This window comes from Granulicella sp. L46 (assembly GCF_009765785.1).
Lineage (GTDB): Bacteria > Acidobacteriota > Terriglobia > Terriglobales > Acidobacteriaceae > Granulicella.
On sequence record NZ_LMUT01000003.1, the window covers coordinates 297,570 to 528,255 of the forward strand.

Annotated in this window: 192 protein-coding genes, 3 tRNA genes and 1 other RNA gene (1 of these 196 running past the window's edge); 99 read left to right on the plus strand and 97 right to left on the minus strand. The window is 59.2% G+C overall.

Annotation, left to right across the window (positions count from 1 at the left end; translation table 11 throughout):
* Positions 1–152: 152 nt before the first annotated feature.
* The 4 genes from GSQ80_RS02170 to GSQ80_RS02185 form a co-directional block, all read right to left on the minus strand.
* Complete coding sequence (locus tag GSQ80_RS02170; RefSeq protein WP_158785865.1) at positions 153–467, minus strand: ATP synthase F0 subunit C; 315 nt, start codon at positions 465–467, stop codon at positions 153–155.
* Between the two features lie 130 nt (positions 468–597).
* Entirely contained in the window at positions 598–1,332 is a 735-nt protein-coding gene (gene atpB / locus GSQ80_RS02175) for a F0F1 ATP synthase subunit A (protein WP_158785866.1), read from the minus strand.
* Between the two features lie 57 nt (positions 1,333–1,389).
* Positions 1,390–1,800, minus strand: a complete 411-nt coding sequence (locus tag GSQ80_RS02180) for an ATP synthase subunit I (protein WP_158785867.1) — start codon at positions 1,798–1,800, stop codon at positions 1,390–1,392.
* On the minus strand, positions 1,800–2,045 hold the full coding sequence (locus GSQ80_RS02185) for an AtpZ/AtpI family protein (RefSeq protein WP_158785868.1): 246 nt from the start codon (positions 2,043–2,045) through the stop codon (positions 1,800–1,802). Before GSQ80_RS02185 ends, GSQ80_RS02180 begins: the two co-directional genes overlap by 1 nt.
* A gap of 115 nt (positions 2,046–2,160) precedes the next feature.
* Here GSQ80_RS02185 and GSQ80_RS02190 point away from each other — a divergent pair, with 115 nt between their 5' ends.
* Together GSQ80_RS02190 and GSQ80_RS02195 are read left to right on the plus strand one after the other, a co-directional pair.
* Positions 2,161–3,939 carry an amino acid--tRNA ligase-related protein gene (locus tag GSQ80_RS02190; protein ID WP_158785869.1) on the plus strand — a complete coding sequence of 593 codons (1,779 nt, stop codon included), beginning with the start codon at positions 2,161–2,163 and terminating at the stop codon, positions 3,937–3,939.
* Between the two features lie 262 nt (positions 3,940–4,201).
* Positions 4,202–5,110 (plus strand): alpha/beta fold hydrolase, encoded by a 909-nt coding sequence (locus GSQ80_RS02195; protein WP_158785870.1) that lies wholly within the window; start codon positions 4,202–4,204, stop codon positions 5,108–5,110.
* Positions 5,111–5,249: 139 nt separating this feature from the next.
* On the opposite strand, the gene GSQ80_RS02200 is transcribed toward GSQ80_RS02195, so the two are convergent.
* A complete protein-coding gene (locus GSQ80_RS02200) occupies positions 5,250–6,311 on the minus strand; it encodes a PLP-dependent aminotransferase family protein (RefSeq protein ID WP_158785871.1) in 1,062 nt (353 codons plus the stop codon).
* 121 nt (positions 6,312–6,432) lie between these two features.
* Here GSQ80_RS02200 and GSQ80_RS02205 point away from each other — a divergent pair, with 121 nt between their 5' ends.
* From GSQ80_RS02205 to aceB, 3 genes are all read left to right on the plus strand, one after another.
* Positions 6,433–7,239 (plus strand): TIGR00282 family metallophosphoesterase, encoded by an 807-nt coding sequence (locus tag GSQ80_RS02205; protein WP_158785872.1) that lies wholly within the window; start codon positions 6,433–6,435, stop codon positions 7,237–7,239.
* 100 nt (positions 7,240–7,339) lie between these two features.
* Entirely contained in the window at positions 7,340–7,582 is a 243-nt protein-coding gene (locus GSQ80_RS02210) for a hypothetical protein (protein WP_158785873.1), read from the plus strand.
* A 103-nt stretch (positions 7,583–7,685) separates the two neighbouring features.
* Positions 7,686–9,323, plus strand: coding sequence for a malate synthase A (gene aceB / locus GSQ80_RS02215; protein WP_158785874.1), 1,638 nt, complete (start codon positions 7,686–7,688; stop codon positions 9,321–9,323).
* A gap of 112 nt (positions 9,324–9,435) precedes the next feature.
* On the opposite strand, the gene GSQ80_RS02220 is transcribed toward aceB, so the two are convergent.
* The gene (locus GSQ80_RS02220) at positions 9,436–9,639 is read right to left on the minus strand and encodes a hypothetical protein (protein ID WP_158785875.1); all 204 of its coding nucleotides are present in this window, start codon (positions 9,637–9,639) and stop codon (positions 9,436–9,438) included.
* Positions 9,640–9,707: 68 nt separating this feature from the next.
* Entirely contained in the window at positions 9,708–10,079 is a 372-nt protein-coding gene (locus GSQ80_RS02225) for a hypothetical protein (RefSeq protein WP_158785876.1), read from the minus strand.
* 141 nt (positions 10,080–10,220) lie between these two features.
* Here GSQ80_RS02225 and GSQ80_RS02230 point away from each other — a divergent pair, with 141 nt between their 5' ends.
* Both GSQ80_RS02230 and ligD read left to right on the plus strand, forming a co-directional pair.
* On the plus strand, positions 10,221–11,261 hold the full coding sequence (locus GSQ80_RS02230; RefSeq protein ID WP_158785877.1) for a Ku protein: 1,041 nt from the start codon (positions 10,221–10,223) through the stop codon (positions 11,259–11,261).
* A gap of 9 nt (positions 11,262–11,270) precedes the next feature.
* Positions 11,271–14,252 carry a non-homologous end-joining DNA ligase gene (gene ligD / locus GSQ80_RS02235; protein ID WP_158785878.1) on the plus strand — a complete coding sequence of 994 codons (2,982 nt, stop codon included), beginning with the start codon at positions 11,271–11,273 and terminating at the stop codon, positions 14,250–14,252.
* A gap of 24 nt (positions 14,253–14,276) precedes the next feature.
* On the opposite strand, the gene GSQ80_RS02240 is transcribed toward ligD, so the two are convergent.
* Positions 14,277–15,635 (minus strand): sodium:proton antiporter, encoded by a 1,359-nt coding sequence (locus GSQ80_RS02240; RefSeq protein ID WP_216850086.1) that lies wholly within the window; start codon positions 15,633–15,635, stop codon positions 14,277–14,279.
* 64 nt (positions 15,636–15,699) lie between these two features.
* Positions 15,700–16,128 (minus strand): ester cyclase, encoded by a 429-nt coding sequence (locus GSQ80_RS02245; RefSeq protein WP_158785879.1) that lies wholly within the window; start codon positions 16,126–16,128, stop codon positions 15,700–15,702.
* A 185-nt stretch (positions 16,129–16,313) separates the two neighbouring features.
* Here GSQ80_RS02245 and GSQ80_RS02250 point away from each other — a divergent pair, with 185 nt between their 5' ends.
* Positions 16,314–17,873, plus strand: a complete 1,560-nt coding sequence (locus GSQ80_RS02250; RefSeq protein WP_305794639.1) for a CoA-acylating methylmalonate-semialdehyde dehydrogenase — start codon at positions 16,314–16,316, stop codon at positions 17,871–17,873.
* Positions 17,874–18,053: 180 nt separating this feature from the next.
* On the opposite strand, the gene GSQ80_RS02255 is transcribed toward GSQ80_RS02250, so the two are convergent.
* A complete protein-coding gene (locus tag GSQ80_RS02255; RefSeq protein WP_158785880.1) occupies positions 18,054–18,605 on the minus strand; it encodes a DinB family protein in 552 nt (183 codons plus the stop codon).
* A 704-nt stretch (positions 18,606–19,309) separates the two neighbouring features.
* Here GSQ80_RS02255 and GSQ80_RS02260 point away from each other — a divergent pair.
* Positions 19,310–20,398, plus strand: a complete 1,089-nt coding sequence (locus GSQ80_RS02260; RefSeq protein WP_158785881.1) for a YhcG family protein — start codon at positions 19,310–19,312, stop codon at positions 20,396–20,398.
* Here the strand turns inward: GSQ80_RS02260 and GSQ80_RS23810 are convergent.
* The 4 genes from GSQ80_RS23810 to arsM all read right to left on the minus strand — a co-directional run bounded on the left by GSQ80_RS23810 (position 20,393) and on the right by arsM (position 22,843).
* Entirely contained in the window at positions 20,393–20,800 is a 408-nt protein-coding gene (locus GSQ80_RS23810) for a helix-turn-helix domain-containing protein (RefSeq protein ID WP_216850088.1), read from the minus strand. The genes GSQ80_RS02260 and GSQ80_RS23810 overlap by 6 nt on opposite strands.
* 215 nt (positions 20,801–21,015) lie before the next feature.
* Positions 21,016–21,417, minus strand: a complete 402-nt coding sequence (locus GSQ80_RS02270) for an arsenate reductase ArsC (protein ID WP_158785883.1) — start codon at positions 21,415–21,417, stop codon at positions 21,016–21,018.
* A 17-nt stretch (positions 21,418–21,434) separates the two neighbouring features.
* A complete protein-coding gene (locus GSQ80_RS02275) occupies positions 21,435–21,923 on the minus strand; it encodes an arsenate reductase ArsC (RefSeq protein ID WP_158785884.1) in 489 nt (162 codons plus the stop codon).
* A gap of 29 nt (positions 21,924–21,952) precedes the next feature.
* Positions 21,953–22,843 carry an arsenite methyltransferase gene (arsM, locus tag GSQ80_RS02280; protein WP_158785885.1) on the minus strand — a complete coding sequence of 297 codons (891 nt, stop codon included), beginning with the start codon at positions 22,841–22,843 and terminating at the stop codon, positions 21,953–21,955.
* 79 nt (positions 22,844–22,922) lie between these two features.
* Here arsM and GSQ80_RS02285 point away from each other — a divergent pair, with 79 nt between their 5' ends.
* Positions 22,923–23,339 carry a helix-turn-helix transcriptional regulator gene (locus GSQ80_RS02285; RefSeq protein ID WP_158785886.1) on the plus strand — a complete coding sequence of 139 codons (417 nt, stop codon included), beginning with the start codon at positions 22,923–22,925 and terminating at the stop codon, positions 23,337–23,339.
* The gene (gene arsB / locus GSQ80_RS02290; RefSeq protein WP_158785887.1) at positions 23,339–24,457 is read left to right on the plus strand and encodes an ACR3 family arsenite efflux transporter; all 1,119 of its coding nucleotides are present in this window, start codon (positions 23,339–23,341) and stop codon (positions 24,455–24,457) included. Before GSQ80_RS02285 ends, arsB begins: the two co-directional genes overlap by 1 nt.
* Positions 24,458–24,470: 13 nt before the next feature.
* Here arsB and GSQ80_RS02295 read toward each other — a convergent pair whose 3' ends face one another.
* Positions 24,471–24,824 carry a PadR family transcriptional regulator gene (locus GSQ80_RS02295; RefSeq protein WP_158785888.1) on the minus strand — a complete coding sequence of 118 codons (354 nt, stop codon included), beginning with the start codon at positions 24,822–24,824 and terminating at the stop codon, positions 24,471–24,473.
* Positions 24,825–24,928: 104 nt separating this feature from the next.
* On the opposite strand from GSQ80_RS02295, the gene GSQ80_RS02300 reads away from it, so the two are divergent.
* The 5 genes from GSQ80_RS02300 to GSQ80_RS02320 are packed head-to-tail and all read left to right on the plus strand — an operon-like array spanning position 24,929 to position 27,456.
* Positions 24,929–25,810, plus strand: a complete 882-nt coding sequence (locus GSQ80_RS02300; protein ID WP_158785889.1) for a hypothetical protein — start codon at positions 24,929–24,931, stop codon at positions 25,808–25,810.
* A gap of 50 nt (positions 25,811–25,860) precedes the next feature.
* Complete coding sequence (locus GSQ80_RS02305) at positions 25,861–26,433, plus strand: hypothetical protein (RefSeq protein WP_158785890.1); 573 nt, start codon at positions 25,861–25,863, stop codon at positions 26,431–26,433.
* Positions 26,430–26,777 (plus strand): hypothetical protein, encoded by a 348-nt coding sequence (locus GSQ80_RS02310; RefSeq protein WP_158785891.1) that lies wholly within the window; start codon positions 26,430–26,432, stop codon positions 26,775–26,777. Before GSQ80_RS02305 ends, GSQ80_RS02310 begins: the two co-directional genes overlap by 4 nt.
* 39 nt (positions 26,778–26,816) lie before the next feature.
* A complete protein-coding gene (locus GSQ80_RS02315) occupies positions 26,817–27,257 on the plus strand; it encodes a DoxX family protein (protein ID WP_216850090.1) in 441 nt (146 codons plus the stop codon).
* A gap of 10 nt (positions 27,258–27,267) precedes the next feature.
* Positions 27,268–27,456, plus strand: coding sequence for a hypothetical protein (locus GSQ80_RS02320; protein WP_254059394.1), 189 nt, complete (start codon positions 27,268–27,270; stop codon positions 27,454–27,456).
* Here the strand turns inward: GSQ80_RS02320 and GSQ80_RS02325 are convergent.
* The 4 genes from GSQ80_RS02325 to GSQ80_RS02340 all read right to left on the minus strand — a co-directional run bounded on the left by GSQ80_RS02325 (position 27,450) and on the right by GSQ80_RS02340 (position 31,686).
* A complete protein-coding gene (locus GSQ80_RS02325) occupies positions 27,450–28,976 on the minus strand; it encodes an MFS transporter (protein WP_158785892.1) in 1,527 nt (508 codons plus the stop codon). The two genes, GSQ80_RS02320 and GSQ80_RS02325, sit on opposite strands and share 7 nt — an antisense overlap.
* 112 nt (positions 28,977–29,088) lie before the next feature.
* Positions 29,089–30,324 (minus strand): hypothetical protein, encoded by a 1,236-nt coding sequence (locus GSQ80_RS02330; protein ID WP_216850092.1) that lies wholly within the window; start codon positions 30,322–30,324, stop codon positions 29,089–29,091.
* 106 nt (positions 30,325–30,430) lie between these two features.
* Entirely contained in the window at positions 30,431–30,583 is a 153-nt protein-coding gene (locus GSQ80_RS02335; protein WP_216850095.1) for a hypothetical protein, read from the minus strand.
* Positions 30,584–30,738: 155 nt separating this feature from the next.
* Positions 30,739–31,686: a tetratricopeptide repeat protein gene (locus GSQ80_RS02340; RefSeq protein ID WP_158785894.1), complete on the minus strand. Its 948-nt coding sequence runs from the start codon at positions 31,684–31,686 to the stop codon at positions 30,739–30,741.
* Positions 31,687–32,035: 349 nt separating this feature from the next.
* On the opposite strand from GSQ80_RS02340, the gene GSQ80_RS02345 reads away from it, so the two are divergent.
* Complete coding sequence (locus GSQ80_RS02345) at positions 32,036–32,929, plus strand: hypothetical protein (protein ID WP_158785895.1); 894 nt, start codon at positions 32,036–32,038, stop codon at positions 32,927–32,929.
* 442 nt (positions 32,930–33,371) lie between these two features.
* Here GSQ80_RS02345 and GSQ80_RS02350 read toward each other — a convergent pair whose 3' ends face one another.
* Entirely contained in the window at positions 33,372–34,499 is a 1,128-nt protein-coding gene (locus GSQ80_RS02350; RefSeq protein ID WP_158785896.1) for an IS110 family transposase, read from the minus strand.
* A gap of 248 nt (positions 34,500–34,747) precedes the next feature.
* Between GSQ80_RS02350 and GSQ80_RS02355 the strand changes: the two genes are divergently transcribed.
* Positions 34,748–36,484, plus strand: coding sequence for an AIPR family protein (locus GSQ80_RS02355; protein WP_158785897.1), 1,737 nt, complete (start codon positions 34,748–34,750; stop codon positions 36,482–36,484).
* 233 nt (positions 36,485–36,717) lie between these two features.
* Here the strand turns inward: GSQ80_RS02355 and GSQ80_RS02360 are convergent, their stop codons facing one another.
* From GSQ80_RS02360 to GSQ80_RS02370, 3 genes are all read right to left on the minus strand, one after another.
* Positions 36,718–37,377 carry an N-acetyltransferase gene (locus GSQ80_RS02360; RefSeq protein ID WP_158785898.1) on the minus strand — a complete coding sequence of 220 codons (660 nt, stop codon included), beginning with the start codon at positions 37,375–37,377 and terminating at the stop codon, positions 36,718–36,720.
* A gap of 94 nt (positions 37,378–37,471) precedes the next feature.
* Complete coding sequence (locus tag GSQ80_RS02365; RefSeq protein WP_158785899.1) at positions 37,472–38,035, minus strand: YceI family protein; 564 nt, start codon at positions 38,033–38,035, stop codon at positions 37,472–37,474.
* Positions 38,036–38,089: 54 nt separating this feature from the next.
* On the minus strand, positions 38,090–39,220 hold the full coding sequence (locus GSQ80_RS02370) for an NAD(P)/FAD-dependent oxidoreductase (RefSeq protein WP_158785900.1): 1,131 nt from the start codon (positions 39,218–39,220) through the stop codon (positions 38,090–38,092).
* 289 nt (positions 39,221–39,509) lie between these two features.
* Between GSQ80_RS02370 and GSQ80_RS02375 the strand changes: the two genes are divergently transcribed.
* Positions 39,510–40,211, plus strand: a complete 702-nt coding sequence (locus GSQ80_RS02375) for a hypothetical protein (protein WP_158785901.1) — start codon at positions 39,510–39,512, stop codon at positions 40,209–40,211.
* Positions 40,212–40,304: 93 nt separating this feature from the next.
* On the opposite strand, the gene GSQ80_RS02380 is transcribed toward GSQ80_RS02375, so the two are convergent.
* The 19 genes from GSQ80_RS02380 to GSQ80_RS02470 all read right to left on the minus strand — a co-directional run bounded on the left by GSQ80_RS02380 (position 40,305) and on the right by GSQ80_RS02470 (position 65,010).
* Entirely contained in the window at positions 40,305–40,940 is a 636-nt protein-coding gene (locus GSQ80_RS02380) for a DUF2306 domain-containing protein (protein WP_158785902.1), read from the minus strand.
* A 105-nt stretch (positions 40,941–41,045) separates the two neighbouring features.
* On the minus strand, positions 41,046–41,771 hold the full coding sequence (locus GSQ80_RS02385; RefSeq protein ID WP_158785903.1) for a methyltransferase domain-containing protein: 726 nt from the start codon (positions 41,769–41,771) through the stop codon (positions 41,046–41,048).
* Complete coding sequence (locus GSQ80_RS02390) at positions 41,761–42,822, minus strand: type III polyketide synthase (RefSeq protein WP_158785904.1); 1,062 nt, start codon at positions 42,820–42,822, stop codon at positions 41,761–41,763. The genes GSQ80_RS02385 and GSQ80_RS02390 overlap by 11 nt, the downstream gene beginning before the upstream one ends.
* A gap of 499 nt (positions 42,823–43,321) precedes the next feature.
* Positions 43,322–44,131 carry an IS21-like element helper ATPase IstB gene (gene istB / locus GSQ80_RS02395; protein ID WP_158785905.1) on the minus strand — a complete coding sequence of 270 codons (810 nt, stop codon included), beginning with the start codon at positions 44,129–44,131 and terminating at the stop codon, positions 43,322–43,324.
* Positions 44,128–45,627: an IS21 family transposase gene (gene istA, locus GSQ80_RS02400; RefSeq protein WP_158785906.1), complete on the minus strand. Its 1,500-nt coding sequence runs from the start codon at positions 45,625–45,627 to the stop codon at positions 44,128–44,130. Before istA ends, istB begins: the two co-directional genes overlap by 4 nt.
* Positions 45,628–45,760: 133 nt before the next feature.
* Positions 45,761–47,158, minus strand: a complete 1,398-nt coding sequence (locus GSQ80_RS02405; RefSeq protein WP_158785907.1) for a ParB/RepB/Spo0J family partition protein — start codon at positions 47,156–47,158, stop codon at positions 45,761–45,763.
* An 86-nt stretch (positions 47,159–47,244) separates the two neighbouring features.
* Complete coding sequence (locus GSQ80_RS02410; RefSeq protein ID WP_158785908.1) at positions 47,245–47,661, minus strand: hypothetical protein; 417 nt, start codon at positions 47,659–47,661, stop codon at positions 47,245–47,247.
* Positions 47,661–48,578 carry an ArdC family protein gene (locus GSQ80_RS02415; protein WP_158785909.1) on the minus strand — a complete coding sequence of 306 codons (918 nt, stop codon included), beginning with the start codon at positions 48,576–48,578 and terminating at the stop codon, positions 47,661–47,663. Before GSQ80_RS02415 ends, GSQ80_RS02410 begins: the two co-directional genes overlap by 1 nt.
* Positions 48,579–49,254: 676 nt before the next feature.
* Positions 49,255–50,310: a HEAT repeat domain-containing protein gene (locus GSQ80_RS02420; protein WP_216850097.1), complete on the minus strand. Its 1,056-nt coding sequence runs from the start codon at positions 50,308–50,310 to the stop codon at positions 49,255–49,257.
* Between the two features lie 168 nt (positions 50,311–50,478).
* Complete coding sequence (locus GSQ80_RS02425) at positions 50,479–53,766, minus strand: efflux RND transporter permease subunit (protein ID WP_158785911.1); 3,288 nt, start codon at positions 53,764–53,766, stop codon at positions 50,479–50,481.
* Complete coding sequence (locus GSQ80_RS02430) at positions 53,766–54,908, minus strand: efflux RND transporter periplasmic adaptor subunit (RefSeq protein ID WP_254059395.1); 1,143 nt, start codon at positions 54,906–54,908, stop codon at positions 53,766–53,768. The genes GSQ80_RS02425 and GSQ80_RS02430 overlap by 1 nt, the downstream gene beginning before the upstream one ends.
* 328 nt (positions 54,909–55,236) lie before the next feature.
* Positions 55,237–56,127: a universal stress protein gene (locus tag GSQ80_RS02435; RefSeq protein ID WP_158785913.1), complete on the minus strand. Its 891-nt coding sequence runs from the start codon at positions 56,125–56,127 to the stop codon at positions 55,237–55,239.
* A 28-nt stretch (positions 56,128–56,155) separates the two neighbouring features.
* Positions 56,156–57,049, minus strand: coding sequence for a universal stress protein (locus tag GSQ80_RS02440; protein ID WP_158785914.1), 894 nt, complete (start codon positions 57,047–57,049; stop codon positions 56,156–56,158).
* Positions 57,050–57,071: 22 nt separating this feature from the next.
* A complete protein-coding gene (locus tag GSQ80_RS02445; protein WP_371315679.1) occupies positions 57,072–58,403 on the minus strand; it encodes a TolC family protein in 1,332 nt (443 codons plus the stop codon).
* A gap of 73 nt (positions 58,404–58,476) precedes the next feature.
* Entirely contained in the window at positions 58,477–61,707 is a 3,231-nt protein-coding gene (locus GSQ80_RS02450; RefSeq protein WP_158785916.1) for an efflux RND transporter permease subunit, read from the minus strand.
* Positions 61,707–62,936, minus strand: coding sequence for an efflux RND transporter periplasmic adaptor subunit (locus tag GSQ80_RS02455; protein ID WP_158785917.1), 1,230 nt, complete (start codon positions 62,934–62,936; stop codon positions 61,707–61,709). The genes GSQ80_RS02450 and GSQ80_RS02455 overlap by 1 nt, the downstream gene beginning before the upstream one ends.
* A 164-nt stretch (positions 62,937–63,100) precedes the next feature.
* Positions 63,101–63,490, minus strand: coding sequence for a hypothetical protein (locus GSQ80_RS02460; protein ID WP_216850099.1), 390 nt, complete (start codon positions 63,488–63,490; stop codon positions 63,101–63,103).
* Positions 63,491–63,492: 2 nt separating this feature from the next.
* Positions 63,493–64,479 (minus strand): LysR family transcriptional regulator, encoded by a 987-nt coding sequence (locus tag GSQ80_RS02465; RefSeq protein ID WP_158785919.1) that lies wholly within the window; start codon positions 64,477–64,479, stop codon positions 63,493–63,495.
* Positions 64,480–64,629: 150 nt separating this feature from the next.
* Complete coding sequence (locus GSQ80_RS02470) at positions 64,630–65,010, minus strand: hypothetical protein (RefSeq protein WP_158785920.1); 381 nt, start codon at positions 65,008–65,010, stop codon at positions 64,630–64,632.
* A gap of 1,190 nt (positions 65,011–66,200) precedes the next feature.
* Between GSQ80_RS02470 and GSQ80_RS02475 the strand changes: the two genes are divergently transcribed.
* The 9 genes from GSQ80_RS02475 to GSQ80_RS23815 all read left to right on the plus strand — a co-directional run bounded on the left by GSQ80_RS02475 (position 66,201) and on the right by GSQ80_RS23815 (position 77,827).
* Positions 66,201–67,175 (plus strand): VWA domain-containing protein, encoded by a 975-nt coding sequence (locus GSQ80_RS02475; protein ID WP_158785921.1) that lies wholly within the window; start codon positions 66,201–66,203, stop codon positions 67,173–67,175.
* 2,036 nt (positions 67,176–69,211) lie between these two features.
* Positions 69,212–69,865: an RNA polymerase sigma factor gene (locus GSQ80_RS02480; protein ID WP_158785922.1), complete on the plus strand. Its 654-nt coding sequence runs from the start codon at positions 69,212–69,214 to the stop codon at positions 69,863–69,865.
* Positions 69,862–72,366 (plus strand): glycogen/starch/alpha-glucan phosphorylase, encoded by a 2,505-nt coding sequence (locus GSQ80_RS02485; protein WP_158785923.1) that lies wholly within the window; start codon positions 69,862–69,864, stop codon positions 72,364–72,366. The genes GSQ80_RS02480 and GSQ80_RS02485 overlap by 4 nt, the downstream gene beginning before the upstream one ends.
* An 88-nt stretch (positions 72,367–72,454) precedes the next feature.
* Positions 72,455–73,297 carry a sulfite exporter TauE/SafE family protein gene (locus GSQ80_RS02490; protein WP_158785924.1) on the plus strand — a complete coding sequence of 281 codons (843 nt, stop codon included), beginning with the start codon at positions 72,455–72,457 and terminating at the stop codon, positions 73,295–73,297.
* Positions 73,298–73,675 (plus strand): DUF1634 domain-containing protein, encoded by a 378-nt coding sequence (locus tag GSQ80_RS02495; RefSeq protein WP_158785925.1) that lies wholly within the window; start codon positions 73,298–73,300, stop codon positions 73,673–73,675.
* A gap of 386 nt (positions 73,676–74,061) precedes the next feature.
* On the plus strand, positions 74,062–75,621 hold the full coding sequence (locus GSQ80_RS22950; RefSeq protein ID WP_216850100.1) for a hypothetical protein: 1,560 nt from the start codon (positions 74,062–74,064) through the stop codon (positions 75,619–75,621).
* A gap of 129 nt (positions 75,622–75,750) precedes the next feature.
* Positions 75,751–76,005 carry a PqqD family protein gene (locus GSQ80_RS02505; protein ID WP_158785926.1) on the plus strand — a complete coding sequence of 85 codons (255 nt, stop codon included), beginning with the start codon at positions 75,751–75,753 and terminating at the stop codon, positions 76,003–76,005.
* 18 nt (positions 76,006–76,023) lie between these two features.
* Positions 76,024–77,415 carry a phosphotransferase gene (locus GSQ80_RS02510; RefSeq protein ID WP_158785927.1) on the plus strand — a complete coding sequence of 464 codons (1,392 nt, stop codon included), beginning with the start codon at positions 76,024–76,026 and terminating at the stop codon, positions 77,413–77,415.
* A 22-nt stretch (positions 77,416–77,437) separates the two neighbouring features.
* Positions 77,438–77,827, plus strand: coding sequence for a lasso peptide biosynthesis B2 protein (locus GSQ80_RS23815; RefSeq protein ID WP_158785928.1), 390 nt, complete (start codon positions 77,438–77,440; stop codon positions 77,825–77,827).
* Here GSQ80_RS23815 and GSQ80_RS02520 read toward each other — a convergent pair.
* Positions 77,750–78,133, minus strand: coding sequence for a hypothetical protein (locus GSQ80_RS02520; protein WP_158785929.1), 384 nt, complete (start codon positions 78,131–78,133; stop codon positions 77,750–77,752). The two genes, GSQ80_RS23815 and GSQ80_RS02520, sit on opposite strands and share 78 nt — an antisense overlap.
* Before the next feature lie 141 nt (positions 78,134–78,274).
* Positions 78,275–79,285, minus strand: a complete 1,011-nt coding sequence (locus GSQ80_RS02525; protein ID WP_158785930.1) for a LysR family transcriptional regulator — start codon at positions 79,283–79,285, stop codon at positions 78,275–78,277.
* 684 nt (positions 79,286–79,969) lie between these two features.
* Here GSQ80_RS02525 and GSQ80_RS02530 point away from each other — a divergent pair.
* Positions 79,970–81,226, plus strand: a complete 1,257-nt coding sequence (locus GSQ80_RS02530) for a site-specific integrase (RefSeq protein ID WP_158785931.1) — start codon at positions 79,970–79,972, stop codon at positions 81,224–81,226.
* 19 nt (positions 81,227–81,245) lie between these two features.
* Here GSQ80_RS02530 and GSQ80_RS02535 read toward each other — a convergent pair.
* The 4 genes from GSQ80_RS02535 to alaS all read right to left on the minus strand — a co-directional run bounded on the left by GSQ80_RS02535 (position 81,246) and on the right by alaS (position 88,804).
* Positions 81,246–81,321 (minus strand) — tRNA-Thr (locus GSQ80_RS02535).
* Between the two features lie 436 nt (positions 81,322–81,757).
* Positions 81,758–82,912, minus strand: a complete 1,155-nt coding sequence (locus GSQ80_RS02540) for a DUF6599 family protein (RefSeq protein ID WP_158785932.1) — start codon at positions 82,910–82,912, stop codon at positions 81,758–81,760.
* A gap of 444 nt (positions 82,913–83,356) precedes the next feature.
* Complete coding sequence (locus tag GSQ80_RS02545) at positions 83,357–85,846, minus strand: N-acetylmuramoyl-L-alanine amidase (protein WP_158785933.1); 2,490 nt, start codon at positions 85,844–85,846, stop codon at positions 83,357–83,359.
* Positions 85,847–85,942: 96 nt separating this feature from the next.
* Positions 85,943–88,804 carry an alanine--tRNA ligase gene (gene alaS, locus GSQ80_RS02550; RefSeq protein ID WP_158785934.1) on the minus strand — a complete coding sequence of 954 codons (2,862 nt, stop codon included), beginning with the start codon at positions 88,802–88,804 and terminating at the stop codon, positions 85,943–85,945.
* Positions 88,805–88,933: 129 nt separating this feature from the next.
* On the opposite strand from alaS, the gene GSQ80_RS02555 reads away from it, so the two are divergent.
* Entirely contained in the window at positions 88,934–89,659 is a 726-nt protein-coding gene (locus GSQ80_RS02555) for a YqaA family protein (protein WP_158785935.1), read from the plus strand.
* Between the two features lie 233 nt (positions 89,660–89,892).
* Here the strand turns inward: GSQ80_RS02555 and GSQ80_RS02560 are convergent, their stop codons facing one another.
* From GSQ80_RS02560 to GSQ80_RS02570, 3 genes are all read right to left on the minus strand, one after another.
* On the minus strand, positions 89,893–90,336 hold the full coding sequence (locus GSQ80_RS02560) for a hypothetical protein (RefSeq protein ID WP_158785936.1): 444 nt from the start codon (positions 90,334–90,336) through the stop codon (positions 89,893–89,895).
* 177 nt (positions 90,337–90,513) lie between these two features.
* Positions 90,514–91,200, minus strand: coding sequence for a hypothetical protein (locus tag GSQ80_RS02565; RefSeq protein WP_158785937.1), 687 nt, complete (start codon positions 91,198–91,200; stop codon positions 90,514–90,516).
* A gap of 194 nt (positions 91,201–91,394) precedes the next feature.
* Positions 91,395–91,967: a PadR family transcriptional regulator gene (locus GSQ80_RS02570; RefSeq protein ID WP_158785938.1), complete on the minus strand. Its 573-nt coding sequence runs from the start codon at positions 91,965–91,967 to the stop codon at positions 91,395–91,397.
* Between the two features lie 151 nt (positions 91,968–92,118).
* On the opposite strand from GSQ80_RS02570, the gene ffs reads away from it, so the two are divergent.
* Positions 92,119–92,217: signal recognition particle sRNA small type (gene ffs, locus GSQ80_RS02575), an RNA gene on the plus strand.
* Positions 92,218–92,335: 118 nt separating this feature from the next.
* Positions 92,336–93,352, plus strand: a complete 1,017-nt coding sequence (locus GSQ80_RS02580) for a beta-ketoacyl-ACP synthase III (RefSeq protein ID WP_158785939.1) — start codon at positions 92,336–92,338, stop codon at positions 93,350–93,352.
* Between the two features lie 321 nt (positions 93,353–93,673).
* Here the strand turns inward: GSQ80_RS02580 and GSQ80_RS02585 are convergent, their stop codons facing one another.
* A complete protein-coding gene (locus GSQ80_RS02585; RefSeq protein ID WP_158785940.1) occupies positions 93,674–95,479 on the minus strand; it encodes a DNA mismatch repair protein MutS in 1,806 nt (601 codons plus the stop codon).
* A 120-nt stretch (positions 95,480–95,599) separates the two neighbouring features.
* Here GSQ80_RS02585 and GSQ80_RS02590 point away from each other — a divergent pair, with 120 nt between their 5' ends.
* From GSQ80_RS02590 to GSQ80_RS02630, 9 genes are all read left to right on the plus strand, one after another.
* Complete coding sequence (locus tag GSQ80_RS02590; RefSeq protein WP_158785941.1) at positions 95,600–95,929, plus strand: hypothetical protein; 330 nt, start codon at positions 95,600–95,602, stop codon at positions 95,927–95,929.
* Positions 95,930–96,163: 234 nt separating this feature from the next.
* Positions 96,164–97,858, plus strand: coding sequence for a 30S ribosomal protein S12 methylthiotransferase RimO (rimO, locus tag GSQ80_RS02595; protein ID WP_158785942.1), 1,695 nt, complete (start codon positions 96,164–96,166; stop codon positions 97,856–97,858).
* A gap of 200 nt (positions 97,859–98,058) precedes the next feature.
* Positions 98,059–98,346, plus strand: a complete 288-nt coding sequence (locus tag GSQ80_RS02600) for a GIY-YIG nuclease family protein (RefSeq protein ID WP_158785943.1) — start codon at positions 98,059–98,061, stop codon at positions 98,344–98,346.
* A 131-nt stretch (positions 98,347–98,477) separates the two neighbouring features.
* Positions 98,478–99,713: an amidohydrolase family protein gene (locus GSQ80_RS02605; protein ID WP_158785944.1), complete on the plus strand. Its 1,236-nt coding sequence runs from the start codon at positions 98,478–98,480 to the stop codon at positions 99,711–99,713.
* A gap of 286 nt (positions 99,714–99,999) precedes the next feature.
* Positions 100,000–101,262: a DUF481 domain-containing protein gene (locus GSQ80_RS02610; protein ID WP_158785945.1), complete on the plus strand. Its 1,263-nt coding sequence runs from the start codon at positions 100,000–100,002 to the stop codon at positions 101,260–101,262.
* 107 nt (positions 101,263–101,369) lie between these two features.
* Positions 101,370–101,597, plus strand: coding sequence for a DNA gyrase inhibitor YacG (locus tag GSQ80_RS02615; RefSeq protein ID WP_158786213.1), 228 nt, complete (start codon positions 101,370–101,372; stop codon positions 101,595–101,597).
* A gap of 63 nt (positions 101,598–101,660) precedes the next feature.
* Positions 101,661–102,218, plus strand: coding sequence for a hypothetical protein (locus GSQ80_RS02620; protein ID WP_158785946.1), 558 nt, complete (start codon positions 101,661–101,663; stop codon positions 102,216–102,218).
* 104 nt (positions 102,219–102,322) lie between these two features.
* On the plus strand, positions 102,323–102,823 hold the full coding sequence (locus GSQ80_RS02625) for a phosphatidylglycerophosphatase A (RefSeq protein WP_158785947.1): 501 nt from the start codon (positions 102,323–102,325) through the stop codon (positions 102,821–102,823).
* 170 nt (positions 102,824–102,993) lie between these two features.
* Complete coding sequence (locus tag GSQ80_RS02630; RefSeq protein ID WP_158785948.1) at positions 102,994–104,142, plus strand: gluconolaconase; 1,149 nt, start codon at positions 102,994–102,996, stop codon at positions 104,140–104,142.
* A gap of 637 nt (positions 104,143–104,779) precedes the next feature.
* Here GSQ80_RS02630 and GSQ80_RS02635 read toward each other — a convergent pair.
* On the minus strand, positions 104,780–105,901 hold the full coding sequence (locus tag GSQ80_RS02635; RefSeq protein WP_158785949.1) for a hypothetical protein: 1,122 nt from the start codon (positions 105,899–105,901) through the stop codon (positions 104,780–104,782).
* A 321-nt stretch (positions 105,902–106,222) separates the two neighbouring features.
* Here GSQ80_RS02635 and GSQ80_RS02640 point away from each other — a divergent pair, with 321 nt between their 5' ends.
* The 9 genes from GSQ80_RS02640 (at position 106,223) to GSQ80_RS02680 (ending at position 114,952) form a co-directional block, all read left to right on the plus strand.
* Positions 106,223–106,453, plus strand: coding sequence for a hypothetical protein (locus GSQ80_RS02640; RefSeq protein ID WP_158785950.1), 231 nt, complete (start codon positions 106,223–106,225; stop codon positions 106,451–106,453).
* A gap of 455 nt (positions 106,454–106,908) precedes the next feature.
* The gene (locus tag GSQ80_RS02645; protein WP_158785951.1) at positions 106,909–107,748 is read left to right on the plus strand and encodes a hypothetical protein; all 840 of its coding nucleotides are present in this window, start codon (positions 106,909–106,911) and stop codon (positions 107,746–107,748) included.
* 27 nt (positions 107,749–107,775) lie between these two features.
* Entirely contained in the window at positions 107,776–109,029 is a 1,254-nt protein-coding gene (locus GSQ80_RS02650; protein WP_158785952.1) for a competence/damage-inducible protein A, read from the plus strand.
* Between the two features lie 32 nt (positions 109,030–109,061).
* Positions 109,062–109,730 carry a glycerol-3-phosphate 1-O-acyltransferase PlsY gene (gene plsY, locus GSQ80_RS02655; protein WP_158785953.1) on the plus strand — a complete coding sequence of 223 codons (669 nt, stop codon included), beginning with the start codon at positions 109,062–109,064 and terminating at the stop codon, positions 109,728–109,730.
* Positions 109,727–110,722: an NAD(P)H-dependent glycerol-3-phosphate dehydrogenase gene (locus tag GSQ80_RS02660; RefSeq protein ID WP_158785954.1), complete on the plus strand. Its 996-nt coding sequence runs from the start codon at positions 109,727–109,729 to the stop codon at positions 110,720–110,722. The genes plsY and GSQ80_RS02660 overlap by 4 nt, the downstream gene beginning before the upstream one ends.
* Positions 110,723–110,975: 253 nt before the next feature.
* Positions 110,976–111,659 carry an FkbM family methyltransferase gene (locus tag GSQ80_RS02665; RefSeq protein WP_158785955.1) on the plus strand — a complete coding sequence of 228 codons (684 nt, stop codon included), beginning with the start codon at positions 110,976–110,978 and terminating at the stop codon, positions 111,657–111,659.
* Positions 111,660–112,017: 358 nt separating this feature from the next.
* Positions 112,018–113,001, plus strand: a complete 984-nt coding sequence (gene ftsY / locus GSQ80_RS02670; RefSeq protein WP_158785956.1) for a signal recognition particle-docking protein FtsY — start codon at positions 112,018–112,020, stop codon at positions 112,999–113,001.
* Between the two features lie 88 nt (positions 113,002–113,089).
* Entirely contained in the window at positions 113,090–114,280 is a 1,191-nt protein-coding gene (gene ribD / locus GSQ80_RS02675) for a bifunctional diaminohydroxyphosphoribosylaminopyrimidine deaminase/5-amino-6-(5-phosphoribosylamino)uracil reductase RibD (protein WP_158785957.1), read from the plus strand.
* A gap of 18 nt (positions 114,281–114,298) precedes the next feature.
* Positions 114,299–114,952, plus strand: coding sequence for a riboflavin synthase (locus tag GSQ80_RS02680; RefSeq protein WP_158785958.1), 654 nt, complete (start codon positions 114,299–114,301; stop codon positions 114,950–114,952).
* Between the two features lie 10 nt (positions 114,953–114,962).
* Here GSQ80_RS02680 and GSQ80_RS02685 read toward each other — a convergent pair whose 3' ends face one another.
* Positions 114,963–115,295 carry a tetratricopeptide repeat protein gene (locus GSQ80_RS02685; RefSeq protein ID WP_371315674.1) on the minus strand — a complete coding sequence of 111 codons (333 nt, stop codon included), beginning with the start codon at positions 115,293–115,295 and terminating at the stop codon, positions 114,963–114,965.
* Between the two features lie 40 nt (positions 115,296–115,335).
* Here GSQ80_RS02685 and GSQ80_RS02690 point away from each other — a divergent pair, with 40 nt between their 5' ends.
* The 5 genes from GSQ80_RS02690 (at position 115,336) to dnaJ (ending at position 119,777) form a co-directional block, all read left to right on the plus strand.
* Positions 115,336–115,857, plus strand: coding sequence for an acyl-CoA thioesterase (locus GSQ80_RS02690; protein ID WP_158785959.1), 522 nt, complete (start codon positions 115,336–115,338; stop codon positions 115,855–115,857).
* A 53-nt stretch (positions 115,858–115,910) separates the two neighbouring features.
* Positions 115,911–116,744: an Mrp/NBP35 family ATP-binding protein gene (locus GSQ80_RS02695; protein WP_158785960.1), complete on the plus strand. Its 834-nt coding sequence runs from the start codon at positions 115,911–115,913 to the stop codon at positions 116,742–116,744.
* 69 nt (positions 116,745–116,813) lie between these two features.
* Positions 116,814–117,878, plus strand: a complete 1,065-nt coding sequence (gene hrcA / locus GSQ80_RS02700) for a heat-inducible transcriptional repressor HrcA (RefSeq protein WP_158785961.1) — start codon at positions 116,814–116,816, stop codon at positions 117,876–117,878.
* 82 nt (positions 117,879–117,960) lie between these two features.
* Complete coding sequence (locus GSQ80_RS02705) at positions 117,961–118,527, plus strand: nucleotide exchange factor GrpE (protein WP_158785962.1); 567 nt, start codon at positions 117,961–117,963, stop codon at positions 118,525–118,527.
* Between the two features lie 119 nt (positions 118,528–118,646).
* On the plus strand, positions 118,647–119,777 hold the full coding sequence (gene dnaJ, locus GSQ80_RS02710; protein WP_158785963.1) for a molecular chaperone DnaJ: 1,131 nt from the start codon (positions 118,647–118,649) through the stop codon (positions 119,775–119,777).
* Between the two features lie 129 nt (positions 119,778–119,906).
* Here the strand turns inward: dnaJ and GSQ80_RS02715 are convergent, their stop codons facing one another.
* Positions 119,907–120,626 (minus strand): 16S rRNA (uracil(1498)-N(3))-methyltransferase, encoded by a 720-nt coding sequence (locus tag GSQ80_RS02715; RefSeq protein WP_158785964.1) that lies wholly within the window; start codon positions 120,624–120,626, stop codon positions 119,907–119,909.
* Positions 120,627–121,217: 591 nt separating this feature from the next.
* Here GSQ80_RS02715 and GSQ80_RS02720 point away from each other — a divergent pair.
* Positions 121,218–122,399 carry an acetyl-CoA C-acetyltransferase gene (locus GSQ80_RS02720; RefSeq protein ID WP_158785965.1) on the plus strand — a complete coding sequence of 394 codons (1,182 nt, stop codon included), beginning with the start codon at positions 121,218–121,220 and terminating at the stop codon, positions 122,397–122,399.
* A gap of 25 nt (positions 122,400–122,424) precedes the next feature.
* On the opposite strand, the gene GSQ80_RS02725 is transcribed toward GSQ80_RS02720, so the two are convergent.
* Positions 122,425–123,720, minus strand: coding sequence for a glycosyltransferase family 87 protein (locus GSQ80_RS02725; RefSeq protein ID WP_158785966.1), 1,296 nt, complete (start codon positions 123,718–123,720; stop codon positions 122,425–122,427).
* Between the two features lie 58 nt (positions 123,721–123,778).
* Here GSQ80_RS02725 and GSQ80_RS02730 point away from each other — a divergent pair, with 58 nt between their 5' ends.
* The gene (locus GSQ80_RS02730; RefSeq protein WP_158785967.1) at positions 123,779–124,567 is read left to right on the plus strand and encodes a class I SAM-dependent methyltransferase; all 789 of its coding nucleotides are present in this window, start codon (positions 123,779–123,781) and stop codon (positions 124,565–124,567) included.
* On the opposite strand, the gene GSQ80_RS02735 is transcribed toward GSQ80_RS02730, so the two are convergent.
* Both GSQ80_RS02735 and GSQ80_RS02740 read right to left on the minus strand, forming a co-directional pair.
* On the minus strand, positions 124,554–126,050 hold the full coding sequence (locus GSQ80_RS02735; protein WP_158785968.1) for an L-serine ammonia-lyase: 1,497 nt from the start codon (positions 126,048–126,050) through the stop codon (positions 124,554–124,556). The two genes, GSQ80_RS02730 and GSQ80_RS02735, sit on opposite strands and share 14 nt — an antisense overlap.
* 33 nt (positions 126,051–126,083) lie before the next feature.
* Positions 126,084–126,485, minus strand: coding sequence for an MmcQ/YjbR family DNA-binding protein (locus GSQ80_RS02740; RefSeq protein WP_158785969.1), 402 nt, complete (start codon positions 126,483–126,485; stop codon positions 126,084–126,086).
* 75 nt (positions 126,486–126,560) lie between these two features.
* Here GSQ80_RS02740 and GSQ80_RS02745 point away from each other — a divergent pair, with 75 nt between their 5' ends.
* The 4 genes from GSQ80_RS02745 to GSQ80_RS02760 all read left to right on the plus strand — a co-directional run bounded on the left by GSQ80_RS02745 (position 126,561) and on the right by GSQ80_RS02760 (position 132,160).
* The gene (locus tag GSQ80_RS02745) at positions 126,561–128,153 is read left to right on the plus strand and encodes a YifB family Mg chelatase-like AAA ATPase (RefSeq protein ID WP_158785970.1); all 1,593 of its coding nucleotides are present in this window, start codon (positions 126,561–126,563) and stop codon (positions 128,151–128,153) included.
* 469 nt (positions 128,154–128,622) lie between these two features.
* Positions 128,623–128,835: a DNA-directed RNA polymerase subunit omega gene (locus GSQ80_RS02750; protein WP_158785971.1), complete on the plus strand. Its 213-nt coding sequence runs from the start codon at positions 128,623–128,625 to the stop codon at positions 128,833–128,835.
* 237 nt (positions 128,836–129,072) lie between these two features.
* A complete protein-coding gene (rho, locus tag GSQ80_RS02755) occupies positions 129,073–130,323 on the plus strand; it encodes a transcription termination factor Rho (RefSeq protein ID WP_158785972.1) in 1,251 nt (416 codons plus the stop codon).
* Positions 130,324–130,435: 112 nt separating this feature from the next.
* The gene (locus tag GSQ80_RS02760) at positions 130,436–132,160 is read left to right on the plus strand and encodes an esterase (protein WP_158785973.1); all 1,725 of its coding nucleotides are present in this window, start codon (positions 130,436–130,438) and stop codon (positions 132,158–132,160) included.
* A 40-nt stretch (positions 132,161–132,200) separates the two neighbouring features.
* Here the strand turns inward: GSQ80_RS02760 and GSQ80_RS02765 are convergent, their stop codons facing one another.
* Positions 132,201–133,334 carry a mechanosensitive ion channel family protein gene (locus tag GSQ80_RS02765; protein WP_158785974.1) on the minus strand — a complete coding sequence of 378 codons (1,134 nt, stop codon included), beginning with the start codon at positions 133,332–133,334 and terminating at the stop codon, positions 132,201–132,203.
* A 146-nt stretch (positions 133,335–133,480) separates the two neighbouring features.
* Between GSQ80_RS02765 and GSQ80_RS02770 the strand changes: the two genes are divergently transcribed.
* The 6 genes from GSQ80_RS02770 to GSQ80_RS02795 all read left to right on the plus strand — a co-directional run bounded on the left by GSQ80_RS02770 (position 133,481) and on the right by GSQ80_RS02795 (position 139,737).
* Positions 133,481–135,058 (plus strand): sigma 54-interacting transcriptional regulator, encoded by a 1,578-nt coding sequence (locus GSQ80_RS02770; protein WP_158785975.1) that lies wholly within the window; start codon positions 133,481–133,483, stop codon positions 135,056–135,058.
* 66 nt (positions 135,059–135,124) lie between these two features.
* Positions 135,125–135,313, plus strand: coding sequence for a hypothetical protein (locus GSQ80_RS02775; protein WP_158785976.1), 189 nt, complete (start codon positions 135,125–135,127; stop codon positions 135,311–135,313).
* A gap of 59 nt (positions 135,314–135,372) precedes the next feature.
* The gene (locus tag GSQ80_RS02780; RefSeq protein ID WP_254059396.1) at positions 135,373–136,332 is read left to right on the plus strand and encodes an Fpg/Nei family DNA glycosylase; all 960 of its coding nucleotides are present in this window, start codon (positions 135,373–135,375) and stop codon (positions 136,330–136,332) included.
* A gap of 32 nt (positions 136,333–136,364) precedes the next feature.
* Positions 136,365–137,444 carry an alginate lyase family protein gene (locus GSQ80_RS02785; RefSeq protein WP_158785977.1) on the plus strand — a complete coding sequence of 360 codons (1,080 nt, stop codon included), beginning with the start codon at positions 136,365–136,367 and terminating at the stop codon, positions 137,442–137,444.
* 79 nt (positions 137,445–137,523) lie between these two features.
* Positions 137,524–138,195: a trans-aconitate 2-methyltransferase gene (locus GSQ80_RS02790; RefSeq protein ID WP_158785978.1), complete on the plus strand. Its 672-nt coding sequence runs from the start codon at positions 137,524–137,526 to the stop codon at positions 138,193–138,195.
* 315 nt (positions 138,196–138,510) lie between these two features.
* Positions 138,511–139,737 carry a VWA domain-containing protein gene (locus GSQ80_RS02795; RefSeq protein WP_158785979.1) on the plus strand — a complete coding sequence of 409 codons (1,227 nt, stop codon included), beginning with the start codon at positions 138,511–138,513 and terminating at the stop codon, positions 139,735–139,737.
* Between the two features lie 50 nt (positions 139,738–139,787).
* Here the strand turns inward: GSQ80_RS02795 and GSQ80_RS02800 are convergent, their stop codons facing one another.
* The 6 genes from GSQ80_RS02800 to GSQ80_RS02825 all read right to left on the minus strand — a co-directional run bounded on the left by GSQ80_RS02800 (position 139,788) and on the right by GSQ80_RS02825 (position 148,848).
* Positions 139,788–140,459 carry an NAD-dependent epimerase/dehydratase family protein gene (locus GSQ80_RS02800; protein WP_158785980.1) on the minus strand — a complete coding sequence of 224 codons (672 nt, stop codon included), beginning with the start codon at positions 140,457–140,459 and terminating at the stop codon, positions 139,788–139,790.
* Positions 140,460–140,470: 11 nt separating this feature from the next.
* Positions 140,471–141,592 carry an alpha/beta fold hydrolase gene (locus GSQ80_RS02805; protein ID WP_254059397.1) on the minus strand — a complete coding sequence of 374 codons (1,122 nt, stop codon included), beginning with the start codon at positions 141,590–141,592 and terminating at the stop codon, positions 140,471–140,473.
* 60 nt (positions 141,593–141,652) lie between these two features.
* Entirely contained in the window at positions 141,653–142,246 is a 594-nt protein-coding gene (locus tag GSQ80_RS02810; protein ID WP_158785981.1) for an NUDIX hydrolase, read from the minus strand.
* Between the two features lie 11 nt (positions 142,247–142,257).
* A complete protein-coding gene (gene treZ / locus GSQ80_RS02815) occupies positions 142,258–144,027 on the minus strand; it encodes a malto-oligosyltrehalose trehalohydrolase (RefSeq protein ID WP_158785982.1) in 1,770 nt (589 codons plus the stop codon).
* A 48-nt stretch (positions 144,028–144,075) separates the two neighbouring features.
* Positions 144,076–146,721 (minus strand): malto-oligosyltrehalose synthase, encoded by a 2,646-nt coding sequence (treY, locus tag GSQ80_RS02820; RefSeq protein WP_158785983.1) that lies wholly within the window; start codon positions 146,719–146,721, stop codon positions 144,076–144,078.
* Positions 146,722–146,814: 93 nt separating this feature from the next.
* Positions 146,815–148,848, minus strand: a complete 2,034-nt coding sequence (locus GSQ80_RS02825; protein WP_158785984.1) for a glycoside hydrolase family 15 protein — start codon at positions 148,846–148,848, stop codon at positions 146,815–146,817.
* A gap of 72 nt (positions 148,849–148,920) precedes the next feature.
* Here GSQ80_RS02825 and GSQ80_RS02830 point away from each other — a divergent pair, with 72 nt between their 5' ends.
* The 4 genes from GSQ80_RS02830 to GSQ80_RS02845 all read left to right on the plus strand — a co-directional run bounded on the left by GSQ80_RS02830 (position 148,921) and on the right by GSQ80_RS02845 (position 156,541).
* Entirely contained in the window at positions 148,921–150,933 is a 2,013-nt protein-coding gene (locus tag GSQ80_RS02830; RefSeq protein WP_158785985.1) for an alpha-1,4-glucan--maltose-1-phosphate maltosyltransferase, read from the plus strand.
* A gap of 88 nt (positions 150,934–151,021) precedes the next feature.
* Positions 151,022–154,378, plus strand: coding sequence for a maltose alpha-D-glucosyltransferase (gene treS, locus GSQ80_RS02835; RefSeq protein ID WP_158785986.1), 3,357 nt, complete (start codon positions 151,022–151,024; stop codon positions 154,376–154,378).
* A 42-nt stretch (positions 154,379–154,420) separates the two neighbouring features.
* Positions 154,421–155,698 carry a hypothetical protein gene (locus tag GSQ80_RS02840; protein WP_216850103.1) on the plus strand — a complete coding sequence of 426 codons (1,278 nt, stop codon included), beginning with the start codon at positions 154,421–154,423 and terminating at the stop codon, positions 155,696–155,698.
* A gap of 75 nt (positions 155,699–155,773) precedes the next feature.
* A complete protein-coding gene (locus tag GSQ80_RS02845; RefSeq protein WP_216850105.1) occupies positions 155,774–156,541 on the plus strand; it encodes a mechanosensitive ion channel family protein in 768 nt (255 codons plus the stop codon).
* Positions 156,542–156,596: 55 nt separating this feature from the next.
* Here the strand turns inward: GSQ80_RS02845 and GSQ80_RS02850 are convergent, their stop codons facing one another.
* Complete coding sequence (locus GSQ80_RS02850) at positions 156,597–156,989, minus strand: hypothetical protein (RefSeq protein ID WP_158785987.1); 393 nt, start codon at positions 156,987–156,989, stop codon at positions 156,597–156,599.
* A gap of 123 nt (positions 156,990–157,112) precedes the next feature.
* On the opposite strand from GSQ80_RS02850, the gene GSQ80_RS02855 reads away from it, so the two are divergent.
* The 6 genes from GSQ80_RS02855 to GSQ80_RS02875 all read left to right on the plus strand — a co-directional run bounded on the left by GSQ80_RS02855 (position 157,113) and on the right by GSQ80_RS02875 (position 165,704).
* Positions 157,113–158,387, plus strand: coding sequence for an MFS transporter (locus GSQ80_RS02855; RefSeq protein ID WP_158785988.1), 1,275 nt, complete (start codon positions 157,113–157,115; stop codon positions 158,385–158,387).
* Positions 158,388–158,549: 162 nt separating this feature from the next.
* Entirely contained in the window at positions 158,550–159,068 is a 519-nt protein-coding gene (locus GSQ80_RS02860; protein WP_158785989.1) for an SgcJ/EcaC family oxidoreductase, read from the plus strand.
* A gap of 118 nt (positions 159,069–159,186) precedes the next feature.
* Positions 159,187–161,373 carry a glycosyltransferase 87 family protein gene (locus tag GSQ80_RS02865; RefSeq protein ID WP_158785990.1) on the plus strand — a complete coding sequence of 729 codons (2,187 nt, stop codon included), beginning with the start codon at positions 159,187–159,189 and terminating at the stop codon, positions 161,371–161,373.
* Positions 161,374–161,603: 230 nt separating this feature from the next.
* Positions 161,604–162,158: a hypothetical protein gene (locus GSQ80_RS22865; protein WP_174241292.1), complete on the plus strand. Its 555-nt coding sequence runs from the start codon at positions 161,604–161,606 to the stop codon at positions 162,156–162,158.
* A gap of 187 nt (positions 162,159–162,345) precedes the next feature.
* Positions 162,346–164,787 (plus strand): xanthine dehydrogenase family protein molybdopterin-binding subunit, encoded by a 2,442-nt coding sequence (locus GSQ80_RS02870; RefSeq protein ID WP_158785991.1) that lies wholly within the window; start codon positions 162,346–162,348, stop codon positions 164,785–164,787.
* Between the two features lie 389 nt (positions 164,788–165,176).
* On the plus strand, positions 165,177–165,704 hold the full coding sequence (locus GSQ80_RS02875; RefSeq protein ID WP_158785992.1) for a (2Fe-2S)-binding protein: 528 nt from the start codon (positions 165,177–165,179) through the stop codon (positions 165,702–165,704).
* A 340-nt stretch (positions 165,705–166,044) separates the two neighbouring features.
* On the opposite strand, the gene GSQ80_RS02880 is transcribed toward GSQ80_RS02875, so the two are convergent.
* A complete protein-coding gene (locus GSQ80_RS02880; protein WP_158785993.1) occupies positions 166,045–166,239 on the minus strand; it encodes a hypothetical protein in 195 nt (64 codons plus the stop codon).
* Positions 166,240–166,328: 89 nt separating this feature from the next.
* Here GSQ80_RS02880 and GSQ80_RS02885 point away from each other — a divergent pair, with 89 nt between their 5' ends.
* The gene (locus tag GSQ80_RS02885) at positions 166,329–167,291 is read left to right on the plus strand and encodes a xanthine dehydrogenase family protein subunit M (RefSeq protein WP_254059398.1); all 963 of its coding nucleotides are present in this window, start codon (positions 166,329–166,331) and stop codon (positions 167,289–167,291) included.
* Between the two features lie 67 nt (positions 167,292–167,358).
* Here GSQ80_RS02885 and GSQ80_RS02890 read toward each other — a convergent pair whose 3' ends face one another.
* Positions 167,359–168,447 carry a hypothetical protein gene (locus GSQ80_RS02890; RefSeq protein ID WP_158785994.1) on the minus strand — a complete coding sequence of 363 codons (1,089 nt, stop codon included), beginning with the start codon at positions 168,445–168,447 and terminating at the stop codon, positions 167,359–167,361.
* Between the two features lie 185 nt (positions 168,448–168,632).
* The gene (locus tag GSQ80_RS02895) at positions 168,633–169,208 is read right to left on the minus strand and encodes a hypothetical protein (protein WP_158785995.1); all 576 of its coding nucleotides are present in this window, start codon (positions 169,206–169,208) and stop codon (positions 168,633–168,635) included.
* Between the two features lie 275 nt (positions 169,209–169,483).
* On the opposite strand from GSQ80_RS02895, the gene GSQ80_RS02900 reads away from it, so the two are divergent.
* Complete coding sequence (locus GSQ80_RS02900) at positions 169,484–169,822, plus strand: hypothetical protein (protein ID WP_158785996.1); 339 nt, start codon at positions 169,484–169,486, stop codon at positions 169,820–169,822.
* A gap of 14 nt (positions 169,823–169,836) precedes the next feature.
* Here the strand turns inward: GSQ80_RS02900 and GSQ80_RS02905 are convergent, their stop codons facing one another.
* Positions 169,837–170,298, minus strand: coding sequence for a DUF6790 family protein (locus tag GSQ80_RS02905; protein ID WP_158785997.1), 462 nt, complete (start codon positions 170,296–170,298; stop codon positions 169,837–169,839).
* Between the two features lie 1,148 nt (positions 170,299–171,446).
* On the opposite strand from GSQ80_RS02905, the gene GSQ80_RS02910 reads away from it, so the two are divergent.
* Complete coding sequence (locus GSQ80_RS02910; protein ID WP_158785998.1) at positions 171,447–172,100, plus strand: hypothetical protein; 654 nt, start codon at positions 171,447–171,449, stop codon at positions 172,098–172,100.
* A gap of 633 nt (positions 172,101–172,733) precedes the next feature.
* Here GSQ80_RS02910 and GSQ80_RS02915 read toward each other — a convergent pair.
* Genes GSQ80_RS02915 through cysD form a run of 5 tightly spaced genes read right to left on the minus strand, consistent with a single transcriptional unit; the run spans position 172,734 to position 177,632 of the window.
* Positions 172,734–173,285: an NTP transferase domain-containing protein gene (locus tag GSQ80_RS02915; RefSeq protein ID WP_158785999.1), complete on the minus strand. Its 552-nt coding sequence runs from the start codon at positions 173,283–173,285 to the stop codon at positions 172,734–172,736.
* Complete coding sequence (locus GSQ80_RS02920; RefSeq protein ID WP_158786000.1) at positions 173,282–174,307, minus strand: XdhC family protein; 1,026 nt, start codon at positions 174,305–174,307, stop codon at positions 173,282–173,284. Before GSQ80_RS02920 ends, GSQ80_RS02915 begins: the two co-directional genes overlap by 4 nt.
* 9 nt (positions 174,308–174,316) lie before the next feature.
* Positions 174,317–175,030, minus strand: coding sequence for a phosphoadenylyl-sulfate reductase (locus GSQ80_RS02925; RefSeq protein WP_254059399.1), 714 nt, complete (start codon positions 175,028–175,030; stop codon positions 174,317–174,319).
* Positions 175,027–176,649: a sulfate adenylyltransferase subunit CysN gene (gene cysN, locus GSQ80_RS02930; RefSeq protein WP_254059422.1), complete on the minus strand. Its 1,623-nt coding sequence runs from the start codon at positions 176,647–176,649 to the stop codon at positions 175,027–175,029. The genes GSQ80_RS02925 and cysN overlap by 4 nt, the downstream gene beginning before the upstream one ends.
* A 38-nt stretch (positions 176,650–176,687) precedes the next feature.
* A complete protein-coding gene (gene cysD, locus GSQ80_RS02935; protein ID WP_158786002.1) occupies positions 176,688–177,632 on the minus strand; it encodes a sulfate adenylyltransferase subunit CysD in 945 nt (314 codons plus the stop codon).
* A gap of 402 nt (positions 177,633–178,034) precedes the next feature.
* Between cysD and GSQ80_RS02940 the strand changes: the two genes are divergently transcribed.
* Together GSQ80_RS02940 and GSQ80_RS02945 are read left to right on the plus strand one after the other, a co-directional pair.
* Positions 178,035–179,951 (plus strand): hypothetical protein, encoded by a 1,917-nt coding sequence (locus tag GSQ80_RS02940; protein ID WP_158786003.1) that lies wholly within the window; start codon positions 178,035–178,037, stop codon positions 179,949–179,951.
* Positions 179,952–180,121: 170 nt separating this feature from the next.
* Positions 180,122–180,198, plus strand: a tRNA-Pro gene (locus GSQ80_RS02945).
* 468 nt (positions 180,199–180,666) lie between these two features.
* Here GSQ80_RS02945 and GSQ80_RS02950 read toward each other — a convergent pair.
* From GSQ80_RS02950 to GSQ80_RS02965, 4 genes are all read right to left on the minus strand, one after another.
* On the minus strand, positions 180,667–183,069 hold the full coding sequence (locus tag GSQ80_RS02950) for a phage/plasmid primase, P4 family (RefSeq protein ID WP_158786004.1): 2,403 nt from the start codon (positions 183,067–183,069) through the stop codon (positions 180,667–180,669).
* On the minus strand, positions 183,066–183,542 hold the full coding sequence (locus tag GSQ80_RS02955) for a hypothetical protein (RefSeq protein ID WP_158786005.1): 477 nt from the start codon (positions 183,540–183,542) through the stop codon (positions 183,066–183,068). The genes GSQ80_RS02950 and GSQ80_RS02955 overlap by 4 nt, the downstream gene beginning before the upstream one ends.
* Positions 183,539–183,769 (minus strand): helix-turn-helix domain-containing protein, encoded by a 231-nt coding sequence (locus GSQ80_RS23820; protein ID WP_371315675.1) that lies wholly within the window; start codon positions 183,767–183,769, stop codon positions 183,539–183,541. The genes GSQ80_RS02955 and GSQ80_RS23820 overlap by 4 nt, the downstream gene beginning before the upstream one ends.
* Positions 183,770–184,319: 550 nt before the next feature.
* Entirely contained in the window at positions 184,320–184,562 is a 243-nt protein-coding gene (locus tag GSQ80_RS02965; RefSeq protein ID WP_158786007.1) for a hypothetical protein, read from the minus strand.
* A 225-nt stretch (positions 184,563–184,787) separates the two neighbouring features.
* On the opposite strand from GSQ80_RS02965, the gene GSQ80_RS02970 reads away from it, so the two are divergent.
* Positions 184,788–185,222 (plus strand): hypothetical protein, encoded by a 435-nt coding sequence (locus GSQ80_RS02970; RefSeq protein WP_158786008.1) that lies wholly within the window; start codon positions 184,788–184,790, stop codon positions 185,220–185,222.
* Positions 185,223–185,387: 165 nt separating this feature from the next.
* Here GSQ80_RS02970 and GSQ80_RS02975 read toward each other — a convergent pair whose 3' ends face one another.
* From GSQ80_RS02975 to GSQ80_RS02985, 3 genes are all read right to left on the minus strand, one after another.
* Complete coding sequence (locus GSQ80_RS02975; protein WP_158786009.1) at positions 185,388–185,975, minus strand: hypothetical protein; 588 nt, start codon at positions 185,973–185,975, stop codon at positions 185,388–185,390.
* Between the two features lie 28 nt (positions 185,976–186,003).
* Positions 186,004–186,366 carry a Rap1a/Tai family immunity protein gene (locus GSQ80_RS02980; RefSeq protein ID WP_158786010.1) on the minus strand — a complete coding sequence of 121 codons (363 nt, stop codon included), beginning with the start codon at positions 186,364–186,366 and terminating at the stop codon, positions 186,004–186,006.
* A gap of 252 nt (positions 186,367–186,618) precedes the next feature.
* Complete coding sequence (locus tag GSQ80_RS02985; protein ID WP_158786011.1) at positions 186,619–187,470, minus strand: hypothetical protein; 852 nt, start codon at positions 187,468–187,470, stop codon at positions 186,619–186,621.
* 216 nt (positions 187,471–187,686) lie between these two features.
* Between GSQ80_RS02985 and GSQ80_RS02990 the strand changes: the two genes are divergently transcribed.
* Positions 187,687–188,463: a hypothetical protein gene (locus GSQ80_RS02990; protein ID WP_158786012.1), complete on the plus strand. Its 777-nt coding sequence runs from the start codon at positions 187,687–187,689 to the stop codon at positions 188,461–188,463.
* A gap of 138 nt (positions 188,464–188,601) precedes the next feature.
* Here the strand turns inward: GSQ80_RS02990 and GSQ80_RS02995 are convergent, their stop codons facing one another.
* On the minus strand, positions 188,602–189,438 hold the full coding sequence (locus GSQ80_RS02995; RefSeq protein WP_158786013.1) for a tyrosine-type recombinase/integrase: 837 nt from the start codon (positions 189,436–189,438) through the stop codon (positions 188,602–188,604).
* Between the two features lie 58 nt (positions 189,439–189,496).
* Here GSQ80_RS02995 and GSQ80_RS03000 point away from each other — a divergent pair.
* The 4 genes from GSQ80_RS03000 (at position 189,497) to GSQ80_RS03015 (ending at position 194,764) form a co-directional block, all read left to right on the plus strand.
* Positions 189,497–189,573: transfer RNA gene (locus tag GSQ80_RS03000), tRNA-Pro, on the plus strand.
* A 180-nt stretch (positions 189,574–189,753) separates the two neighbouring features.
* Entirely contained in the window at positions 189,754–191,442 is a 1,689-nt protein-coding gene (locus tag GSQ80_RS03005; protein WP_254059400.1) for a multicopper oxidase family protein, read from the plus strand.
* Positions 191,443–191,658: 216 nt separating this feature from the next.
* Positions 191,659–193,608, plus strand: a complete 1,950-nt coding sequence (locus GSQ80_RS03010) for an alkaline phosphatase family protein (RefSeq protein WP_158786015.1) — start codon at positions 191,659–191,661, stop codon at positions 193,606–193,608.
* Between the two features lie 94 nt (positions 193,609–193,702).
* The gene (locus GSQ80_RS03015; RefSeq protein ID WP_158786016.1) at positions 193,703–194,764 is read left to right on the plus strand and encodes a YncE family protein; all 1,062 of its coding nucleotides are present in this window, start codon (positions 193,703–193,705) and stop codon (positions 194,762–194,764) included.
* 37 nt (positions 194,765–194,801) lie between these two features.
* Here GSQ80_RS03015 and pyrB read toward each other — a convergent pair whose 3' ends face one another.
* Genes pyrB through GSQ80_RS03050 form a run of 7 tightly spaced genes read right to left on the minus strand, consistent with a single transcriptional unit; the run spans position 194,802 to position 201,664 of the window.
* A complete protein-coding gene (gene pyrB / locus GSQ80_RS03020) occupies positions 194,802–195,728 on the minus strand; it encodes an aspartate carbamoyltransferase (RefSeq protein WP_158786017.1) in 927 nt (308 codons plus the stop codon).
* A gap of 16 nt (positions 195,729–195,744) precedes the next feature.
* On the minus strand, positions 195,745–196,986 hold the full coding sequence (locus GSQ80_RS03025) for an amidohydrolase family protein (RefSeq protein WP_158786018.1): 1,242 nt from the start codon (positions 196,984–196,986) through the stop codon (positions 195,745–195,747).
* Positions 196,973–197,794, minus strand: coding sequence for an orotidine-5'-phosphate decarboxylase (pyrF, locus tag GSQ80_RS03030; protein WP_158786019.1), 822 nt, complete (start codon positions 197,792–197,794; stop codon positions 196,973–196,975). The genes GSQ80_RS03025 and pyrF overlap by 14 nt, the downstream gene beginning before the upstream one ends.
* An 18-nt stretch (positions 197,795–197,812) precedes the next feature.
* Positions 197,813–198,487 carry an orotate phosphoribosyltransferase gene (gene pyrE / locus GSQ80_RS03035; protein ID WP_158786020.1) on the minus strand — a complete coding sequence of 225 codons (675 nt, stop codon included), beginning with the start codon at positions 198,485–198,487 and terminating at the stop codon, positions 197,813–197,815.
* Entirely contained in the window at positions 198,477–199,544 is a 1,068-nt protein-coding gene (locus GSQ80_RS03040; RefSeq protein WP_158786021.1) for a dihydroorotate oxidase, read from the minus strand. The genes pyrE and GSQ80_RS03040 overlap by 11 nt, the downstream gene beginning before the upstream one ends.
* 45 nt (positions 199,545–199,589) lie before the next feature.
* Positions 199,590–200,264 (minus strand): response regulator transcription factor, encoded by a 675-nt coding sequence (locus GSQ80_RS03045; protein ID WP_158786022.1) that lies wholly within the window; start codon positions 200,262–200,264, stop codon positions 199,590–199,592.
* Complete coding sequence (locus tag GSQ80_RS03050) at positions 200,261–201,664, minus strand: ATP-binding protein (RefSeq protein ID WP_158786023.1); 1,404 nt, start codon at positions 201,662–201,664, stop codon at positions 200,261–200,263. Before GSQ80_RS03050 ends, GSQ80_RS03045 begins: the two co-directional genes overlap by 4 nt.
* 169 nt (positions 201,665–201,833) lie before the next feature.
* On the opposite strand from GSQ80_RS03050, the gene GSQ80_RS03055 reads away from it, so the two are divergent.
* The 6 genes from GSQ80_RS03055 (at position 201,834) to galE (ending at position 210,917) form a co-directional block, all read left to right on the plus strand.
* Positions 201,834–203,027, plus strand: a complete 1,194-nt coding sequence (locus GSQ80_RS03055) for an efflux RND transporter periplasmic adaptor subunit (RefSeq protein WP_254059401.1) — start codon at positions 201,834–201,836, stop codon at positions 203,025–203,027.
* Positions 203,024–206,215: an efflux RND transporter permease subunit gene (locus GSQ80_RS03060; protein ID WP_158786024.1), complete on the plus strand. Its 3,192-nt coding sequence runs from the start codon at positions 203,024–203,026 to the stop codon at positions 206,213–206,215. The genes GSQ80_RS03055 and GSQ80_RS03060 overlap by 4 nt, the downstream gene beginning before the upstream one ends.
* Position 206,216: 1 nt before the next feature.
* On the plus strand, positions 206,217–207,611 hold the full coding sequence (locus GSQ80_RS03065; protein WP_158786025.1) for a TolC family protein: 1,395 nt from the start codon (positions 206,217–206,219) through the stop codon (positions 207,609–207,611).
* Between the two features lie 83 nt (positions 207,612–207,694).
* Positions 207,695–208,897 (plus strand): galactokinase, encoded by a 1,203-nt coding sequence (gene galK / locus GSQ80_RS03070; RefSeq protein WP_254059402.1) that lies wholly within the window; start codon positions 207,695–207,697, stop codon positions 208,895–208,897.
* The gene (locus GSQ80_RS03075; RefSeq protein ID WP_158786026.1) at positions 208,894–209,949 is read left to right on the plus strand and encodes a UDP-glucose--hexose-1-phosphate uridylyltransferase; all 1,056 of its coding nucleotides are present in this window, start codon (positions 208,894–208,896) and stop codon (positions 209,947–209,949) included. Before galK ends, GSQ80_RS03075 begins: the two co-directional genes overlap by 4 nt.
* The gene (galE, locus tag GSQ80_RS03080) at positions 209,946–210,917 is read left to right on the plus strand and encodes a UDP-glucose 4-epimerase GalE (RefSeq protein WP_158786027.1); all 972 of its coding nucleotides are present in this window, start codon (positions 209,946–209,948) and stop codon (positions 210,915–210,917) included. Before GSQ80_RS03075 ends, galE begins: the two co-directional genes overlap by 4 nt.
* Positions 210,918–210,921: 4 nt before the next feature.
* Here the strand turns inward: galE and GSQ80_RS03085 are convergent, their stop codons facing one another.
* The 3 genes from GSQ80_RS03085 to GSQ80_RS03095 form a co-directional block, all read right to left on the minus strand.
* A complete protein-coding gene (locus GSQ80_RS03085) occupies positions 210,922–211,857 on the minus strand; it encodes a type I phosphomannose isomerase catalytic subunit (RefSeq protein WP_158786028.1) in 936 nt (311 codons plus the stop codon).
* 83 nt (positions 211,858–211,940) lie between these two features.
* Positions 211,941–213,881 (minus strand): alpha-amylase family glycosyl hydrolase, encoded by a 1,941-nt coding sequence (locus tag GSQ80_RS03090; protein ID WP_254059403.1) that lies wholly within the window; start codon positions 213,879–213,881, stop codon positions 211,941–211,943.
* Between the two features lie 83 nt (positions 213,882–213,964).
* Positions 213,965–217,402, minus strand: coding sequence for a TonB-dependent receptor (locus tag GSQ80_RS03095; RefSeq protein WP_158786029.1), 3,438 nt, complete (start codon positions 217,400–217,402; stop codon positions 213,965–213,967).
* Between the two features lie 233 nt (positions 217,403–217,635).
* Here GSQ80_RS03095 and GSQ80_RS03100 point away from each other — a divergent pair, with 233 nt between their 5' ends.
* From GSQ80_RS03100 to GSQ80_RS03110, 3 genes are all read left to right on the plus strand, one after another.
* A complete protein-coding gene (locus GSQ80_RS03100; RefSeq protein ID WP_158786030.1) occupies positions 217,636–219,864 on the plus strand; it encodes a winged helix-turn-helix domain-containing protein in 2,229 nt (742 codons plus the stop codon).
* Positions 219,865–220,217: 353 nt separating this feature from the next.
* Positions 220,218–222,746: a TIM-barrel domain-containing protein gene (locus GSQ80_RS03105; RefSeq protein ID WP_158786031.1), complete on the plus strand. Its 2,529-nt coding sequence runs from the start codon at positions 220,218–220,220 to the stop codon at positions 222,744–222,746.
* Positions 222,747–222,879: 133 nt separating this feature from the next.
* Entirely contained in the window at positions 222,880–224,184 is a 1,305-nt protein-coding gene (locus tag GSQ80_RS03110) for a sugar MFS transporter (protein ID WP_174241293.1), read from the plus strand.
* Between the two features lie 301 nt (positions 224,185–224,485).
* Here the strand turns inward: GSQ80_RS03110 and GSQ80_RS03115 are convergent, their stop codons facing one another.
* The 3 genes from GSQ80_RS03115 to GSQ80_RS03125 all read right to left on the minus strand — a co-directional run bounded on the left by GSQ80_RS03115 (position 224,486) and on the right by GSQ80_RS03125 (position 228,411).
* Positions 224,486–227,416 carry an IPT/TIG domain-containing protein gene (locus GSQ80_RS03115; RefSeq protein ID WP_158786033.1) on the minus strand — a complete coding sequence of 977 codons (2,931 nt, stop codon included), beginning with the start codon at positions 227,414–227,416 and terminating at the stop codon, positions 224,486–224,488.
* Positions 227,403–228,116 carry a hypothetical protein gene (locus GSQ80_RS03120; RefSeq protein ID WP_216850107.1) on the minus strand — a complete coding sequence of 238 codons (714 nt, stop codon included), beginning with the start codon at positions 228,114–228,116 and terminating at the stop codon, positions 227,403–227,405. The genes GSQ80_RS03115 and GSQ80_RS03120 overlap by 14 nt, the downstream gene beginning before the upstream one ends.
* A 94-nt stretch (positions 228,117–228,210) precedes the next feature.
* Positions 228,211–228,411 carry an allantoinase gene (locus tag GSQ80_RS03125; protein WP_158786035.1) on the minus strand — a complete coding sequence of 67 codons (201 nt, stop codon included), beginning with the start codon at positions 228,409–228,411 and terminating at the stop codon, positions 228,211–228,213.
* A 57-nt stretch (positions 228,412–228,468) separates the two neighbouring features.
* On the opposite strand from GSQ80_RS03125, the gene trxB reads away from it, so the two are divergent.
* On the plus strand, positions 228,469–229,425 hold the full coding sequence (gene trxB / locus GSQ80_RS03130; RefSeq protein ID WP_158786036.1) for a thioredoxin-disulfide reductase: 957 nt from the start codon (positions 228,469–228,471) through the stop codon (positions 229,423–229,425).
* Positions 229,426–229,437: 12 nt separating this feature from the next.
* Positions 229,438–230,442 (plus strand): family 43 glycosylhydrolase, encoded by a 1,005-nt coding sequence (locus GSQ80_RS03135; protein WP_158786037.1) that lies wholly within the window; start codon positions 229,438–229,440, stop codon positions 230,440–230,442.
* Here the strand turns inward: GSQ80_RS03135 and GSQ80_RS03140 are convergent.
* Positions 230,439–230,686: the 3' end of a DHA2 family efflux MFS transporter permease subunit gene (locus tag GSQ80_RS03140; RefSeq protein ID WP_158786038.1), read on the minus strand. 1,339 nt of this gene lie beyond the right edge of the window; the window shows 248 of its 1,587 coding nt (coding positions 1,340–1,587); its start codon lies off the right edge, out of view; the stop codon is at positions 230,439–230,441. The two genes, GSQ80_RS03135 and GSQ80_RS03140, sit on opposite strands and share 4 nt — an antisense overlap.

Sequence of the window (230,686 nt, forward strand, 5' to 3'; positions counted from 1 at the left end):
ACTCAGCGAGCCGCCCCGACCACCATCGCAGCCGCATCCCCCACCACCCCGCCCCAATAGCTCTCACTCTCTACCAAAGCAAAACGGCCTCCGCAAAGCGGAGGCCGTTTCGTCTTTCCCTACTCTCTACACTCTATCCTCTATCCCCTGTACTACTTCACGTACAGGAAGATAATGACGAACGTAAACAGCGCGAGCGACTCGATAAACGCGAGTCCAAGAATCAGGAACGTAAAGATACCAGGACGAGCTCCCGGGTTACGTGCCAGCGCCTCGGTAGCCGAAGCCGTCGCCCGACCCTGACCCAGGCCGCAAAGCCCAGCCGCCAGTGCCATGCCGATGCCGGCCGCGATCGGTGTCCATGGGCTGGTCGTCTCACCAGCCGCCTGTGCAAACGCCGGCGTCGCCAAAAGCATCGCCGCCATCGCCATAAATCCATACTTCATCATGCGCAGTGCATTCACCATTACAACTCCATGCTCCCATTGATCTCGCCGCCAGTGGGTGGTTGAGGCTCACCGTGCTGGCCCCCTCACGCTGGATCGGCGGTAGTACGCACCACAGGCAGGGAGCACCCGCCCATGGGAATGTCAAAGTCTAATGCTCGTGTGCCACCGCAAGGCTAAGATAAATAGCCGCCAGCAACATAAACACATACGCCTGGATAACCGCGACGCCCAAATGCAATCCCAGGAACAGCAGTGGCACGCCAATCGGCACCAGCGAGAAGAACGCCAGCGTCAACAAATCGCCCGCGAACATATTGGCGTAGAGACGCACCGTCAGTGAAAGAATACGCGCGCAATGCGAGATGATTTCGATCGGAAGAAGCAACGGATAGAGCCACCACACCGGTCCCAGGAACTGCTTGATATACGCAAAGCCATTCGCCCGTACACCGTGATAGTGATAGTAGATAAACGTGATCAGCGCCAATCCCAGCGGCACCGCCGGGCTCGCTGTCGGCGACTCCAGCCAGGGCGAAAGCAGCCCCATCAAATTCGCCAGAAGGATGAACAGCAGGATCACCGTCAGGTAGCCCGTGAACTGCTCAAATCCGTGACCGATAATCTGTTCGGCCTGCCCCGACACAAACTCATCCGTCATCTCGGCAAGATGCTGCACCGGACCCGGATTCTCAACGCTCAGGCTCACCCGTACCGCGATGAAATACCCCAGCAGGATAAGGAACACCAGCAGCTCCATCGCCACCGAATTCGGTATCGGCGCTTCTGGAAAGCGCGGCGTGATGTGCAACAGCGCCAGCAGCTGATCGACGGGGCCAGCCAGGAAGTGATTCAAAAAACTCGTAAGAAATAATTGAGGAGGCATAGAAAAAATATCGGTCGGCTGCAGTCCCGCAACCCAAGGTTCAAGTTCAAATTCCTGCTAGACCGTCCATGCTCTGGCCATCTTGATAGCCTCGAACGTGAGCGATGCAATGCCCAATCCGAGTCCCACAGCGAGTGCAATTACGGAACCGTTTAGATACTTAAGACTAACATAGAGCACCACCAGCGACAGACCCAGCCGCACGAAGAAACCCGTCAGCACCAGCCCCATCGGGCGCCCCGCTCCTCCAGCGTCCATCCGTGCCATCACCGCACTCATCAGCCGCATCCACTCCCACAATCCTGACCCCGAAATCGCCGCCCCCACCAGCAGCAGCACCGCACTCCGCCACCCCAGCTTCCACCCCACCAGCGCCATCCCCACCAGCGTCAGGACGGCCAGCAGCCGCAGCGTCCGCACCAGCGTCGCCCGCACATCCGCGTCGGTAAATCCTTCCAGCCCCGCCACTACTCGTCCCTCTTCATCTGCTTCGACGCCGCCCGATAAATCTGCACAAACCCAGCTGTTGCCCCCAGCAGAATCCCCGTCACGCCAATCCACCCAGTATGAAAATGCTTATCCAGCGCCGCCCCACCCACTCCCCCAATCAAGCAAGCCGCCGGCAGCACCAGCGCCAGCTGAATCATCGACTCAGCCTTCACCAGGTCCCCAAGCGACCCGCCCTTCTTCCCGTCCTGTCCGTCATCCGCCATCGTGACTTTCCTGCACCTCGCGAACCACCCTCTACACTCTACCCTCTACCCTCTATCCTCTGCTCTTCTCCCTCTATACTGAAGCCTCGACATCCAACCTGAAACGAGCCGCATCGTGCCCCAGTACGACAGCCAATTCGAAGAAAACCTCTATCAGCTTCGCCGCGAAAAGCTCGACCAGATCGCCGCCCTCGCCCGCGCCGCCAACCCCTCGCTCTCGGACTACGAAGCCAAGTACCCCAACTGCTTCCTCTCCACCGCCTCTGTCCCCGAACTCCGCGCCCTCGGCGAAAATCTCTCCGCCGAAGACCTCGAGCGCATGCACATCGAAGCCGCCGTCGCCGGCCGCATCATGGCCATCCGCGTCCAGGGCAAGGCCGGCTTCGCGCAGATCCAACAGCACGGCCAGCGCCTCCAGATCTACGTACGCAAAGACGACGTGGGTGAAGATCTCTTCAACCTCTACAAGCTCCTCGACCTCGGCGACCACATCGGCGTCCGCGGCTACCTCATGCGCACCCGCACCGGCGAGCTCACCCTCCACGCCGCACCCATCAAGCTCGAGCACCACGAGTCCAAACCCGCCATTACCTTCCTCTCCAAGGCCATGCTCGCCTTGCCCGACAAGTACCACGGCCTCGAAGACATCGAGATCCGCTACCGCCAGCGCTACGCCGACCTCTTCACCAACCCCGAAGTCCGCGAAGTCTTCGTCAAGCGCGCCCACATCCTCCGCTCCGTTCGCCACTACTTCGACACCCACGGGTACCTGGAAGTCGAAACCCCCATGCTCCACACCATCGCCGGCGGAGCCACCGCGCGCACCTTCACCACCCACCACAACGCCGAAGACATGGAGCTCACCCTCCGCATCGCACCCGAGCTGCACCTCAAGCGCCTCGTCGTCGGCGGCCTCGATCGCGTCTACGAGATCAATCGCAACTTCCGCAACGAGGGCATCGACCGCACCCACAATCCCGAGTTCACCATGCTCGAGTTCTACCAGGCCTACGCCAACTACCACGACCTCATGGCCCTCACGCAAGACCTCATCATCAACGTCGCGAAGGAAGTGAACGGCACCACCATCACCCACTTCAATGGCAACGAGATTGACCTAAGCAAGTGGACCCGCCTCTCCATGCGCGAAGCCATCCTCAAGTGGTGGCCAGAAGAAGCGCACGTCCCCACCGACGGCATCTTCACCGACCTCAGCCTCGCCATGCCGGCCATCTTCAGCCTTTACATGTACTACAACAGTCCCACGCAGGATGAGGACGACGTGCTCACTTCGCAAGCTCCCGAAGAGCGAAAAGAAGCAGCCAACAAAGCGGCCGCCCTCTGGCCCGCATACAAGCAGGCCGAGCCCATCTATATGCAAGCCCTCGAAGATCCCGCAGGCACGAAGGAACTTGCCTGCGCGGCCCTCGGCAAACTAATCGCCGGCGTCTTCGAAGCCCTCGCCGAAGAGCACCTCATCCAACCCACCATCATCTACGACTTCCCCCTCGCCGTCTCGCCCCTCTCCAAGATCAAACCCGACGAACCCGACTGGGTCGAGCGCTTCGAGTTTTACATCGGCGGCTTCGAACTCGGCAACGCTTTCTCTGAGCTCAACGACCCCGACGACCAGCTCCGCCGTTTCCAGTCCCAACTAGACGACCGCAAGCGCGGCGACATCGAAGCCATGGCGGAAGTCGACTACGACTACGTCCGCGCCCTCGGCTACGGCCTCCCCCCCACCGCAGGCGAAGGCATCGGCATCGACCGCCTCACCATGATCCTCACCGGCTCCCGCACCATCCGCGACGTAATCATCTTCCCCCTCATGCGCCCCCAAAGGCCCTCCTCCGAACCCAACCCCAACCACCCCCACGGCGAATCAGCCGAGTAGCGCCACCACAACGAAGAGCACACCACAACCCTGTCATCATGAGTGAAGCGCAGCGAAGCCGAAGGACCCCGAAGGTCTTCGTCTCACCACCGCCGCCAGCACCTTTCTCACCTCTCTTCACCGGGTGCCCCATCTTCGCGACGGCCTTATCGTCGCTAAGGCGGGTCGCCAACAACATCCGTCGGAGCCGCAGAACCGGTGCCCCATTCATGATGGCCTCATCGTCATGAGTGGGCCGACGACCATCCCTATCGGAGCCCACATGAAAACCCTCCTCCTAACCCTCGCCCTAACCCTCCCCATCGCCGCGCAAACCCCCATGCCCATCATCCCTCCCACAGGCCACGTCCACACCCCTGACGTCGACCTCGCCTACTGGATCTACGGCGCCCCGCAACCAACCATCCCCATCTTCGCCGTCAACGGAGGCCCCGGCCTCTCCCACATCTACATGGTCCAGAACGACGTCTGGCAGCGCCTCTCCCAACACCGCCAGGTCATCTTCTACGACCAGCGCGGCACCGGAGCCTCGCCCCTCACCAACCCCTCCGCTCCGCAAACCATGGAAGCCCAGGTAGCCGACCTCGACGCCGTCCGCGACCACCTCCACCTCGCCAAAATCGATCTCTGCGGCGATTCCTACGGCGGCCTCCTCGTCATCGCCTACGCCGCCGCCCACCCCGAGCATGTCCACCAACTCATCATCTCCGACGGCCTCGCCTCCTACGAAAGCATCGTCCACCTCTTCCCTCAAGTCTTCCCCGACAAACTAGAAGCCCAGGCAGCAGCAACCAAAACTTCCACCGCAACACCCGAAGCCCAGGCCCAGCAAGGCCTCCGCGACCACTTCGGCATGATCTTCTACAGTCCCGAGAAGATGACCCGCTACATGGCCAACGCCCCCGACCTCGGCTTCTCTCCCGCCACCAGCGAAGCCATCGCCAAAGCCAACCCCCACGTCGACTACACCGCAGCCCTAGCAAAATTCAACTTCTCCACGCTAGTCATCAACGGCCGCTACGACATGAACGTAGCCCCGCTGACCGCCTACCGCATGTACAAAGCCATCCCCAACGCCAAGCTAGTAATCTTCGAACAAAGCGGCCACCTACCCTCTTACGAAGAACCCGAAAAATACCTCCAGGTCCTAACCGACTTCCTCAACAACTAGGTCGCATCAGCCCCGCCACGAACAGGTACCCCCAGGCTTCAGCCTCGGGTCTTACAGGCCAATTGAGACTCGGGCTTTAGCCCTACGGTATGCCTCCTATCTACACCACCTAACCCCGCACCACCACCACAAACACACTTCAACGTCCAATCACCCCTGCCACAATCCCCAAACCCTCTTCCACCCGCGACCGCTCCACCTCACCCCCCATTCCAATCCGCAATGCCCGAGGCACCTCCACCCCCGGCGCAGTAAACCCGGCAGCTCCACTCACCATCACCCCACGCTCCAAACAAACTCGCTGCGCCTCAACCGCCGTCAATCCCTCCGGCAGTGACACCCAAAGATGCCACGCGGATCGAGCACCAACCCCTACCGCCCCGCCGAAAATCTCCCGTCCCAAAGCATTCCGCCACGCGCCCTCCACCAGCTTCGCCGCGATCACACGCTCCAGCGTTCCGTCCTCAATCAGTTCTACCGCCGCCGTGTTGTGCGCCAGCGAAGTCCCAGTCGTCGTATTCCTGATCACGTTCTCCATCCCACCCACAAATCGCTCCGGGCACACCACAAACCCCGTCCTCGTCGCCGGCGCATAGCTCTTGCTCAGCCCGCGTACATAGAACGTCCGCTCCGGCGCCAGCATGGCATAGTTCGCCGCCGCATCCGGCTCCATAAACCCATAAGCATCATCCTCGATGAGGATCAGATCAAACTCTCTCGCAATCTCCACGATCGCTTTACGCCGTTCCAGCCCCGCCACAATCCCCAGCGGATTATGCACTGTCGGCATCAAAAACACACCCGAGACCTCCTCCCGCTCACACGCCTCGCGCAGCGCCTCAGGCTTCATTCCCTCGCCATCAAAGGCACAACTCACCACCTTGATCCCGAGCATCTGCCCCTGCTCCAGCATCGCGGTATACGTGATCTCCTCCACCGCGACGGCCTTTCCCCCCAGGCCCGCAACAAGCAGAGACACCAGCGTCCCATGATGTCCGCCGCACACAATCCACGCGCGCTCCGGCTCAACGCCCAGCCACTTCGCCGCACGCACGCGTAACTCCGCATCGCCGCCGCGAAACGAAGGTCGCATCAACCGTGCGTCGTCCACCGCCAACTCATCCACCGCTCGTCGCAGATATCCCTGCCACTCCGCCCCCTGCTCCGCAAACAAAGGAAAGTTCCAAACCAGATCAATCATCCCCACAGTCTAAGTCCTTCCTCCGCATCTTTCCCACAGTTTCCCTTCGCGAAACTTTGCGCTTTCTTTCGCGCCCTTTGCGTCAAGGCTTTTCCCCGCCCGTACGCGCTAAAATCCATAAGTGAACATTCTCTTCGTCGGCGACGTCTTCGGATCGCCCGGCCGCCACATCGTACGCGAGCACCTCCCCCACGTCCTCGAAACCCACGCCGTCGACCTCCTCATCATCAACGGCGAAAACTCCGCCGGCGGCTTCGGCATCACCCCCTCCATCGCCGAAGAACTCTTCGACCTAGGCGCCCACGTCATCACCACCGGCAACCACATCTGGGACAAAAAAGAGATCGTCGAATACATGACCGTCCCTGCCAACTCCCACGTCCGCGGCCGCCGCGTCCTCCGCCCCGCCAACTTCGCCCATGGCACGCCCGGCTTCGGCCTCTACGAAGGCGAGCTAGGCAACGGCACCAAGTACGCCGTCATGAATATGCAAGGCCGCGTCTTCATGGCCAGCTCCGACGACCCCTTCCGCAAAGCCGACGAGCTCCTCACCATGATCGAACGCAACACCAACGCGAAGGTCATCCTGCTCGACTTCCACGCCGAAGCCACCAGCGAAAAAGCCGCCCTCGGTTGGTATCTCGACGGCCGCGTCACCGCCGTCCTCGGCACCCACACCCACGTCCCCACCGCCGACGAGCGCCTCCTCCACCACGGCACCGCCTATCAAACCGACGTCGGCATGTCCGGCCCCTTCGACTCCATCATCGGCGTAGAAACCGAGCTAGTCCTCAAGCGTTTCCTCACAGGCATGCCCGGCAAATTCGAAGCCGCCAAAGGCAACCCAAAAATGTGCGCCACCCTGATCTCCTGCGACGGTGCCACCGGCCGAGCCCACCACATCCAGCGCATCATGCTAGGCGAATAGCACCCACCCGTCCGTTTGCCGTCGCTGGGACCGTTGCCGTTGTTGCCTTTGCTATTGTTTGTTTTCGCCGTCATCCTGAGCGAAGCGAAGGATCCCTGTATTGGCTGTTGCTGTTGCACTTGCCTTTGCAGTTGCACTTGCCTTTGCACTTGCACTTGCATTTGCATTTGCATTTGCATTTGCATTTGCATTTGCACTTGCACTTGCACTTGCCTTTGCACTTGCATTTGCCTTTGCACTTGCATTTGCCTTTGCACCTGTACTTGCATTTGCATTTCTGGCTGTCATTCCGAGCGCAGCGAGGAACCTGCTGTCTCCCGTTCTTGCCCTTGCTAGAAGCTAAAAGCTAGCAACCCCAACCGCTAGCACGATTCATCCCACCTCCAAATCCAACGCCCCCTTCTCCCGCGCGCCGTACACTTAACCACACGCCGAAAGGATCGCCCATGCCCGCTCTGACCCCCGCGACCTCCATCCAGTTCCACACAACCATCGCCGACCGCCACGTCCCTATCCTTACCCCCGAAGCCATCGACTTCCTCGTCACCCTCCACCGTGAGTTCAACCCCCGCCGCAAGCAACTGCTAGCCGCCCGCATCACCCGCCAGGCCGCCCTCGACGCCGGCACCCTCCCAAACTTCCTCCCCGAAACACTCTCAATCCGGCAAGAAAACTGGACAATCGCTCCCCTCCCAGCCGACCTCCGGGACCGCCGTGTAGAAATCACCGGCCCCGTCGACCGCAAGATGATCATCAACGCCCTCAACTCCGGCGCCCGCGTCTTCATGGCCGACTTCGAAGATTCCACCACCCCCACCTGGGAAAATCTCCTCGACGGCCAACTCAACCTCCGCGACGCAGTTCGCCGCACCATCACCTACACCGATCCCACCACGCTGAAGCACTATTCCCTCATAGAAAACCCCGCCGTCCTCTTTGTCCGCGCCCGGGGCTGGCATCTCGAAGAGCGCCACCTCCTCATCGACGGCGAACCCATGTCCGGCAGCCTCTTCGACTTCGGCCTCTACCTCTTCCACAACGCCGCCCAGCTCCTCACCCGCAACTCCGGCCCCTACTTCTATCTCCCCAAGCTCGAGTCCCACCTAGAAGCCCGCCTCTGGAACGACGTCTTCGTCCGCGCCCAGCAACTCCTCAACATCAAGCAAGGCTCCATACGCGCGACAGTCCTCATCGAAACCATCCTGGCCACCTTCGAGATGGACGAGATCCTCTACGAGCTCCGCGACCATTCAGCCGGCCTCAACTGCGGCCGCTGGGATTACATCTTCTCCTTCATCAAAAAATTCTCCGCGAGCGAAACCCTCCTCTTCCCCGACCGCTCGCAGATCACCATGACGTCGCCCTTCATGCGTGCCTACTCCCGCCTCACCATCAAGACCTGCCACCGTCGCAACGCCCCAGCCATCGGCGGCATGAGCGCCTTCATCCCCATCAAGTCCGACCCCATCGCCAACGACGCAGCCATCGCGCAAGTCCGCGCCGACAAGGAACGCGAAGCCACCGACGGACACGACGGCACCTGGGTCGCGCACCCCGGCCTGGTCCCCGTTGCCAAAGAAGTCTTCGACCGCATCATGCCGCAGCCCAACCAGATCGCGAAGCAACTGCCCGACTTCACCGCCACCCCCGCCGAGCTGCTCGCCGTCCCCACCGGCAACATCACCTACAACGGCCTCAAGCACAACATCGCCGTAGGCCTCGGCTACCTCGAAGCCTGGATGCGCGGCATCGGCTGCGTCCCTCTCTTCAACCTCATGGAAGACGCCGCCACCGCCGAAATCTCCCGCGCCCAACTCTGGCAATGGGTCCACCACCACGCCATCCTCCAGGACCCCGAACACGCCGGCCAGCGCGTAACCGCCGAGCTCTGCAACCAACTACTCGACGCCGAAGTAGCGCGCAACATCGAGAACGCACCCCCGGCCCGCGTTACAGCCTACAACCAAGCCGCCACCCTCATCCGCAACCTAATCGACGCTCCTGCCTTCGAGTCCTTCCTAACCCTCCCCGCCTACACCACCATCCTCAAAGAGGAAAAGACTCTAGGTACCCCGAGCCTTTAGGCTCGGGTCTCAAAGGCTTACACGAAGTTGGGGCTTTAGCCCCGAGGTTTGCTCACCCCACTTTGCGCCCGGCTGGTCCACTGCCCTCACACCCTGAAGCAGCTACCGTAGCTCACTGCGCGATCCACGCCCAGAACGCCACGATGGACCCCACCGTAAACACCAGCAGCGAAAACCAAAGCCACCCTCGCCTCTGATCCATGCGATCTCTCTCCCGCAATTGCTCAGAGTATCGATGCGAATCCATCAGCACGTCATCAAGCCCGTAGACCTTCGATCCGCCGCCACCAGCCATTGATTCCCTGTTCGCAACCATATCCATCTCCCACTTTCCCCGCGCGCGATCTCACCAGCGAACAGGCTAGACGCACGCGGCGCTAAAGATCATAGGACGACCGCTAAGCTGTGCAGACACACCAGCACCACAATCGCGACAAGCGCCAGAACAATCCCAGCCCCAAACCAGAATTCCAGAACACCGTCATTCTTGGACCGTGATCCGGCGGTCTGCAAAGGATGCCGCTTGCCTCGGAAATAGAATAGGTAACGAGGCGGCCCCGATCTGTCGCGCTGCTTTCCTCCCGCCCCAACTCCCGAACCTTCCTCCGAATTCTGTGTCTGCCGTCTTGTAAAGTTGCTTACAACCATTGCGTTGCCTCCGGTAGCCTTGGCCCCCACCAGCGAAGAAATGGTCAGGCCAACGCTTCCATCCTCAAAGCTATTCATCGCGGCATAAAGGTGCTGTACGTAATCCATTAAATTGTCGTTAGGGTGCAGGCTCCCGGAACCGCAGCCGGCCCGGTCTTCACCTCTCCGATTACCGCATCTCGTACATCCCAATCACAATCAGGTACACTCTCACCTTCATGGCAAACCATGCCCGCGTGAGGCTTCCCCATGGCCCGTCCCTACTGGAGCGGTAAAATCCAGATCTCGCTAGTCTCCTTCGGCGTAAAACTCTTCGTCGCCACCGAAGCCGCCAGCGACATCCACTTCCATCAGATCGACCGCCGCACCGGCGAGCGCGTCCGCCACCAGAATGTTGCCTCCAGCGCCATCGAACGCAACCCCGACGAAGCCGCCGACCCCGTCCACAAATCCGACATCGTCAAGGGCTACGAGTACTCCCATGGCCGCTACGTCACCATCGAGCCCGACGAGCTAGCCCACCTCCGCGTCCCCTCCAAGCGCACCATGGACGTCGCCCAGTTCGTCGACATCGACTCCATCGACCCCGCCTTCTTCGAGAAGCCCTACTTCGTCGTCCCCGAAGACGACACCCAGGCCGAAGCCTTTCTCACCATCCGTCAGGCGCTTATCGACACCAACAAGATTGCCCTCTCGCGCATCGCCTTCGGAGGCCGAGAGCACGTCATCGCTATCGCCCCCGCACCCGCGCACCTATCTGAAAAATCCACCAAATCCACCAAGTCCACAAAATCAAAATCCCCGAAATCCGACGCCACCGCACACCTCGGCCTCATGGCCTACACTCTTCGCTATGCAGCGGAACTCCGCGACCCTGCTGTCTATTTCGAATCCATCAAGCCTCACACCATCAACGCCGACTCGCTCGCCCTTGCCAAGGAACTCATCCAGCGCAAGACCGCAGCCTTCGATCCCACGAAGTTCACCGACGGCTACGAAGCCGCCGTCAAAGAACTCGTCGACGCCAAACTCAAGCACGCTCCCATCCCCCGCGAAGAGCCCGCACCCCGCTCCCACGGCAAGGTCATCCACCTCATGGACGCCCTCCGCAAGTCGGTCAATGATACAAAGACCTCAGACACAAAAACCTCAGCGACAAAGCGCACCGATGCCGCCGCCTCCAAGTCCGCCTCCCGCAAAGGACCCACCCTCATCAAGTCTGCGACCAAATCCACCCCGCACCGCGAAGCCAAGCCAACCCGGACATCTCCAAAGCGAAAGACCGCATAGGACTCCATCATGGCCACCAAGAAATCCGCCTCCAAGTCCGCCGCCAAGAGCACAGTGCGCAAGCGGGACCCGCACTCCACCGCGGCCTCCTCGGCCGTCGATGCGCAGCTAGAACGTTACCGCTCCATGCGCGACTTCAGCACCACCGAAGAACCCTCCGGAGCCGGAGCCAACACCAACACCTTCGCCATGCGCAAGCCCTCCACCTCGCGCGGCCTTCCTTTCGTCATCCAGAAACACGCTGCCTCTCACCTCCATTACGACTTCCGCCTCAGTTGGGGCGGCGTCCTGAAAAGCTGGGCCATCGCCAAGGGTCCCAGCTATAACCCACAGGAGCGCCGCCTCGCCATCGAAGTTGAAGACCATCCCCTCGAGTATGGTGGTTTCGAAGGCATCATCCCCCAGGGCCAGTACGGCGGCGGCACCGTCATGATCTGGGATCAGGGCAGCTGGTGGCCGCAGCTCGGCAGCGAAAACGTCGACGCCTGCCTCCGCGGCGGCCATCTCAAATTCGAAATGAACGGCTCCAAGATGAAGGGCAAGTGGGCTCTCATCCGCATGAACCACGCGGCACACGGCCCCAAAGACAAGCCCCAGTGGCTCCTCATCAAGGAGCACGACAAGTACGAGCGCGGACCCGGCGACCCGGCCATCACCGACGAGCGCCCCAACTCCTCAGTAACCGGCCGATCTATAGATCAAATTGCGCACGCCCAGGATCACGTCTGGAACTCCAACCGCAGCGATCCTCTCCAATCGGCCGCCGCCCCCAAGTCCGTCGCCAAGTCCGCCACCAAAAAATCCGCATCCGCGTCCGCCAAAAAGCCCTCGCCCCCACCCACTCCATCCATCGATCTCCGCGATCTCCCCCGCGAGCGTCAGCCCGACTTCATCTCCCCGCAGCTAGCCTTTGAAGCCGAGTCCACCCCCGACACCGACGACTGGATCCACGAGCTCAAACTCGACGGCTACCGCATCCAAGCCCGCAAGTCCGGCAACCAGGTCCAACTCCTCACCCGCAAGGGCATCGACTGGACCCACCGCATGCCCGACATCGCGAAGGGCGTCGCCAATCTCCCCGTCCGCGAATGCACCCTCGACGGCGAAGTCGTCGTCCTCTCCACCGACGGCAACTCCAGCTTCGCGCTTCTGCAAGCTTCCTTCCAGAACGCCGAAACTCATCCCCTCACCTACTTCGTCTTCGACCTCCTCCACATCGACGGCCACGATACCCGCGACTTATCCCTTCGCGAGCGCAAACAGCTCCTCGCCCCCCTCCTCCCACCCGACGACGAAACCATCCGCTTCTCCGAAGACATCCCCGGCAACGGTGAAACCGTCTTCCGCAAAGCCTGCGCCCTGCACGCCGAAGGCATCATCTCCAAGCGCGCCGACGCACCCTATCGCAGCACCCGCTCTTCCGACTGGCTCAAGTCCAAATGTCTCCACGAGCAGGAGCTCGTCATCGCCGGCTTCACTCTCTCCAGCGAAGGCCCCGACCGTGTCGGAGCCCTCCTCCTCGGCTACTACCCTCCTGTAAAGCGCGGCCCCAAAACGCCTCGCCACCTCATCTACGCCGGCCGAACCGGCACCGGCTTCACCCAGAAAGCGCGCCGCGATCTCCTCACCCAGCTCGTCAAACTCCGCGTCCCCGAGTCTGCCTTCCAGCGCATCCCCCACGATGCCACCCGCGACGTCTTCTGGGTTCGCCCCACCCTCGTCGCTCAGGTCCGCTTCGCCACCTGGACCTCCGATAACCTCGTCCGCCAGGCCGCCTTCCTCGGCCTCCGCGAAGACAAGTCCGCCACCGAAGTCGTGCGCGAATCCGCCACCGTCGCTCCCAAACCCAAGCGCTCCAACGCAAAGCAGAGCAAGGCCGCCCACGCCGCCACCAAACCCAACAAGCCCCGCACCCAAGCAGCGCATCGCCCCAAAACCCTGCAGCACTTCGCCCTGACCCCAACCAAGTCTCCCAGATCGAAGACCCCAAACCCCATGCCCCCCAAGTCCGCACCCGCAAAGCAGACCCCCACCAAATCCGTCACCGCAAAATCCATCCCCGCTAAAACCACCCCAAAAAAGTCCACGCCCCCCAGGCCAACTCTCGCAGTCCGCGAAGGACCAGCACTCACTCACCCCGACAAAATCCTAGACCCCACCTCCGGCCTCACCAAGCAGCTGCTCGCCGACTACTACGCCATCGCCGCCGAACGCATGCTTCCCTACATCGCCAACCGCCCCCTCTCGCTCGTTCGCTGCCCCCAAGGATCCGGCAAGCCCTGCTTCTTCCAGAAGCACGTCAACAACTACCTCCCGCCCGGCATCAAGACCATCGACATCCAGGACAAAACCTCCTCCGCCCCCGAGCCTTACATCACGCTCGATACCGCCGAAGCCCTCGTCTCCCTCGCCCAGATGAACGTCCTCGAGATCCACCCCTGGGGTTCCACCAACGACGACCTCGAGCACCCCGACCGCCTCATCTTCGATCTCGATCCCGACGCCGAACTCCCCTGGCTCACCGTCGCCGCCGCGGCCGCCGAAGTCCGCCAGCGCCTCAAGAATCTCGGCATCGAAAGCTTCCTCAAGCTCACCGGCGGCAAAGGCCTGCACATCGTCGCGCCCATCCAGCCCACCCTCACCTGGACCGAGCTCAAGACCGCTTCCCACAACTTCGTCCTCTCCATGGAGCGCCAAAACCCCGACCTCTATCTCACCAAGATGACCAAGTCCTCGCGCGTAGGCCGCATCTTCCTCGACTATCTCCGCAACCAGCGCGGCGCAACGGCAGTCGCCCCCTACTCCCCCCGCGCCCGCGCCGGCGCCACCATCTCGCTCCCGCTACCCTGGACAGCCCTAACCCGCGACGTCCACCCCGTCCTCTCCGTGTACGACGTAGCCGCCCACCACACCCGCCTCCGCGCCGACCCCTGGAAGGCCTTCCTAACCACCCACCAGCAACTTCACCCCAAACAATTCGCCGCCCTCTAACCTCAACCCGTAAGCGCGTGATACCTAGCAGGGGATGTCGCCCAACCGGCCCTCCATGCGGCGTAGCAGCGGCGCGATCGTCAACCCTTGCACCACCACCGAGAAGACAACCGTGATGTACGTCGCTGCCAGCAGCAGATTGCGCGCACCTGCCGGCTCCGTTGGCAGCGATAGCGCAAGCGCAACCGCCAACGCACCGCGCAACCCTCCCCACGTCAACACCGCCACGTTCCCCGTAACTCTCTGGCGGCAAACTGCGAGCGTCCGCACCACTGCCATCACGCTGGCGTACCGCGCAAGCAGCACAATCGGAATCGCGATCAATCCCGCCGTCAACAACGAGTAGCTAAGCGGAAGTACAAGCAGCTCGAGCCCAAGCAGAAGAAAGAGAACGACATTCATGATGTCGTCGATCAGTTCCCAGAAGTTTTCCAGGTGGTCTCGCGTTGTGGGCGACATAGCGAACCGCCGCGCAGTCCCGCTGACCATAAGCCCGGCCGCCACCGCCTCCAGCGGAGCCGAAAGACGAAGCATATCCGCGAGCGTATAGCCGCCCATCGCCAACGCAAGCGTCAGCATCACCTCGACCCGATAGCTGTCGACCATCCGAATCAGACGATACGTAAGATAGCCGAGCACCATTCCCATCGCGATGCCACCACCCGCCTCCACAAGCAATAAACCGCCGAAGGCAGCTGGAGATGGCAAGCCTCCATGGGCTGACCCCTTCGTAGATGCACCTAGAAGTGCCACGAAGATCACAGCACCGACCCCATCGTTAAACAACGATTCGCCCGCAAGCTGAACTTTGAGTTCTGCCGGCGCACCAACACGCTGCAGCATGTCCAACACGGCAATAGGGTCCGTAGGCGAAATCAATGCTCCAAAGAGCAACGCTTCCATCGTGCTGATTGGAATGCCAACCAGGTGCAGACAGGTCCTGAACAGAAATCCGACAATCACTGTAGAAAGAGCGGTCGCGAAAATCGACAGGCTGAGCACAGAAACGCGCTCGCGTCCAAGCTCCTTGAGGTCAAGTTGCAGAGCTCCGGCGAACAGCAGGAACGCCAGCATACCGTGCAGCACAACCTGGTTGAAATCAATTCCAGCCACGACCAACTGAGCGCTCGCCCGAAATTCGGGAACAGCATGCCCACCCACGATCAGCACGCACGCCGCCGCCAACGACAGCAACATCGTACCGACGCTGCTTGGCAACCGAAGTACTCGATAACTGAGAAAGCTGAACAGCGCCCCGAGTGTCACCAAAGCACTGAGCAGCGCGAACGAAGGCATCATGTCGGCTACCTCCACAATAGACGATGAGCGTCCGACGTTCTCCACCACCCTCGCCCGATCACATAAGCCCTCGGAAGTCGGCATTGCAACCGTAATCAGAAGCCTGCGCTTGCGAATCGATCGCCGTTGCAATGAGCGTTTCAGAGGATTACGCCGGAGGCGGTGGAGGAGGCAGGACACCGAGTTGCGCCATCAGGCCTAGACCATCCATGAGGATACGAGTGTCCTTGATGCGGCCATCCTCCAGACGGTCAAATACAATTCCCCAGACGCGCACACGCCGCCCGGTTGCGGGAATGCCGAGAAATGTACCGTCGTGAGTGCCGGTCCATTCGAAACGACTGGCGACTTTGTCATTCTCCGTAATTTGCTCCTGAATGGAAAAAACGATATCCGGAAAACCTGCGCGCATGGCGCGGATGATGTCTTTCAGACCGTCAAGTCCGGGACCCTGCCCAGGCAGTGGAACCTGTTCAACCACATCTTCCCAGACATATTCTGCCGCCGCCTCGATGTTTCCCCGTGTGATCACTTCGTCCACAAAGCTGCGGACGATCGTGGCATTGTCTTGCGCCATTAACTTCTCCTTTGGATACTGAACCCAGAATTATATCGATGCCATCGAGCCAGAAGGCTAGCCGCCCTCCTTTTCTCCTCATGACAATCGACCCGGCGCGTATTGAAAATCCGCCTTCCCTTCAGAAGCAACAGTCTGTCCTCCAATTTGTTAACATGATTCTTTCCTCCTCGAAGGAGCGACCCATGTCCGCAATCGCAACGCCTCCCACCTCCACCACCCCCGCCATCACCGAGCTCAACCACTGGATCAACGGCGTCCCCACGCCCAGCACCTCAAACCGTTTCGCCGACGTCTACCACCCAGCCACAGGCCGCATCCAATCCCGCGTCCCCCTCGCCACTGCCACCGAAGTCGACGCCGCTGTAGCCGCCGCCGCAGCAGCCTTCCCCGACTGGTCCGCCCAGCCACCCCTCCGCCGCGCCCGCGTCCTCTTCCGCTTCCGCGAAATCTTCGAGCGCCGCCTCGACGAAGTCGCCGCCCTCATCAACCGCGAGCACGGCAAAGTCTTCTCCGACGCCCGCGGCGAAGCCACCCGGGGTCTCGAAAACATCGAGTTCGCCACCGGCATCCCTCACCTCCTCAAAGGCGAGCTCACCGAACAAGTAGGTGCTGGCGTCGACAGCTATTCCATGCGCCAACCCCTCGGCGTAGTAGCCGGCATCACCCCCTTTAACTTCCCCGCCATGGTCCCGATGTGGATGTTCCCCATCGCCCTCGCCTGCGGCAACACCTTCGTCCTCAAACCCTCAGAGCGCGACCCCAGCTCCTCCAACCTCCTCGCCGAAATGCTCAAGGAAGCCGGCCTCCCCGACGGCGTCTTCAACGTAGTCCACGGCGACAAGGTCGCAGTCGACGCCATCCTCAACCACCCCACCATCCAGGCCGTAAGCTTCGTAGGCTCCACGCCCATCGCCGAATATGTCTACCGCACCGCCACCGCCACCGGCAAACGCGTGCAAGCTCTAGGCGGAGCCAAGAACCACATGATCGTCATGCCCGACGCCGACCTAGATCAAGCAGCCGACGCACTAGTAGGTGCCGCCTACGGTTCAGCCGGCGAGCGCTGCATGGCGATCAGCGTGGCCGTAACGGTAGGCGCCCACACCGCCGACGCCCTCATCAACAAACTAGAATCCCGCATCGCCGATCTACGCATAGGCGACGGCGCAGCAGACGCACCTAACGGCGAGTCAGACCTCGGCCCCCTCATCACCCGCGCCCACCTAGACAAAGTCACCAGCTACATAGCTCTAGGCGAAGAAGAAGGCGCAGAGCTAGTAGTAGACGGCCGCAAGATAACTGACAACGAACAACTGAGAACTGAGAACGGCTTTTTCTTAGGCGCGACCCTCTTCGACCACGTCAAGCCCACCATGCGCATCTACAAGGAAGAAATCTTCGGACCCGTCCTGGGCGTAGTCCGCGCCAACAACTTCGAGACCGCGCTCCAACTCATCAACGACCACGAGTTCGGCAACGGCACCAGCATCTTCACCCGCGACGGCGACACCGCCCGCGACTTCGCCCGCCGCGTCCAGGCCGGCATGGTCGGCATCAACGTCCCCATCCCCGTCCCCATGGCCTTCCACAGCTTCGGCGGATGGAAGCGTTCCCTCTTCGGCGACCACGCCATCTACGGTCCCGAAGGCGTCCGCTTCTACACCCGCTTAAAAACCGTCACCGCCCGCTGGCCCACCGGCATCCGCTCCGGCGTAGACACAACCATGCCCACCCTCGGCTAACTCTTCGCCTAGCACGTGCACTTGCTGTGCTGTTGCTGTCGCTGTTGCTCTTGCTGTTGCTGTTGCTCTTGCTTTTCTGGCTGTCATTCCGAGCGCAGCGAGGAACCTGCTTCTCGCGCGTAGCGCGCCCGTTCTTCCCCGCCACCAATACCGACATCCGTTGCAGATAGAAGCGATCGTCTACTTCTCCGCTGTAGGAGGCACCAGCCCCTTCAGCCGCAGATACGTCGACAGTTCCGCATACTGTTCATTGTCATGCGACACGTTCCCCCACGCCAACCCAATGCGAGAACGCTTCACCGGTCCCAACGTCAGGGTCTCCGTGATTGTCGCATCCGTCAGAGCACCATAAGCCGTATCGCAAGCAGCGAACGAAGCCTTCAGCCCGGCAAGCACTGTTGCCTTATCCGCCGTATCACTCGGCACCGACTTCGGATCGACCGTCGTCCCATTCAGCGCCGAGCACACATGAAACTGCGCCTCGGTCACGTGATTCACAATCCGCGCAAACGTCCGTATATCAGCCGTCGGCTTGTACTGATAGTCCGCCTCCGGCATCTTCTCCGCCGCCTTCAAAACATTCGGCTTCAACCGGTTATACGCAGCCTGCACTTCAGCCGCAGGTCCAACCGGCCCAGCAGGTGCAGGAGCCGCAGCAGGTGCCTGCGCCACGCACACCGCGCACGAAACCATAAAAACGAACGCCGCAAACGTAATTCCAACACGCGTCATATCTCTCCTCATCTTTCCGAACCCTCTGCTGCGTAAGCTTACCCGCAAACTTCAGCGACAGGCAATCCTCGCCGCTCAACAATCACCGCTCCACCCACTCCGCCACAAAAAAAGAAAAGTGCGACCCATTCACGGTCACACTCTCGCACATTCGCTCTAACGATCACGTCGAATGAATAAATTCGCAAATTCTATGGAGCCGACGAACGGACTTGAACCGTTGACCTGCTGATTACGAAACGGCCCCGCCCTGTGTAAGTTATTGTGTAGTAAGGCTCGTTGGAGGAGATTTCCGGGTATTGCTGGGCGTTTCTGGCCCTATTTGTACACCACTTGTACACCACCATTGAGGAGTTGATTGTTGCTCATCACCTCGCAGAGCGGGTCGTCCGGAGCCCGACCAAGAGACCTGCGTGCGTCAGCACGCAAGACCTCTTGGAAGGACGTTACGGGAAGGAAGGCCCGATTCCATGAGTGCGCTGCTAGGTGTCGCGACTCATGATTTAATCACCGCTTCCACGCCTTGGAACTGTCAAAAGCGTAAGTTATTGACGGATAAGTGGTTGAAGACGGCATAACCGGAAAAACCGGCCTAATCGGCGCCCTTTGACACCAAATCTGTGGGCCGTGAGCTGGGTCGTGGCGGGCCAGCTCCCCATTATTTCGTCCTCCGGAAACGGATGCAAGTAACCTTGAGGCAGGACATGGATCACCTACTGTACGGCAAAATCCGTAACGACATTGTAGGGCTGCTACAAGCTGCCCGTGCCGCTTCGGCGCGAAGCGTGAATGCGCAGATGACTGCCACCTATTGGGAGATCGGTCATCGCATCGTGGAGTTTGAACAGCAAGGCCAAGAGCGAGCGGAGTACGGAGAAGCGCTTATCAAACAACTGGCCGAGGATTTGTCCCGCCAATTCGGGAGGGGGTTTGGTGCTGTAAACCTCAGCCAGATGAGGCGGTTCTATTTGGAGTGGCCGACACAGAAGATTTTTCAGACACCGTCTGAAAAATCGCCCGCCTTGCCCGAGATTGCGTCCAAGTTCCCTCTGCCGTGGTCAGCATATGTGCGTTTGCTCTCTGTGAAGAACTCAGACGCTCGGGCCTTTTATGAGGCGGAATCCCTCCGTTCTGGATGGTCCGTTCGCCAACTCGACCGTCAGATAGGTAGTCAATTTTACGAACGCATTGCCCTCTCTCGGAACAAGGCCGCGATGCTTGAGAAGGCAGAGATCGCGGAATCCGACGATACCATCACGCCAGAGGAAGCCATCAAAGATCCGTTCGTGCTCGAATTCCTTGGCCTCAAAGATGAGTATTCTGAGACTGACCTTGAAGCGGCGCTCATCCAACACCTCACCGATTTCCTGCTGGAACTTGGAGACGACTTCGCGTTTCTGGGCAGGCAGAAGAGGCTCCGCATTGACGACACCTGGTTCCGGGTCGATCTGATCTTCTTCCATCGCCGACTTCGTTGCTTGGTCGTCATCGATCTCAAAGTGGGCAGGTTCAGCTACGCAGATGCCGGACAGATGCACCTCTACCTGAACTATGCACGCGAGCACTGGATGAAAGAGGGAGAGAACCCTCCGGTTGGTCTGATTCTGTGCGCGGAAAAGGGCGCAGCGGAGGCTCACTATGCGCTGGACAATCTACCCAACAAAGTTCTGGCTGCTGAATATCAGATGGTGCTTCCTGATGAAAAGGTAATTGCGGACGAACTGAAGCGATCCGGGGTGCGGCTAGAAGGGCGTCGTATGAAACCACTTCGGTCTGATGAATCGGACTCATAAGGCCTCAGAAGGACGCTCTTCCGAAACCAACGCTCCAGACACGTTTTGTACCGCAATGCCGACTTGTGAAGACCCATCGCAGCCTAAGCGATCTTGTTCATTGAGCTTGTCCCACTCCGCGAGATGATCTAGGAGAGCAACGAGTGGCTCTTGCATTGTGTCTGCAAGTTCGTATTCGACATGCAACACGGAACTGCTTAGGTCTCTCCGCAAAACAGCTCCAGCAGCCTCAAGGGAACGTAGACTCGCCGTGAGGGCCTTCTTGGATGTAGGTGGAATCGCTCCCTTTAGCTTACTGAGGCGCACTGGGTGTTCGCGCATTGCACAAAGGATTTGGACCGTCCACTTTCCTCGCAGAAGCTCGACGACCCGCGCAACCCGTTCTGTGTATGAGATACCCATAGAGTTTTTCGCTTGAGGTGCTCAGGACCGAATTTTCGGCTGTACCGATCAAATAGGAACACTGCTCGCACTGATGAATACGATGACGTTGCACTCCTCAAAAATTAGCTCAATCTTTAGTCCTCTTCGATTTGCTGACTGTTGCGTTTGTACCTCTCATGTCCATCGGCTAAAGCAACTTCACAATCTGCCCTCCGTGCAGAACAGACGTTGACTCAGGAATTGAGACTATCGCTTTCCAGCAGTTGTCGCACCCTTTCCTTTATGTCGTCGCGGATGAGTCTTACTTCGTCCATCGGTAGCCCCTTCGGGTCGCGTAACGGCCAGTCGTCACGCCGAAGCCCTGGAACGTAAGGGCACTTGTCACCGCAGCCCATCGTGATAAGCAGTGCTGCTCCCTTAGCAAGTTCCTCGGTCAACTTCTGCGGTTTGGCATTCCTGAGGTCTATGCCAACCTCCTGCATAACGGCGAGAACCTCCGGATGCACCCGCGAGCCTGGTTCCGTGCCCGCCGAGACGGCCTCGGCCTTTGACCTATCGGCAAGCAGGTTAAAGAAAGCTGCGGCCATCTGTGAGCGACCGGCGTTATGAACGCAAGCAAAGATTACTGTCTTCATCGGGGTTACCTTGACCTTTATTTCTTTCCGATTTTGTCGAGTTCGCTCTGGAGAACGAATTGGTCGAGTGTTCCTATTGGCAGGCTGAGGAAGAGACTGATGCGTCGATCCAAAGATGCGAAAGACTGGCTAAAGGCACGCTCGATCTCTTCCGGTGTTCCCAACGTCGCAGCGGGATCGGGGATGCCCCAATGCGCCGTCATGGGCTGCCCCGGCCAAAGGGGACAGACTTCACGTGCTGCGTTGTCGCAGACCGTAAAAACGAAGTGTAGTGGCGGCGAGTCGGGTTTGGAGAATTCGTCCCAAGACTTGCTACGGGCGTTTGCTGTACTCAATCCTGCCTTCTCGATCTGTTTTAAAGCTTCGGGTCGGACTTGCCCGGTCGGGTGACTTCCCGCGCTGTAAGCCGTAAAGTGCTCACGGCCCTTTCGATTCATTATTGCTTCCGCCATGATGGAACGGGCTGAGTTGCCGGTACAGAGGAACATGACGTTGTAGTGTGGCATTGACCTGTCCTGTCTTCTTTGGAAATCGCTTAGGCAATCGTTGTCGGCTTGATCGCGTACACCTTCACGCTGGCGGCTGCAGCGTTGATGTCGTACTGCGAAAGCAGTGTCGCAAGCTCTTCGTGAAGCGATGGCGTTAGGTTGGTTGCCTGGGTGCAGCAAGGCTCATCCATCAACTGGAACGGGCTTCCGATCTCCATGCTGGGTGAGCAGCAACCGGCCTGGTTCTCCACCTTGGCATATGCGTTCAAGTCCGCCCCACTATCGACGATCTGAATGTGTTCGAGGCCCGCAGCACTTAGTCCTGAGCGGTAGTCGTCAATCAAGATGGCTCCTGCGATGCAGCCCACATAGGCTGCCATGCTCTTTGCGACGGCTTCGGGGAGCTCATGTTTGAGAGCGATGTCACTTACGGCCACTCGACCACCGGGCTTGAGGACGCGGGCGATCTCGCGGAAGACGGAGGGTTTGTCGGGAGCAAGGTTGAGCACGCAGTTCGAGATGACACAATCGACCGAAGAGTCCGGCAACGGAATCTGGTCAATGGTGGATTGGTAAAACTCCACATTCGTATACCCGCCAACCTCGGCGTTCGTCCGCGCCCTCTCAATCATGGCTGGCGTCATGTCGATACCAATGGCGCGCCCCGAATGGCCGACCATCTTCGACGCCAGAAATACGTCGAGTCCCCCGCCTGAACCCAAATCGACGACAACTTCCCCTGCCCTAATGTGAGCGGTCGCGGTGGGATTGCCGCAAGAAAGCCCCATGTTGGCGCCAGCCGGGATTGAAGTCAATTCCTCGGCGGAATAGCCGAAGGCTTCCGCAACCGCCTGAACGCCCGCATGGTCGTTGGAGAGACTGCTTTCCGCCACTGACCCATACTTTGATCTCACTGAGTCCAATACCTGCTCTGCCATGTGCCTTACCTCCTGAAACATATTTGCTTTGGCGACTATATCTATTGCCAATACATTCGTCAATGCGTATAAGTGAGGGATGGCAAGGAAAACACCACCGTTCAACATGGAGCGCTTCTTTCAGGCGCTTGGCGACAATACACGGCTCAGGCTTCTCAACCTCATGGGCGACCAGGAAATATGCGTCTGCTACTTCGTTGAAATTCTAGGTGGTCCCCAACCGAAGATTTCTCGGCATCTGGCATATCTCCGCAATGCCGGCATCGTCTCTGCCCGACGAGAGGGTAAGTGGATGCACTACCGGATCGTCATGCCTCCAAACATCGGAGCGACGCAAGTTCTGCAGCAGACACTCGACTGGCTGCGGGACGAAAAAGCGATGCAGGCCGACAAGGCGCGGCTTACGAAGGTGTGCTGCTCACCGGCAAAGTATGGCCTTCTTGAAGGCGCGCCGCCACCGATAACGGTTGGTAAACCATCATGCGAGGCGTGCTAATGTCGATCTCCGCGACTCAAGGTAATGTGTGCTCTCCTGCCACTCGAAAGAAGCTATCGTTTCTCGATCGCTTCCTGACTCTGTGGATCTTTCTCGCGATGGCAATCGGTGTGGCGATTGGGCACTTTGTTCCATCGTCCGCTGGGTTCGTCAATCGCTTTCAGACAGGCACCACAAACATCCCCATCGCTATTGGACTCATCATTATGATGTTCCCGCCGCTGGCGAAGGTGCGCTACGAAAAGCTCGGCGAGGTCTTCCGCAACAAGCGCATACTGGGCCTGTCATTGGCTCAGAATTGGATCATCGGCCCAGTGCTGATGTTCCTCCTTGCGATTGTCTTCTTACGCGGCGAACCTGCATATATGCGCGGCTTGATCCTTATCGGCATCGCGCGTTGCATTGCGATGGTGCTGGTCTGGAATGAACTGGCAGAGGGCGATACGGATTACGTCGCTGGCCTTGTTGCTATCAACAGTGTCTTCCAAGTCCTTTTTTACAGCGTGTACGCCTGGGCTTTCCTGACGGTCCTGCCAAAATGGTTTGGCCTTGAAGGTAGCGTTGTCCAGATCGGCATCAGTCAGATCGCGAAGAGCGTTGGTATCTATCTTGGCGTTCCGTTTGTGGCCGGATTCGTTACCCGATACATTTTGATCCGCCTCAAGGGCGAGGAATGGTATCGGACACGATTCATTCCTCGCATCAGTCCGCTCACGCTCATCGCGCTGCTCTTTACTATCCTTGTGATGTTTTCGCTCAAGGGCGACCTGATCGTGCGGCTACCGCTGGATGTCGTGAAAATCGCCGTACCGCTTGTCATCTACTTCCTCATCATGTTCCTGGTGAGCTTTTGGATGGGCAAAAAGCTGGGGGCGGACTATGCTCAGTCCGCGACGCTCTCCTTTACGGCTGCGGGCAACAACTTCGAGCTGGCGATTGCAGTGGCCGTCGCAGTCTTCGGTTTGAACTCGGGCGAAGCGTTCGTCGGGGTCGTAGGACCGTTGATCGAAGTCCCTGCTCTGATTGGCCTCGTGAACGTGGCGTTTTGGATGCGGCGGCGTTACTTTGGCCAATCTGCCGCCTCCTTCGAGGTGCATCCGATTGAGGACGCCCCATAGGAGAACTTCAGGCTCAGCTTTTCGCGGAGGCGTCGCTGAGAGGTGATATCTTCCGGGGATGCTCTTCATGAAGTTCGTGGTGCAACTCGTCAACCTTCGCTTTGGCCTTGTCTAAAGCCTTCCTGCCAGCAGAGGTGATCTTGTAGACTCGCCGGCTGTGCCCTCCAACATTCTTAAGGACTGACTTCAACAGGCCGGTGCGTTCGAGGCCATGCAGCAGGGGGTAAAGAGTGCCCGGTCCAATGCGATACCCGTGATGCGCCAACTCCTCCATCATCGCGAGCCCAAAGATGGGCTCATGGGAGGCATGTACGAGTACATGAATCCGTATGAGGCCGAAAAAGAGTTCTCGCTGATGACTGGACACAGATCAAATATACCTCTGCTTAACCCGAATCGAACAACGATAGTGTAATATCGAACTTCGATAGCGCAGCACAACTCCGGTCGTAGTAGGAGACAGAAGAGTCGATGAATCGCCGTCATGACTCAAAGCTGATACTGTTCTTGCTCGTCATTCTGAGCGGCTCACGCCTGTGGGCACAAGGCCCTCCGTATCAAACCGACGATCCGGTGCCGGTGGACCTGCACCACTACGAGTTCTACATCTTCGGTAGTACGGACGGGACACCGGTGGAGACAGACGCCACCGGCCCGGCTGTCGAGTTCAATTGGGGCGCCATTCCTAGGGTGCAGTTGCACACCATCTTGCCCTTGGGCGTGATCGCTCCGGCGAACAACCCGATTTATTCGCCCGGCGGGACAGGGCCGAGTGCGTTCGGTGTGATCGACGTTGAACTGGGCGCGAAGATCGCCATAATCAAAGAGTCCAAGTACATCCCGCAGATCGGGACCTTCACCATGTTTGAACTGCCGACCGGGAGCTACGACAGGGGACTTGGCGTGGGAAAGGTCTGGTACAAACTTCCCCTGTGGTTCCAGAAGAATATTGGACACTGGCTCCTGGATGGGGGTGCTGGTGAAACTCTCGTCCCGCAAACCCAATACCGTAACTATCCGTATGGCGGATTCCTCGTGAAATACACCTTCGGGGAGCGGTTTGAGCTAGGAAGCGAGGTGTTTGCGCATGGGCGCGAGGGCTTCGCCACGCCGCAGACCGAAGCTTCGACGTTGATCGATGTGGGTGGCGTTTATCACCTGAAACATTATGAAGGTGAACAATTTTTGTTTAGCTACGGCCACTCGGTGGCCGGCCAGACGGAGAACTACGCCTACGTCGGCATGTACTGGACATGGGGCGACAAAGACGACAAGGGAAAAGACGGCGACAAGAAGGAAACGGCGGCAAACGGCTGGATACAGGGGCCGATGCACGGACACGGAATTCAATGACTTGGGGACGCGGCAGCGTCCGGGGCGCATCACTGCGGAGGATACGGTAAATGGAAATTACAGTACGCGGTCTTTGGACTCTAATGCATGGCATGGGATTCGGTGCGCTCTATCTTCTGGCGTGTTCCGGTGCGCTCGTAGAGTTGCATCGTTTCACCACCTCGTCCCCACCGTCCGAGGCCACTCCCGGCCAGGAGCGCTTCTTCAAGGTTTACCTTCTGGCAATGGTTGTCCTCGCGTGGGCCGCTGTGCTGACGGGAGCATATGTCGTCTATCCGTGGTATCGGGCAGCACCGCCGCCGGGGACGACCGCCCTCGCGATGTTTCCGCAACGTCTGCTAATGTCGAGTTCCACGACCATCGGCTGGCACTCCCTTGGAATGGAGTGGAAGGAGCATGTCGCCTGGTTCGCTCCCATCTCTATCACGATGGTCGCATTCGTCTTCATCCGGTATGGCCGCGACCTCAAGAACCATCGACAGCTTCGCGCTGCGGTGCTGTCCTTTGCCGTGGCATCGTTTGTTGCGGCGGGGATCGCGGGCTTCTGCGGCGCAATGATTAACAAGTATGCGCCGGTTCAGGGCGGTCACACGATTCAACTGAGCCAGGGAGAAGAAAAATGAACATGCCAAACAGCGCCGCCTCACCCAACGCTCCGGCCCTGACAAACGGTTCCGGCGCCGCCGCCATTCTTGCGGCGGGTATTGGCTCTTTCGCTCTGGCGGTGCTTGCCTGCGCCGGCGACAAGTTGGCAGCCATCAGGAACAGTCTCATTTTCTATAAACCAACCGGGCCGCTCTCCGGCGTCACCACAAGTGCCATCCTGATTTGGCTTGTCTCGTGGGTTATTTTTGAATGGCGCTGGCGGAACAAGACGGTCGGCATAGGGCGTATCGCTGCCATTGCTCTCGGGCTGCTCGGCCTGAGCCTATTGCTGACGTTTCCGCCCATCGTTGACCTCTTTTGAAAGAACGTAGTTTTCTACAAGTCCGCATGGAGGATCACAATGCCGATGGTTCTGCAAGATTCTTCACGCCGCCTCTCCTGGGGCATCCTGCTCATTCGCATTCTTGTAGGTTGGGTCTTTCTCTCCGAAGGCATCCAAAAGTTCCTCTTTCCGGCCGCTTTGGGGACGGGTCGTTTCGCGAAACTCGGCATTCCCTGGCCTCAATACTTCGCTCCCTTTGTCGGAGTGGTGGAGATCGCCTGCGGGACCCTCCTCATTCTCGGTTTGTTTATCTCACTGGCTTCTGTGTTCCTGCTGATCGTCATTGCAGTGGCAATTGCCACAACCAAGTTTCCGATGCTACTCAAGCAAGGATTTTGGGCGACTCTCCATGAGGCGCGCGCGGATTTCTCCATGCTGTTCGGGCTGATCGCGATTTTGCTGATGGGAGCGGGTATGTTCTCCTTGGATTGGCGGCGAAATCGCTCCATCACGATATGAATACCAACGCTTGGGCATTGCGAACGTCATCGTAACGCCCGATCTCTACGAACGGGAGCGGCTGACCATCGTGCGAAGCAAGTCCCTATTGGCGGAGAGCGTTCTGCAAGATCAGGATGGCGTGATTCATGTGAAGGCTACTCGGCTCATGGCGCTGGTCGATAGCCCGATGGAATTGCGTTCGCATGACTTTCATTGACCGTGAACCACGGGAACGACGTTCACTCGGGAAGGCTTAGGTGTTTTCGCCCGGCTGATGATTCGGGCGATCACTGCGGCCATCAGCAGCATGATCGCGGTGCCAGCGACCAAGACGGTTACGAAGGCGATGTCGAACGCCGTTTTAGCCTGAGTGATCAATTTCGCTGTGGCGTCACCAGACAAGTGTCCGGCGAGCAGCAGGGCTTGATCGAGGCTGTCCCTGGCGAGCGCTGGGGCGGGAATTCCCTGCGGCAGTACAAGAGCCTTCGTATAAGTAAAAGACAGAATGCTACCGAGGATGGTAACGCCAAGCACACCGCCGAGTTCGTAGGCGACGCTTTCGATGGCGCCGGCCATGCCGGCTTTATCTTCTGGCGCGTTGATCATGATGGCGGTCGAGGCCATCGCTGAACCTACACCCACGCCAAATCCCAAGATGACGAAGCTTGCGACTTGCTCGAAAGCGCTGCTGTTACGGAAAACAGCGTAGCCGATGAGGCCGGTCGCAGACACGATGAGGCTTGTCCAGAGTGCCCGACCGACGCCGACCTTGTGGAGCACGAACCCATTGAGGGACCCTGCGACAAATGCCGAGATCGAGATTGGCAGCATGAACAGAGCCGCATGAAACGGCGAATACCCGATTACAAGCTGTAACCGCTGCGTGAGCGCAAGTTGTACGCCCGCACCAGCCAGGGTTGCGGTCATCGCGGTCAATACGCCGGCTGTGAAGCGTCCGTTGCCGAATAGCGAGAAGTCAATCATCGGGCTTGGGGAACGGTTCTGCCGCCTCACGAAAATGAGCATAACCGTCATGCCGATGACACCCGCGAAAGTGGCCGCCAGCAGCCCTGCTCCGGGTCTTGCGACCTCCATCAGCGCATAGACCAGGCTAACCATTGCGATCATGGCGAGTAGTGAGTTCAGGAGGTCGAGCTGCCGCCCTGGGTTCCCCTTTCCAGCGGGCACTACGAATCGAGTGAAGATAAATGCCATTACGACCACGGGCACGTTAATCAGGAAGACCGAACCCCACCAGAAATGGCTGAGTAAAGCTCCACCGATCAACGGGCCGATCGCAACTCCGCCTGAAAAGACAGCAGCCCAGATACCGATCGCTTGGCCGCGTTCTTTGTCGGTAGTAAATGTCAGCCGCAGAAGCGAAAGCGTCGCGGGCATCATCATGGATGCACCCACAGCAAGAAAGGCCCGTGCCGCGATCAGGACGTTCGCTGTAGGGGCATAAGCCGCGATCAGAGAAGCAGCGGCAAAAGCAATCAGACCCCAAAGAAAGACTCGGCGATGCCCAATCCGGTCGCCAAGCATACCCATAGTTGGGAGGAGGCCCGCCATGACAAGTGGAAATGTGTCGACGATCCAAAGTTTTTGGCTGCTGCTGGCGGCAAGATCGTGGGTGAGCCGCGGCAAAGCGGTATACAGCACAGTCATGTCAATGCTGATGAGAAAGAGAGCGGTCGAAACGACGACCAACACGAGCCATTTATTGTTGCTAAGCATGATTCACCTGAGGTGTAACGGTTAGAAGGTGCATGGTCCGCACAAACGCGGTTGTAACCAGTGGAGGCTCCCAGATTGATCCAAGGGCCTCGTTGCTGGTCCTTGGGTCGATCTAGAACTTAACGGTGACGCCTGGATAAAACGACTTCTCCACGCAAGAGCCCGCGCCCAGGCCCATGCAGACCTGGCTGGCATTGTGGTCGAAGCCATACTTATTTTCCCAATATCGATACGCGACCCACACATCGAGCCTATGTGTGTGCTTCGAGCCCCAGAACGCCTTACCGGAATCGAAAATCAGACGGACGGGCTCGCTATCGATCTCAGTTTTCGTCGGGGTGCTAGGCAGAGGTGAATTCTCTCCACCTTTCGGGCCATAGAAATTGGCGCGGCCGCGGACGCCAAAATATTGCATTTTCGCTGGCAGAAAATTGAGGTCCATATAGTACGAAATCTCAACTGCCCAGGTGCCTCTGTACGCGATATCGCCATCAGTGAGACAAGTCACACCCGGAATGCCACCGATATCGCATTGCGCGTAAGCATTGTGATTTGCTTCCTTGTAGTACAGAGGACTGACATTTAGGAAGCCTTTGTAGGGCAAGTCGAATGCGAGTTGCAGTCCAGCAACAACATCATGCTTGTAAGCGCTCGAATAGCGGTTTTCCCGTTGTACATCGCCGCCGATTACGAGAGACACGTCGTGCAATGGCCCCTTGGCGAATGCATTGGTGCCAAGGATTTCGTTGAATCCCAAAGTGCTTCGGATGAAGCCATAGAATTCGGTGGCACCAGCACAGCCTGTCGTTGGACCGTTCGGCGAGAGGCAGGGCGCTGCCGGGTCCGCGTGATCTGACTTCAGCAGATCAACGACGACAAGGTTCGTGCCGTAGCGCCAGATATCGAAATGATAGAACTCGAAAATCTGTTTGGCCGTTTTGCTGGTGACGCCTGGTTGTGTTGCGGTCGATTGATAAGCGAAGCTAGCCCGGTTATCAATTAAGAGAAAGAACGGCACATGATCATCAGGGTTACCCTGATTCGAGGTGTTCGTCGTATCCGATGCTCTGGCCAAACCTGGCCGAGCTATCACCACTAGAAACGTAATGGTTGCGACAGATCGGCGCCCGATGCTTTTCACTCGTCGTGCAACGACCGCCAAGTCCCGCGCACATCTCAGAACGCGGTTCACACATATGCTTGCGAGCGATGCAATCGTTACGCCTGCCTCAATGAGGGACGGACCCGTACTAGTCCAGAGCAGGGCGCTCAGGAGAATATTCTGTTTCGAGATGGCCACGCGCACATCCTTCTCGTCGGGATGCACCGTGAACGCGAAAACAGCCACGTCATGCGCATTCCCGACTGTTGGTCAGGTTGCGCCGTGGCTGTGAAGAGATCATCTGAGGGATGACCGCGGGAGATACCATCCCGCTACTCTATTTCCGGCAAGATCAATAATATTTCATGTCTGTAGCATTTTCAAGCTGCGCCGCCAATTCTTTGCCGTCGCTCTGCAAAACATCGAACGAGACGCTATTAGACCGACGTTGGTATCGATAAGTGCCGATGTCGCCGAGAAGAAATTTGGCTTCGCGCTGAATCACCAATGCGCGTTTCCAGCAGCTGTACTTCTGAACGAGTGCATTACCCTGTTGGCAACACAACTGAGGTCTGGCATAGACGCCACGGGAAAACGGTTTTCGATCGCGGGCATCAAGTCGTCAAGCCGCTTGTTCACTGCTGCCGTTCGCACACCGCTCTAGCGCGCGCACCTCAACCCCCCAGACCCATAGGGGCATCCAGGATGCGCCTGGCAGAACATATACGTCTGTGCCTGCGCTCTCGGTCCTGCGAGGTAGGTTTGGAAGGAGGGGCACGCGCCCGGCCGCGGCGGTGGCGGCGGCGGATCCACGATGTCGTCAATCTCTTCAACGCTGTGAAATTGAGCGTGATGCGTGGTGGCCAGCATGTTGGCCGTCTTGGCGGCGATGGTGGTGGATGGGTTATCGGCTGAGGCGCGGCGCAGGTATTGGATGGCCAGCGCGCGGTCGTGCGGGACGCCGTTGCCAATTTCATAGTCGAGCCCCAGGCGATGCTCCGCGACGGAATGGTGTTCCGCAGCGGCCTGTTTGAGGTAGAAAATAGCCTTCGCCTGGTTGTGCGGAACGCCGTTGTCGCCGTCTTCATACTCCATGCCGAGATAGACCGCGGCTCCGCGCTGGCCCTGGGCAGCAGCCAGTTCCAGGAGCTGCACTCCCTTCGCCGGATCATGTCTCACGCCGTTGCCGCCCATGACGTAAGCTGTGCCGAGCGCGCCTTCGGCCGCGCCGTAGCTCAGGTTGGCGGATGCGGTCAGATACGCCACGGCCTCGGCGAGATGGTGCTGGTCCTGCTGTTTGCCGAGCTGGTATAGCTGCTCGCCCGTGGCGTCGGGCGGGATCGGGACGTCCACGGGACAGACACCGCTATCCGTGTGGCCGCAGGGTGCGCCATGGGGGGCGGGCGGGACGTTGTTCGGACGATAGTATCCACTCTGCTGCTGACGCGCGATGGCCATCTCGTTCGCGCCAGCCATCGTGAGCCGTATCGGCAGCATAATCCCCGGCAGCTCACCATGCTGACTGGAGACCGGAGTCGCTGTTTTGCTGGAAGCGGGAACGATAAGCAGAATACAGAAAAGAAGCAGCGGACCGGCATTAGGTTGCATGGGTGAGTTTCCTTGATAGAGAGATGATGCCGCCGCCGCACATGCGCGTCAATGCAATTCTCATAAGACTGAGCCACGCCGGTGGGGCTTGCCTGCAACTGCCCTGTTAGTTACCCTGGGCGCTGGCGGCCATCGCCGATCGCGGCGGTAGAGGATCGATGTTTGATTGTCAATCCGACCCAAGCAGATGGGTCCTGGAAACGTGCATTGGCCTGTTCTCAACAACTGAAAAGAGAAGGCGCCGGAAAGCCAACTTCAAGGTGAGGTCTAATAGGATTGGCCGAAGGTAGGCGGACATAGGTGAAATGTCCTGATGCCAGATAGCCCTATTTTAACTTGCCAGGAGAGCATGGTGATTCCCGATTACAGAGGACGAAAACCAGGATTTCTTGTCCGGCTGCTTTCACCGCTTGGCAGCTACATGGATCAGACGATTTTGGAAGCGGATAGAGCAATGGTCATTTCCGCAGAGCTTTGCTTCACCGTCACTCGAATCGTTAGCGACGACAGCTTTTCGGAAATCGACAGCCTAGCACCGTACGAAATCCCGCTTCTCGGTTCAGTCCTGCTTTGCGTCAAAAAGGATGAACCCAGATTCTTTCCTTATCCAGCGCACCAATCTGTGCGCTTAGGGTTGCCTCTTTCCACTGTACTAACCGGCGACATCATCGACGAAGCAGGACGATGGCTTGTCTCCATAATCAAGAGCAAGAAGCATGGGTCTCACTGGCCCACAGACATTTTGCATCGACCGCCGGTTCTCGGAGGCCAAATTCCCTACAGCCTGATCCCAAGCGACGACCTTAGCTCTGATAGAGCTACAGTCCTTGCCTACATGCTTACCGCTCACCCCATCTACTTAAGGGGAGTGGCGTGCCTCTTAAAGGCAAATATGGCGAGTCAACATCCGGAGTTTTTCGAGTCAGCCCTCCTGTCTTTATGGATCGCACTCGACGCGGCGCAGAGCATAGTTTTCAATCGGCTTCGTGAAGCTGGAAACAAGAATCCCTCCTCCGCAGAGGCAGCACAATATGTCTACGACGCATACGGATTCGAGGGTGTCTGGGAGAAGTTCTTCGAAGATGATTATGCTAACCGCATCCGTTTTATTCATCCAGAGAATCGGTATGGCGCTCAAGCCAGACCATGGGGATTTGCCGATGACTTCTTCGAACTCAATGAAAACCTAATCGATTTGTTTTATTTTTTCGCGACGGATATTCCGCGGGACACTCAAGCTTGACACGGCGCGGATAAAGAGAGGCAGACCGTTGCTACATCCGACGATTTGGGCGAACAGCAGCTCATAAATATGTCTTGGGGTGACTGAGGGACTCGGCCTGATATGGAGTGACCGGGTCAACACCGCCAAATCTGTGGGGTTGTTTTTGTCGTTGTCGCTGCTTTTGTCTTTTCCCGAAGACAGAGCGAGCAGCAGTCGGAGCAGTTTTGAGCGACGATTGATCAGTCTGATATTCGCGGGTCGAAACCGCATAATCATGATCCGTCGGGAGCTGCCTCTGACTGTTATCGCGAGTCAGGTTGAGCCTGTCGCATAGGCCGAGCGAGGGTTCTCCTTCGTGCTTGCCCTGGCTGCTGCCGGCCCTGTGTTCGAGATGGATGTCAGCGTTCATCGATGCCGTTCTTATCTTTTTCCTTTTTAGGAAGTCTTGTTTTGGCCGTTGTCAGGCTGCAACTTGCTGCCTGGAGACAGTCTCTGCTCTGGTTCCAATAGACCAGATAAAGCCCAGCAGCTCTCGAGCTACTGCTGTGACAATCTTCCTCTGATCCTTGCCGGCCGCGCCCAGCTTCATATATCGCTTATGCAACCGGTGTTGCGCCTTCCATGCAATCTCCTTGGCTTCTTCCGAGATGCTCTCCTGTCGTCTTCGCAGACCGTACCAGATACCTGGCGGACGACGATAGCTCCATGCGGCTTCGACAACGATGCGTCGCAGGTGCGCGTTGCCGGTCTTCGTGATGCCTCCGCGCCTGGTTCGCTTACCACTGGAATCCTCGCTTGGTACAACGCCGCAGTAACCCATCAGTTGCCGAGCACTGTCGAAGCGGGATACCTGGCCCAACTCGCTCGCAATGGTCACAGCCGAGATATCCGCGATACCGCGCAGTGCTTGTAGATCGTTGATGACTTGTTGCAGTGCGGGCGATGCCAGCTTCACCGCTTCCATGATGGCTTGTTCCAGGCGTGCGACCCGCTCCCGCATGTGCTCGACCTCGTGCAGATAATCCTGGCGTGTGGACTCCTGAGCTATCTGAGTGAAACGAAGCTGCGCGACCCAGATCAGATAGGGTCGTGTCCACGGCCTGACTCCGATCGGTGGACGCTGACCGGAGCGCAGAAGGAACTTGCTCAAGCGATGACGCGCTCGCGTCTGATCCTGCTTGGCTGCTTCGCGGGCACGCACCAGATCGCGCAAGGCCTCGGAACCCTCATCGGGAACCCATACCGCCGTAAGATCCCCGGATCGATAGCAGCGTGCCAGCTTCTCTGCATCCCGTCGATCCGTCTTGACTCGATCGCCAGCCTTGACCGGTACCAGCGTGGGTGCCACAACTTCGCACTCGACGCCCAGCTCCGCCAGCTGCCAGTACACGACGTAGCCCGTCGGTCCGGCTTCATAACAGGCTCTCAACCTGGCTGCCGGACCAAGCTTCTTGATCAACTTACGGATAGACTCAGCGCGATTCGGAATCGTTCCCAGGCTCCGCACTTCACCATCCGGTTCCGCGACCGCTACCGCGATCGTCTCAGCATGGACATCCAAACCTAAAAATCGTAACTTCTCCTTCATGACCGGCTCCCTTCCGCTTGTGGCTCTGAACTGTGCGCCCTTCGGACGCTCACAGCTTAACCCACGGTCGGCGCATCGGCGCCGGTCACTCCATACTGACTGTTGGCAACAAGTAGCTTTACCGTTGATACTGTTTTCACTGTCGTATAGTCGCGGTGCCGAATTCGCAACTCGGGAAATTCAATCTTAGGCACACAGCGCATTTGTGAGATGAGGCCGCAGGGCATTTCATCGAAATATGAGGATAAATGTACGAACAGATTAAGAAGGAAATCGGAGCCGATCCCTTCTATAAAGACAACTTCTCAAACGAGGGCCAGCAGTTTGTGGCTTGGTATCTACGTCGGGTGCTCCTTCTTGATGTGCATGCAACCAAAGCGTCTATTACAGACGGGCAACTCGATAAGCAGATTGATGCAATTGTTGTGGAAGACGGGGATGATCGACGTGTGCGGATAATTCAAGGAAAATTCTCGAAGTTACCGTCTATCGATGCCGCGCCAGTTCGCGAAATTCTCTCAGCATGGGAACGACTGCGTGATCTTCCATCACTGCAAGTCGAGTGCTCCGGGAAGCTGGCAGAGCGACTCGAAGCGATGCGTCTTGCTCTTGAAGATGACTACGAGGTGCAATTTGAATTACTTACTACGAGCTCCCTCACACCGGCTGCACTAACGGACGTCGATGCATTCAAGAAGCTCATGTCGGAGAGTACGGAATTGAACGCTGGGTTCACAGTTGTGGACTCAGACCTAATCGAGACTCGACTTTCGGAAGCGGAACAAAAAGACCTTCCGGAACTGAACACGAGCATTCAACTCGATAAGAATCGGTACATCGAGTCTTCCGAAGCTGGTGTGAGGGTTGTGGTTGCTATGCTTCCGGTCGAACGATGCCTAAAGCTTCCAGGGATAGTGGATCAGAAGCTTTTCCGGCGTAACGTTCGTCAGAGTCTTGGACTCGGCAACAAGGTGAACAAAGGAATTCGCGAAACGCTAACAAATCCCCAAAAGTCCCCATACCTTTTCTTTTTCCATAATGGGATTACCGCGCTTTGCAGAAGCTTTGAAATTTCCAATGATGTGCTCTCATTAAAGGGCCTCGCCGTGGTGAACGGCTGTCAGTCACTATCAACGATCTATGCAACGTCCGGGAAGATTGCGCAAAAGCAAGGAGCTCAGGGGGCCCTGCTATTTCGCTTCTATGAGATTCCTGAAATTGAGCTTGGAGACTCCATCAGCGTAAGCACCAATTCGCAGAGTGCCGTTAAGCCGAGAGATCTGCGCAGCAATGACAAGGCCATGCGCCAGATTAAGCAGCGTTACGAATCTGAGGTTGATCGCGCTTATTTCATCACAAAAAGGGGAGAGGATAGACCTCCCGATAAAGACCCAAACCGATGCATTGACTCGCCTGACTACGCGAAGATGGTCATCTCGTGGCTTTGTCAGCGCCCGAACTCAGCGTCAAATGAGAAGCGCCTATTCGACGAATATTACAAAAAGCTTTTCAGTCCCCAACTCGACTCGCAGTCGATGCTGGCTTTGAAATTATGGCTCGTGGAAATCGATAAGAATTGGGAATCGCTCGCGATAAATGAAGCCGTCAAGGCAGTCAGGGGTGCCGCACGATTCCATTTGTTGTTTACTGTTTCACAGTTGTTCGCCCATGCAAGTGATAAATCGGACAGCGTGCCATTACCATCAGCCACGCTAGATTCCTTGAGATTTGCAGGTCCAATTTTGAACCAGGCAAAGCAATGCATCAATCAAGCACTCCAGCAAGCGGTAATGGAGAGTGGGGCATCCGGAAAGATTTTCAGCCCTCAGAACTGGCTCAAGAGCGGACAAGCAGTGAATCACGAGCAATTGGTGGCGGGAACAATCATAAACGTGCTCAAGAGCATGGAAATACGGGACGGCGGATTCATCAGTTCCCTCTCCCTCCCACCTACGGATTTCGTGCAAAGATGGTCAGCTGAATAGAGACCGCAAAAGATATCCCTAATTGCACTCAAGCCGCCCACGGTAAACTCCGCAAGTCTTCATCTGGGAAACTCCAATCGGTCATGCTTGGACCGGATTAGAGTTCTGCCCCTTGCTTCGATTTCGACTTGCGCATCATCGCCTGTGCGCTCATCGATTGACTCAGCCTGATACCGTTAGCCGAGGCTCGGTAAGCACCCTTTGCACATTGGCGAGTTCTGAGAATCCGGCGGTCATTGAGATAGTGGCGCTTGTGCATACAAACCTTTGCGTGGATGTCCACCTGGACGGGACATAAACCAGTTGGGTACTCCCAGAACGTTGGCTTCCGCTACCACCACGAACCCAAATTTCTGATAGAAATGAACGTTTGCCTGTCGGTCGGTCTCAAGATACGCAACTGCTCCACAGGCATTCATATGCACGCAGAACGCGGTCAGCAAGGCGCTTCCAATTCCCTGTCGCTGGACGGACGGTTCGATGGCCACCGGTCCCAGATGCCAGTGAGGCCCAGCAGGATCGCGATGCGCCCATGCCGCGGTCCAGTTCAGAACGCGAAGCGCCGCGCCGAGTGGATTGCCGCGCACGATCGCGGGTAACACGGAAAGTTTTTCAAGAGGAGCAGGCTGACAAAAGCCGGGTCGTGCAATGCCGCAGATTCCTACAAGCGCGTTATCGCGATAAGCGCCGTAAATCAACCCCCTCTGATGAAGACCGAGCAGTACCGGCCGGAAGAACCATTCCAGCGCCCGACGGCGCCGCTCCGCGTCCGATATTGCGAAGGCCCGCACGTGCACTGGATTGTCGCGCATGGCGCGGCCAAGGATCAGGGCTGCTGGACGAAGGTCGGTTTGTCGCAGCTGGCTCAGTTTTACTTCGCAGTTGGTTTTCATTCGGATACCGGAAGCGTCATGTGAGCTGAACCTCGTATCCATGGCTCGGTTTACAGGGATTATCAATCGCATCCGATCGAATCGAACGACGAATTTAGTTCGTAATTTGCCCGACGAGATTGAGATCAATCGTTACGTCATTCTCGGCCTTCCAGATCAGGAAGCTCGGGTTCTTGAGACCCCACTGCACATAGGGAATGACGAATTGCGCCTTCGCCGTTGCCTTTGTTCCATCCCTATGAATCTGCATCGGAATCGTCAGGTCGTGAGGCGTGCCGAGCAGAGTGAACACTCCGCTCACCTGAATGGTTGAGTCGCCTGAAGCAGCAATCGTTCCGTTGTACGTTTTAGGCGCGAAAGAAACGGCGGCGAACTGCTCCACCTTCAGAATGTCCCGATTCATCTTCTTATCGCGGCTGTCGTTACCGGTCTTTCCGCTGCCGGCCAGTACGACCACCGAACCCGACATCTTAGTAGCACCGCGGTCAAACTCAATCGATCCAAATTTAATGTGAAAAGTGCCGTTGACTACCTCGTGGGTCGTGTTGAGCGTCATTTTGACCTCGCTGGCATCGGGGTTGACTGTGAAGGCCTGATGTTGGGCGAGTGCGACTGGAGCGAGTATGACCGCGAGGGCAAAGACTGCAAAGGATTTCATTCCATCTCCCTAGAGGGCTTTGACTAACGATAGCTGTTTTGGCGTGGCTCGCATTCAGCTGGCGACTGCCTGCGGGGTAACAGCGGCGGGCTGGGTGACACGCGTGAGTCTAGCCGTCACGCGCATCACGCCGGGCCACACCCTGAGGCAGAACGGCAGTACAGCGCGCGCGAGTGCGTTGTTCAAGCCGTCGGCAGCGACCTCGGCAAGACGCATCTGGGGCAGCATTGCGGAGCGCAGTTTCGCCTGGAAGAGAGGTGCCGGTTCGGCTGCCAGATAGGCAGCGACTGCACAACGTGCAGTATGCAGCGCGATGGATATGCCATCGCCGGTGAACGAGGGGATAACGGCTGCCTGATCGCCGATGCAGTAGAGCCCATCCGCCGTGGTGCGTCGGATGTAGCCGTATGGGATATGGGTGATGGCGATCGGTTTGTCGAGCAAGGGCTCGGCGCCGGCAAGCCTCATCGCGAGGTGTGGACAGTCTTGCTGCATCTTCGCGAGGAAGTTCTCCCAGCGAAGACCCGTACGCGCCAGATGCTGCCGTTTCACCACGCAGCAGAGGTTTGCAAGGCCGCCTTCCACTGGTTGGATACCACCATAGCCTCCGGGATAGAGCATCAGCTCGGAGGCGTCTGACAACTCAGCGGCCTGAGCCGGAACCAAGCGAAAATACATCTTGAAGGCGACCCACTGTTCCGGGTCTTTTGGGCGCGTGTGGCCGCGCAGATCGTGCTTGCCCGTGGCGAGAAAGACGGTTGGAGCTTCGCGGATAGTGCCATCATCAAGCGTAGCCTGCCAGACTTTGGCTGTCATACGGCTGAGCGACTGCACACTACGACCTCGTTCCACGCGGACTCCAGCCGCGACGGCCTCTGCAATAAGTGCTGTGTCGAGCGCCTTGCGCGTGAGCGAGGCCGCGGGAAAAGGCAACGGAGCCTCTGCGGCGCGTCTGGCTGCGGCAAGGCGAACATAATTGATGGGCGCTGCGCCGAGAGAGGCCACGTGGATGCCAAGTGCATGCAGGTCTTCTAGGGCCTCACCACTTAGGAATTCTCCGCAGACCTTATGGCGCGGCGTCGACTCGCGTTCGATCAGCGTGACGTTTCGTCCTTTTCGGGCGAGTGCGATCGAAGCCGCACAGCCTGCCACTCCACCACCTAGGATCAGCACTTCCTCTTGCAAAGCATTCCCTCCTGATTCAACGGACTTTCAATCAACCTGTAGCGGACTCCATCTTTCAAGTAGACGTTCAGAAACCACTTCGGCTCGTTATTGTGTACAAATCGTCATTTGGAGCGGAACACCGCTTGCTGGATCCAGAGGCCGGCGTGAGAATATGCCGGATGCACCCTGGGGATCGGAAGGCGTCTAAGGTGTTAGAGCGAGGTATTTGATGGGGCGAAGCAATTTCTTTTTAGCCGCTTTTTGGGCAATAACGTTGGGCACCGCGGCGTCTGCCGAACAAATTTCAGTGAAACATGTCCAACGCCCGATGCATCGGTTTATGGTGGCGCGCTCCGACGCTGGAAATATCCTCGCCCGTGGTGAGTTTACACAGCTGGTGCAGGGCGATGAAGTGACGATGCGTATGATCTATCGCTTTTCGGATGGGTCCATTGATGATGAGACGACGACGTACAGGCAGCAGGGTACGTTTCGCTTAGTACGCAACCATCACATACAGAAAGGGCCGTTCTTTGCGAAGCCCGTTGACTTCGCGGTGGATGCCGCTATCGGGATAGCGACCACCCGCACAATGGACAAGAACGGCAAACTACACGTCGAGACCGAGCACGTGGAGCTGCCGGATGACCTGGCGAATGGGTTCGTAGGAACGCTGCTGCTGAATGTGCCGCACGATACGACGTCGTTTCGGGTGGGGATGCTGGTGCCGGTGAGCGGCGGGCGATTGATTCGGCTGCTGATCTCGCCCGAGGGTGAGCAGCCATTTCACGCGACAGGACAGCCCCTTAAGGCGACGGAGTTTCGCATCCATCCGGAGTTGGGTGGCATCGTGGGCCTGATTGCGCCGCTGATCGGCCTTCAGCCGAAAGATGTGATGGTGTGGGTGGTGGAGGGTGAGGACCCAGCGGTGGTGAGGATCGTTGGACAGCTAGGTGGTTACGGGCCCGTGGTCAGCTCGGAGCTGGAAGGGACCAACTTCGGTAAGTAGGACACTTTGCAGCTCAGCATCTTATAAGGCGGGATGGAGAGTACGCGCGTTTATGACGATGCCCTGAACATCTCATGGCCTCGCAGCCGACGATCAGCCACGGCGAGTCGTAAGCTCCCGCCAGTTGAGACCGATGTCCACGATCAGTATCGAGGCAAGCGTGAAGGCAATCACGCCGACAGCGGATAAGACGTCGCCCAGGTGGCTCCAGTAGGCAGGCACAAGATTGAATACACGGCTTGAGACGAAGGTAAACGTAACTGCATAAGAGCGCGCCATCCATTGGCGGTGCACGGTGATCTGGCGGTTACGCGCGGCGATCACGGCGACGGTGGTGCAAACGATCCATGCGGCGGCCTGCATGGAGGTTCCGGGTAAGCCAGGACGCCCCCAGGCGAGGGCAATCCCAGTGGGGGCGCCGACCCATACCGAGACGAAGTAGATGCGGCCAAGGATGCGATGGAGTTGCAGATGCCGCTCGCGGATCCGCGAGGAGAAATTGATGGGGCCGATCAAGAGAGCGAAGATTCCGGCGAACGTATGCGGGATGAGGAGACCGCGGTCGGCGATGACCTGCAGACGGTAGGCGTGATACATCGGATAGTCGGTGATGAGGAGGACTTCCGAGGTAATGAAGACGAAGAGCGCGGTGAGACCGAGGGAGATCCAGATAACAGTCTTGGCTCTGGGACGGGCGGAGCTGGGCACTAGCAGCGTGGAAGTTGGCATTATTCGCCTTTCAGATAATTAGACGTGATGAGGCGCGCAACCAGGACGACGGGGACATAGGCTTCATATCTCTTAGTCTAACGAGACGCTTCAGAATCACCGACCTCACTTCCACCGCCCCACGCACAACCGTCCCGGCCGCCAATGTTCCACCGTCGCCGTCTCTCGCGGAACGTCAGCCGCTGCAAGCAATCGCACCCAGTCCTCCTTCCGGAAGGCCCGCCGAAACGACACCGGCCCATCGTGCCGCACAAACCGGTGCCACCCCAGCACGCTCGCCACCCACCCAAACATGCGGCAAGTCCGCTCCGAACGCTCCAAATCATTGATAATCCAACCTGCCTGCGCAGTCGCTTCCATCCACCGCAGCAGCGCGATGATCTCTTCATCCTCCAGATGATGTGCCATCAGCGAACTGACGACGATATCCACCGGCTTCTCCGGCCGATACGCCAGAGCATCGCCGGTCACCCATGCGATGCCAAGCTCCTTCGGGGTGGACTCCGCTGCCGCTCGCGCCGCATAAGGATTCAAATCGATCCCTGTCAACTGCACCGCAATGCCGCGCCTCCGTGCCCAGCCTGCAATCTGCCGCAGCAGATCGCCGCCTCCGCTGCCCACATCGACGATGTGCAACGGATCACGCAATCCAGGCGCTAGCGGCTTCAGCCAAGCGAGCGTCGGTCGATATCCCAGCAGCCAGCGGTTGACCTGCTCCAGGCTGCGCAGGCAGCCACGGAAATCCTCATAGCTACAATCACCATCCATCAGCTCCGGCAACTCACGCGGAGAGACTCGCCCACTGAAGTCGATCTCTGCACTAGACCGCATGGAAGCGCATCGTCTCCGCTGTCAGGCCCGGCCCGAACGACATCGCACATCCGCGCTGCCCCGGCCGCGCCTGCTGCATCATGCGCTGCAGCACAAACATCACCGTTGCCGATGACATGTTGCCAAAGCATGACAGCACCTCACGCGACGCCGACAGCGCATCGGTCGGCAGCTCCAGTCCCTTCTCCACCGCATCCAGAATCGACCGTCCGCCCGGATGCACCGCCCACAGGTCGATGCCATCGCGCTCGGCCATCAGCTCGCCCTCATGTAGCGCGCGGCCCAACTCCGCCGGAACCTGCCCGGAGAGCAGCATGTCGAATCCCAGCTCACGGATCTTCCACGTAATCAGCCCTCTCGTCTCGGGCACCATCACCGCCTTGAAGCTGTCCAGTGCAAAGCCCTGCTCGCACGCGGTAATCAGGCTCGCCGCCGCACCATCGGCAAAGACCAGGAAGGACAGCACCTGCTCGAGATCTTGTGTCTCCTGGAAGTGCAGTGTGCACAACTCCAGGTTGACCATCAGAACACCCGCCTTCGGATCTGAGCGCACAATGTGCCGCGCCAGCTTCAGCGCATTGATCGCGGCATAGCATCCCATGAAGCCAACCATCGTGCGCTCCACGCCCGCCGAAAGCCCGAGGTGGTCGACGATCTCAAAGTCCAGTCCCGGCGCATAGAGTCCCGTGCAGCAGGTCACCAGCACGTGCGTAATACCGGAGCGTTCCTCCTCGCTCAGCGCAAGCCGGTCTACGGCCTTCCGCATCAGCACCGGAGCGCTCTGCTCAAACAGTTCCATACGCCGCGCCGTGTTGGGAAAGTTGCCGAGCCGGTAGAACTCACGAGCATCGTGCGACGAGAACTGGCCCGCTCCTCTCAGCGGATCGAGAAACGAATAACGATGCGCTATGTCGGCGCGGCTCGCCATGCGGCGGAAGACCGTGCGCCGTCGCGGATCGTCGAGCATCTGCTCGGCGAAGATGACGAAGGTGTCATGCACATCGTGCTCTGGTACGGCAGTGGCGATGCGGTTCAGGTAAGCCGTAGTCATGCACAATGGGCCCTCAGCCCGGATGATAGGGATTAGATGTCGCGTGTGTGTGTCTTGGAAAAGCTGGATCACGAAGAGACGACGACCAGGCGGCAGTCGACAACTTGAGAGAACAGGTTCCGTATTCTCAATACAGTGCCCGCTTCAATCTGTCTTTGTTCAAATCGTTCATGGACTCCCGCTGTAGCTGCGCCTCAATTGACTTGGATGTCACCGTTCCTGGTAATACGGCAATCCAGATTCAGATCCTTCACCTACTCTCTCAGACGAGACTCCCCTTCTCTTGGTAGCACCGTGGAAGGATGGCAGAGATGAAGATTTGTTCATTGATCTCTCATGCGCGGAGACTGTCAAGGGCGGAGCAAAACCAGGCCACCGCGGCGGAGTAAAAGTAGGCCAGTTGTTGGACGTGAAGTGATTGAGTCTTCGGGGGAGAAGGGCCGCTGGAGCGTAGCGGAAGCGGCCCTTCTCCCCCGAGGCGCGTTCGGAGTGGGTAGTGTCAGCGTTCGGCCGGTGGGGTCCGTTTTCGGCGGCTCTGCTTGAGTCGGTAGCTGTCGCCGTTCATCTCCAGGATGTGGACGTGGTGGGTGAGCCGATCGAGCAGGGCGCCGGTGAGGCGTTCGGAACCGAGCACCTCGGTCCATTCCTGGAACGGCAGGTTGCTGGTCACCATCGTCGAGCCGCGCTCGTAGCGCTGGCTTAGCATCTCGAAGAGCAACTCGGCGCCGGTCTTGGACAGAGGCACGAAGCCCAGTTCATCGACGATGAGCAGTTCATAGCTGGCGATCTGCTTCTGGAAGCGGAGCAGCTTCTTCTCATCGCGAGCCTCGATCAGTTCGCTGACCAGAGCGGCGGCGGTGGTGAAGCGTACCCGATGGCCACGTTGGCAGGCAGCCAGGCCGAGAGCCAGGGCGATATGCGTCTTGCCGGTGCCGCTGTTGCCCAACAGCAGTACGTTCTCGCGGCGGGCGAAGAACTCGCATCGCGCCAGTTCCAGCACCAGAGTCTTGTTCAGCGATGGGATGGCCAGGAAGTCGAAGCTGTCCATGGTCTTGACGACCGGGAACTTCGCTTGCCGGATGCGGCGTTCGGTAGCCCTGCGCTCGCGGTCCAGCAACTCCAGCTCGGTCATGCGCAGCAGATAACGTGGATAGTCCACCTGCTCCACCGCGCACTGCCGCGCCACCTTGTCGTACTCGCGCAGGATGGTAGGCAGCCGCAGCTCCTTCAAGTGATGTTCGAGCAGCAACTGCGGCGTGTCGGCCGTATGAGTCACGATATTCGTTGAAGAAGTCTCGGCTCCGCTCATGCTTCCACCGCCTCAAGCAAGCTCATGTAGTCGGCGGCCTGGGTGGTGCGCACCTGCGCCAGCGGCAGGTGCGGATAGTTCTGCATGTCCAGCCGCGGCGGCCTGCGTTCGATGCGGCACAGCCGCAGATGACGCACGGCGTCGAAGCTGATCGTTCCTAACCGCAGGGCATCTTCGATGGCAAGAGTCAGCTCAGAGAGATCGAAGGTCTCCAGCAGGCGAAGCACCTGCACATACTCGCGACTGCCGTGCTTCTTCAACCTGGCTTCGAGCAGACGCCGCAGTTGAGCGAAGCACTCCGGCAACTGCCAGCCTGCCAGCGGCGCGGCCTGATCGAGGGCGCGTGTCTTCTGTTCGAGCAGCGCCAGATAGTGCAGCGGATCGAAGACCACCGCCTCGCGTTCATAACTGCGCTTGTGCCGCGCGATGACCTCGCTGGCGCAGGCGATCACCACTTCATGAACGTAGCCCTTCACCCATACCTGGCGATGTCCATACTGCGTCGGCACCGAGTAGTCTATGGTCCGATAGCGGACCAGCGACAGAGAACTGACCCGGGCGGCGATCTTCTCGCAGGCCTCATAAGGCGCCGCAGGCAGTGGCAGCATCGCTGCACGGTCGCGTTCGTAGCGCTCGCCGATGGTCTCGGTGTGACCACGCAGCCGCCGTTCCCGCCGCTTCCGGCACTGCTCTTCCAGGTACGCGTTCAACTCCTCCCAACTGCTCGCGTGTGGAATCGGCACCATGAAGTTGCGCCGTGAGTAGCCAACGATACCCTCCACCTTGCCCTTATCGTTGCCCTTGGCCGGGCGTCCGAACTTATCGGCGAACAGATAGTAACTCTGCAGCTCGGAGAAGCTCCGCGTCCGTTGCCGATCTTCTCCACCCAGGATCTTGGCCACCGCGATCTTCGTGTTGTCGTAGAGGATGCGTGTGGGCACGCCGCCGAAGTACGCGAAGGCACGCACATGGCCCTCGAGGAAGGCTTCGGTCGTCTCGGCTGGAAACGCCGCCACGAAGCAATCATCGGAGTGCGGCAGATCCATGACCAGGTAGTGCGCCTTCTGTTGCACCCCGGCAATGACCACCAACGCTTCGCCGAAGTCGGCCTGCGCTTCGCCCGGGGCATGGGTCAGAGGAACAAACATCTCCCGGCTGCGAACCTGTTCGCCACGCACGTAGTCCTTCACGATCGTGTAGCCGCCTGTGAACCCGTGCTCGTCCTTGAGCCGATCGAAGATCCGCTTGGCCGTGTGCCGCTGCTTCACCGGCCTCTGCTTGTCGTCGTCAAGAATGGCGTCGATCATGCCTATCCACGGCCCCAGCTTGGGTCGCTTGATCGGCTGCTGGCGCTGGTAGCCTGGCGGCACCGCGTACGCGAGCATCTTCCGAACCGTCTCTCGCGACACCCCAAACTCCCGGGCCACCGCACGCTGACTCCGACCCTCAACACGAACCGCTCGACGTACCCGCCCGTATATCTCCACTCGGAACATCCCTCCGGTGTTCCATGAACCACGTTGCCAAGGCAACTCAGCTCACGAAACCAAGATCCGGCGGTGGACTACTTTTACTCCGCCGCAAAACACCGCTCCCGCCGCGTTCTGTGGCCTATTTTTACTCCGGCGCTCATACCACTTCCTCTAGGAACTCGTAGGGGTCGATGTGGACGAGCAAGCGGAGGAAGGCACGAAGATGTGCGCCGGTGAACATAACCGGAGCATTGTCGAGTATGCGGTCAAAGGTCGCGGCGCGGGCCCTGCTCAACTTCTCCCGGCGCTTCCGCTCGGCCTCATACTCTTTTTGCCGACGTTCGAACTCGGCTTTGCGTTCCTCCTCGCGACGCTGTTCTTCGGCTTCGTGCTCCTTGCGACGCTGCTCATAGTCGGCTCGACGCTGTTCCTCCGCTTCTTCCGTTTCCTCTTCGGTTGCTGGCTCCATGACGGGGGCCGGGTTATCGGCTTCCTGCTTGGCAAGACGTGCGGCGGTGGCAGGGTCATGTACCGGGCAGTGGTCATCGGTGCAGACGGCGATGGTCTGTCCTGCATGGCGTCCAAAGACGATCAACGCGGATTTGGTGTTGGGGCACAGCGGCTCGGCGTCCGAGTTATCAGGCGTATCGAGTTCGCGGTAGGAGTGTTTGGGGAGAATGCCGGGGCGCTGTTCCTTGGCGGGTCGCCACGTCGTCTCGATCTGGACGAGTTGCGGACGCGCCGCAAGCTCCCGTTCGATATGAGCTGCGATTTTGGCTTGGTAGCAGAGCCCGTCTAGGCACTGGTCACCCTGAACATCTGCGAAGAGTGACGTGTTGTATCCGCTGTGGCGGGGGCAGGTCACGCAAGCTCCGGCTGCGGGGTTGAGGCCGATGTCTTCGAGGTCGAACGGAGCATCGGCAAGGGCAAGATACAAATTCGTTTCGATCCAAGCGGTTACGTGCTTGGCGGGTAGCAGATGCGGCTCTTTGTCGTTCCAGTCCTTGCGCCAGCACTGCTCGAAGGCTGCGGCTTGATGCTCCTGCGGCAGACGGGCGATGAGGTTGGCGTGGCTGGCGGTGATGCGTTCCTCGACGAATGCCTGGGCAACATCGGGGATGAGCTGCAACAGGGACAGACGAGCGTAGATGTGCGATGCACTCTTGCCCGATTTCAAGACAAGCGCGGCCACGTCGTAACCGGGCATGTCGAGCAAGCGTTGGAACCCCTGCGCCTCTTCATAGGGATGCACATCGACGCGTTGAGAATTTTCAACGAGCTGCCATTCCATGGCGGCTGCGTCGTCCAATTCGACGATGCGGGCAGGAATGGAAAACAACTCCGCTAGCTGCGAAGCGCGGAAACGTCGTGCGCCCGCAACGATCTCAAAGCCATTGGCGTTGGGTCGAACAGTAACGGGCTGGATGAGGCCGTGTTGCCGGATGCTCTCGGCAAGTTCGTCGAGCTTGGATTGCTCGAAGGTGAGGCGTGGGTTGGTGGTGGACTCGTGAATCTGGTCGATGGCGATGAATTGGAATGCGCTGCTGTTCTGCATGGTGCCCTCCTTTGGGCGTGGTTGTGCTGTGAGGTTGTAGAGCGAACACGATTCCCTGTCTCCGCTCCGGTGGGCGGGGAACTTGGCTAACCGCGTATGTGCTTGTGCGGGTCGAAGGCTTCGGCGAAGCCTTGCAAGCGAAGGTTGTTGTCCCAGGTTGCAGCGAATCGCTGGTGCTGTTCGTGCAACTGGATCAGGTGGACGTAGCGGTCGCAGACGATATTGCGGCTCCACTGCTCGATGGCTACATAATCGTTCCGCCAATAGAACGCATCCAGACGTGTGCCCCCGGCGAGACCGAGTTCGAAGCACATCTCCGGGTCACGCATGAGGTCGCCATTCTGTTCGCCGTAGTGGGCCACGGAAAGCGCGGGCAGTCCCATCGGTCCGGACTCGTCCATTGCTTCGATCACCAACGCCATATAAGGCGGGTTCTCGATCTTGAGATACAGGCCGTGGTGCCAGCCTCCGGCCTGATTGAGGATTGCGAGGATAGTTTTCATTACGCCACCCGCGCCAGTTCTGCATCGGGGATAGTCTCTTCGGTAGCGGACGATACGAGTGCGGCAAGGATGACAGCGGAGACCTGCTGGATGACTTCAAGGCTCTCTATCAGCAACGAAGCGTTGCCATGGTAGAGAGCGATATAAGAGGCGCTGGCATTGCCGGTCTGTAAACCAATCGCCTTACCGACAACGAAGGCGATGGCCTCGGCCTCCGTCTCCCGTACCGTCTTGGTAGTCGTCGTGCGGCGGCTGGAATGCATCAGGAGTTCGTGTGCCAGCTCATGCACCAGCGTGGCGAAGGTTTCGGCCTTCGACTGTCCGGGCAAGATGGCGATGCGCCCGCCATAGCTCACGCCAAGCGCGGGCGCGATCTTCTCCGTAAAGACAAGCTCGATGCCCTGCTTTTCAATGAAGGCCAGAAGACGGTCGTAGTTCTCGCCCGCATCGCCCTGAACGTGTTCCATCTGGGGAAGGTCGGGGCCATCTGTTTGCTCCACATCAAAGACATAGGCATTCCTGAATCCAACAAGGACGCGGGTGTTCTGCTTGGTGATGTCCGTCACTGCCTCTTCATCGCTCTTGCGCTTGATGCCGATGATGGGAGCAAGAATGCGGATGCCCTTCTCGCCTTTCTTCACGCGGCGGCCAAGCTGGTTCCATGCGTACATGCCCGCAACGCGCGTTGCTCCGGGGCGTTGTCTGGCGATTTCGAGGATGTTCCCAAAGGAATACGAATGAAAGCGACTCATCGCGTTGAGGTACGCGGTGAGTGCATCGGAGTGTCCGGCCTCTAGCTGCTCGATGAGACTTTTCACGTTAGCGGCGATGATCTCTTTCGCCGACTGCCTTTGCTGCGGCTGTTTGGGGTTTTGAGTGGGAGCGTTGACGGTGGGGGTCGTGGCTACGGTGTTCATGGGTGTTTCCTCCTTGGCCTTTGGCCGTTGGTTTTCATGCCATGCGTGGCATGTACCTACATGCCGAACGCCTCCTGGCGAAGGCGGGGCGGCAAGGCGCAATGAGGAGGGGTATCGCCCACCCGAAGGGCAAGCGAAGCGCAGTGATTTTTCGCAGAAAAATTATGGGGAGACCTCTTGCGCCGCGCCAGGGCAGCGCCCTCAGCGAGGCTTGGCTTCCCTATTCGCGTGCGGCAGCACGCCTCATTTCAGGGGCGGCGTTGCGGGCAGGACACAGGCCTGCTGAGATTTTCTCTCGCTTTACAAACGGTTTCTTTTCTCTTCAGGGGTGTCCAGAGGGGATATTTCTCTTTTGTCGCGATACGGCATTTGACGGTTAGCAGTTCGGCATTCGTAAAAAACGGCTCTATCATTTGCCGCAGGTCGAGAACGCGAACTATGTTGTCTGGAAGCATTGCTCATCCAGGGGATCCCAACCTCGCCTACGCGCTATTCAGGGGCAGCGGGTCAACTTGACCCGTCATCTCAAACTTCTTTTAGGCTTAGATACCAGACAGTCTAGGACGCATCGATGCTCGCCAAGCGTTCATCTATGTCCATGGGCTTGCCGGTCTTCGATGGATGTATACCGTGTCGATGTCAAGCGGATCAATGAACGCAAACGTGCTTGCAGTGATCAATCTGCCGTTCGCGCAGATGAAGAGGTTGCCGCCGCGATGATTGCGTCTTTGTCGCCGTTCTTTAGCAATTCGAAAAGCCTATCGTCCCGGATCGATCCAATCCGGCCAAGGACTACCAGGAACGGCGTGGAATGCCCGGGAACGTCGATCCAAGAAGCACCCTCCACCAGAGGTCCCATTGCCTCCTTCCGTAGCGAACTCAGAATCTCTGGATTTCTGGCTTCTGTCATTCGCATCAGGAGCAAGCTGGCTTTATTGCGATCGGTCCAAATGCCTGAGTAAAGCAGATTGATTAGGGGCTTAATGTTGATCTGCAGGCCATCCTTTTTGGTTGCGGCCGACAATACGGCAAGAGCCCGGACCGCATTGTTCCGCACTTCCTCGTCTGGATCTTCAATGGCTCGTGACAGGGCTTCAGCCTGGGTGGGCGAGCGTCGGACGTAACCTAGAAGTGCAGCGGCGGCTCTGCGCTGCTTCGGATCACCTGACGTTTGAAGCACATGTCGCAACTCCGACTCACGCCCGATGGCAAAGGAACGCATCGCGAGGTTCACTGCCTTCAGCGCCGGATCATCGGAGATCGTGTATCCCTGCGAGTCATCTTCACCACCAGTGCCGTGAGCTGCGGCTTCCCCAATCAGAGGCTGTTCCTGTTCATAGAGCCGCAGGCCTTCTGGGTCCAGACGAGCATTGGCGGAGGGTATAGGACCACTTGGAACAGGACGGGAAGTCGAACCAGAAAGACCAATAAAGATTTCAAGTTGCTGAGAGGCAATGCAGCAGGTAACGTTTACATCCGTCGGTAGCTTACCAATCACGGATAGGACCGCATCGTTGATCGGCTTCTTGGAGAAGGTTGCGTGAGTCAACGAGTCTCCAACGTGCAGTGGTAACGCCGCACGAACCTTCTGCAAGGGCAAACCACCATAGCCAAAGTAATTGATCGCTCCGACGGGGAACACATGGTGCTCCATGTCAGCGTCCTGTGACCATCCGTTGCCGGAACCGGTGAATAAGAAGAGCGCACAGCAGGTGAGGACAAGAGCATTCATCATTTCTCCTATAAGCGAGACGGTCACCAAATTCTACCCATCGTTTGTTGCTCCACAACCGATGAATGGCACGATCCGATCAGGTCTACAAAGTCGATTTAGTAAGGGGTCGGTACGCGTTACGGACTTAATATCCGCTCAGAGTTTCTCAAACACTAAATACTCTCATCACGCAGGTCCGCCACCAGGCAGGAGATCTTGCTCCGGACCCGCTGGTAGCAAATGCTGTTCCAGCTTATGGGCCTTCTTGTCCTGTTCTGCTGCCCTATCCTTCCGTCCATAGACCAGCATGTAGACTGCCGGCACGAGGAACACCGTCACTACGACCGAAACCGACAGCCCGCCGATGATTGCTCGAGCCAAAGGGGCGTACTGCTCGCTTCCCGCCTCGAGGCCCAGAGCCATCGGAATCATTCCGAGCAGCGTTGCAAGAGACGTCATGAGAATAGGGCGCAGGCGAATTTTACAGGACTGCACGACGGAGTCTCGATAGCTAGTTCCACGCTCATGCAAGATACCGGCAAACTCGACGATCAAAATGCTGTTAGAAACGACGATGCCCACCATCATGATCACTCCCATCAGAGACATTACATTCAAGGTCGACCCGGTAATCACCAGGATGACAATGACGCCTGCCAGCCCTGGAGGAACCGCCATCAAGATGATGAATGGCTCGATGAAAGAAGTGAATTGAGCCATCAACAAGAGGTAAACCAAGACAACAGCCAGCATCAAACCCAGTCCGAATCGGATGAAGGATTCGTTCATGCTCTGCACAGCTCCATGCTCGAGCACGCGGATACCATTGGCCGTGGGGACGTTCTTGATGGCGCGGTTCACCTGATCACTGACGGAATTCAGTGCTTCTGCCTTGGGTAAGACATAAATGTCGATCACGCGCCGCAACTGGTAGTGGTCCACCTCGGTTGCAGTGTTGATCTGTTTCATAAAGGCGACAGAGCGAAGCGGCGTATAGCTTTCGCTATTCTTGCCGCGGAGAGGAATGTTTCCCAACTCCTCCAAATTCATGTGCCCAATCTGCGGATTGGAATATTGAACGGTGAGCATGTAGTTATTGCCGGTCTTAGGGTCAATCCAATAGCTGGGTGCAATCACGCCATTGGAAGTAAGAGCCGTAATCACATTGTCGACGACATTCTTGGGAGTCAGTCCAATCAGGCTGGCACGTTCGCGATCAATATCCATTTCAAGCCCTGGATACTTCAAGTCCTGGGGAATAAATACGGCGGAGACACTACTGGAGCTTCGGAGCTTGTTGGCGAGGCTCTGGGCTTGAGCGAACGCAGCCTGTTGATCGTTCGAGGAAATTTGAATATCGATAGGTGCCGGTTGGCCCTGATTGACGACGGAGTCGACGAGACCACCGACTTGAAAGTAGGTGCTGAGCTGCGGTAGTTGAGACGAGAGCGCATCGCGTACTTTTGCGATGTACGCGTAGCTCCCGGTCTTGTGCCCTTCTTTGAGGCTCACCTGAACGAACGCAGTGTCCATGGCCGAGTTTGAGGTATAGATGGCGGACAAATCCGGAGTTACGCCAATATTCGAAACGATCATGCCGAGGTCAGCAGGAGCCACGACCTGCTTGATGACGTTCTCCACCTTGGCGATTTCGTCGTTGCTCACCTCGATGCGGGTGCCACTCGGCATTTTTACATTGATGATAAATTGGCCGGGGTCGGTTCTGGGGAAATAGGCTCGACCAAGAAACGGGGCGAACAGCGCGATGACCAATACGATGGCGCCAAGCATCACTGCAGCGGCGAGCCCGGGTCTGCCGAGCATCCAGTACGCTGCCCGCTCGTAACGCTCGAGCATTCCAGCGAAAAGCGTGTTGAATCTCTCCAGACCACGCTGAAAGATCGACGGCTTTTTCTGCTTGCTGGCAATTGATTCCGCCGTCGGCGTCTCAGTGGCCTCTACTTCCCTGTTTTCTTCGTGGGAGACGGTTTGTTCAGCCCTCGGCTTCGGGTGAATAAATTTAGCGACAAACAATGGAACGAGCGTCATTGAAAAGAGATAAGAAGCAAAGATCGAAAAGACGACTCCATACGCGAGATCGGTGAAGATGTACTTGCTGACTCCACTCAGCAGGAAGACCGGAAAAAAGACGACGGAGGTTGTGACCGTAGCTGCAAATACTGGGAGTGCAACTTCCGTACCGCCGTCGCCGGCCGCCTTTTCCGGAGATGCTCCCTCTTCCATAAATCGGAAGATATTTTCCAATACGATGACCGAATTATCGATCAAGCGCGATAAAACCAGCGCTAATCCGCCAAGCAGCATAGTGTTGATGGAACCACCCATCGCGCTCACAATCAGCAAGCATGTCAAGATAGACAACGGGATCGCGATCAAGGCTGCAATGGTTGCACGCGGGCTACCGAGAAAGATGAGGATCATGATCCCGGTCAGGAGAAGGCCGATGCCTGCTTCCTTGAGAAGGTTTCGGATGGCCCCTTTGACGAAGACGGATTGATCGAAGACCACCGCAGTCTTCAGATTCGAAGGAACGTCGACGAGCTTAGCGATCGCCGCGCGCATTCCATTGACAATCGTGATGGTGTTGCTCTTGCCGGCCTGCTTGAGTACGGGAATGTAGACTGATTTTTGTCCATTGATTCGAACGATGTTTGTTTGGATGGCGTGTGAATCCTCAGCGTGGCCGACATCACCCACCAATACCGAAGCGTTACCCACCGAGCGCAACGGAATGGAATTGATCGCTCCCGGCGTGGGGATTTGGCTATTGGCGTAGATGTTCAGATCCTTTGTGCCAATGCGGACATCACCAGCTGGAAGAATGAGGTTCGAGTCGTTGACACTGCCTACAACATCCATCACGCTCATGTTGTTGGCTTCGAGCTTGAGTGGATCGACGTACACCTGAATCTGGCGGTAGGTTCCACCAAACGGTTGCGGGACCGAAGCGCCATGCACGTTGGCAATTTGATCACGCACGTTGAATTGCGCCAGATCTTTTAGCTGGGTCTGATTGAGGCCGTTGCCTTCCAGGGTCACGAGGCAAATGGGCTCACTGGAGGCTGTCATCCCAAGGACGACGGGCGGGAGGGTGCCGGGTGGGAGTCGGCGGAGATCGGCGAGTGCCAAGGTCGCAATATTACTCAACGCGGAATCACCATTGGTGCCCGGTCGGAAATATACCTTGATCAGGCTGACACCAGTCATTGACTTCGATTCGATGTGATCGATGTTAGCGCCGAGAGTGAAAAATCGCTCGAAGGTGTCGGTGATATCCGCTTCAATCTGCGCGGGAGGCATGCCGGCGTAGAACGTCGCCACAACCACCACGGGCATATCGATATCCGGGAAGAGGTCGACCGGCATGGAGATCATGTTTGCAATCCCCACGACGAGAATGGCCAGGCAGATCATCAGAACGGTGTATGGATAACGCAGCGCGAACCTTGGCATTATTTGCTGCCTCCGTCGGCATCCTGCGTGTCAGTGACTCCGCCTTCTTCATGCATGACGTCGCTTGCAGGTTCCTGCTGTGGCCGGGGAGAAATTTGTTCCCCATTGTGGTAGTTGGCGGCATCTCCAACGACGACGCGGTCCCCTTCATGCAAACCGCTCTGCACTTCAATCAGCGTTGACCCGCGAAGCCCGACGTGGACGGTCCGCTGTTCTACGTGATTGTTTGCGTTCAGTACAAGGACGGTGCCGGTATTGCCCGAGCCCTGAACGGCACTGATGGGTATGGTCAGTACACCGTCGACGTGGGCCAATTTAAGATAGGCGTTGGCATACATGCCGGGCGTAATTGCGAGCGTCGGATTGGGTACATCCACCTCTGTCTCCATGGTTCGCGTGGCGAGATCCAGATTCCGTGTGAACCGAACGACTTTGCCGCTGAAGCTCTCATCGATGGCATCGACTCGAATCTGCATGACGTCGCCTATATGGACATACTTAATGGCATCTTCGGGAACAGGCACACGCAGTCGGAGCAGGCCGCTCTGGGCCAGTTTGATCAGGGGCATCGCCTGCGTTTCGGAGTTGGTTCCCTCCTGGAGCAGAACGCCTGTATCGGCATAACGCCATGCAACCACGCCGTCTAATGGCGCGATCACCTTGGTATACGCTTCAAGGTCGCCGACTCGCTCCTGGTCGGCACTGGCTGCGTCGGCGCCCTCTCGTGCTTCGGCCAGGTGAGCGGTAGCCGCATTCAATTGCTCGAGGGTCGCGTCGGCCTGGGAACGCGCATTATCGAGTTCCTGCGCTGCGATCAAGCCTGGTCGCTGCGCAGCAGCCGCGGCCAGTCGGTCGTAATTGGCTTGCACGGCGACGTGAAGGGCCTGGGCGCGACTGACTTCATGTTCTGCTGCGGTAATTGCATCCTGAGACCGCAGTGCTTCGGATCGCGTATTTCGATACTGTGCATGTAATTCGGGAACGTCCAATGTCGCCAAGACTTCTCCCGCGTGAACACGATCCCCGATATCGACGTAGATGTGTCGCACATAACCCGCCACTTTCGCATGGATATCGACGACTTGATAGGCCTGAAATTGTCCAGCAACGCTTAGCAGGTGAGAGATGTTTCCTCGCTGCACCGTAGCTACCGAAGCCGCTGGGGGAGCGGGGGACGCTTTCTTTTGGTCCTTGCAGCCTGAGAGGACAAAAATGATCGCGCAAACGACCGAAGCGGAACGCAATGAACATTGTGTATGCATACTCGAAAACGCTCCACGCACCGCTGTTTCAGACCTCCGGTGCGTCTCTCGGTTCTTTGCAGACAGAAGACCTGTGGCGAGCAGTATTGCCTTCGGTTGACACCCTAACCGTAATGTTTGTTGAACGCTACAGCTGTTTGTTGCGTTGCGTTGTGACCGAGCCTTCGGTCGATTCGCTGCACTCGAGACCACGGGTGAAAAGAGAGGGTCAATCATGATGGTCCTTGGATCCAATGGTTAGCACAGGGCAGACCGCTTTCGTGAGCAATTGGTATGCGAAGCTGGTGTGCAAATGCCGGCCAAACTGCGAATCTGGGTGGACCCCAAGGACGATGAGCCCAGCCGTCTCGGCCTCAGCCCGCGTCACGATTTGATCGAGCGTAAGTCCGTGCCGCAGTTGGAAAGCCGGTGTGCACCAGGATTCTGCAATTTCGGGAGCATCACGCTTGAGTTCGTCACAGTACAGTTCAGCCGTCTTGTATGCAATGTCTGCGTCATTTTCCAGCGGTGTGGGCGCCAAATGGCATACTTCCACCGGGACGTTGAACTCGGAGCCCAGCCACAGGGCAAAGGGGGCAGAGGCAGCAGCTTGTGGCGTGAAATCGGAGCAATAGAGAATTTCGCTCAGGTTGAGTTGCAGATCAATCCCGGCTAACACGTGAGCACCGACCGACAGCGTAGGACAGGACACCGACAATAAGATTTTCTCTGTATTTGATCCGATCAGAAGGTGGCCAAGACCGCGATGAACGCCATGCACACCGAGTATCAGAAGATCCGGCGCAACCTCTTTCACGGCGGCAAGCACAACCTGACAGGGTGTCCCATCTTTTATGAGGATATCAACTTCAATTCCTGTTCGGCGCACTCCGGCGGCGAAGGCCTTGAGACGCTCTTCGGCCGCTTGACGCGATAGGCTCGCCCTGGCAGTCACCAGTTCGGCCGCCTCTGCCGACGGTGGCAGTTCGACTGCGTGCAAGAAGACCAGCGTAGCTCTGAACCTATGCGCGAATGCGACCGCATAATCCAAGGCCAACCGCGAACTCTCGAGAAAGTCTGTCGCAAATAAAATCCGCTTGATTCCGAAGGTCTGCTTCATGCATTCGCTCCACGTTGGATAGATTTCGTCATGAGGCTTCCGCTGGAGCGGGACGAATTGAAATTACCGGGCACGTTGCCCGGGAAAGAAGTTGATATGCAAAACTCGTGTGAAGATGGCGTGCTAGTTGAGATTCGGCGTGCGCACCCAGGACGATCAAGCCCGCTTGCTGAACCCGCGCACGATCGATGATTTCCTCAAATTCGACCCCACGACCGACATCAAACGTTGCGATCTCCCGATGAGTGTCCAATTCAGGGTGAGCCTGCCGAATCGCCCCTTCGTACTCCTTTGAAAATTCCTGCCAGAATGCCGGATCGGTCGGAACATTGTCGGTCAGCAGTTGACATACATCGACGGGTGCGTGGAACGATCGTCCGAGAAAAGCGGCATACGGTGCAGCCGCTGCAGCTTCTGGAGTGAAGTCAGTGAAGTACAGAATCTCTTTGAAATGCAAGTCCGGGTCTACACCGGTAAAAACATGAGCGCCTACCGTCATTGTTGGACAACTCGTAGAGAGGAGGATCTTCTCCGTGTTAGACCCGACCAGCAGGTGGGATAAGCCGCGATGAACTCCGTGTACACCGAGAACGAGGAGATCTGCCGAGTGCCGGTCCGCCGCGCGAGTGATCACCTCTGCGGGTATGCCGTCCTCGATGAACGCTTCCACCGTGACACCAGCGTTTCGGACCCCGTGTGCAAGCGCATGCAATCGCTCATCCGCGTGCCTCCTGGTAAGGCTTGGCAGAGAGGTTTCTGTTTCCGCCTCTCTTGCCGGGTTAGAAAGTTCCAGAGCATGCACCATGATGACGGTCGCCTCAAAGTGTCGTGCGAACGCAACAGCATAGTCCAACGCGAGACGTGAACTGGACAGGAAATCTGTTGCGAATAGGATGCGATCCATTTTTGGTTTCGCGAGCATGATGTTCCGCTTTCCTCTTGCTTTACGGCTGAGATCCACTTTGAAACCGCAGTGCGGCGATGTCTGCCTCGTAGTCAAAGCGAGCGTTGGCATCGTCGATCTGTGCCTGAGTTTGTTGTAGCTGAGCCTGGCTCAACTCGACGATGGAGCTCAGTCCCAGGCGATACCGTGTATCGGCGAGATCGAGCGCAGTGTTGGCTTCTTTTACGAGCTCAGCGGCCACCGTCATCCGTTGTTGTGCCGTTTGAGCCTTGAGCCATGCTGTGCGCACGTCACGCACGATCCGATTGATGAGAATGCGGCTTTGCTCGTCAGAGGCTTTCGCACGAAGACCAGCTTCGGCCGCCTCGGAGTGGTATTTGAAGCCATTGAAGATCGGGATGCCTACGTTCACGCCCGCCGCTCCATACCAGTTGGAGTCGAAGTACTCGCTTGATCCGACGGGTGTATATCCGACATCTCCCAGGCCCGATATGGTTGGAAATAGCTGGTCGCGTTCGGCACGGGCGAAGCGCACATCTGATTCATGAGCTGCCTTCTGAGCAAGAAGATCAGGCCTCTGCTGCAATGCCATCGTAATAACTCCCTCGGCAGATGGAGCAACGGGGTCCGGCGGTGTCGGGTCGTCGATAAGTTGATATTGATCGTCGTTAGTGGTTCCCAGCACCTCATTAAGATTTGCCATCGCAGCGTCGTATTGGTTCTGTGCATCAAGGTCTAACAGCTTCGCTTGGGACAGATTCACCTGGGCAAAGCTCTGATCGAGCGTCGACTTTAGCTTGCTCGCCGTGAGAGCGTTGACTTGATCTCCTACATCCTGACGCGCCTTGACCGTACTCTTGGCAACCTGCAGAGTAGCTTGTGCTTCGAGTGCGTTGTAGAACGCAGTGTCAACGGTGAGAATAATATCCTCGCGCGTCGCATCAGCTTGCTGACTGGATGCCTTAGCCTGGAAAGAAGACGAGGCGACGAGGTTGCGTGTATGACCGAAGTCTGTAATCAGCTGATCCAGTTCAACTCCGGCGCCGACGTGATACAGCAGTCTTGAAGCCGAGAGAGAGCCGGTCGATATACGACTCGCTTCTTCGGCATCCACCCCCGTCAGCTCTCCGTTGAGAGTCGGGAATTCCGCCGATCGGACTACGCGGACATGCTCCTTCTGTGCGCGAGCTAATAGATCACCAACGCTAATCCTTGGGTTGTTCTTCAGAGCAAGCTGCTCGGCCTGCTGACGGGTAAGAGTGAGTCCTGCCGCAGCTGCCGGTGGACTGGCGGAGGGAGGGTCTGCGGCAGGAGAGGTGCGGACCAGCCCCGACTGTTGCAACTGCAACTGAAGATGTGGTGCATCGGGCAAAGCCGCCGTCCTCTCTTGCGCACCGAGGGTGAGTGGAGTTGCAACGAGCCAAAGGATCAGAAACTGAATACGGTTATGCATGGATCACCTCGCCCACTGGGACTTCGCTTTGGTCTTCATGAGCTTCTTTGCGATGGATGAGCAGATAGGCTGTGGGCACCAGAAACACGGTGACGATACCCGAGACGGTCAGGCCGCCCAGAATAGCGCGAGCCAGTGGCGCATATTGCTCACTGCCCGGCTCAAGTGCGAGTGCCATTGGAATGAGGCCGAGAATCGTAGCCAGGGTCGTCATCAGAATGGGACGCAGACGCACCTTGCACGCTTCTGCAAGGGCAAGCTTGATGGGATGCCCATGGGAACGAAGCGTGCCAACGAACTCGACAATGAGGATGCTGTCCGAGACCGCAATTCCTGTCATCATGATGACGCCCATGAGCGACATGACATTGAGGGTCGTACCCGTCACGAGTAGAAACAGCACGACTCCGGAAAGTCCCGGCGGGATTGCCAGCAGGATGATGAAGGGATCGGAGAAGGACGCGAACTGGGCCATAAGGATGAGGTAGACCAAGACGATGGCGAGGATGAGACCGATACCGAAGCTAGTAAACGAGCTGTGCATGTCTGACACTGCGCCACCTACTGCGACGGTGATCTGAGAGGAATGATGCATTCCTTTCAGCACTTGATTGACCTGCTTGCTCACGAGTCCGAGATCTTCCTTCTTCGGCATGACATAGATATCGAAGCTGCGGCGTAGCTGATAGTGATCGACCTCCGTGGGCGTATTGATCTCCTTGATCGATGCAAGGGATTCCAGTGGAGTGGTCGTTGCTGCGCCGGGAGCTCGCAAGGGTATCTGTTTGAAGTCCGTCAGGGTTTTAATCTGGTTGTCGGGATATTGCACGCTCAAAAAATAATTATTCCCAGTCTTCGGGTCGACCCAGAAACTGGGCGCGATCATTGTGTCCGAAGTAAGGGCCGTAATGACACCGTCGATCGCTGCCTGAGGCGAGATATTCAATAGCGCCGCATGTTCCCGATTGATATTGAGTTCCAAGCCTGGGTAATCCATGTCCTGCGGAATGAGGACGTCGTTGACGGAGCTTAAAGCTTTGACTCTTGCTGCGACACTCTGTGCGAAAGCAAACGTCCCGTCGAGATCGCTGCCACCGACACGAATGTCAATGGGCGCAGGTTGTCCTTGGTTGACGACAGAATCGACGAGACCGCCTGTTTGGAAATAGGTATTCACGTCCGGAAAATCGTTGGCGAACTTCTCACGCAAACGCTGCATATAAACGAAACTGCTGGTCTTGTGATCCTCCTGGAGGCTGACCTGGATGAAGGCTGTGTGCATTCCGGAGTTGCTGGTGTAGATCGCCGAAAGATCGGGTGTGATGCCGATATTGGAGACGATCATATTCATATCTTTCGGAGCAACGACCCTGCGTATGTCGTCCTCCATCTTGGCGACGTATTGGTCCGTCACTTCGAGCCGGGTTCCAGGTGGAACCTTGACATCTACAACAAACTGCCCCGGATCTGTTCGAGGAAAGAACGCGACCCCAAGAAAAGGAAATAGCGCAAAACTGAGAATGACGAATGCAGCGAAACCGCAAACGACCAGTACAGGTCGCTCCAGGCACACTGCGATGGCTTTCTCATAGGCATGTTGTAGCCGCTCAAATTGCCGATTGAACCCGATAACAATACGTTTGAACACGTTAGGTGGAGGTGTCCTTTGTTCTGCAATCACCTCGTCGACTGCCTCTTCGGCACCTGCATCCGTGCCATGCGTGCTATGTCCGTGCCCTGGCTCCAAGCGGATAAACTTCGCGCAGAACAGGGGCACAACGGTCATCGCGACCACATACGACGCGAAGAGAGCCAGCACGACGGCGAGAGCAAGCGCGGTGAAGAGATACTTGCTCACACCGACCAGCATGATCACGGGAAAGAAGACGATGCTGGTACTACACGTGGCAGCCAGCACAGCAAGCTGGACTTCCTTTCCTCCATTGATTGCAGCTTCGACGGGTGGCTCGCCCAGCTCCATGTGGCGGAAGATATTCTCGAGGACGACCACGGAGTTGTCGATAAGTCGCGAGAGCGCCAGTGCGATTCCGCCAAGGACCATCGTATTGATCGTGCTCGCTCCCAAATTGAGCGCGATGAAGGCGGCGAGGCAAGAAATGGGAATGGAAAGCAGAACCGATATGGTGGCGCGCACATTTCCAAGGAAGAGAAGGATCATTAGCGCCGTCAAACATAAACCGATGGTCCCCTCGTTGATCACGTTCTTTACTGCAATCTTTACGAAGACGGATTGGTCGAAGACAACATTTGTCTTCAAGACCTTGGGAACATCCAGAAGGTGCTTTACTGCTTCTCGAATTCCATTCACGATTGCGATCGTGTTGGAGCCGCCCCCCTGCTTGAGTACTGGAATGTATACGGAGTGCTGGCCATTCACGCGAACGATATTGTATTGAAGCTGGCCCGAGTCCACCGCTTTTCCAACGTCTCCTACAAAGACGTTCCCTCCAACTTGATCCTGCTTGTCCGTCTTGATCGGCATGGCATTGATTTGATCAACGACTGGAATCTGGCTATTCGCATAGATGTTGTAATCCTTTGGGCCGATTCGAACATCACCGGCCGGGAGAATCAGGTTCGATTGATTCACCGATTGCACAACGTCCATAACCGAGAGTTGGTGCGCTTCCAGCTTTACCGGATCGACATACACCTGGATCTGTCGATATTTGCCGCCGTACGGTTGGGGAACCGAGGCACCCGGCACATTGGCGATCTGGTTACGCACCGAGAACTGCGCAAGATCTTTCAGTTGGGTCTGGTTTAGGCCTTTACCTTCTAGCGTAACGAGGCATACTGGGAGATTCGAGGCGTCAAACTTCAGCACCACCGGTGGCAACGTGCCGGGTGGAAGACGCCTTAAGTTCGCCATCGCAAGGTTGGAAATGTTGCTGACCGCAGCATTAGCGTCCGTACCTGGTTGAAAGTAGATCTTGATCAGACTCACCCCGGGCAGTGAGCGCGATTCGATATGGTTGATTCCGCTTCCCAGGGTAAAAAAGCGCTCATAGCTGTCGGTGATATCTGCTTCGATTTGCTGAGGAGGCATGCCCGCATAGAAGGTAGCTACCACAACGACGGGAATGTTGATCTCGGGGAAAAGATCCACCGGCATACGTGCGACCGTGGCTACCCCGACGACGACCACCATCAAACAAAACATCAGGACAAAAAAAGGATATTTAATAGAGAACGAAGACATTATTCACTCACCTCTTGAGCCGCAGTTGGAATAAACGCGGCGTGCGGAGAGACGAGGTCTCCAGGTTGATAACTAGTCTGACCTGAGGCGATGACCATATCGCCGGCATGCAACCCACCGGTGATCTCCGACCGATTCGAGGTTTGAATGCCGAGCGTGACATTCCGCCTCTCCACTCGATTGGCAGGAGTCACAACGAGCACGTAGCTCTGGTCACCGTCCTGGACTATGGCCTGGGATGGCAGGATGAGTGTGTCATTTCTTTGCTGAAGCTGAATGGTGGTCTCGGCATACATTCCCGGATCGAGAACCAGATCGGGGTTTGGGACATCTACCTCGGTCAGCATCGTGCGGGTGTTGGTATCGAGTGCCCTCGTAAATCGGACGATCTTCCCGGTCAGGAGGCGGCCTGTGGAACTGATCTTCACCTGAACGTCGCCGCCGATCGCGATGTACGGCACGTCGCTTTCAGGCACAGGCATGCGCAACCGAAGCAAATCGCTTTGTGCCACCTGGACCACGGGGAGGGTCTGGGTGTTGGAGTCTTGTCCTGCCTGGATGAGGGACCCGGTATCGGCATAACGCATCGTGACGACGCCATTGAACGGTGCGACGATTTCTTCATAATTGGTAAGTGTTTGGAAACGGTGGCTAGTAGCGTTCGACACCCCTAGTTCCTGTTGCATCGCCTCGAGCGAAGCCTTCGCAACGCTAATCTGTGCGGAAGCCTGCTGATCTTTGGCGCGCGCATCGTCTAGCTCTTGTTCCGCGATGAGACCAGGCCTTTGTTTGGAGGCTTCGGCTAGACGAGTGTACTCGGCGTGCAGTGCGGAATAGGTGGACTGGGCGCTGAGGACTTCGCTTTGCGCGCGGTTGATTTCCGACTGGGTGTGGCGAACGTCGGCTTGCGCTCCTTGATATTGATCCTGGAGTTCCGGTACTTCGAGTTTAGCTAGAACTTGCCCTTGATGAACTTTGTCGCCGATATCCACTCCAATCCAACGGATAAAGCCAGAAACCTTGGCATGAAGGTCGACCTGCTGATAGGGCTGAAACTGACCGGCGATCGTGAGGGAACTTGCCAGATTGCCGCGCGTCACAGTAACGACTGCCGCAGTGCGGGGTTGCTCAACAGGAGTTTTGGCCGTGCGAAAGAAAGCAAACAGCGCATAGGCTGCAAGAACAAGGACAACAACTACTGCGATCCACAGGATTCGCTTATGCCGCATGGAACCACCTATCGAAATGTTTTGAGCGAGTGTTGTTCCGCGAAGTAAGCTGTACCGTCGATGACGGCTGCAACATCTTCAAGGAAGTTGGTCTGGAAGTTGGAAACTCTGTGCATCGGGTTTCTATGGAACGAGAGGAGTACGACTTCGTCGAGTAACAATGTTCACCGTTCACGACGCACCCCCAAGTCAGCACCTGAAGTTCCTAAAAGCCGCTGGCAAGCTTCAACGAGGGCCGATGGATTGAATCTGGCATCCACAATCTCGTCATATAGAGGATCATCGATCGCTGCAGAAAGCGTACCTAGCAGCAATATTCTCGCGGTGGGCCATCGTCTCCTGACTAATTCAGCCACCTTGGCGGCCTCGGTCTGACTAGGTGAGAGGCTGATTGTGACCAAACAAAAGCAGCCTGAATCCGACAGACAAACATCTTTGTAATCGCTTGCCACTCGAATGGGAATACCAAGTGTTGAAAGCAGGAGATCGCGCGAATGTCGAAGCGTTGGATCGCCTTCTACCATCAGAATTGTTTTCGTTTCGCGCGGCGTCATACTCAGCAAGTGGCACCTGCTTTCGAGGTGGCAATTGGAACGACTCTGGTCAAGGATTCATGTGATCGATTTCTAAGGCTGAGTCGGCTTGGTGCGAGTCGGCTCGCCCTTACAAGCTCAAGTAATTGCGCAGCGGGTCCCCTGGGCTCAGGTCCATGAAGCAGTGCAATGCTGAGCTCGCGTCGAATCGGACCGTTATCGAGCTGTACGGTTCGTATGCAACCCAATTCGAGCGTCTTGGTCAAAGCCATCCTAGGAACAAATCCCACGCCCAGGCCTGCTTCAACCGCAGCAATAATCCCTTCATTGGAGCTTATGTCGATGGAAGTGCGTAGCTGGCTTCGCAGAACGCCGTTACCTTCGAGATACTCTTCGACAAAACGACGCATGCCAGAACCAACCTCTCGAAGCAAGATGGGTTCTTGGACCAATTCCGCTGCAGTAAGAATGGATCTCTTCGCCCACCGATGGTTCGATGGAACGATGAGCTCCAACTCGTCTTCTCCAAACGCTTCGATCTTCATGTCAGGACGGAAGGCCGGTGACTCGATCAAACCGATTTGAATTTGGTGCACGCTAAGAGCGTTCAGGATTTCACTGGTACTCCCCGCAGTTATGTGCAGCCGCAATTTTGGCCATTCCGACTGGAGCCGCAAAAGGAACTGAGGAAGGAAGTACACAGCAACTGTTTGGGAGGCACCGATACGCAAGTCCATCCCCTCCTGCCCACCAAAAGGGGCCAATGCTGCCACGGCTTCGTTGGAAATAGACTCAATTTTTCGGACATATTGCAGGAGTGTGGTTCCAGCGGGTGTCAGACTGATATCGCGGCCTATGCGATCCAGGAGTGCGATACCTAGATTTTCTTCTAATGATTTGATCTGCGCTGTAACGGCGGGTTGAGTCAAATGGAGTTCATCTGCTGCCCGGCGGTAGTTCCGGGTGTCAGCAACGACTCGAAACACTCTCAATTTAAAATTCTCAATCATGACGTGCCCCAATGAGCAATCGGTGAAGGGAGATTTAATATCTCCGGCCTCTGCACGATTTTTCGCGCGGAGGTGCCATCCTTCTGTGCGGTGCGAAGGGGATACCGATGCATATTCGCATCGGAACTCTCAGCAGCCGCTAGGGGGGCCTTAGCTGACGATCGGGGGGGGAAGGAAAAAGAAACTGGTAAAACTTGTCGAGCGACGTCGATGCCAGGATATGGCAGGCTCAATTCTAGAAAGAACGAAGGTCGACGGGTTCAGCGCGATAGCCGCTAAGCAGAGCGCGATGCAAAATGGCAGCGCTTCTTGAGTCGGCACCGGAGGTAAATAGTCTCCGTTTACGTCACTCTTTTTTGTAACAGCGCGCTCGTTTTTTGAAAGAAGCTTAGCCTGAATAATAAGGTGGGCGTTGGATTGATGAGGTTTATAGAGAGAGAGCTTATATCCGAGACCCCAACTGAAAACGCAGATCGTCAGCGCGACGAAAACCATCGATGACCAAAATTGTGGACGCCGCGTTGTCTTCACACAATTCACTCGTATCAACCTTACACTTAGCGTCTAAAAAAGCTCTGCGACTTCGCAGATTACGAATTCGGTCTATTGTCGTCTTCAAATCGTTTGATGGCCGATGATATCGAAAGGATAGCCGAAAAGATTTTTATGACTGATCAGACTTTATAGGGTTTCCAATTGGCATCTGGCCCAAACAACATCGAAGCCTCCTCTGTGAGTTTATTATCATGCACTTGCGAGAATTTTCATGACTCTCAGTCTGCGTCAGAAACCGATGAGCTCAGTACATTTCAAGGATGAAGTCATCCATTTGTGAAATACGTGCAAAAGGATGATCTAACTCTCGCCTCAACGGGAAAGCCTGATGGCGCATAAAAACTATTGACGTGCGGCATCGCGTCTCGGCTGACCGAAACGGGTATAAGGAGGAAGAGCGCGAAACGCGCAAAGAAGTCAGTGACGGAGGTTAGTTCTGAAGATATCCTCGAACACCCGGCCGGAAAGGGACAACAGTAATGTTAAACCCGCGCCTAGATGGTTGAAAGTGACGAAAAACAAGAAGAAATATAGGTTGCCTGCCCCTGAGTGGCAGACGGACCCAACGCCCGCGGCAATCGTTATAGCTGGACTTGGAGCAGCCTGTGGAATTTACAGTGCCCTTATTGTGCAGGATGCTCTCACAAAGTCAGGGACTGTCACACTGCCCTGGCTCCCCCCCTGGCGGGCTCATATGGCAATCGCTTGCGTTGGAATTACGGCATTTGTCATCAGTCTATTTTTTCTCGAAGTGTTGAACCGACGATCAAAATATAAGGCGATGAAGTCGAGCGTACCGTGGCTATCTCTCGTGGTTGTCAGTGCTGTAGCGACTGCCATCCATATCCCGATCTATATTTTGATTGCTCTGAGCGCTATCTCTTGTTGGTGGGCATATCGTCGAACGCGCGCCATCCGCTGAGGCTTTCAGGCTTGCTGGAGCTGGAGGTTAGGCGCTGAAAGCATATGAGAGCACGTGGCGAAGACAACCGCTTTTCAGCGCTCATAAAGTTCAAATGACAGTCATAGCTGCAATTCTTATCGCAGATAAGGGAATCAGCTATCCGCAACTCATAGAAAGGCTTCCCCTTCATCGATTCTTTCTATGAGAAGCAAGGGCCACTTCCAGTTATGATTGCGCGTCTAGACAAACTCGAGAGTTCGCTGTGAAGCACAAGAAGGGCGGTCAAGTACCTATGAGGAGTGTTTGCGGTATCTGTGCTGCTGGGATGCTGTGCTTGGGACCGGCGCTCAACGCTCAAACCCAGTCGCCGGCCAGTGCCGCGGTGAACGTATCGATCCCTGTACTGGTAGAGCTGAATTCCGGAGAGGTAGACTTTGGTCTCTCGGCAACCGACTTTTCACTAAAGGACAACGGAATTGAACAGCAATTCCACCTCGACAAAAAAGCAGAAGCGAAACCTGTCGCGCTCGTTCTGGTGGTTCAGACTGGACGTGACGCGATGAAGGGATTGAGCCAGATTGCCGAGCTTTCTGACACACTTGACAGTTTCCTAGCGAAACCCGGGAGTCAAATCGCGATTCTGACTTTCGACGGCAGTCCACACTTAGTACAAGAATTCACCTCCGATCCAGAGTTGATCAGGAACACTCTCGGTTCGATTTCCAAGGGAAACTCTCACGCTGCGCTGTTTGACGCGGTGGACTTGGCAATTGGGTATTTTCGTAGAGCCCCGGTTGGTGATCAGAAGGAGATATTTCTCATTTCGGGCGAGCACGACCACGGAAGTGTTGAGTACGGTATGACGTCAGTGCTCCACGCCGCAAACTCCAGCGATGTATCGATTGATAGCTTCACGTTTAGGTCGGGCGGTGTTGAATTATTCGGCAGACTCCATACCATCAATCCGCTCAACATGGCCACAAGCTCGATGGAGAAGAACACGGTTGCCACGTTAGCAGAACTCACAGGCGGAGAATTTTTCCGATTCCGCGGTGAAGCGGATCTGCAGAATTGTGCGGACAGGGCTGCGAGCCATCTCCGAAGTCGATATATCTTGACGTTCGAACCAAGTAGCCCGCAACCGGGGTTTCACTCTCTACAAGTCGCAGTGCTGGCGCCCGGCGCAAAGATTGCTTCGGCACGAGATAGTTATTGGATATCGCAGGAAGCGCCTTGAATAGCGGGGAATTCGCTTCAATGATCGAGAGGACAAGCTTCTGTGGCATCGATAGTCTGGTTCGAGCCAGCAGCACAAAAGGCGAAGGGATTCCTTCGGTGAGGTGACCGTGTATCCATTTTGGGTCTTCTGCGCGATACCGTCCGTAGCTCTCTTTTGCAGTGCCTTCCTCATCATGCACGACGAACACGGAGTACTGCGGGCGCAAGCATCCGAGCTACGACCGTCTGGTCGCGCCCCGATTTTTAGTAATGCATCGGACATGAAAGGACGCCGCGCGATAGAACTTATTTCCACGGAGGAGCTTTACAACTTGTTGCATCAATCGGAGGATGTCATCCTCATTGATCTGAGGCCAAGCCGGGAGATGAAGCCAATCACAATTCCGATGGCAAACATGTTACGCGTGGCGCCGAGCGAGTTGCGGGATCTACTCTTCTGGCTGCCGCCCGCAAGCAGCGTCGTTCTATATGGGTCACTTGACCTTTGTCTTTCAGTAACTCAAGCGGTCCCCCAGTTGCCGGGCATTGCCCCGGTGTACATGCTGAGAGAACTCGACACATTGGTTGATCGACCGGGCTCCTCGACAGTTGCGAACGAGCCTTAAGAGGGCAATGCGAACCAAGCGAGGGAATGATCTTCAAGTAGCTATGCGGCACCACTATAGAGAAAGACTGTCATATGAAAACAAATCGCATCTCCTCTACAGGACCGAGATCGCCAAGTTCTTTAGTAGTTACTCTGGTCAAGTTTCTGTTTATCGTGATCTTGGCCTTATTGTTTTTCCTATTAGTCAATACCATGAGACGTCACCACTTCTTCAGTGGTGGGGGGCGATATAACCAGCACCGTACCAGCGCCCCTTAATTCATTGGGACAGCCGGACGAAGCCAAGATAGTGCTGTCACCACTCCGAACAGCGTACTCCCAACAACTACACTCATGGCTGCGCGACCGCAACTTGCACCGCTCGATGCCAGCCAGCCGCTCAGCTTCGATAGCAAGACGCGTTGAGCTTCCAAATTTGGGCAACAGTGTTTCAAGAGTTGGAGTCTGTTGCATGAAATCTGATGGTTCATAGAAACTCTTTTGGCTATCCTTCCGCCCGGATATGCTATCTAAGCCATTGAAAGATAAAGTAGAGCTAGACATTCGAACTGAACGGCGTTAGATGAGATTTGCCCAGGACTTGATCTGAGTGAACTTTGTGAACCCAACCCGGCGTGCACGACTCTGGTTTTCGATTGCCTTCGTTGCGTTGGCGCTTTGTGTCGTCAGTTGGGGTCTTGGGTACAAGCTCTCGCTGTACGCTCCGCCCCAATCCAACTCGCATCTGTTGCCCCACGCAAAGCTCCTTTCAAAGAATGAGCGGATCGTCAGAGAGAAAAGTCCGCTGATTGACGATTCAGTGCCGCCTTCGCCCGTAGCCCGAGGAGTACTTCTCTTGTGGGTTACGTTTCCGTTCGCAGCTCTTCTCCTGAAGACGCCAACGTTCCGCCTATGGGAGCTTGAGGCAAAGAGAGCCTGGCACCTCCGTCGCCTCTCTTGTCTGAACAGCTTCTTTTTCCGCCCACCCCCAATCCTCGGCTAGTTTTCCTCGGAGCGGCTGCTGAAACGTCAGATATCGATCCCGGTCAGCTGACACAGAACACCGCTCAGAAGGATGGCCCCTCCACGCGAAGACGCTCACGGAGGCGGAGATGCCAAATCTCCCTCCACCTATAGGAGCACCGCCCTGGATCGAAAACTCGAAACTGAGGTCGTTTCGCGTGGTTGCCGACACCAAGAACCATCACAGAGCGGTTGTCGAACTTCATCTTACGTAGCCCGCCTGCAAATCAATTGATCCTCAAGCGGGGACTGAGCTGCGGCCGTAATGACACAGAGCCAATGCGGGACCCCATTCGCCAAGGGTTTGAGGCCTGCGTTCGGCTACAGCGCACAAACGTGACTTTGATACGAGGTGTTTCGGGATGTTGGATGCTACACAATCTTTTCCGAGGATGGAACCGCCTCCGAGGACCTGCGCCTCTGGCTTGGGCGATATCGACGAGCTGGTACGCACGTACAAGTCTTATATCCTGCGATTCGCATTGGTGAGGTTGCGAGATCGAGACCTGGCGGAGTCGGTCACCCAGGACTGCTTTCTGCGTGCGTTTTATTCGCAATCGCTCTATCGAGGTGAATGCAGCGTTCGTACATGGCTGACAACGATCGCGATTAACCTGATTCACGACATCACCCGGTCGAAGCGACGTCAATTCTGGCAGGAAGCAGCCCGTTCCGCCATCGACGTGGGTGATATCCACGATAGGACCCCCAGCCATCACTTATCGCCAGAGGCCCACCTGCTGCTGCGGGAACAGCTCGCAGGCATTTGGGACACCGTCGATGGGCTCTCGAAACCACAAAGGGAAGTCTTTCTCATGCGCTTCGCCTGCGAGATGAAAGTTACCGAGATCGCAGACATCACTGGCATGAACTTGAGTACCGTCAAAAGCAACCTTCATCGCGGGCTCGAAGCCGTTCGCTCCCAGCCCCGGAGAACTGCTCGGCCGCGCCCACCCCGAAACAAGTTTGCCACTCTGGAAGCAGCAAAGCCCAACCGGCGAAACTGGCGGGTGCAGATTGTCCCGGCTGGAGGCTCGAAAAGCGAAGACCTGATTGGACAGAAGGAGAAGGCGTCGTGAATTCCCACAACATCAAGGTGAGCGCAAAACGCACAAAAGAGCTGTCAGCGGCATTTTTGAATCATCTATCGCTGACAGTGGGCCGGGTGCTCGATAATTCCACGCCTCTTGAGCAGTATCGCGCGCTCTCGTACTTGGTTCGAGACCAAATCATGGGGCACTGGATTGAGACGGTCCAATCCTATCGACAGCGCGACGTGCGAGTGGTTGCGTATCTCTCGGCTGAATATCTGCTGGGCCCGCACCTCCTCAATGATTTGGAATGCCTGGGCTGTACCAGCCCCGTTGCCGAGGCGCTCCAGGGCCTCGGCATCAGTCTGACCGACTTGGCGGCACACGAACCGGAGCCTGGCCTCGGTAATGGTGGCCTCGGACGCCTTGCCGCTTGCTTCATGGACTCGCTGTCGACACTTAATGTCCCCGCAATTGGCTATGGTTTGCGATATGAGTTCGGAATCTTCCGGCAGGAGATTCAAGACGGCTGGCAGATCGAGAAATCCGACAAATGGTTGCAATACGGCAATCCCTGGGAAATTCCAATTTCCGACGCCTCTTTCGAGGTTAAGTTTGGTGGCCATACGGAGACCTGGCGGGACGAAACGGATGGCCTACACTGGCGCTGGGTACCCTCACAAATTGTGAAAGGCATTCCCTATGACACTCCCATTCCTGGTTACAGGACGAGTACCGTAAATCGGCTACGTCTCTGGCGAGCCGAGGCGATCGAATCGTTTGACCTGGCCGCGTTCAACAGTGGCGATTACATGGGGGCCGTGCAGGAGAAAATGCGCTCGGAGACGATCTCGAAGATCCTTTACCCGAGCGACGAAAAGGAATCTGGGAAAGTGCTGCGGCTAGAGCAACAGTACTTCTTCACGTCATGCTCCTTGCAGGACATGATTCGCTTGCATCTGCTGCAGCACAAGACCCTCGATGAGTTTGACCGCAAGTGGTCGATCCAGCTGAACGATACGCATCCGTCGATCGGCATCGCTGAACTGATGCGACTGCTTATGGATGAGCATGGCTTTAAATGGGAACGGGCGTGGGACATCACGCAAAGCACTTTCGGCTATACGAACCATACGCTTCTGCCTGAGGCCTTGGAGCGATGGTCTCTTCCGCTCTTCCAGGCGCTGTTACCGCGGCACCTGGAGATCATCTTTGAGATCAACCGACGATTTCTTGACGATATGGGCTCGAAATATCCGGGCGATGATGCGCGGATGCGGCGGATGTCGCTGATTGACGAAGAGGGAGGACGCTCGGTCCGCATGGCTCATCTGGCGGTTGTGGGCAGTAAAGCCGTCAATGGCGTAGCCGAACTGCATACCCAGCTATTGGAAGCGGAGACGCTGCGCGACTTCTACGAGGCGTTCCCCGAGCGGTTCAGCAACAAGACCAATGGCGTTACGCCACGCCGCTGGCTGATGCTGAGCAATCCCTCCCTGGCCGCACTGATCAACGAGGGCATTGGAACAGCGTGGCACACCGATCTGTACCAACTTCGCGATCTCGAAAGATATGCGGACGACACGGGCTTTCTGGAGCGGTGGCGGCAGGCGCAGGAATCGTCGAAGGCTTCTCTGGCGGAATACATCGACAAAACCATGGGCATCGGCATCGATCCAAAATCGATGTTTGATGTTCAGGTGAAACGTATCCATGAGTACAAGCGGCAGCACCTGAACGCGTTGCACATTCTGGGGCTTTACTGTCAGCTCAAGAATGGAGTACTTGGAGACATGCAGCCGCGGACTTTTCTTTTCGGCGGAAAGGCGGCGCCGTCGTACACGATGGCGAAATTGATGATCAAGTTGGTATGCAGCGTGGCCGATCTTGTGAATAGCGATCATGAAGTTCGCGACATCCTGAAGGTCGTGTTTCTGCCGAACTACAACGTATCGCTCGGGCAGCGCATCTATCCGGCAGCAGACCTCTCGGAGCAAATTTCTACTGCCGGAAAGGAGGCCTCCGGAACTGGCTGCATGAAGATGCAGATGAACGGAGCCCTCACCATCGGGACATTGGACGGAGCGAACATCGAAATTCGGCAGGAAGTCGGCGAAGAGAACTTTTTTCTGTTTGGCTTAACGGCCCAGGAGATTGACCAGAAGCGGCACGAAGGATACCGGCCTGGGGACTACTACGAACGCGATCCTCTGCTCCATGAGGTCATCGATGGTCTCGCCGACGGAAGGTTCAGTCAGGGAGACCGTGAATTGTTCTTACCGCTCGTCCAGAATCTGATGAACCTCGATCCGTACATGCTCATGGCCGACTTCGCCTCTTACCGCAAGGCGCAGTCCGAAGCATCGATTTTCTATTCCGACGCAACTCGGTGGAGCCGCATGTCCCTTCTCAATTCGGCACGTTCCGGTAAGTTTTCGTCGGATCGAACGATCCGAGAGTATTGCGAGCAGATCTGGGATGTTCCTGTGGGTTCTCCACGTACTGTGACTTCCAAGAAGTCCCGCAAGAAGCCAGGAGTCACTAGATGACGGTCCAGCAACAGTATTCGTGGGCCCTGGGCGCCGTCGAATTGCGCAGGATAATGCGTGGCAAGCTAGCCTCGTATAAAAGGACACCATGAGCCTTGTCGTCTTCACCAGCCTGCTGTTCATCACGTCGGTCATCGCTGGGTTTCTGGGGTCTCTGACCGGGCTGGGCGGGGGCGTGGTGATTGTCCCGGTGCTTGCGCTGCTCTTCAAAGTGGACATTCGATATGCCATCGGTGCTTCGCTCGTCTCTGTGATTGCGACGTCCTCTGGTGCGGCGGTTGCCTACGTTCGGGAGGGCTTATCGAATATCAGGATAGGAATGTTCCTCGAAGTAGCGACTACTCTTGGGGCGCTGCTCGGCGCGTATCTTACGGCGAAGGTTTCAACTCATTGGATTGCCATGGTTTTCGGAGTTGTGCTGCTCTACTCTGCGGTGTCATCCTTCCGTCAGAAGTCAGACAACGTTAGCCCAGAGCCGAAGCAAGCGAATGCGCTCGCCGAAAGGCTAGAGTTGAAAGGCTCTTACCCCGGACCCAATGGCCCCGAGCCCTACATCGCGCAAAGAGTTCCACTGGGCTTTGGAATCATGTTCGGTGCCGGAACGCTATCAGGTCTATTGGGTATCGGCTCGGGTGCCGTAAAGGTGTTGGCGATGGATCAAGCGATGAAGCTGCCCTTCAAGGTATCCACCACCACCAGTAACTTTATGATCGGCGTCACGGCGGCTGCCAGCGCGGGCATCTACCTCTCGCGCGGTTATATCGATCCAACCATCGCCATGCCGGTGATGCTCGGCGTGCTTGCTGGGTCGCTCTTCGGCACACATATCCTGGTCAAGACCAGAGTCAAAACTCTCAAGAATGTATTTGCGTTGGTTATCGTCGCCCTTGGGGTGGAGATGATTTACAGCGGCATCGCGGGGAAGATCTAAATGAGCAAGCCCACCGATCAGGATGTAGACATCTCCGTTGCCGCGATGCTTCGCATCGGCATAACCCTGGCTGCGACCGTTGTGTTTGCAGGCGGCGTGCTGTATCTCCGTCACCCGTGGGCGACGACTCCCAATTACTCGCACTTCCAAGGGGCCGGACGCTCGCTCAGCACCGTCTCAGGAATAGGGGGCGGTCTCATTCATTTCCATCCACAGAGCGTTATTCAGTTTGGCCTGTTGCTGCTGATTGCGACGCCTGTTGCGCGTGTTGTGCTGTGCATCATCGGGTTTGCCAGGCAGAAAGATCGCTTGTACGTTCTCGTGAGCTCGGTCGTTCTGCTCGTGCTGATCTATAGCTTGAGCAAGGGTGCTCGATAGAGCACGCTTACAACGCAGTCCAGTAGTGGCAGCCGTGGAGACCGCCTCTGACGATAATCATGCTCCTCGATAGGATTGAGTCCTTCTAAGTCGGGCAGTGTCCACGAATCTCATTGAGGAGGGACCAGATAATCGGACACTGCAGCGTTTCTCGGGACTGACCTACAAGCCAAGTGAGCTGGCTTGTAGATTAGTCCTCGATAAGGTTTGGAAGGGCTAGCCACCCGCCAAGGGTGAAATCCTAATTCTAGATTATCTGATTTCGACGGGCGTACTCGTCTCTGTCGCAGAAGCAACCACTGTGTTCTGATGATTTGTATCTCCTGTGGTTTCCTTTGCGATATCGCAACTCCCATGTTGAGTATTTTCAGGAGGAGCACTTCGCTGTGTATCAATACGTTCCGCGCCCACAGATTATCGAAGTGCTCACGCACCTCAGAGACCTGTTTCGACAGATCGAGCTCACCAATGAGCGCGAGCAATTAGCCGCGCAACGGCGCGATATCGTCGCAAAATATCTCATCTCCAATCTGCGCCGAACGAGTGACCACCCAACACTCCATGCGGTGATGGAAATTGCGGAGACTTTCCTGCTGACCATCGGAGGGGCGCACGGGCTGTTCGGGTATGATCTGGACGCCATTCGCCAATATGACCTGCAATGGAACGCTGGCCGCACCCACGTCATTGAGGCTTACACTTTCGAGCGGGACCGGTTAGTAGACCTTCCTTTGGAACTGGCTCCGGCACCTGCATTCGAATCCGATGCGATGCTAGGTGACTTGGTACGGCTGTGGGAGCCTCCGCTTCCGATTCGGGGTTTGGACGCAAGGAGATGGCGTCGGCCAGGAATGTTTTATGTCCATGTCGGAATGGAGGATAGTCAAGGCACAAGCCTGCCACCGGGGTCGATGGCGCTCGTCGAGCCTATCGACCACGCCGAAGCCCAGCGTCCCAATCCGCGCTTGATTTATCTGCTCCAGTTCGGGAACGGGTATCGCTGTAGTCGATGTGTTGTGACTCGCGGAAAGCTACAGTTGCTCGCGACGACGCGAATCTACGCCAGGGCGCAGGAGTTCGCCTACCCGGGCGAAGTGCGGGTGGCAGGACGAATTCGCATGTTTGCCCATGCTCTCCCGCAGCCAGAGCACAAGATACAGGGTTCATTACCGCTACGCCGTTTCGGCGCCGCCCTCATCCTGCCTTGGGAACACAGGACGAGGGACCACTTGTTGATGACCAAGTACCGGCGCTTTCAGCGATCCAAGGAGGAAGAAGCGGCGATTCGAGAATTGTTGGAAAACCTGCTTCAATCCCCGTTGAGCGGAAGAACGGAACGGCGATATCGCAGTCCCGGCTCGTCGGAGCCGCATGTCAGTGCCTTGATCCAGCTCACGCTTGCTCATTTCGCGCGCTACTCCGACTCGCTCCGGGGTAGTGGTCCTCCGATCAGCGATCGTGGGCACTATTCGCTCGAAACGATGCTCAATGCGCGCCGCTTCTCCGAGCTATCGGCGCACGCAGATCAGGCACCTCTGCCGAAGCCGAGCCCGGTCTGGAAGGCGATGGGCCCGGAGTTTGTGGATTGGGCGCCTCTTTTGTCGCTGAAGTTTCCGACGCTGCACTTACGCAATTCCCCGGTGGTACGACTGGCGCACCCCTGTGACCTCCAGGGCGTCGAACCTACGATAGCTGCCGGGTCATGGATGCTGCTGGAACCCATTGTTGCTCCTCCTGAGATAGAGAACGAGCGGAACAAGAGAGGATGGTCCCGACCGTTCTACGTGCTTCGCCGAGGTATGAACATCCTTAGTGGCTATCTTGAGCAAGAAGGAGCCGGATACGTTCTACTATCCAGCACACAGGGGCTTCCGACAAAAGTGGCGTTCGGTGCGGACGAGGTTGCGGCGTTGAACCGGGTTACGGGAGTAGCCGTGCCTGTCTAGGTCTCGTGACCATGGCGGAGTAAGTTTGGCCAAACGTACAGGTTCTTTCTCGCTCCTCACAAGTTCCGGAGTACGCTCTGTTCACTGCCCCGCTGTCTTCGGATGCGATGGCGTGGCGAAAGGGCGCTCATGGTGAACGAACGGACTCCGCTTCGAACTGTAATCAACGAGGATGGCGCAGCCGTTCTGGACATGCCGTCGGGCACGATCACGACCCTGAATCCCACGGGCGCTTATATCTGGCAGGCGTTGCAGCGCGGGGAGACGGCCGAGACGATTGCGGCGAATCTTGCCCGCGAGACCAACGAAATCCTTGAGGTGGTGGAGCGCGGCGTGGCCGCCTTTCTAGCCGAATTGAAAGAGCATCGTCTGTTGGCTCATTGAAGTTGCAGAGGGGACGACATGGCTATACACGCTCCGGCTTTCGAATGTACCGAGTACCGCGTCGTTCTGATCCATCCGGCCTCCCGTATGTTGCTGGCCGTCGATGGTGCAGGCAAGCATCGGCTCCCGCGTATCAACGTCCCAGCAAACACCCGCGTGGTTCCGAATTTGCATCGGGCGATGGTGACTGGATGGGGTATCCATGGACTGGTGCTTGATTTTCTCTCGCTGGAGGAAGGAACTTCGCCGTGTGCCGTCGTGGAGTTGATCTCCGAGGATGCACCCAGCGCATTCCGCGCAGCGTCTGTCGAACAGATTTCGGAAAGCGACCTTTCAGAGCACGAACGCGGCCTGCTGTATGCCCTACTACGGGGAGAGACGGAAAGCCCATTTTCTCGCTTGGGCTGGATTGCTGAGGCGATCCATTGGGTCGAGCAAGCGACAGGCGCAACGATCACGTCCAGGCTGGACATCGAGCAGTTCAATGCCGGAGGAGCGTTCGCGCTGCTACGTTTCCCGATGCGGAATGGACGGAGCTACTGGCTGAAGGCAACGGGATGGCCCAACGCACATGAACTACCTGTCACGCTTGTTCTATCGAAATTTTGTCCTGGCCATCTTCCGGAAATCCTCGATGTAAGACCGGAGTGGAATGCGTGGATCACGCCGGACAAGAGGACCGGCGATCCAATGCTTCCGGTGGACCCTACTGAGCGCCTCGCACTCCTCGAATGCGCTGTGACGGCGATGGCGGAGCTTCAGCTTCGAACAATTGGGTGCGATACAGAACTACTTGCTGCGGGCGGGTTCGATCAACGCGTGGGTGTCCTGCGTGCGGACTCGGAGTTGCTGTTCGAGAGAATCCGTGAGGCCATGAGCCTGCAAACGTCCACCAAGGCACCTCGTATTGAGGGGGAGCGACTGAGGCGGCTTCACCGGACCTTCGACGCGACGTGCGATTTCGTCGAAGAGATGGCGATTCCGGTAACGGTGCTGCATGGAGACATGAATGCGGGCAACGTGCTGTATGACGATGGCCATTGCCAGTTCATTGACTGGTGCGAAGCATACATCGGATACCCGTTGGTGACGCTGCAACACCTTCTCCTGCTGAATCAACCTGCGGATGTCGAGCTCAAGACCAGCTGGGATCGAACCTTGATCGACCGCTATCGCGCCGTCATGAGCGAGGTCTGCGGTCAGGATGCAATGGACCAAGGGATTGCCTGTATGCCAATCATTGCCGCCGCATCCGCTATGTATGGACGGGGTGATTGGCTGCGGTCCTCAATAGCAATCAACCCCCACCGACAGGGGTATGTCCGCACACTCGCAAGACATATGGACCAGGCTGCGCGGGATACGGCATTGCTGAACGTCGTTCTGGAATCCCGGGCGTATGGCCGATAAGGGCGAAGGAAGGTGAACCAAGATGAGACTGATTCTCGAAAGCTGGGCTTACTTACTTTACTGCGGATGTCTGATGCGCTTCTGCGGCTTTGAAAAGGTTCACACCGCAGTTCGCAGACGGCCGACTGCGAACAATCCGCCTCATGTCAGCGATACAGCACTCTGCCATGCGATGGATCTCGCCTGCGTCTTCTGGTTGAAACGGGTGTTGTGCCTGCAGCGCTCGGCGGCCACAACGATTCTGCTCCGCCGTCATGGCTGGAGTGCCGAAATGGTGATCGGAGCGCAACTGCTCCCGTTCCAATCTCCCCGCTTGGTCATGTCGATGCATCTCCTACATCGACTGTCCGGTCAGGGAGCCAATCCAACCGGCTCCCCAACCGAGCACTCCGGCACCGAACAGCGCGCCTAAGAGCCCTGGGATTGCGTCCTGGAATCTGCCACTCATCATGCGGATTCCAGCGAAGATGAGTCCGCAGAAGCAGATGACCGCACCCGCATAGATTGCGAAGGTTTGCACTGTTTGCATGAAGGTTTGAGCGCCGCTGAAGCTGATCGTTCCCTGTGCGTGTGCGACGCCCGCGAAGGTGAGCGCGACCAGGGTCGGCCACATCACACGCACTGCACGGAGTAGATTTTGTTTCGAGAAGAGTTGTGCCAATCGCTTGGCAAGGTGGGCTGTGCTGCTTGGGATAACCACACGGTATCTACGGGACATCGGCACCTCCATCGACTGGTCTCAGTCGGGAATATGCCGTGATGATTGGGCCAGCGCTATGCTCGCGTCCAATACGTATTATTTATCGGGTGATAGCTCCGAAGTATCACCTCGTTCTATCTCGCACCAATGCTTCAACTTCTAACCGATGAGCGTCATTTGAATCGGCTCATCTTTCACGCGTTGAGAAGGACGCTTTCCATTGGCGACGGAGGTTTGTGCAGAGATGGATACTTTGTTCGGTGCGGTCTCTTTGCCATGCTGAGGGAACTGCTTCATGAGCCGCTTGACCAGGATTGGAATGGTCTTCGGATGGCGCACTTTGTGATAGATCAACGCTGTATCCACGGTCCAATCCACGCCGGCAATCGGGCGGGTCGTTAGCTCTTCATCGAGGTTTGTTCCCTCCCGGATCAACGCGAAGCCATGTCCTCCTTTGACCAGCGTCTGCACCTCGGAGGGATGCGAGGCGCAGGAGTGTTCTTCAAGCTGCACACCGGCGTCTGTGAGCAGTTCCAGCAGACGCTCGTGAGCATCCGGATGTCGCTGTGGGTGATAAAGGACCGCAAGATTGCCCTGCAAATCGGCGGTCTGTAGAGAGGCTTTCGCAGCCAGCGGATTGTCTCGCCGCAAGCAGGCAACGAGCCGGTCTCGCCGCAGTTCTTCGATGCATAGATCCGGGTGCCGCAAGGGCAACGTCACAAAGGCGGCATCTACCGTTCCCGACACAACTTCTTCCGCCAGATGCGCCGTGTCTCCATGCGTTGGCCGCACAGGGCAGCCGGGAAGGATCTCTTTGTGTAGATCGCAGAAGGTTCGAAACAAGCTGTGATCGACCAGCGGAGTGCATCCGAATCGAACGGAGCTAACCTCGCCGCGCTCAATCGCTATGAGTGCATCGAGCACTTCGTCGCGCGTCTCCAGAAGGAACCGGGCCAAGACCTTGAAGGCAACTCCAGTATCGGTAGGCCGAATACGCCCTCCCTTCATCTTGCGGAAGAGACGAAGCGAAGCGTTCTCCTGGAACTGTCGAGCCTGAACGCTGAGATTGGGTTGCGCTGTACGCAACTCCTCCGCAGCAGCTCGGAATCCCTGTCTGTCCAGGATCGTCAGCAAATACCTGAAATGGCGAAGCTCGGCCCATTCATACATAGGTCACCGCTCGACAAGAAGTAGTAGCGCTCTCGACTCAACTCCAAAAGAGCGGGTAACCGCATCTCCGCCTATGGAAATTCTGGCAATCTGAATCCCGGTTATCAACAGAAAAGTCGATTTTGGCCATAATTACGCCACGCGACTAAATGCCTGTTTTCGACGAAGTTGCTCCGAGGTGATACGTGAAACGTATCACCCGATAAATGAAAAGTATTAGACAGGACTCTTCTGTCGAGAGAGGCTAGGCACATTTCCCGGTATCTTCCGATGCCGTCATTCCACGTTTGGAGATGCTGTATGGCTTTCGCGGTACGAGGTGATTGGGATTTGACTTGAGTGAGAGCTACAGTTCCTTCACCTAGTGACCGAAGAGGATGAGCGCGAAATGGAGGGGTTCCATGTTTCCGTCATATGCAGTCAGTTCTCAGGAAGGCCCTAGCGGGCTGAAGATGGAGATATTAGACTCAAATGAACTGGCGTTGCGGCTCAAGGTCAAAGAATCCTGGGTCATCGAGCAGAGTAAGCGATCTCGCACATCCGACCCAATCCCGGTCTTCCGGCTTGGGAAGCACAGGCGCTATCGCTGGGGCTCACCCGAGATGAATGACTGGTTGTCCCGCCGCGTCAGCTACACAATTACACACAGGGCTGGGGCCCATTGAATCTCGAAAGGAGATTGGAATGGCCCAGCAAGGAAGTTTGTATATGCATCATGGCAGTTGGTATGTCCGCTATTGGGTGACCGTCACGAACGCTGACGGCTCCGTCACGCGGAAAAACCCTGCCCAACGTTTAGCGAGCGTGAAGGATTATCCGAAAAGGTCGGAGATCATTCCGCTCAAAAACCGCTTCATCGACGGCTTGAGAGCGGTCGGATTTGTGCCGGAGGCGGGGATATCCCTCGATGACTTCGTCGAGCGGACGTTCCTTCCAGCTTGCGAAAAGCGGCTTTCAGGCGCGGGAGTCAAGTGCTACCGCGATACTTGGAAGTGCCATCTCAAAGCACCTGCAGCCGGCTTGCGTTTTCGGGACGTTCGCCCTGTGCATCTCCAGAACCTGCTCAACGCAGTGGAGGAGAAGCACGGGAGGAATCTCGCGCACGCGACATACAGGACAATGAAGGTTACGCTGAGCGCGATCTTCACTGAGGGTCGCAATCTCGGCCTGTATGACGGTACAAACCCAACCACCGGTGTCAGAATCCCCAAGGGCAAAAAGCATGGAAGAAAGCGTCTTGCATATAGCCTTGACGAGATCCTGAAGCATCTGGAGGTGTTCTCTCAGGAAGGTCCTCTCGTAATTCCCAAAGCTCTGCCGCGTAAGCGGAGGGCCGGGATCGGTCGACGAAAGAAGATCGGGGACGGCAATCATCGTCCAGTGGTTAGCGCAAGCGTCATACGCGCCATCATTGGGGTGACGGGATTTGCAGGATTACGGCAAGGAGAGATTCGAGGACTGTGGTGGGATGACGACCGTGAAAACGTACTCGCCGTCTGCCGCAGTGTTTGGCGCACGACGCTGAAGAGCACCAAGACGGAGGAGGACATCGATGAACCGGGGTACGTGCCCATCATCCAGCCTCTCCGCCTACTGCTCGACGCGATCAAGCCGGAACACGCTGCCGGGTTCATCTTCCCGAATCGCGTGGGAGGGGCGCTGGACCTCGACAATCTCTCGGACCGTGTCATCAAGCCCATATTTGAAGCGCATGGCTTGGAGTGGAAGGGGTGGCATGCCTATCGTCGCGGTCTCGCAACGAACCTCAAGGAACTGGGAGTGGAAGACACCACGATCCAGTACATTCTGAGGCACGAAAACGTGACGACAACGCAGCGTTTCTACATCAAGACGGCGCCGAGAGTGGCGCATGAAGCGATGCAGAAACTGCAAGAAAAAATCAGTGGTACACCACTTGTACACCAAGCGATGATCCACTGATTGTAAGTTGAAGAAAGTATGGAGCCGACGAACGGACTTGAACCGTTGACCTGCTGATTACGAATCAGCTGCTCTACCAACTGAGCTACGTCGGCGACTCCTTCGTCATTCTATCGGCAATCACTTCATCCGCAAAATCTCGCGCGCTCGCCGACCAACTCACCCCCACTTCTTCCTCTCATCCCACCATCAACATCACGTACACACCTCTCTTACCAAAGTTTCTATCCTGTTATCCACAACGCAAAAGGGCCGCCCGGCAACAGGGCGACCCTTTTCTATGGGAGGCAGTTCCAACGGAGGCAAAGCCATCGAAACTCTCTGAGTGCAAGACTATGTTCGACCTCCGGTGCTGTCAAGAAAGTTTTCCAGCTTTTATCATCTCCATCAAAATCAACAACTTATACGATTTATCTCCCACTCACTCTGGTTTTCTCCGGTTTTTCCGGGTGACTTCCACAATCCCCCAAAAACCACCTCCCCAACCCCCGGAACCTTCCCAAAACCCTTCCCCCTCAACCCGAAGCCCCCCTAAGCTCCCTCAGCCGAGTCCGGCCCCCGAAACACCGCCGGCTTATTCTGCGGAGCCAGGTGCAAGCTCAAAAACTCCGCCTCCACCGCCGCTGGCTTCCCCCGCAGCACCCGGAACCACGCCCGCCCAAACCCCAGAAACAGCCCCAGCAGCACCGCCCCCGCTCCCAGCACGCCCGACAGGATCGCAATGTTCTCCAGCAGCGAAAACGTCTGCGCCGCCACCACCTTGAACGCCGGATGAGCATCCTGGTTGAACGTCATCTGGCTCAAGTGGATACCCGAAATCATCTGCTGCGCAGCATCTCCCGAAAACGTCCCCGTAGCCAGGAGAACCAGCGTCCCTTCCTGCCGCAGCCACGCCCCGCCGCTCTTCAGCGCCGGCACTTCGCCCTGGACCGTCTTCGCCGCCTCCTGCGCCAGCGTTGGCGTCGGATACATCAGCATCGTCAGCGTCTCTTGCCCGCGCGCATCGTCATACTGAGCCGTCACCGCCTCCGGCTCCATCTTCCAGTTCAACGACGCAGCCGGCACCACCCCACCGCCCGCCGCATAGCTCACCTGTCCCAGCGCGTACCGCAAACTCCCCCCCACTAACCCCTTCGCCGGAGTCAGCGTCGGCAGAATCGGCACCGCCCCCGTGTTCCCGAAGGCCTTCGGCATCAGCTCCACCAGCGGCCGCAGCCCCGCCACATCCTGCGCCGTCGCCGCCCCCGGAAACTCCGCCAGCACCACCGACTTCCCCCTCATGAACAACACCGCGTTCCCACCCACGGCATCGTATGTCACCAGGTCACCCCCCACCCGCATCCCCGGCCGCTCAGACAACGTAAACGCGCTATAAGCCCCAGTCCGATCGCCGAACTCCACCGCCTCAACATGCACCGTACGTCCACCCCGCGTGTAGTCCGCCGCCTTCGACCGAATCTCACCACACTCGCCCAACACATGCGGACCCACACCCAGCAGCGAAGCCCCGGAAGTCGATCCCGCCGTCGCAGCCGGATTCGCACCCGCCGCCGCGTCCACCCGCGTCCACTCCCCAAACTTCGCCGGCAACAGCGGCGCCGCCGGCTCCATTAACGACACCGAACCCTGCGCCCAACTCACTCCTGCGCTCACTGCCAGCCCAGCCAACATCACCGCCAGCGCCACGCACCGTCTTGTCCTGAAAACCAACCCCATACAAGGCAAAGACTACACCAACACCCCAAACGGTAGCATCCTCCCCACTCGCCACGGCCGCCTCGCCGTTGCGTTTGCGTCAGTCTTTGCTCTTCCCTTTCTTTTCTGTCATTCCCCCTGGAAGTCTGCTCCTTCTTTTGCCTTGCTTTTGCTTTTGCCTTCGCCTTTCTAACTGTCATTCCCCCTCTGCTTCTTCTTTTGCCTTTGCCTTCGCCTTTCTGGCTGTCATTCCGAGCGCAGCGAGGAACCTGCTTCTCGCGCAAAGCGCGCCCGTTCTTGATCGCCCACAAATCCGTCATCCCGACCGAAGCGCGCAGCGCGTAGTGGAGAGACCCCTGTATTGCCGTTGCTTTAGCTAGAAGCTAGCAACTGACAACTAAGAACTAAGAACTAAGAACTGACAACACCCCCACGCTACCGCGCCGCCTGCTCCACCACCCGCGCCCTCCCCCCATTAATCCCCTGCGCATACACCGCAATCCCCTTATACAAACTCTCCGCCACGCGTTCCCGATACTCCGGCGTCTCCAGCTTCTCCGCGGTATCCGGATTCGTCACAAAACTAATCTCCGCCAAAATCGACGGCATATTCGCCCCAATCAACACCACAAACGGAGCCTTCTTCACCCCGCGATTCCTCAGCTCCGGGTTCCCCTTCCGCAGCCCCGCATACAACGACGCGTCTACATCCGCGGCCAGCTCCTTGCTCTCATCAATTTTGTCTTTGAGCGCAATCTTCTTCACCAAATCGCTCAACTCATGCACGCTCTCAGTCGACACGGCGTTCTCGCGCCCCGCGACCGTCATCGCCTCTGGATCGCTGGTGAAGTTCAAGTAATAAACTTCGACGCCCTTAACCGAAACATCCGACGAGCTGTTCGCATGCACGCTGATAAACAAATCCGCCTGCGCCTTATTAGCAATCGCCGTTCGAGTCTCCAGCGGCACAAACGTATCGTCATCGCGCGTATACACCACCTCCGCGCCCAGCCGATCATGCAGAAGCTTACCCAACCTCAGGGCCACATCCAGCACCACATCCTTCTCTTCAATCCCGCCGGCGCCCAGCGTACCCGAGTCATGCCCACCATGCCCGGCATCAATCACGATCCGCCCAATCTTCAACCCCAGAGCCCGCATCAACGACGTCTCACCATCCGCCGTAGGAGGCGGCGCCGCAACCGGCTCCCCTTTCACCTCCGCCGAAACAGCCGGGTGCCCCACCTTCGCGACAGTCCCATCGTCGCTAAGGTGGGACGAACTCCTCCGCGACCGCGGCACATAATGCTCTCCAGCCGCCGCATCCCCACTAGTCTCAGCAATCGGCTTCGACGTCGGCTTGCGCGTAGCCTCCACCATCCCCGGCTGCCTGCTCACCTCGGCAACCTCACTGCTCGTATCCACCGCATTCTTCGTCACGGTATTCGGCACGGGCCTCGCCACCGTAGGCTTCGACGCGATCACCACCCGTGGCGGCGCGACAGGCTTCCCATCCCCCACCCGATCCGTACTCCGCGCCGGCAACCCAAAGCTCGCACTCCCATCCGTCACCGGCATCGGCGGCAAACTCGACACCGCCGTCACTCCACCACGCTTTGCAATCACCGCCGGAACCGGCCCCGCCGCAGCAACCTCCACACCATCCGCCGGCGCGCCATCTCGCTGCGCCACCGACCCGCTAACTTGCTGACTCGCTACCTCGCTGACTCGCCCCTCACTCCCCCCATGAATATCAATAATCAGCCGCAGCGGATTCGGCAACAAAAACGCCGAGTACTCCGCCACGTGATGCACATCCAACACCACCCGCGTCACCTCGCCCGAAAACTGCGCTGCCCGCACCCGCGTCAGAAACCCATCATCAGTCACATTGAAGCTCTTGCCCGCCAGCTCCGGCGCCAGCCGCGCATGCCCCAAATCAAAGAAGATGCGGTCAGGATTCTCCACCCGCGCCGCCTCATACTTAATCTCTTCCCCCGGAGCCACATTCAAATCAATCGCCACCCGCGTATAACTAGCCGTCGACCAATGCCGAATCCCCGTCACCACTGCCAGCGGTCCCGTCGACTTCGCACCCGCATCCGGCGAGCTCCGCCCCAACCCCACATCCTCCCGCACAACCGTCGCCGCTTGCCCCGTCACCGCATTCTCATCGTGACGAGCCACAGTAACGGGTGCCCCATTCATGACGGTCTGATCGTCACGAGTGGGATTCGCGGATGCCGGGTGCCCCATCTTCGCAGCAGTCGTATCGTTGCTAAGGGGTGAGTCGCCAGATTCAATGTGTCCCCCATCTCGCTTCTGAGATATGGGAATATTCGCCGCACCCGAGACCTCCACCCCGGCCGCCCGCGCCTCCCGCGGATAATCCTGCCAAAGCTGCGCCCTCACCTTCTGCGCCTCATCCGAATCCTGCGCCCCCAGCAACCCCAGCGCCTTCACCAGCGCCTCAGGAGCCAGCTTGTCCCCCGGATAAGCCTTCGCCAAATACTCGTACTGCCCAGCCGCATCGTGGACGCTCTTCTTATCCCCAAACTCGCGCCCCAACTCATTCAGCAACTCAGCCACCTGTGCCACGGCCTCGGCCGCATGCGCATTATCCGGATCCCCATGGTAGATCGCGCGAAACGAATTCATCACCCGCGCATACTCTTCGCGCGTGTGCGTCCGCCGCGGCTCCGCCTCAAAGTCTGCCCGAGCCACAACCGCCGCATCCCATCCCGCCGCAGGTCCCATAGCTTTACCCGCAGTCTCAGCCCGCATCCCGAAAGCCGGGTCCGCGCCAACCGTAACCTCGGCCTGCATCCCAACCGCAACCAGGCCACCACAACACAATCCCACCAAAGCCACCGCGCTAAACCAGCCGCAGCCCCGACCCACCCCACCCTGATTAAGGAGACCCATACCAACTTAAGTGTAGGTTCACCCCTCGCCCCCACCCCTGTGAATCCACCAAAGGTACCCCCGCGAATACCCTCACTCACCATCCAACCACCAGGACTACAACATCTCCCCCACCACATCCTTCGCCGACGCCAACGCCGCATCCAATCCCGCGACATCATTCCCGCCAGCCTCCGCCAAATCAGGTCGCCCACCACCCTTCCCGCCAACCTTCGCCGCAATCGCCCCAACAATCTTCCCCGCCTGCACGCGCGAAGTAAGATCCTTACTAACCCCAACAATCAAGCTCACCTTGCCGTCCGAAGAAGCCGCCCCCAGCACAACAATGCCAGACCCCAACTTCCCCCGCAGCTCATCCACCAAATTCCTCATCTGCGATTTATCAAGCGCATCCACGCGCTGACTCAAAACCTTCACGCCCTTAATCTCAACCGCAGAAGAAGCAGCATCCGCAGTAGCCGCGCTAGCCGACTTCATCCGCAGCCCTTCCAACTCCCGCCGCAACTTCTTCATCTCCTCTTCCTGCGAATCGACGCGAGCCCGCAGCGCCTCCCCACTCACATCCCCACCGCCCACAAACTGCCCGGCAACCTTAGCCACATCCGCATCCCGCCGAAACACTCCCAGCGAACCCATCCCAGTCACCGCCTCGACGCGCCGCACGCCACTAGCCACCGCGCCCTCACCCATCAGCTTCACCAACCCAATCTCGCCCGTCGCCGCGGTATGCGTTCCACCGCACAACTCAGTCGAGAACTCCCCAATCTTCACCACTCGCACCTTATCGCCATACTTCTCACCAAACAGCGCCATCGCGCCCAGCTCATGCACGGCCACATCAATGGGCACATCCACCAGCGTGACAACAGGTGTGTTGGCTAACACCTCCGCATTCACAATCGACTCAATCTCCGCCAACTCCTCCTCGGCCACACCAGCAAAGTGCGAGAAGTCAAACCTCAATCGCGACCGATCATTCAACGACCCAGCCTGCTTCACATGAGTCCCCAACACCTGCCGCAGCGCCGCATGCAGCAAATGCGTCCCCGTATGATTCCGCATCACAGCCGCGCGCACCGCACCATCCACCACCGCATCCACCGTATCCCCAACAGCAATCGTCTGCTTCACCACCACCTGGTGCGCAAACACCCCCTGCACCGGCTTCTTACACCCGGTCACATCGGCAACCACCGAGTTATGATCCCCCGAATACAACCACCCAACATCCCCCACCTGCCCACCCGAGTCCGCATAGAAACTAGTAGCATCCAACACGACTTCGCCGACGTCACCTGCCCGCAACACCTGCACCCCAACGCCATCCTTCACCAGAGCAATCACCTTCGCGCCATCGACCCGCAGCGCGGTATACCCCTCAAAATCCGTCTTCTCCAACTCCCGATAAACCGGCGCCGCCGACTTCTGCGACCCACCTTTCCAAGATGCCCTCGCCCTAGCCTGCTCCTCTTCCTTAGCTGCATCGAATGCCGGCATGTCAACTTCAAGACCCGCATCACGGGCTGCATCGACCATAAAATCCAATGGCAATCCGAACGTCTCGTAGACATGGAAAGCCTTTCTGCCGTCGACTGTACCGGTCACCGCCGCTCCGAAAGGCCTTTTGCCAGAATCTCGTAAGCTGACCACCTCAGCGGACACCTCGTCTAGAACGGTTTGAAGTACTGAATCCCACTCCGCTGCACCGCGCGCGATCACCCTCGCAAACTGCTCTTCCTCCGCCAGCACAACCTTCGCAACTCTCTCGGCAGACTCTTTCAGCTCCGGATACGCCGCCCCCATCTCATCCCGCACCGCCCACACCATCTCATGCATAAACGGCTTCTCTTGCCCCAACAATCTTCCATGCCGGATCCCCCGCCGCAAAATCTTCCGCAGCACATACCCCCTGCCTTCATTCGACGGCGTCACCCCATCCGAAATTAAGAATGTCGCAGCCCTCGAATGATCGGCAATGATACGTATCGAAGAATCGGAGCTATGGTCTCCGATTCCGAGTTGTTCAAGACGTCCTTTGCCGAGGGGAGTATCAAAGCCAGTTAGTTCGGCCGCCGTTGCCAACAGCGGCGTAAACAGATCACTTTCATAATTCGAAAGCTGTCCCTGCAACACGCAAGCTACCCGCTCCAAACCCATCCCCGTATCAATTGATGGTTTGGGAAGTAAGTCAAGGCGCCACTTTGACGGCTGGAGGATTGTGGTGCATTTCGCACACAAAGCATTAGTTGAACTCGTAACATTCGGATGATTCTTGCATCGAAACTCATCGATGACGCGATCGAACTGCATAAACACCAAATTCCAAATCTCAACATACCTCTGGTCATCTTCCGGAAACGGCTTGTCTTCGCCGGTCTCCGAAGCCGCCAACCCGAGGTCATAAAAAATCTCGCTACAAGGCCCACAAGGCCCGGTATCGCCCATCTGCCAGAAATTATCTTTCCCCGGCATCCCGAAAATCCGCTCCTTCGGCACGCCCGTCTCAATCCACAACCGCTCGGCCTCGTCGTCTCTCGGAACGGTCTCAGACCCCTCAAACACCGTCACGTACAGCCGATCCTTATCAATCCCAAACCAATCCGGAGACGTCAGCAGCTCCCACGCAAACGCAATCGCATCCTTCTTGAAGTAATCCCCAAACGAAAAATTCCCCAACATCTCAAAGAACGTATGGTGCCGCCGCGTAAACCCAACGTTCTCCAGATCGTTATGCTTGCCCCCCGCTCTCACGCACTTCTGCGACGACACCGCCCGCGAATACTCCCGCGTCTCCGCCCCCAAAAACACATCCTTAAACTGATTCATCCCCGCATTCGTAAACAGAAGCGTCGGATCATTAGCCGGCACCAGCGAAGACGAGTGCACCCGCCGGTGTCCCTTACCCTCAAAAAACCGCAAAAAATCTTCCCGAATTTGATTTCCTGACAAGTTACGCATAGATCTTCAAGTTTACCTTCTTTGGCTCCCGCTAATCTTCTCCTCACCCATGCCCAAAGCTCCCGCCGTCCGCGCAGGACAAAAAGTTTTCCCGAAACACCCGCGCACCGGCTAACGTCATATCAGCAGATGGGCATCTCCTTCACACCAACGGCCGCGCTCCTCGCCCTCCAGGCAGCCGCCCCCGTGCACGCCGCCCACCACGGCTTCATCCATTTCTTCCGCCACCTCGGCCTCATCGGCCTGCTCCCCATCTCTGCAGTCGACAGCTCCTTCGTCCCCCTTCCCATCCCCGGCGTCACCGACATCCTCCTCATCGTCTTCGCCGCCGCCCACTCCAACGTCTTCCTTCTCGTCGCCGTCGCCACTCTCGGCTCCGCCATTGGAGGACTCTTCTCCCACGCCGTAGGTCAGGCCGGCGGCATGGCCTTCCTCGAAAAGCACGTCCCCAAACGCATCCTTGGTCGCATGACCAACTGGATGGAAGACCACGCCATCCTCTCCGTCTCGCTCCCCGCGATCCTTCCCCCGCCCATGCCGCTCTCGCCCTTCGTCCTCGCAGCCGGCGCCGTGCACATGTCGCGCAAAAAGTTCATGTGGGCCTTCACCATCAGCCGTTTCATCCGCCACTGCATCGCCGTTTGGATCGGCGTCCGCTACGGCCGCGCCTTCCTCCGCCTCTGGTCGCACTTTTCCGACAAGTGGGCCACCACCATCCTCATCATCATCTGGACCTCGATCCTGCTCTCCCTCGCCTTCGCCATCTGGAAGCTAGTCCGCACCTCCAAGGATCTCCACCTCAACCCTCGCAAGCCCTCCCCCGCCTCCCAGCCCGACGCCACCCCCACCAACTAGCCCCGCGGATTCAGCACGCCCAAAAATCTGTCATCCTGACCGCAGCCGAAGGACCCGCCACACTCTCCGCATCAGAACGCAGCTCGGACCTTTCGGCCGGTGCTCCTCCACTCACATCCATGCGGAAGGGTAGGAGGCGACTCCGCGACCTAAATTACCAACTCAAAGAAAGAAAGGGCCGCAGTCTCCCGCGGCCCTTCTCCTACCTAGTCCGTCAAATAACAGCGCTCAGTTTACTTCTGCGGCTGAGACTGCGGTTGTGCCGGCGGCGGCGTACCCGGTCCGCCCGGCCCATGCTGAGACATCGCCTCGGCATGCTGCTTCTGTTCAGGCGTCAGCACCGCATCGATCTGGTTCCGAACATTCTCGCGAATCGCCTGCGCCTTCACCTGCCGATCAGCCATCGGCGTCGCATTGTCAGCCGCCAACGCCTGCATCTGCTGTTGCGCCTGCTCCAGCACCGGACGAATCTTCTGCTGCTGTGCCGTCGTTAAATCCAGCGCCTGCGTCAACCGCGCCATCCGCTGGTCCATCGTCATCGGCGGCGGTTGCTGCGGTTGCCCGCTCTGCGCTTGGCTCTGCGCCGGACTCGACGGATTTTGTGCCACCGCGCCCACGCTCATGCCCAGGAAGAACATCCCTCCCAGAACAACGCTCAAATAGTTAATTCGTCTCAAATTATTCCTCCCGCCACGCGCTTAGCTCGCAGCTCGGTCCAGCATCGTGGGCTCTCCTGCAACCCACCCACCCTTAGACGCAATCCCCGCCGTATAAGCCCCCCAAGCTCAGAAGAAAGACGGCCCCCAGAAGCGCCCTTCAGCTAAGAGCTAGATCCTAAAAGCGAGAGGCGTTGTCTACGCCACCACCGCCTTCACCCGCGGCGCAAACTTCCGCTTGTAATAAGCCGTCGTCAACACAATCGCCGGTACCCCCACCGCTGTCGGCCAAAGCCACAACCACACATGATTCCCCAGCAGCCGAGGCAGCGTCACCACGCTGAACGCCGTCCACGCTGCTATATAGCTGCCAATAAAATTCCCCAGGTGCGTATACCACCAGAACATCTTCTCTTTAGGCTTCCTTACAAAGCTCAGCAGCTGCACCGAAGCCAGCCGCATCCCAATCAACCCAAACACAATCGCCACAATCCCAAACCCTTGGATCGCCTTCGGATCAAACGCCCCCAGCAGCGCCAGCAACAAGCTTGAACAGAACGTCAGTAACCCCGCAATCCAATCGACAGGCTTTGCGCTCCCACCCCGAGCCAAATCCTTCAGCTTCAGCACCCGATACCCCGAGAACGCCGCATAAAAACTAAACACCGCCACCATTGCCAAAAACAGCACCGGCCGATACAACGCCATCGGCAGCGCCGTAACCGCAACCCCACCCATACACCACAGGTAAACCATCCCCCACCGCATATGCTGCTTGCCACCCTTGGCCGTAGACAACGCCACCGGCGCCAACAGAAACGATCCAAACCCGCACCCAATATGCACAACCAACAACGCCTTCATCCAAACCGGATCAGCACTCATACCAACCTCCAAAACAACATCCAGCGCGTACATTCCGGGTAGCAGTTCTTAGTTCTTTGCTTTTGCTCTTGCTTTTGTCGTTGTTTGTTTTACGCCGTCATCCTAGAGCGAAGCGAAGGATCCCTGCATTGGTTCTTGCCCTTGCGGTTGCACGCCTTCGCCTTTCCTGAGAACTGACAACGAAGAACTGACAACTAATAGAACGTAGGCTTACTCACCAACCCGCGCTTCTCCAACTCCGCAAACGTCTCATCGCACCACGCAATCGTCGCCTTCGCATGCGCCATCCCACAGCGCGCCGCCATCCTCCAGTACGGCATCGCCGGATGCCGCGCATGCTCCATCTCCATCCGCAGAATCGTCGCCTCAAACCGTTCCAGATCGTCCTCGCAACGCTCACGCTCGGCCACCACCTGCGCCGCAATCGCTCCGCGCAACGCCTGATCCCCAAAGAACACCTTCAGCAGCAGCTCATTCCGATGCACCTGCGGCTTGCTCTCCACCCCCAGCCACGCGCGCAGACGTCGTGCCCCTTCACCCGTCAGCCTATAGACCTTCTTCGTCCGACCATCGTTCTGCTGCTCCTCCACCGTCGCCAGCCCGTCTTTCACCATCCGCTTCAGCGCGGGATAAATCTGCCCATAACTCTCCGACCAGAAATTAGCCGTCGACCGCTCCATCATCTGTCGCATCTCGTAGCCCGACATCGGCCCAAGACTAAGTAACCCAAGCAGTGACTCAACCGTAGATGTCTTCTCGAGGCTCATAACGTGACTGAAAGATATATATCTTATAGATAGAAAAATGAACTAATGGACACTTAGCTGTCAACACCTTTTTCATACCGCCCAAACCGAGCTAAGGCAGTCGATTTGGATCCCGAAACCCACCTAAGTCCGCATGGTAAACTCAGTCATGTGCCGGGTCCTACGCGATCTATTCCCGCCAACCCCGCCAGGTCCGGAAGGAAGCAACGGTAACGGGTCGATAGGTGCGCAGTAGGGAAACCCGGTACACTAACCCCCCTAAATCCCTTATTCCCAATACCTGCGCAGATAGTCGCGCGCCTAACAGACCGCGCGGTAAGATCGCGGTAATATGCTGATTGCCGCATGTTTGCATTGGAGGTCGTAGTTTGAGTCTCACCCTGAAGCCCCGGAATCCCGTCCGCGCCAAAATCTCATCCGTAGGCTCCTACGTCCCACCCCGCCTGCTCACTAACGCCGACCTAGAAAAAATGGTCGCCACCAATGACCAATGGATCACAGAGCGCACCGGCATCCGTGAGCGTCACCTCGTCGACAAAGGCGTCGCCACCAGCGATCTCGCCGCAGAAGCAGCGAAGATCTGCCTCTCCAGGCGCGGTATCGAAGCCTCCGAAGTCGAAGCCATCATCGTCGCCACCGTCACCCCGGACATGGCCTTCCCTGCCACCGCCTGCCTCGTGCAGGACAAGCTCGGCGCGCCCCACGCCTGGGGCTTCGACCTCTCCGCCGCCTGCTCCGGCTTCCCCTACGCCCTGCAAATGGGCGCCAAGCTCGTCGAGTCCGGCGCACACAAAAAGGTCCTCGTCATCGGCTCCGACGTCATGAGCTCCATCATCGACTACACCGACCGCGCCACCTGCATCATCTTCGGCGATGGCGCCGGCGCAGTCCTCCTCGAGCCCTGCGAAGAAGGCGAAATCGGCCTCATCGACTTCCACCACGAGATCGACGGCTCCGGTGCCGTCTCCCTCAACATGCCCGCCGGCGGCTCTCGTCTACCCGCCTCGCACGCCACCGTCGACGCGAAGCAACACTATGTCCACCAGGATGGCCAGGCCGTCTACAAGTTCGCCGTCCGCAAGATGGCCGAGATCTCTGAAGGTCTACTCACTCGCAACGGCGTCGCCGGCTCCGAGCTAGGCTGCTTCATCCCGCACCAGGCCAACAAGCGCATCATCCTCTCCACGGCGGAGCGCCTCGGCATGCCCGAAGACCGCGTCATCATCAACATCGACCGCTACGGCAACACCACCGCCGGCACCATCCCGATCGCCATGAACACGGCCATCGAGGAAGGCCGCCTCAAAAAGGGTGACCTGGTCCTGCTAGCCAGCGTAGGAGCAGGCTTCACCGCCGCCGCCACCCTCCTCCGCTGGGAGTTCTAAAACTAAAACGCGCCCAACTCTGGACGTACCAGCGAATGTTGTCATCCTTTGCCGCAGGCGGAGGATCCGCTTCTGCACTCGTCTTTGCCCTTGTATTTCTGCTGTCATTCCGAGCGCAGTGAGGAACCTGCTTCTCGCGCGAAGCGCGCCCATTCTCCTGCACCGCACCTCAACCGTGTCCTCTCGACCGCAGCATTACGCTCTCGCCTTTGTGCAGCGGAGCGGAGAAACATGCATTCGCCTTCGCACTTGCCGTTGCCTGTTCCACCGGATTAGCGGCGGCCTTCAGTCCGCTGAAACCACCTCCAACGCAAATGGGCTTTAGCCCTTGGCCTTACTCAGATCTCCCATCCCCAGCAACCGCACAATCGCCAACCCATTCATCGTGCGATTCACTCCCGCCTTCAGCAAATAATCGAACCCCAACGGATCGCTCTCATCCGGACTGGCCATATGCACATTGCGCCCGCCCAGCGCCGCAATCTCTGCCAACTCCGCAAGCGCCAAATCATGCGTCGACAGCGCCCCAATCGCCCCCGCCGCCAATAGCCCTCGCAACACCGCCTCCGCCGCCACCCGTCTATCCAACGAGTTCGTCCCGCTAAACACTTCGTCGATCAAAAACAAACTCTCCCCCGGTTTATCCCGAGCCAGCGCCAGCAGATCGCGCAGCCGCTCCACCTCCGCAAGAAACTTCGACTTCCCCTCCGCCAGCGAATCATTAATCGCCAGCGAAGCCCCGATCTGCAGCGCACTCATGCGCAGCCCGCGCGCCGGAACCGAAGCACCCGCCAGCGCCAGCACCGCGTTCGCCCCTATCGCCCGCAGCAAGGTAGACTTCCCCGCCATGTTCGATCCCGAGATCAGCAGAAACTGCACCTCCCCGCCCAGCGCGACATCGTTCGCCACAGCATCCTTCCGCCATAGCAGCGGATGCACCATCCCCTTCGCCGCAAACAAAGCCGCACCATCCACAATCTCCGGCCAAACATTCTCTTCATGCTCGGCCGCATAGGTCGCCAGCGCCAGCAGCGCCTCAAACTCCCCCCAAGCATCCAGCCACTGCCGCATCGGCTCTTCGAATCTTTGCTTCCACGCGTCCAGCGAAATTGCCACCTGCGTTCCCATCGCCAGCGTCACCGACACCGGATACATCCACTCCTTCGACCGATGCTCCACCACCATCAGTGAGCGCTCCAACTGCCGCACCGCGCGATCTTCCCCCGCCACCGCCCGCTGCAGCGCCCTCAGCCGCTCCGACGCAAACTCACTCGCGCACATCACCCCCAACCCCTCGCGCAATATCGACATCTGCCCAATCAGCAGCTGCGCCGCCTCCAGCTCCGCCTTCACCTTCGGCATCAACCACGCACAAATCATTCCCTGCGCCAACAGCAAGCTCTCCATCAACCGCAGCAGCCATGCGCGATCCACTGGCACCCGCCAAGCCGCCACCCCAACCGCAATCCACGCCACGGTCGCCAACCCCAGCGCCCACCGCACCCACCCCGGAAACGCACCCCGCTCACCCTCCAACCAAAGCTCAAAGCTCTCGACAGGGACATCCTCAAACCTCGACCGCCCCACCATCGCCACGCGTTCGCGCAGGTCCAACATCCCTGCCAACTCCTTCACTGCCGCCTGTCGTTCTCTCACTGTCGCCGCGTTCGTCGGCTCCAGCAGTACCCTGGCCAGTCCCGACTGCCCCACCACGGTCCGCGTCGTCGCCAGCAGATCAAACAGCGAGTGCGTTCCCAGCACATCCAGGTCGCGCTCATACAAATGTCCCTCCACCGCAAACGCTTCACCCGTAAGCCCCGACCAGCGCACCTCGCCGCTCAGCCGTTTCAACCCCTTCTCATAGAGCGCCGCCAGCCGCCACGCCCGAGTCACCTGCCGCCCGATCCGCAGCATCCACACCACCATCCCCGCCAGGATCACAATCACCACCGCCACCGTCCAATACCCATGCCCGCGAGTAATCGCCACCCACAAAGTCCTCACCGCAACGCCCACCAGCCCCAGCACCGCCAGCCGATACCCATCCTGGCTCGACTTCGCCTTCGCATACGCCCCATTGGCCGCAGCCTTCCGCTCTTCATACGCCGCAACCATCGCCTCAGCCATGTTCCCAAGCATACCCGCGCCCCCAGCTTGCCCTTACCCCACCCCATGCCGTAGAACAAGTCACAGAGCTTCTACCCCGCAGCGACCAACCGCTAACCCTATCCCCTATCCCCTGTCCCTATGATCATCGCCGCCATCCGCTCCGGCACCGACCCAGCCGCCCCACTCCCGCCCGCCGCCTTTCATCGCTGGCTGGAGGACCCCATCTACTGCCCCAAGTGCGAGGCCACCTACATCCTCGTCCTCGACTACGACCACGCCATCAGCCGCCACTTCCCCAACGAATCCCGCCGCCATCTCCAGATGCTCCGCAAGGCCGTCATGCTCGGCCACTCCACCGACCACCGCATCTCCCACTTCGAAACCAACGGTGTAGTCGTCACCAGCCACCCCACTCCCAAACCCACCGCCACGATCACCGCCCCTCCCCTAACCAACCGCATCCAGTAACTCCGCTACCTGCATCCGCTGCCCGTCCGCGTAGCGACACGGTTTGCCTCTAGGTATCCCAGGGCTTAAGCCTCGGGTCTCATACCGCCGGCCAAAGGCCTTCCTCGCTGCCGCAGCCCGGAGTGAAGCTGCAGGCGAAACGACTGAATTGCTTTCCTTTGCAGACCCGGCAACTCCAGAACGAAGCGAGCGAAACCCCTCGCCGTCCGCGCAGGACCTGCTAAAATAGAGCTTGTGAGCCTGTCCTCCACTCTCGAAGACGGCGCCGCTCCCGAGACCCAATCTCCAGAACCCAACCGCCCGACGGTAGGCTTCGTCTCGCTCGGCTGCCCCAAGAACCTCGTCGACTCCGAGGTCATGATGGGCCTGCTCCATCGCGGCGGCGCCCAACTCACCCCCCACGCCGAAGACGCCGATATTCTGGTCGTCAACACGTGCTCCTTCATCGACTCCGCCAAGCAGGAATCCGTAGACACCATCCTCGAGATGGTGCAGCACAAGATCGCCAACGGAGGCCGCGCCCAGCGCCTCATCGTAGCCGGCTGCCTCGTAGAGCGCTACCGCGACGAGATCCGCGCCAACATCCCCGAAGTCGACGCCGTAGTAGGCACCGGCGAGCTCGAAGCCATCCTGGAAGCCGCCGGCCTCAACCGCCCAGCCACCAACTCCCCCTTCCAAATCCTCACCACGGCCCAATCCGATGCTGTCCAAATTGCGCGCCACGCCAGCTCGGTAAACCAGCACTCCCGCCCCGAATCCGACGGCCCTCAACTCCAGCACGAAGTCCACACCCACTCAAACTCCGTCATCTCGACCGCAGCGCAGCGCAGCGGAGATACCCCGGTATTTGGAACTCCCGCGGCACCCTCGCACTCCCGCCCCGAGGGCGACCTCCGCGAGCAGCAAGGTCGCTTCTCCCGCGACACCTGGGACGGCGCCACCGCCACCCTCCCCACCTACCTCTACTCCGACGAAACCCCGCGCATCCTCACCACCCCGCGCTCCTCGGCCTACATCAAGATCGCGGAAGGCTGTGACCATCCCTGCAGCTTCTGCATCATCCCGCAGCTACGCGGCAAGTTCCGTTCCCGCCCCTTGTCCAGCATCGTAGCCGAAGCCAAATCCCTAATCGCCCAAGGCGTCCGCGAGATCACCCTCATCGGCCAGGACACCACCTGCTACGGCGAAGACCTCCTCCCCGACACCACCACAGGCAAGCGCCCCGAACTAGCCGACCTCCTCGACGCCTTAGCCCCCTTGGAAGGCCTGAAGTGGCTCCGCTTCCTCTACGCCTACCCCAACAAGATCACCCCGCGCCTCCTCCAAACCATCGCGCGCCACGACACCATCGCGAAGTATCTCGACGTCCCGCTACAGCACGCGAGCGCGAACGTCCTCCGCCGTATGAAGCGCGGAGGCACGGGCGACCGCTTCCTCCAAATCATCGCCGCCGCCCGCAAGGCCATCCCCAACCTGGTTCTCCGCACCAGCTTCATCGTAGGCTTCCCCGGCGAAACCGAGCAGGACTTCGAAGAGCTCTGCGCCTTCGTAGAAGCCGCTAAGATCGACTGGCTAGGAGTCTTCTCCTACTCCGACGAAGAAGGAGCCGGCGCCTTCTCGCTCGACGAAAAAGTCCCCAAGCGCACCATAGAAGCCCGCCGCCGCAAGCTAATGAAGCTGCAGCAAAAAATCAGCAAGCGCGCCCGCAAGCAATGGATCGGCCGCGAGCTCGACATCCTCGTAGAAGGCGAATCCGAAGAAACCGACCTCCTCTGGCAAGGCCGCAGCCTCGACCAGGCACCCGAGATCGACGGCAAGGTCCTCATCAACGACTTCGGCCCCCACGAAGAGCTAGTCCCCGGCACCTTCTACCGCGCCCAAATCACCGAGTCCCACGACTACGACGTAGTAGCCCGCATCCTCGACTAGCCCTGCCATCCCACCCCACTAGTTGTCATCCTTCGCCGCAGGCGGAGGATCCGCTTCACTCCGATTCCGGTACCACTCCCCTTAAATTCTCACCCTTCGCCGCAAGCGGAAGATCCGTTTCTTTCCCATTTCTACACCGCTCTATTTAAATTGTCATCCTTCGCGCAGCGGAGGATCTGCTTTCCGCCTATGCTGCCACTATGCCCGAGGAGCACCGCTACTTCGTCTACATCCTCTCCAGCCGTTCGCGCACCCTGTACATCGGTGTCACCAACAACCTCTCCCGCCGCCTTCAAGAACATCGCGACGGCTCACCCACCAGTTTCACCCAGCGCTACCGCATCGACCGCCTCGTTTACGTCGAGCGCTTCCAGTACATCGACAACGCCATCGCCCGCGAGAAATATCTCAAACACTTCACCCGCGCAGAAAAGTTAGCCCTCGTCACCGAATCCAATCCCACCTGGGAGGACCTCGCATCTCGATGAACCCCACCACAAAAGCTTGTCATCTTTCGCCACAGGCGGAGGATCTGCTTTTCTGTCCGCTTGTTTAGACGCGTGGGTATGCTCACCTTCGAGACTGAACCACACCCCACCCGATCGCGTATAACTCCCCTATGCGCCTTCCCCTCACCCTAGCCGCAGCCACCCTCCTCCTCCCCACCATCGCGCACGCCACCGACATCAAGCTAACCCACGCCACCATCTACACCTCGCCCGACGCCCCACCCCTCCACGACGCCGCCATCCTCATCCACGACAACCGCATCGTCGCCGTAGGCCCCACCGCCTCCATCCCCTCCCCGCGCAACGCAACCACCTACGACTGCACCGGCCTCACCATCACCGCCGGCTTCTGGAACAGCCACGTCCACTTCCTCCCGCCGCAACTCCTGCACGCCGAGCAGCACACCCCCGCCGAGCTCAACGGCATGCTCCAAACCATGTTCACCAGCTGGGGCTTCACCACCGTATTCGACATCGCCAGCCCACTCGCCAACACCAACCTCATCCGCAAACAAGTCGCCGACGGCACCCTCACCGGCCCGCGCATCTTCACCACCGGCGAACCCTTCTGGGCCGAAGTCCCCATCTACGCCCAGCAATTCATCGCCGACAATCACATCTCCATCCCCGTCACCACCACCGTCCCCGCCGCCATCGCCCGCGTCGACCAGCAAGTCCACGACGGCGCCGACGCCATCAAGATCTTCGCCGGCTCCATCGAAGATCACAAGGTCGTCCTCCTCCCCGCCGACATCGCCAAAGCCGTAGTCGACGAAGCCCATCGCAACCACCGCCTCGTCTTCTCCCACCCCACCACCATCAAGGGCGTCGAGCTCTCACTCGATAGCGGTGTCGACATCCTGGCCCACGTATCCGACTCCGAAGGCCCCTGGTCCCCCGCCCTCATCCAGCGCATGCTCTCTGCGCACATGTCGCTCATCCCCACCCTCACCCTCTTCGACGTCGAAGCCCACAGGGCCAACCTCTCTCCTCAATCCACGCAGCAGTTACTCGACTTCGTAGTCGACCAACTCCGCACCTACTCCGCCGCCGGCGGCCAAATCCTCTTCGGCACCGACATCGGCTACATCCCCCAATTCGACACCACCGAAGAGTTCACTCTCATGACCCGCGCCGGCATGACCTTCCCCCAGATCCTCACCTCTCTAACCACCGCCCCTGCTGCCCGTTTCAGCGCCAGCACCCACAGCGGCCGCATCGCCCCCAACTACGACGCCGACCTCGTAGTCCTGGCATCCGACCCCGCCACCAACATCACCGCCCTCTCCCAGGTCCGCTACACCCTCCGAGCCGGCAAAATAATCTACGCAGCCCCAGCAAAATAGTTCTCGACGACTTCCTCATCGACCACATAAAACGCCCCCACGAAAATCAACCTGAGGCCATGAGAATTACTGCGCTCTCAAGCAGCTGATCACCCTTGTTCGTATCTTTGCCATCATCCTCCAGCGTACCCAGGCGTGTGTTGCAAAGTGCCTGGGTACGAGGGGGTGGCGGGCGGGCTTCGGCAAGTAAGAGGTCCTTGCTGCATGTCGAGCTTCGGATTAGTGTCGACGGGACGGACCTCGAAAGCCAGCGAACACAACTCTCCTATCTCCAAAGGGAAACATCATGCCTACCTTCAAAAGGCTTCTTGCCAAGCCATCCCATTCAGCCATACGCCCACGCCACCTGTTCATCGTGGCTTTTCTTCTCACGTTCTTCTCTGGAACCGCGGCCATCGCGCAAGCGCCCGCCAAATTAAAGAGCGAGCCCCCAGCAATCAAAGAAGAGTTGATCTTCAAGAACGGCGACAGGCTTACAGGCACGCTGTCAAACTCCACTGGGGAAGCAATCAAGTTCAAGAGCGATCTGGCCGGCGAGGTCACCGTCCTATGGGCCAATGTCAAGGAATTAAAATCTAGCCGCGATTTCGCAGTCATTCCGAAGGATATTAAGGATTCGAGAAACAGCGCCGCCGTGCCTCAAGGTGCGATCAAGATTGGAGAAAAGAGCATCGCTATCACTCCAATCACCACCGCTACATCGACTTCAGACAAGTCATCCGGAAAGCAACCGGAACAAGAAATCGCTGCAGCCAAAGTAGTCTCTCCCGTCGTAATCCCCACATCCAAAGTCGGATTCGTTGTGGACGACGACTCCTACTTGAAGGAGATCCACAGAAAAATCGATCGGACGTCCGGTTGGGACGGACATCTCGCTACAGGCTCCACGGCAATCCTTTCAACGCAGAACAGTTTTACCCTCACCGTAGCCGGTGCGCTCAAGCGCTCAGTCCCCACAGTGAGTTGGTTGAATCCAAAGCTTCGCACGATGTTCGACTTCAATCTCAGCGTGGGCAAGACGACGCAACCGGGAGATCCAGACACCTTCACCAACGTCTTTCACGTTGGCGCGGAACGTGACGAATACTTCAGCCCTCGCGGCTATTATTTGCAGGTCACCTCGTTCGACCACGATTATTCCCAGGGCCTCACCCTTCAACAGATCTATGGCGGTGGCGTTGGCGCGACGTTAGTCAAATCGGTAAAGCGAGAGTTGGATATCACTGCCGATCTGCATTACGAAGGGCAACAATTTAACTCAACCTCGAATGAGCCGGAACTCGACCGCCACTTAATCGGTTCGTCACTAGCGGAGACGTACTCCAGAAAATGGGGCGAAGTTCACTTCGATGAAAAGCTCTCGGCGAACCTTGCATGGAACGATGAAAGCGCCTTCTCTGCAACCGGTACCAGCTCCGTCAGAATGCCCGTCTATAAGAAACTTGCATTTTCTCTTTCGGTCATCGATAACTTTCTAAATAGTCCGCAGATCGGTTATAAGAAAAACTCTCTGCAAGTCTCCACCGGTTTCGCGTTCACCCTGCATTGAGACCGCACTCCCCAAAAGTTCGCATCGCGCCACCGGCCTGGACCATCTGGAAGCAACGACATCTGCAACGCCTTCGGTCCTTGTAAAATCAACCAAGCGTGATCACCATGACCAAACCCCTCCACTGCCCCATCTGCAAAAAACTCGTCCCCCTCGACTCCGCCGAAGTCCCTTTCTGCTCCGAGCGCTGCCGCACCATCGACCTCGGCAAGTGGGCCTCCGGCGACTACAAAATCTCCTCCCCCATCCTCGACCCCGACCTACTCGAAGACCTCGAGCACGCCGAACAGCGACACAACCCCACGGGCGACCCGACCAAGCATTGGAAAAATTAGTCGCCGCGTATAGCGACGTCAGTCGCGGCGCATAGCTACCCTCTGCTATCCTTGCCGCACTTTATGTCCCTCACCCCACCAAGCTTTGACCGCGCCGAATACGTCGACGCCCAGCCGTTAGACCTCGCGCCCGCCGCCATCGACGTCCCGACCCGTCCCGACACTACTCTCTTCGTCCAGGCCATCCTCTGCGGCATCGGCGGCGCTATCTTCGGCGCGGTCCTCGACGGCGGCTTCATCGCCCTCACCCACATCAACATCGGCTACCTCGCCCTCGTCGTCGCCTGGCTCGTCGCCAAGGCCATGACCATCGGTTCGCGCGGCCAGGGCGGCATCGCCTATCAAGTCTCCGCGATCGTCCTCACCTACCTCTCCGTCAGCGCCGCGCACTCCGGCCTCATCTATTGGCAAGTACGCACCGAGCAACACCTCTCCATCCCCCTCAACCTGCACAACCTCCTCCTCCTCGCCAAACTCGGCCTCACCTTTCCGATCGCGCGCTTCCAGGATTCCGTCCCCAGCGCCCTCATCGGCCTCTTCATCCTCTTTATCGGCATGCGAGCCGCCTGGCGCATGACCTCCGGCATCCCCGGCGCCGTCCGCCACCCCTTCGCCCGCTAGCAAGCTCATCTCCTCCTCACACCGACCTCGTCATCTCGACCGAAGCGAAGCGCAGTGGAGAGACCCCCGTATTTGCACTCCGCCGCGCCGCGTAAAATCTCCAAGTGACCACACAACCCAAGACCCGCTGGGCCTGGACCCTCTCCACCTTCTTCGGCGCCGGCTACCTCAAGCCTGGCCCCGGAACCTACGGCAGCATCTTCGCCGTCCTCCTCTGGTACGGCGCCGCCAACCTCTTCACCCCAAGCCGCACAACCCTCGCCCTCGCGACCGCCCTGGCAGCCATCCTCATCACGCTCTTCGGCATCCCCGCCTCCACCATCACTGCCCGCGAGTCCTCCCGCAAAGACCCCGGCTTCGTAGTCATCGACGAAGTAGCCGGCCAGCTCTTCGCCCTCATTCTCGCCACCCCCGACTGGCATCACGCCGCCCTCGACCTCTTCCTCTTCCGTCTCTTCGACATCTGGAAACCCTGGCCCATCCGCCGCCTCGAAGCCCTCCCCACGGGCACCGGCATCATGCTCGACGACGTAGCCGCCGGCCTCCTCGCCCTCCTCACCGGCCTACTCCTCAGCTACCTCCGCCACCATCTCCTCCACTTTTGAATTGTTATTCTTCGCCGCAGGCGGAGGATCTGCTTTCTTTCGCATTGCCAAATACTCTGTCAGCCGAAGGACCCCGATGCGGCGTCCTAGCCCATACCATCAAACCTTTTCAACCAGTGATCAATTCCCAAATTTGCATCGCCAACCCACCGCGCATACCCTAAGCATCAATGCCTCTGCTCCACCCAACCCGCCCCGACGCCCCGCACCTCGACCGCCTCTATCCCCGTTCCGCAATCCCCGGCGGCAGCTTCGAAGTCCTCGGCACCCAGCTCATGTCTCCCGCGCAGCCCACCGCCGCCGACCCCGAGCTCCCCCAAGCCTTCTTCGGCGAAACCCCTGCGCACCTCGACCTCGCCCGCCCCACACGCGCGGTCATCCGAGTACCCACCGGCGCCATCTCTTCCGACCTCTCCTTCCGCCGCGACGGCCTCGCCAGCAATCTCCTCCACGCCAACATCGGCGTCCCCATGGTCGAAGACCTGCACGTCATCTCCAACCCCGCCGTCGACGCGGAAGGCAATCTCTTCGCCATGGTCTCCGGCCCTCGCGGAGAGCAAGTCCCCGTCTCCATCTTCCGCATCGCCCGCGATCTGCAAGTCACAGCTTTCACCCGCGACATCCTCAACGTCTCCGCGCTCGCCTTCGGTCCAGACGGCAACCTGTACGCCAGCTCCCGCACCGAAGGCACGATCTACCGCATCACCCCCGCCGGCCTCATCTCCACCTTCGCCGAAGGCATGGGCATTGCCACCGGCATAGCCTTCGACCGCGACGGCAACCTCTTCGTTGGCGACCGCTCCGGCACCATCTTCAAGATCATCCCCAGCCACAAAACTCCAGAGCCAGACGTCCCCTTCGCCCTCACCCCCAGCTCTGCCCTCGACCCCCACAACCCCAACCGCTCCGGCGAGATCTTCGTCTTCGCCACCCTCGAACCCTCCACGGCCTTCTACCATCTCTGCTTCCGTCCCGACGGCGTCCTCATGGTCACCACCCCCACCATCAGCTCCCACCAGAACATCTACGCCATCGACCCCCACGGCACCACCACCACCTACTACCGAGGCCTAGGCCGTCCCCAGGGCATGGCCTTCGACGTCGACGGCAACCTCTACGTAGCCGCCTCCCTCCGCGGCCACCGCGGCATCGTCCGCCTCCGCGACACCGCCAATTCCACCACCCCCGAAGCCGAGCTAATCGTAGCCGGCAACGACCTAATCGGCCTCTGCTTCCTCGACGACGGATGCTGCGCCCTTGCCACCAACAGCACCATCTTCCACGCCGACCTAGGCATAGAAGGCCTCCCCCTGATCTAGCCCTACTCCCGTCCCACCCAACCGAAACTCTGCTCAGCCCTCTCTCCGCCCCATCCAAACTCTGTCATCCTGAGCGAAGCAGCTCGCGCTTTTGCGAGCTGCGCAGCCGAAGGATCCCGAAGCCGCACGCATCACCCATACGTCCGACACCTTTCCGCCACCGAACCCCACCCTCGCCGTCCGCGCAGGACCTTAAAAGCTTTAGGGCGAATCCTCTCGCGAGAATTCGCCCTTCCGCCGTCCGAATCTTCGAAGATCTGGTTTCGGCACCAGATCAATCTCCGCTTCCCGTCCTCCCTCCGGTCTGCAGGCAAGCCCGCTGTCCGTTGTTCGTTCGTTCCGCAAATCTTGTGAGCTTCCTCGTCCTCAGCATGTCTCCGGTTGCCCGAAGTGAGTTTCGTCTCCGATCCCTGTCTTCGGTTGCCCGAAGTGGGTCTCTTCGCCGTCCCTCGCTGCCTCTGATTCTTTCTCTCTTCTCTGGAAGATCTCTCTTCCGTTGCTGAGAATCATCACACAAAATCCCGAATCCGCAACACCAAAATTTCTGTGCATATCTCGTCGATTTTGTGCTTAACTTTTCGTCGATTTTGCACTATTTCCTGAGCAAATTCCCGAAAATCTCACTACACACTACTCATTAATACGTAGGCCCAAACGTCACGCCGGCCGGCGCATTCAGCGTCGTCGAGCCGCCTACCAAAAACACCGCCGGCGTAAGCGGACTCGCAGGATTCGTCCGCAACTGTCCCGGCCCATATCCCGCCATCCCATACGGTGCACCCGAGCTCATCACCGCCAGGTCGCCATAGTTATCGAACGCCAGTCCATTTGGCGCCACCAGCGTCGCATTGTTACTCACCGTCGCACTCGCCAGCGTAATATTTGGCGTCGGACTACCCGTCACCGCAAGCTGCGACTTCGCAAACTCCACCACCGTGTTCGGCGCATTCGCGTTACTCGACCACAGGTCCCCATAGCCATCGACCGCCAGCGCCCACGGCGCCTGGATCGATCCCGACCCGTTATCGCTCAGCGTCGATGTCGGTATCAGTGCCGGCACCGTCTGCGCCGCTGTACTCGACGGGTTCACCGCCGGCAGAATCGAAGCGCTGAACCCAACGATCGTGTTCGATCCGTTGTTCGCCACCCAAAGATTCCCGCGGTAGTCGAACGTAATGCCCAGCGGCCCATTGAACCCCGGCGTCGACGTTATCGTCGCCGCCGGAATCGTCGTCGTCCCTGTCGTATTCAATTGCGCAGCCGAGAACACGAACACCGCGTTGCTGCCGTTATCACTCACCCATAGATTCCCTCTCCCATCAAACGTCGCCTGCTGCGGAAACACAAAGCTAGCCGACGAGATCGTCACCGCCGGTGTAGGCGCAGAGTTGCTCGACAGATTCGACAACTGCTTCGCCGTGAACTCATACAGCGCCGGAGCGACCGTCCCGCCAGTCGCTACCGTCCCACCATCAATCACCCAGAGGTCGCCGTAGTAATCGAACACCACTGCCTGCGGCGATGCGAACACGCTCGAGCTGATCGTCCTGCGCGGCGTCGGATCGCTTACCCCGCTCACCTGTTGCGACGGCGAAAACTCCACCACGTTGGTCCCATTCGCCACCCAGAGCGCATTGTTATTGCCGTTCCCGCCACCCCAGTAATAGTAGTAGTTGCCATAACCCCAATAGCAACCCGACAGCCCCACCATAACCGCCATCGCACCCAGCGCAAGCGAAACCCGAAACCTATTCCGCATCCCGCTCTTGCACGCTACCGTCTCACACGCACCACAAAACAACCGCCCGACCAACCCTACCCGTGGCATCATGGCAATCTCCCGAAATCAAATGTCTGAAAGGTGGAGAAACCTCCACGCCCATTGCAGACGTGTTTTCTACAGAAATGTTTCGCTTCCCAGCGCGATATCCAAAACCCTCCCGCCTCCTTGATGCCCCCAATCAAACTCACCCCTCAACTCGAGCTTCCAGTTCCTCCCGAACCTCCCACCAACGCCCCGTCATCTCGACCGAAGCATCACGCTCCTGTCCTTGTGATGCGCAGTGGAGAGATCCCTGCATTGGCGGTTGCTCTTGACCTTGCTCTTGCTCTTGCCTTGCTTTGCTTTTGCCCTCGCCTTTCTTTCTGTCATTCCCTCTGGGAATATGCTTCATCCTTTGCCTGTGCCCTTGCCTTTGCCCTCGCCTTTGCCTTTGCCGTTGCCTTTCTAGCTGTCATTCCGAAGCGCAGCAGAGGAACCCGCTTCTCGCGCGAAGCGCGCCCGTTCTACCGGATTAGCAGGGGGCTTTAGCCCCGGGTTTGACCGCCACACCCAAAATAAATTCATCAAAAACAGCCCAAAATCCGCGTGTCAACCCCCCACCAACCCCCCAATCTCCCAAAACCCGCGCTCCCATTGCCGATTTCTCTCTATCCCGCTTGGCATAGTTACCCTACCCACTTCGCTACAATTGAATAAGGCGAACCATTCCGAAACTCCTCGGGGCCAGCCGCCTCCAAAACCTGACTCCTTCCCCGCTAATTGCAATGGATGCACTACTTTGTCCGTAAAGTCTCTGCAAGGACTACTTTACAGGCAACGGAAGCCATAACCACGGTTGAATCAGTCACATAGGGCGGAAGTCAATGAAATCGATACGTTGCCCTCTAACTCGCCTGCTAGGACTACTTTGCAGGATTAAGGGGTAGGGGGTGGGGGGTAGGGGGTGGGGGGTCCATGGTCGCCAGATATCATCACACTAGCCCATGCCCAGACGCGCAGCGATCGCACGCCAGCCCCGACCGGAAGACGCCGAGCTCTTCCGCCGCCGCGCTGAACTCGCCAGCATTCGCTCAACGCTGGCCGCCCGCGAAGCCGTCCTCGACCACCTCCGCGCCCAGCTCAACAGCTTCGAGGGCCGCTACATTCGCCAGGTCGGCGTCCTCTACATCCAGCTCGACGAGTGGGAAGACCGCATCGCCGAACTCAACAACCCAACCCAACCTCAACCCGAGGCCCTCGAACCAGAACCCGGTCCTGAACCAACACCAACCGACGAACCTGATCCCGCCGCACTCGACCTCAAATCCCTCTTCCGCGAGGTAGCCAAGCGCATCCACCCAGACCGCGCCCGCAGCGCCCACGACGAGCTCCACCGCAACCACCTCATGTCCCAGGCCAACGCCGCCTTCGACCGCAACGACCGCGACCTCCTGCAGCGCATGCTCAACGGCTACGACCCCTCTACCGACACTGGGGACGACCAGCCCGCCGCCGCGCAGCTCGCCCGCCTCACGGAACAAATCGCCCAGACCGAGCAGGACATCCTCACCCTCAACGCTGAAATCGAAGCCCTCGCCGCCTCCGAGATGGCCGACCTCCGCGATCGCACCGCCACCGCCGCGCTCGAAGGCCGAGACCTCCTCGCCGAGCTAGCCGCCCGCGTCAAAGGCAGCATCGGCATCGCCATGCGCCGCTACGAGCTCGAACTCGGCCGCATCCGCCGCAGGCAGCCCGCCTTCAACCCAGAACCTCTCCTCACCGCCGAACGCAGCGGGTCCACAGCCCCACGTGCCGTCAGAAGCAACACCCGTCACAAGAATTAACCGCCGCTCGCGCTACCATCGAACCACATGCTAGCTGAGATCATCGCCGTTGGCTCCGAGATGCTGACCCCGCATCGCCAGGACACCAACTCGCTTTTCCTCACCGCCGGCCTCAACGACCTCGGAGTCACCGTCGCGTTTAAGACCATCGTCGGTGACAACCGGCAACATCTCCGCTCCGCCATCCACACCGCCATCAGGCGCGCCGACATCGTCCTTCTCTCCGGGGGCCTGGGCCCCACCGAAGACGACCTCACCCGCGAGTGCCTCGCCGAAACCCTCAGACTCTCCCTCCACCGCAACGAAGCCGTCCTCGAGTTCCTGCAGAAGCGCTTCGCCGCACGCAACATGGAAATGCCCGCCAACAACGCCAAGCAGGCCGACCAGATCGAAGGCGCCGAAATCCTGCCCAACCTCAACGGCAGCGCGCCCGGCCAATGGCTCGACTTCGCGCACCACGGACATCGCAAGCTCGTTGCCCTGCTTCCCGGGCCGCCCAAGGAGCTGCAGCCTCTCTTCGACAGCGAGTGCAAGCCGCGCCTCGCCGCCGCGCTTCCGCCCTACTATCTCGCTCGCCGCCAACTCCGCATGGCGCTCATTCCCGAGAGCCTCGTCGACGCTCGCACAGCGCCCATCTACAACCAGTTCCCCGACGTCCAGACCACAATCCTCGCCGGCTCCGGCGAGATCCAGCTCCACTTCGTCTGCGTCAAGCACACTCTCGCCGCAGCCGAAGCCCGCGTCGAAGCCGTAGCCGACGCCGTCGCCCGCGAGATGGGCGACGACATCTTCTCCCTCAGTGGAGAATCCCTTGAGGAGGTCGTCCTGCTTATGCTCGGCGTTCGCCGCCGCACCCTCGCCGTCGCCGAGAGCTGCACCGGCGGCTTGCTCGGCCAGCGCCTCACCTCCATCCCCGGCAGCTCGCGCGTCTTCCTCGGCGGCGCCATCGCCTACTCCGACCGCAGCAAGACCGCCCTCGCCGACGTTCCCTCATACCTCATCGACGAGCACGGCGCAGTCTCTGACACCGTTGCCCGCGCCCTCGCCGAAGGCATCCGCCGCCGCACCGGCAGCTCCCTCGCCCTCGGCATCACCGGCATCGCCGGCCCCACAGCTCCCCGCGGCCTCGACGCCAACAAGCCCGTCGGCCTGGTCTACATCGCCCTCACCGACGGCGAAGATACCCAGGTCAAGGAGTTCCTCATTCCCGGAGACCGCGATCGCATCCGCCTCTGGTCCACCCAGCACGCCCTTGAGATGTTACGTCGCTCCCTGCAGTAACCGCCCACTGCTAAACTCAACAGCGATAGATTATGATTCTCTGGCTCATTACCCTGACGACGGCATACCTCCTCGGCTCGATCCCCTTCGGCTACCTCCTCGTCCGCTTCGTCCAACAGGAGGACGTGCGGGACACCGGCAGCGGTAACATCGGCGCCACCAACGTAGCCCGCGCCGGCGGAGCAACCCTGGGCATCTTCACCCTCGTCCTCGACGCGATGAAGGGCTTCATCGCCGCCTTCCTCGCGATGCAGTTCGCGCCCAACACCGTGAACGGCCCGTCGACACTCGCCATAGCCGCTGCGGTAGCCGCCGTCATCGGCCACATCTTTCCCGTCTGGCTCCGCTTCCGAGGCGGCAAAGGCATCGCCACCGCACTCGGCGTCTTTATCGCCCTCGTGCCCATGGTTGCGCTAGCCTCCGTCGGCGTCTTCGCTCTCATTGTCGCGACCACGCGCCTGGTCTCTCTTGGCTCGATCCTCGCGGCGGTCTCCATCCCATTCCTTGCGATCCTGCTTGTGCCCCACCGCTCTCCTGCGCTACTGGTCGGCCTCAGCTTCATCTCCTTGCTCAGCATCATCAAGCACCACGCCAACATCGTTCGCCTGTTACACGGCAAAGAGAGCCGCTTCGGAAGCAGCAAGAATGCTGACTCGACCGACGAGAATTCTGACTCAACGAACAAGAAGGTCAACGCATGAGCCGTATTGCTGTCATCGGCGCCGGTGCCTGGGGAACCGCGCTCACTGTCTCTCTCGCCCGTCGTGGCGGCCACCGACTCACTCTCTGGGCTCACTCGCCAGACCATGCCGCGCACCTCACCGACACCGGCGAGAACACCCGGTACCTTCCCGGTTTCATCCTCCCTGCCGACGTCGAAATCACCCACGACCTGAATCTCGCCATCTCTGGCGCCGACATCATCCTCTGCGTCACACCCTCGCAAGCGCTCCGCTCCATCATGGTGCAGATCGCTCCCGTCCTCACCGCGCGCCAAGTGCTCCTCTCCGCTAGCAAGGGCATCGAGGAGAAGACCTTCCTGCGCATGTCGCAGATCATGTGCGAATACGCTCCCGACAACCCCATCGGCACCCTCGGTGGTCCATCCTTCGCTTACGAAGTCGCGGCCGCCATGCCCACGGCCATCACCCTCGCCGTCGATGACCCCATCCTCGGCAAGACCCTCCAGGACGACTTCAGTTCAGCCTCTCTCCGCACTTATCGCAATGAAGACGTCATAGGCACCGAGCTCGGTGGCGCGCTGAAGAACGTCATTGCCCTCGCCGCCGGCGTCGTCACCGGCCTCGAGCTCGGCAACAACGCGACCTCCGCGCTCATTACCCGCGGCATCGCCGAGATCACGCGGCTCGCCATGGCTTGCGGCGGCCGCCGCGAAACCATGTCCGGCCTCTCCGGCATCGGCGACCTCGTCCTCACCTGCACCGGCGGCCTCTCGCGCAACCGCACCGTAGGCGTCGAGCTCGGCAAAGGTCGCAAGCTCAATGACATCATCGCCGGCCTCAACGGCAAGGTGGCCGAAGGAGTCCTCACCACCACCGCCGCCCTCGGTCTGGCTCGCCGCTACGGTGTTGAAATGCCCATTACCGAGCAGATGGCCGCCATCCTCCATGAAGAAAAAGCCCCCCTCGACGCCATCGGCGACCTGATGTCCCGCCCCGGCCGCACCGAGTAGCCTTCCCCCAACCAAGCCCTGCAACTCTGAAAACGAAATTTCCGATAAGAAGACTTTGCAGGTTGTACAGATCGCGTGTCTCAGACCGGGCTATTACCGCAGCGAAGCGTCTTCTGTACACTCCAGCAGCCAAAAGCCAAGCGCTCTGAACTTAACTGCTGTTAGGTTGTTCCAGTTTGTCTCATCGTCACCGTTACAAGAGATCCGATGTAGGCTTGGGGGAGTTCTGTTTCCAAGCGATCGAGGAGATTTTATGTTGCCAGCCATCAAACGTGCAGTCTATTCCGTAGTGAAACCAGAATGGTATTTCACGTTGGGCGCAATCCGCCAAATCCGAGGGGAATATGAGCCAATCTACCAAAAGTTCTTGGAGATGGTGCCCCGACAGGGAACAATGCTCGATGTTGGAGCAAATATCGGAATCACGTGCGGGATTGCGGGAAAGCGCAGGCCTGACCTTCATCTAATCGCCTTTGAACCTGTTCCCCTGAATATCAAGGTCCTTCAGAGGATACGATCGCTCTATTCGATGAAAACCATGGAGGTGCATCCCGTTGCAGTTGGGGATCATGAAGGGATCGTTACAATCGCAATTCCGAAAATCGACGGCAGAGAAGGGTTAGCGCTCTGCCACGTCGTTTCCGACGAGTTCAACAATCCCGATGTAGAGCGTTATCCGTTTGCCACCGTAGATGTCAGAATTTGCACGTTGGACTCATTCCAATTCGGTCGTGTACATGCAATCAAGATCGATGTGGAAGACCACGAATATCATGTTCTCCAAGGGGCAAGAGCGATGTTGGAGAGATTTCACCCAATTGTGTTCTGCGAGCTATGGGACACGCCCAATCGAGTGAAGTCCATCGATCTAATGAGTTCATTTGGTTACTCAATCGCCTTCAGGGATGAAATGGGCTTTATATTCGTCGCGTCCTAGGTTAGTGGTTTGTGACGCGTATCCAACGACCCACGCAATAGCCTCATCGCGCCGCTTGAATAAGCCGGGCCTTCCAGCTGAAGGCTCATCGCTGACGGACGCCGGACTTTGGGAAGTCAGCAAAATCGATCCTACCGTTGTTTCAGAAAAAACGGCGTTCCTGGAAAACTTCGGCCTATCGCCGTTGTGCCTAACCCGCGTGTACATGCTACCTTCGGGCTACTCCAAAAATCGCTGCATCCCTCGCACTTCGATTCAACGAAGACCAAACCTAACCCAGCCTCGGCAAGCTTACCCTGCTCTCCAAGCTCTCATCTACCCAGGGCCTCGACAACTCCATCCGCTAAACTAGAAGGCGATGGCTTTTTCACTCTTCGGCAAGCGCGAAACCCCAACCCCTGACCCCGAACCACCGGAGCCCTCCGCACCCCGCGGCCTCTTCGACCGCATGAAGCAGGCGGTCACCCGCACCCGCGAGTCGCTCTCCAACTCCATCTCCTCCGTCGTCGCCCTCACCCGCGAAGTCGACGAAGCCTCGCTCGACGATCTCGAACTCGCGCTCCTCGCCTGCGACATCGGTTCCACCACCACCAACGAAATCATCACGCGCCTCCGCGATCGCGCCCTGCGCCACGGCATCTCCGATGGCACCCAGCTCAAGCTCCAGCTCAAGTCCGAGATCCTCCGCATCCTGAACTCCGTCGATGCACCCATCGCACATCCTGCAACCCCGCCCGAAGTCATCATGATGGTCGGCGTCAACGGCACCGGCAAAACCACCACCAGCGGCAAGCTAGCCGCGCTCTATCGCCGCGAAGGCAAGACAGTCCTGCTCTGCGCCGCCGACACCTTCCGCGCCGCCGCCATCGAGCAGCTAGAAGTTTGGGCCCAACGCTCGAACGTCGATCTCATCAAGACGCGCCAGGGCGGCGATCCCTCCGCCGCGCTCTTCGACGCCCTCACCGCCGCCAAAGCCCGCTCCACCGGTATCCTGCTCGTCGACACCGCCGGCCGCCTCCACACCAAGACCGACCTCATGAAGGAGCTCGACAAGATGCGCCGCACCGCCGAGCGCCTCTTGCCCGGCGCCCCTCACCAAACCCTCCTCGTCATCGACGCCACCACGGGCCAAAATGGCCTCCAGCAAGCACGCCTCTTCACCGAGGCCGCCCACGTCACCGGCATCGTCCTCACCAAGCTCGACGGCACCGCCAAGGGCGGCATCGTTGTCGCCATCGCGCATGAATTGGGCCTTCCCGTCCGCTACGCCGGAGTCGGCGAAAAACTTGAAGATATCATCCCCTTCGACCCCACCGTCTTCGTCGACTCCCTCCTCGACTAAATCCTCCGCAAGAAATCGGGTGCCTCCTATCTAGATTCTGAGATGGGGGAGCCAATGCTGGAAGTGACTCCGGCTATCCTGATCCTGTATGTCCTTCACCTCCCAGGACGAGCTCAACCTCACGCGCGCGCTAACCCTCGCGCGTGAAGCCGCAGCCTTCGCCAGCCCCAACCCAACCGTCGGCTCGGTCCTCACCCGCGACGACGTCATCCTCGGCGAAGGCGCGCACTTTTACGACGCGCGTGACCACGCCGAGATCTCAGCCCTCAAGCAAGCCGCGGCTCTCGGTAACAATGTTCACGGCGCGACATCCTACGTCACCCTCGAACCCTGCGCCCACCACGGCCGCACGGGCCCTTGCGCCGACGCTCTGATCGCTGCTGGCATCGCACGCTGCGTCGTCGCCACCGTCGATCCGAACCCCCTCGTTAGCGGCCAGGGCCTTGCCAAACTCCGCGCCGCAAACATTGAAGTTGTCCTCCTCGACCCGGCTCATCCCATCGCCCAGCAAGCTCGCCACCTCAACGACGCCTTTGCCCACTTCATTCAACACCATCACCCCTTCATCACCCTCAAAGCCGCACTCTCAGTCGACGGCAAACTAGCTCCGCCACCCTCCACCCGCACCTCCACCACACCTCACTGGGTCACCGGCACCGCCGCCCGCGCTGACGCGCAACTCCTCCGCCAGGCCTCCGACGCCATCCTCACCGGCATTGGCACCGTCCTCGCCGACAACCCCTCCCTCACTGATCGCACCGGCCTTCCACGTCGCCGCCCGCTCCTCCGCGTCATCCTCGACAGCGCCCTCCGCACTCCTCCGGACTCAGCCCTCGTCCGCAACGCCGCGAGCGAACTCTTGATTCTCTGCTCTGACGACACCACCCAAGCTCCCACCGACCGCGAGTCCGCCCTCCGCGCCCGCACCGCCGAAGTCCTCCGCATCCCCACGATCCACGGGCACCTCGACCTCAACGCTGCACTCAAAGCACTCGCCGAGCGCCACATCCTCAGCGTCCTCGTCGAAGCCGGCAGCACCCTGAACGGCAACCTTCTCCGTGCCAATCTAGTCGACCGCCTCGTCCTCTACTACGCCGAAAGCGAACTCGGCCTCGACGCCCTTCCCTTCGCCACCGGGTTCGATTCCCCGTATGGCCTGCAGCAACGCCTCACCCGCGCCACCCGCGCAACCTTCCCCTCCCATCTAGCCCCTAACGCCGAAGACGTCCGCATCGCCGGCTACCTCCACGACCCTTGGGCCAACATCTCCAACCCCTGATCGCGTTACCCTATACCTATGTTCACCGGCCTCATCGAAACCACCGGCACCGTCCTCTCCCTCACACCAACCGACGGAGCAACGCGCCTCATCCTCGCCGCCCCCGCACTCGCGGGCCGCTGGCGCACTGGAGACAGCATCGCCGTCAACGGCGTCTGCCTAACAGCCATCCCCGTGGATGAACCTACACACTTCGCCGCCGACCTCGCCGGAGAAACCCTCGTCCGCACCACCCTCGGCGCGCTCCCCGCCGGCGCCACCATCAACCTCGAACTCCCCACCCCCGCAGGCTCGCCCCTCGGTGGCCACGTCGTCCAGGGTCACGTCGACGCGACCGGAAAATTCCTCTCCATCGCCCCGCTACACCCCGACCTCGCCACCACCGACTGGCGTCTCACCCTCGAACTCCCCGACCAGCTCACCTCGCAAGTCATCTCACAAGGCTCCATCACCATCGACGGCATCAGTCTCACCGTCGCGCGTGTCGACCTCCCGCGCATCGAAGTCGCCATCATCCCCCACACCTACAAATCCACCAACCTCCACACCCTCACCCCCGGCTCTCCCGTCAACATAGAGACCGACGTCCTCGCCAAGTACGCCGCCGCCCAGCGCACCCACTCCGAGGAAGACTGGCTCACGCCCGCCTACTTACTTGCCAACGGCTACTGAGCAACCGCCGTCACACCTCCGCGATCTCATCCTGCATCACGCTCATCTCGCTCGCAGCGTGCGTATTTCCCGTCCGCTCACACGCCGCTAGGCCTTCCTTCAACCGCGCCCGCGCCTCGTCAAACTTCCCCGCCTTCACCAGCGTCTGTGCCGACATCTGGTACGCCGGCACATAGTCCGGGTTGTACTCCGTCGTGGTCGCAAACTCCCTCAGCGCCTCGTCGGTCTTCCCCTCGGACGCATAGGCCATCGCCAGTCCATACCGCGCAAACGCATCCTTCGGATTCTGCTGCAAAATCTCGCTCAACATCCCAATCTTGTCCATGCCTCTAGGATGCTGCACGTCCACTCCGGATGCAAACCGCAGCAATTACAATGAAAGAATGTCCGATTGCACGAATTCGAGTACCGTCTGCGCCTCCCAATCTGAACGCAGCGAGATCATCTTTCCCGCCGACAGCAACGCCCTCGGCAACCTCTTCGGAGGTCGGCTCATGCAGTTCATGGATCTCGTCGGCGCCATGGCCGCCAGCCGCCACGCGCGCTCCTTTGTCGTCACTGCCTCCATGGATCACCTCGATTTCGTCGCGCCCGTCCGCGTCGGCGATCTCCTCATCCTCAAGTCCAGCGTGAACCGTGCCTTCCACACCTCCATGGAAATCGGCGTCAAGGCGATGGTCGAAGACGTCCGCGAGCAGAAACTCCGCCACGTCTCCTCCGCCTACCTCACCTTCGTCGCCGTCGACTCCAGCGGCAGCCGCATCGAAGTCCCCCAAGTCGTCCCCGAAACCGAACACCAGATCCGTCGCTACGAAGATGCCGGCCGCCGCCGCGAGATGCGCTCCGGCGAAACCCAGCGCAAAAAAGAACTCCGCGCCATCCTCGCCCCCGAGTGGCATCTCTAACCACGCTGAACCCTGGGCCCTGAACCCTGGACCCTGCACTTGAAAGGCTCCCCATGTCTCACCAGCACGCAGCAGCACCGCAAGGCCCCCAACGCCTACCCGGCATCCAGCACATCGTAGCCATCGGCTCCGGCAAAGGCGGTGTCGGCAAGACCACTGTCGCCGTCAATCTCGCCGTCTCGCTGGCCAAACTCGGTCACCGCGTCGGCCTAATCGACGCCGACATTTACGGCCCCAACGTCCCGACCATGCTCGGTTCCACGCGCCAGCCCAGCATCGTCGCCGACAATCTCATGGAGCCCATTACCGCGCACGGCGTCAAGTTCATCTCCATCGGCCTCATCTCGCCCGGCGACAAGCCCATGGTGATGCGCGGCCCCATGCTCCACCAGATCATCCGCCAGTTCCTCCAGCAGGTAGCCTGGGGAGAGCTCGACTACCTCCTCATCGACCTCCCTCCCGGCACCGGCGACGTCGTCATCTCGCTCGTCCAGACCGTTCCTCTCACCGGCGCGCTAGTCGTCAGCACAGGTTCGTCCGTAGCGTTACAAGACGCCCGCAAGGCCCTCGAAATGTTCCACCAGGTCAACGTCGAAGTCCTCGGCCTCGTCGAAAACATGTCGCAGATGACCCTCCCCGACGGCACCGTCCTCGACGTCTTCGGAGCCGGCGCCACCCAGCAGACCGCCAAGCAATACAACCTGCCCTTCCTCGGCTCTGTCGATCTCGACCCCCAGGTCCGCACCGGAGGCGACAGCGGCCTTCCCGCCGCCCTCGCCGGCGACGCCACCCCACGCGGCCGCGAATTCCTCGCCATCGCCGAAAAAGTAGTCGCCCGCACCCAGGAGCTCGCCGCCAAATCAGAGGACGTACTCGAGATCAGCTAACACGGCATCTACCACTTCCGATGATGCAGAAACCAGCGCTCGCTTGACGACCCGCGTAAAATCAATCCAGTGGCCCGCCTCATCACAACCCGTCAGCGCGAGATCCTCACCGCCATCATCGAGAGCTACATCTCGACCGGCGAGCCCGTCAGCTCGGGCACCCTCGCGCAATCGGCCTTCGCCAACGCCATGAGCTCCGCCACCATCCGCAACGAGATGGCCGAACTCGCCGACGCGGGCCTGCTCGAACAGCCACACACCTCCGCCGGCCGCATCCCTTCCGCCGAAGCCTTCCGCCTCTATGTCGGCCAACTCACCAGCGCCCCCGCAACACTTCCTAACCTCTCGCGCACCGACCTGCAGACACACATCGACACCAGCTTCGCCGGCATCGCCGGAGCCTCCGCCCTCCTCGAACGAACCTCCCACGTACTCGCCGCGCTCTCCAGCGGCGTTGGCCTCGCCATCGGTGCAGCAGCGTCCACTGACCTGCTCGAGCACATCCACTTCAGCCGCCTCACCCAGCGCCGCGTGCTCGCCGTCGTTGTAACGCGCAGCGGCATGGTTCGCGACCGCGTCCTCGCCCTCGACCACGACCTCTCCTCCGTCCAACTGGAAACTGCCGCCAACTTTCTCAATCAACACTTCCGCGGCTGGAACATCGACCGCGTCCGCAACGAACTCGCCCGCCGCGTCGACCACGAGCGCACCGTCTACCAACAACTTTCCGATGCAATCGACCTCTGGACCCGCACCGTCCCCGCCGACGCCGTCCAGCAACAATCCGTGTACATCGATGGCGTCGTCAATCTCATCGGACTTCCAGCCGACCGCGATCGCCTGCGCGCCATGCTCTCCGCACTCGAAGAAAAGCAGCGCCTCATCGAGCTCCTCAACGCCTACATCGACACCTCCGAGCAGTCGGTCCGCGTCATCTTCGACCTTGAGCAGCAGGACCCCGGCATGGCAGGCCTCGTCCTTATCGCAGCTCCAGTTCAGGTCTCCGGAGACTCTGCCGTAGCCATCCTCGGCCCCAAGCGCATGAACTATGAGAGCGCCATCAACGCCGTGAGCTACATCGCCCAGCTTCTGCATCGAATAGATACTGGCGAAGTTGCCCCCACCTCCCCTTAACGGACAGGATCAACCCATGCCCCCGACAAAAGATCGCTTCCCCCGCTGGCCGCGAAACTCCCATAGCAAAAAGGAAGATTCTATGAGCACCGAACAGATCGAACAGAACGACCAGACCGAAAATGCACACGCCGACATCGAAGCCGGCACCGAAAGTCAGGGGTCTAGCACCGACGTCGAGCAGTTGCGCAACGAGCGCGACCAGCTCGCCCTGCAACTCACGCAAGCGCAGGACCGCCTCGCCCGCCTCCAAGCCGAGTTCGACAACACACGCAAGCGCGAAGCCAAAGAGCGCCAGGACGTTCGCGACTACGCCATCCAGTCCGCCGTCGAACCCTTCCTCGGCGTGCTCGACAATTTCTCTCTCGCCCTCAAAGCCGACGGCGACGTAGACCAGCTCCGCACCGGCGTGCAACTCATTGTCAAACAGATGGATGACGCTCTCCGCGGCCTCAATGTCCAGCCTGTAGAGTCGGTGGGCTCGCAATTCGACCCGCGAATCCACGAGGCGCTGGGCAGCATCGAAACCCTGGAGCATCCAGACCACCAAGTCCTCGAAGAGATTCGCCGCGGCTATAAACTCCGTGACAAGCTTCTTCGCCCTGCCCTGGTTCGTATCGCCAGTAACTCCGCACAAAAGAGTGAGTAACCAAGGTCTCAACGGATTAACAGCCTGCTTTAGTCCGCGGAAAACATTCAAGTCGCAAGTAGGGCTTTAGCCCTGGAACACAGCGGGGAAACACTGCCCGCATCTACTAGGAATCAGGAATGCCCACAGCCACGATGAAGACCGACTACTACGAGATCCTGAGTATCGAACGCACCGCCTCCGACGGCGAAATCAAGACCGCGTATCGCAAACTCGCCATGCAGTTCCACCCCGACCGCAATCCGAATAATCCCGAAGCCGAGGAGAAGTTCAAGGAGTGCAGCGAGGCCTACCAGATTCTCTCCGATCCCGACAAGCGCGCCGCCTATGACCGCTACGGCCACGCCGGTGTTAACGGCGCCAGCGGCTTTGGTGGCGGCAGCCCCTTCCAGGGCGGCGACCTCAACGACATCTTCGGCGACCTCTTCGGCGAGATGTTCAACATGGGCGGCGGCAACCGCCGCGCCACCCGTCAGCAGCGCGGCCGCGACCTCAAGTTCGACATGAAGCTCGAATTCGAAGAGGCCGTCTTCGGCGTAGAGCGCGAAATCACCATCCGTCGCGCCGAGGCCTGCGAAGACTGCCGCGGCACCGGCTCCGCCGCCGGCAAGCAGCCCGAGACCTGCCAGCAATGCGGCGGCCGCGGCCAGATCCGCTCGCAACAAGGCTTCTTCTCCGTCGCCCGCACCTGCCCCATCTGCAGCGGCACCGGCTCCGTCATCCGCACGCCCTGCACCACCTGCAAGGGCGACTCCCGCGTTACGCGCGAACACAAAATCCTCGTCAAGGTTCCAGCCGGCGTCGAGACCGACACCCGCATCCGCTACTCCGGCGAAGGCGAGGCTGGCCGCTTCGGTGGTCCCGCCGGCGACTTCTACGTCGTCCTCGACGTCAAGGCCCACAAGTTCTTCGAGCGCGATGGCGACGACCTCCACTGCGTCATCCCCATCAGCTTCCCGCAAGCCGCTCTCGGCACCGACCTCGAGCTCGAAACCCTCGACGGCGTCGAAACCATCAAGGTTCCCGAAGGCACGCAAAGCGGTCGCGAGATCAAACTGCGCGGCAAGGGCGTCCCCCACCTAAACTCCCACGGCAAGGGCGACCTCATCGTCGAAGTCCGCGTGCAGACTCCCTCCAAGCTCACCAGGCAACAGAAGGAGCTCCTCAAGCAACTCTCCGAAACCATCTCCATCGAAAACACCCCAGCCTCGCGCGGCATCTTCAGCAAGGTCAAGGAGATGTTCAGCTAATCAGATCTCACCACCCACACGACAGCGGCCGAGCCCTCGGTCGCTGTTCCTTTTACCCAGCCACGACACCGGGTGCCCCATTCATCGCGGCCTCATCGCGACACGAGTGAGCCGCCACGTCAGCTCGCATTACAGCATCGCCCCACAAACGGCCAGCCCCGCAATCGCTGCCGTCTCCGCCCGCAGAATCCTCGGCCCCAGCGTCACATGCTTCCACCCATTCTCACTGAACAACCCCATCTCCTCTGCCGTCCATCCACCCTCCGGCCCAATCGCCAATGCGACGCCCGCTAACTCGCTGACTCGCTGACTCGCTAACTCGCTCCAAAGAGAGTTCTCCTGCTCCGTCTCCGCCAGCAACAACTTCGTCTCTGCGCTCACCATCCCCAACGCCATCTTCACCATCACCGGATCATCCACCTCCGGCACATCGCTCCTTCGCGACTGCTGTGCCGCTTCACGCACAATCCTTCGCCACCGCTCCACACGCTTCGCCGCCGCTTGCGCCAGGTGCTTCTCCGTCCTTCGCGCAATCACCGGAGTAATCCGAGCCACACCCAACTCCGTCGCCTTCTCAATCCCCCACTCCATGTGGTCGAACTTAAACACCGCCATCAGCAGATGCACCGGCAACGCGCTCTCTGCTTCTAACTCTTCATGCAGCGTGAACACCACCTCATGCTCGGTAGCCGACACAACTTCCGCCCGGTGCAAAAACCCGTCCGCAACTACATCGAACACCTGCCCCGGCTGCGCCCGCAACACCCGCGCAAGATGCGCCGCCTGCTCCCCCTTCAACGATGCAGTTGTCTCTGTCCACGTATCGGCAATCCATCTTCGTCTCGTCATGCAATCAGCATACTGTTTCTGCCATGCGCGCGAAACACCGATGAACACTGGCGATTAAACACCTCAGGGAACGCGTTGATCGCGTTCCCTGAGTGTGTTGCCATTGCTTTGATGCTTTGCCTTGGTTGCGTTTGCCTGCGCTCCCAATCGATGTCGAACATCGACGCTGTTTCATCCATATGAAGCAGCTAACGAAGGTATAGTTTTCTCTCGTCAAAGAGTCAAGAAAAAAACGACATTTGTGCATCGATTTTTTTTGTTCGCTTTCTTCCCCTTGGCGAACGTCGCATCACGTTTTACAACGACCCTCCCTCCTGATCGACACAAACGCAAGCAAGTTTCTCGCGCTGCGAATCACCAACACACGAATCGCAACACAACGCTCGATAGTCTCGCGATGGAAAATTCTTTCCATCGCGCAAGTGTTCATCAGTCCACACGCACCACGCACACCGCATAACGCTTCATCCATTCCAAGTCCTGCTGCCGCGTCTGCATACGATAGGCCGCGCATCGTATACTTCGATGTTCCCGCGGCGACTCTTTCTATCGCCGCAAAGCTTATCCAGCATTGGAATCAACGGAGATCTCATGCGTGAAGTCGTCATCGTCAGTGCAGCCCGGACCCCCGTCGGCAAGTTCCTCGGCGCGCTCTCCCATCTCTCCGCGGTCGAGCTAGGATCCATCGCGGTCCGCGCTGCCGTCGAACGCGCATCCATCAACGCCGCAGACGTCACCGAGTGCATCATGGGCTGTGTTCTTCCCGCCGGCCTCGGTCAAAATCCCGCGCGCCAGGCAGCCCTGCGCGGCGGTCTCGCCGACACCGTCGCCGCCCTCACCATCAACATGGTCTGCGGCTCCGGTCTCAAGGCCGTCGGCCTCGCCGCCCAGGCCATCGCCCTCGGCGACTCCGAGATCGCCGTCGCCGGTGGCATGGAGTCCATGTCCAATGCGCCCTATCTTCTTCCCACTGCGCGTAAAGGATTTCGCATGGGCAACGCGCAGGCCATCGACTCCATGGTCAACGACGGCCTCTGGTGTGCCTGCGACGATCAGCACATGGGGATGACCGGCGAACTCGTCGCCGAAAAACACTCCATCACCCGCGAGCAGCAGGATGAATATGCGCTCAACTCCCACCGCAAAGCCGCCGCCGCACAACAGGCTGGCCGCTTCGACGCTGAAATTATCCCCATCCCCCTCACCACAAAAAAAGGCGCACCCCCCACCCTCTTCACCCACGACGAAAGCGTTCGCGCCGACACCTCACTCGAAGCCCTCGCCGCCCTCAAGCCCGCCTTCAAGAAAGACGGCACCGTCACCGCCGGCAACGCGCCCGGTGTCAACGACGCCGCTGCCGCCGTCGTCCTCATGTCCGCCGAACGCGCCCGCGATCTCCACCTCAAGCCGCTCGCAACCATCCGTGCCCAGGCCACCAGTGGCGTCGCTCCCCGCTGGGTCATGCTCGCTCCCGTCACCGGCGTGCAGAAAGTTCTCGCCCGCGCCGGTTGGTCCCTCAATGACGTCAACCTCTTCGAACTCAACGAAGCCTTCGCTGTTCAGGCCCTCGGCGTCACCAAGGAACTCGGCCTCTCTCTCGACCGAGTCAACGTCAACGGCGGTGCCGTCGCCATCGGTCATCCCATCGGAGCCAGCGGCGCCCGCATCCTCGTCACGCTGCTCTATGAGATGCAGCGTCGCGATGCGCACAAGGGCGTCGCCGCACTCTGCCTCGGCGGAGGCAACTCCGTCGCCATGGCTCTCGAACGCTAACCCACCCCCGGACCCCGCCGCGCACTCACCGCAGCGTCGTCTCGTCCTTCGACCGCGCCAGCGACATCAGCCACCCCATCAATATCAACGCGCCAATGTATAGATACGATTGCAAAATATTCCACCCGCGCACATCCCAAAGATAGTTGAACGCCGGGAGAAAATTCAGACACAGAAATACCGCCACCCCCAGCACCCACGGTTTCTGCTCCATCCAGCAAGCGTGCGCAAACCATGCCCACGCCGCAATCCCCACCACAATTCCGTAATGATGCTCCCACGCCATCGGGCTCGCCGCCACCGACGCAATCCCCATCGCTGCAATATCCGCAGTCGACCCACGCAGCTTCCTCCATGGATACAAAAGCACCAACCCCACCAGCACCACCGACGTCACCACCGTCACCCGATACACCCACGCAATCACCGGCGTGTACACATACGGCGTGTACTCAATATTCTCGCCATTAAAAATCATGCGATTGATCGTGCCGAACATCGACTGGTTCGCATAATGCGACTGCGCTTTATGACTCAACCCCGCCAGTACGCCAATGTAATCCAGATTGTTGTGCCACCCAAACACCGCCACCGACGCAACCATCAACACCGCACCGCATGCCAGGAACGCCCACGCCGCTCCCCACCGCTTGCGCACCAGCATCCATATCAGCAGCAAAATAAACTGCGGCTTCACCGCCGTCAAGATCGCCGCAACCACGCCCGCCCATCGCTCCCGCCCCGTCGTCCAAAGCAGCAGCATCACCGTAAATCCGAACGACAAAAACGTCTGCGCGTTGCCCAGCGAATATCCTTTGATCAGCGGATAGCATCCGAGCGTCGCGAGCACGACTGCGATTGCGGACATCCAAGTCAATTCCGCGCCGCGCCGCCGCAGCAGCCACCGCCCCATCACCAGCGACACCGCCGCAACGCCCCACACCGCCAGGAACGATAGCACCGCCAACGTGCGCAGCATCCACAGATCGCTCATCCCCACCTTGCGCATCACCACCAGCGGCAACTCACTCGCCAGCGAATAAATCAGCGTGTCATACAGCTTCGCGTCATAGATAGGCAGCGTTGGATGCGCCTTAAAATAATCTAGAGACTTCATCATCGGAAGCCACGAATCCGTCCACTGCCGCACATGAAAAAATTGTCGCAAGTCGGGCACGATGCTGCCGGGATTTCCCAGATGCAGCTCGCGGCAAACGGCCCATTGCAAAATATTCGCCGTCAACAAACTTACCAATACAAAGATCAGCAGCCGCCGGTCGTGCGAACGCGCCCCTGAGCTCTGCGATTCCAACGAAGCCATAAGCTCCAGTCTATCAAGCACCTTCTGTCTTCACCGTCGCACAACCTATGATCTAGTAATGGCTCACCAGAACCGAGCGACTTTGCCGAACACCGACCGCTTCACCGGCCGCGCCGAAACCTACGACCGTTTCCGCTTACGTTATCCATCCGACACAATTCTTGCCCTGCTTCGCACCTGGACCGGCCTACAACCCGACTGGCTCATCGGAGACATCGGCGCCGGCACCGGCATGTTCTCCGAAGTCTTCCTCGCCAACGGCAACCCTGTCATCGCCATCGAACCCAACGATGAGATGCGTTCCCTCTGCAAGCAACTCCTCCCCACCTGGCCCCTCCTCGAAGTCCATAGCGCCATAGCCGAAGCCACCGGGCTCCTCGACGCTTCCGTCGACATGGTTGCCGCCGGCCGCGCCTTTCATTGGTTCGATATCCCGCGCGCGCTGACGGAATTCCGCCGCGTCCTCAAGCCCGATGGCTGGTTAGTCCTCGTCTCACTAGGCCGCGACAAAGGTGAAGACCCGCAGTCACGCGACTTCGAACACTTGCTAACCCATCACGGCATCGATGACCACTACGCTCGCGCCAGCTTCCGCGTCCACGAAAATCTTCACGAGTTCTTCGCCGCCGACCACCACCACTTCGAGATCGACGGACAACAGCAGCTCAATTGGGAAACATTTCTAGGCCAGACGATGTCCCTCTCCATCGTCCCCCAACCCGGCCACCCTCGCTCCGAAGACTTCCACCGCCTCCTGCGCGACTACTTCAACACCCACGCCTCCAACGGCATCCTCACCGCACCCACCAAATGCTGGATCGACGCCGGCCGCCTCAGCACTCAATAATATTCAGCGCCAACCCCGCCAGACTCGTCTCCTTATACCGCGACTGCATATCCATCCCCGTCCGGTACATCGTCTCAATCACCTGATCCAGCGACACCTTATGCACGCCCTGGTCATTCATCGCCAGCCGCGCCGCATTCACCGCCTTCACCGCGCCCATCCCATTCCTCTCGATGCAAGGAATCTGCACCAACCCTCCAATCGGATCGCAGGTCATCCCAAGGTTATGCTCCATCGCAATCTCAGCGGCACCCTCGACCGCAGCATTGTCTCCGCCCAGCGCCGCCACTAACCCACCCGCAGCCATCGAGCACGCCACACCCACCTCGCCCTGGCATCCCACTTCCGCGCCCGAGATGCTCGCATTCTCTTTGTACAAAATCCCAATCGCCGCCGCGGTCAAAAAATACCGCAGCAGCCCCGCCTCGCGTTCCGCATCCGAAATCTCGCTAGCTGCGTGGTGAACATAGTAATACGCAATCGCCGGAATCACTCCCGCCGCACCATTCGTAGGAGCCGTCACCACCCGCCCCCCCGCGGCATTCTCCTCATTCACCGCCATCGCCACCAACGTCACAGAATCCAACGGAGCCAGCGGATCTCTCGTCTTCCCATCCGCCTCCATCTTCGCCAATCGTCGCGCCAACCCCGGAGCCCGACGCCGCACATTCAATCCTCCCGGCAGCGTTCCTTCGGTCGCGATCCCGCGCTCAATGCAATCCGACATCGCCTGCCACAACGTAAAAATCGCAGCCTTCACCCGACCCTCGCCCGTCAGCAACGCCTCCATTTGCGTCATCTTATTCCCTGGCCGCAGCGGCGACACAATCCGATCGATCCGTCGCACAATCGTCGGGTCAGCGAGCAACGCCACCTCATTCGCCAACACCATCTCGGCAATCGAAAGCCCGCGCGCCTCTCCCAGCTTTAACAACTCGTCCCCACTCGAAAACATGTAGGGCACATCGCGCTTCTTCGCGCCGCCATCTGCAGACGCAAACTCCTCCGCCGACAGAATGAATCCGCCGCCCACCGAGTAGTACACCTGCGCAAACAAAGCCTTGCCACCCTTATCCAGCAACGTAAACCGCATCCCATTCGGATGCGTCACCACGCCAGCATCTGGATACATCTGCTCTCGATGAAATCTCAAATCCGCCGCCGGATCGAACCGCACTGCATGCTCGCCCAACAACTTCAACTCACCCGTAGCGCGCAGCCTCTCAATGCGCCCATCAATCGCATCCAGGTCCACCGTGTCAGGCGACTCCTCCAGCAGCCCCATCATTACCGCCCGGTCTGTCCCATGCCCAATCCCGGTCAGCGCCAGTGACCCATACAAGTCGACCGTGATCGCCGCGCCAAACTCCCCCCTCGCCGCCAGCTCCCGCACAAACCGCAGCGAGGCCCGCATCGGTCCCACTGTATGCGAACTCGAAGGCCCAATCCCAATCTTGAACAGCTCAAACAAACTCGTATGCATCGTCCACCCAGCCTGACATCCCGATTGTAGTCGTCACGCTTTCTTCCCCGCAGCCACCCGTTTTTTCCCCACACTCTTCTTCACAGCCTGCTCCGCCAGAACAGTATGAAACGCAGTCGACAGCGCACCCGCCAGCACACTTTCCGGCGCATCCGCGCGCACCAGCGTCCCCCTCCGTCCCCATCCCCCTGGTGCGGCAGAGAAATACTCCGGAGCCTCCGCAAGAAACATCGCCTGCTGCTCCACACTCAGCTTCAGCGTACCCAACCCTTTCTGCCCATAGGCAAGCGTCGCAAAGATCTTCCCATTGATCCGAAAATCCGGCGCACCCATATGCGACGACTCCACTGCTCCCGGCATCGCAAGCGCCAGCCGCCGATACGCACTTACATCATGCAAAACCTCCTCGCTCTCCGCGCCCGCTCGTATCTTCATGCGTCCTCCATCACCGCAATCATTCTAAGACCGGTGCTACACTGACCGCATTCCTGCCTCAAGGATTCACCAGGCATGCTCTTCAAGGCTCGCAGCGCCGCCGTTTACGGCATCGACGCACACATCATCGACGTGGAAGTCGACTTCTCCGGCATCAAAACCCAGGAAGAAACCTTCGCCACCGTCGGCCTCCCCGACGCCGCTGTCCGCGAGTCGCGCGACCGCGTCCGCTCGGCCATCAAAAACTCCGGCTTCGACCTCCCTCCCACCCGCATCACCATCAACCTCGCCCCCGCCGACCTCAAGAAAGAAGGTTCCGGCTTCGATCTCCCCATCGCCATCGGCATCCTCGGTGCCTACGGCGCGCTCTCCATCAAAGACATCTCCGACTTCGTCCTCGTCGGCGAACTAGGCCTCGACGGCTCCCTCCGCGCCGTCCAGGGCATGCTGCCCATCGCCATCGCCGCCCGCGCCGCCGGCATCCACAATCTCGTCATCCCCGCCGCCAACGCGCGCGAAGCCGCCGTTGTCTCCGGAGTCAACGTCTACCCCGTCACCTCGCTCCTCGAAGTCCGCGAGCTGCTCAACTCCGCCGCTAACGGCAACATCTTCGCCCAGCCCCTCGTCGTCGACACCACCATCCTCCTCAACGAAGCCGTCGAGTATCAAGCCGACTTCCGCGACGTCCGCGGCCAGCACGTAGCCAAGCGCGCCCTCGAAGTCGCCGCCGCCGGTGGCCACAACATCCTCATGATCGGCCCGCCTGGCTCCGGCAAAACCATGCTCGCCAAGCGCCTCCCGTCGATCCTCACACCGCTGCGTTTCGAAGAAGCCCTCGAAACCACCAAGATCCACTCCGTAGCCGGCATCCTCAACCGCGACGAAGGCCTCGTCACCCACCGCCCCTTCCGCTCCCCCCACCACACCGTATCCGATGCCGGCCTCATCGGCGGTGGCATGATCCCGCGCCCCGGCGAAGTCTCTCTCGCGCACAACGGCCTCCTCTTCCTCGACGAGCTCCCCGAGTTCCCCCGCAACGTCCTCGAAGTCCTACGCCAGCCCCTCGAGGACGGTATGGTCACCATCTCCCGCGCCGCCATGTCCCTCTCCTTCCCGGCGCGCTTCATGCTAGCCGCCGCCATGAACCCCTGCCCTTGCGGCTACTTCAACGACAAGTCCCGCGAATGCATGTGCACCCCGCCCATGATCCAGCGCTACGTCAGCAAAGTCAGTGGCCCCCTCCTCGATCGCATCGACATCCACATCGAAGTCCCCGCGGTCCAATATAAAGAGCTCCGCAGCAACACTCCCGCTGAAGGCTCCGCCCAGATCCGCGCCCGCGTCCTCGCCGCTCGTGAGCTCCAGCACGCCCGGTTCTTGGAAACCCCCATTCGCACCAAGGGCTCCTCGCGCGCCCCCAGCCGCGCCATCTTTGCCAACGCCCAGATGTCCACCCAACAAATTCGCACCTTCTGCGAGCTCTCCACCGACGCCGAGCGCCTCCTCGAACGTGCCATGCAGCAACAGGGCCTCAGCGCCCGCGCCCACGACCGCATCCTCAAGGTCGCCCGCACCATCGCCGACCTCGAAGCCGCCCCTTCCATCACCGTCCCCCACATCGCCGAGGCCATCCAATACCGCACTCTCGACCGCAGTTACTGGTCCTGAATAACCGTTGAGAATTCCCAAAGCCGAACATAATCCCATTTTCGGTAACAATTTCACCGCGTGTCCCAAAAAAAGGATTGACCCGGTACCACGCACGCAGTATCGTTCAAGTTGTAGTAAATCAGGGCCTGCTGTTCCCCTTCGAGAGCGAAAATGTTCCATTTTCCTGCTCGATTTACGGGTTCGGCCAGCGTCAATCCGCATATTCCTCCCAAATGTGGTGTTTCCCGTCGTTGTGAGGAATTTCGCGGTCTCCCGGACGTGGAGCGCCCTTGCATCAGCCGGCTAAGTCATTGTGCGGCAAGAACTTCCAGCAGGCTGAGTCCTGCGCCACTTTTGATGCGCCATTTGTCCTCGTGCGCGCGTCTAATCAATAACCCCGGTTTGCTTTCGCGTCACTGCCCAGCAAGCCACGAAGCATCCGACCACCGGACGCCCGGAGCTTCGCATACCCCAGGAGACTCATTCCATGCGCTCAGATTTGATCTTTGGTGCTCTCACGCACGTGAATAACCGATATAAGCTCTGTCAACTTGCCTCCAAAGCAACGCGCAAGCTGCACAAGCCCAATACCCGCCTGCAGGACACCACGAATGAGGTTCTAGATCGCTTCAAGGACACGGTTCCAATGGACCTGACAGTCGAAGACGGCGTTCCCGCGCCGGAGCGCCGCGCCGCATAATCTTTGCCGTCGCGCGGCTCTGGTCGCGTGACGGTAGTTTTCCTCACCCCGTTCTGATACGCTGTACCGAATCCAACATCTCACTCCGCAACAGGCATATCACTCCCATTCGCAGTAGCTCCCCCGCTCAATCTTTCTGCTCGTCCGCTCCTCGGCACCCCCGTTCTAGCGTGATTCCGCACCACCCCCCTCGCCACATCCCATCCCGCAAAAAATATGGAAACTACTCAGGTACTCATGACCATCTCCGAGTTAAAAGAAAAGAGCATTGCCGAACTCGGCAAGCTCGCCCGCGCTCTTGAAATTGCCGGCACCAGTGCCCTGCGCAAACAAGACCTCATCTTCAAGATCCTCCAGGCCCAAAGCGAAAAAGAAGGCCACATCTTCGCCGAAGGCGTCCTCGAAATCCTTCCCGACGGCTACGGCTTCCTCCGCTCCCCGGACTACAACTACCTCCCTGGCCCCGACGACATCTACGTGTCGCCTTCTCAAATTCGCAAGTTCGATCTCAAGACCGGCGACACGATCTCTGGCAACGTCCGCTCGCCGCACGAAGGCGAAAAATACTTCGCCCTCGTCAAGATCGAGGCCATCAACTTTGAGTCCCCCGAAGAGACCCGCAACAAGATCCTCTTCGACAACCTCACCCCTCTCTATCCCCAGGAACACATCAAGATGGAGACCGTGAAGGACGGCATTCCAGGCCGTGTCATGGATCTTCTCTGTCCCATCGGCAAGGGCCAGCGCGGCCTCATCGTCGCCCCGCCGCGCACGGGCAAGACCGTCCTGATGCAGTCGATCGCGAACTCCATCACCGCTAACCACCCCGAGATCGTCCTCATCGTTCTGCTCATCGACGAGCGTCCGGAAGAAGTCACTGACATGCAGCGCAGCGTCAAGGGCGAAGTCATCTCCTCGACCTTCGACGAGCCCGCAGCCAGACACGTGCAAGTAGCCGAGATGGTCATCGAAAAGGCCAAGCGCCTCGTCGAGCACAAGCGTGACGTCGTCATCCTTCTCGACTCCATCACCCGCCTCGCGCGCGCCTACAACACCATCGTCCCGCCCTCCGGAAAAGTCCTCTCCGGCGGTGTCGACTCCAACGCCCTGCAGCGCCCCAAGCGCTTCTTCGGCGCAGCCCGTAACATCGAAGAAGGCGGCAGCCTCACCATCATCGCTTCCGCCCTCATCGATACCGGCTCGCGTATGGACGAAGTCATCTTCGAAGAGTTCAAGGGCACCGGCAACATGGAAGTCATCCTCGACCGCAAGCTCGTCGACAAGCGCGTCTTCCCTGCCATCGACATCCAACGTAGTGGAACGCGTAAAGAAGAACTCCTCATCCCCAAGGACGACCTCCAGCGCACTTGGATCCTCCGCAAAGTTCTCAACCCGCTCTCGCCGGTAGAAGCCATGGAGCTCCTCTCCGACAAGCTCGGCAAGACTCGCAACAACCAGGAGTTCCTCCACAACATGAGTTCGCTGTAATTTCCTCAGGGTGGAAATAGCAGACGAAAAGGGCGCAGCCAAAAGCTGCGCCCTTCGCTTTTGCATTTTGCGCCAAGCTTCTTCCTGCGGCTCACCTGATAGTCTGTCCCAAATGACTCGAGCACTGCTGTTTGCCCTTGCCCTCACCACGTCCGTCGCCGCCCAAACACCGCTGCGCATCGAAGTCACCGTCCCCAGCGCGACCCCGCTCAACGGCCACCTCATCCTCGTCGTCGCCAAACTCCCCAAGCCTGGCGAAGAAGCAGAAGAACCGCGCAACCAGCTCCACGAAACCTACACCTCCGCAGAGGGCTTCGGCGTCGACGCCGACAACCTCGCCCCCAACACGCCCCTCGTCATCAACGCCTCGACCATCGGCTACCCGCTACCCAACCTCGCCGCTCTCGCTCCTGGCGACTATCTAGTCCAGGCCGTCTTCAACAAGTACGAAGCCTTCCACATGGCCAGCGGCAAAACCCTCATGCTCCCGCCCGATCAGGGCGAAGGCCAGCACTGGAACCGAAAGCCCGGCAACCCCTACAGCGCTCCGGTCAAGCTCCACATCGACCCCACCTCTTTGACACCCATCAAGCTCACGCTCGACAAAATAATTCCCCCACTCCCCACGCCCGAAGACGATCTAGCTGCTCTCCAGAAATCCGATCCCGACGCGGCCCGCTACCTTCGCTTCATCCGGTTCCGCAGCGACAAGCTCAGCCGCTTCTACGGCCGCGACATGTACCTCGGCGCCTGGCTCATGCTGCCCGCCGGCTTCGACGAGCACCCCGACGCCCACTACCCTCTCATCGTCTACCAGGACCACTTCCACAAAGGCATACTCAGTTTCAACAGCAAGCCCGCGCCCAACCCACACCCCGGCACCGGACCTCGCCCAGACCGCGGCCTCATCCTCTACCAAGCCTGGGCCAACGGCACCCTCCCGCACGTCCTCTTGCTCTACGTCCAGAACGCCAACCCCTACTACGACGACTCATACGCCGTCGACTCCGCCAACGTCGGCCCCTACGGCTCCGCGATTAACGACGAGCTCATCCCCGCGATAGAAAAGCAATTCCGCGGGATCGCCCAGGGCTGGGCCCGCGCCACTTACGGCGGCTCCACCGGCGGCTGGGAATCCCTGGCCACCCAGGTCTTTTACCCCGACATGTACAACGGCACCTGGACCGCCTGCCCCGATCCCGTCGACTTCCACGCATACCAGAACATCAACCTCTACGACGACCCCAATGCCTTTGTCCGCAAGGGAGACTTCGGCGAAGTCCCCGTCGGCGGCGACCGCAAGACCGACGGCTCACTCATCGCCACCGCCGAGCAGGAATTCCGCTACGAGTATGTCCTCGGCACGCACGGCCGCAGCACCGACCAATGGGGCATATGGCAAGCCGTCTTTTCTCCCATCGGCCCCGACGGCTACCCTGCCCAGCCCCTCGACTCCCTCACCGGCCAGATCGACCCCAAAGTCGTCGCCTACTGGCATGACCATTACGACATCAATTCCATCCTCCAGCGTGACTGGCCCACCCTCGGCCCCAAGCTTGAGGGCAAACTCCACATCGCGGTAGGCGACGCCGATACCTACTTCCTCAACAACGCCGTCCACCTTCTGCAGAACTCCCTCGACGCCACCCGCAACCCCCACTCCGACGCCCAGTTCCAGTACGGTCCCGGCCAACCGCACTGCTATACCGGCGGCCCCTCCGAGTACACCATGCAGCAGAACAACGCCAACTGGCTGCAGCGCATTCTCCCCCAGATGACCGCCCACATGTTAGCCACCGCTCCCGCCGGCGCCGACACGAAAAGCTGGATCTACTAACCAATTTTCTTAACCAACGCCTCGCCATCGTTCTTGCGTTTTACCCCCGCAGGGGATCCGCCTTCCCCACCTGCTCTCCCGAAGGAGCCGGCAAACTACCCTCCCCCGCCTGCGTCGACGACTCCCCCACCGCCCGATACCGCATGTTCGGAAACGCCTCTGGATACTTCGCTTTCACCCACTCCATCATCTCTTCCCTCACCAAACATTGCAGGTTAAACGCCGTAGCCGAATCCTTCGCACTCATCAAACACCGCACCTCCATCGCCTGCGGAGTCAGGTTCGTCACCTGGCACGCCAACGCCACCTCATTCCACAGCTCCGACCCCTTCACCACCACCTCCAGCTGCGCCCGCAGCTCCTTCACCGGCACCATGTAATCCAGGTACAAAAACACGTACGTAAGAATCGCCGAGCTCTCCCGAGTCCAGTTCGCAAACGCATTCTCGATGAACCAACTCAGCGGCACAATCAGCCGCCGCAAGTCCCATATCTTGATCACCACATACGACGACGTGATCTCCTCAATCCGTCCCCACTCCCCCTGCACCACCACCACATCGTCAATTCGTATCGGCTCGCTGATCGCAATCTGCAACCCCGCTAGAAAGTTCGAGGCGGTAGACTTCGCCGCGGTCGCCAAAATCAGCGAGGCAATTCCCGCCGACGCCAGCAACCCGCTCCCGTACTCCCAGAGGCGCCGGTCGTCAAACGTCCACAGCAGCGCTGCAGCTGTCAGCACCATCACAAATACAATCGCAATTCGCCGAAACACCTGGAACTGCGTATGAACCTTCCGCGCCCGCATATTATCCGCAGCCGTCAGGTCGTACTTGCGCAGCAGAAAGTCCTGCGCCACATACACCAGTCCAGTGCAGAACCACCCCAACGCCACTATCACCAACATGAACAGGCTATGCATGATCATGTGCCGAAATTTCCCCGACATAGTCGGCACAAACGGCAGTGCAATCCATACGCACGTCAGCAAAAAGATCGCGCGCGCCGGTCGTCCCAGGTGCCGCTGCAGTCCCCACCCCAGCTTCTTGCCCACCGCCGCGTCGCGTTTCAGCAAACGAAACAGCAAATAATGCACCAGGTTTGCCAGCACCAGCGCGCCGCAAAAGAGAAAGATCACGACAAACCAAGGATGGTGGTGATACATCATCTTCATAAGCCGAACTCCTTCACGGATGGGTTCATCCTTGCATAGTCAAATCGTTAGACGCCATCTTTCACTGCCCCGAAAATCCCTTCCTACGAATTCCCTCCCCTCCGAACCCGAATCCTCCGTCCCCGCGAAACATCTATACTTAAACGATGCCGCAGACTCAACTACCGCGTACACTAGGCCAGCTTCGCTCCTCTGAATTCACCCCCGAACGCGTCGGTCGCAGCGTCAAGGACGAGCTCCGCGACAACCTCATCGTGCGTCTCCGCGAGATCGCCCCCGGCGGCAAGCGCGAAGGCGAGTCCCTCTTCCCCCGCATCATCGGCTTCGACGACACCGTCGTCCCTCAAATCGTCAACGCCGTCCTCTCCCGCCACAACTTCATCCTCCTCGGCCTCCGCGGCCAGGCCAAGTCGCGCATCCTTCGCTCCCTCACCACCCTCCTCGACCCCCACTGCCCCTACGTCGCCGGTTCTGAACTCCGCGACAACCCGTACGCCCCGCTCAGCAAATTCTCCCGCGACCTCATCGCCTCGCTAGGCGACGACACCCCCATCGCCTGGATGACCCCGCGCGAGCGCTACGTAGAAAAGCTAGCCACACCCGACGTAACCGTTGCCGACCTCATCGGCGACGTCGACCCCATCAAGGCCGCCCGCTCCGGCCACGAGCTCGGCTCCGAGCTCACCATGCACTACGGCCTCCTTCCCCGCGCCAACCGGGGCATCTTCGCCATCAACGAAGTCCCCGACCTCGCCGGCAAAATTCAAGTCGCCCTCTTCAACATCATGCAGGAAGGCGACGTCCAGATTAAGGGTTACCCCGTCCGCCTCGAGCTCGACGTAGCCATCGTCTTCTCCGCCAACCCAGAGGACTACACAGCGCGCGGCAAAATCGTCACCCCCCTCAAGGACCGCATCGGCAGCGAAATCCGCACCCACTACCCCGAGTCCATCGACGAAGCCATCAGCATCACCGAGCAGGAAGCCTGGACTGAGCGCTCCTACGACCCCAGCAACAACGCCATCCAGAACATCATCATCCCGCACTACATCCGCCAGATCGTCGAGCAGGTAGCCTTCATCGCCCGCGAAGACAAGAAGGTCGACAAGCGCAGCGGCGTCTCGCAGCGCCTCCCGATCTCCACCATGGAACTGGTAGTCTCGAACGCCGAACGCCGCGCATTAATCCACGGCGAGTCCCTCGTAGTCCCTCGCGTAGGCGACATCTTCGCCGCACTCCCCGGCATCACCGGCAAGATCGAACTGGAGTACGAAGGCGAGATGAAGGGTGCTGACATCGTCATCCGCGAGCTCATCCGCCAATCCGTCGCGAACATCTACGACACCTACTTCGCCGACGCCAACACCCAGCAGATCGAGCAGTGGTTCAACCTAGGTGGCGCCGTCGAGCTCAACGACAAGCAGCCCGCACAATCCGTCTTCACCGAGCTCCACACCATCCAGGGCCTCTTCGAAAAACTCACACCCCTCAAGATCAACTCGCGCACCCCGGTAGAAGTAGCTGTCTCCGCAGCCGAGTTCCTCCTCGAAGGCATGACAGCCCACAAGAAAATCTCCCGTTCCGAAGCCCGCACCTTCACCGCTGGCGAAAAGCGCAAGCGCAACGAAGACGCCGCCAACTTAGGCGAGCGAGCCCGCGAACGCCTCCAGGACCGCGACATCGACGACATAGCCCGCAACCGCACACGCCGCGGTTTCAACTAGAGGCCTTCTGTGCAGTATCCATTCCCGGTGCACGACCAGAACGAGCGGCCATTGAAGGGCCCAGGCATGAGCGATCGCGAGGCCCTGCGTCGTATCCGCCCGCGAACCCTGCGCGACAAAAATTCCCTTCTCTGGTCGTTTGTCTGTTTTGTTCTTATCGTTTTGTTCGTGCTCTTTGTCGGCAGTGTGATTCATATCTCTCCTTTAAGCGGGAAAGACTTGCGCGTCACGCAAACACCCGACTCCCACCGTTAGCGAGAGCAACCGCCGGGTGCCCCATTCATACGCGCACTTGCGGATGAGTGGGATGTACGATGTCCGGAGTATCACCGCTGTCGCCTTCTCTATCCCCTGTCGCCATGCCCGAACTCCCCGACATCACGGCCTATCTAACCGCCCTCGCCCCGCGCGTCCTCAACCAGCCCCTCGAGCACCTCCGCATCGCCTCGCCCCTCCTCCTCCGCACGGCCATCCCACCCATCGCCTCCATCGAAGGCCAACCGATCCGCGCCCTCCGCCGCATCGGCAAGCGCATCGTCTTCGCCTTCGACGACGAACTCTTCCTGGTCCTCCACCTGATGATCGCCGGCCGCCTCCACTGGCGCGATCTCGACCCGAAAAAACCCCGTCCCACCCTAGGTGGCCGCAACAACCTAGCCGCCTTCGACTTCCCCAACGGCACCCTCACCCTCACCGAAGCCGGTACCAAGCGTCGCGCCGCCCTCCACCTGGTCCGTGGCGAATCCGCATTAGCCGACCTCGACCCCGGCGGCCTCGACCCCCTGGCCCTCACCCTCGAAACTTTCCAGCAAACCCTCACCGCAGAAAACCGCACCCTCAAGCGTGCCCTCACCGACCCCCGCATCCTCTCCGGCATCGGCAACGCCTACTCCGACGAGATCCTCCACGCCGCCCAACTCTCCCCGCTCGCCCAAACCCGCAAGCTAACCCTCGAAGAATTCCAACGCCTCTACACCGCCACACGCGACACCCTGGAAACATGGGTAGCCCGATTCAACGCCGAAGCCCAAACAAAATTCCCCGAAAAAGTCACCGCCTTCCGCCCCGACATGGCAGCGCACGGCCGCTACCTCCAGCCCTGCCCCCGCTGCGGCTCGCCCATCCAACGTATCCGCTACGCCGACAACGAGACCAACTACTGCCCCGCCTGCCAGACCAACGGCAAGGTCCTCGCCGACCGCAGCCTCTCCCGCCTCCTAGGCTCCGACTGGCCCCGCACCCTCGACGAGCTCGAAGCCCTCAAGCGTAAGTGACGCAGCATCCGCGCCTCCACTAAACTTCCTCCATGCGCCTTCCCGCCCTCTTCCTGCTCGCGCTACTCACCTCGTCCCTCGCTCTCGCCCAGCACCTCAACCCCCGCGCCTCCTTCCTCGACGTCCCAGCCCGCCAACAGGCCCTAGCCCCCACCACCAACCCTCTCCTCCTCGCCGCCATCAAGAGCCTCCACTCCTGCGTCGCCACGCCCACAGTCCCCGCGCCACCCGTCCCCATGGACATCCCGCACCACTACCTCTCCGGCTCCAGCGGCCCCATCAACCCCGCCGAAGCCGTCGCCACGCGCCCTTACTCTGACTTCGAGCACCGCATCACGGACGGCATGAACCAGTACGTCGCCACCAACAACCACGCCGAATCCGCCTGCGCCCTCGCCCAGCTAGACACCTGGGCCCAGGCCCACGCCCTACTCGACTACCCGCCCCGCTCCCAGTCCTGGTACCAAGTCGAGTGGACCCTAGGCGCCGCCGCCATCACCACCTCCGTCCTCGTCAACGACCCCACCCTCAACCCCGCGCAGCTCCACCGCGTCATAACCTGGCTCGACGCGGTCTCCCGCAAAGACCTCACCTTCGAGCGCCCCGAAGACATGAACAACCACCACTACTGGCGCGCCCTCGCAGCCACCGCCACCGGCGTCGTCGCCTCCGACGACACCCTCTTCCACTACGGCATCACCGCCTACAAAGATGCCATCAAAGAAATCGACCCCGCCGGCGCCTTCCCCCGCGAGATGGCCCGCCACGAAAACGCGATCCACTACCAGGGTTTCGCGCTACCCCCCCTCATCCTCATCGCCGAGTTCGCCTCCCGCCAAGGCATCGACCTCTACGCCTACCAATCCCACAACCGCTCTATCCGAGACGCCATCCTCTTCTACGGCCGCGCTGTCGCCGACCCCAACCTCGTCAAGCCCTACACCTCCGACGCCCAGAAGGTCGACTTCCACGCCAACGACTTCGCCGCCTTCAACTTCTACGTCGCACACTACGGCACCGACGGCCTCCCACCTTCCATCACCGAAGCCCTCCAACAACCCACCACCGAAACCCGCATCGGCGGCAACACCACAGTTCTCGCCGCTAAATAACGCGAATACCGCGATGACTTCTGCTTATCCCTCCCATACCGCATCACATGCCGCTGTATCCTGAAACCAGAGGGTTCCCATGTCCACTACCCAAACCATCTTCGACATCACCGCCCCCACCTACGACGCCGACCGCGCCAAGCTCATCCCCTGCTTCGACGCCTTCTACCGCCGCACCACCGATCTTATCGCCCACGACGCCAAGAACATCCTCGACCTCGGTGCCGGCACCGGCCTGCTCTCGCAGTTCGTTCGTCAGTGGTACCCCGACGCCCACATCGTCCTCGCCGACCTCTCGGAACCCATGATCGCGAAGGCGCGCGAGCGCTTCGCCAACGATAACAACGTCACCTTCGAGGTCACCGACTACACCACCGCGCCCATCAACGGCACCTACGACTCCATCGTCTCCGCGCTCTCCATCCATCACATCGACCACGATGCCAAGCGCGCCCTCTTCGCCAAGATCTTCCGCGCGCTCCGCCCCGGCGGCACCTTCGTCAACGCCGAGCAAGTCGCCGGCCCCACTCCCGCCCTCGACGCCGTCTACAAATCCCTCTGGCTCCAGCAAGTCCGCGAAGGTGGAGCCACCCCCCAACAAATCGCCGACTCCCTCTACCGCCAGCAGGATGACCGCTGCGCCTCCGTCGAAGAGCAGCTTCACTGGATGCGCGAAGCCGGCTTCACCGACGCAGACTGCTGGTTCAAAGACAACCGTTTCGCCGTCTTAGCCGGTACCCGCCCCGCCTAGTTTCCCCCTCGGCTGCGCTCTTCCCACCGCGACATCCTCTCAAGAGCGTTCAGCGCCCGCACGTTCACGCTGTCATCCTGAGCGAAGCGCAGAGCGCGCAGCCGAAGGACCCGCCACCAATCCGATCCAGACCCGCGGCCCGCGCCTTCCACCCATAAACCCCGCCGTTGCCCTTGCCTTTCTTTCTGTCATTCCCTCTGGGAATCTGCTGTGTCGCCCGCCCCGAATCCACAACCCCCGCCAAGCGTCTAATCTATAACCAGCGCGGATTCGTCTTTCCCTATCCTCTATCCCTTACCCTCTACCCACTGCCTTATGAAACTCACCCGCTACACCAAGTTCACCGGCGACCTCTCCTCGAGCGTAGGCCTCGAAGACCTCCTGCAGGCCCTCTCCGACTTCCTCCTCGACTCCGGCTTTCAGGACCCCTATTCCCCCTTCCAAAACGCAGACGACTCCATGGAGAGCCTCCGCGAGGCCATCCGCCAGGCCCTCGAATCCGGCGAGCTCCTCGATGAAGACGCCCAGGAGCAGTTCGAAAAACTCGACGCCGCGCAAGTCGAAGAACTCATCGACAAGATCATCCAGCGCATGAAGGACGAGTCCTACCTCAACGCCGAAGAACCCTCCGAAGGCCAGGGCGCCGCCGGCGAGGGCAACGACACGGACGCCAAATTCGAAGTCACCGACAAGGGCATGGACTTCCTCGGCTACAAAGCCCTCCGCGACCTCCTCGGCCCCATCGGCAAATCCTCCCTCGGCCGCCACGACACGCGCCACGAAGCCGCCGGCGTCGAAACCAACGGCTCCTCCAAGCTCTACGAGTTCGGCGACTCTCTCAACCTCGACATCCCGGCCACCCTCAACAGCGTCTTCGCTCGCGAAGGCCCCCCCGACGGCTCCGGCGTCCTCAACCTCGAGTATGGCGACCTGCAAGTCCAGCAAGCCGACTACCAGTCTTCCTGCGCCACAGTAGTTCTCCTCGACTGCTCGCACTCGATGATCCTCTACGGCGAAGACCGCTTCACCCCGGCCAAACGCGTAGCGATGGCGCTAGCCCACCTCATCCGCACCCAATACCCCGGCGACTCCATCGACCTCGTCCTCTTCCACGACTCCGCCGAGCACATACCCATCTCGCAACTCCCCCGAGTCAAAGTCGGTCCCCACTACACCAACACCCGCGAAGGCCTGCGTGTAGCCCAACGCGTCCTCCGCGGCTCCGGCAAAGACATGAAACAGATCGTCATGATCACCGACGGCAAACCCTCCGCCCTCACCCTCGACGACGGCCGCATCTACAAAAACGCCTTCGGCCTCGACCCCATCGTCATCGCCGAAACCCTCGAAGAGGTCAGCCGCTGCAAACGCGCCGGCATCATGATCAACACCTTCATGCTAGCCAACGAATTCCAGCTCATCCAGTTCGTCCAGAAGATGTCCGCGATGTGCCGCGGCAAAGCCTACTTCACCACCCCGCAAACACTAGGCAACTATCTCCTGATGGACTTTATGTCCCGCCGCTCCAAGCAGGTAAATTAGCGGCACCGAAAGAATTCATCCGCTCGCTCTGCATCATGCAAGCAAGTCAACTAGGCAGCTCCACCAGCCGCAAGCGCCTTGATATCCTTCACCTCAAGCACCTGCTTCGGATACCCCGCCAGCACGCTGTTGATCATAGCCAGCCCAACCTCGCGCATCGTGCACCCCTGGTTCGGCAGCACTCGATACAGCACCGGAATTATCCAAGCAAAATATTTGTAGTACGACGGAACATTCCGCTGCCCCGCAGTCGCCCCAATGTATCCCGGCCGAAAGTTATACACCCCCCGAAACCCAATCCTCATCAGCGCATTCTCCGTCCGCCCCTTCACCCGCGCCCACATCACGCGCCCCTTCTCCGAACTATCCGTCCCCGCACCCGAAACATAATCAAACACCATCCCCGGGTTCAACCCCGCCAGCACCTCGGCAAAGTGCAGCGTCACGTCATACGTAACGCGCGTGTACTCGTCTTCCTTCATCCCCACCGAGCTAACGCCCGCACAATAGAAGCACCCGTCATATCCACTCAACTGATCCTTCACGCCGTCCAGTTCCATGAAGTCCGGCACCAGCAACTCCTTTAGCTTCGGATGCGCTCGCCCGAACGCCTTGCGCCCCACCAGTAGCACCTCCTCAACCTCCGGATGCGTCAGGCACTCCAGCAGCACACCCTCACCCACCATTCCCGTAGCGCCCGTAATGATCACCTTGATCGCCATCAGCCCTCCATCTATTTCGCGTCCATAAACGCAGCAATGTGTTCGTTCAAAAACTTCTCATCCGCAGGACTAGCCCCCGCTCCCGCCGGATGTCCCCACAAGCTCGGTATCGGCAGCAGCGTAACCCGCGGAATAAACTGCGCTTCATACTGCGCATCCGTCACCGGAAAATACAAATCCGTAGCCGACGGCATAAACAACACCGGCACCTTAATCGACGCCAGCGCCTTCTTCTCATCCCCGCCAAACCCCGGCGTCGCGCCCACATCGTTCTTCTCCCAAGTCCGCATCTGCAGAATCAAATTGTTAGCATCCGCCCCGGGAATAAAATCGGTCTTGTACTGCTGCACCACCTGCTCAAACGTCGTACCCTTCGGCGAATCCGTCCGCCACAGCTCCTGCCTCCACCACTCCTGCGAGTAGAGCCACCCCGTCCACATCAACGAGAACTCCTCAATCCCCTTCTTCGGCTCGACCGTATAGTCCCCACCCTTGAACGCATCATCCGTCTCGATCGCCCCAATCTCCCCCTCGTTCCGCACAATGCCGTGCCCATACGTTTTGGCCGTCCCACTCGTCGCCACAATCCGGTCCATGAAATCCGGATAGCTCACCGCCCACTGAAACGCCTGCTGCGCCCCCATCGAAAACCCAATCACCGCCCGCAGATGCTTCACCCCAAGTTGTTCCGTCAGCATCTGATGCACAGCGTTCACGTTGTCCCGTATCGTCATCACCGGAAACCGCGGCCCATGGAACGGCTCCGGCGTATTGCTCGGCGAGCTCGACCGTCCATTCCCAAACAACTCACTCGTAATCAGAAACAGCTTCGTCGGATCGAGCGCCTTCCCCTTCGCAATTCCGCCCTCCCCGATCAACCATCCATACCCATGCATCTCCGCCATGTAGTGCGAAGGCAGCAGCACCGCATTATCCCCCGCGGCATCCAGCTTCCCATACGTGCCATACACAATCTTCGCCTCGGGCAGCACCACGCCACTCTCGGTCTTAAAGTTCTTGATCACGAACTCATGCTGCACCGGCTCCTTCGACTCCACCTTCGCCTGCGCCCGCACCACCCCACCTGCACACCCCACCACCACACACAGCCACATCATCCGCTTCCAAACCATCGCGCTCCTCCATTCACCCACAACGAGCCCAGCCTACACCAACGCCCCAATCCCTATCCCCTATCTCCTGCTCTTCTCCCACACGCGATACACGCCCCACGCTGCCGCCGTGCAGTTATCCATCACGCGCCCATCCAACAGCATCGCCTCAAACTCACTCACGGCCACGCGATGCACCGTCATGTCATCTTCTTCCGGATCGCGCGCAGTCTCTCCCGACGTCAGCCCCTCGGCCAGGAACACATGATGAATCTGCCGCATCGCTCCATAGGCAATCCACAAATCGGCCAGCGGAGTCATCGTCTCCACACGCAACCCAGTCTCCTCCGCCAACTCCCCCCGCGCCAACTCCTCCGCATTCACTTCCGCGGTCTCCCACCCACCCTGCGGCAGCTCGTAATACGTCCCACCCACCGTGTAGCGGAACTGGCGCACCAGCCACACAAACTCCCCATCCTCCGTCCTCTCCAGCGGAATCACAATGCAAGCCGGGTCTTTATCCATCACCCCATAGATCCCGCGCGTCCCCCTGCCGCCCGGACCCACGCCCCGCTCAATCACATCCTCCCTCACCCTGCACCAAGGATTCCGATATACCTCGCGGCTACTAATCGTCTTAATCGACACCTTATCCCCCTCTGTGGATGTCGCCATTATCGCAGCGTCTAATGCACCTCGCGGTCTTCCGCCTGCTCGGTCGTCGACATCAACACCGCGATCGTCATCCCGGGCAACTCAATCTTCCCCTCCGCAACCGCCACCCCGTCGCGCGAAACCAGCGTCAGCTTCTCCCCCTCCAGCAAATCAAAAGGGTAAGGCTCCTCCCCCAGATTCACTACGATCCGCGCTTCATCCCTCACGATCACCAGCGTCCGCCGCGCCTCGTCACTCGACACCAGCAGATGTTGCATACTCCCATCATTCAACGCCACCGTGCATCGCCGCAGCTTGATCAGCGACTTCGTCCACGCCAGCATCTCCCCATGCTTACCCTCGCCAATCTCACTCCAATTCAACTTCGATCGCTCGAACGTCTCGATCTCCTCGGGATTCGGAACCTCGTCGCCAAATCCAAACACCGCAAAGTCGCGCTTTCGCCCCTCTGCCACCAACTTACGCATCTCGTCATCTTCATGATCCGCAAAATACTGGAACGGCGTCGACGCAGCGAACTCCTCGCCCATAAACAGCATGGGAACATACGGCGCCATCAACACCAATCCAATCGCGACCTTCGCAGCATCCAACCCGCACAGCTGCTCCAGCCGCTCACCCTTTGCCCGATTCCCCACCTGGTCATGGTTCTGATCGAAGTGCACAAAATGGTGCGCCGACAAACCCTCCGCCAATCTCCCATGCTTACTCTTCCTGTAACTCGAATACTGTCCGTCATACACATACGCATGCTTCAACGCCTTGTGTAGATCCGACAGCTTCCCGAAATCTCCGTAATACCCCCGATCCATCTCCTTCGTGTACAGCAGCGAAAACAGCGCATGATGGAAGTCATCGCTCCACTGCGAATCCATCCCATACCCATGCGCCTCGCGCGGACGAATCACTCGCGGATCATTCAGATCGCTCTCCGCAATCAAATAAAATTCTTTCCCCACCGTCGAACTCAACCGCTCCACTTCAGTCGACAACTGCTCCATAAAATGCACCGCCGACCGATCGATATACTCGTGCACCGCATCGAACCTCAATCCATCACAGTGATAATCCTTCAGCCACATCAGCGCGTTGTCGACGAAGAATCGCCGCACCTCGTCGCTACCACCCTCATCCAGATTCACCGCATCGCCCCACGGCGTCTTATGCTTCTTCGTCAGGTACGGCCCAAACTTGTTCGCATAACTCCCCACCGGCCCAAAGTGGTTGTACACCACATCCAGAATCACGCTCAGCCCTCGCGCATGGCTCGCGTCTACAAATCGCTTCAATCCATCGGGCCCACCATACGGCTCGTGCGTCGCGAACAGTGCGACACCGTCATACCCCCAACCCCTCTGCCCGGCAAATTCCGCCACCGGCATCAGTTCAATATGCGTGATCCCAAGCTCGGCAAGATAATCCAGGTGCTCAATCGCTCCATCGAACGTTCCAGCCTCGCTAAACGTCCCAATATGCAGCTCGTACAACACTGCCCCCGTCTTCGGAGACCCCCGCCACAACTGGTCATGCCAAACAAAGTCCTCATGGTTGTAAAGCCGCGACGGCCCATGCACACCATCCCTCTGGCATAGACTGCGCGGGTCCGGATATGCCATCGGATCATCATCGACCAGAAATGCATACGTGTCACCACACTGCGCATCCTCCACCACAAGCGTCCACCACCCCCGCTTGTTCGGCCCCTTCATTGGCAACACCTGGTCGCGCCACTTCACCGACATTGTTTTCGCCCGCGGTGCCCACACTCCAAACTTGTGCATCTCCTACCTCTCGTTCTCAATTTTGTAATCCGCGCGTGAGCGCAACACTCAGCCTTCGCGCGTCAATAATGCCACCGGAAAATCCCTTAGCAACTCGCCCACCGGCACTTTTCCGCCCTCAACCACCGCACACGTAAGCCGGTTCTTCCACCGCCCCTCCGGAACATCTACGGCCGTCTCCCCCCAAGCCCTCCCCTCATGCGACCACCGCGGCACCACCGCCAACACACGCTCCCCGCGCCGATACGCAACCACCCGCTCACGCTCCGTCCCCTCCACGTCCAGCGACGCATACTCCGCCGCCGGTCCAAACCAATCCGGATGCTCCTTCCGCAACAGCAGCGCCTTATGCACCACCCAAAGCTTTGGCAATCCCTCGTCTCCGCGCTCCAACACCTGCCCCACCTTCAACAACTGCATCTCCTTCAGCAGTCCAGCACGCCGCTCATAATCCACCGGCCTCCGATTGTCCGGGTCCACCAGCGAAAAATCCCACAGCTCCCCGCCCTGGTACAGATCGGGAACCCCCGGAGCCGTGTACTTCATCAACGTCTGTGCCAGCGAGTTGGTACGTCCCGCCGTCGCAATCTCACCGACAAATTTCTCCAGCTCCGCGACAAACTCCTGGTCTCCAAGGATCGCGTCAATATATCCGCTCAATGCATTCTCATACTCCGCATTATTCGCGACCCAGCTCGTTCGCACCTTCGCTTCCCGCATCGCCTTCTGCATGTACTCCCGCAGCCGCTCCTCGCTGATCGGCCACACGCCAACCAGCGTCTGATAAAGAAACCACTCCGTGCCGGTGTCAATTTGATCGCCACTTCTAAACTTCGCATTGTGCGTGCTCCACCGCCGCACCACCTCTGCAAACGTATCCGGCATCTCGGTGAGTACGATCATCCGCGCCCGCACATCATCACTGCGCTTCGTATCATGCGTGCTCAACGCCGTCATCGTCGTCGGAAACGTCTGCTGCATCCTCACCTGGTAGTTATGAAAATGCTCCAAAGTAAATCCATCACAGTCCGGATCGCCGCCAACCTCATTCATCGCCGCCAACCGGTTCCAGCAGTAATACGCCGTGTCCTCCACGCCCTTCGCCATCACCGGAGCGGTGAACTGCTGAAAGCGATTGACGAACTCCGTCTCTGTTTTCCCAATCACTTTCAGCGTCAACACGTCGCGCATAAAGTCGAACAGCCCCCCGTCAATGTCCGCTCGATTTCCCTTCGCGCTCTCGATCGCCCGACGAATTCGCTTGCGATCCTCTTCTCCAATCTCGTTTCGCTCCGGCACCACGTACGTTCGATACACCGAGAAGCAAGCCGCCACCTCACGAATCGCCCGCCGTATCTCCGCCCGCGTAAAATCCCGCTGGTCTCGATTGCTCTCGCAAATATCCACAAACAGCGTCGTCAGCCGATTCACATCGCTGCCCAGCGCCTCCTGCTCCACCGCAATCTTCTTATCGTGCGCCACCCCAGGAAAATCCGAGTCGTCCCCCGTGAACGCCGTGTAGTGCTCGCCCAGCTTCTTCAGTCCTTCGCGATTCACAAGCACGCCCATCGCGATGTTCAGGAAGTCATACCCGCTCGTCCCCTCGATCGGCCAATCCTCGCGCAGCCACTCGCCCGGCTCCAAGATCTTCTCCCCAACAATCCAAGCCTCCGGCGCGCGCTCCCGCAGCCGCTCAAAGTATTGCTTCGGATCCCTCAATCCATCGGGATGATCCACACGCACACCATCCAGCAGGCCCTGCTTCAACCACTTCAAAATCAGCGCATGCGTCTCATCAAACACAAACTCGCGCTCCACCCTCAGCCCGATCAGCGTATTCACATCAAAGAAGCGCCGATACCCCAACTGCTGGTCCGCTGTCCTCCAATACGCCAGCCGATAGAACTGCTGCGACAAAAACTCATCCAGCGCGTCAACACTGCTATTCACCTCGCTCACCACGCGATCGATCGCCTCCGACACATCCGCGTCCTCACGGCACAAGCGATCCAGCAACCCAACCACCACTTTCTTATCCCGATGCCGTGCCAATATCGTCCGGCGATCCCAGAAGTCAGGCGACGGCAATCGCGCAAAGCTCGCACTCGCAAAACTCAACGCATCACTCTTTGCATACTCCGCGGCCTTTCCCAAAATAATCGACAGGCTTGCCGGCGAAACCGGAAATGTCTGCCCCGCCGCCTCCACCGTAAACCGTGCGCCTTTGCGCTTCACCACCACTTTCCCCGCGCTCAACGCCCGCCCATACTGCTCCGCCAGGATCGGCACCAACACCTTGTCCCGCAACCGTTCTTCAGACGAATTCCAATCGATATCAAAGAAGCTCGCATAGCGGCTGTTCGTGCCGTTCTCCAGCACATCCCACCAATACTTATTCTCCGCGCCTAGACTCATGTGATTCGGAACAATATCCAGCACCTGTCCCAGCCCGCACTTCTCCAGCCGCTTGCAGAAGCGCTCATGCGCCTGCGCGCCGCCCAGTTCCTCATTCACCCTGCGATGATCCACCACGTCATAGCCGTGCATGCTTCCCGGCGCCGCCTGCAGATACGGCGAGCAGTACACGTGCGTCACCCCAAGCGTCTTCAAATACTCCACAATCGCCGCAGCATCGTCGAACGTAAACTCTCGATGCAGTTGCAGACGGTAGGTCGAACCCGGCACACGCCTCATACCTTATCTGCTCCTCACATCATGATGAGTTTAGTTCTGTCGGTTAATAGACCCAAAATGCGAGTGTCAGGTTGCACCAATCGCAGCCCTGCATCACGCTTTCGCGTTGTACGGCTCCGGCGTCCATTGGCCCGATAGCGTAAACGCTGCGTGCGTAAGAGCAATATGCGATAGCGCTTGCGGAAAGTTGCCCAGCATGCGCTTATCCTGCACATCGTACTCTTCGCTTAGCAGACCGACATCATTGCGCAGTGCCAGCAGCCGATCAAACATCTCGGTCGCTTCTTGCTTGCGATTAATCAACCACAAGCAGGTCACCATCCAGAAGCTGCACGCCAGGAAGGTTCCCTCGCCGCCCTTCAATCCATCCGAACTCTTACCCGGATCATACCGCTGCACCAGCCCATCCTTCATCAAGCCCTTCTGAATCGCTTCGATCGTCCCCACAATGCGCGGATCGTCCATCGGCAAAAATCCCACCAGCGCCAACCGCAGACACGACGCATCCAGCGCCTTCGATCCATAACTCTGCGTAAAGGAGTTCAGCTTCTTGTTAAATCCCTTCGCGCAAATCTCCGTATGCAACAAATCGCGATTCTTGCGCCAGCGCTTCACATCACCAACTCCGTCGAAGTGTTCATGCCGCTTCACCGCCCGGTCCAGCGCCATCCACGCCATCACCTTGCTATGTACAAAGTGCTTTGCACCTCCGCGCGTCTCCCAAATCCCCTCATCCGGCAGCGTCCATACATGGCAAAGATGATCAATCAACGTTGCCTCCAACTCCATCGACGAACTACGCAGTTCATTCTCCGCCTCCGGTGTCCTACTCAGCGCCACCGAAACTTCGCCATATACATCCAGCTGGAATTGTTGAGAGGCCGCATTCCCAATGCGTACTGGCTTCGAGTTCTCGTAGCCCGGCAGCCAATCCAACTCCCACTCCGGCAGTCGTCTCTCGCCCTTGATGCCGTACAGGCTCTGTATCTGACCCGGCGATCCCGCAATCGCACGCAGCAGCCATACCCTCCACGCCACCGCCTCCTCCGTATACCCAGCACGCATCAATACCAGCAGCGTGAAAGACGTATCCCGCAGCCAGCAAAACCGATAATCCCAATTTCTTTCCCCACCAATTCTCTCCGGCAGCCCCGCCGTTACCGCGGCCACAACGCCCCCTGTCGGCCGATACGTCATCGCCTTCAGCGTCATCAGGCTGCGCTTCACTGCCTCCGCATATTGCCCCTTGTACGCGCCGCGGTCCGTCCACTCACACCAGTAGTCGTGCGTATCCTTGAGCGCGTCCTCTGGATTGATCGGATCAGGCACAGCCTCGAACGAGTTTCCATACGTCAGCGTGAAACAAACTTTATCGCCCGTACGAACCACAAAGTCGCTCACCGTCTTCAGGTCTTCACCCTTCAACTCAGCCGGTTTGCCGGTCAAGCACTGGCTGCGCAGCACCGCTAGATCCGGCCCTGCCACTGCATGCAACTCGTCACCATGCTTTGTCACCCACGGAACCGTCAACCCGTAATCAAATCGCAGCACCATGTCCATGTGCATCTTCACCCGGCCGCTCACCCCGCGCACCATCCGCACCACATCCGAATGCTTTCCCCGCGGCGGCATAAAATCCGTCAGACAAACCTCTCCCTGCTTGGTCACAAACGTGGTTTCGACAATCATCGTCCCCGGCTGATACTCCCGGCGCACCTCCACCACATCCTCAACCGGGCGAATCCTCCAGAACCCGTTCTCCGCCGTCCCCAGCAGCGCCGCGAAACACGCCGCCGAAGAAAAGTTCGGCCAGCACAACCAGTCGATCGATCCATCGCGGCTCACCAGGGCTCCGGTCTCGCAATCCCCGATCAAGGCGTAGTCTTCAATCTGCGCGCCATGCAATGGCAGCTTCTTCTTGCTGAAAAATCCTCCGGACAAGGTTTCCTCCAAAAATCCTTGAAAAATAAATGAACAATTCGTGGCGCAAGCCAGCCCCGTCTTCCACAACGCGTCTACAACCAGTCCCACCCTCACAGCATCCGTCCATCCAGAGACCAACGGGACGGTGGAATCGCTAGCACCCTCTGCCGAGTACTTCGACGTTGTACGCAATTGGATGCACATCCACCTCCCGGCGTCGTACCCCCGCGCACATCCACTACCATGTGTATAGATCGCAAAGGAGTTGCACCGCGCATGAAACCCAGCGAAGGCCGCAAGAGAATCGTCATCGAAGAGATCCAGCCATCCGTGAACGACGGCCGCTATCCCGCCAAGCGCATCCTCGGCGACCAGGTCGAAGTCACCGCCGCCATCTTCGGCGATGGCCACGATCACGTCGCCGCGCGTCTTCTTTATCGCCACGCCTCGCAGCGCAAATGGAGCGCCGTCCCCTTCGCCGAAATCAACAACGATCGCTGGACCGCCACATTCCTCGCCGGCTCACCCGACGATCCTTCCAAGTTAGGCCTGTGGTACTTCACAATCGAAGCTTGGATAGACCACTTCGACACCTGGATCCACGACCTCGCAAAGCGCCTCGCTGCTCAAACCGATTCCGCGCAAGACATCCCCCTCGCCTTCCGCATCGGTGCCCTCCACTTCGAAGCCGCAGCCGCCCGTGCCAAAGGTAACGACGCAAAAAAACTCACCGCCGCCGCCGCCAACCTTCGCACCCTCGCCGACGCCAACCTCGCCCTCTACGACACCCCAATAACGCCCGACCTCATCGCCCTCGTCGCGAAATATCCCGACTTCAGCTTCGCCACCAAACACACCCCCGAACTCCCTCTCTGGATCGATCGCGAGCGCGCCCGCTTCTCCTCCTGGTACGAACTCTTCCCCCGCTCCGCAGGCCCAACCGGCCAACACGGCACCTTCCGCGACGTAGCCACCCGCGTCCCCGAAATCGCCTCGATGGGCTTCGACGTCCTCTACATGCCGCCCATCCACCCCATCGGCCACGCCTTCCGCAAAGGCCGCAACAACTCCACCACCCCCGAGCCCAACGACGTCGGCAGTCCCTGGGCAATTGGTTCCGCGGAAGGCGGCCACACCGCCATCCTCCCCGCCCTCGGCACCTTCGCCGACTTCGATGCCCTCGTCGAAACTGCCCGCAACCACAGCATCGACATCGCCCTTGACATCGCTTTCCAGTGCAGCCCCGACCACCCCTGGGTCACCGAGCATCCCACGTGGTTCTCGCACCGCCCCGACGGCACCATCCAGTACGCCGAAAATCCTCCAAAAAAATATCAGGACATCTACCCGCTCAACTTCGAGTCACCCGACTGGCGCGGCCTTTGGGACGCCCTTCACAACGTCTTCAAGTTCTGGGTCGACCGCGGCGTCCGTGTCTTCCGCGTCGACAACCCCCACACCAAGGCCCTCCCCTTCTGGCAGTGGTGCATCGCCGAAGTCCAAAAGACCACCCCTGACGCCCTCTTCCTCGCCGAAGCCTTCACCCGCCCCCACGTCATGTACTCGCTCGCCAAGGCCGGCTTCACCCAGTCCTACACCTACTTCACCTGGCGCACCACCAAGGCGAACCTCACCGAGTACTTCGAAGAAATCTGCAACCCACCCGTCTCCGATTTCTTCCGGCCCAACGTCTGGCCCAACACCCCCGACATCCTCCACGCCCAATTTCAAATCGCCGACCTCGCCCAACGCCGCGCCATCTTCCGGCAGCGCGTCATCCTCGCCACCACGCTCTCAGCCAACTACGGCATCTACGGCCCCGCCTACGAATTGCTGGAAGGCCGCCCAGCGAAACCCTCACCCGGCAAGACCAGCAGCGAAGAATATCTCGACAGCGAAAAGTATCAACTCCGTACCTGGGACCGCACCGATCCCAACTCCATCGCCCCCCTCATCGCCGACCTCAACCACATCCGCCGCAACAACCCCGCCCTCCAGCGCAACGAAAACCTCCACTTCCACACCGTCCCGAACGACAACCTCATCGTCTATTCAAAATCCACCGCCGACCACACCAACACCATCCTCACCGTAGTCAACCTGGACCCCCTCAACACGCAATCCGCAATGATCACCCTGGCCCTCGACAAGCTCAACCTCCCCTGGGAGGCCACCTACACCGTAGAAGACCTCCTCACCCAAGCGCACTACACCTGGCACGGCCCCACCAACTACGTCTCCCTAACCCCCACGGCCACCGCCCACATCTTCCGCATCCTCCGCACCTGATAGCTCATACTCGAACCTGCGGCCACCCGAGTAACTCGGCCCTGCATCCAACCGCAAAGATGCCAATCACCCAAGAGGCAACCCGCACGTGAAGAAGCCCTGCAGCGCCACCGACCCGCTCTGGTACAAAGACGCGATCATCTACGAGCTCCACGTCCGCGCATTCGCCGACTCCAACGCCGACGGCATCGGCGACTTCCAGGGCCTCATCTCCAAACTCGACTACCTTCAGGAGCTCGGCGTCACCTGCCTCTGGCTCCTCCCCTTCTTCCCCTCGCCCCTCCGCGACGACGGCTACGACATCGCCAACTACACCGACGTCAACCCCTCCTACGGCACCATCGCCGACTTTCAGGAATTCCTCAACGAAGCCCACGCGCGCAACATGCAGGTCATGATCGAGCTCGTCATCAACCACACCTCCGATCAACATCCCTGGTTTCAGCGCGCCCGCCACGCCCCCAAAGATTCACCCGACCGCAACATGTACGTCTGGTCCGACACCGATAAAAAGTTCGACGGCGTTCGCATCATCTTTACCGACACCGAAAAGTCCAACTGGACCTGGGACGAAGTCGCCCAGCAGTACTACTGGCACCGCTTCTTCGCCCACCAGCCCGACCTCAACTTCGATAACCCCCGCGTCATGGAAGAAGTCCTCAATGCCATGCGCTTCTGGATGGACATGGGCGTCGACGGCCTCCGTCTCGACGCGATCCCCTACCTCATCGAACGCGACGGGACGTCCTGCGAAAATGTGCCCGAGACCCACCTCCTCATCAAGCACATCCGCTCTGTCATGGAGGCTGAATACGAGAACCGCCTCATCCTCGCCGAAGCCAACATGTGGCCCGCCGACGTTCGCCCTTACTTCGGTGATGGCGACGAATGCAACATGGCCTTCCACTTCCCGTTGATGCCGCGCATCTACATGGCGCTCCGCCAGGAAGACCGTCTTCCCATCACCGACATCATGGCACAGACACCCGCCATCCCCGACAACTGCCAGTGGGGCCTCTTCCTCCGCAATCACGACGAGCTCACCCTCGAGATGGTCACCGACGACGAGCGCGACTACATGAACCTCGCCTACGCCGCAGACACCCGCATGCGCATCAACGTCGGAATCCGCCGCCGCCTCGCCCCACTCGTCGACAACAACCGCCGCCGCATCGAGCTCCTCAACTCCCTCCTTCTCAGCTTCCCCGGCACGCCCATCATGTACTACGGCGACGAAATCGGTATGGGCGACAACATCTATCTCGGCGACCGCAACGGCGTCCGCACGCCCATGCAGTGGAACTCCGACCGCAACGCCGGCTTCAGCAAAGCCGTCCCCGCCAAGCTCTACTTCCCCGTCATCATGGACCCCATCTGGGGCTATCAGGCGATTAATGTAGAAGCCCAACAAAGCGACGCGTCCTCCCTCCTCCACTGGACGCGCAACATGATCGCGCTGCGCAAAATCTTCCAGGTCTTCGGCCGCGGCACCCTCGAATTCCTCCACCCCGAAAACCGAAAAGTCCTCGCCTACATCCGCGAATATAAAGAGACCACCGAACTCGGTGAAGAACTTGCCGGCGGCCACAGTGAAACCGTCCTCTGCGTAGCCAACCTCTCCCGCTTCGCCCAGCCCGTAGCCCTGGACCTCGCTAAGTACAACGGCCGCCAGCCCGTCGAGATGCTCGGCTACGTCCCTTTCCCCATCGTCAACGAAACGCCCTACGCCATCACGCTCGCCCCCTACAGCTTCTTCTGGCTCGAGCTCCAGCCCGCCCCCGCCCGTCCCTCCGACCCCATCGTCGACCTCCTCCAGGAATCCGTCGCAACCCCCTCAACTCCCGCCACACCCGAAAAGCCGCGCACCCTCGTCTCCGTCCTCAAAGACTTCGGCGCCAACCTCGACAGCGCCCTCCCCGTCTACATCGCGAAGCAGCGCTGGTTCGGCGGCAAGTCTCGCACCATCCGTTCTGCGCGCATCGCCTCCACCACCTCCATCGACGCCGCCTCCCTCATCGCTCTCGTCGAAATCACCTACACCGACGCCTCCACCGACCTCTATCAACTCCCTCTCGCGCTGGCAACCGAAGCCGACGCCGCCACCCTCCAAACCTCCTCCCCCAACGCCGTCATCACCTCCCTCGACAACGCCGCGCTCATCGACGCCTCCGCCAGCCCCACGTTCCGCGCCGCCCTCCTCAACACCATCATCAACACGGCCAGAACTCCGGGTGCCTCATCTTCGTCGATAGTTTCATCATCGACGAAGGCGGGTGAACCACCACAACCCTCCATCCCCAACATCACCGCCAACCACTCCGCAGCACTCGACCCCGCGCGCCTAGCCGACCTTCCCTCCCGTCTCGGTGCCGCCGAGCAATCCAACACCAGCATCCTCTACGACGACCTCGCCATCCTCAAGATCTTCCGCCGCGTAACCAACGGCGAAAACCCCGACGTAGAAATCGGCCGCTTCCTTACCGAAGTCGCCCACTTCGACCACATCCCCGCCTACCTCGGCGACCTCCACCTCACCACCGACTCCACCACCCTCGCCTTCCTCCAAACCTTCGCCCCCAACCTCGGCGACGGCTGGGCCTGGACCCTAGCCGACCTTGACCGCTTCTTCACCGAAATCGCCACCCTCCCCGCCCCCGCTCCCGAAGCCATCCGCCAACACGCCGCCAGCTATCTCGACGCCGCCGCCCTCCTGGGCCAACGCACCGCAGAACTTCACCTAGCCCTCGCCACCCCGACAAACGACCCCGCATTCGCCGCCGTCCCCACCACCCCCGAAGACCTGGCCAGCGACCGCGAGCGCATTCACCACCAAGTCACCACCGCGCTCGACGCCCTCCAATCCGCTCTAAAATCCTCCACCACGCTAACCCCCGAAGTCGCCGCCCTCGCCACCGAACTCCTCGCCCACCGCGACGACCTCCTCGCCCGCGTAGCCTCCCTCAATGGCGACCCCGACCGCTTCGGCCAGCGCATCCGCATCCACGGCGACTACCATCTCGGCCAAATCCTTCGCACCCAATCCAAAACCTCCGCCGACTTCCTCATCATCGACTTCGAAGGAGAGCCCGCGCGCTCCCTCGCCGACCGCCGCAAGAAACAATCCCCCCTCCGCGACGTAGCCGGCGTGCTCCGCAGCTTCAGCTACGCCGCCCGCACCGCCCTCCAAACCGCCAACCCCGCCAACCCCAATCTCAAAGCCTGGGCCTCCGCCTGGGAGACAGCTGTCACCGCCGCCTTCCTCCACGCCTACACCTCCACTATCGCGACCAACCCCGCGCTCCTCCCGCAAGACACCACCACCGCCATCAACGCGCTCCTACTAGAAAAAGCCTCCTACGAAGTTCTCTACGAGCTCAACAATCGCCCCACCTGGCTGGCCATACCCCTGGAAGGTCTTCTCGCCATCGCACGCAGCGGCGCATAATCACTGCAGCGTCTCATATCTTTAATACTCGGCTCCCAATCCATGTCCTCGACCCCACTCACCGCCGACGCCACGCAGCCAACCGCTTACCCGGAATCCGGCCCCACTCCCGCGCCCGCCCGCCGCTCCACCGCGGAACTCCTCATCTGCCTCCCCGCGCTCGCACCCGACGCGCTCCCCCACGCGCTCCAAGCCATCGCCACCGCCTTCCCCACCGAGTCCGTCCTCGTCGCCTGCGCCCACGCGCCCGAAAGCCCCACTGACTTTCCCTCCCTCGATCTCATCCCCTACTCCAGCGCCCGTTCCGACGTCGGCTGGATCCTAGCCGCCGGAGATTATGCCGCCGCCGCCCAGCTAGCCCTCGAGCACAACGCCCGCGCCATCATTCTTCTCGGTGGCGACACCGCCGCCCTCTCTGCTCCCAACGCCCTCGACCCCACGCTCCTCCGCAGCCTCATCGACTGCCTGCGCAGCAAGAACATCGACCTCGTCCTTCCCCGCTTCGCCGTCGGCCCCAACGACGCCCTCGTCAACTCCGCTCTGCTCTACCCACTCTCCCGCGCTCTCTTCGGCGCCGACATTCGCTTTCCCCTCCCCATCGACGCCGCCCTGTCCGCGCGCCTCGCCCAACGCCTCGGCACCTCCACCCAGCGCCTCATGGCCCTCAACCAGGGCTCCACCCTCCTCTGGCCCGTCGCCGAATCCGCCGCCGCCGGCTTCTCCGTCCGCGAAGTCTCCGCCGGCGATGCCGTCCCACCCACCCCGCCGCCGCCGCAAACCCAGGCAGACTTCAACGCCCTCTTCACCTCCGTCGCCGGCTCTCTCTTCAACGACATCGAAACCAAGTCTTCCTTCTGGCAGCGCGCACGCGGCATGTACGCCCCCTCCGTCCAGCCATCGTCCCCGCCCCCCATCGCCGAGCTCGCCGCCTCCCCCGAAATCCACTCCATGATCGAGACCTTCCGTCTCGCCCAGGACAACCTCCAGGAGATCTGGTCGCTCGTCCTCCCACCCCAATCGCGTCTCGCCCTCAAAAAACTTTCCGTCCTCTCCCCCGACGCCTTCACCATGGAGCCCGACCTCTGGGCCCGTGTCGTTTACGACTTCGCTCTCGCCTACCATCTCCGCACGCTCAACCGCAGCCACCTGCTCGGTGCCATGACGCCTCTCTACTTCGCCTGGGTGGCCTCATACCTCCGCTTCGTTGCAGACGACGCCTCCCGCGCCGCCCACGCCATCGAGCTAACCGCCGCCGCCTTCGAAAACGAAAAGTCCTACATCGTCTCCCGCTGGCGTTGGCCCGACCGCTTCAATCCCTAAGCCGCCCAACTGAGAACTGACAACTAAGAACTGAGTACCAAGCGCAAACTCCACCGCCCCGGAAAGGAACCAACCATGGGACACCAAATGGCTCAGCAAATCTCAGCCGCCCTTCGCCAGTCCATCCACCGCATCGTCCTTGTCCTGGCCAGCTTCCTTCCTGGAATCCTCGCCTTCCTGCTCGCGGTCATCGTCTTCGCACTCATCGGCTGGGGCCTCTCCGCGCTCATCCGCCGTCTGCTCATCGCCGTTCGTTTTGACGAACGCCTCGCCTCCCGCGAAGCTCCCGGCTCCACCGGCATCATCACCGAGTGGTCACCCTCCAACTCCCCCACTGTGCTCGCCCAACGCACGACCTTCTGGCTCCTGGTCCTCGCCGGCATCGCCGTCGGCATCTCCGCATTCGACGCCTCCTACGCCGAAGACTCCCGCTATTCCATCTTCCTTCTCCCCTACGTCGCCCACGTTGCCGGAGCCATCCTCATCCTGCTCATCGGCACCCTCGTCGCCCGCTTCCTCGCCCGCTCAGTCCTCATCGGCGCCGTCAACGCCCAGCTTCAATACGCGCGTTTCCTCTCTCTCGGCATCAAGTGGCTCGTCCTCGTCCTCACCGCAGCCATGGTCCTCGATCACCTCAACATCGGTAGCGGCGTCGTCGAGCTAGCCTTCGGCATCCTCTTCGGCGGCATCGTCCTCACCCTCTCCCTCGCCATCGGCCTGGGCTCTCGCGACCTTGTCAGCCGCTCCATCGAAAAAACCATGGAGAAACCAGCCGCCCCCCGCCCCACCGAAATCCCCACCCGCACCGACACCGACACACCTCCCCGCCTCCGCCACTTCTAACCGCAGCATCTCCCCATTGCAGACGCGTGCCGACAACACAGCACCTGTCCGTCGATTAGCCCTGCGCCAGTTGAATCAAATCCGCGAGTTCCTTTTCGAGGACCGTCGCTACCTCCGCTTCAACCGCATTGGGCGCGATTGGCACCGTCATGCAGATCGTGCTTCCACCAAGTGGTCGCGGCGTCACCCGTATGTACGCACCGCCGCGCCTGCCACCCGGCATCTCCCGCACATAGTCGACGGCGCCTGCTGACGGATGCAAATGAACATCAATATCGAACCTTTCGCCATTCTTCTTCACGCGATAGCGCAGGTCGCCGATAGGTTCAAGCGTGTCAGCGAAAACAGGAGCCCACCTCGGAATGTTGTTCGCCTCAGAAAGAACGCAGTAAATCCTGCCAGGCTCTAAATCGGTTTCGACAGCACGCGTCAATGTTTGCTTTGCCATAGGACAATTCGATGCGGACAATGCTAAAAAAGTAGCGCTCTCCGATTCCTGCCCGGCATAGCATGGGGCCACCGAATTCAAATAGAATTCAACCTCGAGCCTCTAGCTCCATCCAATCTCCCGATGCCCACGACCGAAAAGCAAATCAACACCACCCGCCAAGTCCTCTTCGCCTCCCTGGTCGGCACCTCAGTCGAGTTCTTCGACTTCTACATCTACGCCACCGCCGCCGTCCTCGTCTTTCCCAAACTCTTCTTCCCCAGCTCCGACCCCACCACCTCCACCCTGGCCTCGCTCGCCACCTTCGCAGTCGCCTTCATTGCGCGCCCCATCGGCTCCACGCTCTTCGGACACTTCGGCGATCGCATCGGCCGCAAGCGAACCCTCGTCATCGCCCTCGCCACCATGGGCCTCTCTACCTTCATCATCGGAGTCCTTCCCGGCTACGCCACCTTCGGCATCGCCGCCCCCCTCCTTCTCGCCCTCTGCCGCTTCGGCCAGGGCATCGGCCTCGGAGGCGAATGGGGCGGCGCCGTTCTCCTCGCCGTCGAAAACGCTCCCCCCAACAAGCGCGCCCTCTATGGTATGTTTCCCCAGCTAGGCGCGCCCATCGGCTTCGCCCTCTCCAGCACCACCTTCCTGCTTCTGTCTCACTTCCTCACCGACAAACAATTCTTCAACTACGGCTGGCGTCTACCCTTCCTAGCCTCTGCCGTCCTCGTCATCCTTGGCCTCTGGGTCCGCCTCACCATCACCGAAACCCCCGTCTTCGCCGAGCTAGCCCGCCGCTCCGAGCAAGTCGCCGTCCCCATCTTCACCGTCTTCCGCAACCACACCCGCGCACTCATAGGAGGCATCCTCGCCTCCCTCTCCACCTTCGTCCTCTTCTACCTAATGATCGTCTTCGCTCTCTCCTGGGGCACGACGGCCCTACACTACAGCCGCTCCAGCTTCCTGCTAATCCAAATGCTCGGCATCGTCTTCTTCGCCGCCGCCATCCCTCTCTCCGCATGGCTCGCCGAACACGGCCGCCGCCGCATCATGTTCATCATCACCACCCTCATCGGTCTCTTCGGCTTCGCCCTCGCCCCACTCTTCACTTCGGGCATCCACGGAGCCATCGTCATGATGACCGTAGGTCTCACCCTCATGGGCCTCAGCTACGGCCCACTCGGCACCATCATCTCCGAACTCTTTCCCACCCCGGTTCGCTACACCGGCAGTTCGCTAGCCTTTAGCACCGCCGGCATTCTCGGAGCCTCCCTAACCCCCTACATCGCCACCTGGCTAGCCAAAACCTACGGCCTCCCGTTCGTCGGCTATTACGTAACCCTCTCCGCAGTCCTCACCACCCTGGGCCTCCTCCTCATCCGCGAAACCAAAGACCAATCCCTCTAGCGCCCCTCTGAGGATGAATCTTTGCCCAGCCGCCCGCTCAGTGAGCCAACCGGCTCCTGCGCAACTACCGAGAATCGTAGTTGCCGAAACCCGGCTTTCGAGGAACCAACGAGGCTCGGAATACAATTCAGCGGTAGCGTCATGACACTTTTTTGAGGACCCATGAAAAAACTTCTCCTTTGCTTTTTCCTGATGGTGACCGTCTCTAAGTGTGCCGCTGCTCAAACAAAGGCCGATGAAGCTGCGGTTCAGCAGATCCCGAACGCCTTCGTAACCGCGTGGGCCACGCACAACGGACATCAACTCGCCAAGCTGATGTCAGATGACGTTGACTTTGTGAATGTCGGCGGCGACTGGATGCACGGCAGACCGGATTTCGAGCTCTATCACACCCGCTTGCTTGCGGGTCCATTCAAAGCTTCGACTCTAACAGCGCTCGATGCGGCCGTTCATTTCATCCGTCCGGACCTCGCGGTACTTCACTGGACCTGGAGCATTAAGGGGGACGGAGAAGAAGATCCAAAGACGCACGTCCCCCGACGTGGCATCTTTACCATGCTCGTTGAAAAGCGAGGAGACGCGTGGCTCATCGCCGTCGCCCAAAACACCAATGAGATGCCCGGACCCAACCCGGAACTTGACGGCATCAAGCCGCCAATCGCCTTCCCACCGACTAGGTAAATCCAACACACTTCCTCGTTGGCAACGAAGGCACCGGTGCGGATTCCGTCGCCAATAAGATTACCCGTCTCAATGCTACGAGCCACGCGTGTACCCTTGCCGTAGCACAACCATCTAGTTGCGCACACAATTTGCTCGCCGCGCACAGGGAGAGACTCCCATTCCGACGATTCCTTTCTCGCATTCCTCCACCCCTTCATCAGCGGCCGCGCGGGTCTGGGTTTATGTCGAATGGGTCCTGCTCGTTGTCTGCGCCGGCATCTTCGCCTTCCAGACGCTGCCAGCCGCCTTTGCAACGCTCCAAACAGATTTTCCGAACTACTACATCACCGCCAAGCTGGCCACCGAAGGCACTGATACAGCGCATGTCTACGAATGGCGCTGGCTGGCCCGCCAAAAAGACCATCATCAGATCGATCGTTCCGTCATCGGGCTCGTTCCGATCACGCCTTTCTCGACGCTGGTCATCACGCCGCTCGTTCGTTTCAACCCGCTGACAGCCAAACGCATCTGGCTTGTATTTCAGATAGCGCTCCTGTTTCTCATTGCATTCGGACTTCGCGAGATCACAGGGCAACCCCTGCGTCGAATTTCAATTCTTCTCCTGGCCTATCCGCCGCTCCACCGCAACCTTCAATTCGGTCAGTTCTATGTCTTAGTCGCAGCTCTGCTGATCGGTGCCTGCTGGGCTCAACAGCGCAAACGCAATGGCTTGGCCGGAGTGCTGGTGGCCCTGGCGACAGCCATCAAGCTCTTCCCATTCATCTTCTTCATCTATTTCGCACGCAAGCGCCAATGGCGCGCCTTGTTCTCAGCCGCCATAGCCGGCGCAGCCTGCGTTGCAGTGTCGGTAAGCGTCTTCGGTTGGGAAGTTCACCGCACGTATCTCCGCCAGATCCTGCCATGGACTCTTCGTGGCGACGGTTTTCCTCCCTTCGCACTCGCCAGCGGTTCTCTCTCCACGCTGTTGCATTGCCTTTTCCTTTACGAACCCCAGTGGAACCCTCATCCCTGGCATCTCTCACCACTCATCTATGCCGTTCTTCAGGCTGTTCTGCCGATGCTTATCCTCGCGCCGGCCCTTTTACTTTGCGACGAAAGCGATCAGTCTCCAAGCCGCATCGCGCTCGAGTGGTCCGCGCTTACCGTCGCGACACTGACCGTCTCCACGATCCCCGCTTCCTATAACTTCACGCTACTAATATTCCCTATCACAGTACTCATCGCCGCGCTCCTGAAGAAGCGACCTATCCTGGCTTGGCTTGCGGTCGCTCTCTACATTGGCATCGGCTATCCGAGCGGCTGGCACGTTGGATCGGCTTCCGGCCTCGGTGCCGTGCTGCAGATGTCGCGCCTCTATATGTTGATCCTCTTTGCCGTTCTGTTTTATGTAACGATGGGCGTCGTTGCATTTCGCAATCCTGGTCAACGGAAAATAACTCTTGCTCTTGCTGTCGGATTGATCCTTGTAGTCGCCTTCCAGGCCACCTCCGGCATCCGCCACCAGCGCGGTTTGTATGACGACTTCGCCTACCGGCTGCCGGATGCTAATGGAGCCCTGATCAGCGCCGCGCCCGAATGGCACGACGGAAACATCCTGCGTATTGCTATGCAGCCCGTCGGGTATCGTCTGCTTCCCAGCATGAACACGCCGCCCTTGAACGTACCCTTTTCCGAGTCTTACGTCGGTCCAGACGAGATTGCCTTCGCATCAACCAAAGACAGCTTGTTTGTCGAAGAAGCTGGCGCGCACTCCATCATCACATCGCGTACGGACAGAACCTTCCCGGCCATCGCTGACGCTGAGTCCCCAGTGCTCTCCCCGGACGGGCAACACCTCGCCTACCTTCGCGTCGATCATGGCCGCGGCACACTATTTCTTCGATCACTCCACGAGCCCGCAGCTTTGGAGCAGTCCATGACGCCCCCATCGCTCGATGTGGAACAGGCGACATTTCTTCCGGACGCTTCGCTGATCGTTGCGGGCCTGGTTCATGGCAGCAGTGGCTCCCGCATCTTGCACGTCCGCGCGGGCCAGCAGCCCGAGCTCCTCCCACTGGGCGAATCCCGATATCCCGCGGTCTCGCCAGACGGCCACTGGTTAGCCTATAGCCGCATGGTTCGCGGTAACTGGAACCTCGCGCTGCTTGACCTGTCTACCGGCTCTATTCACGCCATCACGGACGCGGAGTGCAACATGATCGAGCCAGCCTGGGAGCCCGACTCAAAAACAATCCTCTACAGCAGCGATTGTGGACGAGCCCTATGGTTTACGGCCATATCCAGACGTCGCATCGTGCCCTGATCACGCCGGGTCCACGCTTTCACTTGTGCATAACAGGATCTAGACGGTCAGCTCCGCCCACTCGCCTAATATCCTTAAGTCTCGTCCCACCAACAATATCCGCCGCCGCGACACTTTTTCGCCAAACTCGTGTTTCACATAACAGGAACGGCGCGGTCCCAAGCGCCCCGTTCCCATTGGCCCGCATCAAATAACTAGAACGTTCGGGCAGGGCCAGTCAGGAGCAACACATGCGCAGTCTCAAATATTTAGCACTCCTCGCAACAATCTTCGGATTCCTCGTCATCGCCACTCCCCCTGCGCACGCCCAGGTCTCCGTTGGCATCGGTGTTGGCGGCGGCTATCCCGACGGCTATGTTGCAGGCCCACCCGTATGTCAGTGGGGCTACTACAACTATGCGCCCTATGCCTGCGCGCCCTACGGCTACTATGGCCCGCAATGGTTCAATAACGGCATATTCCTTGGCGTCGGCCCATGGTACGGCTGGGGCTGGGGCTATCGTGGCGGCTACTATCGCGGTGGCTATGGCTATCGTGGCGGATACTACCGCGGCGGCTATGGCTATCGTGGCGGGTACGGCTACCGCGGTGGATACGGTGGCGCCGGCTACCATGGTGGCGGCTACGGTGGTGGCGGATACCATGGCGGTGGCTATGGTGGCGGCGGATACCACGGCGGTGGCGGCGGTGGTTACCACGGCGGTGGCGGCGGCGGCTTCCACGGCGGCGGTGGTGGCGGCTTCCACGGTGGCGGCGGTGGTCACGGCGGCGGCGGACACCGCTAAGCCTCACCAATTCCCAATTTCAAAACGGCTGCCCAACCAGGCAGCCGTTTTCTTTTCTCCCTTAGGCCATCCCCGGAGTGCCTGACCAACTGCCCACTCCGAAACCGACTTTCCTCGCTAACTACCCGCGCACCCCCCGCTCGTACTATCCTCATCGGATATCCGAAACCCCGCGCGCACGAGGTCTATGACCCAAGGCACCCCCATCATCGGCACCTCTCCTCTCCGTAAGGAGGGCCGCGCCAAGGTCCTGGGCGCCGCCCAATACATCGACGACCAAACCCTCCCCGACATGTGGCACGGCTGCACCATCCGCTCCACCATAGCTCGAGGCCGCATCCGCAACATCACCTTCGCCCCGCACATCAACTGGTCCGACTACGCCATCGTCCACGCCGCCGACATCCCCGGCGAGAACACCATCGTCCACCTAACAAAAGACCACCCCTGCCTGGCCGCGCACCAAATAAACCACGTAGCCGAGCCCATCCTCCTCCTCGCCCATCCCGACAAGTCCGCCCTCCTCGCCGCCAAAGCCGCCATCACCATCGACTACGAAGAGCTCCCCGGAATCTTCACTATCGAAGCCTCCGAGTCCGCAGCCGACAACGACGACACCGCCAACATCATCTGGCCCGGCTCCTCCGAAGGTGGCACCCCCAACTGCTTCAAGACCTACCAGATGTACACCGGAGAAGCCGCCGCCACCGAAGACGCAATCGCCGCAGCCTTCGAATCCGCCGACCACATCATCGAAGGCGAGTACACCACCGGCGCCCAGGAGCAGCTCTACATCGAACCCAACGGCGTCATCGCCGAATGCGATTTAGACCCCGCGACAGGTCACGTTCGTGGAGTAACGGTTCGCGGCTCCATGCAATGCCCTTTCTACCTCGTCCACGCGCTAACCCTCGTCTTCAACCTCCCCGAAGAAAAGTGTCGCGTCATCCAGGTAGAAACCGGCGGAGCCTTCGGCGGCAAAGAAGACTTCCCCTCCGTCATCGGCTCGCACGCCGCGCTCCTCGCAATGAAGTCCGGCCACCCCGTAAAAATTATCTACGACCGCGGCGAAGACATGGCCGCCACCACCAAGCGCCACCCCTCCCGCACTCGCCTCCGCACGGCAGTCTCTCGCGACGGCAAACTCCTCGCCGGCACTATCGACATCGCCATCGACGGCGGCGCCTACGCCACGCTCTCCCCCGTCGTCCTCTCGCGCGCAACCATCCACGCCCCCGGCCCGTACAAGTGGCCAGCCCTTCGAGTCCGCTCCAAAGCAATGGCCACCAACATCCCACCCCACGGTGCCTTCCGAGGCTTCGGCGCACCGCAGTCCCTCTTCGCGCTAGAGCGCCACATGGACAAGATCGCCCACACGCTCAACCTCTCCCCCGAAGAAATCCGCCGCCAAAACTTCCTCGCCACCGGAGACACGACAGCCACAGGTCAAACGTTGGTTGAGAAAATGGATATGCAGCACCTCCTAACGCGCGCGCTGTCCGACTCCGACTACCACGCCAAGCGCGCCCGCTTCCGCACCTCCAATCCCACATCCCAAATCAAGCGCGGAGTAGGCATCGCCACCTTCATGCACGGCACCGGCTTCACCGGCTCCGGCGAGCGCCGCCTCAACTCGCTAGTCCACCTAGACATCCTTCCCGACGGCCGCCCCCAAATCCTCGTCTCCTCCACCGAATTCGGCCAGGGCACCAACACCATCCTCTGCCAGGTCGCCGCCGAAACCCTCCACCTCCCCTACGACGACATCCTCATCCACGAAGTCGACACCGCCGTCGTCCCCAACTCCGGCCCCACTGTAGCCTCCCGCACCGCCATGATCGTAGGCAAGCTAGTAGAGCGCGCAGCCCTCGAAATCTTAACCACCCTCCGCGACCACGAGCACCTCCCCACCCCGCACACTCGCGCCGACTTCATCGCCGCCGCTAAGTGCTACCACGCGAAGCACGCCCGCCTCCACGACCCCCATGCGAAGCACGGCCCTCTATGCGCCTCCGTCCGCTACGAACCCGCCACCAAAATCTTTTGGGACGACGACGTCTATCGCGGCGACGCCTATCCCGGCTACGCCTGGGCCGTCTACGTAGCCGAAGTAGCCGTAGACCTCGACACCTACATGGCCACGGTCACCCGCTTCGACGCCCTGCAAGAAGTAGGCCGCGTCCTCCACCCCATCCTCGCGCGCGGCCAAATCGAAGGTGGAGTAGCCCAAGGCATCGGCTACGCCCTCTACGAAAAGTGCGTCTACAAAGACGGCCACCTGATGAACAACCAGATGACCAACTACATCATGCCCACCAGCGCGGACCTCCCCACCATCCACGTCCACTTCGAAGAAGTCCCCAGCCCCCACGGCCCTGGCGGCGCCAAAGGCATTGGCGAGCTCCCCATGGACGGCCCCGCCCCCGCAATCCTAAACGCCATCGAAGACGCCACCGGCATCGCCTTCAACAACATCCCCCTTCTCCCCGAAGACATCTTCGAACGCCTAACCGCGTTCACCACCCACCCCCACGGCGGCACCGAAGACCTCGACCCATCAAAAGACAGAGATACCCGCGTAGAAGAAGTCCAGGCCACCCGCACCGAGTCCCCCGAGGTGCCCGCATGAGCCTTTGCGCTCACATCTCCTGCAGTCTTTGTTTTTCTTTCTGTCATTCCCTCTGGGGATCTGCTTCTGCACTCGCCTCTAGGTACCCCAAGGCTTCAGCCTTGGGTCTCATATCCGCCCCAACGAGGAGGGCTTTAGCCCCTGGGGTATGCCTTCCTCCATCTATGCACTTCACCTTAAGGCGAACCCATGGAACGCATAATTCGTATTGCGGTCGGCACAGTACTGCTTCTTCTTTCCTATAAGGTCGTGAGTCTTCTTTATGAACCGACTAAGAAAAAAGCCTTGGAAGATAAGTTTCCAATGTTCGCTGCTCACCCCAGGTTGTTCGGATGGGGCATCGTATGCGTCTTCCTTTTCCTGTATCTGACGTGGACCGTCGTATCGTAATGAAAAATTTAACCACCATCACGCTAACCATCAACAACACGCCAACAACCCTAACCGTCCCACCCATGAAGCGTCTCCTCGACGTCCTCCGCGAAGACCTCCATCTAACCGGCACGAAAGAAGGCTGCGGCGAAGGCGAATGCGGAGCCTGCGCCATCCTCTTCAACGGCGAGCTAGCCAACTCCTGCCTAATCCCCGCTCTGCAAGCCAACAACGCCACCCTAACCACCATCGAAGGCCTCGCGCCGAACGCCGCGCACCTCCACCCCATCCAGCAATGTTTCCTCGAGCAAGGCGGAGCCCAATGCGGCATCTGCACCCCCGGCATGATCCTCGCCACCCACCATCTCTTAGCCCAACACCCCAACCCCACCGACACCGAAATCCACGAAGGCCTCTCCGGCAACCTCTGCCGCTGCACGGGCTACATGCGCATCTTCGAGTCCGTAAAGCAAGCCGCCATCGCATCCGCGCAGTCAATCGCTGCCCATGCCCCTCAATCCCCACCCCATAACCTGTCATCCTGAGCGAAGCGCAGCGCAGCCGAAGGACCCCGATACATTCAACTGACCGCGACTCTCCAGACGTTTCTCACCCGACCACCCTATGCATGGCGGCTCAAATCGCTAACTCCCGAACTTGTCCTCCTTCGCGACGCGGAAGATCTGCTTTTTCTTTTATCGCTGCCGATGCTCTTCCCTTTCTTTCTGTCATTCCCTTTGGAAATCTGCTCTTCCCTTCGGCTTCGAGTCAACGGGCCGACGATCCAGGATCCATTCAATACCTCGCTGCATCCCGAATCGCCGGCCCATCACCGCAGGCGAATGTCTGGTGCGAGGCCACACCTCGCAACCGCGACAAAACCAGCTACTTCTTCAAAGCACTCAAAATCTCTTTCTGATTGGAAAGAATCTCTTTCTGATTTGTCAGAATTTGATCGAGAGCTTTTTGGTTCTTCTGAATATCCCCTTGGTTATTGAGAATTGCCGCTTGATTCTTAAGAATCGTCTCTTGATTGTGGAGAATCGTCTTCTGATTTGCTAAAACTTCTTGGTCCGGCATAGTTCCTCGTTTCTCCTAACGCAGGCATCCAGATTGGGCGTGGCGTCGATTGTGTAGTTCGCATCTCAGCGAACGTCTCGACTTAGCCTATGCCCTTGAAATTTGCTCCGCCAGTGACAACTGTCACCGCTGATTCACCTACACTATCGATTCCACTACGCTCTGCCCTCTACCTCATGCACTCCGACCCCACCCAATTCGCCCTAACCGCCCCAGCCACCCTCGCCGAGGCCCTAACCCTCCTTGCCGAAAACCCCGGCCAACACACCCCCATTGCCGGAGGCACCGAGCTAATGGTCGCCGTCGCCGCCGGCCGCCTCAACCAAAAATCCCTCCTCTCCATCAGCCACCTCCCCGAGCTCCGCTTCATCCACGCCACCCCCAACGCCATCGCCATCGGCGCCAACACCACCTTCACCGACATCCGCCGCAACCCCACCATCGCGCGCGACCTTCCCCTCCTCACCCAATCCGCCTCCTGGACCGGCTCCATCGCCAACCAGAACCGCGCCACCCTCGGCGGCAACCTCTGCAACGCCTCTCCCGCGGCCGACACCCCACCAGCCCTCCTCGCCTACAACGCCACCGTTACCCTCATCTCCTCAACCACCACCCGCATCATCCCCTACACCGACTTCCACCAAGCCTACAAACGCACCGCCCTACGCCCCGACGAGCTCCTCCATAGCGTAACCATCCCCCGCATCTACGCCCACCACCAACACTTCATCCGCAAAGTAGGCACCCGCAACGCGCAAGCCATCTCCAAGACAGCGTTAGCCGCCATCGCCCTCCTCCAAAACCAAACCATCCAGGAAATCCGCCTGGCCGCCGCGTCCTTAGCCGACCGCCCCATCCGCCTCTACGCCACCGAAGCCGCCCTCACCCAAGCCTCCCTAGCCCCCGCCGACTTCCCCACCACCCTCCGCCAAGCCCGCGCCGCCTTGGCCTCCGAATCCCACCCCATCGACGACATCCGCTCCACCGCCCGCTACCGCTCCGCCGTAGCCGCCAACCTCCTCGAGCAATTTCTCCGCTCCCTCACGCCTTAGGCCACCACGGAAACGGGTGCCCCAGGTCCCGCTTTTGGGACCTGGGAGAGAACAGAGTCCGAACCCGCTACCCCGCCGCAACCAGCGAAGCCCAAGCCGCCAGCGCCCCATTAAAACTCGTATAAAACCCATAAGCGTCATACACCGCGCTCCCCCAACTTCCCTGCACCTCTGCCGACAGCGCCGCACTCTGCACCGGGTCCGACACATTCCTCACAAACCCAAACGCCACCCCCGCCGCCTTGCACACGTCCCCCAACACCGCATCATCCATCTCGATGCACGCGTACGTCGCATACGTCCCAGCCGTAGTCCCCACCACAAACGTAGGCGTAGTCAGCAACGACACGGCACCGCCCGTAGCATCCACCACCTTCGGCTGCGTGTCCCCCGCATTCAACCCATCCGGATCCAAATCAAAGATCGAATACTTCGTCCCGTAATACGAATTAAACTGAGTCACCAACCCCTGCAGATCGCTCTCCGTAGTCGGCACCGGAAACAGCAAGCTCCCAAGCCCCGCCTTATGCAACACCGTCTCCTTAGCCGACCACCCATTCGCATACATCGGCCAACTCCCCTGCGCCTTCCCCTTCTCATACAGCGTCCCCGCACTCACCGCCCGCACCGTCCCCACATGATCCCCCACCATCGCCCCACCAGCCGTCCCAATCGACACCACCAGCCCCGGCTTCACCTCCTTAATCAACATCTTCATCATCGCCGTCAGCTGCGTCTCTCCCGGAAAATCCAGATGCGTATTCGACTTCCACAGCAGCACCCGCTTCCCCCCAACCTCCACCAGTCGCCACTCCCCCCAATAGCTCCACCCGCTCACCGCAGTTGACGGCATGCCCACCGCATACTTCGTCCACCCACCCCAGCTCCCCGAGTTCCTATCCGAATAGGGCATCGCCGTCCCACTCGCGCAGAACACATGCTGCATCGCCGCCCACTCAGCCTCTGCCCAGGTAATCACCACCGCATCCGCCGCCGGCAGCCCACTTCCGCTGCTAGTCACCAGCGTAGGAGCAACCTGCCCCACCGCGCTCCAATCAATCACCGGCAGCTCCGGCGTCGACGAAATCACCGGCTCAAACCTCTTCTGCTTCTCCGTGACAAATAAACGCGCAGGCCGATACGGGGGGACACTCATGGATTCACCTCAGCTCTCTTGGACGGCAATCCCACCCCATCCGTCTACTCCGCCGTCGCAGCCGAAGCCGGCCCCCCAAACGGTCAACCCTTCCAGCACCATCGTGCGTTCAGACGTCAGTGGCTCCTCATCCCGGGGATGAGGAGCCACTGGCGTCACGACAAATTCAGATCCGGCGACCAGCTCTACTCAGCCAGCGCAATCGTATGTTGTTCTCCCGCACGCAGCCGCACCATCTGGCCCGGCAGCGCTACCGCCCGGAACAACGCAACGTTCCCCAACATTTTGTCCGGTCCGGGCTCCGACGCAATCGCCCATCCCTCGGGCACCGGCTGCTCCACCACGAACACTACCGGCCGCTCGAACTGGTTCTTCATCAGGTAGTCCTTCTCCTTAACCACCACGACACTCCGCTGCACGGTCCCATTCACGAGCTCGCCCTTCACATGGTCCGCCGTAAACTGGCTATCCAGGTGGCACACCGACAAATCCAGCTGCGCGACCGACCTCTCCCCGCTCGCACCTGGCGCGCCCCCTCCCACCGGCTTTCCCTGCGGCACGCTCACTCCGACGATCCCATCCACCTGATCCTGCAGGATCAAGCAGTCCTGGTTCACATGAATTTCCTGAAAGTCCGGGGCCGTCGCCATCGCCACGGTCTCCCGAACACCCGAATGCCGGCATCCGACCAGTCCAAACAAGCTAACCAGTCCCAGCATTCCCGCTCCGACCCATTTAGATCCAACTGTTTTGGTCATCATGTGCGTTCACCTTGCGCATCATTCTTATCCACCTATGGTGCCACTGCAAGAGCCCGAAAGGTGTACAACCCCCAACCAAAGGTCCTATAACCCATGGTCACTAAAGTTGCTAGTGAAAAATCGCGAAGCGGAATCTCCTGTGGTTCACTTGCGCGATTTTGTCCTGTCATGGCAAAGCTAGCAGCTAGCCCTAGCCGAGAAAAGCCTAAAGAAAACAGGCGTACCTCCTCGAATACCCTAAAATAAACGCAACAGCGCCTCCACGGAGCAGCCGCATGTTAGAGCTCGCCAAAGCCGCCACCTTCTTCGCCTGCATCCTCTCCCTCTACTGGACAGCCATCAGCGCCTTCTTCATCCCCGGCCTCCACTGGCAGGACCGCCTCTTCCTTGCCCTCGCCCGCCTCACCCTCGCCGCGGCCATCTGCGTGCTCAGCGGCCTCATCTTCCGCCTCCCCACCCGCACCAATCCCGACGCCCACCTGCCCCTCACCTCCACCCTCCCCATGCAACTCTTCTTCTGGGCCGCCCCCATCCTGACGCTCCTCTTCCTAGCCTCCTGGTACCTAACCTGCGGAGCCCCCACCTTCACCACCCACTACCCCGCTTGCAGCTAACCCACCACCCGCCGCTAAACCAAACTCCTCACCACAAACCATCCGAGCACCCCTGCGGCAAACCAATCGGAAACCAGCGCGGTGTACTCCTTGGCATTCCTGTTCTTTCCCGGAAGATGCACAAACCCCGCAAGCCCGTAATACAACCCTCCAACCATCGCAGCAGGAACCACCCACCCCGGCCGCACCACGCTAAAGATCCCCAGCGCCCCCATCGACAGGTTCGCGAAACCAATCTCCCGAACAATCGGCAACGCACTCGCGTCACGAATCCCGAAGATCTCCTCAGTGGTAAACCGAGGCTGAACCACCTGCCGAATCCCAGCAATAAACAGCCGCACCCCGACAGCCCAGAAAGTCCACCACCGCCCAATCAACGCGAGGCTAGTAAAGCTCTCATGCAACCGCACCGCATCGATCGCAACCGAAGCCACCGGACAAACCAACAGCAACAGGACGACGCTAGCGAAATACATATCCACCCTCCCGCCAACCAGCCTAAAGCACTTGCCTCAGCCTTCGCGTTGCCGTCGCTCGTTTTTCGCCGTCATTCTGAGCCGCAGGCGAAGGACCCCCGCATTGGCACTTGCCGTTGCCCTTGCAGTTGCCTCTCTTTCTGTCATTCCCTCCAGGAATCTGCTTCTTCCTCCGCCCCAACATTTGTCATCCTTTGCCTTCCCCAACGTTTGTCATCCTTCGCCATAGGCGGAGGATCTGCTTCTGCCCTTGCCGTTGCTTGTTTTACGCCGTCATCCTAGAGCGAAGCGAAGGATCCCTGTATTGGTTTTCGCTTTTGCTTTTGCCCTTGCTTTTGCCCTTGCTTTTGCTTTTGCTTTTGCTTTTCTTTCTGTCATCCCTCCGGGAATCTGCTTCTTCCTTCGCTTCTAGGTACCCCAAGGCTTCAGCCTTGGGTCTCATATCTCTCCCAAAGAAGCGGGCTTTAGCCCCTGGGGTATGCTTTCCCTTCTCCACTCCACCGAGGCCGGAGCTCTCCACATGAGCCCTTGCCTTTCTTCTGTCATTCCCTCAGGGAATCTCTTCTTCCTTCGCTCTTGCCTTTGCCGTTGCTCCTGAGATAGGTCCGGGCTTCAGCCCGGACATCAAGCAATCCACCCCATCGGGCTTTAGCCCCTGGGATATTCTCCCCCTCACCACTCCATCGAGGCCGAAGCTCTCCGCATGAGCCCTCGCCCTTCTTTCTGCCCTTCTGACCCTGAACCGATCCGAAGGAAAGGAACCCGCTTTCCAACCACCAACCCCGTCATCTCGACCGAAGCGCGCAGCGCGTAGCGGAGAGACCCCTGTATTGGCCTTTGCCCTTGCATTTTTCTACCGTCATCCTGAGCGAGCAGCGCGTAGCCGAAGGACCCGCCACCAGGCCAGTATCCCCGACTAGCCCCCGCCTTCCGGCCACAAACGTTGCCCGCCCTTACCCTCCCGGATTAGCAGCGGGCTTCAGCCCGCTGAAAAATCCCCGGCCATGATCAAGGGCTTTAGCTCTGGCCCCTGCTGCCGGACGCGCACCCGTTACATTCGCTTTGCCTCTTGTCCCAAACCTGTATATGTTTGGACTCTAATAAATGTTTGGACCCTAATAATTTCCGCGACGACGAGGTCGACTTAGATGGACTCAAATGAATCAGAGTTTTCGAGGCCAGAAGCCGAAGCTAATATAAATCGCATCAAGACCAGCGGGGACTTTTTGCAATGGGAGAGGGAAAGCAACGAAAGGCTCTACTACGCCCTTTGGATCTTATTCATGGGTGGCTTTGTACTTTCACTCCAATTCTCCAACCGGCCAGATTTCTACGCGGCGCCAATGATGAAACCAGCCCTAAGGCTGTTCCGTATTGTCGCTGTAGTCGGCTCTGCACTCAACTTCGCAATGCAAGGCTTGACGATTGAGCTAGTCAACTGTTCACGACTCCTTTCGCTCGAAATGAGCGGGGTCGTGGTATCGATCGATGCGAAAAATGCGCATGCGGGCCGGAAGGGCGTCGACGAGCTGAAAAGGCTTTGGGCTCGACTAGAGAAAATGGGGCGTTCGGTTTCGATGATAGAGAACGGCATACGTATATGCGGAGTTCTTTTCCTAGCCTGCGCGTTGTTCATTAGCTGGAATGTCTTCCCTGTGACTACTGGAAAGCGAAGCCCCTCGCCGTCCGCGCAGGACCTAACTCACCCGCCCGACAACGGGCTGCCCCAAAATGCCCTTGAATCGGTCGAGAGTCCACCCAAGGCACTCGTGTTTTTTTTCGCTCACCTGGGCAAGCGCTAAGGACGGCTCATTGCAAACCGTCAAGCCACAAGCGCAGCATATCGACTCGATTGTCTTGTTCGGGTTCCACCGATGAATAAAGTACGGTTCAGAAGCAATCATATTTTCACCGCAGTTCGTGTGCGGCGAGTATACGCCGATTCCCTATACGGGACAGCCTACGGCGCGTCTGAGCAAGTTTGCTCACTCCACGAACGTTTCCGGCCGAGTACCCATCCGTACGCGCACTCGCCGACGGGTGCGCTCCATTCTGCCGAAGGCCTGAATCGCCTTCCTCCACACTACCCAAATCCCCACTCAGACACCGAAGCCCCTTGCCCCCCTCGCAAAACTTGTCAAGCCCCCAAACCCACCGAAACTCCGCTAACCCACTGAAACCAAACCAAATAAAACATTCCAAAACTTGGCATAGTTACCCCACCCAACTTGCTACACTTGAAGTAGAGCCCAAATCAAAGCTGCAGCGGCAACAGCCGCTGCAGCTTTCACTTTTAGCCCCTAACTCCAATAGAAAGAAAATCATACGTGTAACCCGCTTAGAATGAGCCGTTTGAAACTAGTCTTTACCATCTAACCATAACATTCCAAACGACTTCGCTAAGGAAAAGTGAAACCAGGGGGGAGGGGGGTACCCTACCCCAGCATCCCCCGAGCACGTTGAAAATCCGCTTCCGTATCCACATCCAACCCCAACCCCTCATCGATAATCGCCGCCGCTCCCCGCAGCAGCTCCCGAGCCCCCACATCGCCCCGCAACTCCATCAACTCCCCAAAATTTTCCTTGGGAAAATAAGCCGGAATCCCAACCTTCCCCGCATACCCCGAACCCGTAACCCGACCAACCTCGCCACACAACTCCCGCAGATGTTCCGCCCGTAGCGCAACCTGGTCGCAAGCCATCACCACCACTCCAACTACACCCAACTCCCGAGCCCGCGCAACGCCAACACGGATCGAACTCGCCATCCCTTCATCCGCAAGCTCATTCACCACCAACTTGCAACCGCGCAGCGACTTCCCCACTTCCGCATCGCGAACCACGACTATCACCGGCTCCAACCCAGCCTCGACCGCCACCCGAACCGCCCGCTCCAGCAGCGTCTTTCCGCCAATCTCCACACTCTGCTTCGCCCGACCCAACCGCCGCGAAGCCCCAGCAGCCAACACAACAGCCGCAACCGTCACAACGCACACTGCGCCTGCAGATACCGCGAAGCTCCACCCTGCGCAATCTGCTCTTCCACCATCTCGGCAGTCATCCGCCGCGAGCTCCCCAGCTTCCCCTCGCAACAAGCCTGGATCTCCGCAACGACAGCCAGCGCAATCGCCTCCGCGCCATCGCCGCCAAGGTCCAACCCAACCGGCGCGAACAGCCCTTCGCAAGCCCGCTCCACGCTCCATCCCAGCAGCGCAGCCGTCTCGCTCACCAGCAACGCGCTTCGGTGCCGAGCACCCAGCAACCCCAGATACCGCGGCTCACACCGCAACGCTCCCGCGAACCACACCCGATCCTGCTCATAGCTATGCGTCATCACCACCACTGCATCCCGAGCCCCAATCCCCAACGCCTCCAACTGCCCAAACCCCTCCGCAACCACCACCAGCGTCGCCTCCGGGAACCGCTCCGCCCGCGCCCACTGCGCTCGTCCATCCACCACCACCACGTTCCATCCCATCAGCGCCGCCATCTGCACCAACGGCCGAGCATCGTCTCCCGCACCAAACACCACCAACCGCTGTGGAGCCCCAATCCTCTCCTCAAACCCACCTTCCGTCTCCACCTCGCCGACAACCCGTCGCAGCAACGCCCCATTCTCCGGCAGCCAAGTCACCACCCGACTCTCGACACCCTCCAACGATGCCTCCAGCGCCTCCATCAAACCCTCAAACTCCACTGTCCCCGCAGGCTCCACCAGCAGATCCACCGTCCCGCCACAACCCAACCCATACGGAATCTCCGCCGTGTCGTCGAACAGCGTAGAGTACCTCTCCACCACCGCGCCGTCGCGCACCATCCACGCAGCCTTCCGCACCACCTCGGCCTCCAGACACCCTCCCGAGATCGACCCCGCATATTCCCCGTCCGACGCCACCAGTAACCGCGCCCCCACCTCCCGATAACTAGACCCCTCCACTCGCACCAGCGTAACCAGCGCCACCGCATCCCCGCGCCGCCACAGCTCCACAATCCTCCGCCGCTCGCGCATGCTGCCTCCCTACACCTTCTCGCTAAACGTATGGATGCCACACTCCAACTTCGTGCCGCCCCAACGCCCACTCCGAGGATCAGCCCCCGCCGCCGGCACAGCCGTGCAAGGCTCACACCCAATACTGGTGTACCCCTGGTCATACAGCTCCAGCCGAGGAATCCCATGCTCGCGCGCATACCCCTCCACCCGGGCCCAGTCCCAATCCGCCAACACACTCACCTTCTTCAAGCTCTTGCCCGTCGGTAGACGATGGTCCTCAACCTTCCTCAACCCCACCCGGGTAGGCGACTGCTCCCGCCGCAACCCCGTAAACCACCACGAGTACGGCTCCAGCGAGCGCATCAGCGGTTCCACCTTGCGAATCGCGCAGCACTTCGTCGGCTCCACAATATGCAGCAATCCAAACTCACGCTCATGCTCTTCCAAAGTCGTCTTCGGGAGCGCGTTCACAAGGTTCAGGTCCCACTCAACAACCATCCGGTCACGATAGGCGATCAACTCAGGAAAGTGATATCCCGTCTCCAGGAAGATCACCGGAACCCACGGCAAGTGCTCGCGCAACATATGCAGCACCACCATGTCTTCCGTCTGAAAGCTGCTCGTCAGACATACGCTCGCTAAGGCATTCTCCCGCTCAGCGTCCCGCACTACCTTGGCGACCAGCTCTTCTGCTGAAAGTGTCTCACTCACACCGAGCAATGCAATCCCATCGTTGCTCACGGCATCTCCTCTGCATTGGATGAGGCATCCATCCATCTCGAAGCATCCACAAACGACTCAAAGTAGCTGTCTCCAGCCGCCTTCCTCACTGCTTCGATGGTCGAATCGCTCAGCGCAGCGCGTGCCGATATCGCACTAACCTCAGCCAGCTGCAAAGCGCGCACGACACCCGCGAGCGCAACCTCCGGAATCAACGCGTCATCTACGATTACCGCAGCCCGGCCCCGCGCCTGCAAAGCATCCCGAAACGCAGCCGCTTCTGCTGGCCGATCCCGCAACCAAACAAACGCAGCACCCTTTCCAGCTTCCGTCTCTCTCCGAAGCGGTTCGACCGCATCAATGATCATCGCTGCGCCCACCGTAGCGTTCGTCACCGGCTCAATCAGGATCAACGCGCCCATCTCGCGATTCGTTGCATAAGCGTCGAAAAACAGAGGCAAGCTCGTATCGAATTCGACTTCCGCGATATCGTTCATCTGCAACCGCGAAGACTCGCGCTGCTCGGCCGATTGAATATCGACCCCATAGAGAATCTTTCTCACCGTGGCCCGAACCGTTCGCGTCGTATGTTTTGCTAGATACGTTTGCCCCGCAATCAGCGGTTGCTCGTGCATCCACACCACCATCGCGCGAAACGCGCTGCTCACCCGCGGAGCATTCTGATTCTCCCCGATCAGCATCTCCCCACGACTGAGATCGATCTCGTCCTCGAGCTCGAGTGTCACGCTCAGCGGAAAACTTGCAACCGAAAGCTCTCCATCATAGGTGATAATGCTCTTCACTGTCGTAACCCGGCCACTCGGCAACGCCTTCACCCGCATGCCGGGCCGCACCTCGCCGCGTTCAACGCGCCCTGCAAACCCCCTGAACTCCGCGTCCGGTCGCACCACCAGTTGCACCGGAAAACGCAAAGGCCCATCCGCCGTCTCACGAATCGTCAACGGCACAGTCTCCAGGTACTCCAACAGGGTTGGCCCCGTGTACCACCCCATGTTCGTGCTGTGCTCGACGACGTTATCGCCCGCCAGCGCACTCACTGGAATTACCTCGACGCTCTTCAGCCCAAGCCGCTTTGCGAGCGCAGCAAACTCCGCGGACACCTTCTCAAAGATCTCCGCGCTGTAGTCCACCAGATCCATCTTGTTAATGGCCGCCACCACATGCGGAATCCGCAACAGGCTCGCAATGTAAGTATGCCTCCGGGACTGCGGCAGCAACTCCCCAGCCCGCTGAAATGCCTTCGCATCAATCAGCACAATCGCAACATCCGCTGTGGATGCACCCGTCGCCATATTGCGCGTGTACTGCTCATGCCCGGGCGTGTCGGCAATGATGAACTTGCGCTTCGCCGTGGAGAAGTACCGATAGGCCACGTCGATCGTAATGCCCTGCTCGCGTTCCGCCTTCAAACCATCAGTCAACAGCGACAGGTCCACCGCGCCGCCCGAGCGATTCACCCTGCTCGCACGGATCGAAGCAAGCTGATCCTCATACACACTCTTGGTGTCGTGCAACAGCCGTCCAATTAACGTGCTCTTGCCGTCGTCGACGCTGCCAGCCGTAGTAAACCGCAGCATCTCCTGTTCCAGATGGCTATCGAGAAACGCACGGAAGCTCATCTTATTCACAGATCTCTCAGCTGAAGGCAGTGTGCTCATTAGAAGTAGCCCTCCCGCTTCTTCAACTCCATCGATCCCTCTTCATCGTGATCAATTGCGCGACCCTCGCGCTCACTGCGGCGGAAGCCAATCAACTCCTCGATGATCTCCGGCAAAGTTTCTGCCTCACTACGGATCGCACCTGTGCATGGCGCGCATCCCAATGACCGCATCCGAACCTTCATCAACTCGGGCTTCTCCCCCGGCAGTAAATGCATACCCTCGTGCACCAGCGTAATCATGCCACCGCGGATCACCGCCAGCCGATCCTCCGCGTAATACAACGGCACGATCGGGATCTGCTCGGCATACAAATAAAGCCACACGTCCAGCTCCGTCCAATTCGAAAGTGGAAATACTCGTATGCTCTCGCCCTTGCGCAGACGCGAGTTATACAGACTCCACAGCTCGGGCCTTTGATTCTTCGGGTCCCACTGCCCCGCTGCATCGCGAAAGCTGTAAACCCTCTCCTTCGCCCGGCTCTTCTCTTCGTCGCGTCGCGCCCCACCAAACGCCGCATCAAACCCGCCTTCTTCCAGCGCGTCCAGCAGAGACCGAGTTTTAAGTGCCCCGCAACAGTTCTGCGTTCCCAGCTTCCAAGGGCTCGCCCCATCCGCGATGGCCGCCTCATTGCGATGCACGATCAACTCCGCGCCGATCTCCTTCGCATAGTTATCGCGAAAGGAAATCATCTCGGGAAACTTGTAACTCGTATCGACATGCAGCAGCGGAAACGGGATCTTGCCCGGGTAGAATGCCTTCTGCGCCAACCGCAGCATGACGCTCGAATCCTTTCCAATGGAGTAGAGCATCACCGGGCGCGCAAATTCAGCAACAGCCTCGCGCAAGATATAAAGGCTTTCCGCCTCCAATGCCTCAAGATGATTCAACCGCTTCTGATGAAGTTTCGCGATACCTTCGCCAGTGGCTCTGTCAGTAAGCAAGCAACCTCTCCTTGCAGATCTCGAACGGCCTGCTTTGTCACAGATGAAGTGCCCCGCAAAAGGCCTATAGGGTTACTATGTGTTCACCAGAAGTTTTTAGATGAAGCCGTTCACGGGATAAGATCGAGTACGCGCGCGCTCATTAGCAAAATCGACTTTGCCGTGGACATCGCGTAATCCGTAAACTGAAGACTTCCATCCTATTGAGCTTATTCGCTTCGAAGCCGAGCATCAAGCTTGAGTCAGCCGTTAAACCACGTTTTCCTTCATACGTTCGATGCCTTCTAGGGGATACTACAGAAGTGAATCTGGCGCACCCGCCTCATTCCATGCAGCTTCTCGAAACCTCTGCTCCATGAAATACCTTTCACTCTGTCCGGGTTCTTTGGAGGAATCGCCGCAATGCAACGCTTGACTCAATGGGCTTCGCTTCTTTTAGTTGTCGTCGGTCTTGGTGCTGCTGCGGCAGTCTCCTCTGCGCAGGCGTCAAAAGGTGGCGAACAGCATATTGATTCGCGCGTCGACATCTATGGCGGCTACGGCTACTTCCATCCCTTCAATAGCAGCGTCGCCGGCTATGAGTTTCAGAGTGTCTACAATCCCAACGCCACCGTCGGCGTCTCCACCTGGTTCAATCGCTACTTCGGCGTTGAACTCGAGGGCGGCTACTTCTCTGGCACCAACGAGCATAAGCAATATATTCCGTCGTGCACCGGCGAAACCTGCAGTCAACTGGTATACACCGCCGAAGGCGGTCCCATCTTCCGATACCCGTTAGGACGCTGGGTGCCTTTCGCCCACATACTCGGCGGCGGCGAGCGCACCAATGGCCCAGCCGCTCAGTCCTTGATGTGGGGATGGGGAGTCACCGGCGGTGTTGGTCTCGATTACGTTCTGCCCTTCTGGGGTCAGCACCTCGCCATCCGTCCCATTCAAGCCGACTATCAACGTTCCCAGGTCGTTTACGGTCCACTGCTCCTTCCTGCTGGACAGGAGGGCGGCTTCAGCTCGCTCAGCAATCTGAAACTCTCTGCCGGCCTTGTCGTTCGGATGGGCGACGTCGAACCGCCGGTGCCCGTCATGCTCGGCTGCGGCGCTCAGCCCGCGAGCGTCTTTCCTGGCGATCCCGTTAAAGTCGAAGCCAACGCCCTGCACCTGAATCCGAAGAAAACTCCGGTCTACACCTGGGCTGCCAATGGCGGCAAGATCAACGCCTCCGGCCCGGAAGCGACGATCGATACCACCGGCCTCGCACCTGGTGACTACGTCGTCACCGGACATGTAGAGGAAGGCCCCAAACCTCGCCAGCAGGCATCCTGCGCCGCGCCCTTTTCCATCCAGGCCTTCCAGGCGCCCACCCTCACCTGCAGCGCCAACCCCAGCACTGCGGTTTCCGGTACCGACATCGCCATCAGCACCGTCGGCGTCAGCCCGCAGAATCGTCCGCTCACGTATTCCTACAGCGCCACGGCAGGCGTAATCGGAAGCTCTGGACCCACCGCAGTCCTCACCACCGCGGGCTTGAGTCCAATGACCATCACCGTCACCTGCAACCTGGTCGACGATCTCGGACAGACCGCCAAAGCGACCACCGACGTCATCATCACTGCGCCAGTCGTTACCGTCCCGCAGACTCAGCCGCTCTGCAGCCTGAGCTTCACACGCGATCGCCGTCGGCCCGTGCGCGTCGACAACGAAGCCAAGGGCTGCCTTGACGACATCGCTCTCACGCTTTCGCAGCAGACCGACGCCCACCTCGTCATGGTCGGTAACTCGACGCCGGATGAGAAGCCCGAGGCCGCCGCAGAGCGTGCCCTCAACGCACGTCAATACCTGGTTGACGAAAAGGGTATTGATCCCACCCGCATCGAACTCCGCGTCGGGCCACCCACCGGGATGGTCGTGACAGACACGCTGGTTCCTGCAGGCGCAACCTTCAGCGATCAAGACACCCACAAATTCGACGAAAAAACCATCATCCGTCACGGACAGGCATACGGCGTCACTCGCTCCGGGGGAACGTCGAGGCCTCGCGGAGCGGCTTTCCAAAGGCCAGCGCCTGCTCCTGCCCCTCCTGCGAACACAGCTCCGGCAACAGCGACACCCACACCAACCGCGCCGGCTGATCAACCCGCAGCACCGACCACACCCGCGGCTGCACCCGCAACTTCTGCGCCTGGAGCACCCGCAGTGCCGGTAGCGGCTCCAGTGTCGCCTGCTGCTCTTGCTCCCGCCCCCGGATCAACCCCACCGGTGACGGCTACCCCTGAGACGCAGACAACACAGCCTGCCCCAACCAGCAGTCCGGCCCCACAGTAGACGGCATAGCAGTGGATCACAGGATCCCGGAGCGCGCCCTCCCTCCCATCGTGGCCGCTCCCAACTTCTGCTAAAATCAAAAGGTTGGTCAGTGGTTGTTGCAGCTCATGCTGTTTCCCGGAGTTTTGCGTTCATCCACAAACGACCAGCCACTCACCTATTCCATTGTTCGGGGCGTAGCGCAGTCTGGTAGCGCACCTGGTTCGGGACCAGGGGGTCGGAGGTTCGAATCCTCTCGCCCCGACCATTTTTAGAATCAATGAGTTACAAGCAATCTCTCCGTGCTGAATAGTATGACCCAAGGGGTCATTTTTCGCAAGTATTTCGTGCGCAGTAGTGCGGTAGTATGGCTGACGTGAGCCGCATAGCATGGATAGCCGGACTAGTTTTCGCCTTATGCGTGTGGGGAGGCGTTGCTCTGCTATGTCTTATCGCACTTATCACGCGACATCACCTCAACACCTCGGGGGTGGACTGTTCTTGGGGGAAGCGTAGCTATTTGTTGGGTTACCCTCGCTTATCTCCGCACTAAAATCTCCTCCAATCTGAGGCCACTCAAGAAACGCTTTGGCACCTAATTTCAAGGTGAGGCATTGCCCGCGCGCCACATTGACACATCGGACACACGGTTTTCGCCTTATCTCTTCGACCCCCTTTCTTATTTATTGGAGGGGTCAATCCGATAAGTTAAAACACGTGTGTCCTGTGTGTCCGTTCAAGCTGCGGACGCTATCACTCCGGTGCGCGCGACGGGAAGCGAATCGCGCAAGTGGACACCTACTAAGACGCGGACACTCTTGCCCTCAACCTTGCGGAAGGCGTACCTCTTCCCGAACCTTTTCCGCAGTTCGCTCATGATGCACCGCGCATCAGTGTCCAAGCCCTCGCGTTGCGCCCATAGGATTGCCGCCGTGCTCACATCTGCAACGGCTACGGCTTCATCAGGCGCGGGCACGAGGCAGTCTCCTTGAAACCGGGCCGCTATATCCAGCTCTGCAAACAGTTCATCCGTTGAGTCCTTCACCGTCGCTGGTTTCCGAAGCCCGTCCCGAATGACAGACGGGCACAGCGCAATCAGCTCAGCCAAGATGCCCGGCAACTCCGCGTGCAGTGTGGCGTCAATGGTCGTCTCGGGTGCTTCGCTAAAGTCCGCACGGAATGGCACCAGATGAACGCGCCCACGGAACGCAGCATCAGCAGGAAAGATGGGCTGCTCATTGGTGGTGAGGAACAGCTTCCACGTCGGCCTAATCTGCCGTGCATTTTCCCTCATGGCCGCCGCGCTCACGGTATCTCCACCACTCAAGACTTTCAGCAGCGGGAAATCTAGGTTGTCCGTCTTGGCCTCTTGGACACACACCAGCCTCGCGCCCTCCAGCGTTGAAAGAGTCCGTTTGTTCGCGTCATCTGCAAACTTGCTCTCAGCCAGCTCACGCGGACGGAGTAGGACTGCCATGTTGCCAAGGATGCCTTCCAGTACACGGATGAATGAGCCTTTGCCATTTCTGCCGCTACCGTACAAAGCAAAAATTGCCTGCTCAGGGTGAGCTGCCAGACACAGGGCGCACAACCTCCGTAGGTACTCCGCAAGGTCACGATCCCCGCAAGCAAGCTCCATGAGGAATCGTGCCCACCTCGGAGTTGGATGGGTTGCGTCTGGTGCTATGGTCAAACTCCGTGAGATGTAATCTTCACGTTGCATCAGACGCACCGCTCCCTCACGTAGATCGGCCACCAAGCCGCCCGGCAACCCTAGAAGATACTCATCAGTATCAAACTGCTCCCGCCGCTTCTCAGGCAAGTCCAGCCACACATAGGACGTGACACCTCCCAGCGTATCGCTTGCCTTCAGCATCCCACGCCTGTCCCGGCCTTCAACTGGAGGCGGGTACAGGGCATAGAGGTGTTTCAAGTGAGCATTGACCGCTTTGCTCAGCAGCCGCCTATCCGGACGCAGCTCCCATGCTTTCCCGGTCCATGCAGCAAGCAGCGGCGGGTTCACATCGGTAATGAGGGCAAAGTCTTGATTATCCCGGCGGAAGTCATCTCCCAAATCTGCTTGTAAAAGCGGAGGGAGTGGCCGCGTCCTCCGTACTGTTCCGAAGACAATCCCCGCGTCTTGTCCAGGTTCAGGTAGGTACGGGATGGGCTTGCGGTTGGCCATCTCTTGTTTGAACACAGTCGTTTTCCTCTCTTGCTTTTCGCATGTGTGATGCGAGCACTTGAACGCGAGCTTGCCGTTGATGATTTGCAGGATGGTGCTTGTTTCATCGCGCTCATCATGTGGCTGTGCGTCCGCCTCCGTGAGCGGGCAGAAGATGCCGATTTTCCAGCCGCCAGTGATACGCCGTGCCTCCGTCCGTGACACCAGCTCATAATGCTCCAGGTAGCCAAGCAGCCATGTCCGCGCGGCTTTGGCTTCATCGCTGGTGACCTCTTGGGGCGCTCCGTACTCAACAGTGGTCACGTCCCCAGCGATAGGTTGTAGCTGTGCCTCTGTGACCCTCCCTGAGCCTTCTGAGAGCACTGCACTAACGCGGTGTGGTCGCTCAATTGAGTGTTCGCCTTTCCGCGTCCACGTTCCCGGCAATTTGGCCACCCGCGCCGCGTTGTGGTTGGTGGTGTCCAGCATCGGATAACGCTCCGCCAGTGAGTGAAGCAGCGACCGCACCAGTCCATGCGCCGCCGCATCGTTCGGCAGGTTGAGGCGATAGCGCAAGTGGAAGCCATTGCCGCTGTCAATCACCGTAGGCACGGGCCAACCCATCGCGGTTAGCTCACCACGGCACTCTTCCGCTTGCTGGTGCGCCGCTGCTTTCTCCGTGTCCGTGCTGTTGGTGTCGGTTGGGCGCGGAGGATCAAAGTCCAGGAGCAGCCATTCACGGCGGGCAATGTGCGCGTCCGCCGCTGTCTTGTACGACCGCACCAGCTCTGCGGGGTTGATGGTGGTGTCAGCGGTCAACGCATCGGCACTGAGCGGGTTGAGGGTCGCCCACGCCGCCTTGTAGTTGCCCAGCCGCTCCACGGCGGACAGGGCGGCTGCTTCGCTGTCAAAGTAGCCAGCAAATATCCCTGTTTCCGTCTTGCTCCGTACCTCATGCGTCCCTGCAAAATTCATCCTGCCACCTCAAAGAGTTCGGCTTGTGCGGGCCGAACTGACCGCGCTGCTTTCTTCATTACCTGTGTGGGTGCGTCTGTGAGTGGCCGCCCGTCACGCCACTCCAGCCGCCGCGCATAGTCACCCGGCAGTTTCTTTTCAGAGACGCGCATCCCCAATGCCTCATCCAAGGGCACCGAGTTGAGTTGCACCATTCCGTTCAAATCGGGATGTGCATACAGCAGCGCGCGGCCCATCAGCGGCACAAGGTCATTGCTCATGCGTATGCGGATGTCCCAACGCAAACGCTCAAAAGCCTCACGCACTGAGGCGGCGCGATTGTTTGTCTCAAGCCTGGAGTACACCAGCTGAGCCAGTTGTTCAGTGAGTCCAGCGTGATGGTGCGTGAGTTGGCTGAAGTCAAGCAGCAACCGCGCTTGCTTCACTCCGGTTGGCGTGCCCATGCGGATGAGGTCATCTGTGGTTCGCATCATTTCACCTCCGTCTGTGAGGCAAGCAGCCACCCGGCTACTGCTTGCGGGTTGAAGCGGATGCGCCCGCCTAAGCGCAGATGAGGTATCCGGTTTTCTCGCGCCATCCGCGCAATGGTCTTTCTGTCCAGCCCAAGCAATCGCGCCAAGCGTGATCCGCTCAGCAATCCAGGCTGATGTGCAACTGTCTGAATGATGTCCATGTGTTCCTTTCTTGTGGGATTCACCATGTTTGGAATGAATCACCCTACATATAGCGCCTTTTATGGCTTATGTGGTTGAATGCATTACACTTATCTAGTACGCAACGCACTCCAATTCACCCCATCGCGGAGCAATTGGCCCTACATATAGGGGGTTTTGAGGCTTATATCATTGATTCCATGAATCTTACCCTCGCAGCAAAATTCCGCTGTTCGCTTCATTGAACCAATTGGCCCTACATATAGGGTGGTAAGCCTTGTAAGTTGTTGATTCCATTGAAAACGCTCACGGTGGAACCCCCGTCGTACGCCCCATTGGACCAACAGCGCCTACACTATATGCGTTTCTGGCATGATGTGATTGATTGCGAAGCACTTAGGCGCACAGCGATACATTGCAGCGCGGTTGACGCAATGAGCATCTATGGAATCAACGTAACGACAATAGAATGAATTACATAGGGGGTGGGTAATAATGTTGCCAATACACCATCCATAGAGCTCCGCCATCCACAAATAACGGCACACAAACAATTCTGAGAATGTGGACGATTTACCACACTTTGGGACGCTCTGACTACAGGTGAGAATCGTTCGAGTGGTCCAGGCAGACGATGCCGAACCGACCACCGGGAAGCTCCTCAACCGTGAAGCTGCAAATGTGGAAGCCGAGTTTGACGAGTGCCCCATTCAGATACGCGCATTCATACTGAGCTTCCATGCGCGAAGGCCAAGTGTGAGTTGGTGAGCCGCTATATTCAACTTGCAGATCGCCCGCGACTTGCTTGGTAGAGCCGTCCTGGTTCGCCACCTCGGTCATGTTTGAATATCGGTGCAAATACGCTTTCATGCTGCCATAGTACCTCGCGCGTCAAGCCGACACCTGCGCGCATGTGGATGGCCCACCAACGCGCCCACGTGCCCGTGGCGGCACCGTGCAGCGGAGTTGACCTAGTGCAGAGGGGCTTTTTGCCTAGGACCAATCCCACCTTTGTTCGGAATTTGGGTGCTATGCTTTTCGAACAAAGCTGAGGAGGCCAACGCTATGCGACCAAACGCTCCAGAGTATTCCGAAAGCGAGGTAGCTATCCTGATTTACCTCTTCAACCACCCCGATGAAACACACTCAACCCAGAGTTTGACGACCGTGGTGGAGGAACCAACGCTCCAACAAAAGGTCGCGCGACTACAGGTAATGTTGGGTTTTCTCGGGACAGGAAGAACTGAATCCGAAAGAAGCGAGACTTCAGATGTCAAACCGACGCGCAACATTGAGGAGGTTGAGAAGGACGTTGAGAATCTAATCGCGGGCGGCCTAGTCCGTGGCAAGCGCAAGGGCGCACTGGGCAATATCACGTACGCAGAAATAAAGTTGACCTACAAAGGCGAACAACAAGCAATCATGGCAAAGAAACGGTTCGCTGAATTGGATAGCGTACTAAAAGCGGCGAACTTACGAGCGGCGAATTTTCCATCCTGAATTACGAAAATCAAGTCCGCTCAACACGACTCTCCACACGGTCCTGCCTCACCTTGCTCCACTTGGCATAGCTATACTCCGTCGTGGCGTGCTTGCCGCACCCACTTAGTCTGTTCTGTTTCACAAACATCATTTGGTCAGCCGCCGCATAAAGGCTGGTGGGTTTCACGGCATAGGTTCGGGGTATTCCTCAGTCCACCACTTTCGCACTTTATAAATGGGCGTTCGCTTCGGTGTCGCATACCTAGGTGTCTGAATGGCTCTTTCCCGGAGTATCAGGAATAGTCCGATAGCACAGAAAGTGAACTGGTCTTTCGGTGTGCGCTCAGATTCAGGCGTTTGTGGAATTCCGGGCCAGTAGACAACGGTGAGGCTCCTGCATAGTTGCGCCACGGGCAAGTTGTCGAAAGTGATCTGTCTGTGACAATGAGCGAAGTCATTCCTGATTGCCTTGATCGTGTCGAGGTCATGACGAGTTTTGGGGCCAATGATTCGCATCGCCTCTGCCATCCGGATTTTGCTCGCAAAAGTGGCAAGGGGACCACCTAAGCCGGTTAGTTCAGCGTCCGCCTGCCCCTTGTTTCTCCACAACCGGCTCAGCAGAGATTCTGTGAGAGAAAGCTCAACCAACGCCGAAGCCCTGAGTGCTACTGAAGGGTCATCTTTGCTTTCAAGGAGTGCATCAACAATGCCTTTGATCTCACTGCTTTCTAGTTCTGACTTTAGGAAAGCCTTCCACTCAGTCTTGGTCATCGAACGCTCCTAATCCTGAGCATCATCCTCATTGGCCACACGGATATGCGGACTGTAGAGCTTGCAACACAAAGAATCCCGCCGCACGATGTAGTTTTTCTGGATGGTCCTCGCCATATTTGACAACCACCAAAACCAGCTCCTTGCGGGTCGCTGCCGTCGGTATACAGGCAGGAAAATCGTCTGGGTGAGTGTGTGTCGCAAACGTTGCGCCATCAACCACCCCCATAACGAATCCGATGCACGTACCGGCGTCGATCTCGTCGACCGACACCTTTGTTCCGGCTTCTGTGACGTTTTTGCACATATTTACTAACGCTTCTCCAGATTCGAGATAGATAGTGTTGGGCTTCGAAAGAACCATGGCGGCAGCCAGCAGAGGGATGAGCATGGTCGCTAGTTTCGCACATGAAGGGGTGGTGCGGGCACCAATCTTACCGCTACCAGCAACTGCCAGCCCGACGACTGGAGTGCTTATGACGCGCTGATGGTTCGCTTTTGCTTCGATCTATCGCTTGTCAGAAGCAACGCCTAGCTAAGCGTGGTCATTCCAGCAAAACCGGGTTATCGGCAAGTTCGCGCGCGCAGTTTTTATACCCAACTAGTAACGATGAGCTTGACCAAGATCGAAAGCCTCTGAAGTTCAAGGCGTTACTTGCAATCTCACCCACCCAAGAGAGGCGTCCGCGTTTCTCAAACACAAATACGGCCTATCAGCGTTTCCGCCGCTGCCCTTTTCCACGTAAATGGTGCCCCTGGTCGTAATCGTGCAAGCCGGTTTTGGTGCAATGGAAGCGTCTTGGAATCCGACAGGGGACACGCTGGCGATTGGCATCACATCCCCGTTGGGACTTCTCTGTGAAAAAAACACAAACGGCCGGGATGCTGACTTCTCTGCGCATAGCGCTATCGAGTGATTTGCATTCAGAGTTGATGGCCCACAACCTAGGTTCCCCAACATAAGGGATGACGGCCACGCTATTCCATTCTCGTCGGTGCCGGATGACTCGAAAGAGCCCGCCTTGAATTTCTTATTGCCGATGTCTACGACCTGTCCCTGCACCGCAGTAAGTTGCTTCTGTAAGAGTTCAACTTTTTCATCGATTCGGCTATATCGTTCCAAATTCGACTGGAGCCGCGCGTACTGCTGCACTATCTGGCTGGATGAAGCTTGTAGCCCAGAGACTTGACCCTCAGCGGACTGCACATGCGATTGGAGAGTGGCGAGTTGCGCTGAGACAGCCGAGTCCTTACTAACTGCCGCTTGAGACACATCTTGCACCTTGGTCGTCGCTTCAGCGACCTTAGCGGTGAAGTCGCTATAGCTGTGGAACCCCAACACTCCGAGGATAATCACAAGAACAGCCAAAGGGATTGCAGCCCAATAGAGGAAAAGCTTGAACCAGTCCGTGAGTTTGCTCGCGACGTCAACCGATGTCTTCATGGTGACGTAATCCCGGTCCTTAAATCTGGACTCCAAAGCTTCGTTAATCAAAGCCACGATCCGGAAGGAGTCATTATTGAGAGGGGCACCACAGTTCGCGCAAAAAGCTTTGCCGGGTATAGTGGGCTCTTTGCATCCTGGGCACGGATTGCTACTCGGTTCGCTCATAGTTTGAGTCTCCATCATGTGACATCTCACTCTATCAACGCGCGGGCGCGTGAGGGCAACGAATAGCGAATAACGTCAGGCGCGCGCTACGCTAGGGGCATGGGTTATTGGAAACGATTCGGAGCGGTGCTTTGGCGGGATGCAATGCTGTGGGTGCGCGATAACATCCTGTGGGCGGTGGTGGTCTTGGTTGTACCGCCTGCTGCAGTCTATTTTCATGACCCCAACCACTCTATCGATTGGTCGCTCATCCGCACAACACTATGGCTATACGTTGCTGCATTCGTTATGTATGCCATCTACCAAAGCGCGCACGCCGCTGTGACGCTAGATGCAGAGCGATACGCGCATGTTCTAGAGGCCGAACGTAGAGCCACAGAGGCAGAAGCCCTGAATACACGTCCGAAGATTGTCCCAGAAATACTTGAGTGTTTTTGGGACATAGATGATCCGAGCCGCGAGACTTTTTCTTTTGTCTACGCCTCCGTAAGACTGACGAACCATAATGATGTCGCTACTCTTATTACAAAGTATGAGCTGACTATAGAGATTTCAAACGTAAAGTTTATTTCTGACAGCGAAGTTACTTACTCAGCTAAGAGAAAGGCAGCCGAGTCCAATGATTTTCGAGGTGGGATGCCGCTAATAATGAAGTGGTATTTATCTCGTTTACAAATCACTCCTTTGGCGAAGGGCGTGCATCAAGATGTTTGGTTGAAATTTCCGGTTGATCTTGAGTCGGTCTACACGGGTGAAGAAGCCTTCCCCGCCAGCGTTAGCGTGTCCGTAACTGATTCATTCGGGTTGCAGTACTCGTCTCAGACTCGATGGGCGGACGTTCGTATGGATACGTTTGTTGTGCCTCGGACCACCTAAAATGGCGCTCTGCCAGAAAACATAAAGTTATCCGCTTACATGATCCTCGCAGAGTTTTTGCTTACTGCCGACGAGCCAGCGCTTGAGCGGGGAAAACGCATCAGACATCGGCGCACCTGGAGATTGCCCGCTGATGGGCTACCTTGCCAACAGGCTGATGCGCTGGTGCGCTGCTTGTAAGTCTGCAACTGCAAGGTGGCAATATCGCTGCGTGGTCGTAAGGTCAGCGTGGCCCAATGTCCGTTGCAAGGCGATTGCGTTCCCACCCTTGCGAAGGTAGTTGGAGGCGAAGCTGTGCCGGGCCGCGTGTAGTGTCCGTGCGGGCGGTTCAAAGCCCACCTTGCGACACAGCCGCTTGACGCTGCGAAGGACACTTCTCCGCTCCAGCTTGGTTCCATTCCGCGTGGCGAAGACAAGCCGATGGCCGGGCGCGTCCGCGACGTAGCGGACCAGACGCTTGCGAAGTTCGGCACTGAACGGAACGATTCGCGTCTTGCTGCCCTTCCCGTCCAACCGCACCAGCATGTTTTCAAAATCGAGCGAATCAGCACACAAGGAAAGCACTTCGCTGATACGTGCTCCCACATCGAACAGGAAGAGCATGATGAGGTGTGTTCGCAGCTCAGCCGTGTTCGGCTTGTATGTCACCAGCCGATTTATTTGCTGCTCCGAGTACACGGCCAAGTTGTTCTGTGGTTCCTTGAGCCGGGTGAGTTTCGGGTGCTGGCAGCCCGGTCCGCATTTTGTCTCAGGGAACGCAAGCCAATGCGTATAGGCATTCCAGCATGTGATGGCGCTATTGATCCCCGTTGGCTTCAGGCCGCGTTCGCGCATCGCAATCACGGCGTTCTGGAGGTCGGCTTGTGTGGGACATTCAGGTATAGAGCGAAAGCAGGATTTGTACCAATCCAAGGTTGCAGGCGAGACACAAACGAAGTATTTGCGGTGCTTGATGAAGTCAGCGAAACCAGCCATGAATTTCCTCCCCAAGGGGTCGAATTCGGAAAGAAATTTCACAACTATCTGATTCTAAAGGGGCGTAGCGCAGTCTGGTAGCGCACCTGGTTCGGGACCAGGGGGTCGGAGGTTCGAATCCTCTCGCCCCGACCATTTCTCTAGGCAGACATTCACCCAACAGTCAGGCTTGGTTTCGGTTCATCGTCTCGTAACCGAATTCGGCTAGTCTTGCTTGACCTGATGCCTCGCCTGCCGAAGTTCGAAGATGAGAAAAATGAAAGTTTCTCCTCAATAAATTTTCTTCACCTGGGCCCGATGCTTAGTAGGCGTCATTTGCTCAGCCGCGGCCTTTACACTTCAGCGGGTCTCCTACTCAGCAAGAGCGTTCCGGCCATCGGCCAGGCCATGGCATCTCCGCCGCAGGTTCGCAGCGAGGTAAAACTCACCCGCTATGTCGATCCGCTGCCTATCCCACCCGTCATTCGGCCCACGGGCAAACCCGGCGAAGTCGTCGAGATCGCGATGCGACAGTTTCAGCAGAAGGTGCATCGCGACCTTCCGCCCACCACACTCTGGGGATACAACGGCACGTGGCCGGGCCCCACGATTGAAGCCCAAAGCGGACAGCCTCTCAAGATCAATTGGGTCAGCAAACTGCCCACCACCCACATACTACCCATCGATCACTCCATTCACGGAGCCGAATCCTCGATCCCAGATGTCCGGAACGTTGCGCATCTCCATGGAGCCTGCGTGCTTCCCAACGACGACGGATACCCCGAGGCATGGTTCACTGCAAATGGTGAGCATGGCCCCAAATTCAATCCGCAGCCGTCATTCTATCCGCACTGCCAGCCCTCCACGGCGCTCTGGTATCACGACCATTGCCTCGGCATCACTCGCCTCAACGTCTACGCTGGCCTCGCCGGCTTTTATCTCATCCGCGATGAAGCCGAAAAAGCTCTCAATCTCCCGAGTGGCGAATATGAAATTCCTCTCATGCTGCAGGATCGTCTCTTCCACCGCGACGGCTCGCTCTATTACCCCACCGTAGTGAATGGCCCGAAGGAGCATCCAATTTGGGTGCAGGAGGTGTTCGGCGACCACAACTGCGTCAACGGGAGAGTGATGCCGTTTCTCGAGGTTGAACCTCGCAAGTACAGATTCCGCATGCTGAACGCGGCCAATTCGCGCTTCTATCACCTGCGCCTCTTCAACGCGGATAACACCGGCAAAATTCTTAACGATACTTTCGACGTTCCCGCCTTCCAGCAGATAGGCACAGACGGCGGCCTGCTCCCATCACCGCTCGAACTCCGCTACTTGCTCATGGGGCCCGCCGAGCGATTCGATGTCGTCATCGACTTCGCCGGTCTCGAGGGCAAGTCCTTCTCGCTTATCAACGATGCGCCTGCCCCCTACACGATGGGCGGCCAGGTCGATGCGCAAGAAGTAATGCTGTTTAAAGTCACCAAGCCACTCCAAGGCAAGGACGCCAGTTCCGTTCCCGACACGCTAGTTCCCTTCGAGGCCCTGCAGCCCACCTACACCATGCGCGAGCGATTGCTGCTTGTCTCCGAGAAAGAGCGCCCATCTGACGGTTATGTCATTACCGGCCTACTCGGCAATGCGCACTGGCATGAACCTATCACCGAAGATCCGAAGGCCGGCAGCACCGAGATATGGTCTTTCGTTAACATCACGGGCGATGTCCATCCTCTGCATGTTCATCTCGTGCAGTTTCAGATGCTTAATCGGCAGTCGTTTGATGTGCAGACGTATCAGCAAACCGGCAAGCTAGTCTTCACTGGAAAGCCAATGCCGCCTGAAAGCAACGAGCGACCGGCGCGCAAAGACACGATCAAATCCTATCCCGGTTATGTCACGCGCATCATTCAACGCTTTGATCTGCCGCCGGGAGCGCCGACGACTCCCGGCGATGAGTTGCTCTACGTGTGGCATTGCCACATCCTCGAGCATGAAGACAACGAGATGATGCGACCCTACACAGTTGTAATTTGATTTGCTGAAATCGCTTTCGGGCATGAATGTTGATCTGAAACGAGTTGATCGTTTAATCGACTTCATGGACGATTGGCGGTTCATTTCGTGAGCTCAATTATTATTCAATTCACTCTGCCCTAACACCTCCCCGGCGCGTATCGCCTACGGTTGTTCACTGAAGACGCATCACTGGCACGACACGCTGTCTTCTTGTTACACCGGAGGTTTCACACCATGAAGTCATGCACGGTCAACGCCCTTAAGGGGACGCTTAAGTGCGGCGCAACGACTCTATTTGCGCTGCAAGTGTTAGCGGGAGGATCACCTTCCGCTTACGCCCAAACCTCTACCCCGGCAACTACGACTCCTATCAAACACGTGATCGTCATCATCGGCGAGAACCGTACCTTCGATCACGTCTACGGGACTTACACTCCCAAGGATGGAGAGACCATCTCCAACCTGTTGTCGAAGGGCATCGTCAAGGCCAACGGCAAGCCCGGTCCCAACTACTCGCTCTCCGCGCAGTTCTCAGCACTGGACACCACAACCTCCGGTGGCGTCTACGAAATCAATCCCCAGTCCAAGAGCATCTACAGCACGCTGCCACCCGCGTTGGCTGGTGGACCAGAGGCACCCACGGTCGCAGGCCCGGCTCCCTTCACTACGTTGAAAGTCGGGAAGCTCGCTGACCAGGGTCTCGCAAAAGGCTATGATCCGTTCCTGATCACTGGCGCCACCGGTATCGCCGGAGGCCAGATCGATACCCGCATTGCAGATGCAACCAGTCTGCGTGAAGGTGTCTATCAGCTTAGCGGTCCCAACATGCCGTACGACGCCTACACTGCCAGCCCCGTCCACCGCTTCTTCCAAATGTGGCAGCAGACGGATTGCAGCATCGACCTCGCGACCAAGGACAATCCCAGCGGCTGCCAGAACGATCTCTTCCCCTGGGTCGAGGTATCCGTCGGCACCGGCAGCAACGGCGCACCCCAACCCAGCACCTTCAACGACATGACCACTGGCGAAGGCTCCGCCTCGATGGGCTTCTACAACATGGCCAAAGGTGACGCTCCCTATCTCAAAGAGTTGGCTGACACCTACACGCTCAGCGATAACTTCCACCAGTCGGTGATGGGCGGCACGGGAGCCAACCACATCATGTTCGGCTTCGGCGATGCCATCTTCTACACCAACACCAACGGTGTTGCCGTAGCCCCTCCCACCAACCAGATCGAGAATCCTAACCCTCAGGCCTCCACCAACGACTTCTACGATCAGGACGGCTACGGCGGCGGCAGCTACGTCAACTGCGGCGACATCAGCCAGCCTGGTGTACCCGCTGTTACCAACTACCTCCAATCTCTCAAGCGCCCCGTGAATCCTAATTGCGTAAAGGGCGACTACTACCTGGTCAACAACTACAACCCCGGCTACACCGGCGACGGCCAACTCTACTCCGCGCTCTCGCCCTTTACCATTCCTCCCACCAGCCAGAAGAGCATCGGTGACGACCTGGTAGCGCACAAGGTGCCCTTCAAGTACTTCGGCGAAGACTGGGATCTCTACGTCACCGATCCTACCGAGTCCAACACGTTTGACGAGTATTGCAACATCTGCAATCCATTCCAATACCAGACCCAGTTCATGGGCACACAGGCAGCTCGCGAGACCTATGTCGGCGACACAACCGAACTGTATGCCGATATCGACACGGGCAATCTTCCGCCGGTCTCGATCGTCAAGCCGAGCGGCTTCAACGACGGTCATCCGGCATCTTCCAAACTCGACCTGTTTGAAGGCTTCACCAAGAAGATCGTCGACCAGGTGAAGGCTAACCCGGCACTCTGGGACAACACCGTTATCTTCATCACAGAGGACGAAGGTGGCGGCTACTATGACTCGGGCTACATCCAGCCGGTCGACTTCTTCGGCGACGGAACCCGCATTCCCCTCCTGGTCGTCTCGAAGTACTCCAAAGGTGGGCACGTGTCGCATGAGTATGGCGACCACGTCTCTATCGAGAAGTTCATCGAGAAGAACTGGAGCCTTCCCCCGATCAGCGCACGCAGCCGTGACAATCTTCCCAACCCAGTTCAGAAGGAGAGCAACCCGTACGTTCCCACCAATAGCCCCGCTATCGGCGACCTTACGGATGACTTCAAGTTCCCCAGCTCAAACTAACAATCGTTTCACTTCGTAGTTCACTTCGGCGACCAGGATCACTGGTCGTCGAAGTGCATTTTTTCCCGTTAGATAATCCAAAGGAATCTCCGTTATGCAATTTGTCCGCGTGCTCTCTGCAAATCTCGCACTTTCTGCTTTCCTCATTGGCTCGGCAGCCATGGCCACTAAGACTTCCACGCCCACCGCGCCCCGAGTCTTTCATGTTGAAGAGCAATGGAATATCGGCGGCAAGGGCGGATGGGGTTTCCTCGCGATAGATCCCGCTGCTCATCGTCTCTTCATCCCGCGTACCGACCACATCTCGGTAGTCGATATCGAGACAGGCAAAGTTCTCGGCGAGATCGCGGGCATGGTCAACCTCCGCAATCTGGCACTCGACGACGACGGAAGATACGGTTACGCCACCGATGTCACAGACGGCAATGCAGGATTCGTTCGCGTCTTCGACCGAACCTCGTTGCAACTGGTGGCTTCCATTCCCACCGCACCAGTACCTTTCGCGATCGTCTACGATCAAGCGACCAGGCATGTATTCGCTTTTAGCTCACGCGGCCATAGTGTGGATGTCATCGACTCTTCCACCAACAGGGTCATCTCGACCCTCCCTCTCGCGGGCCGTCCGGGCTTCGCGGTAGACGATGGCAAGGGCACCTTATTCGTGGCTCTCCCAGCTAGGGGGATGATCCAGCGCATCGACGCGGCTTCGCATGAAGTCACTGCATCCTGGCCTCTAGGGCCATGCACAGGACCCTCAAATCTCGCGATTGACATCCAGCATCATCAACTATTCAGCAGCTGTGAGGATCACAGCCTGATTTCAGTGGATACCACCACCGGTAAGGTGGATAGGGTTGGTGAGGCCACGGAGAACGCGGGCGATTTAGACTTCGATCCCCGGCTCAACATGCTGTTCATGGCTGACTCTACGGGGTCGCTCACTGTCTATCACCGCGAGTCGCCATTGCATTACACCAAGCTCCAAAATATCAAGACAGCATCCGGCGCTCGCACCATGGTTGTCGACCATGAGAATGGCAAAGCCTATCTCGTCACGTCTAAGTACGGGTTGAACTCCGGCAACGTTTCAGAAGAACTGAGGTATCGCCCGACTCCGATTCCAGGAACCTTTTCAGTCATCGTCGTATCCCGCTAAGCAGTTCCATCAATCGGTCAGTCAAACTGAGGAATTTTCAAGCCAGCAGATATTTCAACAACGCCATGCGAATGTAAAGACCGTTCTTCGCCTGCCGGAAGTACGCCGCCCTCGCGTTCGCATCCACCTCTGGCGAAATCTCGTTCACGCGTGGCAGCGCATGCATGATGATCGCGTCCGGTTTCAATCGATCGGCGATCTCCGCATTGATCACATACACATCCTTCACCACGTCATACTCGTCCTTCGAAGCAAAGCGCTCGCTCTGCACCCGCGTGATATACGCAACATCGGCCTCTTCAATCACACCCTCGAGCTTCTCTCCCTCGTGGAAAGCGACCCCTTTCTCCATCAGGTACTCCCGATACGCTAACGGCAGCCGCAGTTGCCACGGCGAAATCAGATCGATCGTCACACCCGGATAAAGGGAGAGCAGTGGCAGCAATGAATGGATCGTCCTTCCGTTGAGCAGATCGCCCACCAGCGCAACACGCAGTCCACTCAGCCGCCCCAACTCCTTCTTGATCGTGTACATATCCGCCAGCGCCTGCGTCGGATGCTCTCCCACGCCATCACCCGCATTGATGATCGGCACCGGTGAAATTCTCGCCGCCGCCTCAGCAGTCCCCGGCTCATAGTGCCGAATCGCAATCGCATCCGCATAACCGCTCACCACGCGAATCGTATCGCTGATTGTCTCGCCCTTAGTTGCCGACGAGTTAGCGCGCGCGTTCTCCGCGGTTAGCACGCCCCCGCCCAGCTTCTGCATCGCCGCCTCAAACGAAAACCGCGTTCGCGTGCTCGGCTCAAAAAATAACGTCGCCAGGATTCGCCCGCGCAATGGATCTGTCAGCGCGCGAAACACGTCGTCGCGCTCCATCTGGTGCGCCGACTCAAACAGCCACAACAAAAATTCAGGATCCTTGAACTGTCGCGCGCTGATTACGTGCTTGAGCTTTTCCATCGGAGCAAACACTCCCTCAACCTGCCGGGTAAACCCTGCCTTGCAATACGGTATAGGTCACGCGGCCAGGCATCGTATATCCCTCAAACGGGGACCAGCCGCACTTCGTTTTCATGTCCTCACGCCGGACCACATACGGCGCATCGGGATCGAGAATCGTGAGTGAGCCAACATATCCCGGCTCAATCGCGCCATACCCCTTGCCAAAACCCTGCGGGAGAAACTCCTTCACAAACTTCCCGGGATTCCATGCACACACCCGCGCAATATCCTGCGCGGAAAACCTGTGCTCCGCCATCAGCCACGTCGCAAACGCCCCATAGGTATCCAGATGCGGCACACCACTCACGCCCTCCATCTTCTCTTCGATCGTGTGCGGAGCATGGTCCGTCGCAACATAATCCACTAGTCCCACGCGCAACGCTCCAATCAGCGCCAGCCGATCCGCCGGCCCTCGCAACGGAGGATTCATCTGCAGCCACAGCCGATTCTCGTCCGTCAGCATCGAGTCATCAAAAAACAAATGATGCGGCGTAGCCTCAGCCGTCACCCGCACCCCGCGCGCCTTCGCTGCCGCAATCTTCTCCAGGCCGCCCTTCGTCGAGTAATGACAAAGCTTCCCTACCAGCTCATATCGCTCAATCAAATACAGCGCAAACTCCGTCGCCGTTATCTCAGCCCTGGCCGGACGCCGTTGCTCATGCGTGGGCTCTCCCGAACTCTCGCGCAAGATCGCAGGATCCTCGCAATGAAAGCTCACATTCTTCCCGCGATACTTTGCAATCACCCCCTCAAGCTGTTCCTGCGAAGCAAAGAATAGATCCCCGACCGACGGTCCCATGAACGCTTTATACGGCACATGCCGCCGCAGCGGACTAGTCTCCGGACCAATCCCCGCATACAGCGTCACATGGACCGCCGACGTCTCCGTCAACTTCTCCTTCGCCGCATAGCGCTCATCGTCCACCGGCGCAACCGGATTATTCGGCATATCCGCAACATGCGTCACGCCCCCATGGATCGATGCCGCCGCCACCGTCGAAAAATCCTCTTTATAAACCTGCGACTTGCTCACATCATCGCGCGCATGAATATGAATATCGCCAAAGCCTGGAAAAATAATCTGTCCATCGAGATTGAGATCGCTCTTCCCCGTCCGAGGCCCCACATGCTCAATCAATCCCGTCTCGGTATTGATCTCAATCGCACCTTCAAACACCCGATCGTGGTTCGCAATCATTCCTTCAAGACGCAGCATGGGCCGCCTCTCGTGCCACGTTGATCTCATCCCGAAGATTTCGCGCCGCGCCCTCAGGATCATCGCTGAATAGAATCGCCCGCGAGCTGCTGATCAACAATCCCTTACCCCGCGCATCCAACCCCGCAGCCACCACCGCCGCCACATCTCCGCCCTGTGCACCCACCCCCGGCACAAGGAACGGAATCCCCGGTGCAACCGCGCGAATCCTTCGCATCTCTTCCGGATACGTGGCGCCGACCACCAGCATGCAGTTCCCCGCAGCATTCCACTCCGAGCTCACTCGCATCGCCACGGTCTCCCACAGTGGGCGCCCATCGCATTCGAGATCCTGCAACTCCCCCGCTCCCGGATTCGACGTCCGGCACAAAACGATGCTCACCTTATCCTGCCGCTCCAGAAACGGTGCCAGCGCCTCTCGACCCAGGTAAGGATGCAGCGTCACCGCATCGAAACCCATCGCATCGAAAATGGACGCCACATATCCTCGATTCGTATTTCCAATGTCAGCGCGTTTCGCATCGCAGATCGTAAACACGTCAGGATGCTCACCACGCAGATACTCCATCGTTAGTTCAAGCTCTCGCAATCCCCGCGTTCCGCGCGCCTCATAGAACGCCATATTCGGTTTGTAGGACGCTGCATACGAATGCGTCTGCTCAATGATCCAGCGATTGAATGCAAACAGCGGAAACTCCTCGCTCTTGAAGCGTTCCGGAATCCGCTCAATCTCGGGATCCAATCCAACGCAAACCAGCGAGCCCACCGCATCCGCTCTCCGCTCGAACTTGTCTATCGCAGCGCTCATCGTCCTCGATCCAAACTCCTATTCAAACCCATGCCGCTTCGCCCACGACCGCGGCTCATCCAGCCAATCCCGCACCACCGCCGCTCCCGCCTCATCAATCATTTCCTGCCTCACCGCGCACTCAAGCACCACAGGAAACGTCGTTGCCGCATGCAATGTCACACCCGACATCGCGAACAAGTGCACTGCATCCGGAAAATCGTAGCTGATGATCGCCAGGCAATCCGTGACCAACGCACCCTCTGCGCGTAATGCCTCAATCGCCGCAAGGCTGCTTCCGCCGGTCGTCACCAAATCCTCAACCAGCACAACCCGCTTGCCGGTCACGTCGCCGCCTTCTACGCGCTTCTTCGTGCCGTGTTCTTTCAGCTCTTTGCGAATGAACACCGAAGGCGTCCGCATCGAAAACCCCAGCGCCGCACTGTGTGGGATGCCTGCAGCCTCAACTCCACCCACCACATCCACTGCAATCTCACGCTCTGCAATCAATCCTTCAAACCCACGAATCACCTTCGCCCACTGCTCCGGCCAGAACGGAAACCGTCGATTGTCGCAGTACACCGGCGACTTAATTCCCGACTTGAATGTAATCGGAGCGGCTGGCCGAAAGCCCACACCCTCAATCGCAATCAACGCCTCCGCGATCTCGCGGCTCCGGCTCTCATAGCTGGTTCGCCCGGCCTCATAGCTCATGCGCCTGCTCCTTGATCTCTCTCGCAAGATCGGGATGCCACATCGCCGCAGTCGCCGACATCACCACATCCGCCCCAGCCCTGCGATACTCATCGAACGCCGCCGCACTCCCCACTCCGCCGACACCCATGATCGTAAACGTCTGCCCCAACTCGCCTCGTATGCGCGCCAGCTTCGACGCCATCGCCACGCCCGCCCACTTCACCGAACTACCGCACACCCCGCTCCGCAACCGACCCTCTCCGGGCAGCGCCTGCTTCCCATCCGCATCCAGAATCTCCGCCGAAATCGTATTGATCGCCGCAATTCCGTCCACCGTCTTCCCAACCTCGCGCAAGAACTCTTCCAGCTTCTTCTCGTCCTTGTAGAACGCCATCTTGATCACCAGCGGCACGCCGCCAATCTCGTCCTTGATCGCTTCCACCACCTGCCGCGAGCGTTGAATGTCGAAGCACAGAAGATTCGCAGTCCCCTCATTCGGGCAGCTCAAATTCACCTCGATCACCGGCACGCCCGTCTCCTTCACCAGCCGCGCTCCAAGCACAAAGTCCGCAAGGTAATCCGCCACCCGACCGTTCTCCGGCAACGTTCCCTGGAAGCTCCCCACCACCACCTGCCCCGGCCGAGCATAGGCGGCGGCATCCGCCATATCTCGCTGCCAGAACTCCGGATCATACGACGGCACGCCAAACGAATTCGTAATCGACAGCGGCTCGCTATAATCCTCATTCGCCACCAGCGTGCGGTCCGGCGCAAGGTCACCCTCCACTTTCACGGCCAGCACATTGGGCCATGGATGGCACGCATACTTCTTGGTCCGCACCGTCTTGTACACCGGGATATCGAACCCCATATCCAGCGCGGCTTTTACAAATTTCCCATTGATCAGTGGTCCCGCAGGAATACCAAACGGCGCAAACACCGGATGTCCGAGAAACTCATGCTTAGGTTCTGTAGTTTGGGAAGTAGGAGAGGTGTTGGCGAAGAGGCCAAACGGGCCGCGCTCAAAATTATCCAGATAAGACTTTGCCGGGTCGTAAAACGGCTCAGAGGGCATGCACCAGATCACCTGTCCCTCTAGTATAGCCCACTGTTTTTGCACTTATCTGGGGTCGATCTGCGTCTCGATCGCATACCGGACGAGCTGCGACCGGCTCCGAACCCCTGCTCGCTCAAACAGCTTCTGCAGCACCGCCTTCACCGAGCTTTCTGTCATCTCCAACTGCGCCCCAATTTCCTTGTTGCTATGCCCCTCAAGCACACCCCGCAACACCCCCGACTCCCGCGTACTTAGCCGCTCCGCCACCGGCCTCTCAGCTCCAGCCAACCCGCCCGACGCAATCAACGACAGCGACGCACGCGACGAAATCCACCGCTCACCCTTCGCCGTGCGTTGGATCGCAAGCATCAACTCCACGGTCGGTTCCGTCTTCAAAAAGATTCCCGTATTCAGCTCCGTAACCGCACGCATCAGATCTGCCGATCCCATCCCCGCGGTCACCATCAGCACGCGCGCGTCTGGTCTTAATCTCCGCACCTTGCGCACCAGGTCAAGTCCATTCCCCTCACCCGATCCCTCCAGCTCATAGTCCACGAGCGCCGCGTCAAACTCTAGGCCGGCTCGCAGTGCCGCCAGGGCATCCTCAGCATTCGCGAAGTCGCCGCTAATCTCCACGCCCGCCTCACCCTCCAGCAACCGCCGCAGGCTCTCCCGAAACAACGTGTGATCATCCACCAACAGCAGCCGAATCACCTCGTGTTGACTCTTGGCCTTCATACATCACCCTCGACCGGAATCATCTCCACGACAAACGTGGCACCAGCCACGCTCGGTTGATACGCCAGGTTGCCATGAAAGCTCAGCATCATCGCGCGTGACAAATACAGCCCCAACCCCGAGCTCGACGACCCGCCGCCGAACGGCCGAAACAAGCTCGCCGGATCTCTTACCCCCGGCCCATTGTCTGAAACCTTCACCTGCACCAATCCAGCCACCTCGGCAGCGCGCAGCTCCAGCCGCGCATGTTCCACCGGCGCCAGCACCTTCTCCGCATTCCGCACCAGGTTCAGAAACACCTGCAGAAGGCTCTGCTGATCCGCCCACACCTCCGGCAGATCCTCCTCAACATGCCACCCCAACTCAATCCCAGACTCACGTAGCGACGGCGTCAGAATAATCCGCAGCTCCCGCAAAAAACTTTCCAGCCGCAGCTTTGTTGGCTGTCGCCGAGCCAAAGAAAGTTCCAGCGACGCCATCCGCTCCAGCGCCGTAACCAGCTGCCTAAGCGCTTCAAAATCCTCCGACGGCTCTTCCACTACAAACGTCGCCCGCAGATTCTGCTGCACTACGGAGATCGCCGCGCAGATATTGCGAATCTCGTGAAACAGCGCTCCCACCGCCAACCTCGATCCCACCAGCACCTGCTCCAGGTTCGCCTCTTCTCGATCGCGCACCTCGGTCGACGCGTCGATGATCATCGCCGTCAGCCTTCCCCCACGCGACGTGATGTACGACGACACCCACACATCCGCCAGGAACGGGTCCTGCGTCGCCCGCAGTCCCTGGCACTGCAGCATCGTCTTCAGATGCTCCCACCCTTGCCGCTGAATCTGTACCCGCGCCAGCGACGGCATAAACACGTTCAGCGACGAGCCCTGTAACTGTGCCGCCCCCATCGGACCCTCCCCCGAAAACATCCGCTCCGCTGCATCATTCGCCTGCAAGATCGTGCCCGTCTCATCCGAAGTGATAATCGCGATCGAAGAGTTAGCCACCACCAACCGCAGCTGCTCCTCAGCTCCACGTCTCGCTTCAATCTCCGACTCCATCGCACCTAAATGCGACCGTTCTGTAGCGCGGCGCATCAATACCTCAGACACATACAAACCCGCCGCCGTGTACGCGAAGAAATACAACGAGTCACGGGCAATCCCGTCCCGCAAGGTCCACGGATATCCATTAGCAAACTCAACCACCGCCGCGCACACTGCGCCCAACAATGGAATCTGCCACCGCCGCAGCGCCGTACTCATAAGGACAACTGGCGCCAAGTACAGCAACGCCAGCGGAATCGCCTCACTCAGCTCCCGATCCATATACCCAATGATCGCGATCCCCACCAATCCGGTCACGAGTCGGAACGCGTTGCTTTTCATGATGGTGGCTGCAAATCTCATCGCTATCTTCAGTATCTGTAAATTCAGACAGTATCAACGCGTCTTATCGAAAGATAAAAATGACAATCATAAGATTGAGCGTTGTTCCCGCCTCTGAACATTCCACTTGGTTTACCCTCAAAGTAATCGCTTATTGTCGACTAGCCCTACGCATTAACCTTCGAAATCTATGAAAATGACGCTGAAAACGCTGCCAGATCAAGACTGTCCGAAGCCGGGTGCCCACGGTCTGTATCGTACCGCCGCACCTCTTCTTCTCTTCGCGCTCAGCCTCACGGGTTGCAAGCATGAGGCGGCGTCCCAGTCCGCGGAAGCTCCGCCCGCCGCCCAGGTAGAGGAAATCGGCGGCTCCAACCTCGTGCATGTCGACGGCGCCGGGCGCTTTTCGCTCGTGCAGGCGTTTACTCAGCCCGTCCGCACCAAACTCCAGGTCACCGGCTCGGTCAATCCAGATGTCTCTCGCGAGATTCCCGTGCTCTCCCTCGCCAATGGCCGAGTTGTCGCCCTCCACGTCGGTCTGGGCGATTACGTCCACAAAGGCCAGCTCGTCATGGAAGTTCAAAGTCCCGACGTCTCCACCGCCTTCGACGCCTATCTCAAAGCCGTTAACGACGAACACCTCGCTACCGTCACCCTCGATCGCGACAACCTGCTCTACAACAAGGGTGCCATTCCAAAGTCCCAGCAGGAAGCAGCACAGACCGGCGAAGACGATGCTAAGGCCGACCTCATTGCCGCCGAACAGCAACTCAAAATCCTCGGCGTCGACAAAAATCATCCCAGCGAGAACGTTAGGATCTACGCGCCGACGAGTGGCGTCATCACCGCGCAAAACGTCACCGCAGCCGGTGCCGCAGGCATCACCTACGCAGGCGCCGCCGGTTCGCTCACCATCGCCGATCTTTCGCACGTCTGGGTCATCTGCGACGTCTACGAGAATGATCTTGCCAACGTCCGCGTCGGTCAGCACGCCGACATCACCCTCAACGCCTTCCCCGGCAAAACGTTCTCCGGCACCATCAGCGACATCGGCGCCCAGCTCGACCCCAGCCTGCGCACCGCAAAGGTCCGCATTCAGGTCGAGAACCCACAGCATCTTCTTCGCATCGGCATGTTCGCGACCGCCATCCTTCAAGGTTCACGCGCTGAACAGCGGACGGTCGTTCCTGCCACCGCGATCCTCCAACTGCATGACCGTTCGTATGTCTTCCAGCCCGCGAGCGATGGCACCTTCAAGCGTGTGCTCGTGACAATCGGCGACTCCCTTCCCGGCAATCTTCTCGTAGTCACCGCTGGCGTCCAGCCCGGCCAGCAGGTCGTCAACAACGCACTCGACCTCGAGAACGCGGCGGAGCAGCAATGATCAAGGGTTTGGTGGATTTCGCACTGAACAACCGCTTCATCGTGCTGGTTGCGGCGTTACTCCTCTTCGGATGGGGAGCCATCTCCTTCCACAACCTTCCCGTCGAAGCCTATCCCGACGTCGCCAACAATTACGTCAACGTCATCACCCAATGGCCTGGCCGCTCCGCTGAAGACGTTGAGCAGCAGGTAACCGTTCCCCTCGAAAATGGCATGGCGGGCATCCCCCACATGACCCACCTCCGCTCCACAACCCTCGCCGGTCTCTCCAGCGTCACCATGATCTTCGACGACGACAGCGAAGACGACTGGAACCGAGAGAAGGTCCTCGAGCGTCTCAGCCAGGTCACCCTCCCCGCAGGCCTGCAGCCCCAGATCGGCACCGACTGGAGTCCCGTCGGCCAGATCTACTGGTACACCCTCAAGAGCACCAACCCCTCCATCGACACGATGCAGCTCAAGAGCATCCAGGATTGGCAGCTTGAAAAAGCCTTCCGCAGCGTTCCCGGCGTCGTCGATGTTTCCAGCTTCGGTGGTGTCACCCGCGAATACCAGGTCATCCTCGACCCCGAGAAGCTGATCTCCTACGGCCTTACCATCCAGCAGGTTCAACAGCAGATCGCGGCCAACAACGTCAACGCCGGCGGCAGCTTCATCGAGCAGGGCAATCAGCAGATCAACGTGCAGGAAGTTGGCCTCTTCACCAACGTCCACGACATTGAACAGGTAGTCCTCAAGACCTCCAACGGTACTGCCATCCGTGTTTCGGATGTCGCTCGCGTCGTCCAGGGACCAAAGATCCGCCTCGGTCAGATTGGCAAGACCTGCAAGCCGGAGGACGGCACCTGCGACAAAAACAACAAGGGAATCCGCCGGGAGGATGGCAAGCTCGTCGACGACAGCGACGTAGTCGAAGGCACTGTTCTCCTCCAGAAGGGCGATAACTCCGACAGCACCCTCGATGCCATCCACGCGGAGGTCAAGGACCTCAACGAACATATCCTCCCACCCGGCGTGAAGATCGTTCCCTTCCTCGATCGCAGCGATCTCCTTGGTCTCACCACCGAAACCGTGCTCCACAACCTCACGGTCGGCATCTTCCTCGTCGCGCTCATCCTCTTCCTGTTCCTCGGTAACCTGCGCGGCGCTCTCATCGTCGCCATCACCATCCCGTTCTCTCTCCTCTTCGCCTCCATCTGTCTCGACCTTCGCCACATCCCAGCCAATCTCCTCAGCCTCGGCGCACTGGACTTCGGCATGGTCGTCGAAGGCGCCGTCGTGATGGTCGAAAACATCGTCCGCCATCTCAGTCATCACCGTCAGGACGATAAGTCCGTGATGTCGCAGATTCGCGAGTCGGCTCACGAAGTGCAGCGTCCCGTCTTCTACGCCATCACCATCATCATCACGGCCTATCTGCCGATCTTCACCCTGCAGTCAGTAGAAGGTCGCCTCTTCAAGCCGATGGCCTGGACCGTAGCCTTCGCCCTGCTCGGCTCCCTGATCTTCTCCATGGTGCTCGCACCCGTGCTCGCGAGCTTCCTCTTTCCAAACGGAACTACCGAATGGGAAAACCCCGTAATGCGCTGGCTTACAGGCCGTTATCGCGCCAGCATTACCTGGGGCATTGATCACAAGATCGTTCCATTTGCCACGGCCACGGCTATGCTCCTTCTGGGCGTCTTCCTCATGTTCAGCGGAGTCATTGGATCGGAGTTCCTCCCTCATCTGGATGAAGGCGCAATCTGGGTCCGCGGCTCTCTCGCCCCAAGCACGGGCCCCACCGAAAGCTTGGCCATCGCGGATAAAACCCGCCTCACCCTCGCCAGCTTTCCCGAAGTCACCCAGGTCATCAGCCAGATTGGCCGTCCCGACGACGGCACCGACACCACCGGCTTCTTCAACACCGAGTACTTCGTCGACCTCAAGCCCAAGGACAAGTGGCGTCCCGTCTTCCACGACAACAAGGACGAACTCATCGCCGCCATGGATCGTCAGTTGGAGAAGACCCCCGGCGCCGTTTGGAACTTCTCCCAGCCCATCTCCGACAACGTCGAGGAGGCCGTCAGTGGCGTCAAGGGCGAGCTCGCCGTGAAGCTCTACGGCTCCAACCTCAAGACCCTCGAAGAAAAGGGCGACCAGATCGTTCAGACCATGAGCTCCATCCCCGGCGTCGCCGACCTAGGCCTCTTCCACGTCATCGGCCAGCCAAACCTGAGCTATGTCGTCGATCGAGCCGCCGCGAACCGGTACGGCATCAACGTCGCCGACGTTCAGGCCGCCATCGAAGGAGCCGTCGGCGGAACCATCAATGGAGCACCCGTCACCCAGGTTCTCGACGGCGAAGCACGCTACGACGTCATGGTGCGCTACGATCCCGCCTTCCGCTCCACTCCAGAAGCGATCTCTAACATCCGCCTCCTCGCTCCCTCCGGCGAGCGCGTCTCCCTCGCCCAGCTCACCCACGTCAAAGTCGAAGACGGTGCCGAAGAGATCTATCGTGAAGGCGGCAGCCGTTTTGTGGCCATCAAGTACAGCGTGCGCGGCCGCGATCTCGGCAGCACCGTCCGCGAAGCGATGGACAAAGTAAACAAGCAGGTAAAGCTTCCCCTTGGCTATCACCTCGACTGGGCCGGTGAGTACGCCAGCCAGCAGCGCAGCTCCCGCCGCCTCATGATGGTCCTTCCCATCACGATCCTTCTCATCTTCATGATCCTCTACGGCATGTTCAACTCCTTCAAGTGGGCCGTACTTGTTCTTGCCAACGTAGCCATTGCCCCCGTCGGCGGTCTCGTCGCCCTCTTCCTCACCGGCAACCACTTCAGCGTCTCCTCCGGCGTCGGTTTCCTCGCCCTCTTCGGCGTCTCGGTGCAGACCGGCATCATCATGCTCGAATGCATCAATCAGATTCGCGCCCGTGGATATGCCGTGCGCGAGGCCGCCATCGAGGGCGCCGTCCTCCGCCTTCGCCCCATCATGATGACCATGCTCGTAGCAACGCTCGGCCTGCTCCCTGCCGCGCTCTCTCACGGTATCGGCTCAGACTCGCAGCGCCCCTTCGCCATCGTTATCGTCGGCGGCCTGGTCGGAGCCCTCGTCATGGGCGTCTACCTTTTGCCCACGCTCTATGTGTGGATCGCGCGTCCTGCGGATATCTTGCCGGCGCCGGACACCGAATTCGAGAACTAACATGAAGATCTTCCTCAAACCCCAACCCGCTTTTCTCGCCTTCTTCGTCTTCGCGACGCTAGGCGCGTCCGCACTTCGCGCGCAGAACGCTCCGTCCCAGGACACCAATCAATCCCAGTCCAGCTCCAGTTCCACCGCCAACAACGCGGGCCAGACCGCAGCCGCCGCCTACGCCGCTGGAGTCAACTCCGTTCCCGATCCCCGCATCTCGCCCACCTCGAAACCCGGGGCACTCACCCTCGCCCAAATCCTGGATCTCGCCCGCACCAAAAATCCCACCATCCTCGCTGCCGAGCAAAACCTCCAGGCCGTCCAGGCGCAGGAGATCCAGGCCGGCGTCCACCAGAATTTTGACTTCGGCGTCACCGGCAGCAACATCACCCTGCCCGCCGAAGGCGCCTCCAACCCTTACCAGTACAGCCTTCAGGTCTCGCGCCTCTTCGAGCGCGGCAACAAGCGCAAGTGGCGCCTCGAAGATGCGCGCGCCACCACCGGCCAGACCAGGGCCCAGCTCGAAGACTCCATCCGCCAGACCGAGCTCACCATCAAGATTGCCTTCACCCACATGCTCATCGCGAAGGAGTCTCTCGAACTGGCCGGCGCCAGCCTCAAGGACTTCGGCCACGAGGTCGACATCGCCAACGACCGCTTCAAGGCCGGCGACCTCGGCAAGCTAGACTTCGAGCGCCTCGATCTCCAGCTCGGCGACTACGAGTCCGACGAATCCAACGACATCATCACCCTCCGCCAGGCCAGCGACCAGCTCCAGACCCTCATCGGCGTAGAATCCCCGACCGAGGACTTCGACATCACCGGTGACATCATCCCGCCCAATGTCACCCAAACCAAGGACCAGCTCCTCCAGGCCGCGCTCACCAATCGCCCCGACTACGCCGCCGCCCACTTCGGCGTCGCAGCAGCAGACGCCAACGCCCGCCTCGCCGTCGCCAACGGCACCGCCGATCCGACCCTCGAAGGCGAGTACGACCGCAGCGGAACCTACAACTCCGCTGGCTTCTCCTTCAACATTCCCATCCGTGTCTTCGACCGCAACCAGGGCAACAAAGCCACCGCTCGCTTCCAGGCCGACGCCTCCCGCCTAACCGAAACGGCCGCCCGCTACCAGGTCATCTCCGACGTCGATCAAGCCTGGGTGGGCTACGTACAGGCCAAACGCCTCTCCGACCGTTACAACTCCCACTATCTCGACGAATCGCACGACGTCCTCTCCATCGCCCAATACGCCTTTGAGCACGGTGGCATCGCGCTTATCGACTACCTCGACGCCCTCCGCGACGCCCGCTCCACCACCCTCAACGCCCTCAACGCCTATCAGCAAACCTGGCTAGCCATCCATCAGCTCAGCGCCGCATCTGCCTCCAATCTGACCCCTTAAATCGCAAAAATCACTCACCTATACTTTCGGCGCACGCCTTTAAGTAAACGTTGCCTTATGATGGCAGCGGAGGAAGAACTTTCTTGTCGTCCATCAGCAACCCATCCCCTCAGCCCGGAAAAATCGCGCCCGGCCAGCCTCTGCACTGCGTCGCACCGGCTCGCGTCAATCTGCTCGGCGAGCATACCGACTACACCGGCGGCCTCGTCCTCCCCATGGCCATCCCCTTCACCACCCACGCCATCATCTCTTCCCGCCCCGACAATCTCTATAGCTTCACCAGCGAGCTCTTCCCCGACACCCTCGCCCTCGACCGCGATGACCGCTCCCCCTCCCGCAGCATCTGGGCCGACTATCCCGTCGGTGTCCTCCGCCAGCTCCAGCTACGCGGCATCGCCCCCCCAGCCTTCGACCTCCATCTCTCCGGCAACGTGCCCTTCGGCGCCGGCCTCAGCTCGTCCGCCTCCGTCGAAGTCGCCACCGCCATGGCCCTTCTCGCCTTCACCGGCGCCTCGCTCTCCATCGAAGACATCGCCTTACTTTCCCAGCGCGCGGAAAACAACTACGTTCACTCCCCCTGCGGCATCATGGATCAGTTCGTCATCACCGCCGCCAAAGCCGGCCACGCCCTTCTCCTCAACACCCGCGACCTTACCTACGAACATCTCCCCATGAACAAGGGAGCCCTCGCCGAGACTCAGATCGTCGTCTGCAACTCCATGGTCAAACACTCCGTCGCCACCGGCGAATATCGTGTGCGTCGTCGCGAACTGGAAGAAGGTCAGGCCGTCCTGCGCAGCACCTTCCCTAACGTGCGCGATCTTGGCGACGCGTCCCTCGATCAGCTCAACCAGTGCCAGCACCAGATGTCCCACGAGGCCTTTATCCGCTGCCGCCACGTCGTCACCGAAAACGCCCGCGTCCGCTCTGCCCGCGAGTCCATGTTCTCTGGCGACCCAACTTCACTTGGCCAACTCATGCTCCAGGCCCACATCAGTTACCGCGACGACTTCGCCGCCAGTTGCGAAGAAGTCGACTTCCTCGTCGACACTGCCATCAACCTCCCCGGCTGTTTCGGAGCCCGCCTCACCGGTGGCGGCTTCGGCGGCTGCACTGTCAACCTCGTCGAACGCAACCATAGCGAAGCCTTCGCCACCGCCCTCAAAGCTGCCTACCAACAACACTTAAATATCGCCGCCGAAACCTATCTCTGCGATGCAGTCGACGGTGCCTGGCTTCGCAACGCACCACTCCCCTCCACCCGAGCACCCCAGGAACGTGCATGATCAACAAGATCTTTCAGGAGTCGCCTCACCGCCGCTGGAACCCCCTCAAGCAGGAATGGGTCATCGTCTCGCCGCACCGCACCGAGCGCCCCTGGCAGGGCCAGACCGAATCTACCTCCACGCCCCCATCGCTCGCCTACGATCCCTCCTGCTACCTCTGCCCCGGCAACACCCGCGCCGGCGGCCACAAAACCCCCAAGTACACCGGCACCTACGTTTTCGAGAACGACTTCGCCGCCCTCAAGCCCAACACTCCCGCCGCGACCCTCGACATCGACAGCGCAGGCCTCATCCGCGCTGAAACCGAAAGCGGCACCTGCCGCGTCCTCTGCTTCGACCCGCGCCACGACCTCACCCTCGCCACCATGGACGTCGCCGCCATTCGCCGCGTCGTCGAGACGTGGGCCGAACAGGCAGCCGAACTCGGCGCGCGCCCGGATATCCAATACGTGCAGATCTTCGAGAACCGCGGCGCCATGATGGGCGCCAGCAATCCCCACCCCCACGGCCAAATCTGGGCCACCCAGCACATCCCCGACGAACCTTCCGTCGAGCTCGCTACCCAGCTCGCCTACCTCGCCGAACACAACCAGCGCCTGCTCTCCTCCTACCTCACCCTCGAGCTCTCCCAACACACGCGTATCGTCGCCGAAAACGAAACCTGGGCAGCCCTCGTTCCCTTCTGGGCCGTCTGGCCCTTCGAGCTACTCCTGCTCCCCAAACATGAAGTCACCCGCGTAGAAGCTCTCACTGACCCTCAGCGCGACGGCCTCGCCACCATCCTCAAGCAGGTCACCAGCGCCTACAACCGTGTCTTCGACACGCCCTTCCCCTACTCAATGGGCCTTCACCCCGCGCCCGCCGACAACCAGCCCCACCCCGAGTGGCTACTCCACCTGCACTTCTACCCACCCCTCCTCCGCTCCGCCACCGTCCGAAAATTCATGGTAGGCTTCGAGCTCCTCGCCTCGCCTCAGCGCGACATCACCCCCGAATCCGCCGCAGCCACTCTCCGCGCTGCCATCGCCAACTCCAGCAAGGAGCTTCAATGAACGTCTTAGTCACCGGCGGTGTCGGCTACGTCGGCGGGACCGTCGCGACCATCCTCATGCAGCAGGGTCACCAGGTCACTATCCTCGACAACCTCTGCCACAGCAAGCGCAACGAGGTCCCCGCAGGCGCTAACTTCGTCGAAGCCGACATCGCCGACCGTCCCCTGGTCGAGTCCCTCCTCCGCGACCTTCAGCCCGACGGCGTCCTCCACTTCGCCGCCCTCATCGAAGCCGGCGAGTCCATGCAGAGGCCCGAAATCTACTTCCGCAATAACACCGCCTCTACCCTCTCTCTCCTCGAGGCCATGCTCACCACCGGCGTCAACAAGCTCGTCTTCTCCTCCACCGCCGCCGTCTACGGTGAACCCACCACTACCCCCATCGAAGAATCTGCAGCCCTGGCTCCGACGAACGCCTACGGCGAATCCAAACTGCTCGTCGAACACATGCTCCGCTGGTTCAACCAGATTCACGGCTTCCGCTATGCCTCACTCCGCTACTTCAACGTAGCCGGCGCACTCCCCAACCGCGGCGAAGCCCACGAGCCCGAGTCTCACATCATCCCCCTCATCCTCGATGTCGCCCTCGGCCGCCGCGAAAAAATCTTCATCTTTGGCGACGACTACTCCACCCCCGACGGCACCTGCATCCGCGACTACATCCACGTAGCCGATCTAGCCGACGCCCACATCCTCGCCCTCAACGCCCTAGCCGTCCGCGACAAGATGATCTTGAACCTCGGCAACGGCAGCGGCTTCTCGGTCAAGCAAGTCATCGAAGCCGCCCGCCGTGTCACGGGCCATCCCATCCCCGTTGAAATAAAACCCCGCCGCGCAGGCGACCCCGCCCGCCTCGTAGCCAGTTCCGAGCAGGCCAAGGCCAACTTAGGCTGGCAACCCAAACACCCCGAGCTAGACGACATCCTCGCCAGCGCCTGGGCCTGGCATCAGCAGCGCTACTCCAAGTAGCGCCCTACGGCTGCGCGATCCGAATCACCTCACCCACACCGCGCAACGAATACTCCACACCCTCAGCAGGCAGCACCAGAACCCTCCAAGGATCAAGCCCAACTAACCGCTCGGCACCGTCCACCAACACGCCTTCACCCAACGCAAACAACATCTGCATCTTCCCGCTCAACCCCAGCGCCACCCCCGCGTTGGTCGCAGCAAACCGATCCACTACAAAATAATCCGACGCCACCAGCCGAGTAAATCCATCCATCGCCACCGGCGCAACCAGTCCCGCACTGCTCGATGTACGTGTCACCGCCAGCCCAGCATCCACATGCAACTCGCGCGGCCGCCCAAAGTCATACAGCCGGTACGTAATGTCGCTGTATTCCTGCGTCTCCAAAATCACCATCCCCGGCCCGATCGAATGCACCGTCCCGGCATCCACAAACACCATGTCCCCGGTCTTCACCGGCAAATAATTCAGCTTCTCTTCCAGAGTTCCATCCGCAATCGCCCTCTTGATTTCCTCGTTTGAAATCTCTCCACGAAATCCCAGCGCCAGCTCCGCTCCCGGCTCAGCCGACAGCACGTACCAACACTCCGTCTTCCCCCGCCCCAACCCCAGCGCCCCGGCCTGCGCATCATTCGGATGCACCTGCACCGAAAGCTTCTGGCGGGGAAACAGCGTCTTCACCAACAGCGGAAACTCCGCCGAATCACCACCCGCAAACGCCTCCGGAAATCTCCGCGTCATCTCTGCCAGCGACGCTCCTGCAAACTCCCCGGCATCCACCACGCAGGTCTCTGCCGTCAGCCAAGCCTCACCCACTGGCTTCCCCACCTCCGGCTGCGGATACCACTTCGGCAGCGTCTCCACGCCCCAAATCCGCTCCGAAAAAATAGGCCGCAACGAAACCGGCCCAACCCGCTTACCCTCAGTACCCAACCCCATGCGCGTACATCCTCCACAAACCAACGGGCGCCTCAAAACAGCACCGCCATCCGTAGCCTACTACGCCCTCACCCTCGCTGTGCTTACTCGCAACTACCCACCCACACCGCATCACCCGTCGCCTGCAGATGCAACGTCTTCCCCTGCACCTCCGCAGTAGCACTACCCGACTGAATCTCTGCCCCGCCCAGCTTGCAGCCCTCCATCCAAGTCATCCCCACCTGCACATCCAGCGTCGCCGGCGCAGCGCTCTCCGCCTTTCCCGCGCGATGAATCGCCACCACCACGCGCTCACCCGACGCACCACACGTCCCCTCCATTGCCTTCCCCGCATCGCGCAGCGTCACCATCCAGTCGTCGTTGCTTGCCAGTACCTGCTCCGCTCCGCAACCCAGCGCATCATGCTTCCGACGAACGGCATCCAGCTTCGCCACCCAGTCAAACGTCGCCTGCTGCACCGGCGTCCTACCGGAAGCTACAAACGCATTCTCCGCGCTTCCCGGAAATCCTCCCGGAAAATCATGCCGATTGTCGGGGTCGCCCCCACCTGACATCGCAATCTCATCCCCCGAATAAATCTGCGCCATGCCGCGCGTCGTCAGCACATACGCCAGCGCCAACTTGAGCGCACCGTCACTTCCCGCCGCCGTCACAAACCTCTCCGTATCGTGGTTCCCAATAAACGGCACCAACCGCTCGGGGTGTGGATACAACGCATCCTCACCCAGCACCTTCGCCAACTCACTGATCGGCGCACCCTTCACAAAAACATCCCGCAACGCAAAGTACGTCGGAAAATCAAACGGCGTATACAGCTCCGTATCAACCCCCGCGCGCGTCACCCCATCGGCAAACGAAGACGTAATCACCGGATCTCCGTTGAACACCTCGCCCACCTCAGTCAAACGCGGAAACAGTTCTTTCAACTCTCCGTTGAACCCATGCCAGAACTCCCGATTCACATAAGGGAACGTATCAATCCGCAAACCATCCGCGCCCGTCTCCTCGATCCACCAAACCGCATTCTGCCGCAGATATTGCGCCACCGCCGGGCTCTCCGTATTCATGTCCGGCAGCGTATTCGCAAACCATCCATCCAGCGTCCCCACCTTGTCGCGCTCCGGCGCATGTGGATTGATCAGCGCCTGAAAGTCCGTCTCCGCCTTCAGATGATCCGCCGCGGTCCCATGAAACCAATCCGGCGCCGGCTCATCCTTCACCCACGGATTCCCCGGGCCAACATGATTCGGCACCGTATCCAGCACCAGCTTCATCCCCCGCGCATGCAACGCCGCCGCCAACGCCTTCAGATCCCCCAGCGTCCCATAGTGCTCGTCCACGCGATACAAATCCGTGGCTCCATACCCGTGATAGCTGGTGTCCTCATGATTCTCATACACCGGTGTCGTCCACACTGTCGTCACACCCAGTTGCTGCAGATATTCCAAATGGTCTTCGATCCCCTTCAGATCGCCGCCGTGCCAACCCCGCGTCTTCGCTCGTTCCGCAAAGGCCGCCGCGCTGTTCTCCGCACTCTTCCCATCGACCCCATCATTCTGCAAATTCCCATCCGCAAACCGATCCGTCATAATCAGGTACATCACATCGCGCGACGAGAATCCCGCAAACCCATCGCCAGCCGGCCTCCGCGCCGCAAACATGTAGCGCGCCTCCGCCTTCTCCCCTCCAGCCTTAGCCGTCAGCGTCACCGTCTCCGCCCCACTCGGCGACGCAGACAGCCACACCTGCGCCCAGTGCCCATTCTCCGACGGCACCACTTTCTCAATTTGCAGCGCGCCATCGCTCAGCGAAAACTTCGCCCCACCCAAACCCTCTCCATGCACCAGCAACATCGGTTTCGGCATCCCCGCCCACCAGTTCGGCGGATCCACTTTGTCGATCGCCAGCCTCCCACCCTGCGCCCTCGCACCAGCTCCTTGCGCTGCCAACGCCACTAGCAGCAGCCCCACACAGCCCTTCAAACCAGCGACCTTCACCCGCGCATCTTTCCCCATACCCAACATCAACCTTCCTGCCTTTCTATCCATAGAGAAAGAAAATGCGCCACGACAGCCTGCATCGTGGCGCATCTCCAGGTTTCAACCAACTAGAACGTCAACCGCGCAGCCAGTTGTAGTTCGCGCTGTGAGTTGCTTTGGGTGCTCGTGATCTTGCCGAAGTTGGCATCCTTGATTCCAGCGTCTGGGTTGGCAAACTGCGGCGTATTGGTCACGTTGAACGCGTCTCCATGCAGCTCGAGAACCATCCGGCCATATAGCTGGAAGTTCTTCTGCAGCGAAAGATCCGCAGAGCGCGTACCCGGTCCATAGACCTGGTCGCGTCCGAGCGTACCGAGCCGTGTAAACACTTGCACTCCGTTCGCCGTCACCGTCGGTGGTGCCGCAAACGCACTCGTATCGAACCACTTTGTGAGTGTCTTCGGATAGCTCAACGGCTTGATCAGGTCCGGACGATCCCCGTCGTTGTTACCGCTTACCGACAGATCGAACGGCGTACCCGTCGATATGCGGCCAATGACGTTGACCTGCCATCCGCCGATCAACAGGTTGGTCGCGTAGTTCACACCACTGCCAAACTTCTGACCGCGGCCAAACGGCAGCTTGTACAGAATCGACGAGCTAAACAATTGCCGCTGATCCTGCAGTGAGTTGCCATAGTCCGCCGCCGGGTCATAGTACAGCGGAGTCGTAGACGAAAGGTTTGAGCCGGGCGAATTGTCCAGCGCATGCGACCAGGCATACGAGGCCGTCACCAGCAGGTTGCTGCCCTGGTGATGCTCGTAGTGGAGCTGCAGGCCGTTATAGTTCGCCATGCCGTTGTAGTTGTTGTACGTGATTGTTCCAAACGTCGGGAAGTTCTGCAGCCCCGTGCCAAATTGGAACAGGTTGTAGTTGTAGTACGTCGACAGATGATCCGACTTGGTTCCCACATACGCAATGTCGAGCACATCACGCGGCGTCAGCTGCTGCTCGAGTTGCAAGTTCCACTCTTGGACGCTCTGGTTCTTGTCGTTGCGGTTCACCGCCAGAGTGCTCAAGCCGGCCGGAGGAGCAGCCGGGTTGAACCCCGGATAGCCCGGCAACGGCAGCGGCGTCGTCTGCTGCGGCGTCTCATTGCAGCCGTAGCTTGGTCCAGGAGCCGGCGTCTGGCCCGTGAACGTTACGCAATAGCCGTTTTGCGCGAGATACGAAAGACTGCCGCCAAACGGAGTCTGCTGTCCCAGCTGGTTGCTGATGCCACCATAATCCGGGAAGTAGAAGATGCCGTAGCCTCCACGGATCACTTCCTTGCCCGTCCCGAGCACGTCGTATGCAAATCCTACGCGCGGAGCGAAATCGGTATGGTCGTTGTTGATGATGCTCCGCGGCACGCCGTTCACTCCCGCCTCCAGCACCTGGCCATACGTCGGACTGTTGGTGTCGATGTCAAATGAGGCCTGCCGGTTGTGCGTCTCGTACGGCCGCGTAATGAGGTCGTAGCGAACACCGAGCTGCACCGTCAGCCGCTGATTTACACGCCATTGGTCCTGCGCAAAGAAGCCATCCTCATAGCTGATGTTGCTGAAGTAGCCGTTCTGCGCTCCAATGCTGTACGAATCCGTGAAGCCTGCCAGCATTTCTGCCGATGGGAATCCCGTAAAGTCGCCGTTGCCGAAGTTGAAGTAGCCCTTACCAGCAATCGGACGGAAGTATTCCATGTTCCGCATGATCCCGGTAGCGCCAAACTTGAAGGAATGGTGCCCCTTCTCCCAATCCACACTGTCGCTGATCTCATACGTGTTCTGAGGAATGGCATACAGCCCGTAATCACCGGTGTAATCCACACCATTGTTGCCGCCGATCAGCGCTCCGCCACTCGTTTCAATATTGCGGTTCGCGTTCACAATGCCAAGGCTGGCCGACAGCGCGTCGCCATAGAACGGCGGCTGGTAGCCAAAGTTATTGCGGTTATACCCAACCAACAGCTGGTTCACCAGCGATGGGGTAAAGATGTGCGTGTATCCCAGGCCATAGGCGCGAGCATGGGTGTAGTCAGAGCCCGTACCAAAACCAGAAGGCAGCGTCCCAAGTTCGGGCGTCTCCGTGGAGGCCGAGTTGTCATAGCTGAAACGCACAAACGCCTGGTCCTTCGACGTCGGCGTCCAGTCAAAACGCACATCAAACGTGTTGTAGTGCGTGAACTGCTGCTTGTGGGTTAGGAAGTTGTTCACTACGCCCGGGCGCGTCGGCGTCGGATAGGCATTGAAATAATTCACACCCGCCACATTTGGCGTTATGCCCGCGTTGGCGAACACGTTGCCAGGAATCGGCTGGCAGTTGACCGGGTTATATAACTGCCCGCCCCCCGCAGGTGTCCCGCCATCATGAATTAGGCAGTACGGTTTGGTGAACTGGCCGTCCACGGAAGGCCCATTGACCGTATCAAAGTTCGGAGAGCTCGCCAGCAGTTCGCTGAAGTCTCCCGTCCGCATCAAAGCCGTCGGAACATTAACAAAGTATGGGTTTTGCGGAAGGACCTCGCGAAACGCCTGGTAGTCTCCAAAACCAAACAGCTTGTTCTTGATGATCGGCCCGCCGATCGAGAAGCCTGGCTGGTTCCGGTTGAACGGAGGATTCGGAGTCGGACCCGCACCCAACAATTGATAGCTGTTTCTCGCATCGAAGTTGCCGCTGCGATAAAACCAAAACGCCGATCCGTGATACTGGTTGGTGCCGCTCTTGATCGAGCTAGCCACAATCGCACCGCCCGCGCGACCATACTCAGCTGCAGCAACGCTCGTGTTGATCCTGAACTCCTGGGTCGCATCAATATTCGGGAAGATCAAAATCGTGTTGACCAGCGAATCGTTATCGTCTAATCCATCCAGCAAGTAGTTATCTGCCTGCGGACGAAGCCCATTCACCGAAAGCGATGCACCACCACTCTCCTGGTTACGGAAGGTTTCCGTGTTGCCGTTTACGCCGCTCGCCGCGTCGCCATAAGCGCCACGCGTCACACCCGGAGCTAGCAGCGCCAGTCCGGTAAAGTTACGACCGTTCAACGGCAGCGCCTGCACCTGCGCCCCACTAATGACCTCGCCCATCGTCGCGCTCGTCGTGTTCACCAGCGGAGCCGCGGTCGTCACTTCGACCGTCTGGCTCACCGATCCGGCCGCCAACTTGAACGTAAGCGTCTGGGTCGTCCCCACCGAAACGTCAAAATTTGCCGTCTGGCTCTGGAACCCCTGCGCCTCCACATCTGCCTTATAGCTGCCGCGCGGAATAGCAAAGATCTGGAATTCGCCCGCATCGTTACTCTTGCCGTTAAGCTTCAACCCGGTCTCAACGTTCGTCACCACGACGCTCGCATTCGGGATGATCGCTCCCGTCGCGTCCGTCACAGTTCCCACGACGCTGCCGTTGTCTGACTGCGCATACGCTCCACGTGTGCCCACAGCCGTAAACAGTGCCAGCAGCATCACGAGGAACCAGCCTGTCCGCCTGCCAGCTATTTTCCTGCCAGCTATTCTCTTGTACTGACTCATATTGCCTCCGAAAGTCCTCCGCACACCCGTTGCCTCATCCTCGGCTGAACAAGTCCTGCTGGAGGTTCGAACGCAACGTTGCGCAAATCCATCCCATCAACGCAATCCTCCCAATTCCCTTTGTCTCTCAATTTTTCATCTCCTGATAAGTCGCAAATTATCAACCGTTTGACTGGCGCACATCATCTAATCGAACAAGTGGTAAATTCGAGAAGACGAGGATTTGGACTGCAATGACGGGCCAGGATATTAACGCGCGGCTCAGTTTTGGGCTCTACGAGATTGATGTGCACACCGGCGAGCTCTGGAAGGCTGGCTTCCGCATCAAGCTGCAGGGCCAACCCTTCAAAGTCCTCACCATCCTTCTCGAGAAACCCGGTCAGGTCGTTACCCGGGAAGAACTGCAGACCCGCCTCTGGGGCAAAGACACGGTCGTCGACTTCGACCACTCCCTCGGCACCGCCATCAATAAAATCCGCGAAGCCCTCGGCGACTCAGCCGAGAACCCCCGCTTCATCGAGACCCTCGCTCGACGCGGCTACCGCTTCATCGCCCCCGTGGGCGTCATCGAGCCAGCAGCCGTTCTCGACCCCGGCACCAATCTCGACCTCACCGCCAACGGCCGTCCCACCACCCGCCTCACCGTAGCGCCCCTTCCCCTTCCAACCGATAGCGCTGCCGCTACCACCCTTACCCCTCCCACGCCCGTCAGCGTCGCCCCGGTCGCGCGCGCTCCCGGGATCTCCCGGCTCCTTCTTTGGTCCCTCATTGCGATCACCCTCTGTGCGGCCGGCGCCATCGGCTACTACACCGCGTCCTCCCATACCGTCGCCGACCCACCCCACATTGTGCAGATCACCCACAACGGTCATCTCGCCCCCAGCGTCGACACCATGGAAAACCTCGCCGCCGCCGCAACCGATGGCGTCCATCTCTACGCCTCCACCATCGACGGTGGCCACTCCGTTCTCTCCACCATCTCCATCTCCGGCGGCCTCGTCGAGCCCCTCAATATTCCCTCCGAAGTCGCCAGCCCCGCCCTCGGCGACATCTCCCCCGACGGCTCCCGACTCCTCCTCCGCGATCACCTCTCGCCCGAGTCCGAGCAGCCCCTCTGGATCGTCCCCACCACCGGCGGCTCAGCCCTTCGTGTCGGCGATGTCCTCGCCCACGACGCCACCTGGATGCCGAACAACGGTGGCATCCTCTACGCCAACGGCACCAACCTCTACCTTTCGACCATCACCAGCAGCACCCCGCAGCTCTACGCCTCGCTCCCCGGCCGCGCCTTCTGGCTCCGCTGGGAACCCAACGGCAAGCTCCTACGCTTCACCATCCTCGATCCCGTCTCCCACACCCTCTCAATCTGGCAGATCACCCCCACCGATCGCACCCCGCACCGCATCCTCGCCGACTTCAATCAACCCGCCGCCGAGTGCTGCGGCGTCTGGACCGCCAACGGCCGCACCTTCGTCTTCCAGTCCTCCAAGGGCGGCAATAATGATCTCTGGCAACTCTCCGGCCTCTCCACCACCAATCCCACCCGCCTCACCGACGGCCCGCTTGAGTTCGAATCCCCCGTCGCCGCCCGCTCCGGCAACCGCATCTTCTTTATGGGAGCCGACTCCCGCTCCGAGCTCGAATCCGTCTCCCCCACCGGTCAGCTCGTTCCTGTCAAAGGCTTCCTATCCAACGCCGCGCGCGTCGACTACACCCGCGACGGTAAGTGGGTCGTCTGGACCGACACCGACACTCATCTCTGGCGCGCCCGCTCCGACGGCACCGAAAAGCTCCAGGTCACCCCCGACACCCTGACCCCCTTCCTCGCCCGCTGGTCCCCCGACGGCTCCCACATCGCGGTAATGGCCCGCGAAGCCGGCAAGGCCTGGCAGATCTACATCACCAGCGCCAACGGCGGCGATTTCACCCCACTCCTCCACCAAACCCGCAACGCCGCCGACCCCTCCTGGTCCCCCGACGGCAAGTCCATCGCCTTCGGTGGCACCAACGACGCCATGGGCAAAGACAACGCCACGCGCACCCTCGACACCGTAGACGTCGCCACCGGCGCCCTCCAGGAAATCCCCAATTCCACCGGCCTCTTCAGTCCCCGCTGGTCACCCGACGGCCGTTACATTGCCGCCCTCACCGGCGACCAACGCCAGGTCCGCCTCTACACCGTCGCCACCCGCACCTGGACGACCCTTGCCGTCCCCTCAGGCGCCGACCCCGTCTGGTCCCCCGACAGCCACTATCTCTTCCTCCATGCCTCCCTCGATCCCGCCCAGCCCATCGATCGCGTCACCATCCCCGACGGCCACGTAGACGAGATCGTTCGCCTGGCAGACTCGCGTGAGCACGATGCAGTCGACTATGTCTTCGGCGGCCTCGACCAGAACAACCGTCCCCTCATCCGAGCCCGCATCTTCACCGGAAACTTCTATTCCCTCGACCTAAAGTAGCTCTGCAACAACCCAGCCGCCCTTACATTTGCACTTGCACTTGCATTTGCACTTGCATTTGCACTTGCATTTGCATTGCCGTTGCACTTGCACTTGTCTTTCTGGCTGTCATTCCGAGCGCAGCGAGGAACCTGCTTCTCGCGCGAAGCGCGCCCGTTCCTATAGCCGGGGGGCGAAATCCAGCGCGCAATACCTTTTCCACACACAAGCAGCTCCACGCTCAGTCGCCCATCCGCTTAACTCATTCCACAAAACATCTCATTTAAAAGTTCTTAGCTGTTGAATTAGAAATGAGCTACGTTGGGCGATCTCTGCATTGCGATGAAGCAGAAAAACCTATTCTCTCTACAACTATGCTCGCCCTTCGCCTCGCTCCGACCCGGCCTCGCTCCCTCTCCGTCTGCGTTCTCTGCGCCACCTTAGCCTCCCCTCTCTTCGCGCAGGCCCCCGCCGCTCTTCCGTCCTCCGCCCACACCCCCACCGGTCTCCAACTCTCCGACAGCACCCTGACCCTCCGCGTAGACGCCCTCCGCTCAGACGTCCTCCGCGTCCGCCTCTACCCCAACAACCACCCCGCCGAAGACGCCTCCTGGGCCGTCCTCCCCGCCTCCCGCACGGCCAGCATCGCCGTCACTCCCGAGCCCGCCGGATTCAGCACCGCCGACCTCCGCGTCGCCGTCGCCCCCGACCTCCGTCTCACCATCTCCGACCTCGCTGGCCACGTCCTCCAATCCGACGCCCTCCCAATCTCCTGGACGCCCCAAGGCTTCACCGTCACCAAGACCAAGTCCGACGTCGACCACTTCTTCGGTCTCGGAGACAAGCCCGGCCCTCTCGACCGCGCCGGTGAAGCCTTCACCATGTGGAACTCTGACAGCTTCGGCTTTCAGGAATCCACCGACCCCATCTACAAGTCCATCCCCTTCTTCCTCGAAATGCACGATAGCCGCACCCTCGGCATCCTCCTCGACAACACCTATCGCACCTTCTTCGACTTCGGCCGAAAGAACACCGCCCAATACACCTTCTCCGCCCCAGCCGGCCCACTCGACTACTACATCCTCTACGGTCCCGAGCCCAAACACGTCATCGAAACTTACGCCTGGCTCACCGGCCCCACCCCGCTCCCTCCCCTCTGGTCTCTCGGCTACCAGCAGTCGCGCTACAGCTACACCCCGCGCTCTGAAGTAGAAGACGTAGCCGCCCACCTCCGCCGCGACAAGATCCCCGCCGACGGCATCTGGCTCGACATCGACTACCAATACAAATACCGCCCCTTCACCGTCGACCCCGTCACCTTCCCCGACTTCCCCGGCCTCATCCACAATCTAGCCGCCCAGCACTTCCACGCCATCCTCATCGCCGACCTCCACATCGCCGACGCTCCCAATCAGAATTACCCCGCCTACGACAGCGGCGTCGCCACCGATCAATTCGTCAAACAAAACGGCAAGACCTACGTAGGCGACGTCTGGCCCGGCCCCTCCGTCTTCCCCGACTTCACGCGAGCTACCACCCGCACCTGGTTCGCCTCTCTCTACAAAGACTTCGTCAACGACGGAGCCGCCGGCTTCTGGGACGACATGAACGAACCCGCCGTCTTCACCTACCCCTCCAAGACCATGCCCGACGACGTAGTCCACCGCATAAGCGGTGAAGAGGCCGAAGGCTTCGCCCCCCGCCTCGCCTTCCACACCGAGATCCATAACATCTACGGCATGGAAAACTCCCGCGCCACCCAGGAAGGCCTCCTCACCCTTCAGCCGAACCTCCGCCCCTTCGTTCTCACCCGCGCCACCTACGCCGGAGGCCAGCGTTACGCCGCCACCTGGACCGGCGACAATCTCGCCACCTGGAACCACCTCCGCATGACCACCCCGCAACTCCTCAACCTCGGCCTCAGCGGCTTCTCCCTCTCCGGTGCCGACGTAGGCGGCTTCGGCGGCAGCCCCTCCCCCGACCTCCTCACCAGGTGGCTCATGCTAGCCGCCTTCCAACCCATCGACCGCGACCACGCCGCGAAAGGCACCCGCCCCCACGAGCCCTGGGCCGACGGCCCTGAACAAGAAACAATCCGCCGCCATTACATCGAAGAGCGCTACCGCCTGCTTCCCTACCTCTACACCACCGCCGAAGAAACCTCCCGCAACGGCATCCCCATCATCCGCCCTCTCTTCCTCGAGGCCCCACATGCGACCGCCGACGACCACCCTCTCGACAACGACGCCCCAGGCGAGTTCTTCTTCGGCCCCTCCCTCCTCGTCGCCGCCTCCCCGCTACCCGACGACGTTGCACCCTACGAAGTCCATCTTCCCCCCGGTGTCTGGTACGACTACTGGACCGGCGCCAGGCTCGACCGCCGCGAAACCCTCATCTCCCGCGATCTGGAGCTTCGTAACCCCACCGCCACCGGCAAGTCACAACTCCCACCCCTCATGGTTCATCCCGCCCTCGGCGATCTACCCGTCTACGTCCACGCCGGCGCCATCATCCCCATGCAACCGCTCGTGCAATCCACCGAAGAAAAGCCCAACGGCCCCTTAACCCTCCGCGTCTACGCACCCGCAGACACGTCCACCCCCTGCACTGGCGACCTCTACACCGACGACGGTGCGACCTTCGATTTCCGCCACGGCGCCTACCTCCGCCTTCACCTAACCTGCACCATCTCCGTCGACGGCGCCCTCACCCTCAACATCCCCGCCCGCGAAGGCGACTTCCACCCCTGGTGGACCCAGTTCCGCATCGAAGCGATCGGCTTCACCCCTCACACCGCACAGGCGTCCACCAACGGCCACACCACACCTCTCGACCACACCGACGTCGGCTATGCCGTCACCGTTCCCGACACCGGCCGCCCGCAGACAATCGTCCTTCACTGACCCCGCGCAAGCCAGAACGCCTCAAAACGATTACTCTTAAATCGAACACACACGCGCACTCTGCACGAAGGAGTTCTTCTTGGCCGTTCCAATCCGCAACGTAAGCTCCCCAGGTTACTCTGACGACCTGCAAATGAAAACCGACACGCGCGCCATGAGCGTAGCCACAGCCCTCTTCTTCATGGTCGGCTTCCTCACCTGCCTCAACGATATCGTCAGCCCCCACCTGAAATCGATCTTTGCACTCGACTACGCCCAGACCCAGTCCATCCCCTTCTTCTTCTTCTCCTCCTATTTCGTCTTCAGCTATCCCGCAGGCAAAATCGTCGAACGCTTTGGCTACAAAAAGTCCATGGTCGTCGGCCTCTTCGTCATGGCCCTCGGCGCCTTAGGCTTCCTTCCCGCCGCGCACCTCGCCACCTTCGCGCTCTTCCTAGCCGCCCTTGTCATCCTCGCCGCAGGCATGACCGTCGTACAGGTTGCGATCAACCCCTACGTCACCGTCATCGGTCCCGCCGCTACCGCCTCCAGCCGCCTCAATCTCGCGCAGGCCTTCAACTCCGTCGGCACCTTCATCGCCCCCTTCATCGGTACCTACCTGATTCTCCGCAACACAATGGCGCCGGCAACCAGGGAGCAACTCCTGGCCATGACAGCCGTCCAGCGTCAGGCCTACCGCGTCCTGCAAGCCTCCACCGTTCAAACGCCCTACCTCATCATCACCATCGGCTTGGTGCTCCTCGCTCTCGCCCTCGCCGCAATCAAGCTCAAGCCTCAAACCGGACACACCGACCTCACCCAGGACTTCCGCCCCGGCGCCTTCGCCGAAGCCCTCTCCGCGCCCAGCAGCATCTGGAAACACAAATGGGTGATCTTCGGCGCCCTCGGCATCTTCACCTACGTCGGCGCCGAAGTCAGCATCGGCAACCTCCTCGTCAATTACATGGGCCTTCCCCAGATAGCAGGCCTGCGCGAGTCCATCGCTGGCTACTTCCTCATGTGCTACTGGGGCGGCGCTATGCTTGGCCGCTTCGTCGGCTCTGCCGTCCTGCAGAGAGTCCGCACCGGCCCGGTTCTCACGGTCGCCGCCATCGGCGCCTTCACCCTGGTCGTCATCTCGCTCCTCACCCATGGCCACCTAGCCATGATCGCCATGCTGGCAGTCGGCTTCTGCAACTCCATCATGTTCCCCTCAATCTTCACTCTCGGTATCCAGGACCTCGGCCCGCTCACCAGCAAGGGCTCCAGCATCCTCATAGGCGCCATCCTCGGCGGAGCCATCGTCCCCAAGCTGCAGGGCATCGTCGCCGACCACATCGGCCTGCACCGCTCCTTCTTCATTCCCGCCATCTGTTACATCTACATCGCGGCATTTGCCTTCGCAGCCATCAAGCGTCCCCCGGCCCGCGACTCGCTACTCCCCGTAGAACCCGTCTAACACCACTCCCTCTTCCACACAAACACAGCCTGCTGCTTCGATATCACTCGAAGCAACAGGCTGTCATTCATGCGCTCCCCAAACTCTGACCTCTTCCTTGTCGTTACCCTTGCCGTTGCTCTTGCCCTTGCCTCTGCCGTTGCTCTTGCCTTTCTGGCTGTCATTCCGCAGCGCAGCGAAGGAATCTGCTTCTCTACCACCAACGCCAGTCATCTCGACGGAACCCTGAGCGCAGTCGAAGGGGAGTGGAGAGACCCCTGCATTTGCTCTCGCCCGTACACTTCACCCTCACTACTCACCATTACGGCGCCACCAACACCGACGTAGTAGCAAACCCGCTTGTCCCCGTAGCAGCCGCAATTCTCACCACCTGCGCCACGCCCGACACCTCCATCGGCGTCACCTGCACTATCCCATTGCCATTCGATACCGCCGTACTCCGCGCGGTCTTCAGCACAGGCGCCGACGCGCACACACCGTTCGCCGCGCACACACCCTCCCACGCGTACGCCGTCTGATACACATTCACTGTTGCCCCCGGCAAAGCATGCCCTGCGCCGTCGGTCACCAGCAGCGTCACCACTGCCGGCGTCACACCCTCCACCAAGCTCTGCCCGCCGCCACTCGACACCGCAATCATCCACTGCGACGCCGCCACCCCGTACACAGTCCAACTCGCGCACACACTAGTCCACGCACACCCCATCACCACGTTCGTCGACCCGCTGGCAATCGCGCCAACCTGCGCCACTACTGCCTCCGTCCCGTTCGTCGCCGTCGTTCCCGTAGCCGGCGCCAGCGTAAACCCACTCGCCGCGCTCGACCACACCACCGGAACCCCTACCGCCACCACCGCATCCTGCACTGCTGTCAACGACAATCCCCAACTCCCCGCCGCTCCCGCTGCCAGGTACTGTGCCGTCGCGCCGATCGTCACTGTCTGCACAACATTCGCATCCGCGATGGTCACCTTCACCGAAGCGCCACCACTCACCTCCGTTCCACTCACTGTCACGCTACCCGGCGCAATCCCCATCAGCGGCGTAGACGCCAGCCCCGTCGCATCCGTCTTCAACACGCACCCCGTTTGCGCGCCGCAACCCGTCGCCACCGCCGCGCCGCCGCCACTACCCGCCACCACAAAACTCACACTCGCGCCCTTCGCCGGCGTCACCCCATCAGACGCATACACCCGCACCGCAAACGGTGTAGCCGCCATAGCCAGCGTCTCCAGCGACGCCGGAGCCGACACCAGAGTCACCACGTCCTTCGTCCCCAGGTTGTAAGTCAGCGCTCCCGCGATGTCCGTCACTCCCCCCGTCGTTGCATCCAGCACTTCGACATCCACCGCCGTCCCGCTGGCCGCTCTCGCCGTCGTCATCGACGGAGCTAGCGCCACAATCTGCGTCGACGTCCAGCTCTGCACCGTCGCCAACACGCCATCAATCAACACCTCGTTGCCCGTCTGAAATCCCATGCCGCTAATCGTGATCAGCCCGCCCGCCGCGCTCAGCGTCGCCGGTGATACACCGCTCGCATACAGTATCCGCGCCGTATAGTTGAAGTCCGGCCGCCCCGCCCAAAACTGGTCCGCAATCGCAATCCGGTAGGTCGACGCACTCGCCGCAGCCCACACGCGCAACTGTGTCATCCCCAGCACCATCGAATTCATCGCAGCCGCCTGGCTCGCCACCGTCGGCAGCGTCCCCGTCGCATCCGCCTGGTTCCATACCCCAATCACCGGCTGCAGCTTCTGCACCGACCCCACTCCCGCCTCATTCAGCGCCGCCACCTCAATCGTCCAGCTAGTGTTCGCATTTACTGCCGTCTTGCGCCACGCCGTGTAATCCGCAAAACATATCGGCCCATTCCACCATCCCGTCGAGCTAGAAGCCGGAGGGTTCGTCTCCACTGAATCCGCATTCTGGCACCAGTTCGCCGACGCATTGCTCTGCGATATCGTCATGGTCCCCGACGCACCCGCCTGGATAGAGATCATCCCGGATTGTGTCCCCGACCCTGACATCGAGATCACCGGCCGCTGATAGGGCCCAACCGCATGATCCCCAACGTACAACGGATTGACTGGTTCCACCACAAAGTACAGGTAAGCGCCCTGCGGTCCCGCCGCAATGTGCGGCATACTCCACACCCCCTCATCGGCCGCCGCACCCGCTCCCGCATTCTCGCTTGCAGGCTCAACTCCGGTTATCGGATTCCCACCGTTCTGTTGAAACGGATAACCCGTCGTGCTCGAATACACCGGATTCGGCTCCCAGTTGCCGTCCTGTCCCACAATGATTCGGTGAGCCACTACATTCACCAGCTCCATCCCCTGCTGCGTCGGAAACTTTACCGTTCCATTGACCGACACCGAATTCAGGTTGCTCTGCGTCTTTCCTCCTCCACTGCTCGCCACCGGGTACAGCGTCACCAGCGCATTGATATCATCCGGCCGCAGCGTGAACGGACCCTGCATGCACTGGTAGCTATAGTTCCCACAGATCACATCGATCGGATGCATCAGCGGCCACAAGGCCATCTGCGCAGCCGTGGGTTGCGGCACTGCCGTGAACACATTGTCGTTCAACTGCGACCAGGCGAGCCCCAGCACCCGCCCAAACACCCGCGTCAACTGATACTGCATCTGCGTCAGCTGGTTTGGGTCCGAACCCACGCACAGCCCGTCGAGCACGATAACCGCATGCTGGATCGTTCCAGTCGATCCGAAACTGTCCACGCTCTCCACCACCCCATTCTGCCGGCACTCGCCCGGACCGCTCGCCCCACTCCCCAGCAGCATATCGATCACACTCCCATCGCTGTCATAAATCACGGGAATCTGCACCGACGCATAGTTCGTCGCTTGAACGTCGGCCGGAAACACCATCGCCGTTCCGTTGAAGTACACATTCACATCTGCCCCATTGGCCTCAACATGCTCCGCAAGCTCGCCCCCTTGCGTCACCATCACACTCGCCGTAGGAATATTCCACACCGCCGCAGCCGCCGCCACCATCGCATCCGCCTGCGCATGCGTCACCGTAGCGCTCAGATTACCCGGGTCCGTAAAATACATCGGCGCATTCGTATACCAGGCCATCGGCACGCCTGCCATCGGATAACCACTAGTGCCCGTGATAAACCGCGGACCGCCAGCCCACGCACTCGCCGCGCCCAACACCAGGCCAGCCATCAACAACATGTGTCCCCATTGCCTAGCGACGCGCATCGTCCACCTCCTTCACCCACCCCGTTCCCAAGCTCTGCTCCACTCTCACTCCCTGTAACGGTGCCGGACTTCCCTCCCGAGGCAGTAACCCCTCCGGCAGCCGAACGCCCTTCGGTTCCGCCATCTCACTCGTCTGCCAGGCCTTCGTCGCCGCTACCCCATCCACCAGCGCAATCCCACCCGTTGAAGTCCCCGTAGCACCTGCCAGCGGAGCACCCTGCGCCCGTCGCACCCGCGTCGCCAGCCAGCGCACATCCAGCAGAGCCACTCCATTCGCGCCCATCGGCACCACCGGCACCACGCCCATCATCCCGTCCACCGCCGAGCTCAATCCGCCCACACTCGGCGTATGTAAAAAAAACATCGCGCGCTGTCCCACCTGGAAATGTTGTTGCCCGCCCGTCCACCGCCCCGCCCACTCCCGCATCACATACGAGCCGCCCACAACCCCCAGCACCGGCTGCTGCACCGAAAACGTGATCTCCACCACCCCGCCACCCGGCTCACCGGCCGGCTGGTCCTTGAACTCAATCTTCTCCACCTGCCCCACAAACACCACGCCCGCGCGCGAAGCCAGCAAGCGCAGCTCCGCCCCGACACTCTCCGCAGGAGCCCGTTCGTCCCGCTGTTGCGCGAGCGCTCCGCCGCCCACCGTACCCGCCAACAGCAACCCGCCCCACACCCAACCGCGAACACGCATCACACTCTAGCCTCTGCAACTCACTTCGTCGCAGAACGCCAAACCCACACGCGTGTCCTATTGTGAAACAGCCCTCAAGCTGCCGATAACCGCCCTAAATCTCGGGATAAAAATCGAAGAATGCATCGATACTATGCCGCAGCTGCGCCTCAATCTGCTCGCGGCTGCCCTCCACAATATGCATCGTCACCTGGGCATCATGCCCATTCTTCAACTTGATCGGCGCAGCCTGCACCGCCTCAACTTCATCCGCCGGCAATAGCCGTAAACCGTATACCAACACCAGATCAGCCATATCCCCATCCTAATCCCCGCCCTTGCACCGTTTCCAAACCGATACAATCAAATCTCTATGTCCGATCAGATCGAAATCCGCGACACCGTCATCCTCGGCTCCGGCTGCGCAGGCCTCACCGCCGCCATCTATGCTGCCCGCTCCAACCTCAAGCCCCTCGTCCTCGAAGGTCACGAGCCCGGCGGCCAGCTCTCCATCACCACCCTCGTCGAAAACTTTCCCGGCTGGCCCGACGGCGTCCAGGGTCCCGAGCTCATCGAGAACATGAAGAAGCAAGCCACCCGCTTCGGCGCCGAGCTCCGCATGGCCCACCTCTCCACCGTCGACCTCACCACCACGCCCTTCACCCTCGGCATCGGCAAGGACACCATCCACACCCGCTCCCTCATCATCGCGTCCGGTGCCTCCGCCCGCTGGCTAGGCCTACCCTCCGAGCAAGCCCTCATCGGCTTCGGCGTCAGCTCCTGCGCGACGTGCGATGGCTTCTTCGCCAGCGGCAAAGAGATCGCCGTCATCGGCGGCGGCGACAGCGCCATGGAAGAAGCCCTCTTCCTCACCCGCTTCGCCACCAAGGTCACGCTGATTAACCGCAGCGAAAATTTCCGCGCCTCAAGAATCATGCTCGAGCGCGCCGTAGCCCACCCCCAAATCGAGTTCCTCCACAACACCCTCGTCGAAGAAGTCCTCGGCGTAGAAGAGAAGGACCTCAAGGGCCTCAAGCTCTTCAACAAAAAAACCGGCGAACGCTGGACGCTTCCCGTCAGCTTTATGTTCCTGGGCATCGGCCACATCCCCAACGCCCGCATGTTTGAAGGCCAGCTAGACCTCGACGCCGACGGCTACATCAAGACACAGGAGAACGTCTTCGTCTCCATGATGGGCCAGCGCATCCCCGGCGTCTACGCCTGCGGAGACGTCCAGGATCGCCGCTACCGCCAGGCCATCACCGCCGCCGGAACCGGCTGCATGGCCGCCCTCGAAGTAGAAAAATACCTCGAAGAACAAGGCCGCTAATCAAACTCGCCCATGACCTCGCATCGCCACATTTTGGCTAGCATCAGCAAGCTCTTACTCGGCAGCGCGGTCATGGGTACACTCTGCATCGTCAGCACAGCGCAGTCCGTCCCCAACCCCGCGCCCGCGAACCCCATCCTCGCCCACGCCGACCCCTTCATCACCCTCCACCCGGTCGACGGCCGCTATCTCCTCCTCGCCACCACCGGTCTCAACATCACCATCTGGAGCGGCACCACCATCCCCACCGCCTCCACCGAATCCAAAATCGTCTTCACCCCATCCGAACCGATGGAGCAACTCTGGTCGCCCACGCTCTGGCACATTGCCAACCGCTGGTGGATCTACTTCACCGCCCAGCCACCAGGCGGCCAGCACGCCATCTACGTTCTCGAATCCGACACGGACGATCCTCTAGGCAGCTACACCTTCCGCGGCCCCCTCAATCTCGACAACCGTCCCGCCATCGACCCCTCCATCCTCACTCTCAAAGGCAAGTACTACCTCATGTACGTCACCGTCGATCGCGGCGAGAACGCCATCCAGATCGTTCGCCTCGCCGATCCCCTCCACCCTTCGGGCGCCCCCTCCCTCATCGCTGAGCCCGAGTTTCCCTGGGAAAAAGGCGCCGGCAGCACGCGCACCTATCCCGTAAACGAAGGCCCCACCGCCGTCTACCACGGCCACAAAGTCTTCATCGTGTACTCCGCATCTGACACGGCCTCGCCGCTCTACTGCCTCGGCCTGCTCACCCTCCAGGGCGGCGACCCGCTCGATCGCAACAACTGGAAGAAGACCCCGCAGTCCGTCTTCTCCGCCTCACCCGCCAACAACATCTACGGCCCGGGCCGCGGAACCTTCGCTATCGCCGAGGACCGCACGTACTGGCTCCTCTACGCCGCCAAATCCGCCGACGCCCCAACCGCCGCCAACCGCGCAGTCCGCGCCCAGCGCTTCACCTGGAACCCCGACGGCACCCCAAACTTCGGCACCCCCCTCAAAGACGGCCCCCTCTAGTGCCCCGCAGCTTCCGGTGAGGGCTTAGCCGCCTTGCCAGGCAGGCGCATAACAAACGGCAACGGCGTGAGACACATAATGACAGCCGCCAGCAGCGCGAACGCGTTCTTGTAACTCAACATGCTTGCCTGCCGAAGCATCTGCTGGTATGCATACCCGACCGCCACCTGGCCAGCCTGGGTGGCGTTCATCCCCTGCGACTGCGCCATATTGGTGACGTGAGAGATGTAGTTGTTATAGCCTG

Coding starts and splice junctions, on each gene's coding strand:
- trxB (WP_158786036.1), top strand. CDS start 228,469: ATGTCCGATCAGATCGAAATCCGCGACACCGTCATCCTCGGCTCCGGC.
- GSQ80_RS02775 (WP_158785976.1), top strand. CDS start 135,125: ATGAGCGATCGCGAGGCCCTGCGTCGTATCCGCCCGCGAACCCTGCGC.
- GSQ80_RS02605 (WP_158785944.1), top strand. CDS start 98,478: ATGCGCCTTCCCCTCACCCTAGCCGCAGCCACCCTCCTCCTCCCCACC.
- GSQ80_RS02520 (WP_158785929.1), bottom strand. CDS start 78,133: ATGTCCCGTAGATACCGTGTGGTTATCCCAAGCAGCACAGCCCACCTT.
- GSQ80_RS02545 (WP_158785933.1), bottom strand. CDS start 85,846: ATGGGTCTCCTTAATCAGGGTGGGGTGGGTCGGGGCTGCGGCTGGTTT.
- GSQ80_RS02345 (WP_158785895.1), top strand. CDS start 32,036: ATGGTGATTCCCGATTACAGAGGACGAAAACCAGGATTTCTTGTCCGG.
- GSQ80_RS02765 (WP_158785974.1), bottom strand. CDS start 133,334: ATGAAGATGATGTATCACCACCATCCTTGGTTTGTCGTGATCTTTCTC.
- GSQ80_RS03100 (WP_158786030.1), top strand. CDS start 217,636: ATGACGGGCCAGGATATTAACGCGCGGCTCAGTTTTGGGCTCTACGAG.
- GSQ80_RS02505 (WP_158785926.1), top strand. CDS start 75,751: ATGGTGAACGAACGGACTCCGCTTCGAACTGTAATCAACGAGGATGGC.
- GSQ80_RS02230 (WP_158785877.1), top strand. CDS start 10,221: ATGGCCCGTCCCTACTGGAGCGGTAAAATCCAGATCTCGCTAGTCTCC.
- GSQ80_RS02910 (WP_158785998.1), top strand. CDS start 171,447: ATGGACTCAAATGAATCAGAGTTTTCGAGGCCAGAAGCCGAAGCTAAT.
- GSQ80_RS02460 (WP_216850099.1), bottom strand. CDS start 63,490: ATGACGCCGCGCGAAACGAAAACAATTCTGATGGTAGAAGGCGATCCA.
- treZ (WP_158785982.1), bottom strand. CDS start 144,027: ATGCACAAGTTTGGAGTGTGGGCACCGCGGGCGAAAACAATGTCGGTG.
- GSQ80_RS02455 (WP_158785917.1), bottom strand. CDS start 62,936: ATGCGGCATAAGCGAATCCTGTGGATCGCAGTAGTTGTTGTCCTTGTT.
- GSQ80_RS02300 (WP_158785889.1), top strand. CDS start 24,929: ATGAATCGCCGTCATGACTCAAAGCTGATACTGTTCTTGCTCGTCATT.
- GSQ80_RS02310 (WP_158785891.1), top strand. CDS start 26,430: ATGAACATGCCAAACAGCGCCGCCTCACCCAACGCTCCGGCCCTGACA.
- GSQ80_RS02965 (WP_158786007.1), bottom strand. CDS start 184,562: ATGACCGAGGTGGCGAACCAGGACGGCTCTACCAAGCAAGTCGCGGGC.
- GSQ80_RS02855 (WP_158785988.1), top strand. CDS start 157,113: ATGCCCACGACCGAAAAGCAAATCAACACCACCCGCCAAGTCCTCTTC.
- GSQ80_RS02170 (WP_158785865.1), bottom strand. CDS start 467: ATGGTGAATGCACTGCGCATGATGAAGTATGGATTTATGGCGATGGCG.
- GSQ80_RS02250 (WP_305794639.1), top strand. CDS start 16,314: ATGTCCGCAATCGCAACGCCTCCCACCTCCACCACCCCCGCCATCACC.
- GSQ80_RS02425 (WP_158785911.1), bottom strand. CDS start 53,766: ATGCCAAGGTTCGCGCTGCGTTATCCATACACCGTTCTGATGATCTGC.
- GSQ80_RS02970 (WP_158786008.1), top strand. CDS start 184,788: ATGCGACCAAACGCTCCAGAGTATTCCGAAAGCGAGGTAGCTATCCTG.
- GSQ80_RS02365 (WP_158785899.1), bottom strand. CDS start 38,035: ATGAAATCCTTTGCAGTCTTTGCCCTCGCGGTCATACTCGCTCCAGTC.
- GSQ80_RS02800 (WP_158785980.1), bottom strand. CDS start 140,459: ATGGCGATCAAGGTGATCATTACGGGCGCTACGGGAATGGTGGGTGAG.
- pyrF (WP_158786019.1), bottom strand. CDS start 197,794: ATGAGCGCTGCGATAGACAAGTTCGAGCGGAGAGCGGATGCGGTGGGC.
- GSQ80_RS03060 (WP_158786024.1), top strand. CDS start 203,024: ATGATCAAGGGTTTGGTGGATTTCGCACTGAACAACCGCTTCATCGTG.
- GSQ80_RS02885 (WP_254059398.1), top strand. CDS start 166,329: ATGCCCTTGAAATTTGCTCCGCCAGTGACAACTGTCACCGCTGATTCA.
- GSQ80_RS02990 (WP_158786012.1), top strand. CDS start 187,687: ATGGGTTATTGGAAACGATTCGGAGCGGTGCTTTGGCGGGATGCAATG.
- GSQ80_RS02665 (WP_158785955.1), top strand. CDS start 110,976: ATGTTGCCAGCCATCAAACGTGCAGTCTATTCCGTAGTGAAACCAGAA.
- GSQ80_RS02450 (WP_158785916.1), bottom strand. CDS start 61,707: ATGTCTTCGTTCTCTATTAAATATCCTTTTTTTGTCCTGATGTTTTGT.
- GSQ80_RS02750 (WP_158785971.1), top strand. CDS start 128,623: ATGCGCTCAGATTTGATCTTTGGTGCTCTCACGCACGTGAATAACCGA.
- treY (WP_158785983.1), bottom strand. CDS start 146,721: ATGAGGCGTGTGCCGGGTTCGACCTACCGTCTGCAACTGCATCGAGAG.
- cysN (WP_254059422.1), bottom strand. CDS start 176,649: ATGAGCTTCCGTGCGTTTCTCGATAGCCATCTGGAACAGGAGATGCTG.
- GSQ80_RS02725 (WP_158785966.1), bottom strand. CDS start 123,720: ATGGCTTCGTTGGAATCGCAGAGCTCAGGGGCGCGTTCGCACGACCGG.
- GSQ80_RS02255 (WP_158785880.1), bottom strand. CDS start 18,605: ATGACGCGTGTTGGAATTACGTTTGCGGCGTTCGTTTTTATGGTTTCG.
- GSQ80_RS02510 (WP_158785927.1), top strand. CDS start 76,024: ATGGCTATACACGCTCCGGCTTTCGAATGTACCGAGTACCGCGTCGTT.
- GSQ80_RS02185 (WP_158785868.1), bottom strand. CDS start 2,045: ATGGCGGATGACGGACAGGACGGGAAGAAGGGCGGGTCGCTTGGGGAC.
- GSQ80_RS02195 (WP_158785870.1), top strand. CDS start 4,202: ATGAAAACCCTCCTCCTAACCCTCGCCCTAACCCTCCCCATCGCCGCG.
- GSQ80_RS02715 (WP_158785964.1), bottom strand. CDS start 120,626: ATGACGAGACGAAGATGGATTGCCGATACGTGGACAGAGACAACTGCA.
- GSQ80_RS02355 (WP_158785897.1), top strand. CDS start 34,748: ATGTACGAACAGATTAAGAAGGAAATCGGAGCCGATCCCTTCTATAAA.
- GSQ80_RS02440 (WP_158785914.1), bottom strand. CDS start 57,049: ATGCTCGCGAAACCAAAAATGGATCGCATCCTATTCGCAACAGATTTC.
- GSQ80_RS02870 (WP_158785991.1), top strand. CDS start 162,346: ATGACCCAAGGCACCCCCATCATCGGCACCTCTCCTCTCCGTAAGGAG.
- GSQ80_RS02880 (WP_158785993.1), bottom strand. CDS start 166,239: ATGCCGGACCAAGAAGTTTTAGCAAATCAGAAGACGATTCTCCACAAT.
- GSQ80_RS02325 (WP_158785892.1), bottom strand. CDS start 28,976: ATGCTTAGCAACAATAAATGGCTCGTGTTGGTCGTCGTTTCGACCGCT.
- GSQ80_RS02645 (WP_158785951.1), top strand. CDS start 106,909: ATGCCCAGACGCGCAGCGATCGCACGCCAGCCCCGACCGGAAGACGCC.
- GSQ80_RS03125 (WP_158786035.1), bottom strand. CDS start 228,411: ATGGCTGATCTGGTGTTGGTATACGGTTTACGGCTATTGCCGGCGGAT.
- arsB (WP_158785887.1), top strand. CDS start 23,339: ATGTCGATCTCCGCGACTCAAGGTAATGTGTGCTCTCCTGCCACTCGA.
- GSQ80_RS02305 (WP_158785890.1), top strand. CDS start 25,861: ATGGAAATTACAGTACGCGGTCTTTGGACTCTAATGCATGGCATGGGA.
- GSQ80_RS02340 (WP_158785894.1), bottom strand. CDS start 31,686: ATGCAACCTAATGCCGGTCCGCTGCTTCTTTTCTGTATTCTGCTTATC.
- GSQ80_RS02570 (WP_158785938.1), bottom strand. CDS start 91,967: ATGAGCCTCGAGAAGACATCTACGGTTGAGTCACTGCTTGGGTTACTT.
- GSQ80_RS02695 (WP_158785960.1), top strand. CDS start 115,911: ATGTCTCACCAGCACGCAGCAGCACCGCAAGGCCCCCAACGCCTACCC.
- GSQ80_RS02850 (WP_158785987.1), bottom strand. CDS start 156,989: ATGGCAAAGCAAACATTGACGCGTGCTGTCGAAACCGATTTAGAGCCT.
- GSQ80_RS03045 (WP_158786022.1), bottom strand. CDS start 200,264: ATGAAGGCCAAGAGTCAACACGAGGTGATTCGGCTGCTGTTGGTGGAT.
- GSQ80_RS02600 (WP_158785943.1), top strand. CDS start 98,059: ATGCCCGAGGAGCACCGCTACTTCGTCTACATCCTCTCCAGCCGTTCG.
- istB (WP_158785905.1), bottom strand. CDS start 44,131: ATGAGCGGAGCCGAGACTTCTTCAACGAATATCGTGACTCATACGGCC.
- GSQ80_RS02390 (WP_158785904.1), bottom strand. CDS start 42,822: ATGACTACGGCTTACCTGAACCGCATCGCCACTGCCGTACCAGAGCAC.
- GSQ80_RS02920 (WP_158786000.1), bottom strand. CDS start 174,307: ATGCGCGAGCGGCGGAGGATTGTGGAGCTGTGGCGGCGCGGGGATGCG.
- GSQ80_RS02420 (WP_216850097.1), bottom strand. CDS start 50,310: ATGAATGCTCTTGTCCTCACCTGCTGTGCGCTCTTCTTATTCACCGGT.
- GSQ80_RS02225 (WP_158785876.1), bottom strand. CDS start 10,079: ATGGATTACGTACAGCACCTTTATGCCGCGATGAATAGCTTTGAGGAT.
- atpB (WP_158785866.1), bottom strand. CDS start 1,332: ATGCCTCCTCAATTATTTCTTACGAGTTTTTTGAATCACTTCCTGGCT.
- GSQ80_RS02620 (WP_158785946.1), top strand. CDS start 101,661: ATGTCCCTCACCCCACCAAGCTTTGACCGCGCCGAATACGTCGACGCC.
- GSQ80_RS02740 (WP_158785969.1), bottom strand. CDS start 126,485: ATGAAGATACGAGCGGGCGCGGAGAGCGAGGAGGTTTTGCATGATGTA.
- GSQ80_RS02975 (WP_158786009.1), bottom strand. CDS start 185,975: ATGACCAAGACTGAGTGGAAGGCTTTCCTAAAGTCAGAACTAGAAAGC.
- pyrB (WP_158786017.1), bottom strand. CDS start 195,728: ATGGAAAAGCTCAAGCACGTAATCAGCGCGCGACAGTTCAAGGATCCT.
- GSQ80_RS02730 (WP_158785967.1), top strand. CDS start 123,779: ATGGCTCACCAGAACCGAGCGACTTTGCCGAACACCGACCGCTTCACC.
- GSQ80_RS03065 (WP_158786025.1), top strand. CDS start 206,217: ATGAAGATCTTCCTCAAACCCCAACCCGCTTTTCTCGCCTTCTTCGTC.
- GSQ80_RS02555 (WP_158785935.1), top strand. CDS start 88,934: ATGGGCATCTCCTTCACACCAACGGCCGCGCTCCTCGCCCTCCAGGCA.
- GSQ80_RS02735 (WP_158785968.1), bottom strand. CDS start 126,050: ATGCATACGAGTTTGTTTGAGCTGTTCAAGATTGGGATTGGGCCTTCG.
- GSQ80_RS02940 (WP_158786003.1), top strand. CDS start 178,035: ATGCAACGCTTGACTCAATGGGCTTCGCTTCTTTTAGTTGTCGTCGGT.
- GSQ80_RS02830 (WP_158785985.1), top strand. CDS start 148,921: ATGAAACCCAGCGAAGGCCGCAAGAGAATCGTCATCGAAGAGATCCAG.
- GSQ80_RS02585 (WP_158785940.1), bottom strand. CDS start 95,479: ATGGCTGAGGCGATGGTTGCGGCGTATGAAGAGCGGAAGGCTGCGGCC.
- GSQ80_RS02415 (WP_158785909.1), bottom strand. CDS start 48,578: ATGAACACCGTAGCCACGACCCCCACCGTCAACGCTCCCACTCAAAAC.
- GSQ80_RS02525 (WP_158785930.1), bottom strand. CDS start 79,285: ATGTATGAATGGGCCGAGCTTCGCCATTTCAGGTATTTGCTGACGATC.
- GSQ80_RS02530 (WP_158785931.1), top strand. CDS start 79,970: ATGGCCCAGCAAGGAAGTTTGTATATGCATCATGGCAGTTGGTATGTC.
- alaS (WP_158785934.1), bottom strand. CDS start 88,804: ATGCGTAACTTGTCAGGAAATCAAATTCGGGAAGATTTTTTGCGGTTT.
- dnaJ (WP_158785963.1), top strand. CDS start 118,647: ATGCCCACAGCCACGATGAAGACCGACTACTACGAGATCCTGAGTATC.
- GSQ80_RS02875 (WP_158785992.1), top strand. CDS start 165,177: ATGAAAAATTTAACCACCATCACGCTAACCATCAACAACACGCCAACA.
- GSQ80_RS03055 (WP_254059401.1), top strand. CDS start 201,834: ATGAAAATGACGCTGAAAACGCTGCCAGATCAAGACTGTCCGAAGCCG.
- pyrE (WP_158786020.1), bottom strand. CDS start 198,487: ATGAGCTATGAGGCCGGGCGAACCAGCTATGAGAGCCGGAGCCGCGAG.
- GSQ80_RS02435 (WP_158785913.1), bottom strand. CDS start 56,127: ATGAAGCAGACCTTCGGAATCAAGCGGATTTTATTTGCGACAGACTTT.
- GSQ80_RS02890 (WP_158785994.1), bottom strand. CDS start 168,447: ATGAGTGTCCCCCCGTATCGGCCTGCGCGTTTATTTGTCACGGAGAAG.
- GSQ80_RS03025 (WP_158786018.1), bottom strand. CDS start 196,986: ATGCTGCGTCTTGAAGGAATGATTGCGAACCACGATCGGGTGTTTGAA.
- ribD (WP_158785957.1), top strand. CDS start 113,090: ATGTCCTTCACCTCCCAGGACGAGCTCAACCTCACGCGCGCGCTAACC.
- GSQ80_RS03120 (WP_216850107.1), bottom strand. CDS start 228,116: ATGCGTGTTCGCGGTTGGGTGTGGGGCGGGTTGCTGTTGGCGGGTACG.
- GSQ80_RS03135 (WP_158786037.1), top strand. CDS start 229,438: ATGACCTCGCATCGCCACATTTTGGCTAGCATCAGCAAGCTCTTACTC.
- rho (WP_158785972.1), top strand. CDS start 129,073: ATGACCATCTCCGAGTTAAAAGAAAAGAGCATTGCCGAACTCGGCAAG.
- GSQ80_RS02825 (WP_158785984.1), bottom strand. CDS start 148,848: ATGTGCATCCAATTGCGTACAACGTCGAAGTACTCGGCAGAGGGTGCT.
- GSQ80_RS02275 (WP_158785884.1), bottom strand. CDS start 21,923: ATGCCACACTACAACGTCATGTTCCTCTGTACCGGCAACTCAGCCCGT.
- GSQ80_RS02810 (WP_158785981.1), bottom strand. CDS start 142,246: ATGGCGACATCCACAGAGGGGGATAAGGTGTCGATTAAGACGATTAGT.
- GSQ80_RS02760 (WP_158785973.1), top strand. CDS start 130,436: ATGACTCGAGCACTGCTGTTTGCCCTTGCCCTCACCACGTCCGTCGCC.
- GSQ80_RS02845 (WP_216850105.1), top strand. CDS start 155,774: ATGGGACACCAAATGGCTCAGCAAATCTCAGCCGCCCTTCGCCAGTCC.
- GSQ80_RS02680 (WP_158785958.1), top strand. CDS start 114,299: ATGTTCACCGGCCTCATCGAAACCACCGGCACCGTCCTCTCCCTCACA.
- ftsY (WP_158785956.1), top strand. CDS start 112,018: ATGGCTTTTTCACTCTTCGGCAAGCGCGAAACCCCAACCCCTGACCCC.
- GSQ80_RS03040 (WP_158786021.1), bottom strand. CDS start 199,544: ATGCCCTCTGAGCCGTTTTACGACCCGGCAAAGTCTTATCTGGATAAT.
- GSQ80_RS02980 (WP_158786010.1), bottom strand. CDS start 186,366: ATGCTCATCCCTCTGCTGGCTGCCGCCATGGTTCTTTCGAAGCCCAAC.
- GSQ80_RS02660 (WP_158785954.1), top strand. CDS start 109,727: ATGAGCCGTATTGCTGTCATCGGCGCCGGTGCCTGGGGAACCGCGCTC.
- GSQ80_RS02840 (WP_216850103.1), top strand. CDS start 154,421: ATGTCCTCGACCCCACTCACCGCCGACGCCACGCAGCCAACCGCTTAC.
- GSQ80_RS02805 (WP_254059397.1), bottom strand. CDS start 141,592: ATGGTTTGGAAGCGGATGATGTGGCTGTGTGTGGTGGTGGGGTGTGCA.
- GSQ80_RS02270 (WP_158785883.1), bottom strand. CDS start 21,417: ATGAAGACAGTAATCTTTGCTTGCGTTCATAACGCCGGTCGCTCACAG.
- GSQ80_RS02995 (WP_158786013.1), bottom strand. CDS start 189,438: ATGGCTGGTTTCGCTGACTTCATCAAGCACCGCAAATACTTCGTTTGT.
- GSQ80_RS03075 (WP_158786026.1), top strand. CDS start 208,894: ATGATCAACAAGATCTTTCAGGAGTCGCCTCACCGCCGCTGGAACCCC.
- GSQ80_RS02380 (WP_158785902.1), bottom strand. CDS start 40,940: ATGCCAACTTCCACGCTGCTAGTGCCCAGCTCCGCCCGTCCCAGAGCC.
- GSQ80_RS03015 (WP_158786016.1), top strand. CDS start 193,703: ATGCAATTTGTCCGCGTGCTCTCTGCAAATCTCGCACTTTCTGCTTTC.
- GSQ80_RS02895 (WP_158785995.1), bottom strand. CDS start 169,208: ATGATGACCAAAACAGTTGGATCTAAATGGGTCGGAGCGGGAATGCTG.
- GSQ80_RS02610 (WP_158785945.1), top strand. CDS start 100,000: ATGCCTACCTTCAAAAGGCTTCTTGCCAAGCCATCCCATTCAGCCATA.
- GSQ80_RS03115 (WP_158786033.1), bottom strand. CDS start 227,416: ATGCGCGTCGCTAGGCAATGGGGACACATGTTGTTGATGGCTGGCCTG.
- GSQ80_RS02350 (WP_158785896.1), bottom strand. CDS start 34,499: ATGAAGGAGAAGTTACGATTTTTAGGTTTGGATGTCCATGCTGAGACG.
- GSQ80_RS02950 (WP_158786004.1), bottom strand. CDS start 183,069: ATGAATTTTGCAGGGACGCATGAGGTACGGAGCAAGACGGAAACAGGG.
- GSQ80_RS02565 (WP_158785937.1), bottom strand. CDS start 91,200: ATGAGTGCTGATCCGGTTTGGATGAAGGCGTTGTTGGTTGTGCATATT.
- GSQ80_RS02490 (WP_158785924.1), top strand. CDS start 72,455: ATGAGCCTTGTCGTCTTCACCAGCCTGCTGTTCATCACGTCGGTCATC.
- GSQ80_RS02795 (WP_158785979.1), top strand. CDS start 138,511: ATGAAACTCACCCGCTACACCAAGTTCACCGGCGACCTCTCCTCGAGC.
- GSQ80_RS23815 (WP_158785928.1), top strand. CDS start 77,438: ATGAGACTGATTCTCGAAAGCTGGGCTTACTTACTTTACTGCGGATGT.
- GSQ80_RS02385 (WP_158785903.1), bottom strand. CDS start 41,771: ATGCGGTCTAGTGCAGAGATCGACTTCAGTGGGCGAGTCTCTCCGCGT.
- ligD (WP_158785878.1), top strand. CDS start 11,271: ATGGCCACCAAGAAATCCGCCTCCAAGTCCGCCGCCAAGAGCACAGTG.
- GSQ80_RS02245 (WP_158785879.1), bottom strand. CDS start 16,128: ATGGCGCAAGACAATGCCACGATCGTCCGCAGCTTTGTGGACGAAGTG.
- GSQ80_RS02780 (WP_254059396.1), top strand. CDS start 135,373: ATGTCCGGAGTATCACCGCTGTCGCCTTCTCTATCCCCTGTCGCCATG.
- GSQ80_RS02405 (WP_158785907.1), bottom strand. CDS start 47,158: ATGCAGAACAGCAGCGCATTCCAATTCATCGCCATCGACCAGATTCAC.
- GSQ80_RS03090 (WP_254059403.1), bottom strand. CDS start 213,881: ATGTTGGGTATGGGGAAAGATGCGCGGGTGAAGGTCGCTGGTTTGAAG.
- GSQ80_RS02315 (WP_216850090.1), top strand. CDS start 26,817: ATGCCGATGGTTCTGCAAGATTCTTCACGCCGCCTCTCCTGGGGCATC.
- GSQ80_RS02905 (WP_158785997.1), bottom strand. CDS start 170,298: ATGTATTTCGCTAGCGTCGTCCTGTTGCTGTTGGTTTGTCCGGTGGCT.
- GSQ80_RS03095 (WP_158786029.1), bottom strand. CDS start 217,402: ATGAGTCAGTACAAGAGAATAGCTGGCAGGAAAATAGCTGGCAGGCGG.
- GSQ80_RS02790 (WP_158785978.1), top strand. CDS start 137,524: ATGTCCACTACCCAAACCATCTTCGACATCACCGCCCCCACCTACGAC.
- aceB (WP_158785874.1), top strand. CDS start 7,686: ATGCCCGCTCTGACCCCCGCGACCTCCATCCAGTTCCACACAACCATC.
- GSQ80_RS03050 (WP_158786023.1), bottom strand. CDS start 201,664: ATGAGATTTGCAGCCACCATCATGAAAAGCAACGCGTTCCGACTCGTG.
- GSQ80_RS02770 (WP_158785975.1), top strand. CDS start 133,481: ATGCCGCAGACTCAACTACCGCGTACACTAGGCCAGCTTCGCTCCTCT.
- GSQ80_RS02955 (WP_158786005.1), bottom strand. CDS start 183,542: ATGATGCGAACCACAGATGACCTCATCCGCATGGGCACGCCAACCGGA.
- GSQ80_RS02860 (WP_158785989.1), top strand. CDS start 158,550: ATGAAAAAACTTCTCCTTTGCTTTTTCCTGATGGTGACCGTCTCTAAG.
- GSQ80_RS02635 (WP_158785949.1), bottom strand. CDS start 105,901: ATGCGGAATAGGTTTCGGGTTTCGCTTGCGCTGGGTGCGATGGCGGTT.
- plsY (WP_158785953.1), top strand. CDS start 109,062: ATGATTCTCTGGCTCATTACCCTGACGACGGCATACCTCCTCGGCTCG.
- GSQ80_RS23810 (WP_216850088.1), bottom strand. CDS start 20,800: ATGGGTATCTCATACACAGAACGGGTTGCGCGGGTCGTCGAGCTTCTG.
- GSQ80_RS02630 (WP_158785948.1), top strand. CDS start 102,994: ATGCCTCTGCTCCACCCAACCCGCCCCGACGCCCCGCACCTCGACCGC.
- GSQ80_RS22865 (WP_174241292.1), top strand. CDS start 161,604: ATGCGCAGTCTCAAATATTTAGCACTCCTCGCAACAATCTTCGGATTC.
- GSQ80_RS02200 (WP_158785871.1), bottom strand. CDS start 6,311: ATGATTGATCTGGTTTGGAACTTTCCTTTGTTTGCGGAGCAGGGGGCG.
- GSQ80_RS02745 (WP_158785970.1), top strand. CDS start 126,561: ATGCTCTTCAAGGCTCGCAGCGCCGCCGTTTACGGCATCGACGCACAC.
- GSQ80_RS02785 (WP_158785977.1), top strand. CDS start 136,365: ATGCGCCTTCCCGCCCTCTTCCTGCTCGCGCTACTCACCTCGTCCCTC.
- GSQ80_RS02465 (WP_158785919.1), bottom strand. CDS start 64,479: ATGATTGAGAATTTTAAATTGAGAGTGTTTCGAGTCGTTGCTGACACC.
- GSQ80_RS02690 (WP_158785959.1), top strand. CDS start 115,336: ATGTCCGATTGCACGAATTCGAGTACCGTCTGCGCCTCCCAATCTGAA.
- GSQ80_RS02590 (WP_158785941.1), top strand. CDS start 95,600: ATGATCATCGCCGCCATCCGCTCCGGCACCGACCCAGCCGCCCCACTC.
- GSQ80_RS02705 (WP_158785962.1), top strand. CDS start 117,961: ATGAGCACCGAACAGATCGAACAGAACGACCAGACCGAAAATGCACAC.
- GSQ80_RS02220 (WP_158785875.1), bottom strand. CDS start 9,639: ATGGTTGCGAACAGGGAATCAATGGCTGGTGGCGGCGGATCGAAGGTC.
- istA (WP_158785906.1), bottom strand. CDS start 45,627: ATGTTCCGAGTGGAGATATACGGGCGGGTACGTCGAGCGGTTCGTGTT.
- GSQ80_RS02260 (WP_158785881.1), top strand. CDS start 19,310: ATGGATCACCTACTGTACGGCAAAATCCGTAACGACATTGTAGGGCTG.
- GSQ80_RS02615 (WP_158786213.1), top strand. CDS start 101,370: ATGACCAAACCCCTCCACTGCCCCATCTGCAAAAAACTCGTCCCCCTC.
- GSQ80_RS02285 (WP_158785886.1), top strand. CDS start 22,923: ATGGCAAGGAAAACACCACCGTTCAACATGGAGCGCTTCTTTCAGGCG.
- GSQ80_RS03105 (WP_158786031.1), top strand. CDS start 220,218: ATGCTCGCCCTTCGCCTCGCTCCGACCCGGCCTCGCTCCCTCTCCGTC.
- GSQ80_RS02900 (WP_158785996.1), top strand. CDS start 169,484: ATGTTAGAGCTCGCCAAAGCCGCCACCTTCTTCGCCTGCATCCTCTCC.
- GSQ80_RS02410 (WP_158785908.1), bottom strand. CDS start 47,661: ATGAAAACTATCCTCGCAATCCTCAATCAGGCCGGAGGCTGGCACCAC.
- GSQ80_RS02720 (WP_158785965.1), top strand. CDS start 121,218: ATGCGTGAAGTCGTCATCGTCAGTGCAGCCCGGACCCCCGTCGGCAAG.
- GSQ80_RS23820 (WP_371315675.1), bottom strand. CDS start 183,769: ATGGTGAATCCCACAAGAAAGGAACACATGGACATCATTCAGACAGTT.
- GSQ80_RS02495 (WP_158785925.1), top strand. CDS start 73,298: ATGAGCAAGCCCACCGATCAGGATGTAGACATCTCCGTTGCCGCGATG.
- GSQ80_RS03110 (WP_174241293.1), top strand. CDS start 222,880: ATGAAAACCGACACGCGCGCCATGAGCGTAGCCACAGCCCTCTTCTTC.
- galE (WP_158786027.1), top strand. CDS start 209,946: ATGAACGTCTTAGTCACCGGCGGTGTCGGCTACGTCGGCGGGACCGTC.
- GSQ80_RS03010 (WP_158786015.1), top strand. CDS start 191,659: ATGAAGTCATGCACGGTCAACGCCCTTAAGGGGACGCTTAAGTGCGGC.
- GSQ80_RS02240 (WP_216850086.1), bottom strand. CDS start 15,635: ATGCCGACTTCCGAGGGCTTATGTGATCGGGCGAGGGTGGTGGAGAAC.
- GSQ80_RS02650 (WP_158785952.1), top strand. CDS start 107,776: ATGCTAGCTGAGATCATCGCCGTTGGCTCCGAGATGCTGACCCCGCAT.
- arsM (WP_158785885.1), bottom strand. CDS start 22,843: ATGGCAGAGCAGGTATTGGACTCAGTGAGATCAAAGTATGGGTCAGTG.
- GSQ80_RS03085 (WP_158786028.1), bottom strand. CDS start 211,857: ATGGGGTTGGGTACTGAGGGTAAGCGGGTTGGGCCGGTTTCGTTGCGG.
- GSQ80_RS02360 (WP_158785898.1), bottom strand. CDS start 37,377: ATGAAAACCAACTGCGAAGTAAAACTGAGCCAGCTGCGACAAACCGAC.